At 37.8% G+C, this 230,686-nt stretch carries 215 protein-coding genes, 4 tRNA genes, 13 pseudogenes, 2 riboswitches and 4 other annotated features (2 of these 238 running past the window's edge); of the genes and pseudogenes, 182 read left to right on the top strand and 50 right to left on the bottom strand.

What is annotated here, in order from left to right:
* The 5 genes from IGK53_RS02630 to IGK53_RS02650 form a co-directional block, all read left to right on the top strand.
* On the top strand, window positions 1-1,608 hold the 3' portion of the coding sequence (locus IGK53_RS02630) for a DUF1430 domain-containing protein (protein ID WP_002329542.1). 429 nt of this gene lie to the left of the window's left edge; the window shows 1,608 of its 2,037 coding nt (coding positions 430-2,037); its start codon lies off the left edge, out of view; the stop codon is at window positions 1,606-1,608.
* 3 nt (window positions 1,609-1,611) lie between these two features.
* A complete protein-coding gene (locus tag IGK53_RS02635) occupies window positions 1,612-2,250 on the top strand; it encodes an ABC transporter ATP-binding protein (RefSeq protein ID WP_002329541.1) in 639 nt (212 codons plus the stop codon).
* Window positions 2,251-2,626: 376 nt separating this feature from the next.
* Window positions 2,627-3,538, top strand: a complete 912-nt coding sequence (locus tag IGK53_RS02640; RefSeq protein ID WP_430604965.1) for a peptidylprolyl isomerase — start codon at window positions 2,627-2,629, stop codon at window positions 3,536-3,538.
* A 216-nt stretch (window positions 3,539-3,754) separates the two neighbouring features.
* On the top strand, window positions 3,755-4,192 hold the full coding sequence (locus tag IGK53_RS02645) for a hypothetical protein (RefSeq protein WP_002336024.1): 438 nt from the start codon (window positions 3,755-3,757) through the stop codon (window positions 4,190-4,192).
* A 94-nt stretch (window positions 4,193-4,286) separates the two neighbouring features.
* Complete coding sequence (locus tag IGK53_RS02650) at window positions 4,287-5,171, top strand: diacylglycerol/lipid kinase family protein (RefSeq protein WP_002291161.1); 885 nt, start codon at window positions 4,287-4,289, stop codon at window positions 5,169-5,171.
* Between the two features lie 225 nt (window positions 5,172-5,396).
* Here the strand turns inward: IGK53_RS02650 and IGK53_RS02655 are convergent, their stop codons facing one another.
* Window positions 5,397-6,614 (bottom strand): IS110 family transposase, encoded by a 1,218-nt coding sequence (locus IGK53_RS02655; RefSeq protein ID WP_002329539.1) that lies wholly within the window; start codon window positions 6,612-6,614, stop codon window positions 5,397-5,399.
* A gap of 390 nt (window positions 6,615-7,004) precedes the next feature.
* Here IGK53_RS02655 and IGK53_RS02660 point away from each other — a divergent pair.
* From IGK53_RS02660 to IGK53_RS02670, 3 genes and pseudogenes are all read left to right on the top strand, one after another.
* A pseudogene (locus tag IGK53_RS02660) lies at window positions 7,005-10,174 on the top strand (Ig-like domain-containing protein).
* A gap of 19 nt (window positions 10,175-10,193) precedes the next feature.
* A complete protein-coding gene (locus IGK53_RS02665; RefSeq protein ID WP_002291157.1) occupies window positions 10,194-11,222 on the top strand; it encodes a DUF916 and DUF3324 domain-containing protein in 1,029 nt (342 codons plus the stop codon).
* On the top strand, window positions 11,219-11,977 hold the full coding sequence (locus IGK53_RS02670) for a WxL domain-containing protein (RefSeq protein ID WP_002291155.1): 759 nt from the start codon (window positions 11,219-11,221) through the stop codon (window positions 11,975-11,977). The genes IGK53_RS02665 and IGK53_RS02670 overlap by 4 nt, the downstream gene beginning before the upstream one ends.
* Window positions 11,978-12,062: 85 nt before the next feature.
* On the opposite strand, the gene IGK53_RS02675 is transcribed toward IGK53_RS02670, so the two are convergent.
* Entirely contained in the window at window positions 12,063-12,803 is a 741-nt protein-coding gene (locus IGK53_RS02675; protein ID WP_002291154.1) for a LytR/AlgR family response regulator transcription factor, read from the bottom strand.
* 60 nt (window positions 12,804-12,863) lie between these two features.
* On the opposite strand from IGK53_RS02675, the pseudogene IGK53_RS02680 reads away from it, so the two are divergent.
* The 16 genes and pseudogenes from IGK53_RS02680 (at window position 12,864) to IGK53_RS02755 (ending at window position 31,149) form a co-directional block, all read left to right on the top strand.
* Window positions 12,864-14,116, top strand: a pseudogene (locus tag IGK53_RS02680) (GHKL domain-containing protein).
* Window positions 14,117-14,410: 294 nt separating this feature from the next.
* Window positions 14,411-14,665 (top strand): annotated as a pseudogene (locus tag IGK53_RS02685) (winged helix-turn-helix transcriptional regulator); the annotation flags it as partial.
* A 122-nt stretch (window positions 14,666-14,787) separates the two neighbouring features.
* Window positions 14,788-15,114 carry a nucleotide pyrophosphohydrolase gene (locus IGK53_RS02690; RefSeq protein WP_002291148.1) on the top strand — a complete coding sequence of 109 codons (327 nt, stop codon included), beginning with the start codon at window positions 14,788-14,790 and terminating at the stop codon, window positions 15,112-15,114.
* 67 nt (window positions 15,115-15,181) lie between these two features.
* On the top strand, window positions 15,182-15,895 hold the full coding sequence (locus IGK53_RS02695; RefSeq protein WP_002341672.1) for a class A sortase: 714 nt from the start codon (window positions 15,182-15,184) through the stop codon (window positions 15,893-15,895).
* Window positions 15,896-16,204: 309 nt separating this feature from the next.
* The gene (gene licT / locus IGK53_RS02700) at window positions 16,205-17,056 is read left to right on the top strand and encodes a BglG family transcription antiterminator LicT (RefSeq protein ID WP_002291144.1); all 852 of its coding nucleotides are present in this window, start codon (window positions 16,205-16,207) and stop codon (window positions 17,054-17,056) included.
* Window positions 17,057-17,176: 120 nt separating this feature from the next.
* Window positions 17,177-19,042 (top strand): beta-glucoside-specific PTS transporter subunit IIABC, encoded by a 1,866-nt coding sequence (locus tag IGK53_RS02705; protein WP_002291140.1) that lies wholly within the window; start codon window positions 17,177-17,179, stop codon window positions 19,040-19,042.
* A 13-nt stretch (window positions 19,043-19,055) separates the two neighbouring features.
* Window positions 19,056-20,498 carry a glycoside hydrolase family 1 protein gene (locus IGK53_RS02710; RefSeq protein ID WP_002291139.1) on the top strand — a complete coding sequence of 481 codons (1,443 nt, stop codon included), beginning with the start codon at window positions 19,056-19,058 and terminating at the stop codon, window positions 20,496-20,498.
* A 107-nt stretch (window positions 20,499-20,605) separates the two neighbouring features.
* Window positions 20,606-21,307: a GntR family transcriptional regulator gene (locus IGK53_RS02715; RefSeq protein WP_002291138.1), complete on the top strand. Its 702-nt coding sequence runs from the start codon at window positions 20,606-20,608 to the stop codon at window positions 21,305-21,307.
* Between the two features lie 542 nt (window positions 21,308-21,849).
* Window positions 21,850-23,190: a PTS sugar transporter subunit IIC gene (locus IGK53_RS02720; protein ID WP_002323610.1), complete on the top strand. Its 1,341-nt coding sequence runs from the start codon at window positions 21,850-21,852 to the stop codon at window positions 23,188-23,190.
* A 25-nt stretch (window positions 23,191-23,215) separates the two neighbouring features.
* Window positions 23,216-24,305, top strand: a pseudogene (locus IGK53_RS02725) (DUF871 domain-containing protein).
* 8 nt (window positions 24,306-24,313) lie between these two features.
* Window positions 24,314-25,426 carry an amidohydrolase/deacetylase family metallohydrolase gene (locus IGK53_RS02730; protein WP_002291135.1) on the top strand — a complete coding sequence of 371 codons (1,113 nt, stop codon included), beginning with the start codon at window positions 24,314-24,316 and terminating at the stop codon, window positions 25,424-25,426.
* Window positions 25,410-26,507: a DgaE family pyridoxal phosphate-dependent ammonia lyase gene (locus IGK53_RS02735; protein WP_002329534.1), complete on the top strand. Its 1,098-nt coding sequence runs from the start codon at window positions 25,410-25,412 to the stop codon at window positions 26,505-26,507. The genes IGK53_RS02730 and IGK53_RS02735 overlap by 17 nt, the downstream gene beginning before the upstream one ends.
* Window positions 26,508-26,520: 13 nt before the next feature.
* Window positions 26,521-27,261 carry a 2-dehydro-3-deoxy-phosphogluconate aldolase gene (dagF, locus tag IGK53_RS02740; RefSeq protein ID WP_002323613.1) on the top strand — a complete coding sequence of 247 codons (741 nt, stop codon included), beginning with the start codon at window positions 26,521-26,523 and terminating at the stop codon, window positions 27,259-27,261.
* Window positions 27,262-27,271: 10 nt separating this feature from the next.
* The gene (locus tag IGK53_RS02745; RefSeq protein ID WP_002291132.1) at window positions 27,272-28,285 is read left to right on the top strand and encodes a sugar kinase; all 1,014 of its coding nucleotides are present in this window, start codon (window positions 27,272-27,274) and stop codon (window positions 28,283-28,285) included.
* 586 nt (window positions 28,286-28,871) lie between these two features.
* A complete protein-coding gene (locus tag IGK53_RS02750; protein WP_002291130.1) occupies window positions 28,872-29,195 on the top strand; it encodes a hypothetical protein in 324 nt (107 codons plus the stop codon).
* A gap of 791 nt (window positions 29,196-29,986) precedes the next feature.
* Window positions 29,987-31,149, top strand: a protein-coding gene (locus tag IGK53_RS02755; protein ID WP_086956687.1) for an IS3 family transposase whose coding sequence is annotated in 2 segments (ribosomal slippage) — window positions 29,987-30,263 and window positions 30,263-31,149 — 1,164 coding nt in all. Because the reading frame shifts where the segments join, the coding sequence is not laid out codon by codon here.
* A 127-nt stretch (window positions 31,150-31,276) separates the two neighbouring features.
* On the opposite strand, the pseudogene IGK53_RS02760 reads toward IGK53_RS02755, so the two are convergent.
* Window positions 31,277-31,498, bottom strand: a pseudogene (locus IGK53_RS02760) (hypothetical protein); the annotation flags it as partial.
* 152 nt (window positions 31,499-31,650) lie between these two features.
* Window positions 31,651-32,004, bottom strand: a complete 354-nt coding sequence (locus IGK53_RS02765; RefSeq protein WP_002323376.1) for a hypothetical protein — start codon at window positions 32,002-32,004, stop codon at window positions 31,651-31,653.
* Between the two features lie 1,078 nt (window positions 32,005-33,082).
* Here IGK53_RS02765 and IGK53_RS02770 point away from each other — a divergent pair.
* The 5 genes from IGK53_RS02770 (at window position 33,083) to IGK53_RS02790 (ending at window position 36,171) form a co-directional block, all read left to right on the top strand.
* A complete protein-coding gene (locus IGK53_RS02770) occupies window positions 33,083-33,304 on the top strand; it encodes a CAT RNA binding domain-containing protein (protein ID WP_016628078.1) in 222 nt (73 codons plus the stop codon).
* Window positions 33,305-33,398: 94 nt separating this feature from the next.
* Window positions 33,399-33,848: a PTS sugar transporter subunit IIA gene (locus IGK53_RS02775; protein ID WP_002293614.1), complete on the top strand. Its 450-nt coding sequence runs from the start codon at window positions 33,399-33,401 to the stop codon at window positions 33,846-33,848.
* 15 nt (window positions 33,849-33,863) lie between these two features.
* A complete protein-coding gene (locus tag IGK53_RS02780) occupies window positions 33,864-34,733 on the top strand; it encodes a ketose-bisphosphate aldolase (RefSeq protein WP_002293613.1) in 870 nt (289 codons plus the stop codon).
* Window positions 34,734-34,745: 12 nt separating this feature from the next.
* On the top strand, window positions 34,746-35,072 hold the full coding sequence (locus IGK53_RS02785; protein WP_002293612.1) for a PTS fructose transporter subunit IIB: 327 nt from the start codon (window positions 34,746-34,748) through the stop codon (window positions 35,070-35,072).
* A 1-nt stretch (window position 35,073) separates the two neighbouring features.
* Window positions 35,074-36,171, top strand: a complete 1,098-nt coding sequence (locus tag IGK53_RS02790) for a PTS fructose transporter subunit IIC (RefSeq protein WP_002323374.1) — start codon at window positions 35,074-35,076, stop codon at window positions 36,169-36,171.
* 397 nt (window positions 36,172-36,568) lie between these two features.
* Here the strand turns inward: IGK53_RS02790 and IGK53_RS02795 are convergent, their stop codons facing one another.
* Window positions 36,569-36,778 carry a hypothetical protein gene (locus IGK53_RS02795; protein ID WP_083294082.1) on the bottom strand — a complete coding sequence of 70 codons (210 nt, stop codon included), beginning with the start codon at window positions 36,776-36,778 and terminating at the stop codon, window positions 36,569-36,571.
* A gap of 240 nt (window positions 36,779-37,018) precedes the next feature.
* Here IGK53_RS02795 and IGK53_RS02800 point away from each other — a divergent pair, with 240 nt between their 5' ends.
* The 3 genes from IGK53_RS02800 to IGK53_RS02810 are packed head-to-tail and all read left to right on the top strand — an operon-like array spanning window position 37,019 to window position 38,751.
* Window positions 37,019-37,594 carry a TIGR00730 family Rossman fold protein gene (locus IGK53_RS02800; protein WP_002293608.1) on the top strand — a complete coding sequence of 192 codons (576 nt, stop codon included), beginning with the start codon at window positions 37,019-37,021 and terminating at the stop codon, window positions 37,592-37,594.
* A complete protein-coding gene (locus tag IGK53_RS02805; protein ID WP_002293607.1) occupies window positions 37,594-38,034 on the top strand; it encodes a nucleoside 2-deoxyribosyltransferase in 441 nt (146 codons plus the stop codon). Before IGK53_RS02800 ends, IGK53_RS02805 begins: the two co-directional genes overlap by 1 nt.
* Before the next feature lie 15 nt (window positions 38,035-38,049).
* On the top strand, window positions 38,050-38,751 hold the full coding sequence (locus IGK53_RS02810) for a deoxynucleoside kinase (RefSeq protein ID WP_002293604.1): 702 nt from the start codon (window positions 38,050-38,052) through the stop codon (window positions 38,749-38,751).
* A 487-nt stretch (window positions 38,752-39,238) separates the two neighbouring features.
* Here IGK53_RS02810 and IGK53_RS02815 read toward each other — a convergent pair whose 3' ends face one another.
* The gene (locus IGK53_RS02815) at window positions 39,239-39,664 is read right to left on the bottom strand and encodes a hypothetical protein (RefSeq protein WP_430604970.1); all 426 of its coding nucleotides are present in this window, start codon (window positions 39,662-39,664) and stop codon (window positions 39,239-39,241) included.
* Window positions 39,665-40,037: 373 nt separating this feature from the next.
* Here IGK53_RS02815 and IGK53_RS02820 point away from each other — a divergent pair, with 373 nt between their 5' ends.
* From IGK53_RS02820 to IGK53_RS02840, 5 genes are all read left to right on the top strand, one after another.
* Window positions 40,038-41,009, top strand: coding sequence for a LacI family DNA-binding transcriptional regulator (locus tag IGK53_RS02820; protein WP_002293600.1), 972 nt, complete (start codon window positions 40,038-40,040; stop codon window positions 41,007-41,009).
* Window positions 41,010-41,040: 31 nt separating this feature from the next.
* Window positions 41,041-42,438 (top strand): glycoside hydrolase family 1 protein, encoded by a 1,398-nt coding sequence (locus IGK53_RS02825; protein ID WP_137203219.1) that lies wholly within the window; start codon window positions 41,041-41,043, stop codon window positions 42,436-42,438.
* Between the two features lie 158 nt (window positions 42,439-42,596).
* Window positions 42,597-43,220 (top strand): hypothetical protein, encoded by a 624-nt coding sequence (locus tag IGK53_RS02830; RefSeq protein ID WP_002293598.1) that lies wholly within the window; start codon window positions 42,597-42,599, stop codon window positions 43,218-43,220.
* Between the two features lie 680 nt (window positions 43,221-43,900).
* A complete protein-coding gene (locus IGK53_RS02835) occupies window positions 43,901-45,994 on the top strand; it encodes an LTA synthase family protein (protein WP_002329531.1) in 2,094 nt (697 codons plus the stop codon).
* Window positions 45,995-46,153: 159 nt separating this feature from the next.
* Window positions 46,154-47,020 carry an Rgg/GadR/MutR family transcriptional regulator gene (locus IGK53_RS02840; RefSeq protein WP_002329530.1) on the top strand — a complete coding sequence of 289 codons (867 nt, stop codon included), beginning with the start codon at window positions 46,154-46,156 and terminating at the stop codon, window positions 47,018-47,020.
* A gap of 21 nt (window positions 47,021-47,041) precedes the next feature.
* Here the strand turns inward: IGK53_RS02840 and ndk are convergent, their stop codons facing one another.
* Entirely contained in the window at window positions 47,042-47,479 is a 438-nt protein-coding gene (ndk, locus tag IGK53_RS02845) for a nucleoside-diphosphate kinase (RefSeq protein WP_002293327.1), read from the bottom strand.
* A 172-nt stretch (window positions 47,480-47,651) separates the two neighbouring features.
* Window positions 47,652-47,826: riboswitch (M-box (ykoK) riboswitch) on the top strand.
* Between the two features lie 341 nt (window positions 47,827-48,167).
* Between ndk and mgtA the strand changes: the two genes are divergently transcribed.
* The 7 genes from mgtA (at window position 48,168) to nhaC (ending at window position 57,907) form a co-directional block, all read left to right on the top strand.
* The gene (mgtA, locus tag IGK53_RS02850; protein ID WP_430604971.1) at window positions 48,168-50,816 is read left to right on the top strand and encodes a magnesium-translocating P-type ATPase; all 2,649 of its coding nucleotides are present in this window, start codon (window positions 48,168-48,170) and stop codon (window positions 50,814-50,816) included.
* Between the two features lie 86 nt (window positions 50,817-50,902).
* Window positions 50,903-51,574 carry an HAD family hydrolase gene (locus IGK53_RS02855; RefSeq protein ID WP_002321117.1) on the top strand — a complete coding sequence of 224 codons (672 nt, stop codon included), beginning with the start codon at window positions 50,903-50,905 and terminating at the stop codon, window positions 51,572-51,574.
* A gap of 76 nt (window positions 51,575-51,650) precedes the next feature.
* Window positions 51,651-51,884, top strand: a binding site (T-box leader).
* Window positions 51,885-51,926: 42 nt separating this feature from the next.
* Window positions 51,927-52,165 (top strand) — a binding site (T-box leader).
* A 55-nt stretch (window positions 52,166-52,220) separates the two neighbouring features.
* Window positions 52,221-53,294 carry a methionine ABC transporter ATP-binding protein gene (locus IGK53_RS02860; RefSeq protein ID WP_002293318.1) on the top strand — a complete coding sequence of 358 codons (1,074 nt, stop codon included), beginning with the start codon at window positions 52,221-52,223 and terminating at the stop codon, window positions 53,292-53,294.
* A 1-nt stretch (window position 53,295) separates the two neighbouring features.
* Window positions 53,296-53,976, top strand: coding sequence for a methionine ABC transporter permease (locus IGK53_RS02865; RefSeq protein WP_002329527.1), 681 nt, complete (start codon window positions 53,296-53,298; stop codon window positions 53,974-53,976).
* A 16-nt stretch (window positions 53,977-53,992) separates the two neighbouring features.
* Window positions 53,993-54,832 carry a MetQ/NlpA family ABC transporter substrate-binding protein gene (locus IGK53_RS02870; protein ID WP_002293314.1) on the top strand — a complete coding sequence of 280 codons (840 nt, stop codon included), beginning with the start codon at window positions 53,993-53,995 and terminating at the stop codon, window positions 54,830-54,832.
* A gap of 30 nt (window positions 54,833-54,862) precedes the next feature.
* A complete protein-coding gene (locus tag IGK53_RS02875; protein WP_002329526.1) occupies window positions 54,863-56,086 on the top strand; it encodes a M20 family metallopeptidase in 1,224 nt (407 codons plus the stop codon).
* Between the two features lie 402 nt (window positions 56,087-56,488).
* Window positions 56,489-57,907, top strand: a complete 1,419-nt coding sequence (gene nhaC, locus IGK53_RS02880) for a Na+/H+ antiporter NhaC (protein WP_002293307.1) — start codon at window positions 56,489-56,491, stop codon at window positions 57,905-57,907.
* Window positions 57,908-58,292: 385 nt separating this feature from the next.
* Here nhaC and IGK53_RS02885 read toward each other — a convergent pair whose 3' ends face one another.
* Together IGK53_RS02885 and IGK53_RS02890 are read right to left on the bottom strand one after the other, a co-directional pair.
* Window positions 58,293-58,736 (bottom strand): DUF305 domain-containing protein, encoded by a 444-nt coding sequence (locus tag IGK53_RS02885; protein ID WP_002299975.1) that lies wholly within the window; start codon window positions 58,734-58,736, stop codon window positions 58,293-58,295.
* Between the two features lie 439 nt (window positions 58,737-59,175).
* Window positions 59,176-60,516, bottom strand: a complete 1,341-nt coding sequence (locus tag IGK53_RS02890) for an amino acid permease (protein WP_002329525.1) — start codon at window positions 60,514-60,516, stop codon at window positions 59,176-59,178.
* Between the two features lie 268 nt (window positions 60,517-60,784).
* On the opposite strand from IGK53_RS02890, the gene IGK53_RS02895 reads away from it, so the two are divergent.
* On the top strand, window positions 60,785-61,681 hold the full coding sequence (locus IGK53_RS02895; RefSeq protein WP_002329524.1) for a hypothetical protein: 897 nt from the start codon (window positions 60,785-60,787) through the stop codon (window positions 61,679-61,681).
* Window positions 61,682-61,830: 149 nt separating this feature from the next.
* Here the strand turns inward: IGK53_RS02895 and IGK53_RS02900 are convergent, their stop codons facing one another.
* Window positions 61,831-62,772: a 2-dehydropantoate 2-reductase gene (locus IGK53_RS02900; protein WP_002329523.1), complete on the bottom strand. Its 942-nt coding sequence runs from the start codon at window positions 62,770-62,772 to the stop codon at window positions 61,831-61,833.
* Window positions 62,773-62,896: 124 nt separating this feature from the next.
* On the opposite strand from IGK53_RS02900, the gene IGK53_RS02905 reads away from it, so the two are divergent.
* The 6 genes from IGK53_RS02905 (at window position 62,897) to IGK53_RS02930 (ending at window position 70,540) form a co-directional block, all read left to right on the top strand.
* Window positions 62,897-64,018: a glycerate kinase family protein gene (locus IGK53_RS02905; protein WP_002291594.1), complete on the top strand. Its 1,122-nt coding sequence runs from the start codon at window positions 62,897-62,899 to the stop codon at window positions 64,016-64,018.
* Window positions 64,019-64,275: 257 nt separating this feature from the next.
* Window positions 64,276-65,778, top strand: coding sequence for an ABC-F type ribosomal protection-like protein Eat(A) (gene eat(A) / locus IGK53_RS02910; RefSeq protein ID WP_002329522.1), 1,503 nt, complete (start codon window positions 64,276-64,278; stop codon window positions 65,776-65,778).
* A gap of 66 nt (window positions 65,779-65,844) precedes the next feature.
* On the top strand, window positions 65,845-66,372 hold the full coding sequence (locus IGK53_RS02915) for a histidine phosphatase family protein (RefSeq protein ID WP_002291591.1): 528 nt from the start codon (window positions 65,845-65,847) through the stop codon (window positions 66,370-66,372).
* A gap of 211 nt (window positions 66,373-66,583) precedes the next feature.
* On the top strand, window positions 66,584-67,645 hold the full coding sequence (locus IGK53_RS02920) for a DUF871 domain-containing protein (protein ID WP_002291589.1): 1,062 nt from the start codon (window positions 66,584-66,586) through the stop codon (window positions 67,643-67,645).
* A 2-nt stretch (window positions 67,646-67,647) separates the two neighbouring features.
* Window positions 67,648-68,544, top strand: a complete 897-nt coding sequence (gene murQ, locus IGK53_RS02925; protein WP_002287094.1) for an N-acetylmuramic acid 6-phosphate etherase — start codon at window positions 67,648-67,650, stop codon at window positions 68,542-68,544.
* A 13-nt stretch (window positions 68,545-68,557) separates the two neighbouring features.
* A complete protein-coding gene (locus IGK53_RS02930) occupies window positions 68,558-70,540 on the top strand; it encodes a glucose PTS transporter subunit IIA (RefSeq protein ID WP_002329521.1) in 1,983 nt (660 codons plus the stop codon).
* A gap of 64 nt (window positions 70,541-70,604) precedes the next feature.
* On the opposite strand, the gene nrdI is transcribed toward IGK53_RS02930, so the two are convergent.
* Window positions 70,605-71,051, bottom strand: a complete 447-nt coding sequence (gene nrdI / locus IGK53_RS02935; protein WP_002287091.1) for a class Ib ribonucleoside-diphosphate reductase assembly flavoprotein NrdI — start codon at window positions 71,049-71,051, stop codon at window positions 70,605-70,607.
* A gap of 210 nt (window positions 71,052-71,261) precedes the next feature.
* On the opposite strand from nrdI, the gene IGK53_RS02940 reads away from it, so the two are divergent.
* Complete coding sequence (locus IGK53_RS02940) at window positions 71,262-72,686, top strand: basic amino acid/polyamine antiporter (RefSeq protein WP_002287090.1); 1,425 nt, start codon at window positions 71,262-71,264, stop codon at window positions 72,684-72,686.
* A gap of 180 nt (window positions 72,687-72,866) precedes the next feature.
* On the opposite strand, the gene IGK53_RS02945 is transcribed toward IGK53_RS02940, so the two are convergent.
* The 3 genes and pseudogenes from IGK53_RS02945 to IGK53_RS02955 all read right to left on the bottom strand — a co-directional run bounded on the left by IGK53_RS02945 (window position 72,867) and on the right by IGK53_RS02955 (window position 75,017).
* Window positions 72,867-73,640, bottom strand: coding sequence for an ABC transporter permease subunit (locus IGK53_RS02945; RefSeq protein ID WP_002329520.1), 774 nt, complete (start codon window positions 73,638-73,640; stop codon window positions 72,867-72,869).
* Window positions 73,637-74,542 (bottom strand): ABC transporter ATP-binding protein, encoded by a 906-nt coding sequence (locus IGK53_RS02950; RefSeq protein ID WP_002299964.1) that lies wholly within the window; start codon window positions 74,540-74,542, stop codon window positions 73,637-73,639. Before IGK53_RS02950 ends, IGK53_RS02945 begins: the two co-directional genes overlap by 4 nt.
* A gap of 153 nt (window positions 74,543-74,695) precedes the next feature.
* Window positions 74,696-75,017, bottom strand: a pseudogene (locus IGK53_RS02955) (DMT family transporter).
* A 471-nt stretch (window positions 75,018-75,488) separates the two neighbouring features.
* Between IGK53_RS02955 and IGK53_RS02960 the strand changes: the two are divergent.
* From IGK53_RS02960 to IGK53_RS02975, 4 genes are all read left to right on the top strand, one after another.
* Window positions 75,489-76,175 carry a DUF969 domain-containing protein gene (locus IGK53_RS02960; protein WP_002291575.1) on the top strand — a complete coding sequence of 229 codons (687 nt, stop codon included), beginning with the start codon at window positions 75,489-75,491 and terminating at the stop codon, window positions 76,173-76,175.
* A gap of 1 nt (window position 76,176) precedes the next feature.
* Window positions 76,177-77,121, top strand: a complete 945-nt coding sequence (locus IGK53_RS02965) for a DUF979 domain-containing protein (protein ID WP_137203132.1) — start codon at window positions 76,177-76,179, stop codon at window positions 77,119-77,121.
* Between the two features lie 198 nt (window positions 77,122-77,319).
* Window positions 77,320-77,964, top strand: coding sequence for a pyroglutamyl-peptidase I (gene pcp / locus IGK53_RS02970; RefSeq protein ID WP_002287081.1), 645 nt, complete (start codon window positions 77,320-77,322; stop codon window positions 77,962-77,964).
* Between the two features lie 78 nt (window positions 77,965-78,042).
* Complete coding sequence (locus IGK53_RS02975; RefSeq protein ID WP_002336015.1) at window positions 78,043-79,320, top strand: hypothetical protein; 1,278 nt, start codon at window positions 78,043-78,045, stop codon at window positions 79,318-79,320.
* 183 nt (window positions 79,321-79,503) lie between these two features.
* On the opposite strand, the gene pnuC is transcribed toward IGK53_RS02975, so the two are convergent.
* Window positions 79,504-80,253, bottom strand: a complete 750-nt coding sequence (gene pnuC, locus IGK53_RS02980; RefSeq protein ID WP_002287078.1) for a nicotinamide riboside transporter PnuC — start codon at window positions 80,251-80,253, stop codon at window positions 79,504-79,506.
* Between the two features lie 332 nt (window positions 80,254-80,585).
* Here pnuC and gloA2 point away from each other — a divergent pair, with 332 nt between their 5' ends.
* The 4 genes from gloA2 to IGK53_RS03000 all read left to right on the top strand — a co-directional run bounded on the left by gloA2 (window position 80,586) and on the right by IGK53_RS03000 (window position 82,448).
* Window positions 80,586-80,966, top strand: coding sequence for an SMU1112c/YaeR family gloxylase I-like metalloprotein (gloA2, locus tag IGK53_RS02985; protein ID WP_430604976.1), 381 nt, complete (start codon window positions 80,586-80,588; stop codon window positions 80,964-80,966).
* A gap of 95 nt (window positions 80,967-81,061) precedes the next feature.
* The gene (locus IGK53_RS02990) at window positions 81,062-81,571 is read left to right on the top strand and encodes a hypothetical protein (RefSeq protein ID WP_002291572.1); all 510 of its coding nucleotides are present in this window, start codon (window positions 81,062-81,064) and stop codon (window positions 81,569-81,571) included.
* Between the two features lie 76 nt (window positions 81,572-81,647).
* Window positions 81,648-81,827 carry a hypothetical protein gene (locus IGK53_RS02995; protein WP_002291570.1) on the top strand — a complete coding sequence of 60 codons (180 nt, stop codon included), beginning with the start codon at window positions 81,648-81,650 and terminating at the stop codon, window positions 81,825-81,827.
* Window positions 81,828-81,881: 54 nt separating this feature from the next.
* Window positions 81,882-82,448, top strand: coding sequence for a GNAT family N-acetyltransferase (locus tag IGK53_RS03000; RefSeq protein WP_002291569.1), 567 nt, complete (start codon window positions 81,882-81,884; stop codon window positions 82,446-82,448).
* A gap of 358 nt (window positions 82,449-82,806) precedes the next feature.
* Here IGK53_RS03000 and IGK53_RS03005 read toward each other — a convergent pair whose 3' ends face one another.
* Window positions 82,807-83,301 (bottom strand): hypothetical protein, encoded by a 495-nt coding sequence (locus tag IGK53_RS03005; RefSeq protein WP_002291452.1) that lies wholly within the window; start codon window positions 83,299-83,301, stop codon window positions 82,807-82,809.
* Between the two features lie 170 nt (window positions 83,302-83,471).
* Here IGK53_RS03005 and IGK53_RS03010 point away from each other — a divergent pair, with 170 nt between their 5' ends.
* Window positions 83,472-83,840, top strand: a complete 369-nt coding sequence (locus IGK53_RS03010; RefSeq protein ID WP_002291451.1) for a hypothetical protein — start codon at window positions 83,472-83,474, stop codon at window positions 83,838-83,840.
* Window positions 83,841-84,065: 225 nt separating this feature from the next.
* Here IGK53_RS03010 and IGK53_RS03015 read toward each other — a convergent pair whose 3' ends face one another.
* The 3 genes from IGK53_RS03015 to IGK53_RS03025 all read right to left on the bottom strand — a co-directional run bounded on the left by IGK53_RS03015 (window position 84,066) and on the right by IGK53_RS03025 (window position 86,867).
* The gene (locus tag IGK53_RS03015; RefSeq protein WP_283341634.1) at window positions 84,066-84,977 is read right to left on the bottom strand and encodes an IS982 family transposase; all 912 of its coding nucleotides are present in this window, start codon (window positions 84,975-84,977) and stop codon (window positions 84,066-84,068) included.
* 479 nt (window positions 84,978-85,456) lie between these two features.
* Window positions 85,457-85,972, bottom strand: a complete 516-nt coding sequence (locus IGK53_RS03020; protein ID WP_002291449.1) for an LURP-one-related/scramblase family protein — start codon at window positions 85,970-85,972, stop codon at window positions 85,457-85,459.
* Window positions 85,973-85,997: 25 nt separating this feature from the next.
* Entirely contained in the window at window positions 85,998-86,867 is an 870-nt protein-coding gene (locus IGK53_RS03025) for a Cof-type HAD-IIB family hydrolase (protein ID WP_002287072.1), read from the bottom strand.
* Between the two features lie 125 nt (window positions 86,868-86,992).
* Here IGK53_RS03025 and IGK53_RS03030 point away from each other — a divergent pair, with 125 nt between their 5' ends.
* The 4 genes from IGK53_RS03030 to IGK53_RS03045 all read left to right on the top strand — a co-directional run bounded on the left by IGK53_RS03030 (window position 86,993) and on the right by IGK53_RS03045 (window position 89,919).
* Window positions 86,993-87,673, top strand: coding sequence for a uracil-DNA glycosylase (locus IGK53_RS03030; RefSeq protein ID WP_002329517.1), 681 nt, complete (start codon window positions 86,993-86,995; stop codon window positions 87,671-87,673).
* Window positions 87,674-87,825: 152 nt separating this feature from the next.
* Window positions 87,826-88,806, top strand: a complete 981-nt coding sequence (gene pta / locus IGK53_RS03035; protein WP_137203130.1) for a phosphate acetyltransferase — start codon at window positions 87,826-87,828, stop codon at window positions 88,804-88,806.
* A 122-nt stretch (window positions 88,807-88,928) separates the two neighbouring features.
* Window positions 88,929-89,402: a tRNA (adenosine(37)-N6)-threonylcarbamoyltransferase complex ATPase subunit type 1 TsaE gene (tsaE, locus tag IGK53_RS03040; protein ID WP_002287066.1), complete on the top strand. Its 474-nt coding sequence runs from the start codon at window positions 88,929-88,931 to the stop codon at window positions 89,400-89,402.
* The gene (locus IGK53_RS03045) at window positions 89,395-89,919 is read left to right on the top strand and encodes a GNAT family N-acetyltransferase (RefSeq protein WP_002287063.1); all 525 of its coding nucleotides are present in this window, start codon (window positions 89,395-89,397) and stop codon (window positions 89,917-89,919) included. The genes tsaE and IGK53_RS03045 overlap by 8 nt, the downstream gene beginning before the upstream one ends.
* A 488-nt stretch (window positions 89,920-90,407) precedes the next feature.
* Here IGK53_RS03045 and IGK53_RS03050 read toward each other — a convergent pair whose 3' ends face one another.
* Window positions 90,408-90,941, bottom strand: coding sequence for a 3'-5' exonuclease (locus tag IGK53_RS03050; protein ID WP_002329516.1), 534 nt, complete (start codon window positions 90,939-90,941; stop codon window positions 90,408-90,410).
* A 618-nt stretch (window positions 90,942-91,559) separates the two neighbouring features.
* On the bottom strand, window positions 91,560-92,312 hold the full coding sequence (locus IGK53_RS03055) for an exodeoxyribonuclease III (RefSeq protein WP_002329515.1): 753 nt from the start codon (window positions 92,310-92,312) through the stop codon (window positions 91,560-91,562).
* A gap of 112 nt (window positions 92,313-92,424) precedes the next feature.
* Here IGK53_RS03055 and IGK53_RS03060 point away from each other — a divergent pair, with 112 nt between their 5' ends.
* The 5 genes and pseudogenes from IGK53_RS03060 to IGK53_RS03080 all read left to right on the top strand — a co-directional run bounded on the left by IGK53_RS03060 (window position 92,425) and on the right by IGK53_RS03080 (window position 99,121).
* Entirely contained in the window at window positions 92,425-93,345 is a 921-nt protein-coding gene (locus IGK53_RS03060) for a Gfo/Idh/MocA family protein (protein ID WP_137203126.1), read from the top strand.
* Window positions 93,346-93,417: 72 nt separating this feature from the next.
* Window positions 93,418-94,353: a UDP-N-acetylmuramate dehydrogenase gene (gene murB, locus IGK53_RS03065; RefSeq protein ID WP_002317944.1), complete on the top strand. Its 936-nt coding sequence runs from the start codon at window positions 93,418-93,420 to the stop codon at window positions 94,351-94,353.
* A 296-nt stretch (window positions 94,354-94,649) separates the two neighbouring features.
* A pseudogene (locus IGK53_RS03070) lies at window positions 94,650-96,128 on the top strand (helix-turn-helix domain-containing protein).
* 276 nt (window positions 96,129-96,404) lie between these two features.
* A pseudogene (locus IGK53_RS03075) lies at window positions 96,405-98,469 on the top strand (bacterial Ig-like domain-containing protein).
* 82 nt (window positions 98,470-98,551) lie between these two features.
* Entirely contained in the window at window positions 98,552-99,121 is a 570-nt protein-coding gene (locus IGK53_RS03080; protein ID WP_002287055.1) for a GNAT family N-acetyltransferase, read from the top strand.
* Between the two features lie 174 nt (window positions 99,122-99,295).
* Here the strand turns inward: IGK53_RS03080 and IGK53_RS03085 are convergent, their stop codons facing one another.
* Window positions 99,296-100,102 carry a hypothetical protein gene (locus tag IGK53_RS03085; protein WP_002287053.1) on the bottom strand — a complete coding sequence of 269 codons (807 nt, stop codon included), beginning with the start codon at window positions 100,100-100,102 and terminating at the stop codon, window positions 99,296-99,298.
* A gap of 137 nt (window positions 100,103-100,239) precedes the next feature.
* Between IGK53_RS03085 and IGK53_RS03090 the strand changes: the two genes are divergently transcribed.
* A complete protein-coding gene (locus IGK53_RS03090; RefSeq protein ID WP_002329512.1) occupies window positions 100,240-101,754 on the top strand; it encodes a flavocytochrome c in 1,515 nt (504 codons plus the stop codon).
* 459 nt (window positions 101,755-102,213) lie between these two features.
* Here the strand turns inward: IGK53_RS03090 and IGK53_RS03095 are convergent, their stop codons facing one another.
* From IGK53_RS03095 to IGK53_RS03120, 6 genes are all read right to left on the bottom strand, one after another.
* The gene (locus IGK53_RS03095; protein WP_430604981.1) at window positions 102,214-103,197 is read right to left on the bottom strand and encodes an NAD(P)H-quinone oxidoreductase; all 984 of its coding nucleotides are present in this window, start codon (window positions 103,195-103,197) and stop codon (window positions 102,214-102,216) included.
* A 4-nt stretch (window positions 103,198-103,201) separates the two neighbouring features.
* Window positions 103,202-103,849, bottom strand: a complete 648-nt coding sequence (locus IGK53_RS03100) for an NAD(P)-binding oxidoreductase (protein WP_002319004.1) — start codon at window positions 103,847-103,849, stop codon at window positions 103,202-103,204.
* 84 nt (window positions 103,850-103,933) lie between these two features.
* Window positions 103,934-104,566, bottom strand: coding sequence for an ECF transporter S component (locus IGK53_RS03105; protein ID WP_002287046.1), 633 nt, complete (start codon window positions 104,564-104,566; stop codon window positions 103,934-103,936).
* Between the two features lie 15 nt (window positions 104,567-104,581).
* The gene (coaC, locus tag IGK53_RS03110; protein ID WP_002287045.1) at window positions 104,582-105,133 is read right to left on the bottom strand and encodes a phosphopantothenoylcysteine decarboxylase; all 552 of its coding nucleotides are present in this window, start codon (window positions 105,131-105,133) and stop codon (window positions 104,582-104,584) included.
* Window positions 105,130-105,867 carry a phosphopantothenate--cysteine ligase gene (locus IGK53_RS03115; RefSeq protein ID WP_002293460.1) on the bottom strand — a complete coding sequence of 246 codons (738 nt, stop codon included), beginning with the start codon at window positions 105,865-105,867 and terminating at the stop codon, window positions 105,130-105,132. The genes coaC and IGK53_RS03115 overlap by 4 nt, the downstream gene beginning before the upstream one ends.
* On the bottom strand, window positions 105,864-106,853 hold the full coding sequence (locus IGK53_RS03120) for an oxidoreductase (protein ID WP_002293462.1): 990 nt from the start codon (window positions 106,851-106,853) through the stop codon (window positions 105,864-105,866). The genes IGK53_RS03115 and IGK53_RS03120 overlap by 4 nt, the downstream gene beginning before the upstream one ends.
* Before the next feature lie 257 nt (window positions 106,854-107,110).
* Between IGK53_RS03120 and IGK53_RS03125 the strand changes: the two genes are divergently transcribed.
* The 7 genes from IGK53_RS03125 to IGK53_RS03155 all read left to right on the top strand — a co-directional run bounded on the left by IGK53_RS03125 (window position 107,111) and on the right by IGK53_RS03155 (window position 114,307).
* Entirely contained in the window at window positions 107,111-107,653 is a 543-nt protein-coding gene (locus IGK53_RS03125) for a helix-turn-helix domain-containing protein (protein WP_002287040.1), read from the top strand.
* 16 nt (window positions 107,654-107,669) lie between these two features.
* A complete protein-coding gene (locus IGK53_RS03130) occupies window positions 107,670-108,755 on the top strand; it encodes an ABC transporter ATP-binding protein (protein ID WP_002287039.1) in 1,086 nt (361 codons plus the stop codon).
* Window positions 108,756-108,766: 11 nt separating this feature from the next.
* On the top strand, window positions 108,767-109,573 hold the full coding sequence (locus IGK53_RS03135) for an ABC transporter permease (RefSeq protein ID WP_002287038.1): 807 nt from the start codon (window positions 108,767-108,769) through the stop codon (window positions 109,571-109,573).
* A complete protein-coding gene (locus tag IGK53_RS03140) occupies window positions 109,574-110,401 on the top strand; it encodes an ABC transporter permease (protein WP_002287036.1) in 828 nt (275 codons plus the stop codon).
* Window positions 110,398-111,471: an ABC transporter substrate-binding protein gene (locus IGK53_RS03145; RefSeq protein WP_002293464.1), complete on the top strand. Its 1,074-nt coding sequence runs from the start codon at window positions 110,398-110,400 to the stop codon at window positions 111,469-111,471. Before IGK53_RS03140 ends, IGK53_RS03145 begins: the two co-directional genes overlap by 4 nt.
* 271 nt (window positions 111,472-111,742) lie before the next feature.
* Window positions 111,743-111,970, top strand: a binding site (T-box leader).
* Between the two features lie 59 nt (window positions 111,971-112,029).
* Window positions 112,030-113,160 carry a 5-methyltetrahydropteroyltriglutamate--homocysteine S-methyltransferase gene (locus tag IGK53_RS03150; protein ID WP_430604985.1) on the top strand — a complete coding sequence of 377 codons (1,131 nt, stop codon included), beginning with the start codon at window positions 112,030-112,032 and terminating at the stop codon, window positions 113,158-113,160.
* Between the two features lie 187 nt (window positions 113,161-113,347).
* The gene (locus IGK53_RS03155) at window positions 113,348-114,307 is read left to right on the top strand and encodes an IS30-like element IS6770 family transposase (protein WP_002336011.1); all 960 of its coding nucleotides are present in this window, start codon (window positions 113,348-113,350) and stop codon (window positions 114,305-114,307) included.
* A gap of 571 nt (window positions 114,308-114,878) precedes the next feature.
* On the opposite strand, the gene IGK53_RS03160 is transcribed toward IGK53_RS03155, so the two are convergent.
* Together IGK53_RS03160 and IGK53_RS03165 are read right to left on the bottom strand one after the other, a co-directional pair.
* Window positions 114,879-116,492, bottom strand: a complete 1,614-nt coding sequence (locus IGK53_RS03160) for an FAD-dependent oxidoreductase (RefSeq protein WP_002290873.1) — start codon at window positions 116,490-116,492, stop codon at window positions 114,879-114,881.
* A gap of 194 nt (window positions 116,493-116,686) precedes the next feature.
* On the bottom strand, window positions 116,687-118,621 hold the full coding sequence (locus IGK53_RS03165) for an ABC-F family ATP-binding cassette domain-containing protein (protein WP_142666999.1): 1,935 nt from the start codon (window positions 118,619-118,621) through the stop codon (window positions 116,687-116,689).
* A 225-nt stretch (window positions 118,622-118,846) separates the two neighbouring features.
* Here IGK53_RS03165 and IGK53_RS03170 point away from each other — a divergent pair, with 225 nt between their 5' ends.
* The gene (locus IGK53_RS03170) at window positions 118,847-119,503 is read left to right on the top strand and encodes a redox-sensing transcriptional repressor Rex (protein ID WP_002290875.1); all 657 of its coding nucleotides are present in this window, start codon (window positions 118,847-118,849) and stop codon (window positions 119,501-119,503) included.
* A 73-nt stretch (window positions 119,504-119,576) separates the two neighbouring features.
* On the opposite strand, the gene IGK53_RS03175 is transcribed toward IGK53_RS03170, so the two are convergent.
* Complete coding sequence (locus IGK53_RS03175) at window positions 119,577-119,930, bottom strand: thioredoxin family protein (protein ID WP_002290876.1); 354 nt, start codon at window positions 119,928-119,930, stop codon at window positions 119,577-119,579.
* A gap of 192 nt (window positions 119,931-120,122) precedes the next feature.
* Here IGK53_RS03175 and IGK53_RS03180 point away from each other — a divergent pair, with 192 nt between their 5' ends.
* The 3 genes and pseudogenes from IGK53_RS03180 (at window position 120,123) to IGK53_RS03190 (ending at window position 122,945) form a co-directional block, all read left to right on the top strand.
* Window positions 120,123-121,052: a permease gene (locus IGK53_RS03180; RefSeq protein WP_002290877.1), complete on the top strand. Its 930-nt coding sequence runs from the start codon at window positions 120,123-120,125 to the stop codon at window positions 121,050-121,052.
* A 10-nt stretch (window positions 121,053-121,062) separates the two neighbouring features.
* Window positions 121,063-121,905, top strand: a complete 843-nt coding sequence (locus IGK53_RS03185; protein ID WP_002290878.1) for a TIGR03943 family putative permease subunit — start codon at window positions 121,063-121,065, stop codon at window positions 121,903-121,905.
* Between the two features lie 264 nt (window positions 121,906-122,169).
* A pseudogene (locus tag IGK53_RS03190) lies at window positions 122,170-122,945 on the top strand (LytR/AlgR family response regulator transcription factor).
* Window positions 122,946-123,206: 261 nt separating this feature from the next.
* Here IGK53_RS03190 and IGK53_RS03195 read toward each other — a convergent pair.
* Complete coding sequence (locus IGK53_RS03195; protein ID WP_002290881.1) at window positions 123,207-123,686, bottom strand: threonine/serine exporter family protein; 480 nt, start codon at window positions 123,684-123,686, stop codon at window positions 123,207-123,209.
* Between the two features lie 15 nt (window positions 123,687-123,701).
* On the bottom strand, window positions 123,702-124,454 hold the full coding sequence (locus IGK53_RS03200) for a threonine/serine exporter family protein (RefSeq protein WP_002290882.1): 753 nt from the start codon (window positions 124,452-124,454) through the stop codon (window positions 123,702-123,704).
* Window positions 124,455-124,570: 116 nt separating this feature from the next.
* On the opposite strand from IGK53_RS03200, the gene IGK53_RS03205 reads away from it, so the two are divergent.
* The 5 genes from IGK53_RS03205 to IGK53_RS03225 all read left to right on the top strand — a co-directional run bounded on the left by IGK53_RS03205 (window position 124,571) and on the right by IGK53_RS03225 (window position 127,011).
* Window positions 124,571-124,641, top strand: a tRNA-Gly gene (locus tag IGK53_RS03205).
* A 366-nt stretch (window positions 124,642-125,007) separates the two neighbouring features.
* Complete coding sequence (locus IGK53_RS03210) at window positions 125,008-125,733, top strand: DNA/RNA non-specific endonuclease (protein WP_002290883.1); 726 nt, start codon at window positions 125,008-125,010, stop codon at window positions 125,731-125,733.
* A 253-nt stretch (window positions 125,734-125,986) separates the two neighbouring features.
* Window positions 125,987-126,253: an IreB family regulatory phosphoprotein gene (locus IGK53_RS03215; RefSeq protein WP_002290885.1), complete on the top strand. Its 267-nt coding sequence runs from the start codon at window positions 125,987-125,989 to the stop codon at window positions 126,251-126,253.
* Window positions 126,250-126,681 (top strand): Holliday junction resolvase RuvX, encoded by a 432-nt coding sequence (ruvX, locus tag IGK53_RS03220; protein ID WP_002290886.1) that lies wholly within the window; start codon window positions 126,250-126,252, stop codon window positions 126,679-126,681. The genes IGK53_RS03215 and ruvX overlap by 4 nt, the downstream gene beginning before the upstream one ends.
* 24 nt (window positions 126,682-126,705) lie before the next feature.
* Window positions 126,706-127,011, top strand: a complete 306-nt coding sequence (locus tag IGK53_RS03225; RefSeq protein WP_002290887.1) for a DUF1292 domain-containing protein — start codon at window positions 126,706-126,708, stop codon at window positions 127,009-127,011.
* An 84-nt stretch (window positions 127,012-127,095) separates the two neighbouring features.
* Here the strand turns inward: IGK53_RS03225 and IGK53_RS03230 are convergent, their stop codons facing one another.
* On the bottom strand, window positions 127,096-128,241 hold the full coding sequence (locus IGK53_RS03230; RefSeq protein WP_196019000.1) for a site-specific integrase: 1,146 nt from the start codon (window positions 128,239-128,241) through the stop codon (window positions 127,096-127,098).
* Between the two features lie 49 nt (window positions 128,242-128,290).
* A complete protein-coding gene (locus IGK53_RS03235; RefSeq protein ID WP_002332571.1) occupies window positions 128,291-128,812 on the bottom strand; it encodes a helix-turn-helix domain-containing protein in 522 nt (173 codons plus the stop codon).
* 140 nt (window positions 128,813-128,952) lie between these two features.
* Here IGK53_RS03235 and IGK53_RS03240 point away from each other — a divergent pair, with 140 nt between their 5' ends.
* From IGK53_RS03240 to IGK53_RS03315, 16 genes and pseudogenes are all read left to right on the top strand, one after another.
* Window positions 128,953-129,153, top strand: coding sequence for a helix-turn-helix transcriptional regulator (locus IGK53_RS03240; RefSeq protein WP_002331602.1), 201 nt, complete (start codon window positions 128,953-128,955; stop codon window positions 129,151-129,153).
* A gap of 33 nt (window positions 129,154-129,186) precedes the next feature.
* Window positions 129,187-129,471, top strand: a complete 285-nt coding sequence (locus IGK53_RS03245; protein ID WP_002331601.1) for a helix-turn-helix domain-containing protein — start codon at window positions 129,187-129,189, stop codon at window positions 129,469-129,471.
* A gap of 45 nt (window positions 129,472-129,516) precedes the next feature.
* Window positions 129,517-129,717 carry a hypothetical protein gene (locus IGK53_RS03250; protein WP_002331600.1) on the top strand — a complete coding sequence of 67 codons (201 nt, stop codon included), beginning with the start codon at window positions 129,517-129,519 and terminating at the stop codon, window positions 129,715-129,717.
* A gap of 25 nt (window positions 129,718-129,742) precedes the next feature.
* Entirely contained in the window at window positions 129,743-130,564 is an 822-nt protein-coding gene (locus tag IGK53_RS03255) for a helix-turn-helix domain-containing protein (RefSeq protein ID WP_196019001.1), read from the top strand.
* Window positions 130,561-130,779 carry a hypothetical protein gene (locus IGK53_RS03260; protein WP_196019002.1) on the top strand — a complete coding sequence of 73 codons (219 nt, stop codon included), beginning with the start codon at window positions 130,561-130,563 and terminating at the stop codon, window positions 130,777-130,779. Before IGK53_RS03255 ends, IGK53_RS03260 begins: the two co-directional genes overlap by 4 nt.
* The gene (locus tag IGK53_RS03265) at window positions 130,766-133,405 is read left to right on the top strand and encodes a pLS20_p028 family conjugation system transmembrane protein (protein ID WP_196019003.1); all 2,640 of its coding nucleotides are present in this window, start codon (window positions 130,766-130,768) and stop codon (window positions 133,403-133,405) included. Before IGK53_RS03260 ends, IGK53_RS03265 begins: the two co-directional genes overlap by 14 nt.
* Window positions 133,406-133,418: 13 nt before the next feature.
* A complete protein-coding gene (locus IGK53_RS03270) occupies window positions 133,419-133,604 on the top strand; it encodes a hypothetical protein (RefSeq protein WP_002340434.1) in 186 nt (61 codons plus the stop codon).
* 3 nt (window positions 133,605-133,607) lie between these two features.
* Entirely contained in the window at window positions 133,608-133,946 is a 339-nt protein-coding gene (locus IGK53_RS03275) for a hypothetical protein (protein ID WP_002320997.1), read from the top strand.
* Between the two features lie 148 nt (window positions 133,947-134,094).
* Complete coding sequence (locus IGK53_RS03280) at window positions 134,095-134,592, top strand: plasmid mobilization protein (RefSeq protein ID WP_002320996.1); 498 nt, start codon at window positions 134,095-134,097, stop codon at window positions 134,590-134,592.
* A 44-nt stretch (window positions 134,593-134,636) separates the two neighbouring features.
* Window positions 134,637-135,914: pseudogene (locus tag IGK53_RS03285) on the top strand (relaxase/mobilization nuclease domain-containing protein).
* 21 nt (window positions 135,915-135,935) lie between these two features.
* Window positions 135,936-136,250 (top strand): hypothetical protein, encoded by a 315-nt coding sequence (locus tag IGK53_RS03290; RefSeq protein WP_002340435.1) that lies wholly within the window; start codon window positions 135,936-135,938, stop codon window positions 136,248-136,250.
* On the top strand, window positions 136,243-136,737 hold the full coding sequence (locus tag IGK53_RS03295) for a hypothetical protein (protein WP_002340436.1): 495 nt from the start codon (window positions 136,243-136,245) through the stop codon (window positions 136,735-136,737). Before IGK53_RS03290 ends, IGK53_RS03295 begins: the two co-directional genes overlap by 8 nt.
* Before the next feature lie 76 nt (window positions 136,738-136,813).
* A complete protein-coding gene (locus IGK53_RS03300) occupies window positions 136,814-137,128 on the top strand; it encodes a hypothetical protein (protein ID WP_002331591.1) in 315 nt (104 codons plus the stop codon).
* 257 nt (window positions 137,129-137,385) lie between these two features.
* Window positions 137,386-138,342 carry a hypothetical protein gene (locus IGK53_RS03305; RefSeq protein WP_086324618.1) on the top strand — a complete coding sequence of 319 codons (957 nt, stop codon included), beginning with the start codon at window positions 137,386-137,388 and terminating at the stop codon, window positions 138,340-138,342.
* Between the two features lie 501 nt (window positions 138,343-138,843).
* Window positions 138,844-139,679: pseudogene (locus tag IGK53_RS03310) on the top strand (sulfite exporter TauE/SafE family protein).
* 63 nt (window positions 139,680-139,742) lie between these two features.
* The gene (locus IGK53_RS03315) at window positions 139,743-140,177 is read left to right on the top strand and encodes a GNAT family N-acetyltransferase (protein ID WP_430604991.1); all 435 of its coding nucleotides are present in this window, start codon (window positions 139,743-139,745) and stop codon (window positions 140,175-140,177) included.
* A gap of 61 nt (window positions 140,178-140,238) precedes the next feature.
* On the opposite strand, the gene IGK53_RS03320 is transcribed toward IGK53_RS03315, so the two are convergent.
* Together IGK53_RS03320 and IGK53_RS03325 are read right to left on the bottom strand one after the other, a co-directional pair.
* The gene (locus tag IGK53_RS03320) at window positions 140,239-141,561 is read right to left on the bottom strand and encodes a 2-hydroxycarboxylate transporter family protein (RefSeq protein ID WP_002308483.1); all 1,323 of its coding nucleotides are present in this window, start codon (window positions 141,559-141,561) and stop codon (window positions 140,239-140,241) included.
* 153 nt (window positions 141,562-141,714) lie between these two features.
* Window positions 141,715-143,355: a malolactic enzyme gene (locus IGK53_RS03325; protein WP_002290893.1), complete on the bottom strand. Its 1,641-nt coding sequence runs from the start codon at window positions 143,353-143,355 to the stop codon at window positions 141,715-141,717.
* 327 nt (window positions 143,356-143,682) lie between these two features.
* On the opposite strand from IGK53_RS03325, the gene IGK53_RS03330 reads away from it, so the two are divergent.
* From IGK53_RS03330 to IGK53_RS03390, 13 genes and pseudogenes are all read left to right on the top strand, one after another.
* Complete coding sequence (locus IGK53_RS03330; RefSeq protein WP_002290894.1) at window positions 143,683-144,153, top strand: DUF4809 family protein; 471 nt, start codon at window positions 143,683-143,685, stop codon at window positions 144,151-144,153.
* 221 nt (window positions 144,154-144,374) lie between these two features.
* The gene (locus tag IGK53_RS03335) at window positions 144,375-145,478 is read left to right on the top strand and encodes an alpha-hydroxy-acid oxidizing protein (protein ID WP_002329507.1); all 1,104 of its coding nucleotides are present in this window, start codon (window positions 144,375-144,377) and stop codon (window positions 145,476-145,478) included.
* A 284-nt stretch (window positions 145,479-145,762) separates the two neighbouring features.
* Window positions 145,763-146,443: a WxL domain-containing protein gene (locus IGK53_RS03340; protein ID WP_430604992.1), complete on the top strand. Its 681-nt coding sequence runs from the start codon at window positions 145,763-145,765 to the stop codon at window positions 146,441-146,443.
* Window positions 146,444-146,533: 90 nt separating this feature from the next.
* Window positions 146,534-147,571, top strand: a complete 1,038-nt coding sequence (locus IGK53_RS03345; protein ID WP_002290898.1) for a DUF916 and DUF3324 domain-containing protein — start codon at window positions 146,534-146,536, stop codon at window positions 147,569-147,571.
* Between the two features lie 10 nt (window positions 147,572-147,581).
* Window positions 147,582-147,917, top strand: a complete 336-nt coding sequence (locus tag IGK53_RS03350; RefSeq protein ID WP_002290899.1) for a hypothetical protein — start codon at window positions 147,582-147,584, stop codon at window positions 147,915-147,917.
* Window positions 147,901-150,381, top strand: a pseudogene (locus IGK53_RS03355) (WxL domain-containing protein). The gene IGK53_RS03350 and the pseudogene IGK53_RS03355 overlap by 17 nt, the downstream one beginning before the upstream one ends.
* A 55-nt stretch (window positions 150,382-150,436) precedes the next feature.
* Window positions 150,437-151,996: pseudogene (locus tag IGK53_RS03360) on the top strand (helix-turn-helix domain-containing protein).
* The gene (locus IGK53_RS03365; RefSeq protein ID WP_142658314.1) at window positions 151,993-153,357 is read left to right on the top strand and encodes an NAD(P)/FAD-dependent oxidoreductase; all 1,365 of its coding nucleotides are present in this window, start codon (window positions 151,993-151,995) and stop codon (window positions 153,355-153,357) included. The pseudogene IGK53_RS03360 and the gene IGK53_RS03365 overlap by 4 nt, the downstream one beginning before the upstream one ends.
* 197 nt (window positions 153,358-153,554) lie before the next feature.
* Window positions 153,555-154,625: an ABC transporter permease gene (locus tag IGK53_RS03370; protein WP_002290905.1), complete on the top strand. Its 1,071-nt coding sequence runs from the start codon at window positions 153,555-153,557 to the stop codon at window positions 154,623-154,625.
* 14 nt (window positions 154,626-154,639) lie between these two features.
* Window positions 154,640-155,308, top strand: coding sequence for an ABC transporter ATP-binding protein (locus tag IGK53_RS03375; protein WP_002290906.1), 669 nt, complete (start codon window positions 154,640-154,642; stop codon window positions 155,306-155,308).
* A 19-nt stretch (window positions 155,309-155,327) separates the two neighbouring features.
* Complete coding sequence (locus tag IGK53_RS03380) at window positions 155,328-155,906, top strand: TetR/AcrR family transcriptional regulator (RefSeq protein ID WP_002290909.1); 579 nt, start codon at window positions 155,328-155,330, stop codon at window positions 155,904-155,906.
* A 432-nt stretch (window positions 155,907-156,338) separates the two neighbouring features.
* Window positions 156,339-158,630, top strand: coding sequence for a glycosyl hydrolase family 18 protein (locus IGK53_RS03385; RefSeq protein ID WP_104674632.1), 2,292 nt, complete (start codon window positions 156,339-156,341; stop codon window positions 158,628-158,630).
* Window positions 158,631-158,752: 122 nt separating this feature from the next.
* Window positions 158,753-159,667 carry an N-acetylmuramoyl-L-alanine amidase family protein gene (locus tag IGK53_RS03390; protein ID WP_002290913.1) on the top strand — a complete coding sequence of 305 codons (915 nt, stop codon included), beginning with the start codon at window positions 158,753-158,755 and terminating at the stop codon, window positions 159,665-159,667.
* Window positions 159,668-160,208: 541 nt separating this feature from the next.
* On the opposite strand, the gene rnhC is transcribed toward IGK53_RS03390, so the two are convergent.
* The gene (gene rnhC, locus IGK53_RS03395) at window positions 160,209-161,126 is read right to left on the bottom strand and encodes a ribonuclease HIII (protein ID WP_002329499.1); all 918 of its coding nucleotides are present in this window, start codon (window positions 161,124-161,126) and stop codon (window positions 160,209-160,211) included.
* A gap of 201 nt (window positions 161,127-161,327) precedes the next feature.
* Here rnhC and zapA point away from each other — a divergent pair, with 201 nt between their 5' ends.
* The 8 genes from zapA to IGK53_RS03435 all read left to right on the top strand — a co-directional run bounded on the left by zapA (window position 161,328) and on the right by IGK53_RS03435 (window position 171,593).
* Window positions 161,328-161,765, top strand: a complete 438-nt coding sequence (gene zapA, locus IGK53_RS03400) for a cell division protein ZapA (protein WP_002290800.1) — start codon at window positions 161,328-161,330, stop codon at window positions 161,763-161,765.
* 57 nt (window positions 161,766-161,822) lie between these two features.
* Window positions 161,823-162,371 (top strand): CvpA family protein, encoded by a 549-nt coding sequence (locus IGK53_RS03405; RefSeq protein ID WP_002290801.1) that lies wholly within the window; start codon window positions 161,823-161,825, stop codon window positions 162,369-162,371.
* 142 nt (window positions 162,372-162,513) lie between these two features.
* Window positions 162,514-164,874, top strand: coding sequence for an endonuclease MutS2 (locus tag IGK53_RS03410; RefSeq protein ID WP_002290802.1), 2,361 nt, complete (start codon window positions 162,514-162,516; stop codon window positions 164,872-164,874).
* A gap of 86 nt (window positions 164,875-164,960) precedes the next feature.
* Complete coding sequence (trxA, locus tag IGK53_RS03415) at window positions 164,961-165,275, top strand: thioredoxin (RefSeq protein WP_002290803.1); 315 nt, start codon at window positions 164,961-164,963, stop codon at window positions 165,273-165,275.
* 181 nt (window positions 165,276-165,456) lie between these two features.
* Window positions 165,457-167,235 (top strand): excinuclease ABC subunit UvrC, encoded by a 1,779-nt coding sequence (gene uvrC, locus IGK53_RS03420; RefSeq protein ID WP_002290804.1) that lies wholly within the window; start codon window positions 165,457-165,459, stop codon window positions 167,233-167,235.
* Window positions 167,236-167,378: 143 nt separating this feature from the next.
* Window positions 167,379-168,278 (top strand): ABC transporter ATP-binding protein, encoded by a 900-nt coding sequence (locus IGK53_RS03425; protein WP_002290805.1) that lies wholly within the window; start codon window positions 167,379-167,381, stop codon window positions 168,276-168,278.
* The gene (locus tag IGK53_RS03430) at window positions 168,271-169,533 is read left to right on the top strand and encodes an ABC transporter permease (RefSeq protein ID WP_002329498.1); all 1,263 of its coding nucleotides are present in this window, start codon (window positions 168,271-168,273) and stop codon (window positions 169,531-169,533) included. The genes IGK53_RS03425 and IGK53_RS03430 overlap by 8 nt, the downstream gene beginning before the upstream one ends.
* Window positions 169,534-169,694: 161 nt before the next feature.
* Window positions 169,695-171,593 (top strand): fructose-1,6-bisphosphatase, encoded by a 1,899-nt coding sequence (locus IGK53_RS03435; protein ID WP_080489341.1) that lies wholly within the window; start codon window positions 169,695-169,697, stop codon window positions 171,591-171,593.
* A 543-nt stretch (window positions 171,594-172,136) separates the two neighbouring features.
* Here the strand turns inward: IGK53_RS03435 and IGK53_RS03440 are convergent.
* Window positions 172,137-172,856: a gamma-glutamyl-gamma-aminobutyrate hydrolase family protein gene (locus IGK53_RS03440; protein WP_002292852.1), complete on the bottom strand. Its 720-nt coding sequence runs from the start codon at window positions 172,854-172,856 to the stop codon at window positions 172,137-172,139.
* A gap of 189 nt (window positions 172,857-173,045) precedes the next feature.
* Window positions 173,046-173,093 (top strand) — a sequence feature (sodium ion sensor (DUF1646 type); this cis-regulatory element may regulate processes involved in with the transportation of sodium ions).
* A 99-nt stretch (window positions 173,094-173,192) separates the two neighbouring features.
* Here IGK53_RS03440 and IGK53_RS03445 point away from each other — a divergent pair.
* The 10 genes from IGK53_RS03445 to IGK53_RS03490 are packed head-to-tail and all read left to right on the top strand — an operon-like array spanning window position 173,193 to window position 183,110.
* Complete coding sequence (locus IGK53_RS03445) at window positions 173,193-173,525, top strand: hypothetical protein (protein WP_002320976.1); 333 nt, start codon at window positions 173,193-173,195, stop codon at window positions 173,523-173,525.
* Window positions 173,512-175,515: a V-type ATP synthase subunit I gene (locus IGK53_RS03450; protein WP_430604997.1), complete on the top strand. Its 2,004-nt coding sequence runs from the start codon at window positions 173,512-173,514 to the stop codon at window positions 175,513-175,515. The genes IGK53_RS03445 and IGK53_RS03450 overlap by 14 nt, the downstream gene beginning before the upstream one ends.
* A gap of 18 nt (window positions 175,516-175,533) precedes the next feature.
* Window positions 175,534-176,004: a V-type ATP synthase subunit K gene (locus IGK53_RS03455; RefSeq protein ID WP_002292848.1), complete on the top strand. Its 471-nt coding sequence runs from the start codon at window positions 175,534-175,536 to the stop codon at window positions 176,002-176,004.
* A gap of 20 nt (window positions 176,005-176,024) precedes the next feature.
* Entirely contained in the window at window positions 176,025-176,609 is a 585-nt protein-coding gene (locus tag IGK53_RS03460; RefSeq protein ID WP_002308528.1) for a V-type ATP synthase subunit E, read from the top strand.
* A gap of 14 nt (window positions 176,610-176,623) precedes the next feature.
* On the top strand, window positions 176,624-177,610 hold the full coding sequence (locus tag IGK53_RS03465; protein ID WP_002308529.1) for a V-type ATPase subunit: 987 nt from the start codon (window positions 176,624-176,626) through the stop codon (window positions 177,608-177,610).
* A complete protein-coding gene (locus tag IGK53_RS03470) occupies window positions 177,600-177,911 on the top strand; it encodes a V-type ATP synthase subunit F (protein WP_002292844.1) in 312 nt (103 codons plus the stop codon). The genes IGK53_RS03465 and IGK53_RS03470 overlap by 11 nt, the downstream gene beginning before the upstream one ends.
* A 21-nt stretch (window positions 177,912-177,932) precedes the next feature.
* A complete protein-coding gene (locus IGK53_RS03475) occupies window positions 177,933-179,714 on the top strand; it encodes a V-type ATP synthase subunit A (RefSeq protein ID WP_073357419.1) in 1,782 nt (593 codons plus the stop codon).
* Complete coding sequence (locus IGK53_RS03480) at window positions 179,707-181,083, top strand: V-type ATP synthase subunit B (RefSeq protein WP_002308533.1); 1,377 nt, start codon at window positions 179,707-179,709, stop codon at window positions 181,081-181,083. Before IGK53_RS03475 ends, IGK53_RS03480 begins: the two co-directional genes overlap by 8 nt.
* Before the next feature lie 6 nt (window positions 181,084-181,089).
* Entirely contained in the window at window positions 181,090-181,725 is a 636-nt protein-coding gene (locus IGK53_RS03485; RefSeq protein WP_073357420.1) for a V-type ATP synthase subunit D, read from the top strand.
* 29 nt (window positions 181,726-181,754) lie between these two features.
* Window positions 181,755-183,110, top strand: coding sequence for a TrkH family potassium uptake protein (locus IGK53_RS03490; RefSeq protein WP_002308536.1), 1,356 nt, complete (start codon window positions 181,755-181,757; stop codon window positions 183,108-183,110).
* A 188-nt stretch (window positions 183,111-183,298) separates the two neighbouring features.
* On the opposite strand, the gene gloA is transcribed toward IGK53_RS03490, so the two are convergent.
* Window positions 183,299-183,670, bottom strand: coding sequence for a lactoylglutathione lyase (gloA, locus tag IGK53_RS03495; protein WP_047927411.1), 372 nt, complete (start codon window positions 183,668-183,670; stop codon window positions 183,299-183,301).
* Window positions 183,671-183,803: 133 nt separating this feature from the next.
* Here gloA and IGK53_RS03500 point away from each other — a divergent pair, with 133 nt between their 5' ends.
* Window positions 183,804-184,247, top strand: coding sequence for an NUDIX hydrolase (locus IGK53_RS03500; protein ID WP_430605001.1), 444 nt, complete (start codon window positions 183,804-183,806; stop codon window positions 184,245-184,247).
* 48 nt (window positions 184,248-184,295) lie between these two features.
* Here IGK53_RS03500 and yidA read toward each other — a convergent pair whose 3' ends face one another.
* Genes yidA through IGK53_RS03515 form a run of 3 tightly spaced genes read right to left on the bottom strand, consistent with a single transcriptional unit; the run spans window position 184,296 to window position 187,305 of the window.
* Window positions 184,296-185,105 carry a sugar-phosphatase gene (gene yidA / locus IGK53_RS03505; RefSeq protein WP_002292832.1) on the bottom strand — a complete coding sequence of 270 codons (810 nt, stop codon included), beginning with the start codon at window positions 185,103-185,105 and terminating at the stop codon, window positions 184,296-184,298.
* Between the two features lie 18 nt (window positions 185,106-185,123).
* Window positions 185,124-186,491 carry an HD domain-containing protein gene (locus IGK53_RS03510; RefSeq protein WP_002308544.1) on the bottom strand — a complete coding sequence of 456 codons (1,368 nt, stop codon included), beginning with the start codon at window positions 186,489-186,491 and terminating at the stop codon, window positions 185,124-185,126.
* Window positions 186,475-187,305 (bottom strand): lipoate--protein ligase family protein, encoded by an 831-nt coding sequence (locus IGK53_RS03515; RefSeq protein WP_002342855.1) that lies wholly within the window; start codon window positions 187,303-187,305, stop codon window positions 186,475-186,477. Before IGK53_RS03515 ends, IGK53_RS03510 begins: the two co-directional genes overlap by 17 nt.
* A 162-nt stretch (window positions 187,306-187,467) precedes the next feature.
* Between IGK53_RS03515 and IGK53_RS03520 the strand changes: the two genes are divergently transcribed.
* From IGK53_RS03520 to IGK53_RS03555, 8 genes are all read left to right on the top strand, one after another.
* Window positions 187,468-187,905 (top strand): DUF1934 domain-containing protein, encoded by a 438-nt coding sequence (locus tag IGK53_RS03520; protein ID WP_002292826.1) that lies wholly within the window; start codon window positions 187,468-187,470, stop codon window positions 187,903-187,905.
* Between the two features lie 75 nt (window positions 187,906-187,980).
* Window positions 187,981-188,601, top strand: coding sequence for a DNA-directed RNA polymerase subunit delta (rpoE, locus tag IGK53_RS03525; RefSeq protein WP_002292825.1), 621 nt, complete (start codon window positions 187,981-187,983; stop codon window positions 188,599-188,601).
* A 265-nt stretch (window positions 188,602-188,866) separates the two neighbouring features.
* Window positions 188,867-189,373, top strand: coding sequence for an RNA polymerase sigma factor (locus IGK53_RS03530; protein WP_002292824.1), 507 nt, complete (start codon window positions 188,867-188,869; stop codon window positions 189,371-189,373).
* A gap of 16 nt (window positions 189,374-189,389) precedes the next feature.
* Window positions 189,390-190,289 (top strand): RsiV family protein, encoded by a 900-nt coding sequence (locus tag IGK53_RS03535; protein ID WP_002308550.1) that lies wholly within the window; start codon window positions 189,390-189,392, stop codon window positions 190,287-190,289.
* Window positions 190,290-190,371: 82 nt separating this feature from the next.
* Window positions 190,372-191,262 (top strand): polysaccharide deacetylase family protein, encoded by an 891-nt coding sequence (locus IGK53_RS03540; RefSeq protein ID WP_073357422.1) that lies wholly within the window; start codon window positions 190,372-190,374, stop codon window positions 191,260-191,262.
* 188 nt (window positions 191,263-191,450) lie between these two features.
* Entirely contained in the window at window positions 191,451-191,666 is a 216-nt protein-coding gene (locus tag IGK53_RS03545) for a hypothetical protein (RefSeq protein ID WP_253253567.1), read from the top strand.
* Window positions 191,667-191,876: 210 nt separating this feature from the next.
* Window positions 191,877-192,155, top strand: a complete 279-nt coding sequence (locus tag IGK53_RS03550; RefSeq protein ID WP_253248205.1) for a LytTR family transcriptional regulator DNA-binding domain-containing protein — start codon at window positions 191,877-191,879, stop codon at window positions 192,153-192,155.
* 547 nt (window positions 192,156-192,702) lie between these two features.
* The gene (locus IGK53_RS03555) at window positions 192,703-193,440 is read left to right on the top strand and encodes a sensor histidine kinase (RefSeq protein WP_271104428.1); all 738 of its coding nucleotides are present in this window, start codon (window positions 192,703-192,705) and stop codon (window positions 193,438-193,440) included.
* A gap of 49 nt (window positions 193,441-193,489) precedes the next feature.
* Here the strand turns inward: IGK53_RS03555 and IGK53_RS03560 are convergent, their stop codons facing one another.
* From IGK53_RS03560 to IGK53_RS03575, 4 genes are all read right to left on the bottom strand, one after another.
* On the bottom strand, window positions 193,490-193,693 hold the full coding sequence (locus tag IGK53_RS03560; protein WP_228840951.1) for a hypothetical protein: 204 nt from the start codon (window positions 193,691-193,693) through the stop codon (window positions 193,490-193,492).
* A 5-nt stretch (window positions 193,694-193,698) separates the two neighbouring features.
* The gene (locus tag IGK53_RS03565; protein ID WP_002342849.1) at window positions 193,699-194,472 is read right to left on the bottom strand and encodes an ABC transporter permease; all 774 of its coding nucleotides are present in this window, start codon (window positions 194,470-194,472) and stop codon (window positions 193,699-193,701) included.
* The gene (locus IGK53_RS03570) at window positions 194,462-195,388 is read right to left on the bottom strand and encodes an ABC transporter ATP-binding protein (RefSeq protein WP_073357423.1); all 927 of its coding nucleotides are present in this window, start codon (window positions 195,386-195,388) and stop codon (window positions 194,462-194,464) included. Before IGK53_RS03570 ends, IGK53_RS03565 begins: the two co-directional genes overlap by 11 nt.
* Before the next feature lie 708 nt (window positions 195,389-196,096).
* Window positions 196,097-196,168 (bottom strand) — tRNA-Arg (locus IGK53_RS03575).
* Window positions 196,169-196,227: 59 nt separating this feature from the next.
* Between IGK53_RS03575 and rpoN the strand changes: the two genes are divergently transcribed.
* The 9 genes from rpoN (at window position 196,228) to IGK53_RS03620 (ending at window position 206,451) form a co-directional block, all read left to right on the top strand.
* Window positions 196,228-197,559, top strand: coding sequence for an RNA polymerase factor sigma-54 (gene rpoN, locus IGK53_RS03580; RefSeq protein WP_430605005.1), 1,332 nt, complete (start codon window positions 196,228-196,230; stop codon window positions 197,557-197,559).
* 149 nt (window positions 197,560-197,708) lie between these two features.
* Window positions 197,709-198,800 carry a sugar-binding transcriptional regulator gene (locus tag IGK53_RS03585; protein ID WP_002316430.1) on the top strand — a complete coding sequence of 364 codons (1,092 nt, stop codon included), beginning with the start codon at window positions 197,709-197,711 and terminating at the stop codon, window positions 198,798-198,800.
* A gap of 40 nt (window positions 198,801-198,840) precedes the next feature.
* Window positions 198,841-199,842 (top strand): type I glyceraldehyde-3-phosphate dehydrogenase, encoded by a 1,002-nt coding sequence (gap, locus tag IGK53_RS03590; protein ID WP_002292818.1) that lies wholly within the window; start codon window positions 198,841-198,843, stop codon window positions 199,840-199,842.
* 109 nt (window positions 199,843-199,951) lie between these two features.
* Entirely contained in the window at window positions 199,952-201,142 is a 1,191-nt protein-coding gene (locus tag IGK53_RS03595) for a phosphoglycerate kinase (RefSeq protein ID WP_002292817.1), read from the top strand.
* Window positions 201,143-201,245: 103 nt separating this feature from the next.
* A complete protein-coding gene (gene tpiA / locus IGK53_RS03600) occupies window positions 201,246-202,001 on the top strand; it encodes a triose-phosphate isomerase (protein ID WP_073357425.1) in 756 nt (251 codons plus the stop codon).
* Window positions 202,002-202,116: 115 nt separating this feature from the next.
* The gene (gene eno / locus IGK53_RS03605; RefSeq protein WP_002292812.1) at window positions 202,117-203,415 is read left to right on the top strand and encodes a phosphopyruvate hydratase; all 1,299 of its coding nucleotides are present in this window, start codon (window positions 202,117-202,119) and stop codon (window positions 203,413-203,415) included.
* A 511-nt stretch (window positions 203,416-203,926) separates the two neighbouring features.
* Entirely contained in the window at window positions 203,927-204,727 is an 801-nt protein-coding gene (locus IGK53_RS03610; protein ID WP_080489342.1) for a YiiX/YebB-like N1pC/P60 family cysteine hydrolase, read from the top strand.
* A 2-nt stretch (window positions 204,728-204,729) separates the two neighbouring features.
* Window positions 204,730-205,092 carry a hypothetical protein gene (locus tag IGK53_RS03615; protein WP_002346068.1) on the top strand — a complete coding sequence of 121 codons (363 nt, stop codon included), beginning with the start codon at window positions 204,730-204,732 and terminating at the stop codon, window positions 205,090-205,092.
* A gap of 219 nt (window positions 205,093-205,311) precedes the next feature.
* Window positions 205,312-206,451, top strand: a complete 1,140-nt coding sequence (locus IGK53_RS03620) for an ArgE/DapE family deacylase (RefSeq protein WP_271104443.1) — start codon at window positions 205,312-205,314, stop codon at window positions 206,449-206,451.
* Between the two features lie 64 nt (window positions 206,452-206,515).
* Here the strand turns inward: IGK53_RS03620 and IGK53_RS03625 are convergent, their stop codons facing one another.
* Both IGK53_RS03625 and IGK53_RS03630 read right to left on the bottom strand, forming a co-directional pair.
* Window positions 206,516-207,091, bottom strand: coding sequence for an ECF transporter S component (locus IGK53_RS03625; protein ID WP_047937050.1), 576 nt, complete (start codon window positions 207,089-207,091; stop codon window positions 206,516-206,518).
* A gap of 4 nt (window positions 207,092-207,095) precedes the next feature.
* Complete coding sequence (locus IGK53_RS03630) at window positions 207,096-208,070, bottom strand: nucleoside hydrolase (protein ID WP_073357427.1); 975 nt, start codon at window positions 208,068-208,070, stop codon at window positions 207,096-207,098.
* A gap of 23 nt (window positions 208,071-208,093) precedes the next feature.
* Window positions 208,094-208,138: riboswitch (PreQ1 riboswitch) on the bottom strand.
* Window positions 208,139-208,352: 214 nt separating this feature from the next.
* Here IGK53_RS03630 and IGK53_RS03635 point away from each other — a divergent pair.
* The 25 genes from IGK53_RS03635 to IGK53_RS03755 all read left to right on the top strand — a co-directional run bounded on the left by IGK53_RS03635 (window position 208,353) and on the right by IGK53_RS03755 (window position 226,459).
* The gene (locus tag IGK53_RS03635; protein ID WP_002313487.1) at window positions 208,353-209,321 is read left to right on the top strand and encodes an alpha/beta hydrolase; all 969 of its coding nucleotides are present in this window, start codon (window positions 208,353-208,355) and stop codon (window positions 209,319-209,321) included.
* 112 nt (window positions 209,322-209,433) lie between these two features.
* Window positions 209,434-209,712, top strand: a complete 279-nt coding sequence (locus IGK53_RS03640) for a GNAT family N-acetyltransferase (RefSeq protein ID WP_002300467.1) — start codon at window positions 209,434-209,436, stop codon at window positions 209,710-209,712.
* 117 nt (window positions 209,713-209,829) lie between these two features.
* Window positions 209,830-210,066 (top strand): preprotein translocase subunit SecG, encoded by a 237-nt coding sequence (gene secG / locus IGK53_RS03645; RefSeq protein ID WP_002292802.1) that lies wholly within the window; start codon window positions 209,830-209,832, stop codon window positions 210,064-210,066.
* Window positions 210,067-210,168: 102 nt separating this feature from the next.
* Entirely contained in the window at window positions 210,169-210,924 is a 756-nt protein-coding gene (locus IGK53_RS03650) for an alpha/beta hydrolase (protein ID WP_002308573.1), read from the top strand.
* 2 nt (window positions 210,925-210,926) lie between these two features.
* Window positions 210,927-213,284, top strand: coding sequence for a ribonuclease R (rnr, locus tag IGK53_RS03655; RefSeq protein ID WP_073357429.1), 2,358 nt, complete (start codon window positions 210,927-210,929; stop codon window positions 213,282-213,284).
* Window positions 213,285-213,305: 21 nt separating this feature from the next.
* Window positions 213,306-213,770, top strand: coding sequence for an SsrA-binding protein SmpB (smpB, locus tag IGK53_RS03660; protein WP_002292799.1), 465 nt, complete (start codon window positions 213,306-213,308; stop codon window positions 213,768-213,770).
* A 301-nt stretch (window positions 213,771-214,071) separates the two neighbouring features.
* Window positions 214,072-214,791 carry a F0F1 ATP synthase subunit A gene (gene atpB / locus IGK53_RS03665; protein ID WP_002300474.1) on the top strand — a complete coding sequence of 240 codons (720 nt, stop codon included), beginning with the start codon at window positions 214,072-214,074 and terminating at the stop codon, window positions 214,789-214,791.
* Between the two features lie 52 nt (window positions 214,792-214,843).
* Window positions 214,844-215,059 (top strand): ATP synthase F0 subunit C, encoded by a 216-nt coding sequence (gene atpE, locus IGK53_RS03670; protein ID WP_002292797.1) that lies wholly within the window; start codon window positions 214,844-214,846, stop codon window positions 215,057-215,059.
* A 90-nt stretch (window positions 215,060-215,149) separates the two neighbouring features.
* Window positions 215,150-215,674 carry a F0F1 ATP synthase subunit B gene (gene atpF, locus IGK53_RS03675; RefSeq protein WP_002292796.1) on the top strand — a complete coding sequence of 175 codons (525 nt, stop codon included), beginning with the start codon at window positions 215,150-215,152 and terminating at the stop codon, window positions 215,672-215,674.
* Window positions 215,661-216,203 carry a F0F1 ATP synthase subunit delta gene (locus tag IGK53_RS03680; RefSeq protein ID WP_002292794.1) on the top strand — a complete coding sequence of 181 codons (543 nt, stop codon included), beginning with the start codon at window positions 215,661-215,663 and terminating at the stop codon, window positions 216,201-216,203. Before atpF ends, IGK53_RS03680 begins: the two co-directional genes overlap by 14 nt.
* Window positions 216,204-216,225: 22 nt before the next feature.
* Complete coding sequence (gene atpA, locus IGK53_RS03685; protein ID WP_002292793.1) at window positions 216,226-217,782, top strand: F0F1 ATP synthase subunit alpha; 1,557 nt, start codon at window positions 216,226-216,228, stop codon at window positions 217,780-217,782.
* Between the two features lie 13 nt (window positions 217,783-217,795).
* The gene (locus IGK53_RS03690; RefSeq protein WP_002292792.1) at window positions 217,796-218,698 is read left to right on the top strand and encodes a F0F1 ATP synthase subunit gamma; all 903 of its coding nucleotides are present in this window, start codon (window positions 217,796-217,798) and stop codon (window positions 218,696-218,698) included.
* Window positions 218,699-218,720: 22 nt separating this feature from the next.
* On the top strand, window positions 218,721-220,127 hold the full coding sequence (gene atpD / locus IGK53_RS03695) for a F0F1 ATP synthase subunit beta (RefSeq protein ID WP_002289006.1): 1,407 nt from the start codon (window positions 218,721-218,723) through the stop codon (window positions 220,125-220,127).
* Between the two features lie 13 nt (window positions 220,128-220,140).
* Window positions 220,141-220,563 carry a F0F1 ATP synthase subunit epsilon gene (locus IGK53_RS03700; RefSeq protein ID WP_002289005.1) on the top strand — a complete coding sequence of 141 codons (423 nt, stop codon included), beginning with the start codon at window positions 220,141-220,143 and terminating at the stop codon, window positions 220,561-220,563.
* A gap of 336 nt (window positions 220,564-220,899) precedes the next feature.
* Complete coding sequence (locus IGK53_RS03705) at window positions 220,900-221,130, top strand: DUF1146 family protein (protein WP_002300479.1); 231 nt, start codon at window positions 220,900-220,902, stop codon at window positions 221,128-221,130.
* Between the two features lie 99 nt (window positions 221,131-221,229).
* Window positions 221,230-222,531: a UDP-N-acetylglucosamine 1-carboxyvinyltransferase gene (gene murA / locus IGK53_RS03710; protein ID WP_073357430.1), complete on the top strand. Its 1,302-nt coding sequence runs from the start codon at window positions 221,230-221,232 to the stop codon at window positions 222,529-222,531.
* A gap of 12 nt (window positions 222,532-222,543) precedes the next feature.
* On the top strand, window positions 222,544-222,720 hold the full coding sequence (locus IGK53_RS03715) for a DNA-directed RNA polymerase subunit beta (RefSeq protein WP_002292789.1): 177 nt from the start codon (window positions 222,544-222,546) through the stop codon (window positions 222,718-222,720).
* Between the two features lie 131 nt (window positions 222,721-222,851).
* Window positions 222,852-223,148: a membrane protein insertion efficiency factor YidD gene (gene yidD, locus IGK53_RS03720; RefSeq protein WP_073357446.1), complete on the top strand. Its 297-nt coding sequence runs from the start codon at window positions 222,852-222,854 to the stop codon at window positions 223,146-223,148.
* A gap of 60 nt (window positions 223,149-223,208) precedes the next feature.
* Window positions 223,209-223,679, top strand: coding sequence for a GNAT family N-acetyltransferase (locus tag IGK53_RS03725; RefSeq protein ID WP_002308582.1), 471 nt, complete (start codon window positions 223,209-223,211; stop codon window positions 223,677-223,679).
* 81 nt (window positions 223,680-223,760) lie between these two features.
* The gene (locus IGK53_RS03730) at window positions 223,761-224,645 is read left to right on the top strand and encodes an ROK family protein (RefSeq protein ID WP_002308583.1); all 885 of its coding nucleotides are present in this window, start codon (window positions 223,761-223,763) and stop codon (window positions 224,643-224,645) included.
* A 110-nt stretch (window positions 224,646-224,755) separates the two neighbouring features.
* Window positions 224,756-224,992 carry a DUF2969 domain-containing protein gene (locus IGK53_RS03735; RefSeq protein ID WP_002316425.1) on the top strand — a complete coding sequence of 79 codons (237 nt, stop codon included), beginning with the start codon at window positions 224,756-224,758 and terminating at the stop codon, window positions 224,990-224,992.
* An 87-nt stretch (window positions 224,993-225,079) separates the two neighbouring features.
* A tRNA-Tyr gene (locus IGK53_RS03740) sits at window positions 225,080-225,160 on the top strand.
* 6 nt (window positions 225,161-225,166) lie between these two features.
* A tRNA-Gln gene (locus tag IGK53_RS03745) sits at window positions 225,167-225,238 on the top strand.
* Window positions 225,239-225,361: 123 nt separating this feature from the next.
* Window positions 225,362-225,532 carry a hypothetical protein gene (locus IGK53_RS03750; protein ID WP_073357432.1) on the top strand — a complete coding sequence of 57 codons (171 nt, stop codon included), beginning with the start codon at window positions 225,362-225,364 and terminating at the stop codon, window positions 225,530-225,532.
* Window positions 225,533-225,751: 219 nt separating this feature from the next.
* Window positions 225,752-226,459 carry a GntR family transcriptional regulator gene (locus IGK53_RS03755; protein ID WP_002313489.1) on the top strand — a complete coding sequence of 236 codons (708 nt, stop codon included), beginning with the start codon at window positions 225,752-225,754 and terminating at the stop codon, window positions 226,457-226,459.
* A 57-nt stretch (window positions 226,460-226,516) separates the two neighbouring features.
* On the opposite strand, the gene IGK53_RS03760 is transcribed toward IGK53_RS03755, so the two are convergent.
* The gene (locus IGK53_RS03760) at window positions 226,517-227,161 is read right to left on the bottom strand and encodes a YigZ family protein (RefSeq protein WP_002308585.1); all 645 of its coding nucleotides are present in this window, start codon (window positions 227,159-227,161) and stop codon (window positions 226,517-226,519) included.
* A 127-nt stretch (window positions 227,162-227,288) separates the two neighbouring features.
* Between IGK53_RS03760 and IGK53_RS03765 the strand changes: the two genes are divergently transcribed.
* From IGK53_RS03765 to hpf, 5 genes are all read left to right on the top strand, one after another.
* On the top strand, window positions 227,289-227,576 hold the full coding sequence (locus IGK53_RS03765; RefSeq protein ID WP_002292779.1) for a DUF7662 domain-containing protein: 288 nt from the start codon (window positions 227,289-227,291) through the stop codon (window positions 227,574-227,576).
* Between the two features lie 124 nt (window positions 227,577-227,700).
* The gene (locus IGK53_RS03770; protein WP_192208430.1) at window positions 227,701-228,003 is read left to right on the top strand and encodes a PTS sugar transporter subunit IIB; all 303 of its coding nucleotides are present in this window, start codon (window positions 227,701-227,703) and stop codon (window positions 228,001-228,003) included.
* 80 nt (window positions 228,004-228,083) lie between these two features.
* Window positions 228,084-229,397, top strand: a complete 1,314-nt coding sequence (locus IGK53_RS03775) for a DEAD/DEAH box helicase family protein (protein WP_024636046.1) — start codon at window positions 228,084-228,086, stop codon at window positions 229,395-229,397.
* Window positions 229,394-230,113: a ComF family protein gene (locus IGK53_RS03780; RefSeq protein WP_047929530.1), complete on the top strand. Its 720-nt coding sequence runs from the start codon at window positions 229,394-229,396 to the stop codon at window positions 230,111-230,113. The genes IGK53_RS03775 and IGK53_RS03780 overlap by 4 nt, the downstream gene beginning before the upstream one ends.
* A 127-nt stretch (window positions 230,114-230,240) precedes the next feature.
* Window positions 230,241-230,686: the 5' portion of a ribosome hibernation-promoting factor, HPF/YfiA family gene (gene hpf / locus IGK53_RS03785; protein WP_002292771.1), read on the top strand. It continues 106 nt past the right edge of the window; the window shows 446 of its 552 coding nt (coding positions 1-446); it begins with the start codon at window positions 230,241-230,243; its stop codon lies beyond the right edge, outside the window.

A 230,686-nucleotide genomic window follows, 5' to 3' on the forward strand; every position in this document is an offset into this window, starting at 1 on the left:
TTCTTGATGACGAGAGAAAAAGAAGCCTATGAACGGTTCATTTCACTATTCACTGATCGATTCAATCAAGCATTTCACACTGATTATGCCACTAATATTTTTGAAGACTTTGAAAATAGCTATTCGTATTCGGTTATTTCAAGTACAGACGTATATAATTATCGAGTGTATTTAACTATTGGGTTGATTCTTTTATTCCTTTTGTTACCGTCCTTTTTCTTATTGATGAATAAAGAAATCAGTTTATTGTTGAATAATGGCTTTTCATTACATCAAGTATTGTGGTGTTTATTGGGGAAAAAGAAAATCATTATTACATTCATAATTGCAGGAATCATTGGTGGTTTTATTTTTATGTATTATAAGGAGCAATTTCTTTATTTGTTCCAGATGTACGTTTTCTTGTTCAGCGGAATATATGGTATCTCTTTGATTTCTCTTTTATTAGTTGAAAAAATCGCTTCGTTAAGAGAAGCGTTCAACTATATCCAATACATTCTTTTTATATTTGGATTGTTGTTTTCTCTTCTTTTGACCGTTGCCAATGTCGAATTAGCAACTATCGTTTTTTCTTCTTCACAGTTAGCTGTTTCCCATGAACCTCCAAAAGAAATCGCTGATGAAGACTATTATGTGTTTTATCCAGTAACCATCGGGAAAAACCACGTGGATTTTATTTATTCCAATCGTTTTGCATCAGCAGCAGATCAGGAATTATATGAAACTTTGAATAAAAATGGAAGTATATTAGTCAATGTATCAGATTACTTGAATGAAGAAAACGAACAGTTTGGCAGAGGGATAAAAATAAATCTGAATTATCTTAAGAAATTTCCTTTGATTGATGTCTCTGGAAGGTTGATCCAAATAACCGAAGAAGAAACGCACCCTGTTATATTGATCCCTGAACGATATAGACATACAGATTTAAAAAATGACCTGGCGCAAATAACAGAATATTATCAAGAAATCAGTGAAAAAGAACCGGAATTTCTATTTATAAAAAACAATCAACCCATTTATACATTTATTCCTTCTATCCCCTGGATCGAACATTATCCGGTTGTTGAAATACTGACATTGAAAAACAGTACGTATTGGGAAAGGAATATTCTCAGCGGAGAAATCTATCCACCGTTAAAGATCAAAATAGGCTCTTTGTCGAAAGAAAGGTTATTTGAGCTGATTGAAGAAAGTCAGTTACGTGATAACTTGCAGTTATCATTTCCGTATACTCAGACTGAAGAGATAGCTGTCAAAGTGTTAAGCAGATCATTTCATTACTTGATACAGATATGTTTTCTCACTTTCTTTTCTTTCTTCTTGTTGAGCTATGTCATGTTATGCATATATTTTGTCTACAATTGTCGGAAAATCGCTATCTTTCGTTCAAGTGGTTATTCGCTCTTTGAAACGTATAAAGATTTCTTCATGATGAACCTCATCAAATGGGGAACGACAAGTGTAATCTTCCTTTTTCTTATAGAAAGAGAGCCTAAATATCTTTTTAATATTTTTTTCTTTAGCTTCATTGATTTTATTCTTTCAGTTGTTTTTATTTTGTCTACAGAAAAGAAAAGTCAGTTATTGCTGATGAATGGAGGTTAACAATTGGAGCCGTTGATAGTGATAAAAGGTGCGAAAAAAATCATTCGAAACAAAACGATTCTTCATTTGGATCGTTTCACTGCGGATGCTAGGGATCTTGTGACTGTTGTTGGAGAAAGTGGAGCAGGTAAAAGTACGTTATTGAATATATTAGGATTGAATGATCAGTTCAGTTCAGGACAATTCTATTTGTTCGATCAAGAGACGAAACAATTAACTGGAAGAGAGAAGCGCTTGATAAAAAGAAATACCATATCTTTTCTTTTTCAAGATTTTGGGTTGATTGAATATGAAACAATCGATTTTAATTTAGATATTGGATTGAAGTTTTCGAATTTAAATGTTTCAGATAAGCGAACAGCAAAGTATGAGGCATTGAAAAAAGTAAATATAAACAAGAAGCTAAGTACGCCTATCTACACATTATCTGGTGGTGAGAAGCAAAGAATCGCCTGTGCGAGAGTTTTATTGAAGAATAGCAAAATCATTTTAGCCGATGAACCAACTGGGTCATTGGATAAACGAAATAAGGATAAAGTAGTTGAAATTTTATCGCAACAGGCTTCCCAAGGTACGTTAGTTATCGTGGTCACGCATGATCCATATCTGACCAAAATAGGAAACAAGAAGATCATGCTTTAGAAAACAAATGAAAAAACAAACTTTTTCTAATAAAAACAACAAAAAAATGTCTGGAAAATCGAACATAAAAGTGTCCGATTTGAATATCCCAACAGCGGAAGAAGAAAAACAAAATAGATAACATTTGTTCTAAGAATTAGTTACGTTAAATACGGAACGCAAGATAGACTTGAAAAACGGTAACAAAAGAAGTAGTATATTAAGGTGTGATGTGCTACTTGACATTTATTCTGCTGAGCGAACTTTCTGGATTGTGTAGCCTTATATCTATTCAGGATGTATCGAGCAGATTAGTAAAGGTGTTCTTGATGATTTTCATCTTGAACACCTTTGTTTTTAGCAATTCGCAAAAAACGAAAAGTAGGAGAATTGATAAATGAAAAAAAGATTTTTAGCACTTGCCATCGTACTAGGCACTGGCTTATTGTCAGGCTGTACGAATGCCGGTGAAAAAACAGCCGTTAGTTATAAAGGCGGTACAATCAGCGAACAAGAAGTAATGGATAGCTTGAAAAAAATGCAAGGAGCAGATTCCGCTGTGCAACAGTTGATCGTTTATCAAGTATTTGAAGATAAATATGGAGATGACGTATCAACCAAAGAAATCGATTCCCAATATGATCAAACAAAGAAACAATTGGGTGATTCATTTGATTCACAATTGAAATCTGCAGGTTACACAGAACAAACATTCAAAGACAGTATCAAACAAAGTCTAGCCTTTCAAGAAGGTCTAAAGAAACATATCAAATTGACCGATGAAGATTTAAAAACGGCTTGGGAATCTTTCCATCCAGAAGTGGAAGCTCAAATTATCCAAGTAGCAAGTGAAGATGATGCAAAAGATGTGAAGAAAGCTGTTGATAAGGGAGACGATTTCTCTAAATTAGCCAAAGACAAGTCAACTGATACTACGACAAAAGAAGATGGCGGAAAAGTGAAATTTGATTCCACTACTACAACGGTTCCGGCAGAAGTCAAAGAAGCAGCCTTTAAGTTGAAAGATGGTCAAGTTTCTGATGTGATCACTTCTACCAATGCTTCAACTTATACTACGGAATATTATGTGGTTAAAATGATGAAAAACCAAAACAAAGGCAACGACATGGATAAATACAAAAAAGAATTGAAAGAAATTGCAACAGACACAAAATTAAGTGACAGTACCTTCCAGAATAAAGTAATTGGCGAAGTATTGAAAGACGCTAATGTAAAAATCAAAGACAAAGACTTTGAAAATGTTTTGAGTACATTCACTTCAGATTCTAGTACAGCAAGTAGTAAATAAGCGGTATAAATAAAAAATATGAACTATTTAAATCAATAAAACTGTTCATCTAAATCTTTTTATTAGAACTAAATCAACAGTAGTTTAATTACTACTTGATTTAGTTCTTTTTATTTAAAAAATTTTTTTTACTTAGAATCCAGCGACCCTAGATATTTTTCTGTATAATCTTAAATAAAGAAAACAATATCAAAAAATGCACGTAGAAGTAGATAAATGGAGTGGTTTTGCAAATTTCTTTTATTTCTAGAAGTTATTCACGTATACGGATTTGTTTTTCTCACAAATAAAAAGGCAGGAAGTACAATGGATCATTTGTATATAAAATATATTCATCAATTTTCCGTTTTGGTGTTAGGCACACTAATTATAGCGGGGATTGTCGCATTTATTATTCAAGGTCGTGACATATTAACAGTACATCAAGAGTTTTTCAGTTATGCATTTGGTATTCCTCTGATCGCTATAAGGTCTGATAACAAAAAGTGGAAGAAACGCTATTACATTTTCTTGCTATTTTTGTGTTTTTATCTGCCACCTAAAATTTTTACTTTATTAGGTATACAATGCCTATCATTTTCTTTTATTTCCTATATCATTGTTTTAATTTTCCTCAGTTTCATAGTATGGGTGTTTTATCTTGTCAAAAAATAAATGAATGTTTCATGAACAGTACTTCATCACAGCCTAATTTTTTTCTTTATGCTATCGTTATATTAAAGAAATCAATCAGAAGGGAAAGAAAGTGATGAAAAAAGTTTTATTAGTGGTAAACCCCAGTTCAGGCGGTGAACAAGCAAAGGAATTTGAGCAATTAGCGATAGCAAAATTGGAATCGGTGTTTGATGAAGTGGTCGTCTTGCATACAAAAAAAGCAGGGGATGCAAAAAACTTTACTCGCGAAGCGGCTACGGAAGGGTATCATAGTGTGTTTGTCATGGGCGGAGATGGAACAGTCAACGAAGGAATCAGTGGAATCGCTGAACAAGAACATCGGCCAAATTTCGGATTTTTCCCATTGGGTACGGTGAATGACTTGGCTCGAGCATTAGGGATACCGCTAGAACCTGAGGAAGCGATCAATCATTTTTCGATTGAATCAGTCAAGCCATTGGATATTGGAAAAATAAATGACGACTATTTTATGAATGTCGTCGCAATTGGCTCTATCCCTGAAGCAATCAATGATGTAGATGCGGAGAAGAAGACGAAATTTGGAAAACTAGCTTATTTCATGTCAGGAATCAAACAGTTAGCTTCCACACAATCCTACTCGTTTCACGTAGAAGTTGATGGAAAGAAGGAAGAAATTGAGAGCAGTACCTTGCTGATAGGACTAACTAACTCAGTCGGCGGTTTTGAAACATTACTTCCAAATGCAAAAGTGGATGATGGTAAGCTCCATTTGGTTTATTTAAAAGATTCTTCTTTGATCGATACGCTTAAAACATTGCCAGACCTATTAAAAGGAGTAGATGAATCTACGAAAAATCTAGCCTATCTTACTTGTGAGCAATTAGTTGTGTCATTAGCTGATGAGGAAGAATTGACGACGAATGTTGATGGAGATGAAGGGGATAAATTACCTGTGACAATCAAAGTGTTACCCTCACATTTACAGGTTTATTGTTAAAATGGAGGTTGTGACCGAAGAGTTGTCAGGAGGACATCGGTTGTTCGGAATAAGGGACTGTGACAAGACTTTTGTCACAGCCTTTTTCCTACGATTAGTCAAGTAAAAGGTGTAAGAAAAATAGCTCATAAACGAAAGCGACAAAATCAAGGCACACCAAATAAAGCCTCGTTCGTAAAAAATTTTCGATCTGGGCAAAGAAGTGGTATACTGTAAGTGGTTTAGTTAATGGTCCACTGAGACCGCGTACGCATAGTCGTACTCTGTATGTGCCCTAACCATAGCGTGCATACATTTCAGAAGCTTGTTCATACAAGCAACTGTGGCAACCTTATCTTTCTTAGGGATAGGTTGCTTTTTTAATTTGTAGTAATAATCGACAATATGATTAGGAGCTGCGCGTTGCTGGCGAATCATATTTCGAATGGTGAAGAAAATAATTTTCCGTGCTTTGGGATTACCACGCTTATTGATGCGGTCTTGGCCAGTATACTTACCTGATTGATACCGTCGGATGTCAATTCCGACAAAGGCATTCAATTGTTTATGGGTTTTAAATCGTGTGATATCTCCTAATTCACCGAGCAATAAAGCGGCTGTGAGTGCGCCGATCCCAGGGAACGTTTGGTACAACAAAAAGCAAGGAGAGCCTTCGGCTTTTTTGATCATTTGTGTCGCCAGTGCTTCTTTTTGTTCGAGTAAATCTTGGAGAAGTTCGGCGTAATAAATCGTTTTTTGACAGTGGATACTGTCTTTTTGAACAGCTGGGTAGGCACACTGTGCATAGTGGATGATTTGATCTGCCTTTTGCTCGGCACGATTCGCGGAGATTTTTTTCCGTGTTTCGTTGATTAGTTTATTTTTTATTTTTGTCCGAGTAGATGCCAATACAAAATCTGGATGGGGAAAAAGACGGATCAATGTCAATGCGTAAGGGGTCAGCCTGTTTGAAAAGAACTGTTCAAGCTCTGGAAAAGTCAACTGAAGGCAGTTGTGTAAATCCATGCGCAGACGAGTGATTTTCTTCTCAATCTCTTGATAAAAACGGGCTAAATCGCGCATCTCTAAGTAAAAATTGCTTTGTACTTCTTTTGGCTGACGTTGATTTTTAAGATGAGTCTGTGCGAGCCGGTGGGCATCCGATTTATCTGTTTTCCAACTGCGTAAGGTGCTTTCTTCCATCTGTTTTTTCGCTTCTAACGGGTTTAACAAACAGTAAGAAAAGTGATGATCTTGAAAGAACTTTTCGACTGGTCTGGAATAAATCCCCGTTGCTTCAAAAACAATCAATGGACGTTCAGGCAAGTGCTGGATCTCTTCGAGTAATGCATGAAATCCTCTTTGAGTGTGTTCGATCTCGTCTTCAAATAAGCAGGTGTCGTCTTTGTATAGGACACTGTAGCTGTGTCCCATTGAAACATCTAATGCAAGAATGTAAGGCATTTGTATTCCTCCTTTTTAAGTTTTGAAAGAACTTTACTGCTTCATTTCGATTCCAATTTCCTATACACGGGCTCATGGCCCCAACATACGTAAACCTGATTCTAAAATGACAGTAAAGAAGTTCGGTTTTTGATAGGGACTCGTAGTCCTCAAGGCTTTGTTCGAACTTTCTTTCACTCTTCACTATAATCTAAAAATAGAAAATAGAGGAGAACATCATTCGTCAATGATGTTCCCCTCTAATCTTAGTATGTTTTTGTACAAAAAAGAAATTTTCACCTAACAGAAAAATTTGCCATAAAAATACATATTTTAAATATGAAAGTACAATTACAAATAAATTAAAACGTTAAAATAAAATTGTCAAAACGTCAGAGAGGATGGTGGAGAATGAATCAATATGTAAAAAAGCTGATTGCGTCGATTTTGTTTGTCTTCCCTCTCTTGATGGTGACATCCGTTTTTGCCGATGTAGAGAAAACAAGCGAATCAACGCAATCAGAGAATCAAAGTTTTGACAAGACTACTTTTTCAGAAGAATTAATTACTTCTGAAACTACAGAATCCCAAAGTGAGGCGCCTACTTCTAATACAAGGCAAGAAGAAAATAAGACAAGTGAGACCTCAGAAGTAGCTGAACAAACGTCTGATAGCAGTGAAGAGGTACAGGTTAGAGTTGTTTCAGCGGATGGGTACAGCGAAGCTGCCACAACAGAAGAACTGACCAGCTTCTCGCAGACGAATCAGTAGCTAAGATTCGTTTAACTCAGCCTTTGACTTTAGACAGGGAATTGGAGATCAAGCGAGATATCGTTATCGATTTTGGCGGACTTGCTCATAATTTCGGCACACATCACATCTATATCAATGAGACACCTCAGTCGATCGAGTTTCAGAATTTTAAAGGAACGGCAGCTCATCCAGGTGGGTTGATACCAAATATCGATGGAAATGCCATTATCATTGCTTATATGTCCGATTTTTGGGGAAACAGATATCATTTTACGGGAGAAATAAAATTTACCGGGAAACTTGACTTATATGATGGTTCTAAATTAGGCCTGATTTACGCCCCTCGTGCAACTGTCACATTAGATGGTGTTTCCGGTGTATTGGATGTCCAACCAGTGAAAGAAGGGATGAATGCCGCTCCGGGTAAAGCTTATTTTTGTAGAAGCTATCAGCTAAATGTAATCAATGGTAGTCAGCTTTATGGACCATATCTAGGAAAATTCTATGGTTTTCTAGATTCAGGTGATGAGACGGGCAGTGGAAAAACAGCACCAGGACTCCATATCTTGAGTGGTTCAAAGGTCTCTCTTGACTATGATCGGGCAGATGGCGTCAGCGATGAAGGAGAGGCTGTCGATACGCTACCCGGGAATGTCACATTTGAAGTCAGTGGCTCAGGAAGTGAATTTTCGGTAAATACAAAGATCAATATTACCAACGACAACAATCGCGGAATTATCCAAATGAGAGGCTCAGGATCAAGAGTCGCTGTGTCGAATGATGGGAAAATCACAATCAATACAGCGACTACTGGCGGATTTCGCCTGCAAGGAGATTCTAGTCAAATCCATGTATCAAGTGGTGGACAAATCTCGGTTAAAATGGCTGGAGATGGCGACCAACCTGGAAACAATGGGATGCGTTTTGTAGGGAAAGGACTTTCTTTGATCGTAGAAGGAGCCGGATCAGTCATCGATATTGATAAGCAAAGTGGTCGTTCTAGCGCAGTTCGTTTTGAGAACGGTACGCAAAAACTAACAGTAACTAATGGAGGCTCACTGAAGGTAAGAAATGCAGGGGATGGCAAATCTTATGTGAACAGACTCAATCAAGGAAACCAAGCGATCCAATTTTATGACGCTTCTGGTTTTCTAGAAAGTCCAGGGTCAGCTGATTTTACGGTTACTGGAGAAAAATCAAATATCGATATACGCGCAGATTCCGGAGCTACCGTAGATACAACTGGAGATATTGATTTGAACTTTATGGCTGGCGAAAAAACTTATTTAGTCATGGTCGGGAAAACTGGGGAAGATAAGACTGGCATCATCAGTGGGGATGTGTTGAATGTACACTTAGAATCTCCTACCTATTTCGATTTCCAAAACAAACGGATCGGAAGCGAGACTAATGGCATAGGTGGCTGGGTATTTCAAGGAAATGGCGATTCTTCATTGAAGATCGCTCATTCAGAAATTGCTTTATGGCGAAAGGCAGGAGCAACGTTCGATAACTTTGAAAAAGATCCGGATTATTTTTCTGATATGACAGACTTATCGATCAATGGAACCGACTTAGGTAATTTTGTATCAAGCCCTAGTGCAGGTTTAACAAATGAATTTGCTCAGACAGGTGCCGGAATGAAAAATTATAATCGAATCAGTGCCAATAACCAGCTTCCGATGATTGAATCCTTAAGAGTACCAACGAATGCAGATGAAAAAATCTATGGGCATGTCGTTGTTCCCGAAGGTGTCGAGGCAAAGCCAAGAGATGCTGGGACAGGCGAAGTAGAAGTGACTTTACGTATTACTTATGCAGATACGACGAAATCACCTGTAGAAATTACTGCTCTCACACAAGGACAAACAGATGAAAATGAAGGGGCAGGATATAATCCGTGGGGAGAAGGCGAACAAGGCGGTTTGTTTGAAGTTCAAGTACCCAACGAAGAAAGACTAACAACGGGGGATCAAGTGCAAGTAGTTGCTGCTAAAAAAGTAAGAGGCGGCCAAGAAGTGACAGAACTGGACTCTTCCAAAACGACAGTCGATGTGATTCCCCCTGAACCTGCTAATTTAAGTACCACATTGATCAATGCAGCTTCTCGCACGATCACAGGTACAGGTGAAGCAGGAGCTTTGGTTTCATTGAAAAAAAATCAAGCTGTTTTGTCCGAAACAACTATTGATGATACAGGGAAATTTGTTCTTTCTATCCCAGAAAATCAACTTTTTGCAGGAGATGTATTAGAAATTGTATTAAACGACCAAGCAGGAGAAGCTGCTGCTAAGGGTGTGCAGAACAAGCCAAGTACCAACGATGAAATTGGGAATCACAATCCAAGTGATACGCCAGTTGTTTATCATGATGCCCCGCCTTTTGCACCTGCTACGAAGATCGTAGTAGAAGGTGGTCTCTCATTTCTTGCCCCTTCCAAACTCGATTTTGGTCAGATCAAAGCAACTGGTTTGATACAAGAAGCATTTGGCCAAATGGATGGGCAGGAAAAATTATGGATTTATGATCAGCGAGAAACAAAAAGTCCATGGATCTTAACGATAAAATTATCTCAGCCTTTCACAAATGATGCAGGATTTTCTATGCAGGATGTCCTATATTTCAAGAAAGCTGAGGAGTATCAATTAGTGAATGAAGAAGAACTGGAAATTGTCAGAGGACAAAATTCAACGAATGTGCAAGCAGATTATTCAGAATATTTAAATAACGGTCGGGCGTTTAAACTTGTCTTAACCAAAGAAAATCAGATAGCTGGTAATTACTCAGCAGAGATAACATGGACATTAGCAGATGCGCCGACAGAATAAAGATCAAGGAGGATGATTGATGAATCGAATATGGAATAAAAGTCATCGAAACAACTGCTCTTTACTTCTGATCCTTCTCCTTGGATTCATCCTTTGGCAGACACCTGTCCATGCCTCCGAATTCAATTTTGCGGTAGATTTTGAATTACCGGCTAATCAGATTGATAAGAACAAAACATATATAAATGTAAGGATGGAGCCTGGGAAAACACAGGAAATCCCCTACACGGTCTTTAACCGAACAGATAAATCAGTAACAGTTGAGACATTGATCCACTCCGCTACGACGAATTCAAACGGTGTGATCGAATATGGAGAATCAAAAAGTAAATTTGATGAAACATTAAGTTATGATATGAAAAACTTAGCAAAAACAGTGGGAGAAATAACTGTTCCTCCTCAAAGTGCGGTCACTGAGACACTTTCACTGAAAGCGCCAGAAAAAGAGCTGGCTGGTGTGGTCGCAGGAGGGATCACGTTTCAAGAAAAAAAAGAGAACGTTTCTAACAAAAGTACAGTTGGTGTCGTCAATCAGTTTTCTCAAGTGAAAGCAATCTTGATTCGAAATAGCGAAAAAGAGTCTTCCCCAGATTTGAAATTAAAAAAAGCTTATGCGGATCAAAGCGATGGAAGAAATGTGATTAAGGCGAATCTTCAAAATCCAAATGCTTCTTATATGTTCGGCTTGACTACATCGGTTGAAATCTACAAAAAAGAAACAAAAGAGCCTTACCTTTCAATAAAAAAAGAAAAAATAGATGTAGCACCCAATACAAATTTTGATTTACTTGTCCCATTAGAAGGAAAAAAATTAGCTCCGGGACATTATCAAGCGGTTGTGAAGGGTGCTTGGAAAGAAAAACGCTGGAATCTCCATACCGATTTTGAAATAACTGATGATGCAGCGGACCAATTGAATGAAAAGGATATTGATTTAAAAAATCAGCCAGAAACATTTGACTGGCGATGGCTGATATTTGTTGGAGTCATTCTTATTGGCTTATTTGCTGGATTATTTATTTTAAAAGAAAGAAGGAAAAAGAAATGAAAAAAACAATTGCATTAAGTACCGTTCTAGCTGGAAGTCTATTATTATGTACACAAAGTGTTTTTGCTGAGAATAAGAGCTCAGCCACTACAGAAGGAACGATTTCTGTAACAAAACCAGATGCCGCAAATCCTGAAGACGTTGTTCCAGTTCCTCCTGTTGATCCAAATGATCCCGATACGCCGTTTACACCTGACGAACCAAATCAGGGAACATCCGGATTACTGACGATTGACCAAGCTCCAGATCTTGATTTTGGAACAATCAAGTTAGGTACAGCAAAAACAGTATATGCTGCATTACAAAACGGAACGGACAGTACAGGGACAGCAACACAAGTACAGAATTTCGTACAAGTAACGGATAAAAGCGGAAATTATGCCGGTTGGAAACTATCAGTCAAACGAACAGAATTTATTGGTACAACATCTGATACGAATAAACTAACTGGTTCAAAGGTGAAATTCAAAAACGCCGTGATTCGAAATAGCGCAACTAATAGCAGTGGAACGCCATCTACTATTTCTGGTACTGGCGCTGAAGGAATTGAGATCCCAGCAGATCAGGCAGTAGATCTAGTAACTGCAGGAGCAAATGAAGGGATTGGCACATGGATTTATTCATTAGGAGAGAATGTGGAACAAGGGAGACAATCAGTGGAATTATTTGTTCCTGTATCCAATTATGCCGTAGACAACTACGTTTCAACATTCACATGGTCGTTAACAGATGCTCCTACAGAAGGGAAAGCGTAAAATCAAATCAATGACTTCAGGGAGTGGAGCCGATTCAAGGCCTACTCCCTGAAGTCTGCTATGCTTACGTCTCAGCTCTTATTCATCAACTCGAAGCAGTTTTTTGGAAGTCATGGAAACGTTCCTTTGTCTTTTCAAAGATCTTTCGACCAACGAGTAAGGAGTCACCATTGAAAAATTCTAACACATAATGAGCAGAATCAATTTTCTGCAATTGCGATAAGTTGATACAGTAAGATTTTAATAGTAAAAAGTAAGCATACTTTTCTAACTCTGTCTTCAATTGTTTTAAAGAAGTATTCACTAATTTATCTTCTGTAGTTGTTTTGACCATAACTTGGTTTTTCAAACCTTTGATACTTTCAATATATAAAATTTCCCGAGGATACAGGACGAGACTTCCACCTTTTTGATCAATAAAGATTTTATCGACATTTACGATCTGCTGTTCTTTCCAATTGATCTGTTCTAGCACTTGACGAATTTGTTCAGATAAATTCCTGTCTTTTCTGATATATCCAATCGGAAGGATTTTCCGATTGATGATCTCTACTGCAAAATTCGTATAAGCGGTGAAAAAAACAATATTACTATGTGCATTTTTTTTACGTATTTGTTCGGCGACATCAATACCTGTGAGTGATTGCTTCAAGTCGATATCGATAAAGAAAACATCGTGATTATCAATAGTGCCCAACTGGATCAACTGATTGATTTGAGAGACAGAAGTGAGCTGCACGATATTCTCGATATGATGATTGACCAATTCTTTGATGATCCATTCGCTGTGAAACTGGTTATCTTCTATGATAAAATACTTTTTCATATGCAGGCTCCTATTAAAAAAATATGTGTACATTTTGAAACAAAACAATGGAGGAATAAGATGGTCGCAACAGTGACACTTTATTTGACCTTTACTTTGATTTTAGATTTAGGTATCTATTTATTCTTTTCGAAACAACTGCTAGTAAAAAACAGCTTTGGTTGTATAGCTTTGATGGTGGTGACACTTTTACTTCCTATCCCTAAAGTGAGCTTTCCTTACCTAGTTGGCTTATTATTGATGTTTCTTTTTTATTTTACTACGAAAAACCTGTTTATCAGCTGTTTGATCAGTAATCTTTTTTTGCTATCACTGGACTCAGCTTTTTTCTGGTTTTTGATCTGATGGATTATTTAGGAAAGAGACATCTTGGAACAGCAAGTTTTTTTGCACTACTTATCGCATTTATTTTCTATCTATTAGTAAAAAGTATAGACAAACAGACGAGATTTCTCAACTTGCTTTTTACTTATCCAACTGAACACTATTTTGGAGGTATTTGTATTTTATTAAGCTGGGGCGTGATTTACTTGGTATTGGGAAGTGTTCACTTCCGCTCATCTAATTATCTGCTTCTATCTCTTTTGTCGATAGTCATCAGTTTTTTTTCTTTGTTTTTTTCCATTATGTTGATCAGTTTCCAAGTAAAAGAAAGACAACATCAGGAATCGCTTCAACTGTATCAAATAAATGAAGAATATTACCATCATCTAGAGGAATTCAAACATGATTATAAAAGTCTACTGTTTTCATTAAAAATTATTCTTCAGGAAAATAAAAAAGAAACGTTGGAATTTTTAGAAATCTTAGAAGATCATTCTGCAGCTATTTTTGAAAAACCGCAAATACAACAGCTAACAAATATTGTATCCCCAGCTGTCAGGGGTGTCTTTTTAAAATTTCTAGAAAAAGCAGAATCGGAGAAAATCCCGATCCAAGTAGTTATTCCTGTCGAAGTGAAAACAATCCCGATTGATCTGGTTGTTTTTATTCGCTGTTTATCTATTTTTATTTCTAACGCATTCGATCATCGTGTAGCCGATCAGAGTCCGATTACGATCAATCTGCTGGAAGAAAAAGAGGGATTACGTTTTAGTATAGCGAACAAGGCAAATCCAACGAATTTGACGCTATCGGAGATGGTCAAAAGAGGAAAAACCTCTAAAAAAAATGGCGGGTTAGGTCTATACAGTGCGAAAAAAATGCTGGATGTTTACGAAAATGCAGAACTAAAAATCGATTTTTCAAAGCAGAATCACTGTTTCTTTGTAGAAATGTATCTGGCATCTAGAAAGAGCAAATCAGCCTACTGACTTACTGTCAAAGGATAAGCTTGAGGAAAGTCTACACGGAGATAGAGACAACAACACAGCATATTCAAAAGAAACAGAAGCGTGATGACCGTTGTCACCCTTCTGTTTCTTTTGCTATGTAGTTAAACAAAGTAGTTGACACTTTCGCTACTTAGTATTAGTACGAAAGTATACTTCATGATACTAAGTAGATAAGAAGTGAAAAGCGGAACCCACGATCGTCAAAATGCTAACTGCTTTGCTTACACCAGATAAAGGGAAGAGCAATATCGCTTATTTTAGGCGTGGAGAAGCAAGAAAATCCCTACGATCACACAAAAAATGCTGACCCAGCAGTTAAGAGAGTTAGAACAAGATGGCATTGTCCATCGAAAAGTCTATAACCAAGTCCCGCCTAAAGTAGAGTACTCGCTCACCGAAGAAGGAAAATCATTAAGAGAGATTCTAGTAGCGATGTCTGTTTGGGGAGAAGAACGTATCGAAAAACAAAAAGCCTCAGGGGAAGAAGTCACATTACTGCATACACATGGTGGCTACCTAAATTACTGATTTTCTATGACATTTATTTTAAATAAAAGAAAACAGGAGTTTTTTTAAAAGCATCATCTATTTTTTATGTAAAAAAATGGTATGATTAATCAAGTAAGAAATGATTGGAAGAAGGCAAGCAAATGAATAGCATGGAAAAAGTCAACCAGTTTAGAGATGAACGTAATTGGCGACAATTTCATAACGAAAAAGATTTGGCTATCTCTATTTCATTGGAAGCATCTGAATTGTTAGAACTTTTTCAATGGAAAACGCCGGAAGAAGTAAAAGAAACACAATTAGAACGAATCAAAGAAGAACTGGCAGATGTATTGATCTATTCATACATGATGGCAGACAACCTTCAGCTGGATCTAGATGAGATCATTGAAGAAAAATTGATCAAAAATAATTTGAAATATCCTGTAGAAAAAAGCGCAGGTGTACGAAAAAAATACACAGAGTTGTAGAAATGTGTCATTCGGCTGTTGGAAAGAGCAAAAGAAAAACAGTAAAATGAGTCTGGAGGGAGAGAAAATGAAAAAAAAAGGAAAAGCAAAAAGATGGCTAGTCAATATCCTCTTGTTCCTCTTGTTATTAGTAGGACTAGCTTTGATTTTCAATGAACAGATCAAGGATTATCTTGTCAGAGAGACAGGAGATAAATATGCTATAGCGAATGTAACAAAAGAAGATCTGAAAAAGAATAACGATAAAGATGTCAGTTTTGACTTTGATGCGGTAGAACCAATGACGACAGAAGGGGTCATGAGGTCGCAGATGAGAGGAACAGATCTACCAGTGATTGCTAGTATCGCAGTCCCTTCAGTTTCAATCAATTTACCGATTTTCAAAGGCTTGGATAATACGTCACTACTTTACGGAGCAGGAACATTATCTCCAGATCAAGAAATGGGAAAAGGAAATTATGCCTTAGCAAGCCATCGTGCAACGAACCCTGAATTGTTGTTTACACCGCTGGAAAATTTAGAGATGGGTGCCAAGATCTATTTGACAGATTTAGAAAATGTGTATACATACAAAACATTTTTTAAAGAAAAAGTTGCTCCTACAGATACCCAATTACTGAATGAAGTCGAGGAAAAAGAAATTGTCACACTAATTACTTGTGGCGACATGGATGCCGTCACGCGACTAGTTGTACAAGGAGAACTGGAAAGTGTTACACCGATAAAAGATGCGACAGATGATATGAGATCTGCTTTCAATCTAGAGACAAAAACATTTTAGGATACTGGGACATAAGTCGTTACAGATTAAAAACAGCCAAAGGATATGAATCGATAAGGAAAAACCAATTTGCTGAAAAAAAGAGGAACGCAAAGAGGTGCATCTCTGATTTGGTTGTTCTCTAGATAGACTTGTGTTCCAGTTTTTTTATTTTTTATATGAAAAGGCTTGCATAAATAAAAATTCGATGGTATGATGATTTTGAATAAGAAATGGATTGTTACTGTACGGCAGGCAAAACCAGAATTCAGCTAAGAAACAGTAGGCGAATTCTAGGTTTTTTTATTTTTCTTGAGAGGGCGAAGCAAAATGAAAATTGATAAAATTTTGAATAACAACGTCGTCATTTCGAAAAATGGATTCGGGGAAGAAGTCGTTTGTATGGGAAAAGGACTAGCCTTTCAAAAAAAGATTGGGGACGAGATTTCGCCAGAAGCTGTCCAAAAAGAATTTGTTTTAAGAGATTCTTTTGCTAAAAACCAATTCCAGCAGCTGATGGCTGATATTCCGGCAGAGGAGATCGAATGGGTCAAGCAAGTAGTCGAACTGGCTGAAGATAAACTAAAAGTTGAATTTTCGCCTAATATTTATCTGACATTGACCGATCATCTTCATTATGCGATCACACGAGCAAAAGAAAATATTCAACTGCCTAATCCATTATTATTTGAAACAAAAAAATTTTATCCGAAAGAATATCAAGCAGCGAAAGAGGCTCTTTTGTTCGTGAAACAAAAGACGGGTGTGGAACTTTCTGAGGATGAAGCCGGTTTTATTGCCTTTCATTTTGTGAATAGCCAACAAGGAAACGAAGACATGCAAGTGACGATGACCGCTACCACAATGGTAAGAGATATACTGAGTATCATCAGTAAATTCTTCGGCATCGTGTTCGATGAAGAATCTTTGAATTATCAGCGTATCATTACTCATCTGCAGTTTTTTGCCCAGCGTTATCTCAAAGGGGAAGGATCTGACGAACAAGATGAATTTCTCTACGCATTAGTTCAAGGAAAGTATCCAAAAGCGTTTCATTGTGTCGAACGGATCAATGAGTATCTTCGACAAACGCAAAAACAGGAAATGGGGATCGCAGAGCAGATTTATTTAACGATTCATATTCAAAGAGTAGTAAGTGAGAAAAAAAGCATCCAATCATAAGGATTGTTACTGTATGGCAGGCAAAACCTGGATTGAAAAAATAGGTTCACGAATGTTTGTGACTGTTTTTTTCAATCTGGGTTTTTATTTTTTAAATAAAAAAGAAAGAAGGAAAAAACAATGGATAATCAAGCAGTTGGTCGTCGTGTATGGGAAGCGGTAGGAGGACAAAAGAATGTCAAAAGTTTAGTACATTGTGCTACGCGGTTGCGATTCAGATTAAAAGATGAATCTTTAGCAGATACGCAAAAGTTAAAAGAAGACCCGGACGTGATCCAAGTCGTCCAAAGTGGCGGTCAGTATCAAGTAGTGATTGGCAGTAATGTAGCAGATGTTTATCAATCGATCGTGGATGAGGAAGGTCTTGCAGTTTCGGAGGATGGAAAAGAAGAGTCCAAAAATATTTTGAATCGTCTAATTGATATCATTTCTAGTATATTTACACCTTTTCTAGGGGCGATGGCAGCCGCCGGGGTATTGAAAGGATTCTTGTCATTGGCAACGGTGATGGGCTGGCTGACAGCTGATAGCGGTACTTATCAAATATTGTTTGCTGCAGCAGATGGTGTCTTTACCTTCTTACCTGTCATGCTTGCTTTTACAGCAGCTAAAAAGTTCAAAGCCAACCAGTTTTTAGCAGTAGCAATTGCTATGGCACTTGTGTACCCAGCTATCACAGCAGTTGCTGGTGCGGGAGAAGCTATCAGTTTCTTTGGGATCCCAGTGATTCTTTCACCATCTGGTTATACTTCTTCTGTCATACCAATCATTCTAGCGGTATGGGTTCAAAGTAAATTAGAGCCATTCGTAAAAAAAGTGATTCCGCAATTTCTGCAAATGATTTTAGTTCCGCTTGTCGTTTTAGTAGTGATGGTTCCATTAACATTTCTTGCTTTAGGACCAATCGGGACGGTTGCCGGTAATGCTTTAGGCGGTCTCTTCAACTCGATTTATGGATTTAGTCCAATCGTAGCAGGTCTAATCATGGGAAGTTTATGGCAAGTATTCGTGATGTTCGGCATGCATTGGGGATTCGTACCAATCATGTTCTTGAATATCGAACAATATGGGTTTGATGTATTGATGCCAATGCTTCTTCCAGCCATCTTGGCACAAGGTGGGGCTGCTTTAGCTGTAGCATTGCGAACAAAAGATACGAAACTTCGAGCATTAGGGATTTCTTCTACAGTGACTTCGTTATTTGGAATCACTGAACCAACTGTGTATGGTGTGACATTACCTTTGAAGAAACCATTCATTGCCGCTTGTATTTCTGGAGGTATTGGTGGAGCTATTATCGGATTTTCCGGAGTAAAAGCTTTCTCCAGCAGTTTGGTCAGCTTATTGACAATTCCGACTTTCATTAGTACGGTGGATGGTGTAGAGTCAAATGTGACAGTAGCAGTAATAGCTACAGGAATTGCTTTTGTTCTTGCATTCGTAGGTACATTGATTTTAGGATTTGACGAACAAACACAAGACAATCAATTAGAAAACAAACATGCGAATGCAGGAGAAACGATTACTTCAGCACGGCATACCTTAAAAAGTCCTTTAACGGGTAAAGTACTGCCATTGAGTGAAGTACCAGACCAAGTTTTTTCTTCTGGCGTGATGGGAAAAGGTATCGCTATTGATCCAGAATTAGGAGAACTAGTTGCACCTGCAGACGGAGAGATAACGACTATTTTCCCAACTGGACATGCTGTAGGGATCACAACGACTGACGGAGCGGAGATTTTGATTCATATCGGGATGGATACAGTAGAATTAAATGGGAATGGCTTTGAGATCTTAGTCAAACAAGGGGATCTCGTCAAAGCAGGAGATTTATTGATTCGTTTTGACATCGAAGCAATTAGAGCAGCTGGCTATAGCGTAATCACTCCAGTTGTCATTACGAATACTGATGCATTTGCCGATATACTTGAATTAGACCAAAAAGAGATTATTGCAAACGAAGATGTTCTAGCAATTGTAAAATAAGGAGGAAATCAGGATGCAATCACGCTTTTCAGAAAAATTTTTATGGGGTGGCGCAACCGCTGCCAATCAATTAGAAGGAGCTTATGATCGAGACGGAAAAGGGTTATCCGTTGCAGATGCTATGCCTGGAGGTAAGCAGCGCTTTGCGATTATCGGCAGTGAAGAATTTGACTGGACGATTGATCAAGAAAAATATATTTACCCGAATCATCGCGGAATCGATCATTACGATCGTTTCAAAGAAGATCTTGCCTTGTTTGCGGAAATGGGATTCAAATGTTATCGTTTTTCGATTGCCTGGACACGGATTTTTCCAAATGGAGACGAAGGTACTCCTAACGAAGCGGGATTAGAATTTTATGATCAGCTGATTGATGAGTGCTTAAAATATGATATTGAACCTGTGATCACGATTTCTCATTACGAAATGCCTCTTCATTTGGCAAAAGAATACGGTGGCTGGAAAAATCGAAAACTGATCGACTTCTATGAACGATTTGCTCAGACAGTATTAGAGAGATACAGCAGTAAAGTCAAATATTGGATGACTTTCAATGAAATCAATTCGGCCTTTCACTTTCCAGCTTTAAGTCAAGGATTAGTAAAAAGCAATGGAGCAGGAGAGTACCAAAATATTTTCCAAGCATGGCATAATCAATTCGTTGCAAGTAGCAAAGCCGTAAAAATCGGCCACGAATTGCGTTCGGATATCCAAATCGGCTGCATGATTATCTATGCAACAACTTACAGCATCGATGCCAATCCAGTCAATCAGGCAGCAACAATGATCCAAAACCAAGAATTCAATTTTTTCTGCACGGATGTCCAAGTACGTGGAGAATACCCTGCATACACAGCGCGTACCCATAAAAAATATGGAGTCGATCCGGAAAAATTAGAGCAAACGGAAGAAGACTTCCAGTTGCTAAAAGAATATCCAGTGGACTACATCGGATTTAGTTATTATATGTCTACGGCAATCAATGAGACTGATCCTCAAGCAGCAACTTCAGAAGGGAACTTGCTGGGAGGAGTAAAAAATCCGTTTCTTGAGGCAAGTGAATGGGGCTGGCAGATCGATCCAGAAGGGCTGAGAATCGCATTGAATGAATTATACAATCGTTACCAGAAACCATTATTCATTGTTGAAAACGGTCTTGGAGCCATTGATCATATGGAAGAGGATGGCACGATTATTGATGATTATCGGATCGATTATTTACGTCGTCATATCGAAGCGATGGCTAATGCAGTAGCAGACGGTGTAGATTTGATGGGCTATACGCCTTGGGGATGTATCGATCTTGTCAGTGCATCAACAGGAGAAATGAGTAAACGTTACGGCTTTATCTATGTGGATCTAGACGATGAAGGAAATGGGACACTGAATCGATCAAAGAAAAAATCTTTTGATTGGTATAAAGAAGTAATTGCCTCAAATGGCGTAAACTTGTAATTAAAGCAGCTGAATGAAAAAGAACACACTTCTCACATGTGATTTGTGTTCTTTTTTTATTTTTTATGTGCTATTCTTTTAGTAATAGTAAAGCAAAGGGTGACGTTATGAAAAGGACACGTGTACTATACTTGGAAGTCGCAGATAAAATTAAAGAAGATATTTTCTCAGGAAAATATCCAGTCGGTTCGATGTTGCCGACAGAAAGTGAATTAGAAGAACTGTTTCAAGTCAGCAAAATCACTGTCCGAAAGGCAATCGAACTGCTGGCATCAGATGAATATGTCGAAAAGAAAAGTGGTCGTGGGACGACGGTTCTAAGCAATCGTCCTTACAATCGATTATCCAAAGCGGCAAGCTTTACGCAAATCTTGGAGAACTCCCGATATGAAGTCCGGAAAGAAACGCTGGATTTGCAATTGGTCAATATAAAGAAGGAAGATCCTTTGTTTTCCTTTTTCGGTGAGCAAGCTGTTTGTTTTAAGCGCTTATATTATTTGAACAATCAGCCTTATATTTATTTTGTCCATTATCTTCCACAAGAAATGATGCAATTCAGCAGAGAAGAATTTGGCAAAGAATCTTTGTATCGTTTGCTGACGAAAAAAGGATATACTATTGACTCATTTTCTGATGATTTCTCTGCAGTATTTTTAACAGAAGAAGAACAAGGAATTCTGAAAACAAACGCACAGATCGGCATCAAACGGATACGGAAATCGTCTACGCAAATTGGGGAAATGATTGAATATTCGGAGGCGGTCTACCATACGGATCTGCATCCTTACCATATTGATTATGAAACATAAATAAAAAAAGAGGTTGTGAAAAAGCTGCCCTGCATCAAGTACTAAGAACAGCCAAACAAAAATAGCTTCTCATATTTTTCGTTTGGTTAGGCTTATTACCGCAGATGTAAGCTTTTGAACACCGTTTAAGGAAGAGGTTGTGAAAAAGTCGCTTAGTTTCGAGTATTAAGAAAAATTTTGTGAAAATGGCTTTCTACATTTTTGCATAAATTTGGCTTAATACCGAGAAACTGGCTTTTGAACACCGTTTACCAAGAGGTCGTGAGCTTGCCCTTCAGCTCCGAGTCACAAGGAACAATTTCAAAAAACAGCTATTCATGTTTTTGAATTGGTTGGACTTATTACCGCAGATACACGGCTGTTTCTGGATTACCACTTATTCTGGATAAGGGAGTGTGGCACGACTTTTGTCATATCTCCTTTTCTTTCTAAAAAGAAAACAGCAAAAGAAGGAGAGATTGTTAGAAAAGCGTTTACAATTAACAGAGAAGTGTGTTACTATTCACTTGTAAACATTATAATGTTATAAAAGGAGAAAGAAGATGGATAAATTTATAGGAATTATCGAACAAAAAATCATGCCCGTAGCCAATCGTATTGGTACTCAGCGACATATGACTGCCATTAGAAAAGGAATCATTGCCACTATGCCACTGACAATCGTAGGATCATTTTTTACAATTTTACTGAACATCCCAATTGAATCAGTTGCAGCAGTCATTGAGCCATACCGTGAGATATTAGATATTCCTTTTCGCTATACTGTTGGTATCCTTGCTCTTTATGCGACATTTGGGATAGCTTCTTCTTTGGCGAAAAGCTATCGACTCGATTCCCTAACAGCAGGTATCTTGGCATTAATGTCTTTTCTGATCGTAGCAGCTCCTCCTACACGTATTTTAGAAGATATGGGGGAAGTCACAGCCGGACGTTACATTAACATTGCTAATCTAGGATCGGGCTCATTATTTGGAGCTATCGTGACAGCAATTATTTCAGTAGAAATTTACCGGTTTTTTATTGAGAAAAAAATAACCATCAGAATGCCAGATGGTGTACCGCCGGAAGTAACAAATTCTTTTGTGGCATTGATACCAGGAGCAGTTATCTTGATTTTCTTTTGGATCATCCGCCATATGCTTGGGTTCGATTTAAATGGATTCTTGAGTCAACTACTTATGCCTTTAAAAGGTGTATTAGCGGGTAACAGCTTGTTTGGCGGTCTTTTGACTGTCTTCCTGATTTGTTTCTTCTGGGTATTAGGAATCCATGGCCCAGCGATCATGGGTCCGGTTATTCGTCCGTTTTGGGATATTTCGATTGCTGAAAATATTGATGCGTTTAATGCAGGGACAAGTGCTAACGCCATGCCGAATATTTTCACTGAACAATTTCTACAATGGTTCGTTTGGATTGGCGGAGCAGGAACCACTCTTGCGTTAGTCGTCTTATTCATGTTTTCTAAATCCAAGTATTTAAAAAGCTTAGGACGTTTGTCCATTCTGCCGGGATTGTTCAATATTAATGAACCAATGATTTTTGGTGCACCAGTAGTGATGAACCCAGTTTTAGGAATTCCATTTATTCTTGCACCTCTTGTGACGACGACTCTGTCTTATATTCTCACTGTCAGTGGTGTCGTGCCAATGATGGTTGCGCGTCTGCCATTTGCGATGCCTGCGCCGATTGCTGCTTGGATGAGCACGAACTGGAGTATTGCAGCAGGATTATTGGTTATTGGTAATTTCTTGATTACTTTGGCTATTTATTATCCATTCTTCAAAGTGTTTGAAAAACAGCAATTAGCCAGAGAAGCAGAGGAGCAAGCGAAAGAGCAAGCAGATCTCACTCTGACAGATGGCGTCACCGAAGAACGACTATAATTGAAAAGAAAGAAGAGAACAAATCATGAAACGTTCATTAGGCATTTCCCTTTACCCAGACCACAGTGATCCTCAAAAAGATCGTGAGTATATCGAAACAGCCCATCAATACGGATTCAGCAGGATTTTTATGAGTATGCTTGAAATCTCGGAAGATCCGGAAGTTGTTCAGAAAAAATTCCAGCAATTGATCTTTTTTGCAAAAGAGAGAGGATTTGAAACGATATTAGATGTTTCGCCCGCTATTTTTGAACAACTGAATATTTCTTATGACGATTTAGGATTCTTCCATAAATTAGGAGCAGATGGTATTCGTTTAGACTTAGGATTTGATGGAAAAAAAGAAGCACTTTTGACTTTTAATCCTTATCAATTGGCCATCGAGTTGAATATGAGTAACGATGTCGCTTATCTAGAAAATATCTTGACACATCAGGCGAATACATCTTTTCTATATGGCTGTCACAATTTTTATCCGCAAGAAGGAACCGGTTTACCGTATCATTTTTTCCAATCTAGTAGTGAACGATTCAAAAAAAAACGGTATTCGAACGGCAGCCTTCATTACCTCACAATCAGGTAGAATCGGACCATGGGATATCAATGATGGACTGCCTACTTTAGAAATGCATCGCCATTTCTCTGTAGAAACAGCAGCTAAGCATTTGTTTGCCACAAATCTAATTGATGATATAATTATTGGAAACGCATACGCAAGTGAAGAAGAATTGAAGTCATTAGGGCATTTGGATCGTTACCAGACTGTTTTTAGGGTCGAGTTTGTTGCAAATATAAATGAGGTGGAACGGCAAATCGTATTGGAAGAGCAGCATGTTCGTCGAGGGGACATCACAGATCAAGTGATACGATCAACGGAAGTTCGAAAAAAATATCAAAAATATGAAAACAAAGCACATGATACCGAGTTTGAATTTGTCGTAGGAGATGTTGTCGTTGGAAATGACCGTTTTGGCAAATATAAAAACGAGCTGCAAATCGTTTTAGAGCCCCACAGTGATCCGCGAAAGAATAAAGTAGGGCATATTATTCAAGAAGAATTGATCTTGCTGCCATTCATTCATCCATGGTCTAAATTCAAATTTATAGAAAAGTAGGAATGATTATGTATGATTTAGTCATTAAAAATGCAAGAAAGTTTAACGGGATGACCTTCGATATCGGGATAACCAAAGGAAAGATCTGCGAAATTGCACCTCTCATCACAAAAAAAGCTCGTCAGAAAATCAGCTTGACCCCTCAGCAATATTTGTCGGCTGGTTGGATCGACGATCATGTTCATTGTTTTGAAGAAATGACCCTGTATTATGATTATCCAGATCAAATCGGCGTGAATAAAGGTGTGACAACAGTCATCGATGCGGGGACGACTGGGGCAGAAAACATTGCTGATTTTTATGAACATGCTAAACAGGCAAAAACAAATGTCTATGCGCTTTTGAATATCTCAAAATGGGGAATCATTGCACAAGATGAACTAGCAGACCTAAACAAGATCCAAGCTGATATGGTAAAGCAAAAAATCGAGGAACTGCCGGATTTCATTATTGGTCTCAAAGCACGGATGAGCAAGAGCGTAGTGGGTCAAAACGGCATCACTCCGCTACAGCTAGCAAAAAGGATACAAAAAGAAAACCATCAGCTTCCTTTGATGGTTCATATCGGTTCTGCTCCGCCAAATTTGTTGGATATTTTAGCTTTACTGGAATCAGGAGATATTATGACTCATTGTTTCAATGGAAAAACAAACGGGATCTTGGAACAGAAAACGAAAAAAATCAAACAAATAGCTGTAGAAGCAAAAAATCGAGGAATCATCTTCGATATTGGACACGGGACGGATAGTTTTAATTTCCAAGTTGCAGAAACCGCCTATCACCAAGGGATAAAAGCAGATACGATCAGCACAGACATCTATATTCGTAATCGTAAAAACGGTCCAGTCTACGATTTGGCCACAACAATGGAAAAATTGCGGCTTGTCGGATATACGTGGGAAGAAATCATCGAAAAGGTGACGGAAGTTCCAGCACAGAATTTTCACTTGAAGACGAAGGGACAAATCAAAGAAGGCTTTGACGCTGATTTTACTGTTTTTGAATTGATCAATCAACCTAAGGAACTAATCGATTCCAATGGAGAGAAAAGACAGTCAAATCAGCAAATTAAACCAGTACAAACGATTATCGGAGGAAAAAGTTATGCATGCGAATCATGAGAAATTTCAGCTGAAAAAAGTAATCAATGCTTCAGGAAGAATGACGATTCTAGGAGTCTCGACCCTCTCAGAGACAGTTCTTGACGCGCAACGTTTTGGTGGCCAGCATTTTTTTGAGATGGAAGAATTAAGCATTCAAACAGGAAAATATTTAGCCGATTTGTTAGAAGTAGAAGATGTCCAGATCGTTTCATCCGCATCTGCAGGAATCGCTCAATCGGTAGCTGCTGTTATAGGTAAAGGAGAACTGTATCCCCTTTATCATCCTTATGCAGAATCCATCAAAAAACGACAAATCATTTTGCCAAAAGGACACAATGTAGATTACGGCACGGCTGTGGAAATCATGGTACAGCAAGGAGGCGGTCAGGTAGTCGAAGCAGGTTACGCTAATATGTGTACGCCGGAACAGATCGAAATGATGATCACAGAAGAAACAGCAGGGATTCTCTATATAAAAAGCCATCACACGGTACAAAAAAGTATGCTTGACGTGTCAGAGGCAGCACAGATTGCCAAAAAGCACCAGCTTCCGTTAATCGTTGATGCTGCGGCAGAAGAAGATCTGAAAAAATATGTGCAGTTGGGCGCTGATCTAGTTATTTATTCAGGGGCAAAAGCGATCGAAGGACCAAGCGCCGGAATGGTGATTGGAAAAAAAACTTATGTTTCATGGGTTCGGATGCAATCAAAAGGAATCGGACGTTCTATGAAAATCGGAAAGGAAAGTATCCTCGGTTTTGTCCAAGCAGTGGAAGACTATTTGAATAAAGGCAGTGAGTCTGGCCTTGCAATGAAAGAAAGACTACAACCGTTCATCGAACAACTCAATCAGATCGATCGTTTGGAAGCTAAAATCGTTCAAGATAGCGCAGGTCGAGAAATCTATCGAGCAAGTGTGAAAGTTTCAGGAGATCAATCAGCTAAACAAGTGATTAAAGCATTGAAAGAAAAAAATCCTGCCATCTATACAAGAGAATACCAGGCAAACAACGGCATCATTGAATTTGATATCCGTTCCGTCAATCAACAGGAGATGGAGAAAATCATCGATCGCTTAAAAGAAATCTTGAAGAACTAGGAGAGAAAAAGGAATGAGATTAAGTCCCAATTATTTAAAAGATAAGATATGTCTAAATGTGTTAGCAAATTCTGTAGAAAACGCAAAAGAATGCTATGAGGCCGCGGAAGGCCATATTGTTTTAGGGGTTCTTTCAAAGAACTTTTCTGACGACGAAACAGCTATTGCAGAAATGAAAAAATACCAGCAAGCAACAAATAATGCCTTATCTATCGGTCTAGGCGCGGGAGACCCAAACCAGAGCCAGATGGTCACTCGTTTAGCCGAAGTATTGCAGCCTCAGCATGTCAATCAAGTCTTTACAGGAGTAGGAGCTTCCCGAGCTGTATTGAAACAGACAGAAACAGTCATCAACGGTTTGGTTTCTCCCACGGGAAAAGAAGGATATGTCAACATCGCAACTGGTCCTTTAAGTTCACAAGGACCTGCAGGAGTCGTGACACTTGAAACAGCTATTCGATTGTTGAAAGATATGGGCGGCAGCTCAATCAAATATTTTCCTATGAAGGGACTTGTTCATATCAAAGAATATAAAGCCTTAGCAGAAGCTTGTGCTGCCAATGATTTTTATTTAGAGCCAACTGGTGGGATCGACCTTGATAATGTGGAAGAAATCGTACGGATCGCAATAGACGCAGGAGTGAAAAAGGTCATCCCTCATGTATATAGTGCAATTATCGACAAGGATACAGGTAATACACGCCCAGAAGAGGTACGCCAACTGTTGCAATTGATGAAAAAAATCGTGGAATAAGGTGAGAAGAATGAAAATTGGTGCATTTGGGGAAGTCATGCTGCGACTCACGCCTCCAGAACATTTGATGCTGGAACAAACCCATACCTTACGCATGGCTTACACAGGGACTGGCGTAAATCTAGTAGGGAACCTTGCCCATTTTGGTGTTGAAAGTTATTTACTGACGGCTCTGCCAGACAATCGTCTAGGAAAAGCAGCACTCACTAATTTGAACGGACTAGGTATCCAAACGAAGTATGTGATCCATCAATATCAACACATCGGGACTTATTTTGCAGAAATGGGGTATGGTGTCCGTCCGACAGAAGTCACTTATCAAAACCGAAAACATAGCTCATTTGGTTTATCTGTAATAGAGGATTATGACTGTGCAGCATTTATTGATGAGATCGATTTGATCCATATCTGCGGGATCAGTTTAAGCTTATCTGATGAGACGGCTGAAACAGCTATCCAGTTAGCAGAACAAGCACATAAAGCAGGGAAAAAAGTTTGTTTTGATTTCAATTATCGTCCTAGTTTGAATCAAGAAGATGGAAAAAAAGAACAGATGAAGAAGCGTTATCATTCAATGTTACCTTATTGCGACATCTTGTTTGGCTCAGTTAGAGATCTGACAGAACTGGTGCAGTGGGAGGAAACAGACAATGTAGAAAACGAACATGATCCTATTTCTTATATCCAGTCCTTTATGAATCACTACGATATCCAGTGGTTTGCTGGGACGAGGCGAGAAAGTGTGGATGGAAGAAAACAGTTAAGTGGTTACTTGATCACACAACAAGAAGCAGAGAAAACAACAGTTTATCCCTTGGATGTACTTGATCGAATCGGGGCAGGAGATGCATTTGCTGCTGGAATCTTACTCGGTTTCTCTGAGAAGTGGTCCTTACAGAAGACCGTTTATTTTGCCTTAGGAAATGCTCGATTAGCTCATTCGATCCAAGGAGATGTTCCGTTAACGACAAGAGTACAAGTCGAGCGTCTGCTGAATGATCCTGAAACAGACTTGATCCGTTAAGTATACCAATCAGACAAGGTGAAAAACTATCTTACATCGAGTATCAAAAAAGCTCATGACGAATTTTGGTCATGGGTTTTTTCTTTTATTTGAGTCTTTGCAAATAAAAAATCATATAACGAAGAGTACAGAAAAAGAGACATGACACATGAGGTCCGTAACCATAAAATTTTACACTAGGTATGCTGGAAGATTCTAAGAAAACACTCGAGAAGGTTTGATACTATCTTACTAAAATAGGAAAAAGTCAAATTTCCCCCTGTTAGATTTTTGATATACACCGATACAGATAACAAACCAACTTATTTGTAAACTTAAACAAAATTCATGGGTAATTAATGTTTGATAGTTACAATGAGGACTATAAAAATTATCGAGGTGGATAAATGGAATGATTTAAAGTATCGTAAGCTTAGAATATACTTATCAACACACATATCTTACGGGGAGATTTAAGTCTGCCATCAAATAAACACAGAGAACTATGATGAAATCATTGAAAGTGTTAAAATTCCCTTTTTGAATAGAAAACCATTTGAAACAATCCATGTAAGATATAAAATTCTTAATTAAAAGAGGAGAAAAAATGAAAAATAAAAAAAAGAAACTCAAAGGAATGAAAGCAAATGATCTTTTAGTAGGTATTTTGGTTGTTATTGTATTCATTATGCTAGTTCTAAGACATACAATATTCAAAAACAGCCAATTTGATTTTCTTCCGCTGATTTCATTTATTGTTGTATTAGGGATTCTTATTGTTAGTTTCATAAACGTAGAACCTACGAAAAAACATGAGGTATTCGTTGAAAAGGGCCTGGGATTTGGGTATACTATCAATCCTAGAAATCTGTTTGGACTGTTTCTCTATATTATTTTGCTAGTAGCAACTATATTGCCTTACTTTATATAAAGTAAGCTTTTAAGTCTCCAAAAATTGTAAATCATTTATTAATAAGAGCATACAAAACTCAACCATGTAGATATATAGCGTATGTAATCTAAAGAAATCAATTTAAAGATAAACGTAAAGTATGACGCTAAGAGGGAACTGTGACAAAAGTCTTGTCGCAGTTCCTTTTTCCGAATAAACGGAGTTCAAAAGCTTGCATCTGCGGTAATAAGCTCAACCAAACGTAAAATATGAGGAACTATTCTTGTTTGGCTGTTCTTATTACTTGATGCAGGGCAGCTTTTTCACAACCTCTGATACACGGTGTTCCAGAAGTAACTTCTTCGAAAAATAAGCCGAAATTTCACAAAAATTTGAAAAGCAATTTTCGTAAATTCCTTCTTATTTCTTGAAGCTACCCACTTCTGTCACAACCTCCATCCATTATGAAAGGAGAACACTGCAAGCAGAACTACGGTCTTCTGTATGATTCAAAGAGATGTCGATTTTCAAAGTTTGAAACATAATCTAAAAAATAAATATCTCTATTATCTAAATGTTCCTGTTCGATTCCTTGTTGGATTCTAAAGTCAATAGCTAATAAACTGCAATTTGTTTCCATGATCCCCAGTGACGCTTCGAATATAATATAAATTGTTCCTTTCTTTAACCTAGGGAGTGTGATTGGATTTTTTGCATATGACTGACAATATATTTTACTTTTTGAGTTGTCTTCTTGGATAGGCTACAATTAACTAGACAGAAAAATTAAGGTGTGTAGACTAGAAGAAAACATACCAGGAGGAATTTTTATGTCTAAGAGAACACGAAGAACTTTTTCACAAGAATTCAAGCAACAAATCGTCAATCTTTACTTAGCTGGAAAGCCACGTGTAGAAATCATTCGAGAATATGAACTAACGGCTTCAGCATTTGACAAATGGGTAAAGCAATCTAAAACGAGTGGTTCATTCAAAGAAAAAGATAATCTTACGCCTGAACAAAAAGAATTGTTAGAACTACGTAAAAGAAACCAGCAATTAGAAATGGAAAATGATATTTTAAAGCAAGCAGCGCTGATATTCGGACGAAGAGACAAGTAATCGATGCGAATAAGCATCTTTACCCTATATCAGCGATGTGCAGAATATTAGGTCTATCACGTCAGTCCTATTATTATCAATCAAAACCAAAGAAAGACGAATCAGAACTTGAAGAAGTAGTCGCTGAAGAATTTATCCGCAGCCGAAAGGCCTACGGCTCAAGAAAAATAAAAAAAGCCTTATCAAAACGAGGCATTCAGATCAGCCGACGAAAAATTAGTAGAATCATGAAAAATAGAGGATTAAAATCGAGCTATACTGTTGCTTATTTTAAAGTACATCATTCTACTTGCAATGAAGCCAAAACGACAAACGTATTGAATCGTAAATTCTTAAGAGACAACCCATTAGAAGCGATCGTAACAGACTTGACTTATGTACGAGTCGGGAAAAAATGGAATTATGTCTGTTTCATTTTGGATCTGTTCAATCGAGAAATTCTCGGCTATTCTTGTGGAGAACATAAAGATGCCGTTCTAGTAAAAAAAGCATTTAGCCGTATCAAACAACCTCTGACAGAGGTTGAGATTTTTCATACTGATCGTGGAAAAGAGTTTGATAACCAAGCTATTGATGAATTATTAACAACTTTTGACATCAATCGATCATTGAGTCATAAAGGCTGTCCTTTTGATAATGCCGTAGCTGAATCAACTTATAAGTCGTTGAAAGTAGAATTTGTCTATCAATACACATTTGAAACCTTACAACAATTGGATTTGGAGTTATTTGACTATGTCAATTGGTGGAACCACCTTCGGTTGCACGGTACACTTGGCTACGAGACACCGGTTGGTTACCGTAACCAGAGATTGGCGCAGCGAATCCTTGATAATGAGCTCGGATGTGCTAACGCTAGCGAGGCAGTCTAACTTTAACTGTTAGCTCCTGCCGAAGATCGTCACATCCGAGGAGGCTCATTGTCAAGGACAATCGGAATAGCATACGGAAAGAAGTTCTGCACCTTATAAAATTTGTCAAAAAAACTGTTGCCATTCCATCTACATAAAATAGGTGAAATTCTATTGTTTTTTCTTTTCGAACATAAATCGAGTTAACAACATTGGTTTTTAACATTTCAAGATGATCTTTATAGATTTTGGAAATAGGGACCTCATTTACATCTACCATTTCTTTTAATGTAGTTAATGGTTTTTTTCTTTTTTTCACGCAGTGTATTTTTTCTTTATATTTTTCAAAAAGAAAATCCGTATCTAACAATATTCCTTTTCAAATAAGTATATGGATCTGGTCAATATAACTTACATAAGGATTGTTAAATAGTAGTTTGGTAATAATCGTTTTTTAGTAACGTAGCAAATATTCCCTAAAAATTAATAGCTGTTTGCTATGGTGGTAATAAACTCAAAGATCTATAACACAGGATCATTCAATTTGTAATGATTATATTTCGAAAAGGCTTCTATCTTATCGAAAATGCTATCTACGTCAGCTGTTGCTAAATCCTGATAAAGGATGGAAAGCCCATTTTTTTTGATCTCATCATTCATATAAGCTTGATCCATTTCATTGTACATAATCAAATCAGCTTGGGGAATATCAGTAGTAATATCGTAGCTAATGATTGAAAGGTCCCATTCGGGTTCAACTTTTATACGTAATTGTTCCTGAAGCTTCTTTGATCTACTCCAGATCATACCGGCTCCGCTACTCTTAAGAATTCCCCCTCTTGTGTTTACCGAATAAATCCATACCAGCTTTTTCATACCTTTCACTCCTTAATACTTTTATTGTGTCTATATAATATAAGTAATGTAGTATATACTTTAATACTCTTGAACTTGATAGTTATCTTCAGTTAGCAGAGAAGATCATTATCTGTTCATTTAACCTAATCATAGACCACTCTTGGAAATAATCAAGTTGTTCGTATACCAGTATACTTTTTCAACATACTGAGTTGAGTACTGACTAGCTATAAATCACTAATTCTATAATTTCATTAACAATAGTAGCTTTAGGGAGCTTAAGACGTATCTCTTGAAGTTTCTTGCGAATAAATTTTTTATAAACTGTGAGGGGAGCTAACAAAATGGCTAAACACACGACACTTTTCCTTGTTTACGGTGTTTGCATAAGATTTGCATAAGAGGAGAAAAATTGTTATGTAGCAAAAAAAGCAGGTCCTTATCAGTAGCGCTTTGACTTAAGGTGTAGCCAAGAATCAGGAAAAGGATTGGCTAAAAAAGTATGATCACCAGAAGTTTTGGATGAATGAAATGCCGTACCTCTCATCTTGAGACTGTTAGAAGAAAGAAAAAAAAAGAAGGGGCACTAGAAACAACTGTATTTCGTGAATGGATCGTAAAAGAATAAGAAATATTGTTTTTACAAAAACCTGACCGAAAAACAGTACACATTTTCGTATTTTTTCGTTTTTTCTTGACTACTGATGGCGCTATCAGTATCATAAATGGCAGATAGACACAGCCAAATAAAAAAAGGCACCTCTGCTTCTAGTGGCAGCTAGAAGCAGAGACCTTGAAAAGTCATCACACGTGACCGTCCAAGTTTGCCATAGTCAATGTAAATACATCAACCTTGTTTATTGTATCGAATCTAAAAGGAGAAATCTACCCTTTAGAGGAGAAATTTCAACAAAATGTATGCGTTTTATTTGCTGAGCAAAAGGTATTGGACGTTTGTGTTCAATACCTTTTTTGTCTGAACATACACCTGAAGATAAAACTGCTCTGTTCGAAGATCTCTTGTGCTTTTAATAGAGCTATAGCCAGCAGAATCGGTCAGTGTAAAAAGATGTTTTTTCGTCAAAGGAACTAGCCTTTGCGTATCTTATTATGGAAGCAGATTTTATTTGGCTGTTTTCTATCGCTGAAAGGAGAGGAGCAACCGATGCAAGTGATCGCTATTTTGAATCACAATGCTATCATTGCGAAATCAGAGGAAGGGGAGTGGGTGTTGATCAAAAAAGGAATAGGCTTTGGACGCAAGATCGGGGATCCAATCAATGAAAGAGATGTGGAAAGTGTCTATCAAAAAATTTAAAAATCGGGGAGTCACTGTTCAACAGGCTTGACCCATTTCGCTTCAGCGGAATGCGTCAAGCCTGTTTTTTTGAAGGGAGGAAATACCGCTGGAATTGACTCAAGTCATTTATGAAGAGTTGCTGATCATTCAGTCAAAAGCACAAACGAAACGCCAAATCTTAAAAGAATTAACAAAACTCATGACAGATAAAGGCGTAATAACTGATACAGAAAGTTTCTTGGATGATGTCTATCAAAGAGAAGCAGAAGGAGCAACAGGAATCGGACAAGGAATTGCTATCCCTCATGGTAAATCACCAAGTGTCCGGCAGACAGTGATCGCAGCTGCTACTTTAGCTGATCCGATTCCATGGGAAACATTAGATGATCGTCCTGTAGAAATCGTGATTTTATTTGCTGTACAAGAAGGTGACAAAAATAAAGGGCATCTTCAGCTTTTGCAAAAGATTGCCGTACTTTTGGCAAGAGAGAGGTTTATCAAAGAACTGAAAAAAGCTGCTTCAATCGAGGAATTATATATATTATTGACACAAAATGACTAGGAGGAATAATGACTTATGTTAGTAACAGGAAAAGAAATACTAGCCGTAGCGAAAGAGAGAAGCTTTGCCGTTCCTGCCTTTAATGCAGGTTCTGGGCAATTATTGAACGCAGTGATAGAAGCTTGTGAAGAAGCAGAATCTCCTGTTATGATTGCAATCCATCCAGAAGAACTGAAATTTTTGGCAGACAGTTTCATCGCTCAAGTGAAATATGCAGCTGAGCAGACAGATATTCCCGTATGTATCCATTTAGACCATGGTGATGAATTCAAACAAATTATTCATGCCATCCGCTTAGGTTTTACTTCTGTTATGATCGATGCATCCCATCAATCGTATGAAACAAATGTCATGTTATCTAAAAAAATAGTAGAAGCAGCTCACGCTGTTGGTATTTCTGTAGAGGCCGAACTGGGGACGATCGGAGACACAGGTAATACTGTAGAAGGCGGTGTCAGCGAGATTATTTATACGGATCCGTTAACAGCACAAGCATTCATTGAGGAGACCGGAATCGACAGTTTAGCGATCGCTATTGGAACAGCCCACGGGATCTATCCTAAAGAACTCAAACCCAAGCTTCGCTTCGATATTTTAGAATCGATTCGATCATTGACTACTATTCCTTTAGTCCTTCATGGAGGATCAAGCAACCCAGATGAGGAGATTCGTCAGGCAGTAGAATTAGGAATAAATAAAATCAATATTTCCAGTGATATCAAAATGGCATTCGCAGAAAAACTCCGAGATATCTTGAACTCAGGAGATTTAGAGATACGTGAACCGAATATACTGTTTCCACCTTGTATGGAAGCTGCAAAACAGGTTGCTTTAGATAAAATTTATTTATTCCAATCAGATGGCAAAGCAAAATACTATATGTGAGGGGGCAACAAAATGAAGATCGTAGGAATCGCAGCTTGTACCGCGGGGATTGCACACACGTATATCGCAAAGGAAAAACTGCTTCAAGCAGCAGAGAGCCTTGGACATGAAATCTGGATTGAGACACAAGGTCTTGCTGGAACACAAGAGCCACTAGAGCAAAAGTGCATTGCTGCTGCAGATGTCGTGCTTATTGCAGCAGATATCAAGGTAAACGGAAAAGAGCGTTTTCGTGGAAAAAAAGTAGTCGAAGTACCAACTAGTTTAGTTGTCAAATCTCCGAGAAAGCTGATCGAAAAATTAGAAGAGATGCTGAATGAAAGAATGGAAGGGGAATAAGATGGAGATACTGAAATCAATAGGCTTCAAAAAACATTTAATGACGGCGATCTCTTTCTTTTTACCTATCGTCGTCGCTTCCGGATTCTTGCTAGCTATTGGGAATATGATGGATGGAGTCACTATTGAATCATTCACAGATGGGTTTTCTTTTGCAGATACGATGACAACGATGGGAGGATATGGTTTAGGTTTATTACCAATGATTGTTTCCTGTGCCATTTCTTATTCAATAGCAGATAAGCCTGGTATTGCCCCTGGTTTGATTACTGGGATGACCGCTAGTGGGATTGGAGCGGGATTTTTAGGTGGAATGGTTGGCGGATATTTATCTGGATTAGTTGTTATTGGACTAACGGCAGGAATCAAAGTACCTAAATGGATGGATGGTCTAATGCCGACTCTGGTTTTACCATTTCTCAGTTCTTTCATTGGAGGATTGGTCATGTATTACGTGATAGGGACACCTATTAATTGGATTACAGAGATGGTTACAGGTTATCTAAGTAATTTAGATACTTCTTCGTTATTTTTATATGGTGCAGTAATTGGAGTATTATCATCAATCGATTACGGTGGAGCAATCAACAAAGTAGTATTTGCTTTTGTGTTTGCTTTGTTTTCAGAAGGAATCTATGAACCAATCACTGTATTGATTTTAGCTTCGATGGTAACCCCTTTCGGCTTGTCGATCGCTTATTTCTTAGGGAAAATCATTCGTAAAAATATATTCAATCGTCAAGAAATCGATACATTGAAGACCGCTTTTCCTATGGGGATCTGTCAGATCACAGAGGGATGTTTCCCTATCGTATTGAACGACTTGGCACGCAATGTCATAGCAACGGGAGTCGGTGGGGCAGTAGGTGGCGGATTAAGCATGCTTTGGGGCGCAGATAGCCGTATTCCGGCATCGGGAATGTTTGCAGTCGCTACGATGACCAGACCATGGGCATTCATTGGTGCATTGTTAGCTGGTTCTTTTGTCACAGGAATAACCATTTTATTATTGAAAAAACCAGTAGATCCGAATGCAGAAATCATCCAAGAAGAAAAAGAGGAAGAAGACATATCTTGGGATGATTTGACAATTAGTTAGGAGAGGCAGAATGGATTACAAGAAAAAAGTACAATAGATGTACCTTGAGGCAGGAATGGTATGAAAGAATCAGAGTTAGAAAGAATCGAATATACAGATTTTGGTTTAGGAGCGATCGAAACTGTCCAGAGCATCGGCACCCTCCTTGAAATGACGATGAAGGAAAAATGAGAACCTTTCGTTGTCGAAAAGGTCTGGTATACCTTATGTCGAAGGAAAGGAAACAAAAAAACTTTCCTGTACTATTCCAAAAAGGAAAGAAAGTTATTATACAGTAAAAAAAGAAATTATTCTTCATGCTAGAGATCAGTACACGATCGAGCCCAATATCAAACACTAGTTCCAGGCAGGCGCAACAGGTGCGGTTATCACTGAATTTTCTTCCAGCAGTGACGATTCAAGTGATATTTTTACAAATCCAGCTATTTATCGTTAACAAAAAGATTTTTAGGAGAAGCTGATGAACAAAAATGATCAAATTTTGATCGTTTAGTTCGTCGGCTTTTTTATTTAGAGAAACATCATTTATCAGTGAAACATAACACGAGAACAAAATGATTTTTTCGTTAATAAAAGAAACAAATATTTGTTGTTTAAAATAATACACGTTATTGGCATATAGGACGAAATCCCAGTATCTTCTATAAGTAAGTCATTTCATATCGATGAAAACACGTTATTTATTTTTGTTTTATCTATAAAATAGCTGAAAAATGATTTTTTCCTAAATACTATATATAGTGGTGTCTATCCTATATACCACTAAAAAACTACAAAATCTAGTCTTTTATTTTAAAAAAACACGTGTAGAATGAAGATAGACTTTTGAGTTAGGGAGTGTTTTTTTATGAAACTTACTGTTTTTTGCGGTTCCCGTTTTGGTAATAAAGAAAGTTACAAATTTATTGCGCAAACGTTAGGAAAATACATGGCACAAGAAGAAATCGAACTGGTTTACGGTGGTTCATACTCCGGGATTATGGGAGTGATTAGTAAAACAGTACTGGAAAATAACGGAAAAGTCACAGGTATCTATCCGAATGGGCTTTTTGAAACTGAATTGCCTGGAAAAGATGTTACTACATTTATTCCTACAGAAACGATCGATGAAAGAAAGGTATTATTATTTGAAAAGGGAGATGCTGTCCTCGTTTTCCCTGGAGGTCTAGGTACATTGGAGGAATTCTCACAACTTCTTTCTTGGATAGCAATCGGTCTGACGCCTGACAAGCCAATCGGAATATTGAATATTGGCGGTTATTACAGCGGCTTGCAACAATTATTAGAAACTTTTGCAAAAGAGGATTTTATGGATAAAAAATGGTTGGATCAAGTAATCTTTTCCAACAATCCATTGGAACTGGTCAATGAATTACGAGCAGTATCTATTAAAAATCAGTTATTATTGAAGGAGGCAAAATAATGAGTCAAATATATTTAGCAGGACCATTTTTTTCAGAGGAGCAAATCGATCGAGTAAGTCGTATCGAAAAAGCGTTGGAGGAAAACAAAACAGTCACAAGTTTCTACTCTCCACGTCATCACCAAGAAAGCAATTATGAACTATTCAGCGCTGGATGGGCGCAGGAAGTATACGAAAAAGATATGGAAGAACTGACAAATGCAGAATTTGTTGTTGCTATCCTTGACTTTGAGCATCAAACAATCGATCCAGGAACGGCTTACGAATTAGGTGTGGCAACTATGTTGAAAAAACCGATGATCATTGTACAAGAAGAGACGGTACCTACAAACTTGATGATTACACAAAGTCTCCATACGTATTTAAAATCAGACCAAGCTGTACGTGAATATGATTTTGAAACATTGCCTGTTGAAACTTACGTAGGCGAGTACTTATAGAAGAGGAAGGGTTGTATGTCAGTGATTTTGATTTCAGGAACGATTGGTGCAGGTAAGAGCAGTTTGACGGATATGCTTGCAAAAGAGATTGATTCTAAACCATTTTATGAAAATGTCGAAGATAACGAAGTATTGCCGCTCTTTTATTCAAATCCTGAGCAGTACGCATTTTTATTGCAAATCTTCTTTTTGAACAAGCGATTTTTAGCAATGAAAAATGCTTTAGTGAACGATGACAATGTGCTAGACCGATCCATCTATGAAGATAGCCTGTTGTTCCATCTAAACGCTGATTTAGGTCGGGTAACGGATATCGAAGTACAGCAGTACGATAGCTTATTAGATACGATGCTAAACGAGTTAGATGATGTTGCTCCAAAAAAACGGCCTGATTTGATGGTCCATATCAAAGTTTCTTTGGACACGATGCTAGAACGTATCAAAAAACGTGGGCGTGATTATGAACAGCTAGAAAGCGATGAAACGTTATATACCTATTACGAAACGTTGAACACCCGCTATAATCAATGGTATGAAGATTTTGATGTATGTCCTAAAATACAAGTGGATGGGGATACATTCGATTTTGTAGAAAATCCAGAAGATGCAAAAAAGGTGATCCGTCAGATCCAAGAAAAATTAGCTGAATTGGAAGGAAAGCCTGCTGGAAAATATTTTACGGATAACCAGCATGCAAAAGGTCAAGAATTAGGCTAAAAATAAAAAACCAAACGACGGGAAAGAAAAATTACTACGTGATGTAGAATAAGCCTTTCTGTCGTTTGGTTATTTTATATTCAAATATTTGAAATAAATAAATCTTTACTCTTTGATTTGTAAACTGAAATGATCCACTGTTTGTTTTACTGATGAAGCTTGATCAAAGGAAGAAGCTGAGTTTGAAGTTCATAAAAATCAGCCATAGTGAGTTTTGCTTGATTTTGTTTATCTTCTTCTACTTTTTACATAATTTTGAACAGGATAAGATTCAAATGTTTTAAATGAATCTTTGACTAGTTTGTGACAGTTGTCGCATATGCTCAAGCTTCCTTGGTCATTAAATTCTGTATGGATATTTTTGTTGTTATTACATGTACAATAATCAGGACTATCGATCATCCATTTCGTCTCCTTTACAATCATCTTGCTTCTTTACTATAGCAGAAAAGAAGGGGAGAAACAAAAGAAGATCCAACAGACGGCACTATAGACTGTAGATGTTGCCATCCTCATCCTTCAAACGGTAATTACCGATTTTTGTAAATATGACTGTTGTTTCTTTTTTATTTTCTTTTCCTGAAATAATATATTCGTCATCTTTGGTAGTGATCTTGATATCTGTCAGCACTGTTTTTTCTTCAGATGATTCATAAGAATCAGTTCCTTGTGTCTGATACGTGCGTGTCCATTCCATTTTTTTATCTGTAAATGTCAACTGTCCCGCGGATAAATCCATATCTTTACGTACTTTTAGCGTATATACACTGTTAGTGATATCTGCTTTTTCCGCTTTTAAGACAGAAGAATCGGTTGTTTCATCCGAGGATTGGTCAGAGCCGCCAAACAAATTACAGCCAGTCAATGTCAAAAGTCCCGCAGACAAAATAAATAGTACGATTAATTTCTTCAAAATACTTCCCCCATTTGATAGGATAAAGAAATTATACCATTGGAAAGTAAAACTTCAAACGGATGGAAGAGAAAAACGCACAAAACACCCACAAATAGAGTAAATTTTAGAATAAAATTTTAAAAAGGCAAAAAATCCGCCACTTTCAGAAAGCGTTTTAAAAAAGTGTTGCAATCTTTTAAAAAAATGCTATATTAAAAATGAACCGGTTCAAATACTTGTTTAAGTATAATTAATAGTGAGAGGAAGTTGCTCTACTGAAGACTTTAGTTATATGGATATTGATGACAAGCAACACTATGCAAAGAAAGCGGTCATCATAATCGAACAACAAGAAAGAGAAATCAAATGTAACTGGCAGGAGTGAGAATGTATGGCATCGATCCGTGACGTGGCTAAGATGGCTGGTGTTTCAGTGGGAACAGTTTCCCGTTACTTGAATGGTCAGCAACTGAAGGAAAAGAACATGAAAAAAATAGCAGAAGCGATTTCAGCGTTGGACTATAAAGAAAACATCATTGCTAAAGGGTTGAAGAATAATCGAAGCTTCTCTATTGGACTTTTGATAAACGGGATTTCCAGCCGTTTTGGGTCGGAAGTTGTCTCAGGGATCGAAAGAGTAGCTGAAGAAAATGGGTATAGCTTATTATTAAGCGGTTTTGCCGATCAGCCAGAAAAAATTGAACAAAAAATTGAATACCTGATGAAGCATGTGATCGATGGGCTGATTGTCTTCTTATCCGAAGAAGAGTGGTCTGGATTTGAAATGCTCACAAAAATGAGTATTCCAGTTATCGCATTGAATTGTCCAGAAGGGCCAGCAGGTATTGATACAATATTAGTGAATGATCGAGAAAGTGTAGCAAAAGTGATCGCTCATCATGGTGAACAAGGACATAAAAAAATCGGATTTATTGCTGCCACTCAAACAGACTACGTAGCAAGAGAACGTTTAGCAGGAGCCAAAGAAGCGGTACAAAATGATCCATCGATCCAATTAGAGGTCTTTACAGGAGACTATTCTAGAAAAAGTGGCTATTATGGGGCAAAAGAATTATTAGAAAAAGGAGTAACAGCGATTTTTGTCAGCAATTATAATATGTCGATCGGTGCTATCGAATGTTTCAATCAAGAAGGTATCAGAATCGGGAAGGACATTGCGTTTAGTCATTATGATTATTTGGATAAAAACGAATTGAGCATCCTTCCGAAAATCACGATTACACCACCAACAGATAAAATTGGGGAACAAGCCGCAGAACAGCTGTTGAAACGAATCAAAAAAGAAGAGGAAGAAAATGAAAAAGTGATTGTGATGGAAAATATCATACATGGAATCAACTAAAACGAACTAAAAAAGAAAAAGAGGTGCTTTGATGAAAAAATATCAATTTCCAGCAAATTTTTGGTGGGGTTCTGCAGCAAGTGGCCCACAAACAGAAGGAAGGATTTCAGGTGATGGAAAAGGAGAGAACATTTTTGATTATTGGTACAAAAAAGAACCGCAAAAGTTCTTTGACCAAGTAGGACCTGAAAAAACTTCACAAGTTTATACGAAGTATCAAGAGGATGTACAGTTGATGAAACAGACTGGGCATAATTCATTTCGAACATCTATCCAATGGAGCCGTTTGATACCTGATGAATCTGGAACAATCAACGAAGAAGCCGTTCGTTTCTATCATCGTTATTTTGATGAGTTGATTGAAAACGGTATCGAACCCTTTGTGAATCTGTATCATTTCGATATGCCGGTGTATCTGCAAGAAAAAGGCGGATGGTTGAACCGAGAAACGGTTGAAGCCTATGAAAAATATGCCAAAAGTTGTTTTGAATTGTTTGGTTCGAAAGTAAAAAAATGGTTTACTCATAATGAACCAATCGTTCCAGTCGAAGCAGGTTATTTATATCGATGGCATTATCCAGAAGAGTCAGATATGAAAAAAGCGATCCAAGTTGGCTATCATGAAGCGTTGGCTTCAGCGTTAGCCATCAAATCTTACCATGAAATGGAGCAAGGTGGTGTTATTGGTATCATCTTGAATCTGACACCAAGCTATCCAAGAGACGAATCAAACCCTGAAGATGTTAAAGCAGCGCAAATAGCAGATGCGTTCTTCAATCGTTCATTCCTTGATCCAGCTGTAAAAGGCGAGTTTCCAAGTGAATTGATTGAGATAGTAAAAGAACTTGATCTCATGCCTGTGATCCATGCAGAGGATTTGACGGTTATCAAAGAAAGTACAGTAGATCTTTTAGGTATCAATTATTACCAGCCACGCCGGGTAAAAGCAAAAGAAACACCAATCGATACTAAAAACGGTCCAATGCCTGAGGATTATTTCGACAATTATGAAATGCCTGGTCGTAAAATGAATCCTTATCGCGGATGGGAGATCTATGAACAAGGAATCTATGATATTTTGATCAATGTACGAGATCATTATGGAAATATCGACTGCTTTATTTCTGAAAACGGTATGGGTGTAGAAAACGAAGCACGATTTATCAAAGAAGATGGCATGATCCACGATGATTATCGGATCGAATTTGTCCAATCTCATCTGAAATATGTCCATCAAGCCATTCAAGAAGGTGCCAATTGTTTAGGCTATCATATGTGGACATGTATGGATAACTGGTCGTGGACCAATGCATATAAGAATCGATATGGCTTTATTTCAGTAGACTTAGCACAAGATGGAAAAAGAACAATCAAAAAATCGGGTCATTGGTTCAAAGACGTATCAGATAAAAACGGATTTGAGGCTTAAGAAAGAATAGTTGAGAGCAAATGCGTGAAATTCTCCATTCTTACCATTTTGTGAAAAAGAAGTTCAATTATTTACGATCTTTTTCAACTTTTTTGTCTTTCTATTTCATTTTTTGTATATAATAGAATAGTCAAAATTAAATAGGAGTGGAGGAAAGCATGAGGAAAAAAAGACCGTTTCTTCTCTTTTGGTTATTCGGTTTTTTCTTACTGCTTATTTTATCCGCAGCATTTTCAGGAAAAATGACAGCAGATCTTGCTCAGAAAGAAACAGAAAAAATCGTAGCAAGCAAAGAATCAGTAGATAATTTCAAAAAAGAATTCTCAACTTATTGGTGGGCGGAGTATAAAATAACTGCCAATTACGAAAAAGGCGAATTGGACATTTATTTGCCAAAAGGAAAAGAAGAAAATCAATTTATTAATATCGATGACGTACTTAGTGCGATTTCTCTCAGACAATATCAATTCAAAGACAAACATTTGACCGTTTTGCTTTTGACTCATGATGGCGACAAAGTAGCCCGTTTGAAAAATGGAAAAGTGATCACCGCTTATTCTGAAAAAGTAGACAAAAAAGTGGTCGCCGATCGTTTAGCGGAATGGAAAAAGACAAATGAACAAGTCAAGAAAACAACTATCTCTTCTCAAAAAAACGAATCGACAGGAACAAGCCCTTCAGATTCTGGCAGTGGGCAAACGATAACGGGAAATGAAGAAAATCAAGCCTCAATCATTACGAATGAGTCATCAGAAGGACAATATCAAACTTATGGGCAATGAAAAACAGAGGTTGTGAAATCAGCGTTTTGACCTGAGTATTAGAGAAACAAACGGCAAAATAGTTCCTCATATTTTGCCGTTTTTTGAGCTAATACCGAAGGTCAGCTGATTGAACACCGTTTAAGAAAGAGGTTGTGAACCTGCCGTTTCAGTCTGAGTCACAAGGAGCAATTTCAAAAAATAGCTCCTTATATTTTTCGTTTGGTTGGGCTTATTACCGCAGATGCAAGCTTTTGAACACCGTTTACCAAGAGGTCTTGAGCCTGCCGTTTAACTCTGAGCCACAAGGAACAATTTCAAAAAACAGCTTCTCATGTTTTATAAATATTGTGACTTGTGGCCGAGGAGTTGGCAGGAGAACACCGTTTAAAGAAGAAGTTGTGAAAAAGCTGTCCTGCATCAAGAAATAAGGAGCTGCGACAAGAATTTTGTCACAGCCTCTTTTTTTGTACGAATACCGAGAAACTGGCTTTTGAATACCGTGGAGTGAAGCGGTCACCACAAGACTTTTATCTCTTCATTAGTTTAATCGCTTACATCGCAGCGGTTTTATGCTGTGAAAAGTTGACGGAATAATCTTTAGAAAGAATAAAAAAATCTTAAGATAACAACTTTTTTAGGAAATTTTCATTTTTCAGGAGCAAAATAAGAAAAAATGTGAATAGAGAGAAGTGATATACGTGACACAACTTAAAAAATTGTGCCAAAATCGTTTAGCAATCGTTTTGACAGCTGTTTTCTTTTTCTGGCTGAAGACGATCATTGCCTACTATGCAGATTTTTCATTAGGTGTGGAAGGTACGATCCAGTACTTTATCTTGTGGATCAACCCAATTGCGACTACCTTATTGTTTTTTGGCCTTTCTTTGTATATTAAAAAGCCAAAGCCAGCGTTAGCTATTCTTTTGATCATTGATATTTTAAATACGCTTTTGTTGTACTTGAATATTATTTTTTATCGGGAATTCACAGATTTCATTACAGTCAAATCTGTATTAGGCTTTTCGAAAGTGTCGCAAGGATTGTCAGGAAGCTCCTTTTCTTTGATGAAGCCCCATGATGTCATCTACTGGCTGGATATCGCTGTGTTCATTGGGCTACTGGTTTGGTTGAAGGTCAAGAAAATACCTATCAAAAGTCAACCTGTCGGCAAACCGATGGCTATCGCTGTTACCTGTCTTTCAGGGCTTATTTTTTCAGGAAATCTAGCGCTGAGCGAAGCCAACCGTCCACAATTGCTGCAGCGAACATTTGACCGTTCATATATTGTCAAATATCTAGGAATCGATGCGTATACTATTTATGACGGAATCAAAACAGGAATGACTAGCAGTGTTCGCGCGCATGCAAGCAGTAATGGGATTGATGAAGTTTTAGATTATACAAAGAAACATTATGCAGAGCCAAATCCCGAAACATTTGGGATCGCTAAAGGGAAAAATGTGATCGTTCTCCATTTAGAAAGTTTCCAGCAGTTTTTGATTAATATGAAGGTAGACGGACAAGAAGTCACACCGTTTTTAAATAGTATTTTCCAGAATCAAGCAACGATCAGCTTTGACAATTTCTTTCACGAAGTAGGACAGGGAAAGACAAGTGATGCTGAAAATATGTTGGAAACTGGCACATTTGGTTTACCTCAAGGCTCATTATTCACAGAGCTTGGGTCAGACAATGTCTTTCAAGCCGCACCAGCGATCCTTGGACAAAAGCAAGGCTATACAAGCGCTGTTTTCCATGGGAATGTAGCTAGTTTTTGGAATAGAGATCATGTATATAAAAACTTAGGTTATGACAATTTCTTTGATCGATCTTATTTTGATGAATCCGACGAAACGTTAGGTTATGGGATATTAGATAAAGATTTATTCAGAGAATCTGCCCAATATCTTGAGCATCTACAACAGCCGTTTTACACGAAATTTCTTTCCGTAACCAACCACACGCCTTATTATACGGATGACAAGAATTTCGACTTTCCATCTTTGAATACTGGCAATAGCACAGTAGATAATTATGTTCGAACGGCACATTATCTGGATCAATCATTGGAACAATTTTTTACGTATTTGAAAAAATCCGGTATTTACCAAAATTCGATCTTTGTGATTTATGGGGATCATTTTGGCATCTCAAATACAGATAATAAAGACTTAGCAAGTGCTCTTGGAAAAGACCCAGATACATGGAATGAATTTGACAACGCACAAATGCAGCGTGTGCCATTAATGATTCATATGCCTGGTTATACTAAAGGGTCAGTCAATCACGAATACGGTGGAGAAATCGATGTTTTGCCGACATTACTTCATCTCTTGGGAATCGATGATAAAGATTATCTTCATTTTGGTACAGACTTATTATCTTCTCAGCATGATCAAGTAGTTGCTTTTCGAAATGGGAACTTTGTGACACCCAAATACACCGTCCTAGGAGGAAAAGCTTACAATAATCAGACAGGAGAAATCATCGATACGAAAGCAGCAGGAATCGATGAGGAAATCTCCAAAGATCAGGAAAAAGTCAAGACTGCGTTAAGTCTTTCAGATAAGCTGAATCAGGAAAATCTCTTGCGGTTTTATGTGCCAAACGGATTTGAGACGATTGATCCGAAAAAATATGACTATAAAAATGAAGCGGAACGTAATGAAGCAATCGAAAAGCAAAAAGGCGAACATTCGACAAGTGTCTTTTCAAAAAATGGCAATAAAACAACAACCAACTTATATCCAGTAACAAGAACAGACGTTGAACAGCAAAAAGATAATCAATAAACAATCAAACCAACCTTCAGTAGTTAGACAACATTCTAATGCTTGAAGGTTGGTATTTTTTATGAAAAAAACATTTTTTTATTTTTTTCGTGTATTTTTCCTTTTTAACGTATCTATTTATTGAATGCGGAAAAATTTAAATTAAAAAGGAGAACTATTATGTATGATGGTGAATTGATCAAGAAACTTCGAGTCAACAAGAAGTTGACACAGTCCCAATTAGCGGAAGGAATCTGTTCTAAGACTTCTCTAGTCGGGATTGAGACAAATTCAGTGAAAAAAATGTCATTTGTAACATTGAGATCATTTTTAGAGCGAATGAACATGACACTTGCAGAATATGAATGGATGCGAAACCAGCTGGATGAACCAATAAAGTTAAAGAAAAAAAGACGAATGCTAGATCGGGTACAAGAAGACAGCTTTGATCCTTATAAAGAGATCAGCAATAACCGTAGGCATTTTAAGAAAACAGAAGATCTGTATTATTTGGTTTTGAATCTTCACATGGTCGAAAAAACAGAAGTATCTGAGACAGAATTTGAATTTTTACGTTATGAATGCCGAATCATTGAAGAATACTTGATGCAGATACCAGACTATGGTCAATTTGAACTATCTATTCTAGCTGATTTTCCTTGGATATTCAGTGATCGGTTCATTGAGAACAATTATTTGAAAATCAAAAAAAGAATGCGACGATTAGCACAGTTGAACAATCATGAGCAGTATCTCTTTACTTTTTTAATGAACCTGACTTCGTTTTATATAGAAAATGGTCGGTTGAAAAAGGCACGTAGTGTGAAGGAAGATATGAAACGGAGCTTAGCACATAAAGAAAGAAGTACAGTGATCTATGAAACATTGATGGCAGATTATTATCAAAGATTGATTTCTGCTGCTTTAGGGGAAGAAAAGACGAAAGACTACCAAGAATTCTTCACAGTGCTCGAATATATGTTAGGAAAGAATCAACGGAGGTCCTTAGAGAAAAAACTGCTGGCCATTGCTGAACCCAGCAACTAGACCAGCAGTTTAGAATTTGTATCACTTCGCCGCTTTTTCAGACGGTTTGTTTATATCGAATGGCGGGAAAAAGCGGGCGATCTCTTTTACCGCAGCATCACGGGAATCAGAAGCGTGAATAATGTTTTCAGTCCCCGGCAGCGCGTAGTCTCCTCGGATCGTACCTGGAACAGCATCGGCAGCTTTTGTTGCTCCAACCATCTTACGGACGATATCGATCACTTCCTCGCCGACCAGGACAAGATAAACGACAGGACCGGAAGTCATGTAATCGATCAGTTCATCAAAAAAACTGCGCTCAGTCAAGTGCTGATAATGTTCTTTTGCTAATTCAGGAGTCATAGTTTCAAACTTCATTTCAGCAATGGCCAGTCCCTTTGCTTCAAAACGTTGGATGATGCTTCCGACTAAATGGCGTCTCACGCCGTCTGGCTTGATAATAACAAGTGTTCTTTCCATAACAGCACCTCGTCTCCTACTATATTTCTATTATAGCGGGAGGTGGAAAATGAGACAAATAAAACCGCGTGAGACAGGAATATAACGCGTGTATTTTAAAAAAAGTATGAAAAACATGGAAAATTGATTTGACATCCTCTTTTTTAGTTGTTATATTAACGAAGGAAAACCGAATAAGATTTGTTAGGTGAGGCTCCTATACAAACATAGGCTACTGCCCAAAAACGTCGAGAGACGCCAATGGGTAGAACAGGAATTGTCGAGATAAGGCTTTTCATAAGGTAGCTAAAAGCAGGTATCTGCTTTTTACGTTGTACAGTGTCAAAACTCAACGATGAGATCTGAGAAGCTTTTTTTAATATGCTTTTTCAAACCTTTCGCTGAGTATTTGGCGAGAGGTTTTTTTGTTGCCGCAAATCCCCATCGGTGAAAAATAAAAAGGAGGTGGTCTAATTGGGAAAATAACTATTCGAAAAATGATTGGAAGTCATGAATTAAAATTACTTAGTAAAGGAGATGAGAACAAATGGATGACAGTCATTCGAAAAACAAGGATCTAGAGGAAAGGCCAGGGCTATTATCTATCTGTTCTCAGCCCCTTTCAGTTTTTTCTCTATCGATCCGATGAATAGCTAAAGACCAAAAGCAGCGAGAACAGCTGTCTTTTGGACACAAAGGAGAGATTGAGATGGAAAAAAAGAAAGATACACAAAAAATCTATGCAGCTTTTTCTGGAAAAACGAAACAAGAATTATTTGAACTATTCCATGCATCAGCAAATGGATTGACAGAAGAACAAATCGAACGTTCAAGAGAAAATTACGGTGAAAATGCGATTTCATATGGCAAAAAAACACCATTCATCGTAGAAATATTGAAAGCATACATCACGCCATTTACATTAGTGTTGATCGCATTAGGAATTATTTCATTCATCACGGAATATGTATTAGCAGCTCCTGGAGATAAAGATCTTTTCGGTGTAGCCATTATCTTCACTATGGTTATCGTCAGCGGGACAATGACGTTGATTCAGTCCGTACGTTCCAATCAAGCGGCTGAAAAACTGAAATCACTTGTGAAAGTAACGGCAGCTGTAAAACGTAATGGAAAGTACACAGAGATTCCTATGGAAGAAATCGTCTGTGGAGATCTTGTTCGGCTTTCAGCAGGGGATATGATACCAGCGGATATGCGTTTATTGTCCGCAAAGGATTTATTCATTTCCCAAGCAGCATTGACAGGGGAAAGCTATCCAGTAGAAAAGCATGCGAAAGTATGTGAAGACGATCAGCAAAGCGAAACAAGTTACGAAAATCTTGTCTTTATGGGAAGTAATGTCATCAGTGGAAGTGCGGAAGGAATCATTGTTTCTGTTGGAAATGAAACACTATTTGGTCATGTAGCAGAAACGCTATCTGAAAAACCAATTCAATCAAGCTTTGAATTAGGCATCCATAAAACATCCATGCTACTAATCAAATTTATGTCATTGATGGCTCCAGCAGTTATCGTCATCAATGGGCTTACAAAAGGGGATTGGCTAGAAGCTTTTCTTTTTGGACTATCTGTAGCAGTTGGTCTAACACCTGAAATGCTTCCAATGATCGTTACGACGAATTTGGTCAAAGGAGCAAGTGTGATGGCCAAAAAAGGAACAGTGATCAAAAATTTGAATGCCATCCAAAACTTTGGTGCAATCGATGTGTTATGCACGGATAAAACGGGGACATTGACACAAGATAAAATCATTCTTGAATATCATATGGATTGTGAAGGAAATGAAGATGATCGTGTTTTGCGCCATGCGTATCTAAATAGCTACTATCAAACAGGGCTGAAAAATTTGTTAGATGTGGCTATCATTGATGAAGCAACAGAAACTTTAGATACAGATAAGATCAATTATCAAAAAGTGGATGAAATTCCTTTTGATTTTGAACGTCGTCGTATGAGTGTTGTGGTTGCTGATCCAGCTGGTAAAACACAAATGATCACAAAAGGCGCGATTGAAGAAATGCTGAACATTTCTAAATTTATTGATCTTGGCGGTACTGTCACACCATTAACAAAAGAACGAAAAGAAGCCGTACTTGCAAAAGTACAGTCACTTAATGAAGATGGCTTACGAGTGATTGGTGTCGCACAAAAGACCAATCCAAGCGTCGTTGGAGAATTTTCAGTCAAAGATGAGTCAGACATGGTTTTGATTGGTTATCTTGCTTTCCTTGATCCACCAAAAGAAACAACGAAACAAGCGTTGAAAGCTCTGAAAGAACATGGTGTAGCTGTAAAAGTTCTGACTGGGGACAACGAATTAGTTACACGTTCAGTGTGCCGTCAAGTAGGTCTAGAGATCAATGAATTGGTTACCGGTGAGAAAATCTCGGAAATGAGTGATCATGAATTAGCACAAGTAGCTGAAGACCATGAAGTATTCGTAAAATTGAATCCTCAGCAAAAAGCACGTTTGACGACAGCTTTACGTAAAAATGGTCATACTGTCGGATTTTTAGGAGATGGTATCAATGACGCTCCTGCAATGAAAGTGGCTGATATCGGTATTTCTGTAGATACAGCTGTGGATATTGCGAAAGAATCTGCAGACGTGATCCTTTTAGAAAAAGATTTGACGATTTTGGAAAGAGGCCTTCTTTCTGGACGAGAAACTTTTGGGAATATCATGAAATATATCAAGGCTACAGCAAGTTCTAATTTTGGCAATATGTTTTCCGTGCTGATTGCAAGTACGTTCCTGCCATTTTTACCAATGCTGCCTTTACAACTTTTGTTTTTGAATCTGATCTATGATGTTTCCTGCATTTCCTTGCCATGGGATCGGATGGATAAAGAATATTTGGACGAGCCAAAAAAATGGAATGCATCTAGTATTGGGAAATTCATGGTTTACTTTGGCCCAACAAGTTCGATATTTGATATTACTACTTACTTGTTGATGTATTTTGTTATTTGTCCTGCTGTAGTGGGCGGAAGTTTCCATACATTGGATAGTTCACAGCAAGTGATTTTCATCGCATTATTCCATGCAGGATGGTTTGTCGAATCACTATGGACACAAACCTTAGTGCTCCATGCACTGCGTACACCGAAAGTACCATTTATCCAAAGCAACGCAACATTTGCCATGTTTGTTATCACTACATTAGGAATTATTGTCGGTTCTGTCCTTCCTTTTACAAGTTTTGGTGCTGAATTAGGCTTGATGCCACTTCCTGGCAATTACTGGTTATGGTTATTTGCTACAGTCATCGCTTATCTGGCGCTTGTGACAGCTGTGAAGAAAATCTATATCCGTCGATTCCAAGAACTCTTATAAACGAGAAGGCTGGTTCTTTGCTTCTGTTCTTTTTGGACCAGTCGTGCTAAACTATGTGTATTGTTTTGGAAAGGATTAATGTATAGATGAAAGGTGCAATATTTGATTTAGATGGTTTGTTAGTTGACACAGAAAAAACGTATCGTGATGGCTGGCTTTGGGGATTTCAGCAATTTGATATCCATATCCCAAAAGAAATCGTTGACGCTTGGGGCGGAAAAAACTGGAAACAAAGTTTTGATATTTTAGTGAAAGCAGCAGGTAGCCCTGAAAAAGTACAGGAAGTCCGTGCGAAGCGTGAAGAATATTTTTATCAACAGCTGACAAGCGGAGCCATCCACTTAAAACCATATGCAAAAGAAATATTGGCAGACTTAAAAGAACGTCATATGAAACTAGGCATTGCTACGACCACTGTTACGAAAAGAGCAACAGATATCTTGGATCACTTTAAATTAGCTGATTACTTTGACACGTTTACATTCGGAGACGAAGTGTCGGAGAACAAGCCTTCACCGATTCCTTATCTGACAGCTTTGGAACGAACAGGATTAGAAGCTAGTTCAGCCTTTGCAGTGGAAGATTCTTTAGTAGGAGCAACAGCTGCTTCACGAGCAGGATTAGGCGTTGTTTTGATACCTGATTCCAGTTTTGTTCGAAATTATACCGTCGAAGAAAAGGAAAAATTGAAACTTCTTGCGGAAGGAAAAGATCTTCGAACTGTTATTGAAATGTTAGATAAAAAAACAGAAAAATAAATATAGAAAAAATAATTTGAATTTCGTGCTTGACTTTTTAGTTTTCCTCATGTAGATTAATCCCAACAACAAAATATCGATTTCGTTGAAAAGGAAAGTAAGTTTGGAAACTTTGCAGAGAGGCTCTGGCTGGTGAGAAGAGTCAAGTAAGAAAAGCTGAAAATGGCCTTGGAGAATAATTTGTCGATAAGTAGGCAAATTCGGAACTGTTCGACCGTTAAAACGAACGCCAATCTCTCTTTTTGAGATGTTGGGCTTGAGGGAAGGAAACTTCCGAAAAAAGGTGGTACCGCGATACGTCGTCCTTTTACTGACATAGTTTATGTTAGTAAAAGGATTTTTTTTTTGAATATTATTTGCATTGAAATGGTAAGTACGATAGAAGAACCTTTGACAGAGAGCTTCGGTAGCTGAGAAGAAGCAAGGAACGACTATTGGAAAATGGCCATCGAGCAATTCATCCCGAGCATAGATGTAAGGCGATGACGGCTGCGACCGATATCTTGCTAGAGTATGATCGTACTTGAAGAGGAGTTGTGTGTGAACACAGCTTGAACATGAGGTGGTAACACGCAAAAAAGCGTCCTCAAGAAAATGACATTTTCATTTTCTTGAGGACGCTTTTTTTAGATAAGGAGGAATTTTAATGATTGAATTGCGAGATGTTTCTGTATGTTTCAAACAAAAAGAAAAAGAGATACAGGCAGTAGATTCTGTAGATTTAACGATTGAAAAAGGCGATGTTTATGGAATCGTCGGTTACTCAGGTGCAGGGAAAAGTACGTTAGTTCGTGTGATGAATTTGCTGCAGAAACCAACAGCAGGAGAAGTCATTGTCAATCAGACGAATTTGAGTCAGCTCTCTCCCAAAGAATTGCGAAAAGAAAGAAAGGCCATCGGTATGATCTTTCAGCATTTCAATCTAATGGAAAGCCGAACTATTTTTGACAACGTTGATTTTTCTTTAAAGTATTCTGGAAAATCGAAACAGGAACGTCGTCAAAAAGTGAATGAACTACTGGAACTTGTCGGTTTGGAAGAAAAAGCATCTGCTTATCCTAAACAACTGTCGGGGGGACAAAAACAACGAGTAGCAATCGCACGAGCTTTGGCGAATGAACCTAAGGTATTATTATGTGATGAAGCAACCAGTGCACTTGATCCGAAAACGACCCTTCAGATCCTTGCATTGTTAAAAAAATTGAATCGCCAGTTAGGTTTAACAATCGTCCTGATCACTCATGAGATGCAAGTTGTCAAAGAAATCTGCAACAAGGTAGCGGTTATGGAAGATGGAAGAATCATTGAAAAAGGTAGCAGCATCCAGATCTTCAGCAATCCTGAAGAAGAATTGACCAAAGATTTTATTCGAACAGCTACTCATCTTGACCAAGCATTAGAAACGATCATTGCCCATTCTGCTTTTGCCGATCAGATCGCCAATAAATGGCTGGTGGAATTAAGTTATATTGGAAATCAGACGAACGAACCTCTAATCGCTCATCTGTACAGCAAATATCAAGTAACAGCGAATATTTTATATGGCAATGTAGAGTTATTACAAGAAACGCCGTTAGGGAGTTTGATCGTTACTTTAGCTGGAGAAACCAAACAGCGGCAAAAAGCATTGGATTATTTGATCAAATCTGGTGTAAAAATAAATATTTTACAAAAAAACGAATTAGATAGTCGTATCAAAGTGATCGAAGGAGGAAGATAAAATGACTGATTTCTTTAAAACATATTTGCCCAATGTTTATTTGATTCCGGATGAATTTGTCGAAGCGACGAAGCAAACACTATATATGTCTTTTTGGACAGCATTCATTGGCGGGATGATCGGAATCATCTTAGGTGTGACGTTAGTAGTGACACGCCCTAATGGATTACTAGCTAACCGTCTGCTATTTGAAATACTTGATAAGCTGATCAATATCATTCGTTCCATCCCTTTCATTATCTTGCTTTCTCTTTTAGCATTGACTACTCGTTTCTTAGTTGGAACGACGATTGGTGCGAAAGCAGCTTTAGTGCCATTGATTTTTGGAGTTGTTCCGTTTTTTGCTCGTCAAATCGAGAACGCACTGCTAGAAGTTGATCCTGGGGTGATCGAAGCGGCAGAAGCGATGGGAACCAGTCCAATCGGTATTATTTTACGTGTGTATTTGGTAGAAGGTTTGCCTGGTATCATTCGGGTCTCGGCGTTGACTATCATCAACGTGATCGGACTGACTACCATGGCTGGAGCAGTAGGTGCAGGCGGATTAGGGAATCTTGCTATATCGAGAGGGTATAATCGATTCCAAACAGATGTAACGATTGTGGCTACATTATTGATTCTAATCTTAGTTTTTTTAAGTCAATTTATCAGTAATCAACTGATTAAAAAAATTACACATTGAAAGTGGAGGAGAAAAAATGAAAAAAATTATTCGTTTTGTAGTCATTGCATTTGTAGCAATTATTTGGTTGGCAGGGTGTAGCCAAGGAAAAGCAGATACAACTGACAAAAAAGAAACTACCGTAAAACTAGGGATTATTGGAGAAGATACAGATGTATGGGACAACGTGAAAGACCGTTTGAAAAAGGAGAACATTAATTTGGAATACGTGAAATTTACAGATTACAATCAACCAAATGCGGCTTTAGCAGATGGATCGATTGATTTGAATTCTTTCCAACATCAATTCTTTTTAGACAATTACAATAAAGAACACGGAACTGATTTAGTATCGATCGGAAATACTGTCAATGCACCGCTGGGAATTTATTCTAACACTTTGAAGGATGTAGCTGATATCAAAGACGGAGCAAAAGTAGCAATCCCTAATGATGTTACAAATGGCGGCAGAGCTCTTCTGTTATTGCAAACTGCTGGATTGATCAAAGTGGATAAGGCAAAAGGACAAGCGCCCACTGTTTCTGATATTACCGAGAATAGAAAAAATCTAGACATTTCTGAATTAGATGCTTCCCAAACAGCACGTGCTTTGTCAGATGTAGACATTTCAGTGATCAATAGCGGTGTAGCTGTAGATGCTGGATTTAATCCTGCTTCTGATGCCATCTTCTTAGAACCAGTGGATGACCATGCACGTCCTTATGTGAATATCATCGTTGCAAGAAAAGAAGATGAAAACAATAAAACGTATCAAAAAATAGTAGACGCTTATCAAACAGAAGACACAGTCAAAGTAATCGAGAAAACATCAAAAGGATCAAGCGTGCCTGCATGGGAAACATTCGGGAGAAAATAAGAAAAATGACTAGCATAGGAGGAATTTTTTATGACAACAACAATCTCAACAAACCAATTGAAGGATCTAATCCAATATCGTTTACCAGAATATCAAGCACTTGCTCTAGATATCCACGAACATCCTGAAGTAAGTAACTATGAGTTTTATTCCTCAGCAGCGTTGATTAAACAATTAGAAAAAGAAGGGTTTTGGGTAGAAAAAGAAGTAGCTGGACACCGAACAGCCTTTGATGCACGTTATATTTCCAATAAACCCGGTCCCACAATTGCCTTTTTGGCAGAATTCGATGCTTTACCAGGTATTGGTCATGCATGCGGGCATAATTTGTTTGGTACTTACTCCGTATTAGCCGCCAGCATAGTGAAGCAATTTATTGATGAAACTGGTGGAGAAATCCGTGTATATGGCACCCCAGGGGAAGAAGGGGGCGAGAACGGATCAGCTAAAGGCAGCTTTGTTCGAGAAGGTTTTTTTGAGGATGTCGATGTAGCATTATGCGTCCATCCAGCTTTTCGTTATGGGAAAACGACAGAATCTTTAGCGAATGATCCAGTCGACATCAAATTTTACGGTGTCGCTTCCCATGCAGCAGCAGCACCTGAAAAAGGAGTAAATGCTTTGGAAGCATTGATCCAAGTGTTTAATGGAATCAACTCTCTACGCTTGCAATTGCCAAAAGATGTCAATATCCATGGGATCATTACAGACGGAGGAGTAGCTGCCAACGTCATTCCAGATTACGCTGCTGGACGTTTCTATTTACGTGCAGGAAATCGGCAAACATTAGATAAAGTATATGAAAAAGTGGAAAATATCGTACGAGGTGCTGCGATAAGTACGGGCACGACTTTTGAGTTTGGATTGTTCCAAAATGCAGTTGATGATGTCATCGTTACTCCTTCTTTTGATGACTTATTCTTCCAGCATGCAAAAGAAGCAGGTGTTCCAGATGAAGAAATAGAAACGGAACAAAGAACAAGTCTCGGTTCTTCTGATGTAGGAAATGTCAGCCAAGTCATACCAACAATCCAGCCTACGGTAGCAATCTCTGAGACATATATTGCCGGACACACAGAAGAATTCAAAGCTGCTGCTAAAAGTGACAAAGGCCTTGCTTCTATTGCGATTGCAGCAGAACTACTCGCCAATACAACTCTTGATCTGTTGAAAGAGCCAAAGCTATTAGAAAGAATCAAGCAAGAACATCAAGAAATAGTAGCAAGAAAAAAACAAGAGGGTGCTACTTTCTAGTAAAAAATAAACTTGTGTGTGAAAGTTATAAAAATAATTTTCAGAAAAATGAAAAAATATTTTCTTTTTCATTGACAAATGATCTTATGGAAGGTAAACTTCATACAAGTCAACTTTTCACGCAGTAGCGGTTAGGTGTTTTGTTCAGAAAGTCGGTGGTCGCTGTGAACCGATCAAGCCTAATTGACGAATTACATGGAAAGTCCATACATTTGAATAAAAGTTTGAAAGTGAAAAACAGATCTGTTTTTAATTAAGGTGGTACCGCGGAGTCATTCGTCCTTAGTTTAAAACAGGTCTTTTTATTTTTATAAAGGAGGAATCGCGGATGAATTGCGGCGGAGTAATCCGATATCTTAACTTTTTTAGAACATAAGAACAACTAAAAAAGGAGAGATTATCATGGGAAAAAAAGGAACACCAAGTTTTTTAGAAGCAACACTTGTATTAATGGTTATTGTTTTAGGCATTGCGATTGGCGTTGTCGGATTAAAGGTCTCACCTAATATCACTATCTTAGCAGCGATCGGAATGGTCATGTTGTATGCAGTGATAAAAAGATACCCGACAGATTGGCTGCACGAAGGAATCATCAATGGCATCAAACCAGGAATCATCCCAATCTTTATTTTTATTTTAGTCGGTTCATTGATTGCTGTATGGATACAAGCAGGGATCATTCCAACTCTAATGGTCATTGGGTTCAAATTGATCAGTGTCCAGTGGTTTGTCCCTTCTGTATTTGTTGTGTGTGCAATCGTAGGTAGCGCTGTAGGGAGTGCCTTTACTGTTATGTCAACGATTGGGATTGCATTTTTCGGTATTGGGACAACACTAGGCCTAAATCCAGCGCTGGTTGTTGGAGCTATTGTTTCAGGTGCCGTTTTTGGAGATAAGATGTCTCCATTATCCGAATCAACAAATCTAGCAGCAGCTATTGTTGATGCCGATTTGTTCAAACACATCAAGCATATGATGTGGTCAACTGTTCCGGCATTTGTTGTTTCTTTCTTTTTATTCATGATTTTAGGACACACAAGTAAAGCCGCAAGTCTTTCATCTATTCGTGAAGTGACTGATGTTCTAGAAGCAAACTTTACTATTTCAATCTGGTCACTGATTCCTTTATTTTTAATGTTACTGTGTGCATGGAAAAAGGTGCCGGCAATTTTGACGATTTTGTTGAATATCGCTGTAGCAGTAGGAATGATTTTTATTCAAAACCCACAAACTTCCTTAACGAAGTTGGCTGGGGTCATCGAATCAGGGTTTGTTTCAAATACTGGAAACCAACAAATCGATTCACTGCTTAGCCGCGGAGGAATCGAAAGTATGATGCCTACTGTGTCATTGATTATTCTAACTTTGTCATTAGGTGGATTGTTGATCGAATTTGGCTTGATCTCAACCGTGATGGAACGAGTATCAAGAAAGATGACGAACACACCAAAATTGATTTTTACAACATTGATGACAAGTATCGGAGTAAATATTTTTATTGGTGAACAATTCCTATCTGTTATTCTGCCTGGTAATGCATTTAAAGAAACTTATGAAAAAGCAGGATTTGATCCAACTGTATTAGGTAGAACGCTAGAAGATGGTGGAACAGTAATCAACTACTTAGTGCCTTGGGGAATTGCCGGAAGTTTCGTAGCAAGTACATTTGGTATTCCTACACTCACTTACTTGCCATTCGTATTTTTCAGTTTGCTTTCTCCTGTGTTTTCGATGGTCAGTGCCTTCACAGGTTGGGGAATCTCAAAAAAATTTGTGAAACCGCAAGAAGCAGTAAGCAAGACAGCGCAATTAGAACAATAAAAACATAAAAAGGGATTGTGAAAAGACTTTTGTCACAATCCCTTTTTACGAATAAACGGTATTCAAAAGCCAGTTTCTCGGTATTAAGCCAAATTTATGCAAAAATGTGGAAAGTCATTTTCACAAAATTTTTCTTAATACGCGAAACTAAGCGACTTTTTCACAACCTCTCGATAAACGGTGTTCAAAAGCTTGCATCTGCGGTAATAAGCCTAACCAAACGAAAAATAGGAGAAGCTATTTTTCGTTTGGCTGTTCTTATTACTTGATGCAGGGCAGCTTTTTCACAACCCCTTATTCACGGTGTTCCAGAAGTAGCTTCTTCTTATTTCTTGAAGCTGATCACTTCTGGAACATCCTCTTTTTTTATTTGGACGGATAATGGTCATTCCATTTCTTTGATCATTTTTTTCATTTTGTCGATCTCTTCTTCTTGTGCCTGAATGATTTCTTCCGCTAATTTTTTTACTTCAGGATCTTTTAAATCAGCTCGTTTACTTGTCAGGATAGCGATAGAATGATGAGGAATCATGGCCTTCATCCAAGCTGTGTCGTTGACAGTAGTTTGGCTTCGTACCATAAACAAGGAACCGGCAAAAACAAGAAGACTAGCGGCTAAGATCATAACATTTATCTTTTTGTTTTCATACATTTTCCACATGAACAACAGCATGATGACTGCCATGACTGCACCCATCATCAACGCCATGAATACTCGTGTACGACTGAAGAAGATATGATCGAGCGCATAGACATTCAAGTACATCATACCAAACATAACTACCGTTGAAACACCGATCATCAACAAAAACTTCCAATACTTTTTCATTTAAAACAAACTCCTTTTTTTCATTCCTTTCTTCTATCATGTCATGAGCGTGGAGAACAATCAATTAATCTGCACAGATGGTTTTTGAACACCGTTTATCAAGAGGTCGTGAGCCTGCCGTTTAACGCTGAGTCACAAGGAACAATTTCAAAAAACAGCTTCTCATGTTTGTTGAATATTGTGACTTGTGACCGAGGAGTTGGCAGGAGAACACCGTTTAGTGGAGAGGTTGTGAAAAAGCTGTTCTGCATCAAGTAATAAGAACAGCCAAGTAAAAACAGCTTCTTATGTTTTTAACTTGGCTGGACTTATTACCGCAGATGTAAGTTTTTGAACACCGTTTATTTGGAAAAAGGAACTGCAACAATTTTTGTCGCAGCTCCTTTTTTTCAATAGCTCCAGCTATTCAATATAAATAAAATAAAATTTTCTATCGATTTCATTCATTCGTCAATACGAACACATCATTCTTTTTTTGATAACTGAAATAAATGAACAGGTAAAGCAGGCCAGTCAATACAGTTACCCCAATGGAGTTCGTGAACAGGATACCAAGGAAAATCAATCCTAAGACAGCTAATGCAAAAAAGCTGATTCCTTTATCCCATAATGTTCCTTTTCTTAGTGCCAGTACAAAGGATGCCGCGCTGATAATGATCCAGATCAATAATACTGTATACGAAAGGGAACCTGCCAGATAGCCAAATAATTTGTCACCGACAAAATAAGAAAGAGCTACGCCAAGATAAAGAACACTGGTACAAAATAAAACAGCACGTTGCGGTACTTGATGCTTGTTTAAAACAGCTAGTTTTCTAGAAGAACCTTTTCGATCCTTCAAACGAAAGAACAAAATTCTCGAAGATGCATACACACCCGAATTGATAGATGAGAACAAAGCAAGGACAATCACAAAATTGACGATATCCGCTGCAAATGGGATATTCATTTTTTCAAATACCATCACAAAAGGACTGACATTCGTACCTGCTAAAGTATTCCAAGGAAAAAGAATCAAAAGCAAAAACAAAGGAATGATGTAAAAGGAAATGATTCTTCCCATGACACCTTTGATGGCTTTAGGAATCGCACGTTTAGGATCATCTGCTTCGCTTACCGTGATAGCAATCAGTTCAGAACCGCCGTAAGAATAGATAACTACAAGCAAAGAACTGATGATTCCCTTCATACCATGAGGAGTAAACCCACCATGGTCAGTCAATTGCTGAAGGGTAGGGAAAACGCCTGTGCCCAACATTTGCTGACCGACAAGATAAGTAGCAAAAATGATCAGTAAGATAATGACACTGATTTTAGCAAAAGCCAGCCAATATTCTGTTTCTGCGAATAACCGTACCGAATAAAGATTGATGATCGTAGTCAAAACAGCCAACATAAAAACAAATACCCAGGCTGGAATGTGCGGGAACCACAACTGCAAAAAGGAAGCAGCTGCAACAGCTTCAGCGATGATATTGATAATCCACATAGACCAGTAGACCCAATCAGTAAAATCAGCAGAATGAGCACCTAGATAAGGGCGTATCAAACCAGATAATCCGTGATGCGTGTCGCCACCGCTTAAAACGATTTTTCCCAGACCTTTCATCACGATATATAAAATCAGTCCACCAATCAAAAAAGCAATCAATACAGAAGGGCCGGCGATCCCAATCGCTTCGCCACTTCCTTTAAATAGACCTGCACCGATTGCTCCACCTAAAGCTAACATGGTGATATGTCTGGAGCTAAGTTGTTTTTTCAATTTTTTATCTTCCATAAATGACCTCTTTCTTTTAAATTCACAATCAAAATTTATATTAAGAATAAATAGCAATATTTAACAATGACTAATGATAACAAATTTTCAGACAATTACAACTATTCAGAAAACTTTTAGGCGAATTTTAATAGAAGAATGATTTATTTCATCATATTTTCATACAAATGTTAAATTTTCATATAAATATAGGAAGCGTTTTACTGGCTTTTTACTATTTAAACAGGCTATCATAGGAAAAAGTGACAGAGAAAGTGAGGCGGAAAAGATGAACAAAAATGACGTACTGCTAGTTGCAAAAAATAAATCACTTTATTTTTTGCCTTCCATCCGCTCTTTAGATGTTTGGTCCGGAAAAGATTTACTACAGTCGGAATTCATTAAATCAGCTAGACAACAGTTGGCAAATTATCAGCTGATCGTTTTTTTAGATTATGGATTTGATATGGAGATGGCTCGACGCGTGCGCCCATTTACCAATGCAAAAATTGTGTTATTTTTTTGGAATCACTTCAAAGCAGAACACGAAGCGATGCTGAAGCAGGCACAAGATGAACCGGCAATCGATGAGATTTATCATTTTGATTTTTTGGAAGCAAAAGAACTTGGGCTGAAACATAATAGTTCATTTTATTCGAAACATATGAATTTTTCTTCTAGCGAACCAAAGACGGATCTATTTTTTGGTGCAACGAATAATGGGAGAAAAGAACGAGCAGAAAGCTATAAGCAGGAATTTATAAAAAGAGATGTTACGACCAACTATTTCATTCTTCCACATCGAGGGAATGAACAACCTGGATATCTTACTTATGAAGAGTACCTGAAAAAAACAGGGGAATCGCGCGGGATTCTGGAACTGTTGCGGGAGGGTCAGCAAGGAGTGACTTTGCGGACATTTGAATCTATGTATTTTCAAAAGAAACTAGTGACGGATAATCAAGCGATTGCTCATTATCATTTTTATCGTCCTGAAAATATTTTTTTGCTTCGAGAACGTGATTTAGATGAATTACCGGAATTTCTGCATACACCTTTTAAGCCAATCCCATCAGAGCTATTGGAATTTTATGATGCAGAAAATTGGGCAAAACGATTTATCACTAACGATTCCACTATTTATGAGCAATACGAATATGACCTCTCCTCTGTTGAAAATAAATAAAAAACCTACATTTTGAAGAGATTATGTACCGAAACAAACAAGCACAATTCTTATGGCATCATGAGAGTTGTGTTTTCTTTTTGATCTTTCATTGGGCTTAAAAAAAGAGAACCAGCTGCTGATTCAGCTGATTCTCATCAGAGAGCCTTTTACTCTGCGCCAAGGATTCCTTCTTTTGCATGGACTAATTGGGTCAAAAAGGCACAATATGGTGTAGCAATATCATATTTTTGTCCTTTTCGCCAAACGGCACCATTGATGTAGTCGATTTCAGTCAAACGATGGTTTTTGATCAGGTCTTGGTACATAGATGGGTAATGCAACCCGATGTTGTCAGGATCATAAGTAGAAGCAATATGTTGGTACACTTCTTCTTGATCTAGTATGATTCCTTCTTTTGCTGCGATAGAAGCAAATTCAGATACGATTGTTCGAACCATGCTCTCTGTCGCTTTTTGCGCGCCTAGTTCAGCAATATTACAATCCAAAATCGTGCATAAACCATTCAATGTTCCATTTACACAAGCTTTTCGCCAAATGGAATAACGAACATTATGGCTATAGATCGGATTTAATTTTGCTTCTTGAAAGACTTCTACAACTTTTTTTGTAAATGCTTCGCCTTCTGGTTCCAAGTTCTCTAGTTCGATTTCTCCATCACCTAACAATGTGACTTTTCCGGGACCAGCTAGACCAGCTGTCCACATCGTGATCCCAAATATGATATTTTTCTTTGGCACATATTTTTCCAGTACATCTTCATGACCTAATCCATTTAGTAAACACAAAACATAAGTATTGTCAGTAATAATGGATTGGATCGAACGAAACATATCATCTAATTGATTCGCCTTTGTTAATGCTACGATCAAGTCCACGTGTTCGTTGCTTTCGATGATTTCTTCTGGTGAATAGATTGGCAGTTTTGCGACCACTTCTTTACCGTTAAAGTCAGCAATCAACCCATTTGTACGAATGGCTTCAATGTGAGCAGGCCAACGATCGATCAAGAGGACCTCATTTCCGCTTTGATGTAGCATCAATCCGATTCGGCTGCCCATTGCTCCGGCTCCAGCTATTGCGATTTTCATGTTTTTTCTCTCCTTTATCAATGAGTTCCCTTTTAGTATATAGAAAAATGGAAGAAAATAGCATTGTTTTGTTTGAAAAAAATGAAAAAAAGTGTCTTACTTAAGAAGAAAGTGAGGGATACAGATGGATATTTTGGCGGCAATTGATTCATTTAAAGGAAGTGCTTCTTCATTTGAACTAAATCAGGCAGTTCTAAATGGCTGGGAAGATCGTAAAGGAAGAAAAATCAATGTGCCGATTGCAGATGGCGGAGAAAATACTGCAGAAGCAATCTATTACGCGCTCGGGGGAACATGGCGTACCATTGATGGGATGGATCTCTTATTCCGTCAGCGAAAAATCAGCTATTTATTGACAACTTGGCAAGGAAAAAATACCGCAGTCATCGAATCTGCACAAGCATTGGGGTTAGATCTACTTGATAAACCAACGGATCAAACTATCCGACTTGCTTCCAGTTATGCCTTAGGAGAACTTATCAAAGATGCACTGCTTCAAGAAGTAGAACAAATTATTGTCACTTTAGGAGGAAGCGGGTGTAGCGATGGTGGTCTAGGATTACTCCAATCCTTGGGTGCTTCTTTAGAAGGGTACACAGAAGGAAATCCTTTATTATCTACTAAAAAACTTCATTTTGATCGAAGAAACGTTCTTGTTTCTAAAGTAAAATTGATTATCGCTGCAGATGTTACCAATCCATATACAGGTCAACAAGGAGCTGCTTGGCAATTTGGAAGACAAAAAGGAGGAATAGATACGACGCTAGCTTTCTTAGATAAACAAGCAGGAAAGATTGCTCAGCAAATAAAAGATTTCTGGGAGGTGGATTTAGATGATATTCCAGGAAGTGGAGCAGCAGGCGGTATTGGTGGAGCCCTTTTTTTGTTGGGAGCGAAGATGGTTTCTGGTTTCGATTTAGTCAGCCAAATCACTGGATTGGAAAAAAAGATCGAACAAGCAGATGTCATCATTACAGGAGAAGGGCGGATCGATCAGCAAACGATCCACGGAAAAGTTCCATACGGTGTAGCAGTGCTTGCAAAAAAATATCGAAAACCAATCATCGCTATTTGCGGAAGTAGAGACCAAGAGCTAGAAGGACTCTCTGATTTTCTCCCAATTGTCTTAAGTATTCATTTGGGTCCAATAGGTTTAGAAGAAGCAATGGAACACAGGCAAACATTAGAAAAAACAAAAATCTTAGGACAGACACTTAGCAGATTTTTCACCATCCTCCCGAAGTAGTTGACAAAATCATTTTCTTTATGCTATCGTAATTTCAAATATAGGACAAAGTGAGGGATCCGTGCATTGAAAAATTAAGTCGATTGATGAAAGCTGCATTCAGACTGTACCTTGTGGAGACAAGGGAGCAGTGTGCAGATTTTCGGGATTGGCTTGGTTTTTTCGATGTATGGGTCTTTTTGTGTGTACCCAACCCTTGCATCCTCTTTAGCCAGTTCTGAAAATAGGACTGGTCTTTTTTTACGAGGTGATGGAAAATGTCTAAAATCGAAATAAAAAATCTGACATTCGGCTACGACAGCCAAGGCACATTATTATTTGAACAAGCAAATCTAAATTTTGACACACAATGGAAACTAGGACTTATCGGACGAAACGGTCGAGGAAAGACAACTTTACTGAATATTCTACAAAACAAACTACCTTATCAAGGGCAAGTAATCCATCAGCAAGAATTTGTCTATTTCCCGCAACAGACAAAAGATAAAGAACGTTTAACCTATTACGTGTTAAATGATATTACGGATTTTGAGATATGGGAAATCGAAAGAGAGCTCCAATTGATACAAACAGATCCTGAAATCTTATGGAGAGAATTCAGCACACTATCGGGGGGAGAGAAGACAAAAGTCCTACTGGCACTTTTATTTGTGGATGACACTCATTTCCCGTTAATCGATGAACCAACGAATCATTTGGATATCTCTGGTAGAAAACAAGTAGCGGCTTATTTGAAAAAGAAAAAACAAGGCTTCATCGTGGTCAGCCATGACCGGGGATTTATCGATGAAGTAGTGGACCATGTTTTAGCAATCGAAAAAAGTCAACTGGAACTTTATCAAGGGAATTTCTCTATCTATGAAGAACAGAAAAAACTTCGTGATGAATTTGAAATGGCTCAAAATGAAAAATTGAAAAAAGAAGTCAGTAGGCTAAAGAAAACAGCAGCTGAAAAAGCCGAATGGTCTCGTTCCAGAGAAGGAGATAAAACAAAGAAACAAGTCGGATTCATCGATACTGAATCTAGACGAGTGAATAAAGGAGCAGTGGGTGCTGATGCTGCACGGACGATGAAACGATCCAAAGCAATCGTGAATCGGATGGAGACCCAGATCAGCGAGAAAGAAAAACTATTAAAAGATATCGAATATATCGATTCTTTGACGATGAATAGCCAAGCGTCTCACCATAAGCGACTTTTAAGCGTAGAAGATCTTCAATTAGGGTATGAAAATCTGTTATTCGAGCCAATTCATTTTACAATCGAGCCTCATCAGCGGGTGGCGATTTCAGGTCCTAACGGTGCAGGAAAGTCATCCATTATCCATTATCTTCTGGGGGCATTCAACGGCAAGGTTATAGGAGAAAAATCCCAGCCAAAACATCTGAGCATTAGTTATGTACGCCAAAATTATGAAGACAATCGAGGAACGTTGGCGGAATTTGCAGAGAAAAACCAAGTAGACTACCAAGCATTTTTGAACAACCTCCGAAAGCTTGGGATGGAAAGAGATGTTTTTCATAACAAGATTGAGCAGATGAGTATGGGCCAACGGAAAAAAGTGGAATTGGCTAAATCTTTATCACAGCCAGCTGAACTATATATATGGGATGAACCATTGAATTATTTGGATGTCTTCAATCAAGAACAATTAGAACAACTGATCTTGAACGTGAAACCTGCCATGTTACTGGTGGAACATGATCAAACCTTCCTGGATAAAGTATCTACTGAGATTATTTCTCTTGAGAAAATCTAACCCTTGTAATCTCAAGAACAACAAGGTATGGTTAAGGGGAACTTTGCCAACGAAGGAGAGAATCACATGCTTTATGTAACGAGACACGGAGAAACAACTTGGAACGCACAAGGATTAGTTTGCGGACGGGCAGATGTGCCGCTGACTGAAAAAGGACAGATGCAGGCACAGAAACTAGCAGAAAAGGTAGTAGATTTGCCTGTTCCAATCACGAAAATCATCCATTCCCCTCTTCAACGAGCAAGAGATACAGCACAAGCAGTTGCTGATCGTCTCAGCTTGCCGCTGACCGTTGATGAACGATTGGTAGAAATGGATTTTGGGGATTATGATGGACTGCCAAGCAAAGATGAGAACTTTCAAAAAGCACGTTTAGCATTCGCTGTAAGATTCCCAAATGGGGAGTCAGTCTTAGATGTGTATGCACGGATCGTTCCTTTATTGAAAGAATGCATTGAAGACGAAGAAAATGTCTATCTGTTAGTTTGCCATAATGCCTTGATAAGAGTGATCAATGCTTATTTTCATCCGATGCCTAATGAGGGGTTCTTTAGATTCATGGTAGATAATACAGAATTGGTTTCTTATGAGTAATTATGTGTTTGTGTTATTTAAATAAAATATTTCAAGGCACTGCTTTTGCTTAGCAGTGCCTTTTTTTAGGTTATGACAATTCTTTTGGTAATATAAACTCAACCTTTAGAAATGAAATTTAATTATTTTAATAAAAGTGTTGAAATTTTATTTCTTTAGATATATACTCTAGTCATAGAAATGAAGACGGATACAGAAAAAGAGGGATAATATGTTTGGCTTTTCAATATTTATGAACGATTCTTTGTCAGAAGAGAAGAAACAGTATATCCGCCAAATGGCATCCAATGGCTTTGTCGGTATTTTCACTTCCATGCATATACCAGAAGATGATGTTTCGGCATATCAAAAGCGATTGATCGAACTAGGAAGCGAAGCGAAAAAGAATAAACTAGAATTGATGGTCGATATTTCAGGAGAGGCATTGGAACGAGCTGGTTTTTCATTAGAAGATCTCACGCCTTTGAAAGCAATTGGTGTAACAGGTTTAAGAATGGATTATCATATTTCCAATCAGCAGATTGCCGACTGGTCACATCAATTGAAAATCAGTTTGAATGCTAGCACGATCACGCCTAAAGATATCGATGAATTGAAAGAAGCAGAAGCTGATTTCTCACAGATTGAAGCTTGGCATAATTATTATCCACGTCCCGAAACAGGGCTGGACAAAGAATGGTATCAGAAAAAAAATCAATGGCTCAAAATTCAAGGTCTCCTTGTCCAAGGTTTTGTACCAGGAGATACAGAGTTGAGAGGCCCACTATATCAAGGATTGCCGACTTTGGAAGAACATCGCGGGGTCCATCCTCTTGCAGGCGCTCTAGATCTATTAGCAAGTAACACGGATATTGTTTACATCGGAGATGCAGGTCTGTCAGAAAACGTTCAGGAGCAATTTGCTTCTTTCCAAAAAGAACAGACAGTCTTGCTCCATACGGAACCTGTAGATGAAGAATTTTACGAATATATATTAGGGAAGCATACGAATCGGCAAGACGATGCAAGAGATGTCATACGAAGCGCAGATGCACGTTTTCGAGAGATTCCGCCTATCCCAGCAAGAAATACAGCTACGCGTATGAAAGGGTCTATTACTTTAGATAACGAAAAGTATTTGCGCTATATGGGTGAGATCCAATTAACTAAATATGATTTGCCAGCGGATGAAAAAGTGAATGTAGTAGCCAAAGTTATCAAAGAAGAGCTACCATTGATCAACCAAATCAAAGCTGGTATGAACTATCAATTTATAAGAAAAGAAGGAAGATAAAAATGAGCAAAATCAATTTAGAGAACCTAACAACGGAACGCAGAAACCAAGAAACTTTTGGATTAGATGAGATGAGTATTTCACAAGCCGTTCAACTAATGAACAAAGAAGATCAGAAAGTGGCCGCTGCTGTTGAAAAAGAACTGACAAGTATCGAACCAGTGATTGCTAACACGATTGAATCCTTTAAAAAAGGTGGACGTCTGATTTATATGGGAGCCGGAACAAGTGGAAGACTAGGTGTGTTAGATGCTGCTGAATGCGTACCGACATTCGGTGTAGAACCGGAAATGGTCATAGGTCTAATTGCTGGTGGAGAAGAAGCAATGACTGTAGCTGTCGAAGGGGCCGAGGATTCTTATGAGCTAGGGCAAGAAGATCTAATCAAGCTGAATTTGACAAAAAATGATATAGTTATTGGTATCGCAGCTAGCGGTCGTACACCATATGTGATCGGTGGATTAGATTACGCAAAATCGATCGGTGCTGTCACAGGAACGATTTCTTGCAATAAACAAGCCGAAATCAGTAAACACGCGGATTTCCCAATCGAAGTCGATGCAGGTCCAGAATTTTTGACAGGCTCTACTCGATTGAAGTCAGGAACAGCACAAAAACTGATCTTGAATATGATTTCTACTATCAGTATGATTGGTATAGGTAAAGTATTCAATAATTTGATGGTCGATGTCAAACCAACAAATGAAAAACTAATCGAACGCTCAAAACGAATCATCATGCAAGCGACAGAAGCTGATTACGAAACAGCTGAAAAGTACTTTGAAGAAGCAGATCAAAATGTTAAGCTGGCTATCGTCATGATTTTGACAAATAGTGATAAAGAGGAAGCTCAAGCAAAATTAGCTGAAGCAAACGGATTTGTAAAAGGGACCTTATGAGGGGGAAAAGACCATGGCAAAAAACGAACTGACTTTGGAAGAACTGGCAAAACAAATTTATAAAGGGGCAGGCGGCATGGGCAATGTAGAAAGCATTGTCCACTGCATGACTCGTGTGCGTATGAAGATCATCAATGATGATCTTGTAAATGTCTCTGAATTAAAAGCGATTCCAGGAGTGCTTGGTGTAGTAGAAGATGAACAGCTTCAAGTCATCATCGGACCTGGGAAAGTGAACAAAGTAGCACAGCAAATGGTTGATTTGGCAGGCGTGAAATTAGGAGAAAAACTTCCTTCTGTAAGTGCAGCTACAGCAAATTCATCAGCATCTGGAAAAGACCGTGTAAACGAACGGGCACAAGAAATGAAAACGGCACAAAAATCGAAACAAAAACCATCTAAAATCAAATCGGTATTAAAAGACATTTCTAATATCTTTGTGCCAATGATTCCTGCATTTGTCGGTACTGGGATCGTGGCAGGGATTGCCGCAGTTTTAGCAAACTTAGTCACAGCCGGAACACTTGATGCAGCAACATGGCAACAATATATCGATGTGATGAACATCTTGAAAAACGGGATGTTTAGCTACCTAGTTATCTATACAGGTATCAATGCTGCACAAGTTTTTGGTGCAACACCAACTCTTGGTGGAGTTATCGGGGCCGTTGTGATGCTGACAGGGATGAATCCGGAAGCACCACTGAAAAACTTATTTACTGGTGAAGCTCTTGCAGCTGGACAAGGTGGGATCTTAGGTGTCATCTTCGCTGTTTGGCTATTGTCAATCGTTGAGAAAAAACTGCATAAAGTAGTACCTGATGCGGTAGATATCATCGTTACACCAACTCTTTCATTGATTGCCATCGGTCTGATTGAAATTTTCTTCATCATGCCTTTAGCAGGTTTCATTTCTGATGGCATGGTCGGTGGGATCAACTGGGTACTTGGCGTTGGTGGAGCATTTGCCGGCTTCGTTCTAGGCACATTATTCTTGCCGATGGTTATGTTCGGACTGCATCAAATTTTGACTCCAATCCATGTGCAAATGATTGATGAAACTGGTCGTACGCTATTGCTTCCAATTCTTGCGATGGCTGGTGCAGGACAAGTGGGTGCAGCATTGGCATTATGGATTCGCTGCAAAAAAGATAAAGAATTAACAGAAATGATCAAAGGAGCTTTACCAGTCGGGATCCTAGGAATCGGCGAACCATTGATTTACGGAGTAACATTACCTCTAGGACGCCCATTTATTACTGCTTGTATCGGTGGAGGTATCGGCGGGGCAGTGATCGGAATGATCGGAAATGTCGGGGCTATCGCTATTGGACCTTCAGGAGCCGCTTTGATCCCATTGATCTCTGACGGTAAATGGTTAGGCTACATCCTTGGATTATTGGCAGCTTATGCTGGTGGCTTCGTTGCTACATTCTTCTTCGGTATTCCTAAAGACCGTTTAGAAAAAGAAGAATTAGCGACTGAAACAGCCACAGTAAATGAAGTGCCTGAAAAAGCAGTACCTCAAACTTCAGCTGAAAGTGTGACTATCCTCTCATCAGTTGCTGACGGAACAGTTGTTTCTTTAGATAAAGCAAGTGATCCAGTTTTTGCACAAAAGATGATGGGTGAAGGCTACTTTGTAGAACCAGAAAACGGACATATCTATTCTCCAGTTACTGGGGTAGTCAGTTCTGTCTTCCCAACGAAACACGCTATTGGGATCACAACGCCAAATGGTTTAGAAATCTTGCTTCATATGGGAATCAACACAGTTGACTTAGGCGGTACGCCATTTGATGTGAAAGTAACAGAAGGGCAGCAAGTGACACCTGATACGCTTGTAGCAGAAGCTGACTTAGAAGCGATCAAAGCAGCAGGCAAAGAAACATCCATGATCGTCTTGGTAACCAATATGGATCGTGTAAAAAACTTTGTCTTGGAAAAAACAGGTAAAGCAAAAGCAAAAGCACATGTGATGGATGTCAAAGCTTAATATGATAGAAACAATAGAAACGAAAGAAGAAGCTGAAATCTATTTTTCAGCTTCTTCTTTTTTATTATTTATTGTTTTCTGCTAAAATCTGATAAATTCGTGTCACATCAGATGGTGTTCCCCGTAATTCATAATCTGCCAAGAAAGGAAAGCCAAATGTTTGTGCATATTGTTTGGCTGTTAAACAATACTGATTATTGAAGTTTTTATTTCCGCTACCGACTACACCAAGACAAAGTTTATGATTGTCTTCATGTTCCAGATATTCACGCATCGTTTCGGTCAAGATTTCTGTATCACCGTTATCTAAACCATTTCCGCCGTCTAAATAAGTAGGAACGAAAGTAAAAAATGGTTCTGTTTCTTTCGTAAAATCACTATTTTCATGGATTTCTTTTAAAGTAACTTCAGGATTCACAGGATCTTCTGCATGCATTTTTTCAGCATATTCTGCTAGATGTTTGGCAAAGGCACGCGTATTTCCTGAAATCGATATATATAAAATGTTCATGGTTCATCCCCCAATTCTTTCCTTTTAGTATAGCATCTTTTTTAAGTTTTTTGGTGGTGTAATTTGGAAAGGGACTAGGCGCTTTGCTTGTATAATGAGAAAAAAGCCGGTAGAATTATATTTCTATTAAAGTTTTTATTAATTAAGTAAAAATAAAAAAGGTTTGTTATACTTTTTGATAAAAGCGGTTTTATTTTGGAGGATGCTTACATGGATACAGAGCAACAGAAAAAAGGAATTGGTTTAATTCCACTTGCTGCCTTAGTAATTGGTTCAGCGATTGGAGGTGGCGTATTTGGTATTATGACGGACATCTCCGGATCGGCTGGCGGCCCAGCTATTTTCAGTTGGGTACTCGTAGGAACAGCAATGTTGATGCTCTCCTTATCGATCAATAATATCAATAAAAAACGTCCAGATTTAAAAGGCGGGATCTTTAGTTACGCAGAAGAAGGTTTTGGCCGTTTCGCTGGTTTTATCAGCGGTTGGGGTTACTGGCTCACATGCTGGTTAGGCAACGTAGCTTTTGCAACATTGTTGATGAGCGCATTAGGATATTTCTTCCCAGTATTTGAAGGTGGGCAAAATCTGGCATCGATCGTGATGAGTACAGTCTTTTTATGGGGATATGCATGGCTAGTGAATCGGGGAGTCGAAAATGCTAGTTTCGTCAATGCTATCGTCACATTCTGTAAATTAGTGCCATTATTTTTATTTATTGTAGTAGCTATCAGCACGTTTTCGATCCAACAATTCATTGATAACTTTTCTAGCGACATTATATTGAATGCGAATGGACAGCCGATCCCGTTTTCCAGTCAAGTATTGAGTTGCATCATGGTGATGCTTTGGGTATTTGTTGGTATTGAAGGAGCCTCTGTCGTAGGTTCACGAGCAAAAAAACAATCAGATGTTGGGAAAGCAACGATTCTAGGGATATTCGGCTTGATTATTATTTACGTCTTGGTTTCCATGCTTCCATATGGGACAATGACGATGAATCAGCTGCAAACGATCAAGGCGCAGCCTGCTATGGGCTATGTGTTTGAAATGATGGTTGGTAAATGGGGAGCAGTCGTGATCAACGGCGGTTTGATCATTTCTTTAGTTGGTGTTTGGCTCTCATGGACGATCTTACCGATTGAAACAATGGGAAACATGGCTGAAGACGGACTTTTGCCTAAAGCATGGGGAAAACTCAACAAAAATGGGGCACCAACTTATGCTATCGTATTGACGACGTTATGTACGAATGTCTTTTTACTTTCATTATTATTCACTGACAGTGCTTATAACTTTGCTTACACACTTGGTACAGCAGCTATTTTCTTCACGTGGCTTTTCTTAGGATTGTACCAAATGAAACTTTCTTATCAGCGGAAAGAATGGGTCCAATTTTTAGTAGGGCTTTTAGCAAGTGCCTTTCAAGTATGGGCTATGCTAGTCGTAGCCTTTAATGAAGTAATGCTTGTTCTTGTTCTTTTCTTGCCAGGCATTTATTTTTATCTCAAAGCACGTAAGGAGCAAAACGAGCCTGTACAACATATCCACTTAGATAAGATTTTACTTATAGGTGTGACGATGGTCGGAGTGATTGCAATGGTTTTATTTGCCACTGGGATGCTTCACGTATAGAAGTATAAAAGAAGTATAAAGAGAGGTTGTGAGCCTGTCGTTTATTCAAAAACATACTAGGAAAGGAGCTGTGACAAAAATGTTGTCACAGCTCCTTTTTCAGAATAAACGGTGTTTAAGAGACAGCCAATCGGCAATAAGGCTGAACGGCTCTTTCACAACCTCTTTTTTGATGAGTCATCATACATTTTTTCGCTTAAATACGAGATATCCTAATGCTAAGAACAAAACGATGTAAGCTAAATTACCCAACAGCATTTGATTAGTAGAAAGATGAGTCAATTGCTTCATGATCTCTTCGTTTCCAATTTGGTTTTGCAGATTCAACATACTGATCGGATTCCATTTGATCCACTCCCATTTTTGGATGAGTGCGATAAGGATACCAGATATGATTGACGAAGCAAAATAAAAGACGATTCCTGCTGAGATGGATGCACCGGAACTATTGATAAAGCAAGCAATCATCAACACTAAACTTAAAATCAGCCATAAACCGATATAACTACCCAAAGTATAAGTGAACAAGCTTTGGATCAGTGTTTGACCAGTAGAAACCTTCTCCGTGAAGGAAATCGAAGGGAAAAGAATCAGTTTCATCAACACAGTGACAATAATAGCTAAAAGGTATAAATAAACAGAATAAATAACTAATGTGATCCATTTGCTTACTAATATTTCTCCTCGAGAATACTTTCGATAAAGGAGATTTTTCAATGTACCATATTGTGCTTCCATCGAAATGATCGTGCTTGCAGCTGCAATCATGATAAAGACAATCCAAGATGTGGCACTAAAAAGCTGAGCAGTCATTTCAACTGGATCAATGATCGTCGTATATTTTTTGGCTAGAAGTGCTGTTCCTATGAGCAAAATAACTAATAGAACAGATAAAACAGCAGTTGACTTTTTCTTGATCAATTTAAATAATTCTTGTTTTACAAGCAATGTCATTTTTCTTCTTCCCCCTTTACTGAATCCAGAATTTCCAATAGAGAAGATTCCAAATCATTCGTCAGATGCTGGACGTCTGTCACATGGATATTTTGTGCAGACAATAACTGGATCACGGTTCCTAATAATTCTTCGTTTTCTTTTAAAAGCTTGATTTTATCAGAATCTTCCAAAGTATATCCAGCTTCTGTCAAGATCGTTCGAGCAGCTAGATCATTCGTTGTAGAGATAATGATGAAATCTTGCGCTGCTTGGTTCAATTCAGCCATTGTACATTGCTTGATGATCTTTCCTTGATTGATCAGGATCAGCTCATCCACCATTTTTTCAAGCTCACTGAGTAAGTGACTGGAGATCAAGAAAGAGGTGCCTTGAGTAGCCAAGTCGGTAATGATTTTTCGCACATCTCTTGTTGCTTGTGGATCCAACCCGTTCATCGGTTCATCTAAAATAACGATAGAAGGATGGTTCAGTAAGGCAAGAGCAATCCCTAGCTTTTGTTTCATTCCCAACGAGTAAGATTTCGCTTTTTTGTGAATGTACTTTTCCATCTTGAGCTGATTCACGATAGTATCGATAGCAGATACATCGTTTGTTTCAGAGAATAACTTCAGATGATCATAGCCTGTTAAGAATGGGTAGATACCCGGATATTCGATCAATGCTCCTACTTGTTCTAACCCTTTATGACTAGAGGGAGAAATCTCATTTTCACCAATACGGATTGTTCCATCTGAGTAATGGATCAGTCCTAAAATAGCTTTCATGATCGTTGTTTTTCCAGCGCCATTAGGACCTACTAATCCAACGATTTTGCCAGGGGATAAGCTAAAACTGACATCACTGAGGGCTTGTTTGTGACCAAAGTTCTTGGATAATTCTTGGACCGAAAGACTTTTCAAAAATATTCACTCCTTTTCTATAGATAGTAAAAGCATACACCAGATGAGTGGAGAAGTCGCTAGGTCATTGGACTTATTTCTTATTTTTTCATAAAAAAATTGAATATTAAATAAAAAGGCTTATTTTTTCTGATCAGTACTTATTCCAAGTGTCTAGTGGCCGCTAGTAATCTTGATGCCAATGATACTGATGAGTAGCATCCCCACAAAGAACCAAGTGGAAAGATTCAGCTTATCATGAAACAAGACCACACCAATTATGACCGAACCAACTGCGCCAATCCCTGTCCAGATAGGATAAGAGAGACTCATCGGCAAACTTTTGATTGCCTTTGATAAAAAGTAAAAACTAGCAATCATTCCAATCACTGTGTAAAAAAGAATAATTGATTTTAGAAAAACCATCACTCCATTTCATCATCGTTGACCAGAATACTTCCAAAATTCCTGCTATGATTAATTCCATCCATGCCATACATACGTTCCTCCTTCAATATAAAAAATACACAAAAAGAGGAGAACCATCCCTTCAAAGACCTAATGGAATGATCATCCTCTTTTTTACTACCCGGTGGCAGATCGTATATCTTTTTCTGTAGTATAGCACACCTATCCAGATATCGGCAATCTCATACTTTTTAGTAAAGTGTACCAAGCATTGACGGATATATCGTTAGCAGAAAAGAAGATGAATGCTTTGCAATTTCATAGAAAGGAGTTGTTATTTATTAATCATTTAAAAAAAACAGTAACTAGACCTTATTTCTATATATTATCGGGCAATAAACTAAAAAACTTTACCTTATAATAAGTAAGATAAGTTTTGTGATAAAAAAATAACGAAAAATATTTAAAAATAGTGTCTATTTCGTGAGAAAACAACTATATTTTTTATGTGTTTTGCTTTATAATTAAAAAAATATTGTCATTTTATGGAGGAAAATATATGGAAAATTATCTTAGCCTTTTAGGCGTCTTGATTGTTATTCTCGGGTTTGCATTTAAATTAGACTCGATATTGATCGTAATGGTTGCTTTAGTTGTGACAGCTTTGACTGGCGGTCTTGGCATTCAAGGAATGTTAGAACTTTTAGGCACAAGTTTTGTGAACAATCGTGGGATGGCGATTTTCATCATCATTATGTTGGCGACAGGAACACTTGAAAGAAATGGTCTGAAAGAATCAGCGGCTTCCTTGATCAAGCGGTTCAAGAAAGTATCTGCTGGCATGATCGTAGATATTTATGGAATCTTTCGAATGATCTTTGCAGCTTTTAACGTGAGTTTTGGTGGAGTTGCTGGATTTGTTCGTCCGATCATTCTACCTATGGCATTGGGAACCATCGAATCAAAAGGATTAAAAGTCCATCCTAAGCATGAAGAAGAACTAAAAGGTATGGCTTCGGCTATGGAAAATGTCTGCTGGTTCTTTGGCCAAGTACTATTCATCGGAGGCGCAGGGGCGTTGCTAGTCCAATCAACACTGAAAGATCTAGGATATGACGTAACATTGGGACAGCTTGCTTTAGTGGAAGTTCCAGTGGCTATCACGGCTTTAGTTGTGGCAAGTGTCTACTTCTATCTTAAAGAAAAGAAATTAGCGAAGAAATATTATCCAGGAAAGGGGCAATAAGATGGACTTTTTTACAAATCCTGATATTTTATTAGGCGATAAATTACTGGAGATTCTTTATATCGTGATGGGACTCGTATTGATTTACACTGGAGTAAGAAATTTAACAGATAAAACCAATCCTCATCGTTATGGGTCAGCCTTTTTCTGGACGGTCTTAGGGGTAGTTATTGCAGGAGGAAGATGGCTTCCGGCAATCGTGAACGGTGGCTTGATCTTTGCGATGACCATACCAGCAATTGCTAAGAAAGTCAGCAAAGGAGAAAGCCGGCTTCCATCAAAAGAATATATGGAAAAAATGTCAGACAAACTAGGAATGAAAATCTTTATTCCAGCTTTGAGTATCGGTGTCTTTGCGATCTTGTTTGCTCTAGTTACCAATTTAGGTGCTTTAGTCGGCGTGGGCGTCGGTGTTTTTGCAGCCATGCTAATCTTGATGTTCTTTTCTCGAGATAATCGACCAAGTACATTTTTAGATGATGCAGCAGATATGCTGGGCACAGTAGGGCCGTTAAGCATGTTGCCAATGCTTTTAGCTTCTCTAGGTGCGGTATTTACAAGCGCTGGAGTTGGGACAGTGATTTCCAATGCAGTAGGTACGATCGTTCCAGAAGGAAATGTGAACATCGGCATCATCATTTACGCTCTTGGCATGGTGATATTTACGGTAATCATGGGGAATGCATTTGCGGCCATCACCGTGATGACGGTTGGGATCGGTGCACCATTCGTATTTAGTCATGGAGCGAATCCAGCGTTAATAGGAATGGTTGCATTGACTTGCGGTTTTTGTGGGACCCTGCTGACACCGATGGCTGCTAACTTCAATATCGTGCCTGTAGCGATGCTGGAGATGAAAGACAAATACGGAGTGATCAAAAACCAGTTGTTTATTGCGTTATTTATGCTAGTTTTCCAAATTGCTTATATGATTCTATTTAAATAATAGAAGAGAGGGGTTGTGACAGAATAATTGTCGCAACCTCTTCTAACATTGTAGTGGAACACTATTTTTTTATAAGAATATATTAAGTTTGATCTGTTATGTTATTTAAACTATTGTTTCCTTTATTTACGCTGTGCAAGGAAAATGGTATGATAAAAGATAACCATATGTTAAATCAATCGGACGGAGGAACAACAGATGAAAGTACTAGTAACAGGTTTTGATCCATTTGGTGGGGACAAAGTGAATCCAGCCTATGAAGCAGTAAAAAAAATGCCAGATGAAATCAGCGGTGCTGAAATCATCAAAGTGGAAGTACCGACCGTATTCGAAAAAAGCAGTCAAGTAGTCAAAGAAGCCATCCAACAGCACCAACCAGATGTCGTGATCTGTGTCGGACAAGCAGGTGGACGGTCAGCAGTCTCGTTCGAACGTGTCGCAATCAATCTAGCAGAAGCAAGAATCCCTGATAATGAAGGAAATCAGCCATTCGATACGGCTTTAGAAGAAAACGGTCCAGCCGCTTACTTTACCTCATTGCCAATCAAAGCAATGACAAAAAATGTACAAGATCATGGTCTACCAGCGTACATCTCTTATACAGCAGGAACATTTGTCTGCAACGATATCATGTATCGTTTGCTTCATTTGATCGAAACACAATTCCCGGCAATTCGAGGTGGGTTCATCCACGTGCCATTCTCACCCGATCAAGTGATCGATCGTCCAGTGGGTACGCCTTCTATGTCTTTAGAAGACATTGCTTCTTCTTTGACTTATGCAGTTGAAGCAGCAGTAGAAAATAAAGAAGATATTTCCGGAAATGCCGGAACAACTCACTAATTTAGCAAGAAACACTGGCTGGTTGCTAACGTTATGTTAGTAGCCAGCTTTTTGTAATTAGAAAGGAAAGAAACAGCCGTGGAAGAATGGCAATCCGTCTTTGAAGAATGGTTTCCAAAAGAAATCAGCAAAAGCTATCCCATCAAAATTTCTAAACAATACACAAGCAGTCAACGTTGGGAGATTTATGCAAAATTAACGAAAAAACAGCGGGAACTAGTCGATAAGCACCGCCGATATCTAATCAGCTCTCGTTTTATGGAAGAACATTATTTAGCTGCAACAGATTGGGTGTTTTCTGACTTCAAGATCAATCCGTTTTTTCGAACAAAACGAAGCCAGCAAAAATTGTATTGTGAGTGTGGTAGAGAATTAAAAGTGCAATACATCGTTAAATCGCCAAAAACCGGAAAGATCCTAAAACTAGGCATCAACCACTTTGCCGATCACCTGCATGTCTCTCCGACAGTGGCAGCTTCGATCCATCAGGGAATGACAAAAGTTGATCTGGCCTTAGACGAATTATTATGCCTTAAGCAGAAGAATATCGATTTTCCTGAAGGACTATGGCAAAAATACTGTTTTGTCTTGTACCAAAATCGTCGGATGAAACAGCCATATTTACCGGATATAAAATTAGCTCAGCGGCTCGCAGAATTTCGCCAAGTAGAAATGCCGATTTACATAGCGGATTATCAAGCATTGGAAAATGAAATCAAGAAAATAAGTGAACACATCAATGGGCAGCCAAAAAAGCGACAGATAAAAAAAGAACTATTTGACGACTTTGCAGAAGAATTAGTAAAGGATGTAGAAGAATTCTTGATCAACTATCGCGCATTTTTACGTAAAGATTGGCAATCCATCGTATATGAAGAAGTGCCAGTACATCCTAATGCTTATTTTGAAACATTTATTTCCGTGTTGAGAAAGACAAAACGTCAACGAACACCAGAAGTCACTGCTCAGATGGAATATTTTGCGAAAAACCAACGATTCATCCAACCAAAAATCTATCTATTTATTTGGAAGCAATATTGTCGCTATGGTTTTACAGAAGGGTTCTTCGACAGCATTCCTCGGATAGTCAGAAATGGTTTTTTAAAAGTATTGCGTAAAGAACGAGAAGCTATACAATCTGCTGATAAGAAAGACCGTACAGTCTCAAAAGAAAAATGGCAACTAGTAGTGAAAGATATCCAATCTGGAAATGTGCAAGAGACAATCGACAAATGGAAAGGAAAACATTATCGTTTTACTGAAGCTCAGAAACAAGCGTTGGAATATTATCAGAAGTTAGAAGAATCACTGCGTTTCAATGATGAGGCAAGAAAGTATCTAAAGGAATTACTATAAAAAATAGAGGCTGGGACAGAAGCGTTTAACTCCAAGAAATAAGAAGGAATTCACGAAAATTGCTTTTCGAATTTTTGTGAATTTCAGCTTATTTCCGAAGGAGTTGCTTCTGCTTCAGCCGTTTATACGTGTTTAGAGCGTGAGACAAAAGTGTTCTTTACTTTTGTCCCACGCTCAGTTTTTTTATGCGTGTTGTTGTGCGTTGTAGTATTCTTCTTCCATTTTTTGCATACGTTCACGTTCTTTTTGGTTATACCAAGGTGAAACGGTAAATGCAAGGACATCATTCAGCAAGTAAACAGAGCTGTTCACGAACATCGCCAAACTTGCAGATCCATGCGTAAATGAAATATACCAAAGGACCATTTGAGCAAGCCCTGAAGCTAACCACCAGTAATATTGGTTGTTGTAACGCAAGAAACTGATGATACCAGCAGTCAAGCTAATAGAAAAAGCAATGGCATCTACCCACGGCCGAGGATCATCTGTATAACGACCAATCAGGAATCCTGAAACAAGATAGACAAGGAAAGTACTGATGATTGCGATAAACCAGCTTTTTCCAGTGAATTTTCGGATTTTTGAAGCCATATTATGATTCCATTCTTTACTTAACAATACGGGGATATCCAATGTGATCATATAAGCAATCTGTTCACCGATACTTAAATAGTTCTTTGCTGAGAATCCAACGATAATAAAACAAATCGCAGACAAAATACCTAAAATACCGTTGACTGATTTTGCCGCATTGATGGATAAAATACACAATACACCAAGGGTGGTACCGATAAATGTAATAACGGACAGCCAAGTGATGGGACTATTGACAAGAGTCATGACCTGGCAGCCAAGACTGAAAAAGAAAAGATAATAATTTTGTTGCGGCCAGCCTTTTAGCTGATGAGCTAAAAACTGAAAATATGACTTCATGTATGAGGACTCCTTAAGACACTAAATGTAGTGTGTTCTGTATTTACTAACACAATCTATTGTATGCTTTTCTTGAAAAAAAACTAGTCTTTCAATTATAAATAATTTGTGTTATGATAATTTTCTGTTTGTTTTCTTGAAAATATAATTTCTTACTTTCATTTATTATATTGGGAACAGGAAGAGTGTCTTGGAGGACCTACTTTCTGTTTTTTTTTTTGCCTTTTTTCTTATAAAAAGGAAAAACAGCTATTTTTTTCAATCTGATACATTTACAATGGAACTGGAGATTAATATAGATCCGAGCTTAAACGAAGAATAGGAGTGCTCATATGAACCTTACAACGATCCATCATATAGCCATCATTGTTTCAGATTATCAGAAATCACGTGATTTTTATGTTAATAAATTAGGATTTGAAGTAATCAGAGAAAATTACCGCAAAGAACGAGATGACTATAAATTAGATCTGAAACTAGGAAGTGCTGAATTGGAGATTTTTGGAATTGCTAATGCGCCACAACGACCAAACTATCCAGAAGCTTGTGGCTTGCGTCATCTTGCTTTCAAAGTAGACGATATTGAAGAAACAATTGCAGAATTGCAGTCCTTAGGGATCGAATCAGAACCGATTAGAGAAGATACCTTTACAGGAAAAAAAATGACGTTTTTCTTTGATCCAGACAGATTGCCATTAGAACTGCACGAATAAAGATAACAAAATTGTCACTTTTTTTTCGTTTCATTCGATTTTTCATTCGTTCATTTCTTGATATTCTTTAAAAAAAAGAAACAGGAGAATGAAGAATGAAAAAAATGATGTTTGGTGTTGCTGCCCTCATCGTAATAGGGATTACCGGTATGACGGGACTGCTCAATGCCGCTTTTCACATGGATGATATTAGTGACCAGGAATATCGGATCTCATTGAAAAAAGCAGCAGCAATTGTAAAAAACGAAACAAAAGAACATAACATATCTGCTATTCATTTTGCAGTTGAAAAAGACTTGGATAATCCTACGAATGCAACATATGAATACCAGTTTTTTTGTGAAGGACAAGTCATAGCAGTCAATCCATCCACTGGGAAAACAACCGTACGAAATGACACGAAAAAGGCCGCAGAACATCTTTTTGATATAGAAAAAGCGGAAGAGTTCAAACAACCGCAAGCAGCGATGAAGGAAGCAGTCAGCTACTACGGGAAAAAAGCAAAAGTGAAAGAGTGGACACTTCTAGTCAAAGATGAACGTCCTTATTATAAAGTCCGATTAATAGATGGAGAACAGGACCGTCAGGTATGGATATCTGCATAGAAGAAGGATATTGCTTCTCTTTTTTACAATATAAGAGTAAGCTAAGAGAGTAAAGATGAAAGGAAGTTGAGATAACATGGAAAAAATGAAATGCCCTAATTGCGGAAAAAAATTTGCATACGAAGAAGTCAATAATGTAGTCGAACATAATGATAAAGAAATGCCAGTCGTCTGCCCTTATTGCCGAACTGAAGCGGCAAGAATCGTTACTCATGGTTATTTCATTACTGAAAAGATTGAAGATTTTTTAAAATAACGATTTTGCGATTTCTTTTTTTGCATGTTAGAATGGAGAAAAGGAGAGGAAACTATGATTCGTTTTGCGAGAAAAGAAGATGCTCCAGAAATCGCCCCATTGATCTTAGTGATTCTAAAAGACATGGAATTGCCATTTTTGAAGCAGACAGGGGAACAAAAGGCTTTAGAGATTTTAGAAGAAGCAATCACTGATCCAAATTATCGTTACAGTTATTCACGAGGTATCGTAGAAGAAATAGACGGTAAAGTTGCAGGAGTTGCTTACGGTTATACAGATGAAGAAGAATCAATCATCGATCAGCCACTGGTACCTATCTTAGAGAAATATCAGCTAGATGCGTCTACACGTTTGTTTATTGATAAAGAAACGTTTCCCGATGAATGGTATTTGGACTCTATCAGCGTATCAGAAGATTTTAGAGGACAAGGCATCGGTTCACGGTTATTAGAAGCATTACCTAAATTGGCGAAGAAAGCTAATCGCTCCGTCATCGGTCTAAGTGTGGATGAAAAAAATCCAAAGGCTAAAAAATTATACGAACGCCATGACTTCAAAGTTGTCGGTCAGCGGATGATCAGTGGTCATCTTTATGATCATATGCAAAAGAAATTAAATTGATTTAAATTGTCAAATAGTGAAAAATAATAATGGTGTAAAGAAGAATGAACGTTACTAAAAATTGAATAGGTTTTAATAAGGTTGTGACAGAAGTGGTCAGCTTCAAGAAATAAGAAGGAATTTACGAAAATTGCTTCTCAAATTTTTGTAAAATTTCGGCTTATTTTTCGAAGAAGCTACTTCTGGAACACCGTGTATCAGAGGTTGTGAAAAAGCTGCCCTGCATCAAGTAATAAGAACAGCCAAATAAAAATAGCTGCTCATATTTTTCGTTTGGTTGGGCTTATTACCGCAGATGCAAGCTTTTGAACACCGTTTATTCGAAATAAAGGACTGTGACACGATTTTTGTCACAGTCCTATTTGCTATCCGTTGTAAAACTGTATTCGACTCCGAATGAATCTTTCAATCTTGTTTGGTTATCAGCTACCCATGTAAATTCCTTTTTGTAATCTTTTCCGATTAGATAAGTTTTTTTATTATCAGAATCGATTTCCACTCTTCCATTTTTGACTTTCCTGTTGAAACTTTGCAGTAACTCTGGATTTTCAGTAGAAATAGTTTCGGAAGGAAAGTCTTCTTTAATCATTTCAGCCAGTAACAGTCGATCGGTTTCGCTTAACAATTTTGTTGGAGAGGTATTTAAATTTATATTTTGTTTAAATTCTTTACTGATTTCTAAATACCCATTATCTAAAATATAAGTTCCTCTAGTTTGTAAGGTTCCATTAGCTGTAATTTGTTCTATTGTGACGTGAGTTATTTTATTGTAATTCGAATTGCAACCGCTGATTATGAATAATAATAACAAATGCGATGTATAAATAGTTCTTTTTAATAACTTTTTTTTCATATGTCCCTCTCCTTTACCTTCTTTTTTCTGATATTTTACCATATTTGCGAAAAAATAGTAATATAATTAAAGTTTTGTTTGGTGTGCATAAAAATTCAATATATAATCAGGATATAAAAATATAAATGGAGGTTTTTTATGATTAAAAATGTTTTTTATCTAGCTGTTTTTTGCTGTCCGTTGCTGTTTTATTAAGTAATAACTGTGTCCATGCTGAAGCAAAAGATTTTAGCTATGGTGAGGATGCTCCTTCTCACATTGTAGAAACTACTATTTTTGATTTTGATCAAATGAAGTTTATCACTATTTCCCCACAAGCTATATTGACTCGTTATTGGACAAGCGGATGGACAACGACTGGAAATCCTGCCCCAGCTGTTGCATTCTTCCAATCTGGAGCCTATCGAGGTTGGCTTGGAAAATATAGGGAAATGCCCCTTTCAAATGGAACTCGAGGTTATTATGAGGGATATTTTTATCACCATTCCTTACCTTTACCGATTCCTTCAAAAATAAATATCAGGAAGGAGATAATATAAGTGAAAAAATTTAAGAACTTATTTATTTTAATAATAGCTATATGGGGATTAACCGCTTTTTCACAAAAAATCCATGCTGATACAAATGATTTAAGTGCTTAGCAAGTAATGAGTACTATCAATAGCAGAGGTAGTAAAGTTATCTACCACACAAGACGATCGGCTACTTTAAGCGGTCTAACAAATACAATTATATATAATGATGACCCGTGGTGCTAGTTAATTTTAATATCCTAAAGAATATCTCAAAGTTCCTTCAAAACGTCGTTGTGCTCGACTTAATAGAACACTGTAAGCCAGTAATATGCTTTCAAATCTACTCTCTAGCACTTTAACAGAACGTGAGTTGAAATTTTGACAACCTAATTTTTCTAAGGAAGAAAAAACAGTCTCAACTATTTTTCTTTGTTTTCCAAGTAAGCTGTGGTCTAGTTTTTCTGATTTATCCATGTTTTTACGTGGCGGAACGGATATAGTAATGCCCATAAGGGCAAGCTTTTCATGGATTTTATGGCTAATATATCCTTTGTCCCCTAGGATATTGGGAAGATTCGCTTCTTCCGATAAAGTCTCTAACACTTTCACGTCATGGACACCTGGATTCGTGATTGAGTAAGTAATCGGAAAGCCAGTCTTAGTAACGATCATATGAATTTTAAGACCATAAAAATAAGATTTTTTTGTTGAGTTATAGCCAACTTTGGCTATTTGATTCAATAGTTTTGCTTGTCTATTTCTAACTAGTTTACATAATGGACTAGGAAAACTATCTATAATTCCGACTAGTTCACCTTTGGTGAGCTTCTTGATGAAAAAGTATCGAATAATCTTGATAGTGTAAGCTAAGTTTGAACTTAAGCGAGTGAATCGACTCCTACTAGGAAAGTCACCATTAGGAAATAAGACGGAACAAACCGCTCTATACGTGGCTCTTTGGCTAGTATAGCCATTAATTATTATGCCCCATATAACACAAGCAATAATCACTGTATCGCGTTGCTTCAGTTGATCAGTATTTCTTCGGTTTTTAATCTTATCTGGTACACAATTGTGGTATATGTTAGAAACAGTTCTCATAATTTCCTTGAATGTTATAAAAGTATCTGTATAATGTTCAGTATATTTTGATGAACGCATATGTAGTCCTCATTTCTTGGGAGTTTTGAGACTACTCTATGCGTTTTTTTGTTGATTTACCAACATGTTTAGACATTTTCCTCTAGGAAAAAATTAACTAGCACCACGGGTATAATGATGGTATTTATTGTGGGCAATTATATTTACAAACTTGGTCTTACGACAAAGATTTTACTACAGGAAGATTTTGGTATGTAGGGATATATAGAGGAACAGTCAGATCGAATGGAGGATGTCCTATCGGACGATTAAAGTCTTAATATGTGTTATGAGAATATAGAAGGATAAAACAGCACTTTTTTAGTTCATCATCAAGAGTGTTTGAATACCTCCGTCTCGAAGGGAATTTTGGTATTTCCTATTTTTGATAAGAAATATTGGGAGTCGTTACTCGATCAAGTAACGACTCCCAATATCGTAGATTCTTAATTTTGACTTAGAGTTTGAGATTGTTTATTGTTAGCTTGCTTTCATTTTTTCTAGTTCACATCAAATCGATAGGATAAAGGCTTTTCTTTGCTTTTGTCTTTACGGTAGAGCCAGTAATCTAAAACCGCAGCAATACAAATACAAACTGGAGCATCTTCATCATTTGAGACATCCAATACATAGTAATCTCCTGAAAAAAGTGTTGCTTTATCCATTTTCATGATTTGCTGATTGAAATGATGGATTTGATATTGATGATTATAGATATCACCTTGGACTGTCCAGTGAAGTCTACGAATATAATAAAAATCACCGGGCCAATTGAATATTTTCTGCATGGTTCCCACCTTTTCGAACTCTTTATACAGCTCAAAACGCGTACCGAATGTCAGGCTTATCTGCTTGATGTGAGCAACGAGATCGCCATTCATGGCATAAAGAGACAATGCATCGCCCTTTGTTCCCCAGCGACCAACCATCAAAAACAGGGAATGTCCTTTTTCGTTTTTGACAATTGTCCGAGTTGCACGTCCAAGCTGTTTTTCCTGAATGAAAAATTCTGACATCTATATCCCTCTTTTCTAGATAAAACTACAAGTCTTCTGCAATCGCGCGCAATATGGCTTTTCCTACGCCAGATTCAAGGTTTGTGTCCGTTGTATATTTGGCATAATCTTTTACTTCGATTTCTGCATTTCCCATTGCGAAACTGACTCCTGCTACTTGCAGCATGCTGACATCATTGAAGTTATCGCCAATCGTCATGACTTCTTCTAAAGAAATCCCACGCTCGTGAGCGACATGGGCAACAGCAATTCCTTTTTGAGCGTTTTTATGGTTCACTTCGATATTGTTTTGACCAGAGGAAGTAACGGCCAGATCGCCTAAAAGAGAAATCTGCTTTCCAACTGGACCTAATACAGCTGGCCCTTCTGTATGAAAACAAATAATTTTTAAAACTTCCAGATTCTTTTCTTCCAAGATAGCACGAATACTGTCCACGTATGTGATGTGCAATAATTCCAGCTTAGCTGAGGCCATAGCAATCGCCATTTTATACGTAAGGTGAGGTAAATGGGTAGCCACCATGGAAGCAAAACTTTCGATTCGTTTCGCTTGATTTTCAGAATAAAGACCATCGTTGGTTGCTACTTCATAGTAAATACCGTTAGCATCTAGAATATCTAAAACAGAGATTGCTTGATTATTTGGAATCGATACGGTAAACAGTGAATTTCCTTCTTTATCAAATACCTGTGCCCCGTTCAAAGTGATCATCGCACAATCGATTCCTACCTCATCTAAAGCTGCGCGAGCTTCTTGATAGTTTCGACCAGTAGCGACCATGAACTCAACACCGGCATCATTTGCAAAACGTATCGCCTCGGCATTTTCAGGAGAAACACTCATATGGGCATCTAATAATGTGCCGTCCATATCTGATGCAATTAATTTGATCATAATGATTATCGTTCCTTTCTGCTTCTTGTTCCTAGTTTACCATATTAATCAAGTGCTGAGGGTGAAGATTGTCCCTTGTGATTGAAGAAAATGTGAGTTATTCTTTTTATTAGGAGGTGGAGGTTTTGAAAGAAATCATTCATAACAGTTGGCAAGAAGTTTTGTCCCCAGAATTTTCAAAAGATTATTATCTGCATCTAAGAGAATTTTTAAAAAAAGAATATGCGTCCCAAAAGATCCATCCAGATATGTATCATATCTATGAAGCATTGGAATTGACTCCTTATGAAGAAGTTAAAGTGGTGATTTTAGGACAAGATCCTTATCATGGAGAAAATCAAGCTCATGGCTTATCTTTTTCTGTGCAACCCGGCGTAAAGATCCCGCCATCGTTAAGAAATATCTATAAAGAGCTTAATGATGATCTTGGAATCGCACCTGTTCAACATGGAAATCTAGTGTCATGGGCTAAACAGGGAGTCCTTTTACTCAACACCGTTCTTACCGTTCGGGAAGGGCAAGCGTATTCTCATCGCGGGAAAGGTTGGGAAAGATTAACAGACACGATCATTGAAAAATTAAATGAACGGGAAAAACCAATCGTGTTTATCTTGTGGGGAAAACCGGCACAAGAAAAAATCAAAATGATCGATAAGAGTCGCCATATCATCATAACATCTCCACATCCCAGTCCGTTATCTGCAAGTCGTGGCTTTTTTGGTTCCAAACCCTTCTCGAAAACGAATGATGCGCTCCTTGCGTTAGGAGAAGAACCGATTGATTGGCAACCACCTGAAACAGTGTAATAAAACAGCGCTTTCCTGTTATAGCGCAGTTCTCTATGTATGTGAAAAACTTAATTTTTCCAGCATTTTTGACTGATACAGATAAAATAAACTGTTCTTTTTTTCTGGAATAGTGTATGATAATACATATAAAAACGTCTGGAGGTCATCTTGTGGAATTGTTTGATAGTTTAAGATTTAAGATTGTTCGCCGTGGGATCAAAATCGTTTTCCCGGAAGCTACTGATGCTCGTATTTTAGGCGCAGCTGCCCGGTTGAAAGCAGAAGAACTTGTGGAACCCATTTTAGTAGGGAACGAAGAAGAAATAAGAAATGCAGCGCATGCCAGAGGAATCAAAACATCTAGCTTTACGATCATCAGCCCTGATAATTACGATAAGTGGGATGAAATGGTGGATGCTTTTGTTGAACGCAGAAATGGAAAGGTATCCAAAGAACAAGCAGAAAAGATTTTAAAAGATGTGAATTACTTTGGTACGATGCTTACGTATATGGGGATTGCAGACGGAATGGTCTCTGGAGCGATCCATTCGACTGGCGACACTGTTCGCCCAGCACTTCAGATCATCAAAACAAAGCCTGGCATCAGTCGGACAAGCGGAGCGATGATCATGGTACGTGGAAGAGATCAAGAAAAATATGTCTTTTCGGATTGTGCGATCAACGTGAATCCAACTGCGCAAGAATTGGCTGAAATCGCCGTAGATTCTGCAAAAACAGCAGAATTGTTCGATATCGAACCAAAAGTAGCAATGATGAGCTTCTCGACAAAAGGCTCAGCGAAATCGCCAGAAGTAGACAAAGTAGTTGAAGCAACTAAAATCGCTAAAAAACTAGCGCCACAATACATGATCGACGGCGAATTGCAATTTGATGCTTCTTATGTTCCTTCAGTTGCACAACTGAAAGCGCCAGATTCAGAAGTAGCTGGTCAAGCAACAGTCTTTGTATTTCCAGAATTGCAGTCAGGAAATATCGGCTATAAAATTGCTCAGCGTTTCGGTAACTTTGAAGCAATCGGACCAATTCTACAAGGCTTGAACAAACCGGTTTCTGATTTGTCTCGTGGAGCAAATGAAGAAGATGTATATAAATTATCGATTATCACAGCAGCACAAACATTGATTGATTAACAAATACACATGAACTAGCCAAAAACAGCAGCTGCTGTTCTTGACTAGTTCATTTTTTCTTTAAAAAAACTTCATTACGCGATATACTGGCAAAAAGAAAGAAGAGCGGGAGAAGATGAAAAATGATCGAACTATCAGGATTAACAATGACAGAACAATTCGCAGAGGCAATTGGTCATTCCGCAATGCCAGGTGACAATCTGATATTGACTGGTGATCTAGGTGCGGGTAAAACAACGTTGACGAAAGGAATTGCCCAAGGATTAGGGATAACGCAAATGATCAAAAGTCCGACATACACGATTATTAGAGAATATAGTCAAGGTCGGATTCCGTTGTATCATATGGATATTTATCGGGTAGCAGCTAGCGGAGCAGATTTAGGGTTAGATGAATATTTTGAAGGTGATGGGCTTTCCGTTGTCGAATGGGGAAATCTATTAGAAGAAGCACTGCCGGAGGATTATTTGGAACTGATTTTAGAAAAAAGTGATACAGATTTAGAAAAGCGGTATGTGAAACTAATCTCATACGGGGAGCAAAGTGAAACCTTCAAACAGCGAATTCTAGAAAAATGGGCTGAAAATCATGAGTGAAGAAGTTGGGATCATCTTGCGGGAAGCAGTGCCAGGAGATGCAAAAGACATTCTTTTGATGATGGGACAAGTCAATAAGGAGACAGAATTTTTAGTTTTGGATGAAGCAGAACTCCTGTTACCACCAGAAACCTTAGAAGAAGAGTTGGATTATATATACGAAAGCAATAATAATTTATTGCTGCTTGCAATCTATGAAGGGACGATTATTGGAACAGCATCTGTCAAGGCAGACAGTCAATTTCGTTTGTCTCACGTGGGAGAAGTCGGTATCAGTATTCTGCAGGAATATTGGGGAATGGGACTAGGCACTCTTATGCTAGAAGAAATCATCAGTTGGGCGAAGGAAATGGGTGTACTTTTTCGATTGGAGCTTGACGTTCAAGTTCGTAATGAAAGAGCCGTACACCTTTACCGAAAAATGGGCTTCCAAATCGAAGCGGTCATGCCTAGAGGGGCAAGAACAGATCTAGGTGAATTTTTAGATGTATATAAAATGAGTTATTTGATTGAATAGAAGAAATAGGAAAAGAGTGAGAAACTGTCATCCTTTTGAGAAGGCAGAAAAACACACGAAGGGACTGTGACAAAAGTCGTGTCACAGTCCCTTTTTCTGAATAAACGGTGTTCAATCAGCTAACCTTCGGTATTAGCTCAAAAAACAGCAAAATATGAGGAACTATTTTGCCGTTTGTTTCTCTAATACTCAGATCAAAACGCTGATTTCACAACCTCTTGGTAAACGGTGTTCAAAAGCTTGCATCTGCGGTAATAAGTCCAACCAAATGAAAAATATCAGAAGCTATTTTTGTTTGGCTGTTCTTATTACTTGATGCAGAACAGCTTTTTCACAACCTCTTCCTTATACGGTGTTCTCCTGCCAGCTCCTCGGTCACCAGTCACAATATTTAATAAACATGAGGAGCTATTTTTTGAAATTGCTCCTTGTGACTCGGAGTGAAACTGCAGACTCACGACCTCTTTATGTGTTTCATAAGTATTCTTTTACTTTATAGTCACAAGTTTTTTCAATGGATCTGTCCCGAATTTTTTTTCTTGATAAAGCAGGATTTCCGCACATGCACGACTATCTTCCAATGCATCATGGTGATGATCTAATTGGATGTTCAAATTTTCGCACACAGTGTTCAATCGATGATTTGGAAATTCAGGAAACAAGCGACGGCAACTTTTCACTGTACATAAAGAAAGATAATTAGGCTGTTCAAGATGATAATAATCTAAGCATCCCGCTAAGACCTTTGTATCAAAAGCAGCATTATGTGCAACGACTAAACGATTTTTTTGAAAATATGGTTGGATAGTTTGCCAGACTTCTGGGAATTTCGGCGCATTGCGTACGTCTTCTTGATGGATTCCGTGAATTTGGACATTTCGCCAGAAAAAAGGAGTCTCAGGCTGTATCAATGTATAGAATTCATCAACGATCTGGCTGTTTTTTACCATGACTAGCGCAAGAGAACAAGCACTATAAGGCTGATGATTGGCAGTTTCAAAATCCATGGCAACAAAATTCATTTCTGTAAAACCTCCTTGGGAAATTACTGTAACATACTTTTGAAAAAAGCAAATAAATTTAACAAAAAACATAGAATTTTTTATGTAATATTTGTTGAAAAAAGCTAGTTTTTGAACTTATTCCTTGTGATTTGGAGTTAGATAGGGATCATGACTTCTCGGTATTAAGTCAAATTTATGCAAAAATGTGGAAAGCCATTTTCACAAAGTTTTTTTTAATACTCGAGACTAAACGACTTTTTCACAACCTCTCCACTAAACGGTGTTCAATCAGCTGACTCTAGGTATTAGCTCAAAAAATGGCAAAATATGAGGAACTATTTCTCCATTTGTTTCTCTAATACTCAGGTCAGAACGCTGATTTTACAACCTCTCCACTAAACGGTGTTCAATCAGCTGGCCCTCGGTATTAGCTCAAAAAATGGCAAAATATGAGGAACTATTTTTCCATTTGTTTCTCTAATACTCAGGTCAGAACGCTGATTTCACAACCTCTTAATAAAAGGTGTTCAAAAGCCAGTTTCTCGATATTAAGCCAAATTTATGCAAAAATGTGGAAAGCCATTTTCACAAAATTTTTCTTAATACTCGAAACTAAACGACTTTTTCACAACCTCTTTATTTCAAATCTAATTCTACTGGACAATGATCACTGCCCATAATGTCCGTATGGATCTTTGCATCAGCTAGTCTTGTCTCTAAATCTTTGCTCGTCAAAAAGTAATCGATCCGCCAACCAGCATTGTTTTTTCTTGAATTGAATCGGTAGTTCCACCAAGAGTAGACACCTTCCTGGGTTGGATAAAAATAACGGAATGTATCGATAAACCCGTTATCCAACAGTCGAGAAAGAGCCGCTCTTTCTTCTGGAGTGAATCCAGCATTTTTTTGATTCGTTTTCCAGTTTTTCAAATCAATCTTTTGATGAGCGACATTTAGATCCCCACACACGATGACTGGTTTTTGTTTTTTTAGATTTTCCAAATAATTATAAAAGGCTTCTTCCCATTCTAATCGGTAATCTAAACGTTTTAATTCGCTTTGAGAATTTGGCGTGTAACAGGTTACAAGAAAGAAATCGGAATATTCCAAAGTAATCAGACGGCCTTCTGTATCATGGATATCGATACCCATTCCGTAAGTGGCATTCAATGCTGGTTTTTTAGCAAAAATCGCTGTGCCGGAATAGCCTTTTCGTTCCGCGTAATTCCAATATTGATAATAACCTGGAAGATCTAAATCAATTTGTCCTGCTTGGAGTTTCGTTTCCTGCAGACAGAAAAAATCGGCATCTAACTCATGAAAAACTTCTAAAAAATTTTTATTTACGATGGCACGAAGCCCGTTTACGTTCCAAGAGATAAATTTCAATAAAAGCACACTCCTTCGAATTAATTTCCTTACCTTTGCGATACTATTGTACCTCATTTTAGTAAAAAATGGTGTAAGATGAAAGTAACTAAATGATCCAGGAGGAAAGTCGATGAAGATTGGTGTAATCGGTGTAGGGAATATCGCAGAAAAAGCATATTTACCAACTTATGCGAAAAAACAAGGAACACTTGATTTTTATTTTGCAACAAGAAATAAAGAAACAAAAGAAAGAATTCAAAAAGAGTACGGGTTCCAACATCTATATGAAACGATCGATGAGCTTTTAGAAGAAAAAATCGAAGCATGTATGATCCACGCAGCAACAAAAGTACATTATGAATTAGCCAAAAAATGTCTAGAAAATGGTATCCATGTTTATATTGACAAACCACTGAGTGTCCATCTAAATGAAGTTCGTGAATTGCAAGAATTAGCTGATAAGAACCAAAAAATTTTGATGATCGGTTTCAACCGGCGCTTTGCTCCTATGGTAGAAGAATTGAAACGTATCCCAGATAAGCGGTTGATCCACCTGCAAAAAAATCGAATAGCGGCAAAAGGAACGACAGAGTTCGTCTTTTATGATTTGTTTTTACATCTTATTGATACAGCTGTGTATTTATTAGATGAACCCATTTTGAGAACAAAATACCAGATAAGAGAAACAAAGGAATTTTTGGAATATGCCATTTTACAATTAGAAACACAAAATCAAACGGCTATTTTAACGATGGATTTAGCAAGTGGCGCTAATATAGAAAAATATCAAGTAACAAGTAAAAATGGTACTTATGAAGTAAACGATCTGACCCAGCTTGTCATTCAAGATGCTGATGGAAAAAAAGTGAAAGAATTTGGCGACTGGACAAACACGCTAGTCAAACGCGGGTTTGAGCCAATGGTAGAGGCCTTCTTTTCTCAGATCCGTTTAGGTAAATCGGAAACAGAAATGCTTAAACAAAAAGAAGTTGTAAGAAGTCATGAATTATGTGAGGAAGTGCTTAAAGATCACTACCGTCATCAACTTTGAACAAGACTGGCAAGATTGTATTAAGCGTGATAGAATAATGAGGACGTTTGAGAAAAGAAAGGAAAATCCTCAGTGAATAAAGAAGAAATAGTTGAAAGCTTAGCCACGATTACTTTATTGTTTGATGAACCATTGATGAACTATACGTTTACGAAAACAGGCGGACCAGCTGATGTCCTTGCATTCCCGAAAAAGCAAGAAGAAGTAAAGCAAATCATCGATTATTGCCGAATCCATGATATACCTTGGATGGTATTAGGAAATGCAAGCAATCTGATCGTTCAAGATGGCGGGATTCGCGGTGTAGTCATCATGCTGACTGAAATGAAACAGATTCATGTCAAAGGAACGATGGTCATTGCGGAAGCAGGTGCCTCACTGATTGATACGACTTATGCAGCTTTGGCAGAATCATTGACTGGATTTGAATTTGCTTGCGGCATCCCGGGAAGTGTCGGTGGAGCGGTTTATATGAATGCAGGTGCGTATGGCGGAGAGATCAAAGATGTTTTTGCTGAAGTGGATCTTTTGCTTGAAGATGGAACATTGAAAACTTTGACAAAAGACGAAATGGTATTTTCTTATCGTCACAGTAAAGTCCAAGAATTACGTGCTATCGTATTGGAAGCTCGATTCAGTTTGCAAACAGGGGATTATGAAGCAATCAAAGCAAGAATGGATGAGTTGACCGAATTGCGTCAATCAAAACAGCCATTAGAATACCCTTCATGCGGAAGTGTCTTTAAGCGCCCAGTAGGACACTATACAGGTCAGCTGATCCAACAAGCAGGATTGCAAGGCCTGAAATGGGGCGGTGCACAAGTCTCTGAAAAACATGCTGGATTCATCGTCAATATCGATCATGCGACAGCGACAGATTATATTGAATTGATTGCGCACATCCAAGAAGTAATCAAAGAAAAATTTGATGTGTCTTTAGAAACAGAAGTGCGGATCATTGGAGAAAAACAAGCAATATCAGAAACAAGCAGAAGTTTAGCCAATTAATAAGTAATGGAACTTAAAATAAGTAAAAGAGCAGGACGGTGGCCGCCCTGCTCTTTTTTGTGGTTGTTTACGCAAATGGCGCAAATCTTGTACAGTTTAACACAATAAAACAAAAAATATAGAATATTTCCTCATAAATTTTTCCATTTTTTGCAATATTCTCAAAAAAAGATAAAAAATGAGAATAACTGATGAAAAAACAAGCATAATCCATCATAAAATCAGTATAGGTGAAAAGATGAACTTTCATCTGCATATCAAGTAATTGGTATGAGGCATTTTTTGAGGTGTAGGATATGAAGTTGGATTACCTTATAGAAGAGGAAGATAGAGAAAAACTGCTGCTAGCTAGATATTTAGAATTTGAGAAAAAGAATTATGTAGTGCTGCCTAAGTTATATGAAACATTAGGTTTGTCTAAATTTAAAACAAGAAATTATATCATAGAATTAAATAAAGAATTTACTGAATTCAAAACAAAGCCAGAGATCCAAATTTCAGAAGAAGCAGAGATCCATGTCGAACGTCTGAATTTGACGGATATCAAAAATTTAAGAAGAATCTACTTTCAACGATCAAAAATTGCTCGACTGTTAACGGAGATCGTGGATTCAAAAGTAACGATCGAAAAATTTGCAGAGAATCATTTTTTAAGCATATCAAGAGCCTATGTAAAAAGAAGAGAATTAGTCTCTTTTCTTGAACAGCATCAAATAAAGTTAAAGAAAAACATATTAGTTGGGGAAGAAATAAACATACGGAACGTATTATTTGGGGTATATTTCGGGGTCTTTAATGGTTTTTCTATGCCATTTAGAGAAAGCGTCATGAATGAAGCAAAGAGTATCGTGCAATATTTTGAATATCTGTTCAATTTAAAACTGTCTGCAACAAAACGAATCAAATTCAATTTGCTAACCACTATTAGTTTGTTGAGGGCCTATGGGAATCAACCAATCGGAAAACGTTTCTTTTCAGATGAATACTTTAAGAGCTCAGAAGGAATGAAGATCATCAAGGATTTATCACATATTTCTTTTCTTCATATCCCTAAAGAGCAGATCATTGATGAGATTTCTTATATCATGTTGTTTTTGATCACGGAAGAAGAATTTGAATTAGATGGCGCATTTGGACTTGCGGAAGCTCATTTTCATGATATCCACATGATTAGTCAAAAAATGTCAGTGGAATTGATTGATCAATTACCATTTTCGATTGAAATCTCTGAAGAAGAAAGACTATATATACGAAAAGAACTTCGTATGGGTATGATGCATGTCAATCGAAAAAATTGGATATTCGACTTTGAGATGACTAGCTTTACGTCTAAAAAGCAGCTACAGTTTTTCTTCGAGACGTATCCAATATTCAGTACAGCAATCCAAAAGGTCATACAAGAGAATAAACGCTATTTCTTGGGAAAAGATGAACGTTTCATGATTCGCTTATTTTATGATTATCTCTTTTTATTGGTCGGTATTTGTCCGGTATCATATTTTGAAGCACCGATTCATGTCTGTATTGATTTTTCGCAAGGATCTGCTTATACCGATTACATTATTTCTCAAGTGAAAGGATTTAAAAATTACAATATTGTGATTGAGAGTCGAATCACTTCTCGTACGAATATTTATTTATCTGATTGTTTACTTGAAAAATTTAATAAAGAACAGATAATTTGGAAAAATCCACCGACTCCAGATGACTGAGAATATTTTGGAAATACCATCATCAGAGAAAAAAATAGACATTTAACTGAAAAAATCAGCTAGTATTTATGGATGGCAGCTTTGTCTCACATATTTATTAGCTGATTTATGTTTTTTTCAAAGAAAAGGTAACTAGATATAACTAGATATAACTAGATATATTACTTAACAAAATTAAAAAGTACATAAGTTATTATTCCGATTTTCTTGAAACAATAAAAAATCAAAAAAAATACTCTCCTAATAGTCCATCTTCTTTTGATTTTATTTATATAATGAAATCATCTTATGAAAATTACTACTTCATGTTTAGACAAGAGTAGGGAGGACTAAGAATAAATGTGTTCAAAAAGACGTTCAAAACAACTAAATAAACACGCTTGTCGTTTAGATAAGGAACGGTCGTGTTCTGAAAAACACTACGTTAAGTTTATGATGCGCACGATGCTGATCAGTTTATCTGTAGGTGTCTATATGCATGTACCCGTTCAGGCAACGACACAAACCATCAAGGTCGTACGTACCTCTGTTTCTGAGACCACTGATTCCCCTATCACTATTACTCATACTTTCACTGATGCAAATGGAAAACAGCTACTTCCTGCATTGACTTCCTATAATAAAGTCAGTTATCCTCCAACGATAAACCACTACTGGTTAATTCCTAACAAAACATTATGGACATCGGAAACCGGAAGCAGTGTGCCGCTTTCTATCTTTTCCGATATGACTGATCCTACAAAAGGTGATCAGTTAAAACAGATCACTGATATTTTGAATCATGCTTTGACAGATATAAAGGACGGTGGAAGCGCACAAGTTTCTTATGTATATGAAAAAGATTATTCACAGTTTGAAGGAAAGAAAATCGATGTTCTGGCAGGGACAAAAGTTTCGATATCTGATCTGGTAAAAAGGCTGAAGAACGCAGATGGAACACAAGGAGATATGTCCAAAGTAATTTCAAACAATGGGAATATCGTGGATACGACTAATACAGGAACATCTACTATTTCCTTGTCCTATTTTGATCCAATTGCTTTAAAAACAATGACTGCATCTGCTGTGATCCATGTTCGTGCTGATCAAACAGCTATCAAAGGAAAAGATCTTCACTTAAGAACAGGAGAGAGTTACGCCCCTAAAGATCTTGTTGAATATGTAACAAAAAGCGATGGAACTTCAGGAAATAAAGAAGAAATCAAAATGAACGGGACAGTAGATACTACAACTCCGGGAGAATATCCCGTTGTATTAACTTATATAGACTCGAAAACATCAAATGTGGCAGAAACAACAGCTGTAGTTTATGTAGAAGCATCTGCTGCTTCATCGACTGTCATCACTCATTTTATAGATAGTCAAACAAATAAAGAACTTCGAGCAGAAACACATATGAGTAGTGTAAATCGTATTCCTGATTTGCGCCTACCTGCTGAATTTTCTGATCGAGTGCCAAATATAGATTTATCGACTTATGAACAAAATGGGAAAGTCACTTCTATTTCTGATTGGATGCAAGCAAACGGATTAGACAGAAAAAGTCACTGGTCGGAGATCCTTGAAGTACTTCACTCAGAACTGATGAATAATAGGAAGCAATCAGGAGGGGAAATTACCTTTACTTATGTTTATATACCAGACAATCGTTCATTAGAAGGTCATGATCTTATTGTTCATCCAAACGAAAAAATAAACAAAGAAGAGTTGATCCAATCAGCAACAAATTCCTTAGGTAAACCCGTACCGTTAAAGGATGTATCGGTTACAATCAACGGAGAACCATTGGAGGATGGTTATTTGACCAAACAGACAGGTGATTTTACGATTATGTATAGTTATCATGACCCGTATTCACTCCAAGAACGCAACACTCAGTCGCTTTTACACGTTTTACCATTAAAAAAACAGATAAGACAAAAAGAACAAAAAAAACAAGAAGAAAGCTTGTCAGAAAAAAAAACAACAAATGGCTCATGCAGTTTCTCCAACAGGGAAAGTAAAACAAACAAGAAGCCTAGAGTTAGCAAGAATATCTAGAAAAATCTCAGAATCTAATAAAACGATAAGGCAAGAAGCTCATTTGGCCTCACAAGTTTCTGGATTGGAAAATGAAATTTTAGAGCCTAAAATAAAACAACAATCAGAAAAAGAATTTGTTGCTAAACAGTCGGAAGATCAGAATGAATCAGATGACCACAAGGAAACGAAGAAAAAACGCTTGTCAACTATTGATTCCACCGATGAGCATCTGCAGCCGCAAGTACCACTTCCTAGTCCGGGAACACCCGCACCTGGTGGAGGTATTCCTTCTTCTTCTGCTTTAGGAGATTTCATGCGAGGTATCGCAGGAACATGGGTATACGCTAATCGAAATGAATTTGACGCAGATGACTGGTTCTGATTTATATCTCTATCTGTTATAGTCAAATAAGTAGCTGAGTCATATGTTATTTGGCATAATGGAGACGAGGAGGGATAGAAAAATGTTAGATAAAACGTTACCTTACGCAGAAATCTGGATGACAAGACCACTTCAACAAAATGTTCCAATCACGCCTTTAGCGGAAGGTTTTGAATTTCGATTTTATCAAAAAGAAGATGAATCTGCTTGGGCGGAGATTGAGACTTCCGTTGGGGAATTTCAAACGACAGATGAAGCACTTGAGTATTTTCAACAAAACTTTGCTCCTTATCCTGAAGAACTTGAAAGAAGGATGTTTTTTGTAGAGACAAAAAAAGGAGAAAAAGTAGCAACCTGTACCGCTTGGCGAAAAAAATCAAGAGAGCAAGTGTATCCGGTTTTTCATTGGTTAGCAGTGAAACCAGATTACCAAGGAAAAGGGCTCGCAAAAGCATTGACTGCCAGAGTCTTGCAAGAATTTCCTACCCTCCATACGGACGGACCAATCTATCTTCACACACAGACATGGAGCCATCAGGCGATTGCTCTTTATAAAAAAATGGGTTTTACTTTTATTGCTGAAAATCTAGACGGCACACCTAATCCAGATTATGAAAAAGTTATGCAGGTTTTAAGTAAATTAGATAAATAACGAAATGGTGAAATAAGTCCTCAGTATTGGGATAAAAAACGAAATAGTCATTCCTCATATCTTACTTTTTTGAGTTAATACTATCGGATAACTAATGGCATGCCATACATTCAAAAAAGAAGGGGCAGTGACAAAAGTATTGTCACTGCCCCTTCTCTTGTTTTTTAGCATGTTTTATCGTTTGATTTTTTTAGGAATAAAATTCTTGATGAACGTAAATTTTTGGTAATCATTTCGACTATAGAGGTAACCAAATACACTGAAAACAACTGCTCCAATAAAATTAACAAATAAATCCTTCATAGTATCCATGATTCCCACGTCTAAGTAACCATTTTGGATGATTGTTTTATCTGTTTTACCATCTGCATTTTGACTTTCAATGATTGTCCGAGTGATATCTGGAACATGATAGACAGTGTTTCCGTCTTTACTTAACTCCACACTATTGATTTGCTGGATGATCGTATCTTTTTGCATATCGAATTGCAGTAATTTATCTGCTGAAAATTCCACAAACTCCCACATAACACCAACTGTCATCGAAAAACAGAAGGAAACAACTGCTAGTAATAAAGGAGTCAAGTTCATGGTTTTTGTATTTTTATTGAGCAAATAAACAAGGGAAAAGCCGACACCCCCAGCTAAAAATCCGCTGAATGCATGTAGAAAAGTATCCCACATTGAAAAATAGCCATAAAAATCACTTAACTCACCTAAAACTGTTGAACTAAAAATAAAAGATAACAAAATGATTTCTAGCATATTTGGAATCTGTATCTTTAATATCTTTTCCAGAAAATAAGGGATTTCAAATAAAATTAGTGTCAGTAATAAAAGCATTGTATTTCCCCAGTGTTGGTTCCAGACCTGATCCACTAGCATAATAACGACGATGATACGTAATAAAATATAGATTCCGTTTGTGATTCTACCTGCAGTTTTTGTACTGTTCGTAAAAAAGGTTTTCAAATGATTCATAAAATAACTCCTTCATGTATATCCTTAATTATACTAAGAAGCGTGTGTTTACCAAAGCTATATGACTTAAAGAAAAACAGAGTTGATATTGTGAAAAAAATCACTTAATATAGTATAAGGAGAAAAGGGGGATACAAATGAAAAAATTAGTTGCTGGTTTATTAACAGCCGTTGCACTTCTTGCTATGAGCGCATGCGGCGCAGATCAGAAAAATACAGCGCAGACAAGTTCTAGTACGAAGGAATCTGCCGAAGTATCATCAGGCGCTTCTGAACAAGTATATACAGATCCAAAAGAAATGAAAGAATCTTATGATGTCGTGATTATTGGAGCTGGTGGTGCAGGGATGGCAGCAGCTATCGAAGTAAAAGATACTGGGTTGAATACAGTAATTTTGGAAAAGATGCCTGTTGCCGGAGGAAACACATCTAAATCATCAAGCGGTATGAATGCTTCAGAAACAAAATTTCAAAAAGAAGAAGGAATCAAAGACTCGAATGATGCCTTCTATGAAGAAACGCTAAAAGGTGGTGGAGGAACGAATGATAAAGAAATACTTCGATACTTTGTCGATCACTCTGCTGATGCGGTCGATTGGCTAGATCAAAACGGTATCAAACTGGACAACTTAACGATCACTGGAGGGATGAGTGAAAAGAGGACACATCGTCCGTCTGATGGCTCGGCTATTGGTGGATACTTAGTGGAGGGGTTATTGAATAACGTCCATGAGCGGGAAATCCCTATTTTTGTCAACGCAGATGTGACAGACATTAAGAAAAATGGGGAAACGGTCAATGAAGTGACTGTACATGTTCAAGGAGAAGAACCAAAAGAGGTCACCGGAAAAGCAATCGTAGTTACCACAGGCGGTTTTGGTGCCAGCAAAGAATTTATTGAAAAATATCGTCCCGATTTAGCTGATTATATTACGACAAATCAAGAAGGATCAACTGGAGATGGTATCACCATGATTGAAAAATTAGGTGGACAAACCGTTGATATGGATAAAATACAAATTCATCCAACTGTGCAGCAGGATGAGGGGGTCTTGATTGGTGAGGTTGTTCGCGGAGAAGGAGCAATCTTGGTCGATCAAGAGGGGAAAAGATTTGTCAATGAAATGGATACAAGGGATAAAGTATCTGCAGCAATTACAGCATTGCCTGAAAAATCAGCTTATTTGATTTTTGACCAAGGCGTGCGTGATCGTGCCGCAGCTATTGAATTTTATGACCAAAAAGGATATGTCACAACTGGAAAGACAATGGAAGAATTAGCAGAAAAAATCGATTTACCAAAAGAAACACTAGCAAAAACAGTTGATGGATGGAATACGGATGTTGCGGAGAAAAAAGATGCTCAATTCAACCGTGCCACAGCCATGGAACATGACTTATCGTCTCCGAATTATTATGCGATCAAAATCGCACCAGGAATCCATTACACGATGGGCGGTGTGAAAATCAATACGAACACTGAAGTATTAGATAAAGAAAACCAGCCAATTAGGGGGTTATATGCTGCTGGTGAAGTCACAGGTGGCTTACATGGAAACAACCGGATCGGTGGAAATTCAGTTGCAGAGATCATTATTTTTGGGCGACAAGCGGGCATACAAGCAGCTCGATTTGCTTCGGAAAATGAATGAAATAGAACGTAAATAAAAAGAGGTTGTGAAATCAGCGTTTTGACCTGAGTATTAGAGAAACAAACGGCAAAATAGTTCCTCATATTTTGCCGTTTTTTAAGCTAATACCGAGGGTCAGCTGATTGAATACCGTTTAGTGAAGAGGTTGTGAAAAAGCTGCCCTGCATCAAGTAATAAGAACAGCCAAGTAAAAACAGCTTCTTATGTTTTTAACTTGGTTGGACTTATTACCGCAGATGCAAGCTTTTGAACACCGTTTATTCGGAAAAAGAGCGTGGGACAAAAGTAAAGAACACTTTTGTCTCACGCTCTAAACACGTATAAACGGCGGAAGCAGAAGCAACTCCTTTGGAAATTAGCTGAAATTCACAAAAATTTGAAAAGCAATTTTCGTGAATTTCTTCTTATTTCTTGGAGTTAAACGCTTCTGTCCCAGCCTCTTTTTTGATCAGCATGATTTTATTCAGTTATCTTCAAAATGATTTTTCCGATGTTTTTGTTTGCTTCCATATATTCATGCGCTTGTTTGACTGCGCTGAATTGGAATGTACGGTCAATGATTGGCCGAATTTTGCCATTTTCTAGAAAAGGCCCAGCTTTTTGCATAAAAGTTTGTGCGAGCTCTGCTTTATACTGATCACTTCTAGGTGTCAATAATGTACCAAGCAGTTGGACACGTTTCCCAATCAATACACCAAGGTCTATCTCAGGCACTATGGTCCCACCTAGCATACCAATCAAGACCCAACGTCCATCAACGGCTATAGAAGCTAAATTCTTTTCCCAGTAAGAAGCGCCGATGAAATCCAAAATAACATCGACTCCCCGACCTTCAGTGATTTTTCGTGCCTCTTCTTGAAAGTCTTGTTTTTTATAGTTGATCAATTCATCTGCACCAAGTTCTTTACAAAAGGCGAGTTTTTCTTCTGATCCTGCAGTAACGATGATTTTCGCGTGAGAAAGCTGTCTAGCTAATTGGATCGCTGCTGTTCCCACACCACTTGCTCCTGCATGGATCAAGACAGTTTCGCCTTCTTGTAATTTTCCAAGCCAGTAAAGTGTTTGATAAGCAGTCAAAAAAACTTCTGAGATTCCAGCAGCAGAAACATAGTCTAGCGTATCAGGGAGAAGGATTGCACGATCGGCAGGCATCACAGCATATTCGGCATAACCACCTAGATTGACTAATCCGTATACTTTTGTCCCAGGAGTAAAAATGGAGATATCACTTTTATTCTCAACTACCTCTCCAGCTACTTCGACTCCCAAAATAGGGTAGGGAGGTTTCAAAGAGACTGATTCTCTTTTCATAATATCTGTTCGATTGACAGCTGCTGTATGGACTTTGATCAGTAATTCGCCTTGTTTTGGTTTAGGAACAGGCACTTCAATTTGTTCTAATACATCTACAGAACCAGGATGCTTGATTGAAATGGCACGCATGGATCTATTCCTCCTTTGCCCATTCTTGGAATGCTGCATCCAATTCTTTGCTGCCTTCGGAAAGTACAAGAGTCGTACGGGAAATATCCGTTTCTTCCACTAGAGCGGCAAGTACAGCAGCAACTGTAGAGCGAGTGATCGTTTTTGATGCCTTCTCATTAGGCTTAGTTAATTGAATGGAAGTAACTTCTTCATCGTTAGTCAATGTGACTGGTTGAAGAATGACAAAATCTAAGTTAGTTCGTTTCAGCCATTCATCTGCATAATGTTTAGTAATATAATAATCTGTCATGGACTCAGGCCATTTTGCTGGTTCATCTGCATAAACAGCACTGACCATCAGATAGCGAGAGACATGCGCATTTTCAGCTGCGATCACTGTTTTGATTGCGCCATCCAAGTCTACTTGCAGAAGATTCTTTCCTTGAGAGCCGGCAGCAAAAATCAATACATCGATGCCTTTGAATGCTTCGGTCATTTTTTCCACGGACCAAGTTAAATCAAAAGAGACATACGAAACATTCTCTTTTTTTACTAATGTTTGGGAAGCGACATCTCTTACCCCTGCAAAAATTTCATGGGAACTTGGAGCTAAATCTTTTATCAGGTATCGGCCAATTTGTCCGTTTGCACCTACAACAAAAATTTTCATTTGGATCATCCTTTCGACGTCAAATCTTTCCATTCAATAGTAACACCAAAAGAGAAAAAAATCAGAGATCGGCTACGATGACTATCAGTTAGTAAGAGAAGGGTGCTTGAAGTATCTTAACAAGACATTGCATACTGCTGCAGTCGCAAGACCTGCGACGATTCCTTCAGGTATACCACTTGTAAAAATAACCGCTAGAATAGCTGAATAAACAGCATTTAAATTTGTTCCGATGACTTTGGCATAATCTTGCTGGAATAAAAAGTAGATCATATTCATCACTAAAATCGTATTGGTCAGTGAACCGGAAAGTCCAGCTAAGAATAAAGAAACGGAATCTGCTTTTTGTTTCATTAGTTTGCGCAGACCTTTATAAACGAAATAAGGAACCACCCCAATCAAGATGCGAGGAATAAACGCGATCAGCAAGGCTTTCCAGCTTCCATGTTCTGTTCCGATGACTGGGATAAACGGAGAAAAGACAAAAGACAAAGGTGTTTGGATAACTGTGCTACGGATCATGCTGATCAGTCCAAATGTACCGCCAAGAAAAGCACCTAGTCTTGGTCCTAAAACGATCGAAGCAATGATTACAGGAATATGCATGGTTGTTGCATTGATTGGACCGATAGGGATAAAACCTAAAGGCGTAACAGCTAATAAAATCAAAATAGCTAAAAACATCGCAGTTAATGTAAAGTTTTTTGTATTTTTCATAAGTACTCCTTTTTTCTAAGCATTTCTTTCATTAAGAGTCAGCATGACCTGTTCGATGATCGTCTGAATATCAGCTAAGGCACCTTTTCCAAAATCTCCACAAGCTAAAAGAGATTCTCTTGGTTCAATTTCCTGATAGCCGACAGATCTCAATGTTTCCAGATTACGCTGAGTGATCGGGTTTTGATACATATTTGTGTTCATGGCAGGGGCAATCAATTTTGGTGTTCCCACTGGAAGCGCCATTGCGACTGTTGAAAGAAGATCGTCTGCAATGCCATTTGCTAGCTTGCCGATAATGTTTGCTGTAGCAGGCGCGATGAGAAACAAGTCAGCTTGTTTTGCTAGTTCGATATGATTGATTACCTGCGGATTTGATTCTTGCATGACGTCTGTATGGACTGCGCGCTTCGACAGAGATTGCAAGGTTAATGGCGTGATAAAATGTGTGCTGCTTTTAGACATAATCACATCTACCTGGGCACCTAATTTGACGAATTGACTTGTAAGATCAGCGCTTTTGTAAGCAGAAATACTTCCAGTAACGCCTAGTAAGATCTTTTTCATTTTGATTCCTCCAATCTAATTTTCTCAGTAATCAATGCAGCAATCTCAGATTTACTTTGAGCTTCTTCCACTGTTCCATCTTTAGATAAGAGATAGCCGTGGTGTGTCTCGCCATGGATTTCCGTCAAATCATTTGCGAAAATAAAATCAGTTTTGTTATTTATCAGACTATTTTTTGCGACTGCCAGAAGAGATTCCTTTGGTACATCTACTAATAGTTTGAAACCAATGATTTTTGCTTTTGGCTGCCATTCACGTAGATAAGAAATGATTTTTGGTGTTTTCTTCAAAACGAGCACAAGATGCTCGGTGTCAGAAGAGATCTTTGAAACAGTGGTATCTGTCTGTTCATTTTCCGCAAACCAATTGTCCAGTTCTTCTTGCGTTGAAGAAGTGGGTAGGTTTTTTGCCAGCTGTTCTTCTGAAAAACTAAAAGCAGGAGTAAAATCACTGACTGCCATACTGTGGATAATCGCATCGTAGTGTTCTTTTTTCGTTAGTGCTTCTAATTGTAAAAATAAGTCCAGTGCAGATTCGATCGTATAAATCGTTATATTGGAGTGTCTTTTCGGTTTCAGTGCTTGTTTCGTAGTCACGTAATCGATTGTGGTATCCGGATTGGCAGCTAAATAATCAGCTAATGCTTGCCCTAATCGTCCTGTCGAATGATTTGTAATAGCACGTACTTGATCGATTTTTTCAGTCGTTCCTCCAGCTGTGATTAGAATCTTCATTTATGGTCACCTACATTTACTAGTGTTCTTCCTTGGTGTGTTCCAGCAAGTAGTTTAGATGCTGTTTCAGGCAATTGATCCAGAGTAATCTCTTGGACGACCAGTTCATCTGCAATCTGCAAATCCGCCATCTGTTGCCATAAAGAAAGACGTTGATCTATTGGTACATTGACAGAATCAATTCCAATCAACTGGATGTTTCGCAGAATAAAAGGCAAGACAGTCGCGTTTAGTTTGATTCCCCCAGCATTGCCACATAAAGCTACTGCACCGTTATAAGAGATCAATGGAAGAAGACTACTTAGCTGCTCGCCACCTACTGTGTCGATGACATAGTCGATTTGCTGTTTTCCTAAAGCTTTTGTTGTCTCTGGCAGAAATTCATCAGGTCGTACGACTTGAGAAGCACCTAGACTTTTTAGCCATGTGACAGACTCTTCTTTTCTGGAAAAGGCAATGATTGACTGGAATCCTAGTGTATGTAACAGAGCTATCGCTGTACTGCCTACACCGCCAGAAGCACCAGTAACGACAACTTTTTTATCGGAGGTCATACCTTGACGGATTAAAGCGTTCACACATAACATAGCAGTAAAGCCTGCTGTACCAAGGATCATCGCTTGACGCAGCGTCATATTTTTTGGTAGAGGAACTAACCAGTCTCCTGGTACTTTTTGATATTGGCTATAACCGCCTGGATGGGTGACGCCAAGCCCAAAACCAGTAGCAAGTACAAGATCTTCTTTTGAAAAACGTGGATTGTTACTTTGGACGACAATTCCGGATAAATCAATCCCTGGAGTCATCGGATAGGTTCGTATCACCTGACCAGACTCGCTCATTGCCAATGCATCTTTGTAATTGACATCAGAATAGGCAATTTTTACCAAGACTTCATTTTCAGCCAACTCAGTAAATGTCAGATCACTGATTGCTGTATGGAAAACAGGTTCCTTTATTACCTGAAAAGATCGAAAAGCGTTCATTCGTGAGACACTCCTTTTAAAATTTTCTTTTATCATACCATAAAGCCTACTCTTTTATTCTTGTTCTTCCGTAAATTTAGACAAAAATTAGGTGAAAAATAAAGAATCAAACAACTAGAATTTATTCCAAAAGATAAAGAAATATTCAGCAAAAAAAATTTTACAAAGGGTTGCCTTTTTCAATAAATTTCGTATACTAATACGAGTGGTAGTAAACAGTAAGTTTACTATTAGAAAACTTCGATTCGGAGGAAATTATGGAAATTGGTGAGAAGTTAAGAAATTTGCGCATCCAAAAGAATTTGACACAAGAAGAACTAGGCGAACGCACAGATTTGTCAAAAGGGTATATTTCCCAGTTGGAACGAGATTTAAGTTCACCATCAATGGAAACATTCTTTTCTATTCTTGAAGTCTTAGGTGTGACTCCAGAAGAATTTTTTCATCAAGAAGCAGCGAATCTGCAAGTGGTTTATTCAAAAGAAGATCATACGGTTTATTTCGATGAAGAAAACGGGTATGAATTGGAATGGCTCGTGGCTGATTCGAATGAAAAAGAAATGGAGCCTGTCTTGCTGACTTTTGAAGGTGCAGGAGAATATAAGACGTTTGAACCTTCATTATCTGAAACGTTTATTTTTGTATTAGAAGGGGAATTAGAGTTAAGCTTAGGAGAGACGGTCTATGTGGCAAAAGCAGGACAGTCGATCTATTATCAAGCGACAAAACAACATCAATTAAGGAATCATCTCAAAAAACGAACAAAAGTATTGATTGTTGCAACGCAATCATATTTGTAATATAGGGGGTAAAAACGTGGGGAAACCAATCATTTCATTTGATCAAGTAGTGAAACGCTATGATGATGAAACAGTATTAAAAAAAGTAAGTTTTGAGATCGAACAAGGAAAATTTTATACACTGCTTGGTCCTTCCGGCTGTGGCAAAACAACGATCCTACGTATTATAGCTGGATTCACCGAAGCTACAGAAGGGGACATCTATTTTGAAGGGAAACGGTTGAATGATTTGCCAGCTAATAAGCGACAAGTAAATACAGTCTTCCAAGATTATGCACTTTTTCCTCATATGAATGTTTTTGATAACGTTGCTTTTGGATTGAAGATCAAGAAAATGTCCAAATCAGATATCGAAAAGAAGGTAAAAGATGCTTTGCGTATGGTCCAGCTTCCTGGATACGAAAAACGGGAGATCAGTGAAATGTCTGGTGGTCAAAGACAGCGTGTAGCGATTGCACGAGCAATTGTAAATGAACCGAAAGTATTGCTACTAGATGAACCGTTATCGGCGCTTGATTTGAAACTACGTACAGATATGCAGTATGAACTGCGGGATCTGCAACAACGATTAGGAATCACGTTTATTTTTGTTACTCATGACCAAGAAGAAGCGTTGGCAATGAGTGATGAGATTTTTGTCATGAATAAAGGGAAAATCGTCCAAAGTGGTACACCCGTAGATATTTATGATGAGCCAATCAATCATTTCGTTGCTGATTTTGTTGGGGAGAGCAATATCGTGGACGGTGTAATGATCGAAGATAATCTAGTTGAGTTTGTTGGTAAGCAATTTGAATGTGTCGATGGCGGGATGCGTCTAAATGAACCAGTTGAAGTTGTTTTACGCCCAGAGGATTTGACGATCACGACACCAGATAAAGGAAAACTAGTCGTAACGGTCGATACTCAGCTGTTTCGTGGTGTCCATTATGAAATCATCTGTTATGATGAACAGCAAAATGAATGGATGGTCCATTCAACGAAAAAAGCTAAAGAAGGAAGCAAAGTAGGGTTGGCCTTTGAGCCAGAAGATATCCATGTCATGCGTTTCAACGAGTCTGAAGAAGAATTCGATGCACGTCTTGACAGCTACGAAGAATAGGGGGGACAAGAATGAAAACAATGCGCAGGATCTATTCCGTCCCTTATATTTTGTGGCTCGGTTTATTCGTGATCGCGCCTGTATTAATGATCATTTATCAATCTTTTTTTGATATGAATGGGCAATTCACGCTGAATAATTATCTATCTTATTTTACGTCGGGGACATCGCTCTCTATGACGATCAATTCTGTATGGTATGCATTTTTGATCACGTTTTTCACGCTGATCATCAGTTACCCGACTGCTTATTTTTTAACAAAACTGAAGCACAAGCAATTATGGCTGATGCTGATTATTTTGCCTACATGGGTGAATCTGCTGCTTAAAGCTTACGCATTTATTGGGATTTTCAGTGTGCACGGCAGCGTGAATCATTTCTTTGATTTTATCGGGATCGGGCCGAAACAGATATTATTCACAGACTTCAGTTTTCTGTTCGTGGCAACGTATATCGAGATTCCATTCATGATTATGCCAATTTTCAATGCATTGGAAGAGATGAATCCTTCTTTGATCAGTGCTAGCAGAGATTTAGGCGCGAATAGCTTTGAGACCTTCCGACGAGTGATTTTTCCGTTATCATTAAATGGTGTGAAAAGTGGTGTTCAAGCAGTATTTATTCCTTCTCTTTCTTTATTCATGCTGACTCGTCTGATTGGCGGAAATCGGGTGATCACTTTAGGAACGGCTATCGAACAGCATTTCTTGGTTACACAAAACTGGGGGATGGGTTCTACAATCGGTGTGATTTTAATCATTGCTATGTTTATCGTGATGCTCCTGACAGGCGAGAAGAAAAAAGGAGGTCGCTCATAAATGAAAAAATTTAAATGGTCGTATCTTTATTTAGGGATCGTTTTTTTATTCTTATATGCACCGATCTTCTATCTGATTTTTTATTCCTTCAATGAAGGAGGAACGATGAACAGCTTTACAGGATTTACTTGGGAAAATTATGAAGCTGTTTTTGAAGATACACGTTTGATCATTATCGTATTGAATACGTTCATGCTGGCTTTCTTATCTGCATTGATCGCCACGATCATCGGGACATTTGGGGCTATGGGGATCTATTATACGAAAAAACGACGTGCACGGACAGCGTTGTTGAGCATGAATAACATCTTATTAGTCTCTCCTGATGTTATTATCGGTGCTAGTTTCTTGATTTTCTTTACACTACTAGGATTCGGATTAGGTTTTCAGAGTGTATTGCTTTCCCATATTGCTTTCAGCATTCCAATCGTCGTCTTGATGGTCTTGCCAAAATTGCAGGAAATGAACGATTCAATGGTCGATGCGGCTAGAGACCTTGGTGCTAATAATTTCCAAGTAGTCAAAAATATCATTTTGCCTTATCTTTCTCCAGGAATCATAGCTGGATATTTTATGGCATTTACCTATTCTCTTGATGATTTTGCGGTTACGTTTTTCGTCACAGGAAATGGCTTTACGACGCTCTCAGTAGAGATTTATTCTCGTGCAAGACAAGGAATCAGTTTAGAAATCAATGCGCTAAGTGCGTTAGTTTTCTTGTTCTCCATGATATTGGTCATTGGATACTACTTCATTAGTAAAGAAAACCGTCCAAAACGGCTGAAGAAAAACAGAAGAGTACGCGAGGGGGTGGCACGGCTGCGATGAAAAAATTACAATCTCTGTTTTTAGGTATTCTCATCATTATTGCGGTGCTGCTGCTTGGTGTTCGTCAACTTGAAAAAACAAGTGGCATGAGTGGAGCAAAGGTACTTACCATCTATAACTGGGGAGATTATATCGATCCTAGTTTGATCACGAAATTTGAAAAAGAATATGGATACAAAGTGAATTATGAAACATTTGATTCTAATGAAGCGATGTTCACAAAAATCCAGCAAGGTGGGACAAACTACGACATCGCTATACCAAGTGAATATATGATCCAAAAAATGATCAAAGAAAAACTAGTACTTCCATTAGATCATTCGAAGATCAAAGGATTAAATAATATTGATCCACGATTTTTAGACTTGGATTTTGATCCAGATAATCAGTATTCGATTCCATATTTTTGGGGAACTTTAGGGATCGTATATAACGATAAATTCTTTGATGCAGATCAAATTAAGCATTGGGATGATTTGTGGAAGCCGGAATTAAAAGACAGTTTGATGCTGATTGACGGTGCACGAGAAGTTATGGGGCTTTCTTTGAATAGTTTAGGCTATTCTTTGAATAGTAAGAATATGGCACAGCTGACAGAAGCAGCAAATAAATTGAATCATTTAACGCCAAATGTCAAAGCAATCGTGGCAGATGAGATCAAAATGTATATGATCAATGAAGAAGCCTCCGTGGCAGTGACATTTTCTGGCGAAGCTGCCGATATGATGTGGGAAAATGAACATTTACATTATGTGATCCCACCAGAAGGTTCCAATCTTTGGTTTGATAATATCGTTATGCCAAAAACCGTGAAAAATAAAGAAGGTGCCTATGATTTCATCAACTTTATGCTAGAACCGGAAAATGCGGCACAAAATGCAGAGTATATTGGTTATTCTACACCAAATGAAAAAGCAAAAGCGTTATTGCCAAAAGACATTTCGTCGGACGAACAATTCTATCCATCTGATGACACGATCTCCCATCTTGAAGTCTACGAAGATCTAGGATCGAAATACCTAGGCATCTATAATGACCTATTCTTAGAATTCAAGATGTATCGGAAATAGCGAGAAAATAAGCAAATTTGCATAACTATAATAAAAAGGACTTAGTTTTGATGTGGAATTTTTCAAAATTAAGTCCTTTTTTATGTGGTTGAAACGGGTATGATCATTTTAAGGAAGTGATCTAAGATGAAAGGACGACTGAATAATTATCATATTAGAAAAGCTTTATTGTATTCCACAAACAAATTACTAAGAATAACAAATTAGTTTTTGTTTGTTCTTATTCCCTATTGACTTTTCTTTCAAACATGCTATTCTAATTTTATTCTAATAGTATCCGATGAGAAGGAAAGTAGACAGAAAATGGTTCAAGAGAGGCTTTGGTTGGTGTAAAAAGCTAGAAGTTGACTGTCGAAAATGGCCTTAGAGGATTTTTTGTCGAAAGGTAGGCAAAAACGAACAGTCTTTCGTTACCAAGACCACTGATTTTATTGTCAGGCTGAGAGAAAGAATGTTTTTTCTGAAAAAAGGTGGTACCACGAGTATAATCGTCCTTTTACTAGTATTTGCTAGTAAAAGGATTTTTTTTTACAAAAAACAAAGAAAAGAGTGAGTGAAATGAGCAAAAATAGACCATTTACAGTAGATCATGTCGGAAGTTTCTTACGCCCGCAATCGATCAAAGAAGCAAGAAAAAAAGTTCAAGAAGGCTTACTTTCAAAAGAAGAACTTCGTGCAATCGAAGACCAGGAAATAAAAAAATTAGTGGAAGACCAAAAAGCAGTCGGCATCAAAGGAATTACAGATGGTGAATTTCGGCGTGGATTTTGGCATCTTGATTTTTTAGAAGAACTAAATGGTATCGAAGGCTATGTTCCAGAAACTGGATATAATCAAACATTCCACGGAAAAGCAGCACCAGCTTATAATATTTGGGTAGTAGATAAATTATCTTTCAATCCAAATCACCCATTTTTAAAAGATTTTGCTTTTCTGAAAGAAGTAGTGGAAACAGATGATACTTTTGTTGCAAAAGCAACGATCCCTAGTCCCACGATGATTTTACGACAAGAGATCCTATCTAATGATGGTTCTTCAAAAATCAAGGAGATTTATCCTGATCTATCTGATTTTTATGAGGACTTGTCCTCTACTTACAAAGCAGCGATTCATGCTTTTTATGAAAAAGGTTGCCGTTACCTGCAATTCGATGATACAAATTGGGCGTTTCTAGCTGATCAAACTAAAAGAGAAGCACTTCTTCAAAAAGGAATTGATCCGAAAGAAATGGCCCATATTTGTAGAGAGATTATCAATAACGCACTGGAAGACAAACCAGAAGATTTGACGATCACAACACATATCTGCCGCGGGAATCACGCTTCTTCTTGGCTGTTTTCCGGTGGATATGAACCCATTGCAGAAGAGTTGTTTTCAACAAATTATGATGGTTTCTTTTTGGAATACGATTCTGACCGAGCAGGAGATTTTACTCCTTTAAGACATTGGAGTAACAAAGAAAGTAAAGTTGTTTTAGGATTAGTTACTTCTAAGTTTCCAGATTTGGAAGATACGGAGAAAATAAAAGAACGAATAAAAGAAGTACAACAATTTGTACCATTGGAAAATCTAAGTATCAGTCCTCAATGTGGGTTTGCTTCAACAGAAGAAGGAAACCATTTAACAGAAGAAGAACAATGGAAGAAAATCCAATTATTGCAGCAAGTCGCAAAAGAAGTTTGGCTATAAAAATGTGAGGCTTGGCAAAAAAAAGCGTCCCAAAAAGTCGGCTTTTCATGGAGTGGAGAAATCCACTCTTTTTTATTTACCTTTTATATTACGCGAATTGTAAAATTAAGTTAGAAAAATAAAAAGGCATTTATGGTACACTCAAATTGTATTTCCGACGAAAGAAAACAAAGGAGTGTAACCATAAATGACCTACAAACATCTTACCATAGACGAACTGACAATGATAGAATCATATTATCTTCAACATAATAAGCCGGTTGAAATCGCTAACCGAATGGGACGTGCTATACAAACTATTTATAATGTAGTCAATAAGTTCAAGCAAGGCAAGACTGCTCTTGATTATTGGCACCAGTATAAAGAAAATAAGAAAAAATGTGGTAGAAAAGTCATTCAATTACCTGCTCATGAAGTAGATTACATTAAAGAGAAAGTCACTCTTGGTTGGATGCCTGACGTCATTATCGGGCGAAAAGAAAGGCCTGTTTCATGCGGTATGAGAACACTTTATCGTTTATTTTCTAAAAGAATATTTGATATTGACACACTACCGATGAAAGGTAAAAGAAAACCCAATGGCCATCAGGAAAAACGGGGAAAACAACAGTATCAGCGCTCAATCCATGATCGACCTGATAATTATCCTGATTTCAATTCTGAGTTTGGTCACCTTGAAGGTGATACGATCGTTGGCATTCATCATAAAAGTGCCGTCATTACTTTAGTTGAAAGATTATCTAAAGTCATTATCACGATTAAACCCAACGGCCGTAAGGCATTAGATATTGAAACTGCCCTTAATCAATGGTTTTCTCGCTTCCCTAAAAACTTCTTTAAATCTATTACGTTTGACTGTGGAAAAGAATTTTCTAACTGGAAAGCCATTAGTAACCAACATGATATTGATATATATTTTGCGGACCCTGGAACACCTTCTCAACGCCCATTAAACGAGAATTCTAACGGGATTCTGCGTCGTAATGGACTGCCGAAATCAATGGATTTTAGAGAAGTGAATCAGACATTTATTTCCAGTGTCAGCAATCAACGTAATCATATTCCAAGAAAATCATTGAATTACAGAACACCAATCGAAATATTTTTGAGCTATGTACAAGAAGCATTTTATTCTAGCTTAATTTGACAAATCATATTATTTATTTGTTAAATAAATAGGAACAAAAAAATTAAATTACTTAATACACACATTAGGGATCATTCATTGAAGGATCAGAAGACAACGAGGATGGCGAAAAATATGATTACAATAGAAAAGTCGTTCTAAACAAATCAGTTCCTAGTATCACACAACGCAAGCCAGTCGATTTGGTGAGATTAGAGGAGTGAAAGCAAACTTTATTATATAAGAAAAAATATTCGAAAGGGATGCTAGTTTAGGTACTAGTGCTGATGAATTAATATGATGCCTCGTAATATTAGGCGTAGTTACTCTAGAGACATCACTATGGACTATGATTTGTCTCAGAGTCACAACATGTTTTTTTATGAAAAGAAACAGCTAAAATAATTAAATTGCGCAATGTTTAAACTTTCTTAAACTATAACCTAATAAATGTGAAGAAATAATGCACAATTTCTTCACATTTATCTTCTATTCTATGTACATACCAACCAACAACCCTATATACTTTTTCATTTTTACTCCTCAAGTAAAAATAACTCCTAGACCGCGGATACCCACCGCGGTCGTTTTTTTATTCTTCAATCAAAATCGCTTTGATACCCAAACCTGCCAAGATTCGGGCAGAAGTATAAGTATTCAATCCTCTTCTGAAAGTAATGTAAACTTTTTTATCTTTTGGGATTTCATTGATTCGATCTCGTAACTCATTCATTGGAATATTTTTTGTTGCCGAGATACTGCCAGAAGGTGCTTTATTAGGTTCACGTATATCTAAAAAGAACGCTTCTTTCAAATCGTTTTCGGGTATATCACTTGCTTTGATCGTTTCTACGATATTCGTCATTTGATTGATTGCGACATAACCAGCTATATTCAACGGGTCACGGGTAGTAGAATACGGTGGAGAGTAAGGCAACTCCAAATCAGGCAAATCAAAGACTGTCAAGTTTCCGGTGATCGCTATAGAAAGTTCTCCCATCCGTTTATCGACACCTTTTTCTCCAAATGCTTGTCCACCTAAAATACGACCGCTATCTGCATCAAAAATCAGCTTTAGATTTAATCTTGTAGCTTCTGGATAGAAATAGGCATGGTCAAAAGGAGTGATAAAAACAGTTTTATAATTTGTTATGCCTGATGCTTTTAATGCATGTTCTGTCATTCCCGTATAACTTGCTGTATGATCAAAGATTTTTGCGACACCTGCACCAATATATCCGCGATAGCGCATAGGCGTACCATTTAAAATATCTGCCAACATATGTCCTTGACGATTGGCCGCACTGGAAAGCATACTTTGGATCGGCTGACCAGTCACTACACTAGTCGTTTCGATAATATCGCCAATCGCATAGATGTCCGGCAGATTAGTTTGTAACTGGTCATCAACAATGATCTGGCCTGTATCTGATAATTGTATGCCGGCTGCTTTCACCACTTCATTATTCGGAGAAACACCAACAGCAAAGATTAGCATATCAGCAGAAAGGACGGAGCCATCTGATAATACTATTTCTCGACCTTTATCACGGATCTCAGTAACTCTTGTTTCTAAATGAACGGCTAATCCTTCTTTCAGCAATTTGTCATAAACTAAATCAGCAATTTCTGGATCATAAGGGAAAGCGACTTGTGGCAATTGATCGATTAAAGTCACGTCTAAGCCGCGATGCTTGAAATTCTCAGCTAATTCCAGACCCATAACACCTGCACCAAGAATGACGACATGTTGTGGATTTTTTTCTTCAAGGAACGATTTGATTCGATCCGCATCCGTCACACTACGGAGGACAAAGCCGTTTTCTGCTTCAAAAACTCCGGGAATATCCGGATAATCTGGTCTAGCACCAGAAGAGATGATCAACTTATCGTAATCTGTTTTTGTTTCTTCATTTGTGGATAGGTCTTTAACTGTTAATTGCTTAGTAGAAGGATCGATTGCTGTTACTTCGTGTTTAGTAAAGACATCGATGTTGTTTTTTGTTTTCAATATTTCTGGTGTACGTTCGATCAGCGAGTCACGGTCCGTGATTACACCACCTAAATAATAAGGCAAAGCACAACTTGCGTAAGAAATATTCTCTCCGCGTTCATAGATAATGATTTCATGTGCTTCATTCAATCGACGGAAACGAGTGGCAAATGAAGGACCGCCAGCTACACCGCCAATGACAACAACTTTCATAAAAACATCTCCTTTTCTATGTTGATCGTACTATGTTATGGCAAAAAACAGCAAATAATTGTGCCGGAAAATTATTGTTTATTTTGTCAGTAGAGAAAAATAGTAAGAAAAAAGAGAACGGTTTCGCTATGTTTCTGCATAAAAAAGAAAGAGGCTATGACAACAGGGCTGTCACAACCTCTTTCCATTGGCTTTTAATTCTCGTATTCTTCTAATTCCAAGCTTAGTTCTTCCCATTCCGACAATTTTGTTTCTTGATCTTGTCTAGCTGATTCTAAAGCTTGGTTCAGCTCATTGAGTTTTACGTGATCTTCCAGATTTTCTGGTGCGACCATTTCTTGTTCCAACCGATCGATCCATTCATCGATCCGCGTCATTTCTTCTTCAACCTGAGTGATTTTTCGTTGAAGGCTACGGATAAGCTTTTGCTGTTCTTTGCTCTGGTAATAATCGGATTTATTCGTAGGAGCAGGAGCGGATTCTGGCTCATCTTGTGCCAATAATTCGGCGATTTCTTCTTCTTCTTGTTTTTTCTCTAAATAATAATCATAGTCTCCAAGATAGACTTTACTGCCATTTTCAGAGAGTTCGACGACTTTTGTCGCGATCCGATTGATGAAATATCGGTCATGGGAAACAAAAAGCAGTGTGCCATCGTAATCGATCAATGCATTTTCTAATACTTCTTTGTTGTCAATATCTAAATGGTTTGTTGGTTCGTCCAAGATCAAAAAATTTTCTTTGTTCATCGCTAGCTTGGCTAAAGCAACCCGTGCTTTTTCACCGCCGCTTAACAGAGGGATTGGTTTTTCTACATCTTCGCCAGAAAATAAGAAAGCACCTAAAGCACTTCGAATGTCTTTTTCAGGAGTGGTAGGATGCTCATCCCACAATTCTGCTAGAATCGTCTTGTCTGTATGCAGATCAGCTTGCCCTTGATCATAATAGCCGATGGTGACATTTGTCCCTAGCGTTTCTTTGCCACGGATAAAAGGGATCTGGTGGATGATCGATTTCAGCAACGTCGATTTTCCGATACCATTCGGACCTACTAGAGCAATCGCTTCTTGTCGGCGGATATCCAAATTGATTGGTTCAGATAAGGTGACATCATCATATCCGATAGCGGCATCTTCGATTTGCAAGACAACATTTCCAGAAGGTTTTTCTATACTGAAAAGAAAGTTTGCTTGTTTCTCATCCCCTTGAGGACGATCCAGACGTTCCATTTTTTCTAATGTCTTTCTGCGACTTTGCGCCCGTTTAGTGGTAGAGGCACGAACAAGATTCCGAGCAACGAAGTCTTCTAATTTGTGGATCTCTGTCTGCTGCTTTTCATAAGCCTTCCATTCACTTGTCAGCTGTTCTGCTTTCAAGTCTAGATACTTCGAGTAGTTGCCTTTGTAATGGCGCATTTTTCTTCTGCTTAGTTCATAAACTTCATTGACTACTTTGTCTAAGAAATAACGGTCATGTGAAACAATCAGTAATGCACCGGTATAGCTTTGCAGATAATTTTCAAGCCAGGAAAGCGTCTCGATATCTAAATGGTTCGTGGGTTCGTCTAGAATCAAAATGTCAGGGTGTTGCAAAAGCATGCGAGCTAAAGCTAAACGTGTACGCTGTCCACCTGATAAAGTATCGATTTTCTGGTCATAAAAGGAAGAATCGAATTTAAAACCATGCAATACGGAACGAATTTCATTTTCATAACCATAGCCGTTTCGATCCGAAAAATCGTGTTGCAGCCGATCATATTCTTTTAAATAAGAAGTATAAGCGGGTGTATCTGGCGTACCTTCGCTAATGAAAATCTCTAGTTCACGCATCCGCTGTTCCATTTGTCTAACTTGTTCAAAAGCTTTCAGCATCTCGTTCCACACTGTTTCATTGGAATCAAGTCCTGTGTCCTGAGCGAGGTATCCGAGAGTCGCTGTTTTATTTTTAGCAATCTTTCCATCATCTGGTGCTTCAATTCCAGCAATGATCTTCAATAAAGTCGATTTTCCAGCGCCATTTCTGCCAACTAAAGCGACACGAGCGCCTGTACTGATTTCTAAATGTATGTTTTCAAATAAGACTTCTGCACCAAAATGGCGAGCAATCTGATTGGCTTGTAATAATATCATGGAATCCTCTTTTCTACTTTGTGAATTCTCCTCAAATAAAAAACTATTTTTCAATTAGTAGTCTACCATAAATTCCATCATACTGCGAGATTTGCAGAAATGATAAATAAATGGATAAAGAATAAAATTTCACAATATCTGAGCAATGGAATTGATTTTTTCCTATAAATACTGCTATGATGGAGAAATCAAAGATGTAATTAGACAATACGTGGAGGTCATTTCGTGAAAGATCATATTATTCCAAAGGCGACAGCTAAAAGACTGCCTTTGTATTATCGTTATTTAAGGATTTTAAATAATGCTGGAAAGAAAAAAGTGTCTTCAACTGAATTAAGTGAAGCCGTTCAAGTAGATAGTGCAACGATCCGTCGAGATTTTTCTTATTTTGGCGAATTAGGAAAACGTGGGTATGGGTATGATGTAGAAGATCTTATGCACTTTTTTGCGAAGACATTAAATGAAGATCAATTGACAAATGTTGCGCTGATTGGTGTAGGGAACTTGGGAAGTGCTTTACTAAAATATAAATTCCATCAAAGTAATAGCATACGTATCAGTTGTGCTTTTGATGTGAATGAAGAAATCGTTGGACGCATCGTAGACGGTATCCCCGTTTATCCAATGGAAGATATGTCGGAACAAATCAAGATCCAGCAAATCGAAGTAGCGATTTTAACGATTCCCGCTGAAAGAGCACAAGAAGTAGTCAATCAGTTAACGGAAGCAGGAATCAAAGGAATCTTGAACTTTACCGCTGCTCGATTGAATGCTCCGTCAGATGTATTGATCCAAAATGTTGATTTGACGAATGAATTGCAAACCTTGATCTATTTCTTGCATTCTGACGCAAATGCGCATTCCGAAAATACAGCAGAATAAAAATAAAAAGCGATTGAACAAATGAAGGCAAAACTTTCACTTGTTCAATCGCTTTTTTCTGTTTGGATAATGTTTATTCTGTTCGAAAGAGTTCTTCATAAGAAAGAGAATCATCTTCTGCTGTCAGTTCATCTAGTAAATGCCGGATTTTTTTAAAGTCGATGAACCGCGCTTGCCGAGAGATCTCTTTTCCATGATGAAAAACCAGAACAACTGGCGCAGTCAATACTTCAAATCTGCTAGCTACTTCTGGCGTTTCGAATGCATCCAAATGAAGTGCCGGAATATCATAATGGGTGAGCAGCTCCTCCAATCGTGGACGAACAGCGTGACAAACACTGCAATTAGGCATCGAAAGATAAACGATGGCAACGGATGATTGTTGCAGTATGTCTTGAACTTCAGACAAATTAGTGGTTTGTTTCATTTTCATTCTCCCTTTTGTGATAGAAGTGATATGTACGAGACCTTAATTTAATGGGAATAATAGAAAAAGTCAATTGAAGTGCTTCGATAAAAAATAAGAGTTGTGTAAAAATTGACAGAGCAACTTGTTTTTTTTTGAATAAAAGCGTATATTTGCAAAGCGAATGAACTAGAAATGAAAAGGAGGAAACTCATGTTTTCTTTTATTCCCAATTCGGTTTTGCAGATGAGTACGATTTTCTTATCGATCGTTATCGAAGCATTGCCCTTTGTACTATTAGGTTGTCTTATCTCAGGCGCCTTACAAGTATTTTTGACCCCAGAACGTGTGAAGCGATGGCTTCCTGAAAATCGTATATTCTCTATTTTTACTGGTTCGATCTTAGGATTTTTCTTTCCTTCATGTGAATGCGGCATCGTACCTATCGTTCATCAGTTTGTAAAAAAAGGCGTGCCGGTTCACACAGCATTTGCTTTTATGCTGACAGCGCCAATCATTAATCCCATCGTGATTTTTTCCACGTTTATCGCATTTGGCAATTCTTGGCAGATGGCAAGCTGGCGAGTGATAGGCAGCTTTTTTGTTGCACTTGTGATTGGTGTCTGGCTTGCCTATTTTCAAAAAGACGCTGTATTGAAAGAAAAAATCTCCTCTAAAGTAGCCGAAGATCACCATCATCATGCCCATGAAGAAGAACACAGTGATAAGAATGAGCCAAAAAATCGGCTGTTCCATCAAACGGGGCATGTGTTGACACATTCAATCGATGAATTTTTTGATACAGGTCGTTATTTGATTATTGGTGGGTTAATCGCAGCTGCGATGCAGACTTATTTACCAACTAGAATGATGCTAACGCTCGGCTCAACAAAGATTTTAGCCATCATTATCATGCTGTTATTAGCTTTTACGATGTCTCTTTGTTCAGAAGCAGATGCGTTTATCGGGTCTTCATTGTTAAGTCTGTTCGGCACAGCACCTGTAGCTGCCTTTTTGGTCTTTGGTCCAATGGTCGATATCAAAAATCTATTGATGATGAAACGATATTTTACAGGACGTTTTATTCTATCGCTGATCGGACTGATTGCCCTTAGCGTTGTTGGATTCACATTATTTATTTAGGAGGAAAAATATGCTGCGGTTTTTGATTTTATCTGGCTATTTCGAATTGATGATGTATTTGCAAGTCTCTGGCAAACTTGATCAATATATCAATGTCCACTATCGTTATTTAGCTATTCTTTCGATGATTTTATCCGCTCTTTTGGCTTTAGTTCAGCTGTATTTGTGGGTCAAAAACGGAAAAGCAGAGGAAGAGACGCACGAGCATGATCATGATCACGACCATGGGTTATCGAAACCTTATCAACGTGGAATCGCCTATGTACTGCTTGCTTTGCCAGTGATCGTTGGTACGTTGTTTCCAACAGTTAGTCTGGACACTACAATCGTAGAAGCCAAAGGATTTAATTTTCCGGTAAGCAAAGAATCGGTAGGTGATCCGGAAATGCAGACACAATACCTAAAGCCAGATACAAGTATTTATTTCAACAAGTCAGACTACTTAGACCAAATGAGTGAACTGAAAGAGAAGTATGGGGATAAGCAGACTATCGAGATCACAGATGAAAATTATTTAGAAGTCATGGAGCTGATCTATAATTACCCTAGCGAATTCATTGGCAAAAAAATCAGCTATGAAGGATTTGTTTACCAAACACCGAACGATAGCAATGCAGATGTCTTCTTGTTCCGCTTCGGTATTATCCATTGTGTGGCAGATTCAGGAGTCTTTGGCTTGTTAACACATATGCCTGAAGGAGTAACGGTTAAAAATGATGAGTGGTATAAAATAGAAGGAACCATCCAATCGGACTATTATCAACCATTCAAGCGTGAAATTCCATCTGTAGTTGTGACAAACGCAGAGAAAGTCGCTGCTCCGAAAAATCAGTATGTGTATCGTTCTTTTTAAAAGAAAAAAATAAATGAACATAGCTCAGACAGTTGACGTGTAAGGACGTCGGTTGTCTGGCTTTTTTTGTATGAGATATTTGGCTATTTGATATGTTTTGTAAAATGATATTTATTTTAGAAGTTGCATGCTGAATGTAGTTAATAGCGGTTTCAAAGGTGTTGGAAAAGATTGTGAAGAGAATTACAATTTATTCCTAACATGTATGTTGAAAAGTTGTATGAAATGATTTTGATAGTAAAATATCGAGTGGAGGTACTTTGTATGATAACACGTATATTTATTTTGGATGACAGTTTGGTTTTTGAAAAAATGATAGAAGATATTTTGGAAGAATCCAGAAATTTACTGATTCCTTGGAATTTCGAGATAATCAAGGGATTGAACGTCATGCAGTTTGTTGAATTTGTCAAAAACAATGATATTCGTTCATCGGATATTTTTTTCTTGATATCGATTTGAACGCTTATTACAGCGGGATTGAACTAGGAGAAATGCTTAGAGAAAAGAACGCGAAGTGTAAAATTGTTTATTTGACCTCTCATCCGAATAAAGCAATAGCTGTTATTAACCGAAATATTACGCCTAGCGGGTATTTGATAAAAGAATTCACTTATGAAAAAAATAAAAAAAACATCCAAAGTTACTTATTGAAAGAAAAAGAGAACGAGCCTGTTCAACAAGCGAACAAAAAAAAGTGGACGTCTGTTCGTTATGGCAATAGCGATCATTATATCCATTACGATGAGATTCTTTATCTAATGAGCATGCCAGGCTATAAAAATAAGATAGGTTTGGTATTGAAAGACGAAGAGACACTCATAAACGGCACAATAAAAAAATATAAAAAAACACTGGAATATGAGTATTTATGTAAAGATTTAAAAGTCTACATCATTAATACTGAAAACATTACATCTATTAGCCGAGTAAATGAAGTAGTAACGTTTACGAATGGAGAACAACTAGAGATGGGTAAGAGAAGTATTGATAAACTAAAGAAATTTATTCAAGAAAAGATAAGGAATGAATCATTTTAAAAAATTAAAAATAAAGGATCATATCTCACTTTTTAGTAAACAGACTTAAGTTAATCATGCAAGTTCCTTCTTCCATTTTGTTTCTCTAATACTCGGACCAAGATGCTGATCTCACCCCTTCTACTAAACAGTGTTCCAGAAGTAGTTTCTTCGAAAAATAAGATAGGATTCACAAAAATTTAAGAAACCATTTTCGTGAATCCTGTCTTATTTCGTGAAGCTAATCACTTCTGTCACAACCTTTTCTTTGTTACACTTCGTTTATTTAAAAAGCCGTTTTTTTCGTTTCAACATGATGGCATCACGCTTTACTTTGAAGTTGCGGATGTTATGGTTAAAGACTTCCGATAATACGAGACCTAAAGCAATTGCTCCAGCTATCATGATTGCTTGGACCGCATAGTGAGCTGCTTCTTGATAGGATTCAGTAACGAGATTCCGAACCGCTTGATAAGCCAAACCACCCGGAACTAAAGGAACCATCCCAGGAATATTGAAAATCGTTACAGGCATTCTCAAACGCTTAGAGAAAAGATCACTGATGAATGCGACTCCTAAAGAGCCAAGCAATGACCCGAAAGCAGCAGATCCGCCCATTTGAACACAGATCCAGTAGATCATCCAGCCGAAAGCACCAGAAAGACCACAACAAATCAATGAACGCCTAGGGACATTTGTAACAATGGCAAATGCCGCAGTCGCTAAAAAACTAAAAGAAAATTGAATAAATATCGTGCCCATACTCGTGCTCCTTTCTTAATAAAAAAGCTGGAAAATAAAAGCAATCGCAAAACCAATCATCGTAGCAGTCATCATCGCTTCTGTTCCGCGAGAAACCCCTGACACATAATGACCAGCTAGCAAATCACGGATAGCATTCGTAATTTGAACCCCAGGAACCAAAGGCATCACACATCCGATAATAATTAAATCCTGATTGCTTCCTAAGCCAAAACGAACACTGTAGATAGCAGCTATGCCAATCAATAAAGAAGATAAAAATTCCGATAAAAATTTGATTCTAAAAAATTTCAAACTATACAGATAAACTGCGTATCCCCATCCACCAATAATTAAAGTCACAGGCAAATCGGTCATCTTTCCGCCGAATAACACCATGATCGTTCCACTGATAACTGCCGCACTAACGATCTGCAACCAGACAGGAAAGAACGAACGGTCTCGGTCGATTGCCTGCAATTCACTGTAAAGTTCTTCTAATGTTAGTTCTGAAGCAACATACTTACGTGAAAGATCATTCACTTTTACTACTTTTTCTAAATTGATCGAACGGTTGGTGATTTGTTCCATTCGAATGGTCGAGGTACGATCAAGACCAATAAAGAGACCAGTCTGCGTGACATAGCTGACCAAACGGAAATTTCCAGAAGCTAAAGCAATTCGACTCATCGTATCTTCTACCCGATACATCTCTGCATTGCTTTCCATCATGATTTTCCCAGCGAGTAGACAAGTGTCTAGCAGCAGATCTAATTCTTTTCCCGTCATAGCATCTTCTCCAATAATTGATTGATTAGTTTTATTTTACTACAAAACATATCGGAAGCGTAAAGAATAAAAAAACTTGAGGAAGGAGTGAAAGAGGCGTATACTGTTTTTGTATCGCGGGTGTAGTTTAGTGGTAAAATCCCAGCTTCCCAAGCTGATGTCGCGGGTTCGATTCCCGTCACCCGCTTAAAAGAGGCTGTGAAAAAGCTGTCCTGCATCAAGTAATATGAATAGTCAAGCAAAAAAGCTTCTTATGTTTTTGACTTGGTTGGACTTATTACCGCAGATGCAAGCTTTTGAACACTGTTTACCAAGAGGTCGTACAGAAGCCGTTTAGTTTTGAGTATTAAGAAAAATTTTTTGAATGATAATAAATACCTTGTAAATAGTGTTTTGTGATTGAGTAGAGACGATGAATCCGTCTCTTTTTTTGTATTCTTAAGCCGTCTAAAAACTGGTTTTATTTTTTTACTGTTTCTATTTCTTTCCAGTATTTATTTATAGGGGAACATATGTTAAGATTTAGGGGGGCTGTTAGTAAAGGAGTAAAGAAATGAGCAAAAAAACAACCAAGGCGATCGTGGGGATCGTCGCTGCTGTGATTGCAGGGGCACTCGGTATTTCCACCACACAAAAAGATTCAGATATCTTCCAACAAATTACAACCATTTTTGATTCCACACCGCAAGCTTCTCAAGTAGCGGATGTGCCAGAATATGATGGAAAACATCAAGAAATAGAAATCAATGGGAATCAGCCGGAGTTTACAAAAGAGGATCTTAGTCTTTCCAAAGGGACATGGGAAAGCTATTCAAATATAGACAAATTGAACAGAGTAGGACAAGCCAATGCGATGTTGGGAAAAGACTTGTTTCCTACTGAAAAGAGAGAACCTTTGTATATTGATCCGACAGGTTGGAAACAAAAGAAATTAAGTGACGGACAATGGTTATACAACCGCAGCCATTTGATTGGTTTCCAGTTGACTGGTCAAAATAATAACATTAAAAACTTAATGACAGGGACACGTTCGTTGAATGCTCCGTACATGCTTGCCCACGAAAATGATATTGCGGCATATATCAAGGAAACAAATCATCATGTACGCTATCGTGTCACTCCTCATTTCGAGGGAAATGAACTGGTAGCAAGAGGTGTGCAGTTGGAAGCAGAAAGCATTGAAGACAAAAAAATTGAATTCAATGTCTTTATCTACAATGTTCAAGATGGCTACACCATCAATTATGAGACAGGGCAAGCAACGAAAACGAAAAATTAGTAGCAGCAATTCGAATTTTTTATGAACTTTATGAAAAAATTGTGTAAAAACATACTTTCAAAGAAATATAGCGTATACTTTATGGAAAGAGGGCTTTTGAAAAAGCCACAGAAAAAAGGAAAAATCAGACAAATCGTGTTTCTTAATTTATTCAGAAGTTTGGAATATTTGTTTGTAGTTTTCCCTTTCTTCGAGTAAAATAAGGGTGTAGAAGGTAAGCTGGAATTACCTTGCGGGAAAGAGGTGTAGAATCATGGGTTTTACAGATGAAACCGTACGTTTTGGTTTTGACGATAGTCGCAAAAAAGAAGTGAGCGAAACATTAGCGATTGTTTATCGGGCTTTGGAAGAAAAAGGCTACAATCCAATCAATCAGATTGTCGGCTACTTGCTTTCTGGAGACCCGGCCTACATTCCTCGTTATCGTGATGCACGAAATTTGATTCGCCGTCACGAACGCGATGAAATCATGGAAGTAATTGTCAAAGACTACCTCTCAAATCATGGAGTGAATTTATGAGAGTAATGGGCTTGGATGTCGGTTCTAAGACAGTAGGCGTTGCTGTGAGCGATCCCTTTGGCTGGACAGCTCAAGGAGTAGAAATCATTCGAATCAATGAGGCAGAAGAAGAGTTTGGTTTTGATCGGTTGAAGGAATTAGTGGCGCAGTACGAAGTAGACCGTTTTGTAGTTGGATTACCTAAGAATATGAACAATTCCATCGGACCAAGGGCAGAAGCTTCCATGTCATATGGAGAGAAGATCAAAGAACTATTCTCCTTGCCGGTTGATTATCAAGATGAACGACTAACCACTGTTCAGGCAGAACGTATGCTAGTAGAGCAGGCAAATACTTCAAGAGCGAAACGAAAAAAAGTCATCGATAAATTAGCAGCTGTGATGATCTTACAAAATTATTTAGACGGCTCAGGTAAGCAATTATTTTAATAATAAAAGAAAAGAGGTAATCTTATGACAGAACATAACCATTCCCACGACCATGAAGGACACGAACACATCACATTGGTGGATGACCAAGGAAATGAAACATTATATGAAATCCTACTAACAGTTGACGGACAAGAAGAATTTGGACGTAACTATGTTCTTTTATATCCTGCTGGTGTTTCAGAAGATGAAGATGTAGAATTACAAGCTTATGCATACATCGAAAACGAAGATGGAACAGAAGGCGAGTTAGAACAAATCGAAACAGACGCAGAATGGGACATGATTGAAGAAGTATTCAATACATTCATGGCTGAAGAAGAAGAATAAGCTTTAAATGATAGCTGAACCCTTGGTAGTTAAGGGTTCAGCTTTTTTGTATGTTGAATTGAATACGAGATTGAATACGTTCCGCTAGAAATTTAGGTGCTCTGCAAGCTTTTCAACGGTTTTTTCTTTGGTTTCTTTAGTTAGATGAGCATAAGTATCCATTGTTAATTTGATTGATGAGTGTCTAAGCCGTTCTTGAACTTCCTTCATCGAGACTCCTGACTCTAACAGCATACTAGCATGAGTATGTCTGGTTACATGATTACCTAGAAATGGAATACCAGAATTCTTGCAGATTGTGATCATACGAGAATAAATAGCATGTTTAGTAATGATTTCCTTGTAGATTCCACAAAAAATCATTGTTGGATCAGTAATACCAAGGGTTAACATATATCTTTTTTGATTGATTTGCCATTTCTTTAGCCAATTAATTGTTTTATTGTCTAAAGATAGAGAACCATAGCTATTTCTCGTTTTTGGACTTGAAATTTTGTACCCATATTTTGTTTGGCTTAAGGTTTTGTTTATAGTGACGGTTTTTGAATCAAAGTCAATATCTGACCAGTTCAAAGCTAAAGCCTCACTAATTCGACAACCACTAAAAAATAGAAAGCGAAGTAGCGTTTTATCGTAATCTGTTCTATAGGTACTTCCTTTTGATTCCAAGTATTGGAAGAGGACTTCTAGTTGATCTCGTGAATAAATTTTGACAGCATCTTTCTTTTGTTCAATATTTTTATTGGGCATGATTACAAGTTCACAGGGGTTTTTAGTAATTAGCCCCAAAGTCATTGCGTATTTAAAAATACGGCTTACAGTAGAATGTAGGACTTTATATTGATTCGTCATTTTTGCCCATTGATTCAATATTTTCTGAACGTGTTTTACAGTGATTTCTTTGATCCTGAATTTACCGTATTTTGGAAGAATCCATTTATTGAACTTGATCTCAATTTTTAATTTAGTGACTTCCTTTACAGTGGTTTTATAGCTTTCATACCAAAGTTGATAGATTTCTTGAAAAGTCTCGTTTGTATCCTGTTTAAGCCCGTTCTCTTCAAAGTCTACAAGTAGTCTATTAAGTTCGATTTGTGCTTCTTTTTTTGTTTTAAAATTCCTACGTGTAGTACGGACTTCTTTACCAGTTAATGGATTGATTCCAAGGTAAGTTTGAAACAACCATGCTTTGGTTCCGTCTTTCTTTTCATATTGTTTAATTGTTGCCATTATTTTTCCTCCTATCAGTTGCGTGGCGTGCTTTTGATAGGAAAAATATTTATGATAAATGTTTTTTTACAATTTCATTTAACGAATGGTCAATTACAGATTTTAGTTCGAAAAGCTCTGTGGGGGATAATTCACGGTTTCCTTTTTCCCCAGTTAATAAAAATTGAATCAAACCGATAAGATTGAGCGATATTTCTTTTACATCTGGATTATCAATTTTTGAAATTGCGTTAAGATAAGTAGCGAAGCTTTTAATTATTCTATTTACTTCTTCGCTAGAGAGGTGTTCCAAAGAGTCTAGTGCTACTTCGGATAGAAAATACATTGATTCTGTGACGCTTGAATCGACGCCAGTCATAAGATAAAGTTCAGAAACCCCGCCAATTTCTGCAATCTTTTTAATTCTTTCTGAGTTTGGAAGGTTTTTACCATTTTCCCAGTTACTTACAACAGCTTTATCAGCCATAGGAGAGAATAGTTTGCCGAATTCTTCTAATGTCATATTCTCTTTTTTTCTTATTTCCCTTATGCGTTTTCCAATCATTTTAATATTTTTATTGTCATCAGGCATTACTTGTCACCTCCTATTTAAGTTTAACATGATTGATAAAGAAGTTACACAATTTTATTACCAGAGATTGACATTAGGATAAATTATGGTAATATTTAAGTTGTAATATTTCATAACTTAAAAAGACGGAGGTAATTGCAATGAGAGTTCGCGGCTATAGAACAATGCTGGGTTTGACTCAAGAACAGATTTCTAAACTGATAGGAATTAGTAAGCAGAGTTATAGTTTAAAGGAACGAGGTAGAATTAAATTTAGCGACAATGAAAAAGTTAAACTCAAAAAACTTTTTAAAGAAGTAAAAAATGATATAACCATTGATGAAATTTTTTTTGTTGATTAAGTTATAAAAAAATACAACTCAAGGAGGGGGATTATGGGGTTTCAACAAATTCAAGTGATACTTCCAGACGAAATGGATCAATCATTGCGCAAATATTTTTATCAAGTCGCTAAGGAAGCTGTTGATCAAGTTCGTATGGAGACATCTTTAAGCAAAGAAATTTTCCGGCTCGGAGAAGCATGTGAATATTTGAGTTGTAGTAGAAGTACACTAAAAAAATTCATTAATCAGCGTGGTTTAAAGGTGAGTGTCATCGGAGACTGTCAATTTATCAGAAAAGAAGAGTTAGCAAGATTTATTAAAGAGTATGAAGTTTAAAATAAGTGCGTGGCGTGCTTTCAAGAGGAAAAATGAGGTGGGTAAATGACTGAAGATGAAGAAGTGAATTTGATTATGAAAGAGATTGAATATTATTTATCATTCGATTTGTTGCAGCAAGAATATGCCGCAAAGGAAATTAGAAATGCGTTGAGAAAAATAAAAAAGAGTGCCCCGCTAAGTTTGACGACCAGGGGGACACTCAAGAATAAAGTTCTAAACAAACTTTATTTGACTACATTTTAACATTTTTTAGAAAGAAGATGAAGAAATGAGCGATAATCAAAGAATTTACAAGAATTTTGCGAATGGTAATTTCACACAAATTCGAAATGAGCCATTGAACGAAAGAAATCTTTCATGGAAAGCAAAAGGGATTTTAACCTATCTGGCTAGTTTGCCGAATGACTGGGAAATATATAAAAGTGAGATTATGACACATTCAAAAGATGGTAAAGATAGTTTTGAGAGTGGCTGGAAAGAATTAAAGATGGCCGGATATGTTAAAGGAGAGAAGATACGAGAAAATGGAAAGTTTGTAAATTTTGTCTGGTATGCTTCTGATCAACCAATTTATTCTGTAGAGAATAATTTCTCTCCATCGAAACCGGATTTTCCAGTCTCCGGGTTACCAGACACTGGAAAATCCGCGAATACTAATACTAATGTAACTAATACTAATTTAAATAAAGAAGAAGAGGATATTAATATAAAGGAAATTTATACTAAGATTAGTGTTCTTTATGAAGAAAATAATGGCGCTGGTCGAAAATTATTACAAGTGTATCAATATTTGAAAAACGCTAATGTAGATATAAAAGATATCAGAAAAATCATTGAATTTGTATATGAAAATACTCAGTACCTTAACGCTCAATGCATTATAACACAACATAAAGCATGCGTTTTTCAAGCAAAAACAGATGAAGGATTATTCGATTACGCAAAATATTTTCTCAGAGGTCTCGAAATAAGATATAAAAATCAGCTTTTAGAAAATATAGAGACTACAGATCAATTCAACAAAGCTTTCAGAATTAAAGAGTTACCTAAAGTACCTATGCATAACTGGTTAGAAGGAGAAGAAACATGATTAAAAATCGTATAATAGATCAGATATGGTGTCTTGATCAAAACACTGATACTCTCGAAATAATTGAGAGTATCTGCTTCAACACAGTAGTTCTCGATTTAAGAGCTGAAAATGACAATTGTGTAACTCATATCATAATTAATCAAAAAATGGCTCAGCAGCTCTCTGAGAGCCTAAGAAAATGGGCTGAAGGAGAAAACTATGAAAGCAATTAAAGAAAAAATCGTTAGTAGAAAAATAAACTGGTTAGCACTCAGTGTACTTGTTTTAATGATTAGCGTTGTTTTTACAAGTAATATTGTTGAAGCTAGCATTTTCAACTGGTTTGATGATACAAAAAGCCAAACTGAGTTTTTAACTAATCCACTTTATCAGAATTATCTTAAAAAATATAACGGAAATTTTTACAGCCAGTTCGGTATGTGGATAGGATGGTCTGTTATAAAATCAATGTTCGCTGTTGTCGAGGGCATTCAAAATATGATTCCCGAGGTTTTAGATTTGTTTAGCTTTGTAGAAAGTACCGGATTGAACAAAGTCTATCAATCAGTTTTAAGTACCATTGTTGTTGGCTTAATGATACTTTCACTAGTGATTATTGGTTATAAAATGATTACAAGTAAAGGAACGGTTGATCTAAAATCTGTTGGAATGAATGTTGTAATGTCGATAGTATTAATTCTTTTAATGCCGACTTTGATTGGATCAACAGAAAAGCTTTCAGGAATAATGTTTGCAAAGACTCTTTATAATGACGCAACTAGTATCAATAATCAAGATGGCGGTGTAGCATGGTCATTGATTGAGCAGGGAGTGACAGATTTAGCTTATATTAATAAGACAGATCAATATTCGACAATTGATAAAACAAATGACCGAAATAATCTAACAAAAGAAAATTTCTGGAAAACGGATCTTACGCAAGTATTGACAGATAATGTAATTGATAAAATGGAAAAAGAAAATCCAGCTGCGGATAATCTTCGCTATGAATTAGTTGAAAATTCTAATAATGAATTTGTTGCCACAAAGTTTTCTGATAACTTTTTATCAACATTTTCTGATAGCTTGAAATCAGGCTATTATCGCTATCAAGCAAATCTTTGGGGAATTTCGATTGGGTTGACAGCGTTGGCAATCGCATACGTGTTTAGCGCGTTTGTCATTATTACAGCAATACTCGAGTTAGCATTTAAACGTGTACTCGGAGTTTTAGTATTTGCTACTGACTTAGAAACAGGACAACGATCAAAACAAGTTTTGTCAGATATTCTACAGTGTTATTTGACTGTCGGTTTTCAGGGATTCGGATTGTCTATGTTTGCAATGTTCATAAATTATTTAAACTCTGGCGAAGGTATCTCAACAAATATTTTTATAAAAACAATTGCTTATATCTGTGCCGTGTTCGTTCTAATAAAGGGTAGTGGAACAGTCATGCGTTACTTTGGCGTGGATATTGGACTCAAAGAAGGCTATGGGCAACTTGCTTCTGCTTTTGGAATGGGTGCAATGCTGTTTAGAAAAGGATCAAATGGATTTAATCGTGCCAAAGGAAGCGGAAACGGAAATGGATCAGACAGCGGAGAAGGAGAAGATCGAAAACCAGAAAAGAATTTCGGTGAAACTCTATCAAAAAAAGCTGGCAAAACTGGAAGAGCTTTGGGATATGCCCATGAACGTGGATTATCAGGTTTAGCTTCAGATGGAGCTACAATGGCTAGTGAAAGAGCAACAAAACCATTTAAGAGTATGCGTGATATGGCTAATGATACTAAGAATAAGTTCAAAGAAGGTTTAGATGATGGTACAGTGTCCGCTATTAATAAAAATAGCAAACCTATGTTGGCTAAAAATAAAGAAAATGAAACTGGAAAATATGCTGATTCCATGCCAACACGTCTTTCGGATAGAAAAGATGGTGCTAAGGTTGAAAATGCCGATAGAATTATGTCTAGTTCTGAACATATGCGTGAAGCAATGAAAAATAATGCTGAATCGAATAATAATCCTGTAAGTGCGATTCAGCAAAAAGTCCAACAAGATATTGAAGAACGTAAAAATGCTATGCACGGTCAAGCTAAGTCTGCTGAAGAATTAATTAATCAGAAGCGACAGGGAGAGAAATACAGGCCTGAAGCAATGAATCGTGAGGAAATGTTAAGGAAACGTGTAGAAGGGCGTACAGGCGCTAATATGGACGAAAAAGAAGCGTTGACCAAAGAAAGAATCCAAGAAGCTAAAAATTCAAATACCGGATTAGAAAAATTGGTCAAAGAAAATGTACAAAATTCTACAAGTAGTCAAGGTGGCCGATCAGTAGATGTCCGAGAAAATATTCAAGGTTCATTGAATGGTCATGTCGGACGGAATGTTGATGTAAGAGAGAATTTACAAAGTTCTTCAAATGGTCAAGGTACTAAGACAATTGATGTTCGAGAAAATGTACAAAAATCTACAAGTAGTCAAGGCTTTAAATCAGTGGATGTCCGAGAGAACGTGCAAAGTAGCAGTGCAAGTCAACCAAAAACAGTAGATGTCCGAGAAAATGTACAAAGTTCTACAAGTAGTCAAGGGTTCAAAACAGTAGATGTTCGGGAGAACGCTCAAAAAGATAGTGGAGAAATGAAAGAAAAAACACAAAAAATCAATATCGTTGAAGACAGAAAGTCAGCGAAAAAATTTGATTCAAATCATGAAACAGTGATTATTGATAGTGAAATCCGTGAAAATGATAAGGGATCAAAACCAAGACGAAGATTCACCTATGAAGACAACGAGTTATTCAGAGATACACTTAATGATCCTAATCCACTTTTCGATAGTTTACTTAAAAAATAAAGAGGTGATTTTCATGCAATTAATTCTACAGATTAGTACACATGATTTCTTAGAACTTGACGAATTATGTGAATCAGTAAAGAAAGCAACAAATGAAAAAATCACGGTCACTAATTATATTGAACTGATGATTCAAGAAGAATTAAAGATGAAAAATGAGCTTATGAATGAACTTAGTCACATACAAAAAGGAGCATGAAAAATGGCAAGGAAAAAACAAAAATCAATTGCAGATTTGAAAAAAGAACTCGCCGAGTTGGAGAGAAAGCTTTATCCCGAACTGGGAAAGTTTGCCTATGAAAAAACAGGAATTTCATCAGTAAAAGAGTTTGAAGAAACTTTTGAGATTAATCAAAAAGGTACTCGAGAAAAATGGCAAAAGGCGGTAAATTTCGCGAATAGCGAATTTACCCTAGTGCATGAATTTCTTGCAAGCGATCAATTGTTGGAAACGAAGTTCCAACAATTTTTGAGAAGAAAAGGAGAGACAGCGTATCGAATTTTCTATCGAGAAGAGACGCAAGAAGAAAGTGTTAGGTAGCTGATTTATCGACTATCTAATCTCGATAAAATGCGGAGCATGAGGGTGCTCGTAGGGAGTTTACTCCCTCGACAAGCGGGGAAGGGTTCCCTTTCCCCTCGCTTGCTTCTTTTGAACTTAAAAATAATATTGGAAAGGAGAAGTGCGCATGGCAATTGATGTCAGTAAACTACCATTAGAAGAAAGGCGAAAGCGATATAAACGTAATGAAGATAGTCGACGACAAAATAGGCCGATAAAGTTTCGAGTAGACGATTATCAGTACCAAGAGCTAGAAAAAACAGCAGACATTTTTGGTTTATCTGTTCCAATGTACGTGAAGAAAATCGCAGTAGACAACGCAGGGAAAAGTCTAAAATATACCGATCGACAATATAAAGAAATTAATTTTCATTTACTAGCAATAGGAAGAAATTTGAATCAATTAGTGAAAACAGCAAATTATTTGCGTGTTCAGTTAAATAAAAAAGATACCGAGATACAAAAAGAAGAACATCAGAGTGTTTACTTATCTTTTACAACTAAGCAAGAGCGCTTAAAGCGGCTATATGCTAAAAAAAATGACTTAATGATACAAATAAAATCAATAAGTGATCCATTGAATCGCTTGGAAAAAGAGTTGAATAAGTTATGGGCTCGATTATAAAAATTGCTTCAAAAAGTAGGAGTATTCATAATACAATTTCATATATGTTAAATAAACAAGAAGATTCTGAACTCGTGACAGGAATTGGCGTATCGAATGATTTAAATGCTATTGAGGATTTTAAACAAACCAATGAAATTTTTGGTGATAAAGGGAAAATAAAGCTTTGGCATTTTACACAAAGCTTTGATCCACTAGAAGATATTTCCGCTGAAAAAGCACATGAGTTGGGTGTTAAGTGGGCAGAAAAAATGTTTCCTAACCAGTAAATTTTGGTCGTCACACACACAGACAAAGGGCATGTTCACAATCACTTTGGTATTTCACCAAACGATCAGCGAACAGGAAAGAAAATGGATATTCGAAAGAATGATATTCGAGTTTTGCAGGCTTGGAATGATAATATACTTATTGATAATGGAATTAGCCCACTTGATATGTATAAGTATAATCATTTAGTTGCAGATCGTGAAAATTGGAAAGAACGTGAATTTAGAACTGAAAATAAGATTTCAAATCGAGAAAAAATAAAACTAGCTGTTTCTGAAGTTGCTCAGTATGCGAAAAATTATGATGACTTTCATGCGGAATTGAAGAAAAAACATTCTGTTGAGACCTATCGATTTGCCAAAAATCAGCGTATTGGGTACAAACTCTTAGATTCTGAAGGTGGGTTAATCTTAAAGATTGGCGGAAAGCGTTTAGGGCAAAACTATGATATGAATTATCTTGATGATTTGTTCACAGAAAATAAAAAAGCGGAGCAAATTCAATCTGAAGAGGTACTCACTGAAATTGCTATTCGACATCTTGGTAAATCGTTAAATGGTAGAGCGGATAGTAGAATTAATTGGCAAGAACGAGCGCAACGCTTTGAATTAGATAATGAGAATATACCATTTCTTAGATCATCAAAAGATTATGAAGAATTTTATGACAAATATAAATTTGAAATAGAGGACAGAATAGAAATTGTATTAGATGTTTTTGGTGAGAATAAAGACCAATTCTTTGGATTTGCAGTGGAAGAGGAGCCTTTAAAGTATAAGAAGAAATGTGTAGATTTGGTGTATAAAAAAGTTGTTTATGATATCTCAGAGAGTTTATCAACTGATTATGACCAATTTAACGTTCATGATACTAAACCCGCTTTAGAACGTAATTTTAAGAAGCGTTATATTCAAGAAACAAAACGTGTTCTTTATTTATTTAATCGTGCAATTGATGATGGTACGATTGAAAAAGCTCGGAGAGAGTATGAAGAAACAGCAAGAGAAATTGATTATCAAAAACGACAAAATCAATATGATATGGATTTTTGAGTAAACAGGGAGAGAGAAAAAATGAACTATCCATATTTTAAAGTCTCGGCTTCAGAAGAAACTAAAGAAATATTCAACAATTTTTACAACCAAAACAAAGGAGTTTTTGGTTCCAAGGCAAATATGTTTCGTGTTATGGTTTCAAATTTACCAGTGTTAGCTAGTCCATCAAATAATAAATTTAATGATTCTGAAAGCATTAAATTTGAACAAAAAATTTCAGAACTAGAATCAATGATAAGTAATGAAGTAATTGAAAAGCTTGATGACATTGATCAAAAGTTATCGTATTCTCTAAAAAACAAATACAAAACGGAGGAGAAAAAAGATGTTTAAAGTTTACTTCCCGTTTCAGTGGCTCGTTAAAGGAATTCTTTTAGTGCTACTAGGATTGATTCTTTTTGGAAGTTATCTAACAATTAAAGCCAGACATTTTCCAGAAGAAAAGCCAATAAAAATTGTAACAATAGATTTAAAAATAGGTGAAACTTATCAGGCAGATGGGGTTGAACTAACATTTAAAAATATTGAAGTGACCGAAAAAAGAAATGAATTTGCACAACATGATCGTGTATTACAAGTGACCTATACACTTAAAAATGATACAGAAAAACCAATACGTCCACAACAATGGTCGATTGAAAATAAGGATGGTGAAGAGCTTTATGAGTATGCTATGATATTAGATAATCCAGAGTATATTGAAAGTGACAAAGCAGAAACAATAAATTACTATTATGAATTACCGAATGAAATGCAGGATTACCAAATCGTATTACGTAGAGCAAATGGTTACCTAGTTGGGTTGCCATTTACTTTATAAGTTTTATTTTGTCAGTAGCTTTTAAGGTAATATCAGTTTTGTGATTTTTGAAAATGGAAGTGGGGGAACTGGGAGAATGGCTGAGGAAAATAAAGTTGTTCCGTTTGAAACATTAGTGATAAATAAGGAAGAGTTTGAGCAACTTTTTCTTGATTTTTTTATTCAATATGACAGGATTTATGATTTTAGTTCGTCACTAGATTTATTTGAATTAGAAGCAGAAATAATAGAAAACAGTCGAGAGAAGAATGGTAAAATCATTATTTCAGTAGAAAAATTCAATGAATTATTCTCAGAAACATTTGAAATAGATCCAGACTATTATCAACCACAAGAAGTTTTTCGAGAGTTTAGAAATCAGATTATTCGTTCAAGTAATATTGAAAATTGAGTCAATAAAAGAAGCGTTGAAGAAAAGTTCCTTCTTTCGACGCTTCTTTTTAAAAGATTTTACAAATGTCTTATGGAGATTTGCTTCAATGACTACTTGTAGTCATTTCGTTTAAAATAATTATGTTACACCCTTATGTGTCACAGAGAAATACTGATATAATAAGAAATAAGGTATGTAACAATAGAGTATACTTTCATGTTACATACCATATAATATGCGATTCAAAATTTATGTACTTTTAAGGGTGGATGAAAATGGTTTTTATCATAATGAATAGTCTGGTGCTCTTTGTTATTATGCAAATACTCGGAGTTCCTATTTCTAATTTAGCGCTGTTAAAGCAAAAATATGATACTTTTTCTTTTAGCGAGGACAAAACAACTTCAGGAATAAATATTATCTATAATATTTTTATTTCCAATATATATATTCTTTTGTTAAATGAAATGAATATTGCCAAACCCTATGTAAATAATTTGTATTTTGTTGTAATCGGATATCTATTAATCAGATATTTTGTGATTTTTTTTATTTTACAAAGAAAATCACTTTTGAACTTTAGATATGAATTTACCTTAGTGACCTTAACTTTATTAGGAACTTATATAGTCTTTGATAAATTTATTCGGTCTGGTATTTCAATAATAATCCCTATTGATGATTTTAAAAATGAAATAGTGCTTTTGCTAATTCTTTTTTTGTACGACATTTTCAAAAATAGTTTAGTTACAGTTTTTAAAGATAGAGATGTTACTTCACGAAGAGAAAAATACATAAGAAATAGTTATTCTTATTTTTTTGATAAGTACAATTCTTATATATTAAGCAACATTGATGAGGAATTCAAAATAGATAAGGAAATAACGAGAAAATTTATTCTCTTGGTTTATTCTTTTATCATATATGAAAATTTTAGTCGCCCTAAATTCTATAGGCTAGTAGAGTTTGTAGTATCAAAATTTTCTTCGGGAAGATATTCTACGGGAATAATGCAAGTACAATCGAAATATTCTTTAGATGATAAAGAAAGCATTGCTAAAGGAATAGATATTCTTAAAAATATGTTTATCGAAATAGAAAGCTACGAATATGAAGAATGTTGGGTAAAAGAAATAGCCAATACGTATAATCCGTCTAATAATGAGCAATACGCAAAAGAAATTCTATATATATATATAGAACTCGATAAATTTTTACAGGTATTGGATTAACTCTAAAATATTTACTATAATTTACAATAATATTTGACAAGTTCGATTAAATAAAAGTATTACTGAACAAGGACTAATTTTTGATTATGTTTCCGTAAAAATACCCTTGAAATGGGTTGCTAGGTGATATTTTTTCCTCATTAAAAGCACGCCACGCAACTTGAATACGTTTTTGAAGCCGATTAGAATACCAATCAAGATGAATTGGAATCAATAAAGCGATTAGCTCTATTCAAAAATTGTTGAAATACCAACTATCTTCAACTATTGTCAATGAACTTAACTTCATGGCTGAAGAAGAAGAATAGAATAAAAGAATTGATATGGTGCAAGAAAGCTGGACTCTCTGAAAAGGAGAGCCCGGTTTTTTTGTTTAGCACTACATTTCTTTAAAAAGTAGAAAAGCTTTCGAAGCCTCGTTCGTTTCTTTTACTGTATAATATAAGCAAAGAGTAAAAATCGCTAAAAGATATAAATAAGAGAAAGGATATACAAGATGATATGATTGGTCTGATTTATTTTGTGGTGATCGTTCTGGCAAATACAGTTGGCGCTATTTCTGGCATGGGCGGAGGCGTGTTGATCAAACCGATTCTTGATCTTATCGGTGCCCATTCTGTTGCAGGTATTTCTTTTTACTCAACGGTTGCGGTATTCACGATGTCTATTGTTTCGACAGTGCGACAAGTATCAAGTGGGAAATCGCTGAATTGGCAGATTGTCGGTTGGGTATCTGGTGGAGCTGTAGTTGGAGGAATAGCCGGTAACATTGTATTCGAAATTTTTTTACGGTTGTTTGAAAATGAAAAGCATGTGCAGCTGATCCAAATTTTCTTGACGGTATTGACCTTGGTTTTTGCGTTCTTCTACACCAAGCATCATCAGCCAAAATTTCATCTAACGTCATGGATTTGGTATCTTATATGTGGGGGGATCTTGGGCTTTTTAGCTAGCTTTTTAGGTATCGGTGGTGGACCCATCAATGTTTCATTACTGATGCTGATGTTTGCCTTGCCAATAAAAGAAGCAACGCTGTATTCTCTATCTACGATTTTCTTTTCTCAACTGGCTAAATTAGTAACGATTGCTTAACAAGTGGCTTTATGCGCTTTGATTTATCTATGTTGTTTTATATTATCCCCGCTGCTGTTATTGGAGGTTTGTGGGGAGCAAAATTTAGCAGGATTTTGTCTCCAAAAAAAGTGACCTTTATTTTTCAAGTAATTGTCCTCGTGGTTCTTTTGGTCAATTGTTACAATGCCTTTGTCATCTTACAAACATTAGGAGAATCTAGATTAACGCAAGTCAAAATCACTGAAAAGTCTTTTTTTAAGTGAAAAAAGGAGTATACTGTGATAAAAAAATTCATTTAAAAAAATAAAAATTGGCTGGTGATTTGGATGTTGCGGGAAATGCGTTTAGGAGATGCAGAAGCACTACGAGAAATCAATGCGGAACAATTAGGATATGATGTACCATTAACCGTTACGGTGAGACAAATGAAGAAACTGTTGAAGGAGCCAGAAAAAAATTTTTTCTTGGTCTATGAAGATCCTACTTCTAAAAAAGCAGCTGGCTATGTACAATCGGAGTCCTATGAATCGATTTTCAGCGATCCGATGTTCAATATTATGGCACTTGCTGTGTCTAAACATGCTGAAAAAAGAGGAATCGGAAAGGCCTTGATGACTGGCGTAGAAGAAGAAGCGAAAAGACGAGGAATATCAGCAATAAGACTTAATTCTGCAGAATACAGAGTAGAAGCACACCGATTTTATGAACGCATCGGTTATCATTCCGATAAAATGCAAAAAAGATTTTTGAAAATCCTGTAAATTTTTATCAAAAAATACCTGGTCATCAAGCCGATACTTGATGATCAGGTATTTTTTTTGACTAAGAAAGTAATTGCATCAAGAAACCTGAGATGATCAAAACGATGGCACCACCAAGCCGATTGCCCATTTGAGCAAAAGCAATAAGTTCCATCCGATTAGCTGCAGATAAGACAGCTACATTTCCTGTACCACCCATCGAGTTGTTGCATAAGCCAGCAGTAATAGTTGATTCGATTGGATATAAACCAAACAAACGACCGACAAATCCTGAAACTACTGAAATCGCGATAACACTTGTCAAACATAAGACAACAAATTGCCATGTCAAAGCAGAAGCCAATACATTTAGATTCAATAACGCAATACCGATACCGGCAAGAACAGCTGCTGTCAAGTTTTTGACAATCAAGTTGTTGAACATGATAGCTGCATCTTCGTAATATTCTGGTAATAGGTTTGCGATTTTACAGATAACAACGATAATGATCATGAATGCGTAAGCATGGACTTTAGGAACAAAATAGTTACCGATTTGTCCTAAGATGAAGAAAGTCAATGATACCATCAAACCGACACCTAATTGTGGAATGGAAGGTTTTACATTTCTAGGTTTTCCATCGCCAAGGTCGCCTTTTTCCATTAATTTACCATTACCGTTGAATTTTGGCATTGATTGTCCCGCACGAGCAACTAACGCTGCACCAATGATAGCTAGGACATTTGTCATTGCTGTCGCAGGAATCAGGCGGGAAATGATAGAAGAAGCGTCCGTACCTAAAACATTTGCATAAATCGTTGATAAAGGTACAGCTCCGGCTCCAACACCACCAGCCATTGCGGGCAATGAGATATATAAAACGGAATTTGCAAAACCATTTCCGATAAGCATACCTACGAGTCCTACGGCAAAAAAGGAGACGACCATTGAAATAAGTGCAACGGGAATAAAACGAACAGAAGCTTTCATCAATAGATTACGGTTCATACCAAGGATGCTACCAGTAATCAAGGCAGCAATATAAAAGTCTAAAAAGCCCATATTGCTGACAAAGTTTTCTGTGGATTTTACTACATACTCAGGTAAGATCCCAAATGTAGCAATCGCGGCAGAGGCAAAGATCGCAAAAACGGAGCCACCACCTAAATAACTTTTGACGATAGGGATTTTTGTTCCGATAAAATGAAATAAATTACCGAAAATGACCAAAACAGCGATTGGGCCAATCATATTCGTCGGTAATTTTCCTAAAGCCATTGCAATGATCAGGACAAGGACCATGATCAAATAAAGGGGCAAACTTACGCCGGTAATTTTTGTTGACCAAAACCCTTCTTTTTTCTTTTCCTCAACTGCAGTTGCAGTTGTTGTTTTTTGTGCCATTTTTACAGATCCTTTCTTATTCTGTATCGTATGAAAAAAGCCAAAGAGAAGCGGCAAAAGAGCAGTAGTTGGCTGGCTGCTGTTTTGCCGCAGTCGCTTTTTTCTTTTTAGACGTCATACAAAGTTTCTGTATGTTCTTTTACTATAACAATCTTAATCTTCTAAAGATTTATATTCAGGAACCCATTTAGCAGATTCAACAGCTTCTTTGATATCCGTGATTTCTTCACGATTCAATTTTTGTGCAACAACTGATTTTGCGACAGTTTCAGCAATCGTTTGAGAGAATTCAGTGATTTTTGCTACTGGAGGCAATATAGCTGCTCCTGGTTTTGTTACATCAACGATTCCGCCTAATGCTCGACTAGCTTGAGAAATGATTTCAGCATTTACTCGTGTAGCTGTTGAAGCAATCAAACCAAGCCCTAAACCTGGGTACATCAACGCATTATTTGCTTGACCGATTTGGTAAGTTACACCGTTATATTCCACATCAGCAGCAGGGATACCTGTTCCAACTAAAGCTTTTCCGTCCGTCCATTCAATCAAATCTTTTGCTTTTGCTTCTGCCAATTTTGTTGGATTAGACAAAGGCATGATGATTGGACGTGGGGTATGAGCCGCCATTTCTTTCACGATTTCTTCAGTGAATGCTCCAGGTTGGGTAGAAGTACCGATCATGATCGTTGGATGGATTGCTTTTACAACTGCTTCTAAGTTTGTCAATTCATCAGCATTAGTGAATTCTGAGCGTTTACGAGCGAATGGGATTTGACCAGGAGTCAATCCTTTTGTATCTTCAAACAATAAACCCTGTTTATCTACTTGATAGAAATGTTGGCGTGCTTCTTCTTCAGGTACACCTTGACGGATCATTTCATCTAAAAGGATGTTTGCGATACCTACACCAGCAGTACCAGCACCAAATGTCAAGATCGTTTGATCTTTCAATTGCTCACCTGATATATTCAATCCACCTAATACACCAGCTAGTACAACGATTCCTGTGCCTTGGATATCATCATTGAAAGTAGTGATTTTATCTTCGTATTTTTCTAAGATCGTTGCAGCATTTCCTCGTCCAAAATCTTCCCAATGTAATAACAATTCTGGGAATAATTCAGTAGCTGATTGAACGAATTGATCAATGAATTCGTAGTAAGTTTCGCCTTCTACACGAGCATGACGATTCCCTAAGTATAATGGATTATTCAATAATTCTTCGTTATTAGTACCAGCGTCGATTGATACAGGCAAGACTTGTGCAGGATTGATACCAGCCGCAGCAGTGTAGACCATCAATTTACCGATAGCGATGTCAACACCGTTCACACCCCAGTCACCCATACCTAAGATTCCTTCTGCATCTGTCACAACGATCAAACGAATGTCGCGTCCACCTGCTGCGTTTTTCAAACTTGCTTTGATATTTTCTGGTTCGTCGATTGAAAGAAATGCAGCATCTTGTGGTTTCAAGAAAATTTCGTTGTATTGTTCGATTGAATCCGCAACGACAGGATCATAAACGACAGGCATGAATTCAACTAAATGTTCGCCCATCAATTTATAAAACAATGTCCGGTTCGTATTGAATAGATTCATTAAGAAGATACGTTTTTCCAAATCGGTCTGTTTGCTTAAGTATTGACCGTAAGCTTGGACAGATTGTTGTTCCAATGTTTGGACAGTACTTGGAAGCATACCAGTGATTCCGTATTTTGCCCGTTCTTCTTTTGTAAAAGCTGTTCCTTTATTTAGAAAAGGATTATTTAATAAGTTTAGCCCTGTAAGCATGAATGATTCCTCCTAAGTTTTAATACAAACGAAGTATAGGAGTCAGATGAGGATATAGTCAAAAAGAGCAGGTATAATAAATTTTATTTATATGAGTAATAGAGTCAAAAGAAATCAAAATAGCGGTATTTGTTCTTTTTATATCAACAATCCTTGCTTGATTACTATGCGTATCTCTTATATGCTAAAGAAAGAAAAGTAGAAGAATAAAAGATATGTTAATAAATAGAATCTCTGAAGAATAAATCACGTGATCGTGACGATAAAGTTCACTTACGTCAGGTGATAAAAAATACATAAGTAGAAAACTAAGAGGAGGATCAGAAAATGAAAGAAGTTCAATTGATCAGAAAAAGCGAACTATCAGAAGGTGGTTGCAATGCGTGCGGCGTAGTAGAAGCAACAAGCTATACATTAAAGCTTGGTGCCAACAAAGCGATAATCTCTGAGTTGACAGTAGGCGGTCTTGTGGACAGTCTGGCGCTTGCTGAAGGTTTTATTGGAGAAGATATTTATGAGATGTTTTCAGAAATCCGTCAGTTAAAAAAAGGGGAAAACTGCATAGAGGTTCATCATGAGAGCCCGAATGTGAGATTCAAACGTGGTGATAATGAGATGATCTTCAATAATCATGTGTCCGATCACACCGAGCTATATGGAATCGTGAATCAAATACTAACTGAGCTTTTTGGATTGGGACCTTATGCGTTCAAGGAAGAAAACGGTAATCCAAAATTAAACGAAGAATGGCAAGAAACGATTGAAACACAAAGAAACAACCCGCACTTATTTCAATAGGCATCCACAGTATTTCGTAAAAGGGACTTTGACACGACTTTTGTCAAAGTCCCATCGTTTTTTATCTATTTGTGTTCTAAACATTTCTTTCAGAGTAGTAACAACTGGAATGACTGAAATGTAAACAGATTATTTGCCTGTATCAATACGGAAGAGTAATATAAAATGTGTAAACGCTATCATATTATTCATTCAATTTTTTATAGAGGGAAGGCATTGAAATGGAAAAAACGTATCAAGCAGGTACAAATGAAGGAATAGTGGATTTTATCAATATGGAAGATTTAGAAATAGCCGCTTCACAAGTGATTCCAGCTGGTGGTTATGGTTACATCAGCAGTGGTGCTGGCGACTTATTTACTTATCAAGAAAATGAACGGGCATTCAATCATCAGCTGATTATTCCTCATGTATTAAGAGATGTAGAATTACCCGATACAACTACACATTTTGACGAAGAAACGCTGACTGCACCAATCATCATGGCACCAGTTGCTGCTCATGGCTTAGCTCATGTGAAGGCGGAGAAAGCTTCTGCAAAAGGTGTAGCAGATTTTGGGACGATCTATACAGCAAGTTCTTACGCTTCTTGTACATTAGAAGAGATAAGAGAAGCAGGCGGGGAGAAAGCACCGCAATGGTTTCAATTTTATATGAGCAAAGATGATGGGATCAATTTGGATATTCTTGAAGTGGCCAAGCGTAATGGAGCAAAAGCAATCGTATTGACAGCGGATGCAACAGTTGGCGGAAACCGTGAAACAGACCGCAGAAATGGGTTTACCTTCCCACTGCCAATGCCGATCGTTCAGGCTTATCAATCAGGAGTAGGCCAAACGATGGATGCTGTGTACAAATCTTCCAAACAGAAGCTTAGTCCAAAAGATATAGAATTTATTGCTGCTCATTCTGATTTGCCAGTCTATGTGAAAGGTGTCCAGTCAGAAGAAGATGTCTATCGTTCATTAGAATCTGGTGCTGGCGGAATCTGGGTATCTAATCATGGCGGCCGTCAACTAGATGGTGGTTCAGCAGCGTTTGATTCGTTGCAATATGTGGCAGAAGCAGTAGATAAACGTGTACCAATCGTGTTTGACAGCGGTGTACGACGCGGACAGCATGTTTTCAAAGCAATCGCATCAGGTGCAGATCTTGTTGCTATTGGCAGACCCGTTATTTATGGATTGTCTTTAGGAGGAAGCACAGGAGTCCGTCAAGTGTTTGATTTCTTTAAAACAGAATTGGAAATGGTCATGCAATTAGCTGGAACACAAACAGTAGAAGATATCAAAAAAATAAAATTGCGTGAGAATCGTTTTATTTAAGATACAAATGACGAAAACAATAGGAGTGCGGCAGTTGATGCCGTACTCCTATTTGTATGGGTCAGAGAAGCATTAATAGAATAAGTTGAAATGAAAAAAAGAAAATTGAAATGTTTTTTCATACTTAATAAAAAAATAAGAATATTCATGTAAACGATTTTATTGCTTTTTTCTCTTTTTATACAAAAAGGGACAGAATTTCAAGTAAGCGGATGAATTCATGAGGATTTTTTGCATGCTGTCTCTACTATACTTAGGTCACTAAGAAAAAGGAGTGATTTATTATGAAAAAGAACATGATTGGGACATTATTACTTTCAACACTTCTTCTAGGCGGCTTGGCAACCCCAGCTTTTGCTGAAGGTCAAGCAACTTCAAAAGGAGATATTACCTTTACTGAGCCAACAAATACTGTCGTACCCCTTGATCCTACTGATCCTTCTAAACCAGTAGAGCCGGCAGATCCGGAAAATCCAGGAACTGGCCAGACAGGTCCTTTAACGCTGGATGTAGTTCCCGAATTGCCGTTTGGTACACACGAGATTGAAAGCGGAACAAAAACATATCAAATAGACGCTTCAAAAAATGATACACCTTATCTTCAAGTATCAGATCGTCGAGGTGTAGGTGCAGTCGGGCAAGCGCAAGGATGGAACGTGACAGTTTCGGTTTCAGATTTTGTAAACGGTTCACAAGTTTTGCAAGGGGCTGAATTGGATTTTGGGACATCCACTGTCAAAAATACCTCAGATAACGAAGCCACTGCACCAACTAGTCAAGCTGTGACTGGATTAAGTAAAGCAAGTGCAGCGACACCAATATTTACAGCAGCAAAAGACCAAGGTCTAGGAACATGGCTTTCTGTTTATGATCCAGCAAATATCACGCTGAAAGTACCTAAAGCAGCAGCTGGAACATTCACGGCTGATTTGACTTGGAACCTCGTGGCTGGCCCAGTAGCATAGAATATGAAATGAATTCAACAAACTGCGGTGAAAATACTATGGGTGAAGAATCTTTTTACCGCAGTTGTTGTTGAAAGGATGTGGTGGACAATGAATCAAAGTAAACGACTGTTTGTTTCGTTTTTTTCTATTTTAAGTCTATTTTTCATTTTTCCGTCAATCAGTCAAGCAGAGGATTCAGCAGGAGACTTTGGGATCAAACCGGTATTTCCAGAGAATCAAATAGATAAAGCAATCGGTTATTTTGATTTATTAGTGGCACCGGAACAAAATCAGACACTGGAAGTAATTATCAGCAATTCTTTAGATCAAGAACGAACATTTGAGGTCTCTGTTAATCCGGCGGTAACGAGTGATGGTGGAACAATCGATTATAGTCAAAAAAATCCAACGCTAGATGGGACCTTGCCGTTTGATGTCCGTGACGTTTTGACCGTTGCCATAAAGGAAGTCAATGTACCAGCGCATGCTGAAACAACTGTACCTGTAGAAGTAAAAATCCCAGCTAAAAGCTTTAAGGGACGTGTATTAGCGGGTATTCATGTTTCACCTAAAGAAGAAGCTGAAACAGAAAATGCTACAGAAGGTGCACAAATAAAAAATCGTATTGCTTATAATCTCGCAGTCGTTTTACAAGAAAGTCAAGAGACGATAGAACCGGATCTGAAACTTTTATCAGGAGATTTGAACGAGGTCAATGCAAAGCCCACTGTCCAGCTTCGTTTCCAAAATCCTCAGCCTACGATTATCAGCAATTTGATATTTACGAGCAAGATCTATTATGAAAATCAGCTTTATATTGAAAATACGTCTAATGCATTTTTAGTTGCACCAAATTCGAATTTTCACTTGAATCTTGATTTAGCTGGTGATAAAGCAAAAGCCGGCGATTACCGCGCAGAAATCATAGCAAAATCAGGTGACAGTAATGAATGGCGATTTACACAAAACTTTACGATCAAAAAAGAAAAAGCACAGAAAGTAAATGAAAATTCCGTTTTTGCAGTACAAGAACAATCTTTCCCATGGCTTTATGCAGGATTGGTTGCTGCAGTTCTTGTATTACTGTTGATTTTGCTGTTTTTGTGGATCCACAAGAAAAAGAAAAAAGGAGAAACAACACGATGAGGTGATTTCGTTGAAAGCATCAATCTTATTAGGAGGGATTATTGCAAGTTTGCTGTTCTTCAGCTGGCAAGAGCCAGTCCAAGCAGATACCAAAAGTTCAGGCACGATTACATTTTATGATCTAAGTCCAGTTCCGCATCCAAGTGGTTCAGTCAATGGCACATCAAAACAGCAGACACAGCCATCGATTTATAAAGAGGCTAATCAACATGGCGTATTTCCGGAGACGAATGAACAAAGGATCCGTTTTCTTTATTTGATCATTGGTATAGAATTATGGCTTCTTGTGTGGTTGTTGTTATGGAGAAGAAAGGAAAAGGAGGATGAACATGTTGCTACAAAATAAATTTACATTTTTTCGCTCCTTCTTTTTTACTTCGCTTTTTGTTTTAAGTATATTTATCTTTTCACCTTCGGCAGAAGCTGTTGGAGCAACGCCTCCTACCATTTCTTATGATCCGTACACATACGAAAATATCGTACCTCCAAATGGTGGACGTAGTGCAGTGAATGGCGGGAAGCTTGTCCAACTAACTGGGGCTAACCAGTTGCCTAAATTGACTGCTACTTATTTAAACGATGGTTCAAATGATCCTTGGAAAGGTGGCACGGTCCGTTTTCATTGGGAAAGTCATGTGAAACTAACAAATGTACTTGATTTGGTGAATATCACTGCACAAGGTTTTGCCTTCGTTGCAATCATTAATTTACCGGAACATGTATCAAGCAGTGATGTATTAAAAGCAATTGACTGGAACAACGCCTACTTGTATATTGCCGGTGCCCCCATCAAGGTTACTAGCGGAAGTTTATTATCAGCAGGAAGCCATACTTTACGTTTTGGGATGGGTTCGTGGGATACAAATACTCTCCTGCCAGATATCATCGCTATTATTACGCGAGGCGAGTTCAATGTTGACGATGTCCCGCTTCAATTTGATATTACAGCTAATGTCGCGAAGATGACAGAAAACGGAGATAAATATGATACGAGTCCAAACAAAATTTTGACCAAAGGTAAATTACAACCTTCTATATCTAAAAAAGCTATTTTTTCTGTTGATTTTTATGACTCGAATAATATTATCCAAGATCGTATGTTCAATTCGATCTTAGCTCCAGCTGCAGGTAGATTTTATCCTAAATTAACTGGTGGAAAATTGAATCCAGGAGCGTATGCATTTTCTGCAAGTGCAGAGATAAATACGTGGAATAGTTACATTTCACCAAGTGATTCAACAGGAAAATATAATACATTTGCTGATACTACAGAATACGTGGATGGGAATAACCAGAACCTTCCAGGCTCAACCAATAATCGAACACTAACGATGGGGTTGACTGAAGGACGTTTTGATCAATTACCGTCTACTCGCTTTGATCGTGTAGTCAATTATTTTACAGGAAAAAACGTCACACAAGGAGCAGCGCTGACTCATACTCCAGCAAGCACAAGTGGATTGAATCAGTCAACCAATATTGTATATAGCGGGAAAGATGCGCAAGGTGGATTGCTTTCTCCCGTTGCTTTAAAGGTATTGGAGCAGTATAAGCTAGACGGTACGGTTTTACCAACAAATTTAACAGCTGATAGTCAGTGGGGAAAGCTCCTTTCTCCTGCGCCGTACCAAGTCATGGCCAATTGGTCAGCAACTGAATTAAAAACGGGGTCGATCCATTACAGGCTTTATTCGAAAGGAACCCAAAAATTAGCGGCAGGATGGACAGATCAACTTTTCCAAACGATCTCATCAAATAATGGCGGCACAACTACAGCTACTTCTACACTACCTGCATTGGCTTCAGGGCAATATTATTTTGATTATCGCTTGGTGGACGATGTACTTACTAACCTGTATCCTTCTTTTGCGTACAAATGGCAGTCTGAACAAGCGGGAATCACCACTCTTCCCCAAATAACAGTGGCTAATTTTCCATCAGTGAGTGCAGACAGCCAGCTAAAAAATCTTAGCAGACAACCGGATGAAGGAACCCCATTATCTGCACTATCAGGGGATACGATACAAGAAAATGTGACATTCACGTTGACAAAATCTGGGGATGCGATCACCGACAAAAAAATCACGATCTCACTTCCAGAAAATACTACTTATATCAATGGTACCTTAAAATTAAATGGTACAACTGTCGCAGATACCGGCGTTCAACAAGGAGTATCTGTCCCAGCAGATTTATTGAGCAAAGTCGGCGATACTATTCATCTTACTTACAACTATCAATTAAATACTGTAGATACTTCTGTGCAATCTGTCAGCATACCGACAAAGGCAGCTGTACTTTCTAGCAATATTACATTAGCAGATGGTGTTAAGCTTCCTAATCCAGTTGTCCAAACATCTTCCAAAACAATTCTTGTCCCCAAACAAGAATTGACATTAGTTGATGTACCAGATGATTTTACATTTGGCAACGATCTCCCCAAACCGTTGAAGACAAGTTATTATGAAGCAAAAGGCGATTTTTCTTTTGATGTACGGGATACTCGGCTTCCAAGCACGTCTCCTTGGCAACTGACAGGTACATTGACTTCTTCATTTAAGAATGATCAAGGTCAAGAATTAAGCGGAACAAAATTGTACTTTAATCATGCTGGATCAAAGCAATTGATCCAATAAGGACAAAACACGATGATTTATCAAAGTGATGGCACAGCTAAAGGAGAGGTTCTCGTTGACTTTCCCGATACCGATGGTTTACTCTTAGAGGTAAATAGCAGTACGAACGCTCAACCTGGCGTAAGGTATCAAGGCACGATCACATGGGAACTGTCAGCTGGGCCAATCAGCTAAGTGATCAGAATTTGTATGGATCTGTGACAACTGTCGCAGATCCTCTTTTTCAAGGATGAGAAGGAAACTTCTGCTGTTAAAATCAGAAATGCTTGGAGGAGTGGACTTGGAACTTTTCAGTTTGCTTGAAAAAAATGAACAACGGCAAATCAAACTTTTTCAACTTTTATTAGAGGAAAAAGGAGAGATCTCTGTTAATAACGTACTAGCCCGCTTATCAATCGATCGGTCTACCTTGAAAGAAGATTTATTTTATTTACAAGCTAGTTTGGAAAACATCGAACAACTGGAAATCGTTATCCAAGAAGGATACATTTTATTGATCAGACATGGCAATATAGCAGCTATCGATGTTTATTATCATTGCTATTTGCGCTATTCTACAAAATATCAAATCCTTCTTTATCTGTTAGAATATGGCTCATTTGATCGGCAGAAACTTGTTATGGAACTTAATATCAGTTCGGCTACTTTGTCGCGTAGAGTGAAGGAATTAAATGATTCTTTAAAAGAGTTTCATTTGAAAATAAAAAGCGGGCGTTTGACTGGCCCAGAAAATCAAATCCGCTATTTCTATTTTCAATTATTTTGGTTTGGTCGCCCCTACCTTGAAAATAAAAAAGAATACAGCGATTTATCAGGAAACACTTTTTTAGATCTGCTACAAAAAGAGTTCAGTTTTGCCATTACAGAAGAAGGGCGACTGAAATTTGAAATATGGCTTTCCATTATGAAGAAACGGATGCGCTGTACGAAAAAAGCCAAACCAGATTATAGTAATCTTCCTGTTGGATTGTTTCAAACGACACAATTTTTATTGGAGCTTCATACATTTTTGACCCGTTATTTCTTTCAATATGCCTTTCCTTGGGATCAAAACGAAACGTTGGTTTTTTATCTTTTCATGATCAGTAACTTTACATTAGATACACATAATTCACATGTTCAGGAATTTTTGATAAGCGAAAAATACTAAGATGACGTAGTGGCTCAATTGAATCGAACGTTTAAACAATCGATAGAAGAATATTTTTCTTTCTATGCTTTTCCAGAAGAGATTTCGCAAAAGATTGCGTTAACAGTGATGCAAAATCACGCTCATTTTGCTTATTTTAGAGGATGGATGAATATTTTTGGTCAAGAAGGATTGAAACAACGGTTAACTGAAGTAGAAGATAAACAATTCCTTGTTTTATGTGAAAGGCTGGTCAGACAAACATTTGCTATTGTGGATTTTACTGAAGCAGACGAGGAAAATGCCCGTTTTGAATTATTTGCTCGCTATGCATCTATTTTACGAACGCTAATCAAGCAATTGGAATTGCGTTTGCAAATTGCTTATGATCTTCCGTACGAAAGGCTAATGGCGGATATCGTGAAAGAAATCATTCAAGAACAGTTGTTGAATACGATCAAATATGATTTAGTGGAATACGAGAAAGACAAGCAATATGATGTTATTTTGACTAGCCAATTGAAAGAATACCCGTCACAGAAGTCCGCTAAAGTTTTTGTATTTACGAGTAATGAATTTAACTATGATTTTCCCTATTTGAACCAATTTTTAAAAGAATGCTATTTAGAAAAATTGAATTTAAGGATGAATAAAACATGAAAATCGTGATCATTGGTGCTTCCCATGCAGGCATCACCGCTGCCCTAAATCTATGCAAACTTCAACCGGAGGCAGAAGTTCTGTTGATCGATGAAAATCACAAAGATGGATTAGGCTATGTTTCAAATGGGATCAATCTTTATTTAAAAGGAAAGATACATAGTTTAGCTGAAGCTGCAAACAACGAGCGGACTCTTCAAGCAAGTGGTGCAAAACTGATCACCGAATGGAGAGTAACTGAACTTGATCCAGACAAGCATCAGCTCATCCTCACTTCTGAGGAAGGAAAAAAAGAAACCCTAACCTATGATAAACTAATCGTGGCAACAGGTTCATCTCCTGCTACTTTATATAAACAAATTGAAGCTGAAAATGTCTACACCTATAAAAATCTAGTGCAATCTAAACAAGTACTTGCCGCTTTGAAAGAAGCAAAAGAAGTAGTGATTTTTGGTGCTGGTTATATTGGGTTAGAATTAGCAGATGCTTTGAGAAATAAGGGACATATGATTCATTTAGTTGATTACATGCCGAATGTTTTATCAAGATATTTCGATAAAGATATGATTGGCAGTTTTCAAAATCAGCTGAAAAACAAGCAAATCAACTTTCATCCAAATGAATTTTTGATTGATTGGAAAAAATCAGGAGAAGAAGTAGTATCCGTACAACTTTTGTCTCAAACACTGAAGGCAGATATCGTCATTTTTTCTGCTCAAACTTGTCCAAATACGTCATTGTTAAAAGACAAAGTGGCATTGTATGAGGACGACACTGTGATGGTCAATGAATACCTGCAGACAAGTGATTCGGATATCTATGCGATTGGCGATATCGTTCCAGTCAGTTTTGACAAAAAAGAACGGCATCTCTTTTTGCCCTTAGTTACTCGAGCTGTACATATGGCGAGAGCGGTAGCGTTGACTTTGTGCGAGCAGCCGACTGCTTATGATCTCAAACAAAAGATAACAGCAACGGTCATTACCGACCACTTTTTAGGAACTGTTGGGTTGACAGAAGACGAAGCACCATTTTTGGAACAAAGTGCCTGTTCTTGTTCAGGAGAGTTCGACCTATTTCCACAATACTATGAAGAAAATAAAACAGTAAATGCAAAGCTGATCTATCATCCAGATACATTAGAAATCATTGGCGGACAGCTGATAAGCCAAGAATTTTTATTATCAGATTTGAACTTGCTTGCTGATATCGTGAAACAAAAAACCACGATTCCACAGTTAGCAGTTGAAAACTTTGGATTTTTGGCTGAATATACCCCACGTTTTCACTATCTCAATGAGTTAGCTTTTAAAGTACTAGCTAAGAGAGCAAATCGCAATAGAGTAGAAAAAAGACCGTGAGAAACATCACGGTCTTTTATTATGTGAAATGCTATTTTTATAATAAAAAAACTGAAAACTACTAACTAAAAAGCGTTTAGACATCATAAGAAGAGATAATAAAAAAGCGAAAATGTATTTTGAGCATAATATTCGCCAAAAATTTATCAAGTGATAAAATTATTGTATAAAATAATTATTTCAAGAGGAGGAATTAAATGTTTTTAGCATTAAATGAAATTATGCATTCAAAGTTACGTTACGCATTAGTTGCAGGGGTGATGTTTTTAATCGCCTACTTGGTATTTTTTTTGACCGGGTTAGCTTATGGCTTAGCTCAAGACAATCGAACGGCGGTTGACAAGTGGGAGGCAGATTCGATCGTTCTTTCGAAAGATGCAAATTCAAATCTAGGGATGTCCATGATTACTAAGAAGACCGCAGAAGAAGTCGAAGGTGGAAAAGTGGCCTATCTTGCCCAAACTCCAGGAGTCGTGACTAGTAAAGACAGTACAGATGAAGGAAAAATCAATGTTAGCTTCTTTGGTATCGATAAAGATCAGTTCATCATGCCGAATCTTGTTGAAGGAAAAGCTTTTAATAACGATGATGAGGCAATAGGCGATAGTAGCCTGAAGGAAGAATATGGTCTAGCCGTAGGAGATACGGTCAAGTTATCTGGTAGTGATAAGACGTTTAAACTAACTGGTTTTACGGATCATGCCAAGTTTAATGTTTCACCGGTTCTTTATACGACCATCAATGCTTACCAACAAATCCGTTTCGAAAAAGAAGACACAAGTGAGAATGCACGGATCAATGCAATAGTTGTCAGAGGAAAAATCAACGATTTACCTGAAGACTTGGAACAGATCAAAATTTCTAAATTCATCAATGAATTACCTGGATACAATGCACAAGTATTGACTTTTGGGTTTATGATTGGCTTTTTGATTGTTATTGCGGCTATCGTGATCGGGATTTTTATTTATGTACTGACGATGCAAAAAATCAATATCTTTGGTGTAATGAAAGCCCAAGGAATCACGGGAGGATTTATTGCACGCTCTGTAGTGGCACAAACATTCATTTTATCCTTTGTTGGTATTCTTCTTGGTCTAGTGGGAACAGTGGGAACATCTCTTGTTCTACCTGATGCGGTTCCATTCCAAAGCAATTGGCTATTTTTTGGCGTCATTAGCTTGTTGATGTTGGTAGTGGCTGTGTTAGGCGCACTATTTTCTGTTCGGACGATCGTGAAAATCGATCCGCTGAAGGCCATTGGATAAGAAGGAGGAAGAACATGAAAGCAATAGAATTTAAAGAAGTAGAAAAAAGTTTCCAAGATGGCGACCAAGTAGTAAAAGCATTGAAAGAAACAACAATGAGTATCGATAAAGGGGAATTTGTTGCGATCATCGGTCCTTCGGGATCAGGAAAAAGTACCTTTTTGACTTTAGCAGGCGGATTGCAGACACCTAGCAGCGGCTCTGTATTTATCAATGATCAGGAATTCAGTAATCAAAAAGAAAGCGAACGCGTTAAACTCCGTTTCAAGGAAATTGGTTTTATTTTGCAAGCATCAAATCTGGTTCCTTTTCTGACAGTAAAAAAGCAGTTGTTATTAGTAGATAAAATCAAACATGAACATCGGCAAAAAGAAGCAAAAGAATTATTTGAGCAGCTTGGCGTGGATAAGCTGATCAACAAGTATCCAGAAGAACTATCTGGTGGTGAAAGACAAAGGGTGGCAATTGCTCGTGCATTGTACAATGATCCGTCTATTATTCTAGCAGATGAACCAACTGCCAGTTTGGATTCAGAAAAGGCAAGAGAAGTAGTCGATATTTTGGCAAAAGAATCAAAAGAAAAAAATAAAGCAACGATCATGGTGACGCACGACACACGGTTGATTGACAAATGCGATAGAATATTTATGATGGAAGATGGTGTATTGAAAGAAAAAGAATAACCAAAAAGTAGGTGGAAAAATGGTCCATCGATACAATAAAGACACGCAACAAAAAATTTTAAAAGAAGCGGCTGACTTGTTCATGTCCAAGGGCTATCTTGGTACTTCAACAAGAGAGATCGCACAAAAAGTTGGGATCACCCAGCCCAATCTTTATCACTATTTTAGTGATAAAGAAAAGTTATATACAGCAGTATTAGAAAAGCACTTAGAAGATGTTGGGAAAGCGTTGAGAGAAATCGTCCAAACAAGCGAAACGAGATTTCAAGTGACGTTGACAAAAATGGCTCAATTTTTGATTGAGACGCATCTTGTTGATTTATTTCTGATGCTTCACGACCTTGAAAGCAATCTTTCCAATGAAACGAGAGATCATCTTTTCTTTCTATGGAAGAAAAATTATCGTGAACCATTTGAAGAAATTTTTTCAACAAACCAATCCGTGTTAAGAAACGGGATTACCAAAGAAATCGCAGCAAGGCATTTTTTCTTAGTGTTGGCACCGTACATCACTCGATCAAAAAGACCTGTAGAAGAACCGCTAAATGTGGCACAATTGATCGATTTATATTTGAATGGTGTATTAGGACAAACGTAAAGCTGTTATATGTGGAGAAAAACAGTTAGGTAAAGAAACAAGATATGACGAAAATCGTTGTATCTTGTTTCTTTTTTATACGGCTAGTTTTTCATGCATAAAATTTTGTTATTCTCTCATAATTATCATGGGATATTTTATTTATTATTTCATTCTAATTGAATCGTTATCAAAAGGGATTTAACCAAAAAGTAGTTTTTGTTTACTTATAAATAACGTAAACAATATAAAAGAAAACGTTTGCAAACAGAATTACAGAATGTTACTATTTAGTTGTAATTATAAAGTCAATGTTTCTGGTGCGTTTGTTCTGTCGGCGATCTAGGAGGTGTTTTTATTTAATAACACAAATAATTAATTATTTGTAGAATGAAAGAAACTATTTATTTGGTGGATGAATCATAACGAATAGACAAAAGGAGGTTTCAAAATATGTCAAAAATGAAAAAAATCAGTTTAGCCGTAATGTTATTTTCTTCGGTGATGTCTGTCACATCTCCGTTATTAGGACAAAAAGACTCTGTCTATGCCGAAGAAACAGCTCAAGTTGTTCCAGCAAAAGAATACCGGAATGTCATGTATTATGGAGATTGGTCCATCTGGGATGGTGAAGGGAAATTTCTTCCTCAAGATATTCCAGCGGATCAGCTAACACATTTGAACTTTGCCTTTTTAGATTTTGATAGCGAGGGGAATCTGACATTTACAGATGCAGATGCTGCTGTAGGTGCATCTTTAGAACAACCTGGCGTAGGATGGAACACACCAAGTTCTGGGATTTTGAATGCAATCCAAGATTTACGCGGCAAAAATAAAAATCTAAAAATAGGCGTATCTTTAGGCGGATGGTCAAAATCAGGAGACTTTTCAGAAGTGGCAGCTGATCCAGTAAAACGTAAAAATCTAGTAGAAAATATCACGAAATTTATTAAGTATACCAATATGGATTTTGTCGATGTCGATTGGGAATATCCAGCTGATGTCCGTCAGCCAGATCTAGTAGATAATGTAAACGATGAAGGAACACCACATGCCAAACCGGAAGACAAAGAGAATTACATCACGCTTTTAAAAGAGATTCGCGAGTCAATTGATCAACAAGGAGAAAAGTTAGGGAAAACATATGAATTATCTGTAGCGCTTCCTTCTTCCAGAGAAAAATTAAATGATGGGATTGACATTCCTAAATTATTCTCTGTGGTCGATTTTGCCAATATCATGACCTATGATTTGAATGGGGCATGGAGTCCCAACAGTGCTCACCATACGGCACTATATGGCAATCCAGCTGATCCTAATTATGAAGAAGGTCTTTCTGTCGATCAGACAGTCAAATTTTTACAAAAAGAAGGAGCTCCTTCCGACAAAATCGTGATTGGTGCAGCTTTTTATACACGCGGCTGGCATGAGGTAGAAAGCGGGGATAACAAAGAGCTACCTGGTTTGTTCCAATCAGCAAAAGCAAGCAACCAAGATGCCGATCAAACACCTTCTTACGGTGCCAAAAACAAAAACGATCTCGTTTCAGGAAATGGTGGTAGAGCTGGCGGCGTCTGGCCTTATCGGAATATCGCTGATTTGATTGATCAAACAGCAGACTTAAAAGAATATTGGGATGATGTAGCGAAAGCACCTTATATGTACAGTAAAATAACAGGAGAATTCTTTACTTATGACAATGTCAAATCTGTCAGCTACAAAGCAGAATATGTAAAAGAAAATGAATTAGGTGGAGTAATCTCCTGGATGCAATCACAAGATAAGGAAACCAACAGTAGTAAGAGAGACGAGCTGACTAATGCGATCAAACAAGGATTATTCGGTGACGAAAAACTGTCAGAACAAGAAATAATTTCCTCCCCGTTAGCGATTGATGTGGATATTTCTACTTATAGTGAATATGGTGCGAATGGTTATAACATCACTATCAAGAACAACGAGCAGCTTAACGAAACTTCTAGTGTATTGAGTGCAGTGGAATTAGCCCAAGAAACAATCAAATTCCCTAAACTATATATTCCAATCCATTCAGCTGAAAGCCTAAGTGCCGGAGATTACAAAGCTGGAACAGTAACGATAGAAAATGGGTATGTCGTGATTGATTTAGCTTCTGTATATGACGGTAAACATATCGAGCCAGATGCTTCTTATGAATTTAGATTAAGATCAAGTGATGAAAATCCAACAGTCGATCGAATTGGCCATATTGCGTTAGTCCAAAGAATCGGAGATGAAGGAGCGGAAATCAATCGGCAAGTCATCTATGGAAAAGAACTGATACCGGATCCATCCGATACGCAACCCCCATCTGTACCCGAAAATCTAGCTGTTTCAGATATTCAAGGAACACAAGTTACTTTGAGTTGGGAAGAATCAACAGACAATAATCAGGTGGCAGGTTATTACATCTATCGTGATGGTCAGCGTGTAGCACAAACAGCTCATACTCGATATACAGATACAGGTTTGGAGACAAATACACCGTACACTTATACAGTCAGTGCATTTGACGCTTCTGGAAATGTATCTGAGAAAAGCTTGCCGATAACGATCACAACGAAAAGCGAAGACCCTGCTCCAGGATACGAAGAATGGAACCCAGAAAAAGCTTATGTCAAGGGAGACATCGTCACTTATAAAGGGAAAGTTTATCAGGCAAAGTGGTGGAATCAAGGGGAAGAACCAGGTTCTAATGAGTGGGGCGCATGGGAACTGATTGGTTAAATTTGCTGTTTATTTGAAAACACGGGGCTGTGACAAAACGTTTGTCGCAGCTCCTTTTTTGCGTACTTAAGCTGATTTTAAGTTTTGACCCTTAGTCTGGATCTACGAGGTGAGAGTCAAGCATGAAAAAAATAATTGGAGCTTTTGTATGTGCAATCATTATCATTATTATCTGTTTTCAAATAGATGTTTTTGGTCAAAAAAAGATAGTTGGGCAAACAGTCAGCAGTACGAACAGTACGGTTACAAAGACAAAGGAATCATCTGATGACACAAAACAAGAGACATTAGTCAAAATCGGAAAAAATGACCGTACACTATATACAGATGACTCGCTAACGACCCCATTAGCAACTATAAACGGCGGAGAACTGACGGAGTTTCTTTCCGAAACAAAAAATGCTTATCAGATCAAGACAAATGATGGCTATACTGGATATTTAGCCCTCGAAGATGGAACCAAAGTCACAAAGAATATACAAACAAAACCGAAAGAGTTATCTGATGCAGTGATTGTATTAGATCCTGGGCATGGCGGAAATGATACTGGGGCATTAAGCAATGATGAACAAACAGAAGAAAAGGATATAACATTAAGTACAGCCATAAAAGTAAAAAAGGCGCTAGAGGATGCTGGAGCAACGGTTTATTTGACCCACACTACAGATGAATTAGTACAGCTTGGAGATATATGCGACTACAGTGAAGAAAAAAAGGCAGATGTCTTTATCAGCTTACATGCAGACTCTACGGAATATGCGAATGAAGCAACTGGGATCACGACATATTATTACTATGGACAAGAGGAAACATTAGCACAAACAATCGCTGATTCCTTCACTGATCTGCCTCTGGATTCAAGAGGAATCTCCACTGGGAACTATCAAGTTCTTCGAGAAAATCTTCAACCTTCTATTTTAATCGAGATGGGTTATATGAATAATGATGGTGATTTAGAGGAATTAGTAACAGACAGTTATCAGCAGCAGATCGCTGCAAGTTTGACACAAGCATTGACCACCTATTTTCAGCAATAAATAAGGAAAGAGGTTGTGACAGAAGTGGTCAGCTTCAAGAAATAAGAAGGAATTTACGAAAATTGCTTCTCAAATTTTTGTGAAATTTCGGCTTATTTTTCGAAGAAGCTACTTCTGGAACACCGTTTAAGAAAGAGGTCGTGAGCCTGCCGTTCAGCTCCGAGTCACAAGGAGCAATTTCAAAAAACAGCTTCTCATGTTTGATGAATATTGTGACTTGTGACCGAGGAGTTGGCAGGAGAACACCGTTTAAGGAAAGAGGTTGTGAAAAAGCTGTCCTGCATCAAGTAATAAGAACAGCCAAACAAAAATAGCTTCTCCTATTTTTCGTTTGGTTGGACTTATTATCGCAGATACAAGCTTTTGAACACCGTTTAAGGAAGAGGTTGTGAAATCAGCGTTCTGATCTGAGTATTAGAGAAACAAACGGAAAAATAGCTCCTCATATTTTGCCGTTTGTTGAGCTAATATCGAGGGTCAGCTAATTGAACACCGTTTATTCGGAATAAGGGACTGTGACACGACTTATGTCACAGTTTTTTTATTTTTTTATTAGCTTCAACGCTTTTTCTGTATTGGCAAAGTGAAGTTTGGCATATTTTTCAAGCATAGGCATGCCGCCTTTTTCTAATAGTTTTGCCGCTATTTGATCAGATTTCGTTCCAGCTCCTGAGGGAAGGGTGATTCCAGCTTCAGCTGATGCTTTGTCTAACTCTTCTAAAAAGCTGGCACGACTGATGATAGAAGCAGCAGCAACAGCTAAATGATATTGTTCTCCTTTAGTAACGAAGTACAGTTTTTCTTGCAAGTGATTTTTTTCTAAACGCGCATATTTTTTAAAATTTGCTTCTGGCGTAAACTGATCAATCAAAATCGCTTCTGGTTTTTCTGGTGCGATCTTTTTTAGCAGCAAATGGATTGCTTGATTATGCAAAGCGACTTTCATCCGAACAGCATTGTATTTTGGCTGGATCTCATTGTATTTTTCTGGGGGCAAGACAAGTAGTTTGTAAGGGATAGTTTCTTTTAAGACATCAGCAAGTTGGATGATTTGGCTATCTTTTAACTCTTTTGAATCTCGAACACCAAGTTTACGTAATTCTGCAAGCTGATCACGTTTCACATAAGCAGCACATACTGTTAGTGGACCGAAATAGCTGCCATTTCCGACTTCATCGCTACCTAAAACGGATAATTGACTGATATTTTTTGGCAAAGAAGAGACCGTTCTTGCTGGTTTGGCCTGCTTATCCTGTGCCTGTCCCCAGCGCTGAGCTTCCGTTTCTGCGTTTGCCCCTTGGAACATCACTTTTCCTGATGTGTAAGCAGTGATGGTCGTCCCGTCTTTTTTAGCAGCAAAGATAGTATAAGGAATCTGTTTATTTAACAAATAAGAGCGATAGTGTGCTTTCATTTGACTAAGTTGGTCGTTCGTTGCTTTGATAATGACGTTGCTCATAAAATTCTCCTCGTTTTTATACATAAATCTATACCGCAACTCCTGACTTTTCGTTTTCTAAGAGGTTGCGAGACATAGCATTTTTTTAAAGTTTATCATATAATAGTTAAGTATGTGAAAAATATTTGTGGAGAACGGTGAAAGAACCAACTTCATGGTACACTAAATAAAACTTTCATCAAATAGGAGGAAATGATTCGTATGGCGCACGAAAAAACACGCTACAAAGCAGTGATTGCCAACCAAACATATACTATTATCGGACGGGAAACCAAGCATCATATGGATATCGTAACGAAGCTGATCAATGAGCAGTTAGCAGAATTGAAACAATTATCACCACAAATGGATAATGAACAAGCAGCGATCTTGATGGCTGTCAATGCGCTTTCGGATCAATTGAAGAAACAAGAAAGAATCTTGGAGCTAGAAGAAGAAACAGCAGAATTAAAGAAAAAAATGATCAAATTTACAGAGCTTGAAAATCGCGTAAAACGCATGGAAGCAATCGAGAATGAAGCTCGAGAAGTACTGAAAGAAAATGGTCAAGCAGATTATACTATTAAAAATCATGTGGAAGCACAGCAGATTTTAAATGAAAAACGAAAAGGACAAATCAAACAAAAATCTTCTAATTAAGATCCTTTTATCAAAATAAGAAAAATTTAAAAAAGTTAGAAGAGAAAGGAACGTAGCATGCTGAGTTTGCTGATTTTATTTTTATTGCTAATTGCGTTTTTTTCTGGAGCACGTCGCGGGTTTGCTTTACAATTCATATTCGCAATCGGATATGTGTTGTCATTTATTGCTGCCCAGCATTTTTACAAACCATTAGCAAGTCATTTGGAATTATACATTCCATACCCAGCTGTCACCCCGACATCAAAGTTAGCATTTTTTGATCAAGTATTTGCCTTTCACCTAGATGAAGCTTTTTATGCAGGAACGGCTTTTCTGATCATTTTGCTGATTGGCTGGCTGATCACCCGATTTGTGGGGGTCTTTGTCCATGGATTGACATATGTGCCGATCTTGAGACAGGTAGACTGGATTGCAGGAGGTATCCTGTCACTAATCATGGCTTACGTTACTATATTTTTGATTTTGCAGTTACTTGCCTTTGTTCCATTAGATGTGGTCCAAAATCAATTCGGCGAGCATAGTTTCGCTCGTTTTATCGTTGAGAGAACGCCCTTTCTTACCAACAAGATGTATGAGCTTTGGGTAACGAATATTTTGAATTAAGGAAAATAGGGCTAAAAAATATTTTTTTAGAAAAACTTTTACAAGAATGTTTTGTTTTTTGTACACAGTAGTTTATTTAAGAAGGCTGCGCAACGTATGTCCGGCACAGCCCTTTTTTCATAGTGAAAGATAAGGTGATAAAATGAATAACCGAATCCTTGAAACATTGGAATTTGAAAAAGTCAAACAGATGGTCAAACAATTTGTAGTGACTGCACAAGGAAAAGAAGAACTGGCAGAATTGGTACCAGTGAGCGAGAAACAAACGATCACAGAATGGCTTCAAGAAACTGAGGATGGGTTGAAAGTACAACGTCTGCGAGGCGGGATTCCTATACCAAAACTTGAAAATATCCGCCCTCATATGAAACGGATCGAAATCGGGGCAGATTTGAATGGAGTGGAGCTTGCACAAGTTTCCAGAGTGTTATCTACGACAAGTGAATTGCATCGGTTCATTGATGATCTTTCTGACAGTGAAATTGAATTTGCGCGTTTGTATATGTGGGCAGATCAGCTAGTCACGATTCCTGTTTTAAGTCGCCGTTTAAAGGAAGCAATCGATGAAGACGGACGCGTGACCGACGATGCTTCTCCTGAGCTAAAAATCATAAGACAGAACATTCGTCGCAGTGAACAAGCTGTTCGTGAACAGTTAGACGGAATCGTCCGCGGGAAGAACGCAAAATATTTGAGCGATGCAATCATCACCATGCGAAATGACCGCTACGTTATCCCAGTCAAACAAGAATACCGCGGTGTATTTGGCGGTGTAGTCCACGATCAAAGTGCTTCAGGACAGACTTTATTTATTGAACCAAAACAAGTGGTGGATTTGAATAATCGTTTGCGTCAATATCAAATCGCTGAACGAAATGAGATTCAACGTATTTTAAGTGAACTTTCTGCAGAACTTGTTCCACATCGTCAAGAAATCATCCACAATGCTTATGTGATTGGTAAAATGGATCTGATGAATGCAAAAGCACGATTTGGTAAAGAACTAAAAGCCATCGTGCCGGGAATCAGTGAAGACAATCATGTCGTCTTGAAACAAGCAAGACATCCGCTGATCGATCAGGAAAAAGTAGTTCCTAATGACATCGCAATTGGAAAAGACTATCAAGCCATCGTCATTACAGGACCTAATACAGGTGGGAAAACGATCACGTTGAAGACTTTAGGTCTGTTACAGCTGATGGGGCAAGCAGGGTTGCCGATTCCTGCAGGAGAAGAAAGCCAAATCGGTATTTTTGAAGAAGTATTTGCGGATATAGGAGACGAACAGTCGATTGAGCAAAGTCTATCGACCTTTTCTTCTCATATGACGAACACTGTAGATATTTTATCAAAAGTCAATGAAAAAAGTCTGGTACTATTTGACGAGCTTGGTGCAGGAACAGATCCGCAAGAAGGTGCTGCTCTAGCAATCGCGATCTTAGATGATCTTGGTAAAAAGTCTGCTTATGTGATGGCAACAACACACTATCCTGAATTGAAAGTTTATGGATACAATCGGGCAAATACGATTAATGCTAGTATGGAGTTCGATGTGGATACACTAAGTCCAACGTATCGTTTACTGATCGGTGTGCCTGGTCGGAGCAATGCGTTTGAAATCTCCAGCCGATTAGGTCTTGATACAGATGTTATTAATGAAGCAAAGCAGTTGATGAATGATGAGAGCCAAGATTTAAATGAAATGATCACAGATTTAGAGAATCGCCGGAAAATGGCAGAGACCGAATATCTGGAAATGCGTCATTTTGTTTCTGAGGCACAAGAACTTCATCATGATTTGAAAGAAGCTTACAGCTATTTCTTTGAAGAACGTGAAAAAGAAATAGAGAAAGCAAAGAAAAAAGCAAATGAAGTCGTGTCAGAGGCGGAAAAAAAAGCAGAAAAAATCATTGCTGATATTCGTAAAATGCAACAGCAGATCGGGCAAGGAAATGTGAAAGAGCATCAGTTGATCGATGCAAAGACCCAATTAGCAAATCTACATCAAGAAGAAACATTGAAGAAAAATAAAGTATTGAAGAAGGCGAAAGAACAAAAAACATTAAAACCGGGAGACGAAGTGTTGGTTACGACTTACGGCCAAAGAGGGACGCTTTTACGTAAAAACGGGAATCAGTGGCAAGTAGAAATCGGTATACTAAAAATGAATGTGTCCGAAGACGAACTGACGCCTGTTGCTCCTCAAAAAGAGCCGACACAACGAGTTGTCCATGCTGTACGCTCTGAATCTAGCAGTCATGTGCCGAATCAATTGGACCTTCGAGGAAAACGATATGAGGAAGCGCTAAGTGAAGTAGATCAGTATTTGGATTCTGCCATCCTAGCAGGTTATCCTCAAGTGACTATTGTCCACGGAAAGGGGACAGGCGCACTTCGCAAGGGAATTACTGATTATCTTAAAAACCATCGGAGCGTCAAAAGCTTTGAGTTTGCACCGGCAAATCAAGGCGGAAATGGTGCAACAATTGTTAAATTTAAGTAAAACTTACTAAAGGTAAGCAGATGGTTCGCTATCCAAGGATAGAAATGCTATACTGGTCATAGATTTTAAAAATGGAGGTCTTTGATATGTCACAAGTAATTACAGATAAGACATTTAATGAAGAAACAGACAAAGGACTTGTATTAATTGATTTTTGGGCAACTTGGTGTGGCCCATGTCGTATGCAGGCACCGATTTTGGATCAATTGGAACAAGAATATGATGAAGAAGAATTCAGAATTGCTAAAATGGATGTGGATGAAAATCCAGAAACTCCTCAACAATTCGGAATCATGAGTATTCCAACATTAATGTTGAAAAAAGATGGTCAAGTAGTAGAAAAAGCTGTTGGTGTTCATTCAAAAGAACAACTACGTCAAATGATCGATCAATATTTATAAAAGCTTAAAGCAAAAATAAGCTGAGGATGGGACTGAATTCAGTTCCGTCCTCGGTTTTTTTTCGGTTGAGTTAAGGTTATTCAAATTAACATTTTTTGAGTATAATTACGTTGTCAGGCTGGATTGTTTTTTTGACAGACATGCTATAATAACTTTAATTGAATATGAAGGGGAGTACCAGATGAACGAACGAATCAAAAACAAACTAGCTTTACTTCCTGATCAGCCCGGCTGTTACTTGATGAAAGATAAAAATGGAACGATCATTTATGTCGGAAAAGCCAAAATATTGAAAAATCGCGTCCGCTCATATTTTACTGGCAGCCATAATACGAAAACGGAACGGCTTGTTAGTGAAATTGAAGACTTTGAATACATCGTTACAGAATCGAATATAGAAGCTTTGCTCTTAGAAATCAATCTGATAAAGAAAAATGATCCTAAATACAATATTATGTTAAAGGATGATAAAACCTATCCTTTCCTTAAGATAACGAATGAAAAATATCCCCGTTTGGTGATTACTCGCAAAGTACTAAAAGACAAAGCACTGTATTTTGGACCATATCCAGATGTCGGTGCGGCGAATGAGACAAAGAAGATTCTCGACCGATTATTTCCTCTGAGAAAATGCAAACCTAGTCAGACGAAGGAGCCTTGTCTTTACTATCATTTGGGGCAATGTCTGTGTCCTTATTATTTCGACGTAGATCCGAAAGTCTATACGAAAATCGTTGATGAAGTGAAAAACTTTTTAAACGGAGGACACGAAAAAATCGAGTCAGAGATCCATCAGAAAATGGAAAAAGCTGCTGAAAACATGGAATTTGAAAAAGCTGCAGAATACCGAGACCAGATCCGTGCTATCGAAACAATCATGACTCGCCAAAAAATGACAAATACTGATTTACTGGATCGAGATGTATTTGGTTATGCGATTGATAAAGGCTGGATGTGTGTCCAAGTGTTTTTTGTAAGACAAGGAAAGTTAATTGAACGAGATGTTTCAATGTTTCCTTTCTATAACGAAGCAGAAGAAGATTTTTTGACTTATATTGGTCAGTTTTATCAGGAAAATGAACATTTCATTCCTAAAGAAGTCTTGATTCCTGATACGATCGACAAGCCAAGTGTAGAAGCTTTGTTGGATACGAAAGTTCTACAACCGAAACGAGGCGAAAAGAAAAAATTAGTGGAATTGGCGAATAAGAATGCCTCAGTTGCTTTGAATGAACGATTTGATCTGATTGCTAGAAAGCAGGAACGGACGATCGGAGCAGTGGAACGTTTAGGAAACGCAATGAATATCCCGACCCCAATACGCATTGAATCATTTGATAACTCTAATATCATGGGGACGAATCCTGTGGCTGCGATGGTCGTATTCATTGATGGAAAACCAGCAAAAAAAGAATATCGGAAATATAAAATAAAAACAGTCAACGGACCGGATGATTATGCATCGATGAGAGAAGTCATCTATCGCAGATATTCACGAGTGATTCGTGAAGGGTTGCCTTTACCTGATTTGATCTTGATTGATGGAGGAAAAGGACAAGTCGATGTAGCAAAAGATGTCTTAGAAAATCAATTAGGAATCGATATTCCTATTGCTGGTATGGCAAAAAACGATAAACATAAAACAAATGAGTTGCTATTCGGTACAGATTTGGCTGTAGTACCACTTGAACGAAATTCACCTGAGTTTTTCCTGCTCCAGCGGGTCCAAGATGAAGTCCATCGATTCGCAATCACTTTCCATCGGCAGCTGCGTAGTAAAAACAGTTTTGCTTCCCGATTAGACGAAATTGAAGGGCTAGGACCGAAACGAAAAAAAATGTTGCTTAAAGAGTTCAAATCATTGAAAAATATCACAGCAGCTACGATAGAAGAATTACAAGAAATCGGACTACCGAAAAATGTCGCACAAAACGTATTTGATAAATTACATCAGGAATGAGAAAAGGGCACTTTACAAAGAAAGTAAAGTGTCCTATCATTTTAATTACAACAACAAGAGAGTATACGTTTTGTTGGTAAATAATAAATCGCTTACATCTGGTGTCTTAGGATATATGGATTTATTGAAGAAGGAGTGAAGAAATGTTAGAAGTCAAGAATCTTGTTAAAACTTTTGGGAACTACACAGCTGTCGATCATGTCTCTTTCCAAATCCCAGACGGAAAAATCATGGGGCTGATTGGTCAAAACGGTGCTGGGAAGACAACGACTTTTCGTTTGATCTTGGATTTTTTGACACAAGACCAGGGAGAAGTGTTATGGAATGGTCATCATCTTGGGGAGAAAGATTATGATATCATCGGCTATCTTCCAGAAGAACGAGGACTTTATCCAAAAGTAACGATTCAAGACCAACTGCTTTATTTTGCAGAACTTAGAGGGAAATCAAGAAAAGAAATTGAACCAAAAATCGATTTTTGGATGGAAAAATTTCAGGTAAAAGGGAAAAAGACGGATAAAGTAAAATCTTTGTCTAAAGGGAATCAGCAAAAAGTCCAGCTTATCGCCACATTGATCCATGAACCTAAATTGATCATTTTGGATGAACCATTTAGCGGGTTAGATCCGGTAAACGCGGAATTACTGAAAGATGGAATATTGGAATTGAAAAAACACGGTTCGTGTGTCATTTTTTCTAGCCATAATATGGATAATGTAGAAAAAATCTGTGATCATTTGATCATGCTGCGAAACGGAAAAATGGTTTTGAATGGAAAAGTCCATGAGATCCGTGAATCATTTGGCCGTACGAAGTTATTCTTGGAATCTGGGTTAAGTCAACAGGAAGTAGAAGAAATCGAAGGCGTGAAAAAAGTGATCCTTCGTGAGGATAATACGTTAGAGATCACATTAGAAGATCCTGAAGCTGGGAAAGAAATCTTTACTCGTGCGACACAATTCGGCTATATCCCTATGTTCAACCAGCAGCCGCCAACTTTGGAAGAGATTTTCAAATTGAAAGCAGGTGAAATCGATGCGTAAGTTTTGGATTATTACCAAAGATGTCTATTTAAAAAATGTCAAGTCGATTTCTTTCTTGATTATGATATTAGTCCCTTTCATCATGCTAGGTATTATTTATGTAGCAGGAAACTTTGCCCAGCAAAATAGTGATGTCAATAAAATCGGCGTATTGGCTGATAATGAGCAAATCAGTCAGCAATTGAGCCAAGTCAAAACAGATGATTTTGAGTTCAAAGCAGTGGATTCTGAAGAAAACGCACAAAAAGACCTTTCGAAAGAAAAAATTGATGCTTATTTAGTAGTCTCAACTGATAAAGATAAAGTAAATGGGACGCTTTATAGCGAAAATTCATTGGGACAAAGTACACAACTGCTGATACAACAACAATTGACTGGCTTGCAATCGATGCTTCGAGCAAGCGAATTAGGTATTTCTCCAGAAGAAGTGGCAAGTTTGAGCCAACAGGCAAGTTTGACTCGGCAAAAAGTCAACTTTGATTCAAAAGGAAAAATGTCGGTAGGAGAAGATAATTCGACAGTCCAATATGTTGTCAGCTATGTGGCGACGATTGTCTTGTTCATTATCATTCTGACTTATGCACAAATCATTGCACAAGAGATTGCTTCTGAAAAAGGCACGCGGATCATGGAAGTGATCCTGTCCAGTACGACTGCACAAAAGCATTTTTACGGGAAACTAACTGGTGTTTTGCTTGTTGCATTAACGCAAATGGCATTATACGGCATTATTTTTGGTGTAGGATACAATCAATTCAAAGATATGGAAATGGTCAAGAATATATTGGACGGTATCTCATTAGATAATTTGATTGGACCATTCTTGTGGTATTCTCTTCTATTTATGATCTTTGGCATTTTGATTTTTTCTGTTTTGGCAGCTTTATGTGGCTCTTTGGTCAACAAAGCAGAAGATACAGCAAAAGCAATCCTGCCAGTGACTTATTTATCTTTAGGCGGATACATGCTTGGGTTGATATTAGGTGCGTCAGATCCAAATAATATCGTTATTCGGATCACTTCGTATATTCCATTTTTATCTTCTTATATTATGCCGGTTCGCTTGGCAAATGAGACAGTCGGTATGGGTGGAGCATTGATTTCCTTGTTGGTACTTGTAGCCGTGACATTCTTATTGATGATCTTGTCTGCAAACATGTACAAATCGAATGTACTCGTGTATAGCGAAGGCGGATTATGGAGTTCATTTAAACAATCGATTTCAATTATGAGAAATGAACGAAAAAAAGCATAAAATATAGAAAAAATATAGAAGGAAGCTGGACATTTATTGTTCCCAGCTTCTTTTTTGTATAGACCTATTTCTATTTTTTTATTATATTGGATATATATTCATTGAAAATAGCGTATAACAACTTTATAATGTTGAGTATACCAATTTTTGGAGGCGTTTTAATGGACCGCTATTTAGATTTACTTTCAGAGAAGTTCCCTACAACGGAAGATGTCATCACGGAAATCATCAATCTCGAAGCAATTTTGCAGCTTCCAAAAGGAACAGAGTTATTTTTGAGCGATATACATGGCGAATTTCCTGCTTTTGATCATATTCTGCGTATCGGTTCAGGAAATCTTAAAGAAAAGATCAAAGACCTTTTCTCTGAACAAATGACGGAAACGGAGATCAGCCAATTCACTATTTTTACGGCTTATCCAGAATATGTATTGACGACTGATTGGTACAAAAAACAAGATAAATCCCAGCTGATCCATCGTTTGATCGATCTTTTACGGTTTACGACAGTCAAATACACTCGATCAAAAGTTCGAAAAGGATTGCCGAAAGAATATAGCTATATCATTGAGGAACTCTTGTATATCGATGATCGTATCAACGGGAAAAAAGACTATGTAAAAAAAATCATTGAACAACTTGTCTTGATGAAGGAAGAAGAAAAATTTTTAACAAAACTTGCGCAGACGATCCAAAAATCTGTCATCGATCATTTGCATATCGTGGGTGATATTTTTGATCGGGGAACTCAAGCAGCCAAAGTAATGGATCGAATCATGGATTTTTCCTCTGTAGATATCCAGTGGGGGAATCATGATATTTTGTGGATTGGTGCGTATTGCGGCTCTGAGGCATGTTTATTGACGCTTTTACGGATTGCCGCACGCTACAACTATTTATTTGAATTAGAGAAAGAATATGGATTAAATTTACGTCCATTATTTTCTTTTGCCCATCAAACCTACCAGAAGAATCCTGTATTTACCCCTAAAAACAGGAAAGATCTATCTGAAAGAGAACAAGAAGAATTAGAAAAGATCCATCAAGCACTTTCTATCCTCCAATTCAAATCAGAACATCAGTTGTTGGATCGACGACCTGAATTTAAAATGGACGATCGTAAATTGTTGGAAAAAATCAACTATGAAGAATCAACAATCGATTTAGAAGGTCAGCTCTATGAGTTGAAAGGGACTTGTTTTCAAACGATCCAGCCAGATGATCCTAAAAAGTTCTTGGAAGAGGAACAAAAAGTGATCGATAGTTTGATGTATTCATTCCAGCACTCGTTAAGAATGCAAAAACACATGACGTTTTTGATCGAAAAAGGGGGAATGTATCTCACGAATAATCAGCATGTACTGTTTCATGGCTGTATACCTGTAGATGAAAAGGGGCAGCTCTTAGCATTTGAATTAGACCAATCTTATCGCGGAAAAGAATTACTGGGATTTTTTGAAAAACAGATAACTGAAAGCGCAAAAGATTTGACTGCAAAAGAAGATTTGGCGACCGATTTGGTTTGGTATGCGTGGAGCGGGCCATTTTCGCCTTTATTCGGCAAGAGTAAAATGGCCACTTTTGAGCGCTATTTTCTCACAGAGCCTCATACGCACGTCGAAAAAAGCAATCCCTATTATCACTTGCGAGATGAAGAGTGGTTCAGTGAAAAAATTTTGGCAGAATTCGATGCAAAAGAAGAAGGTTCAGCAATCATCAATGGGCACACGCCAGTAAAAGTAAAAAAAGGAGAGTCACCGATCAAAGCAAACGGAAAAGCATTTGTTATTGACGGAGGTCTATCCAAAGCTTATCAAAAAACAACCGGGATTGCTGGCTACTCACTATTATGCAATTCTTACGGTTTCCAAATCGTGACACATTATCCGTTCTTGCCTATTGAACAGCAATTTGCAAAAAAATCTGATCAAACGAATGTAAAAAAAGTAATCGAGCAGCAGCTCCCACGCAAACTTAATCGGGATACGACAAAAGGAATGGAATTACAGCAACAGATTACTCAGCTCCAAAGGCTGTTGGACTATCGAAAGGACGATTGAGAAAAATGCTAGCCAACATTGCTCAATAGACAAAAAAGCGACTGCAACAAAAGGCGTGTCGCAGTCTCCTTCGGAATTAGCTCAAAAAACGGAAAAATATGAGGAGCTATTTTTCCGTTTATTTCTCTAATACTCAGGTCAGGGCGCTGATTTCACGACCTCTTGGTAAACGGTGTTCAAAAGCCAGTTTCTCGGTATTAAGCCAAATTTATTTAAAAATGTGGAAAGCCATTTTCACAAAATTTTTCTTAATACTCGAAACTAAACAGCTTTTTCACAACCTCTGATTCACGGTGTTCAAAAGCTTGCATCTGCGGTAATAAGCCCAGCCAAACGAAAAATATGAGAAGCTATTTTTGTTTGACTGTTCTTATTACTTGATGCAGGACAGCTTTTTCACAACCTCTTTCCTTAAACGGTGTTCTCCTGCCAACTCCTCGGTCACAAGTCACAATATCCAACAAACATGAGAAGCTGTTTTTTGAAATTGCTCCTTGTGACTCAGAGTTAAACGGCAGGCTCACGACCTAATCAGAAAAACGATTAAAATTCATTCACAAAGAAATCGAATAAACGCTGTTCAGATGAATCTACACGATGAGAAAGTTCCGGATGCCATTGGACACCAAGGATTTTGTGCATATTATCTTTACTTTGGACTGCTTCAATGAGTCCATCGTTGGAAAAGGCGATGGCTTTTAACAAAGGAGAAAGATCTTTGACTGCCTGATGATGATAGGAATTCACAAAGTATGAATCAGGGAGAAGGTCACTTAATAAACTGTCCGAAACGATTTTGACTTCGTGAGTCGCAAACTGCGGGGCAGTGGGCTGTTGTTCGTGTTTTACGGACCATTTTGGATATAATGAAAGATCTTGATAAAGTGTTCCCTCCAACACGACATTCAATAGTTGAAGTCCTCGGCAGACTGCAAAAATCGGTTTTCTTTGTTTCAATGCTTCCAAGATCAATGCCTGTTCGAATTGGTCTCGTTGAATATTTGTTTCCGTCAGTTTTGGATGAGGGTCTTCCATGTAAAGTTGCGGACTAACATCCTGACCGCCTGCAAGAATGAGTTTGTCGATTTTCTCAATTAGTTGAGGCGCTGAATCTGGAGACATGACTGGCAGAATAAGAGGCAATCCTTGAGCATCTAAAACTGCATCCACAAATCCCTGCGGTGTATAGCTTACTTGATTTCCTTGGAAAGTATCTGTCGCTCGAATCAGTTGATTCCCGGCAATGCCGATGATTGGTTTCATTTTTATTCCCCCTAAAGTAGACTAATTGTAACAAGGATTTAAAAAAATTTAAACTATGTAAGACTTGCCCCTATACTTATCTGTTCTTGCTGTGTTACTATCTGTAAAGAGAATTTTCGTGTGAAATTCATGACGATAGTTGAAAATATTGCTTAATTTGTTATAATAAAAAGTAAGCAGAAATAAAAAGGTTGGGCGTAAGCTTCAAGGATCTAGTTCTTCAAGGGGTGAGAAGGACATTTTATTGAAGGGGCCTGCCTATACTAAGTTATCTTTAGAGGTACATACTTTCAATGAAAAAAGAAAGCATGTACCTCTTTTTTAAATCGAAAGGAAGTGAAGCAAGTGTTAGAAGCTTTGGAACAAATCCGAAAAGCAGAAGAAGAAAATGAGAAGCGTGCTCGAACCCTACGGCAGCAGTTGAAGACCTATGCAGAAGAAAAAGAGCAAGAATTGGAGATAATCCAAACGAACAGTCGGCAACAGCTGAAACAGTTGGTAGAAGAAAAAGAACAATTCGAAAAGCAAGAATTAGAAAAAGAAAAAATGAAATTGAAAGCAGAAGCAGACAAGGTGCAAGCAACTTTGAAAGACCAATATCAAAAGCATCAGAGTCAAGCAATCGGTGCAATCATTGAAAGGGTGAAAGAAACTTATGGCCGTCACTAAGATGGAAAAAGTGACCCTCATTTCAGATAAAAGAAATCAGGAGAGGATTTTACAAGCAGTACAAGGAATCCAAAATGTTGAAATCCGGGATCTGTATCAAAATAGAACAAACAACCAGTGGGTAGAAAAATATTTTCCAGATACCACGATTATTGATAAAGAAGCAAAATTAGGCGCTTTAGGCAATCGGCTGAAAGACATCCAAGAAGCTATCCAATTCATACAACACCACGGCGATAGCCGTCAAAAGAAACTCCATTTGAAACGTCAAGAACTTTCCTTACAAGACTTGGAAGCAAATTATTCCGAAGAAAATTTCATGAATAAATTAGAAGAAGTCCTTGATTTAAAAGAAAAGTGGGAACAGCTAACTGAAAAACGTGATCGTTTAGAAGAAGAGGAAGAATGGCTTCTTCATTGGCAACAGCTGGATATTGCTCCAAGTATGTATGCAAGTAAGACGACCATTTTTGAGATGGGGACTGTGAGTGCAGCAAATTTTGAAAGTTTCAAGGAAGAACTAATTAAGCTTGATGACGTTTATATGGAAGAAATAGATTATACGCCAAAACAAGTTTATCTTTCGTATGTTGCTTTAAAAAAATCAGCTGCTGCTATAGAAGAAATTGCTGGGAAATACGGGTTCAATAAAGAAACGTATCCTTATGAACAAAATCCTAAAGAAAAACTGCAAGAAACCAAACAGCAATTGTCCGTTGTTCACGAGCACCAAAAGAAGATAACGACAGCGTTAGGTCAGTGCAGCGGCTATATCCAAGAATTTGAATGGGTAGAAGAAGTCACACTTGCCGTTGCAGAACGGGAAAAAGTAAAAGAACGGTTTATCCATGCGACTTATCTGATCGTTTTGCAAGGTTGGGTAGATGCAGAAGAAAAACAGAATTTGATGCATGTGTTAACCGAAACTGTATCAGAAGAAGATATATATATTAGTTTCGAAACACCAAACTCAGAAGAGATTCAGCAGGAAGTCCCTACTAAATTGAAAAACCATCCGCTTATCGAACCTTTTGAATTGCTGACTGAAATGTACAGTCTGCCAAAATATGAAGAAGTAGATCCAACGCCTTGGATGACACCATTTTATCTTGTCTTCTTCGGGATGATGGTCGCAGATGTTGGTTACGGATTGCTGATGCTCATTGGGACAATACTAGCTCAAAAACTACTTGTTTTACCACGTGGGATGAAACGTTTCGTAAAATTCTTTGAGATTCTCTCGGTACCATCGATCATCTGGGGATTGATCTACAGTTCATTTTTCGGACAGGCATTACCAAAAGAACTATTTGGCATCCGCTTGCCTTTCCCAATCCTATCTACAACGGATGACGTCAATACGATTTTGATTTTATCCGTGATTTTCGGTCTGATACAGATCTTGGTTGGATTATTTGTGGCAGCAAAGGAAAATATCAGGAGAAAAGATTACTTGAGTGCTGTCAGTGATGGATTTGCCTGGCAAGGGATCCTGATTGGGATCGTTATTGCATTGATTGGTGCCATGTTGATAAAAAATACAGCATTTGTTTATCTTGGCGCGGGGCTATCGATCATTGCTGCTTTATGTATCTTAATCGTGCCGATTATCCAATCGCCGTCTAAAGTCAAGGGTGCTGCCAAAGGAGCGTATAATCTTTACGGATTGACGGGTTATATCGGTGATTTAGTCAGTTATACACGTTTGATGGCATTAGGTATTTCAGGCGGAAGTATTGGCGCGGCATTCAATATGCTGGTTGCTTTCATGCCGCCAGCCGCTCGATTCAGTGTAGGGATCCTTTTGATCATCGCTTTACACGCACTGAATATGTTTTTGACACTGTTGAGTGCCTATGTCCATGGCGCACGATTGCAGTATGTCGAATTTTTTGGGAAATTTTATACAGGAGGCGGACGTGCCTTTGACCCGCTGAAAACGGCGGAAAAATACGTCAACATCAATCATAAGAAAAAAAACAATAAATAATTGGAGGATTTTTATACAATGATGGATTACTTAATTAGTCAAAATGGTGGAATGGTATTTGCAGTATTAGCGATGGCAACAGCGACGATTTTTTCAGGGATCGGTTCAGCTAAAGGTGTTGGAATGACAGGTGAGGCAGCAGCAGCGTTAACAACAAGTCAACCCGAAAAATTCGGACAGGCTCTGATTCTGCAATTGCTTCCGGGTACGCAAGGGTTGTATGGATTCGTTATCGCCTTTTTGATTTTTATCAACTTAGGAAATGATATGTCAGTTGTACAAGGTTTGAACTTTTTAGGCGCTTCTCTGCCGATTGCTTTTACAGGCTTGTTTTCAGGTATCGCCCAAGGGAAAGTTGCAGCAGCAGGTATCCAAATTTTAGCGAAAAAACCTGAACATGCTACAAAAGGAATCATTTTTGCTGCGATGGTTGAAACATATGCGATTTTAGGTTTCGTTATTTCCTTCCTATTAGTATTGAATGCCTAAGCATAAAGGAGGAAAAACAGATGAACGCCATTGAAAAAATCATCTCTCAGATGAATGAAGCAGCAGAGCAAGAAAGAGCGGCGTTAGAGCAAGAAGAGCGAATGAAGATCGATCAAAACTTTGAACAAAAACGTACGCAAATCGAAACAGAACATCAAAAACAAAAAGAAAAACAAATCGAATTACTTGAAAAAAAATACCGTCAGCTTAGGAATCGCCAACAAGTAGAAGTGCGACAAGAAAATTTGAACGCGAAGCAGGAATTTTTACGTCGATTGTTTGCAGATGCAATAGCTGAAATGGAGAATTGGGATGAATCTGAACAAATCCAGTTTATCAAAAATTCATTGTATTCATTACCTTTGACAGGCAAAGTAACATTCATTGCTGGAGAAAAATCAGCAGCTTATCTTTCTCAGACATTGTTGGATGAATGGAACAATGAACTTCCCTTTACGATGGTTTTAAGCGATGAATCTGTTGCTGGTCAAGCTGGGTTTCTGATAAACGATCAAGGAGTTCAGTATAATTTTCTTTTCAGCAGCCTTGTACAAGATATCCAAGGAACGATGAGTTTTGAGATTGCCAATCAATTATTCGAATAAGGAGGGATCAGTGTATGGAATACCACGAACTAAATCCCTTGATTCGCGGAAGAGAGCTTGAACTTTTGTCCAATGAGACATTTGAACGGATGATTCAAACCAATTCTGTCGAAGCACTTGGTGAGATATTGAAATCCACGATTTACAGTCCATATATCTATGACGGATATGAATATGACTTTGAACAGAATCTTTTAAAGGAGCAGAGCCGTCTATTTCGCTGGTTAAAGGAATCAGCACCGGAGCCTGAAATCGTTTGGATCTATACGATGCGTTATACTTTCCATAATCTGAAAGCTTTAACAAAGGCTGAGATGACAAATCAAAATCTGGACCATTTGTATATCGACGATGGGTTTTATTCATTAGAAACCTTGAAGGATGCCATTCATACGCAAGTTTCAAATGAACTCCCTGAAAGTATTATGGATAGTATACGAGAAGTCCGCGATTATTTTGAAGAGTCTACCATTCTTCAGGGAATCGATGTGATCTATGATCGGCAGTTTATGACTGAACAGCGACGGCTCGCCGATAAGCTAGGATATCAAGAATTACTGACAGAAGTCATTACTTTTATTGACTTGACCAATATCACAACGATGGCTCGAGGAATATTGCAGAAAAGAACATATGGGTTCATGACGACGGTGCTTTCCAGTTCGGGAAGTATCGAAAAAGAAGTATTTTTGAACTTTGTAGATAAAGACATGGAAGCTTACACGAACTTTCTATTAGAGACAGATTATGCTGAGTTTCTGCGTCCTGTCATCCGTGAGGGAAATCTTGATCTCGTAAAGCTTGAACAGTTGAAAGATGATTATCTAAGTTCATTGTATCAAGAAGCACAAACCCAGGCTTTCGGACCACTGCCACTACTAGCCTTTTTGAACGCAAAAGAGGTAGAAAGCAAAAACCTTCGTTTACTGGTTATCGGCAAAAGAAGCCATTTCGAACCAGAAACAATCAGAAAGCGGGTGAGACAAGTCTATGACGCATAAGATCGGTGTAGTTGGCGACAAAGATTCTGTTTTGCCATTCAAATTGTTTGGCTTCGATGTTCGTTACGGTACAACCAAGCAGACCGTTCGCCAGGCAATTGAAGAAATGGCAAAGAATGAATATGGCGTGATTTATGTCACAGAGCAATGTGCAGCATTGAGCCCAGAAACGATCGAACGTTACAAGGAACAAATGATACCTGCTATCGTATTGATTCCCAACCATCAAGGATCATTAGGGATTGGGCTGGAAGAAATTCAAAAGAACGTAGAAAAAGCAGTAGGTCAAAATATCTTATAGTATGAAAAGGAGATAGAAATTTTGCAAATTGGAAAAATCATAAAAGTCTCCGGACCTCTTGTAATGGCTGAAAACATGTCTGATGCCAGTATCCAGGACATGTGTTTAGTGGGAGATCTAGGAGTTATCGGAGAAATTATCGAGATGCGTGGCGATGTGGCGTCTATTCAAGTATATGAAGAGACTTCTGGAATTGGTCCAGGCGAACCGGTTCGCTCTACTGGTGAAGCTTTATCTGTTGAATTAGGACCAGGGATCATTTCACAAATGTTTGACGGAATCCAACGGCCATTAGATACCTTTATGGAAATCACACAAAGTAATTTCTTAGGACGGGGAGTCCAATTGCCTGCATTGGATCATGAGAAAAAATGGTGGTTCGAACCCACATTAGAAGCCGGAGAAACGGTTAGTGCTGGCGATGTGATTGGAATCGTAGAAGAAACAAAAGTTATCAAACACAAAATCATGGTGCCAAATGGGATAAAAGGTACGATCAAAACAATCGAAAAAGGGTCGTTCACTATTGATGAAACCGTATGTGTCGTTGAAACTGAAAATGGTGACAAAAACTTGACGATGCTCCAAAAATGGCCAGTAAGACGTAGTCGACCAATCAAAGAAAAATTAAACCCTGATGCACCGATGATCACCGGACAGCGAGTGATCGATACGTTCTTCCCAGTGACAAAGGGGGGAGCAGCAGCTGTTCCTGGTCCATTTGGTGCAGGAAAAACAGTCGTTCAGCATCAAATCGCAAAATGGGCCGATGTGGACATGGTCGTTTATGTGGGATGCGGTGAACGCGGAAATGAGATGACGGATGTTTTAAATGAATTCCCTGAATTGATTGACCCTAATACAGGAGAATCGTTGATGGAACGTACGGTATTGATTGCCAATACATCTAACATGCCAGTAGCGGCTCGAGAAGCTTCTATCTATACGGGAATCACGATTGCGGAATATTTCCGTGACATGGGTTATGACGTTGCTATCATGGCTGACTCCACTTCACGATGGGCAGAAGCACTTCGTGAGATGAGCGGACGTTTGGAAGAAATGCCTGGTGATGAAGGTTATCCAGCTTATCTTGGTTCCCGTCTTGCGGAATACTATGAACGATCTGGAAGAGTCATTGCTTTAGGATCAGAAGGTCGCGAAGGAAGTATAACCGCAATCAGTGCTGTATCGCCTTCTGGAGGGGATATTTCGGAACCAGTCACACAAAATACATTGCGGGTCGTAAAAGTATTCTGGGGACTTGATTCGACTTTAGCCCAAAAAAGACATTTTCCTTCAATCGATTGGATCCAAAGTTATTCTCTTTATTCAACAGAAGTAGGGAAGTACATGGATCATATCCTTCAAGCTGACTGGGCATCCATGGTCACTGAGGGCATGCGTATTTTGCAGGAAGAACAGCAGCTGAATGAAATCGTGCGTTTGGTAGGGATTGATTCCCTTTCAGATAATGACCGTCTGACATTAGAAGTGGCAAAATCCATTCGTGAAGATTATTTGCAGCAAAATGCTTTTGATGATGTCGATACATTCACTTCAAGAGAGAAACAATTCAAAATGTTGAAGATGATCTTGACCTTTGGTGAAGAAGGACGCCGTGCGTTGTCGTTAGGTGCTTATTTAAGTGAGATCATGGACGGTACCATGTCGATTCGTGAAAGGATCGGACGAAGCAAATATATCCCGGAAACAGAATTAGAAAAACTAGATCAAATTATCGGTGAAATCAAACAAACGATGCAAACAATCGTTTCAGAAGGAGGCATGAGCAATGATTAAAGAATATCGTACGATCGGTGAAGTCGTCGGTCCATTGATGGCGGTTGAAAAAGTTGCTGGTGTCAAATATGAAGAATTAATCGAAGTCCGTATGCAAAATGGCGAGATTCGTCGTGGACAAGTATTGGAAGTCCAAGAAGATAAAGCAATGGTCCAAATATTTGAAGGAACAAGTGGTATCAATTTACGTGACTCTTCTGTACGATTTTTAGGACATCCTTTAGAACTAGGTGTATCGGAAGACATGATCGGTCGAGTATTCGATGGCTTGGGACGTCCAAAAGATAATGGACCAGAAATCCTGCCCGAAAAGTATTTGGATATTAACGGAGAAGTAATCAATCCAGTAGCTCGGGATTACCCAGATGAGTTTATCCAAACAGGGATTTCTGCAATCGATCATTTGAACACATTAGTTCGTGGACAAAAATTACCAGTATTTTCTGGTTCTGGTCTTCCTCACAAAGAATTAGCTGCTCAGATTGCGCGACAAGCAACGGTACTTGATTCATCAGATGATTTCGCCGTAGTCTTTGCTGCTATTGGAATCACTTTTGAAGAAGCAGAATTTTTCATGGAAGATTTTCGACAAACTGGTGCAATCGACCGTTCTGTCATGTTCATGAATTTAGCAAACGACCCTGCAATCGAACGTATTGCTACTCCTCGTATGGCTTTGACTGCTGCAGAATATCTTGCTTATGAAAAAGGAATGCATGTATTGGTTATCATGACAGACATGACCAACTATGCAGAGGCATTGCGAGAGATTTCTGCAGCACGGCGAGAAGTTCCAGGAAGAAGAGGCTATCCTGGGTATCTTTACACGAACTTAGCTACTTTGTTCGAACGAGCAGGAAGGATCCGCGGACTAAAAGGATCAGTTACTCAAATTCCGATTTTAACAATGCCAGAAGACGATAAGACCCATCCGATCCCTGACTTGACCGGTTATATTACAGAAGGTCAGATCATCTTGACTAGAGAGCTTTACAAGAGTGGGATTCAACCACCAATTGATGTACTTCCGTCTCTTTCGCGGTTAAAAGATAAAGGAACTGGACCCGGAAAGACAAGAGAAGACCATGCGGCTACGATGAATCAGCTTTTTGCAGCCTATGCACAAGGAAAACAGGCAAAAGAATTAGCCGTAGTTTTAGGAGAATCTGCTTTATCTGATGTAGATAAGATCTATGCGAAGTTTGCTGAGCGGTTTGAAAAAGAATATGTCAATCAAGGATTCCACACGAACCGTTCGATTACTGAAACACTTGATCTAGGGTGGGAACTGCTATCGATGTTGCCAAGAACCGAATTAAAACGAATCAAAGACGACATGCTGGACAAATATCTGCCAGAAGGGAAGTGAGTTCTGATGGCACGATTGAATGTGAATCCGACTCGCATGGAATTGACCCGATTGAAAAAACAGTTGACAACTGCCACAAGAGGGCATAAATTATTAAAAGATAAGCAAGATGAACTGATGCGTCAATTCATCCTGTTGATTCGAAAGAACAACCAACTGCGTCAAGAAATGGAAGAGTCTATGACAGAAGCAATGTCTGATTTTGTATTGGCAAATGCTTCGATCACGGAACCTTTCATCGAAGAATTGTTTGCTTTGCCGGCGGAAAACGTTGATTTATCTATTGTAGACAAAAATATCATGAGTGTAAAAGTACCTGTGATGAATTTTGAATATGATGAACAGCTGACAGACTCCCCTTTGGAATACGGGTATTTGAATTCCAGTGCCGAACTGGATCGGTCAATCGATCGCTTTACTACCTTGCTTCCAAAACTTTTGGAACTGACAGAAATCGAAAAAACTTGTCAGCTGATGGCGAGTGAAATCGAAAAGACACGTCGACGAGTCAATGCATTAGAATATATGACGATTCCTCAATTAGAAGAAACGATCTATTATATTCGTATGAAGCTAGAAGAAAACGAGCGCGCAGAAGTAACAAGGTTGATCAAAGTAAAAAATATGGGTACCACTGACTAAGTGGTATCCTTTTTTAAAAGAGGAAAACGATGATTAAACAAAACAAACAATTAAAGAAACGCTTGCCGGCCGTTCAGCTTCTCGCATTAGGATTTTTTCTCCTGATTTTAGTTGGCGGCGGCCTACTTACCCTGCCATTTTTTAGTAATAGTGGGCATGGGACAAATTTTATCGATGCGCTTTTCACTGCAACTTCTGCCGTCTGCGTGACGGGATTGACGACATTGAATACAGCAGAACATTGGAACAGTGCTGGTCAGTTTTTGATCATGCTTTTGATTGAGATCGGCGGTCTTGGTTTTATGATGGTTCCGATTCTATGCTTTGCATTGATAAAGAAAAAAGTCAGTCTCAGCACACGTATTATATTAAAAGAAGCGCTAAATCTAGAAGAAGTATCAGGTGTGATGAAGCTCATGCTTTACATCCTGAAATTGGCCTTTGTGATTCAATTGATTGGTACGGTTGCTTTATCTTTTGTATTTGTGCCTGAATTTGGCTGGCTGAAAGGGATCTGGTACAGTTTGTTTCACGCAATCTCTAGTTTTTGTAATGCAGGGTTTGATTTGTTAGGAGACAGTTTAGCCAATCACCAGCAAAATGTTTATTTGATCATGGTGGTATCTGCTTTGATTATTTCTGGCGGATTAGGCTTTATCGTTTGGCGTGACTTATTGGAATATCATCAGAAAAAGAAGATGACGATTCATTCAAAAATCGCATTAACCGTTACAGGTACCCTTTTATTAGGCGGTTTCGTTGTGTTCTTTTTCACAGAACACAATGGGGCAACGTTAGTGGAAGGGAATATGTTTCAACGATTGGCAAATACTTTTTTTATGAGTGTAACACCTAGAACGGCTGGATATTATTCAGTTGATTACCTCCATATGAGTCATGCCGGTCTGATCTTAACGATGTTTTTGATGTACATTGGCGGAACATCTGGGTCGACTGCCGGCGGATTGAAAACAACTACGTTAGGTGTGTTGCTGATCCAGATGCGTTCGATGCTTAAAGGACGTACGAGAGCGGAAGCATTTGGCCGTACAATCCGTCAAGGCGCAGTGTTGCGAGCACTCACGTTGTTTTTTATCACGTTGACACTGTGTGTAGTCGCCATCATGATTTTATCAGTGACTGAAACGATACCTAAAACTTCTGGCATCGAATATATTGCTTTTGAGGTCTTTTCTGCATTTGGAACAGTAGGACTTACGATGGGATTGACGCCAGACTTGACTGCAATAGGGAAATTGATCATTATAGCGCTTATGTACATTGGACGAGTTGGGGTATTGACTGTGGTCTTCTCTCTGATGACAAAAGCACAAAGAACTCAATCAAAATACAAATATCCAGAAGAAAGTGTCATGATTGGATAAAGTATGCGGATAACATAAATAGAGGTTGTGACAGAAGGAGGCAGCTTCAAGAAATAAGAAGGAATTTACGGAAATTACTTCTCAAATTTTTGTGAAATTTCGGCTTATTTCCGAAGAAGCTACTTCTGGAACATCGTTTATTCGAAAAAAAGAAACTGTGACAAGATTTTTGTCACAGTTTCTTTTTATTAGCCTCGGATGACTTCGATTTTATAACCATCAGGGTCAATGACAAAGTAGTAAGAAGGCGCAGTGCCAGGTAATCCTTTTAAGTCAGTAATTTCAAGACCTGCAGCTTTATGCTGTTCATGTAATTTTTCTAAATCATCAGCTGCAATAGCTATATGACCATAACCATTTCCTAAATCATAGGCACCATGATTGTAGTTATAAGTCAACTCTAATTCATAGTCATCCCCAGGAAGTGTCAAATAAACAAGTGTAAATTTGTTTTCTGGAAAATCACGGCGGCGGCTTTCTTCAAAACCAAATGCCTTTTGATAAAATTCGATTGATGCTTCAAGATCTTTCACTCGAACACATGTGTGAGCCATTTTCATAGATTCATCTCTCCCTTTCCTTTTATTTAATCATAACAAAAAGAAGTAAGGAAATAGTTGATTTATGCTTGTTCATGAGAAATTTCTCATGTAAAATGGATAGAAAATAAAACTGTTAAGGTGGAAACTATTCATGGATAAACCAATTTTTGGTGAAAAAAAGCAATTTGCTGATTATCAAACCCGTTATGCAGCATATATCGTCATAGAAAAAGATCAGCAGATTGCAGTAATCGAGGCTCCAAATGGTGCTTTTTTTCTTCCTGGCGGGGAAATTGAAGGAGATGAGACGAAAGAAGAAGCAATCGTTCGTGAGCTAATAGAAGAAATGGGGATTGCGGCAGAAATTGCTTTCTATCTGGGAGAAGCAGAGGAGTACTTTTACTCGAATTATCGTGCAACTTATTACTATAATCCAGGATATTTCTTTGCTGCTGATTCTTGGAAGCGTATAGGAGAACCCACAGAAAAGACCAATAAAATCTGGTGGGTCAGTCCTCGAGAAGCACTTGATAAATTGAAACGTGGCAGCCATCGATGGGCAGTCGAGAGATGGATCGAAAAAAATAATAAATAAAAACTGAAAGAAAGCGAGTAGACCAGCTTTCTCTCAGTTTTTTATTTATTACAGAACGTATTTTTTGATTGCTTCAGCTACACCGTGTTCGTCGTTCGATGAAGTGATGACATTTGCTGCTTCTTTGACAAGAGAAACGGCATTTCCCATAGCTACTCCTAGACCAGCATATTCAATCATGGATAAGTCGTTCTCGTTATCCCCTATAGCCATGATTTCATCTTGGTCAATACCAAGATGTTGTCCAAGATTCGCAACTGCCGCACCTTTACTTGCTTCTTTATTTAGTACTTCGAAGTAATAGGGTGCACTTTTGACCGTTGTGTATTTATCACGGAAAGTTTGCGGTAAACGTGCAATTGCTGCGTCTAAAATTTCTGGTTCGTCGATCATCATCATTTTGACGATGTTCATGTCTGGTGTCATTTCTTCAGGTGTTCGATATTTTAGCGGCATCTTGACTAAGCTTGCTTCGTGTATCGTATAAGCGCTGATATCTCGATTAGGTGTGTAGATTGCTTTGTCATCAATCGAATGGAGATGACTGCCAACACGGCGTGCCATCACTTCGATTTCTAGAAAATCTTCATGAGTCAGACCGTGACGGGCGATGATTTTACCTGATTTTGTTTGTTGTACGAGTGCCCCATTATAAGTAATAACGTAATCATTATCTTGAAAAAGGTCCAGCTCGTTTAACTGTTCTTGGACACCTGGTAAGGGGCGACCAGTACATAAAACGATTGAGACCCCTTTTGCAACAGCAGCGGCAATCGCTTCTTTTACTTCTTTTGTTACTTCTCTTTTCTCATTTAATAAAGTACCATCGATGTCGATAGCGACTAGTTTGATAGCCATAATTTCCTCCAATATATTTTAGTTTATTTCAATCAATGCGCCATTACGGATATGGCTGGCAAATTCTTGATAAGTTTCATCAAATAAATCATAATGATCACGCAAGGATGGGTCAACCATTTCTTTTGGAAAGAAAAATCGCTCATCTCCTTGTTCTTGTCCCGCTAAAGCGGCAACAAGCTGACTCACCTGTGATAATTCTATCAAAGTTCCGTCATTTCGCAAAATCTCGATTTGCGTACGATGTCTGCCTTGTTCTGGGCGATAAAAATCATAAGGCAGATCGTAGCTAGAGTTGACAGCAGTGTAATAAACAGGGTTATAGCCGACCTTTTCTACTAACAAAGTGAGTTTTTGAATCAAATTTGAATCTCGGTTGCCAGAAAAAGTGGCGGATTTCAGTGGTTTACGATTCAAAAAACGTTTAGCTAAATCATTTAAAATAGGATCAGCAGATTCAGACCATTGAGTAAAGTAAGTACCCAAGACCCCATCATCAAGTTTGAGGTATTCTTCTAAAGTAAAGCTTCCGTCAAGAAATGGCAAGAGTAGTTGAGAGTGTAGTTCAAAACTGCTGGCATCTTCTTGATACAACTCGTGCGCGCGATGAAGCAGATGCTCCAAGATCACTTCCATACCACGGGAAACAGGATGGAAGTACACTTGCACATACATTTGATATCGGCTAACGATATAATCTTCCACTGCATGCATGCCGCTCATGGAAAAGGCGATCCCGCCTTCATATGGACGAATCACACGTAATATTCGGGTAAGGTCAAATGTTCCATACTCCGTTCCGGTGAAATAAGCATCCCGAAGCAAATAGTCCATTCGATCTGCATCGATCTGGCTGGAAATCATTTGGACAACTTGCGGATTAGAGTAGGTTTTTTGGATCACGCTCGCTACTTTTTCAGGAAAACCTTCTTCTACTCGGTTAAGGATCTGATACACCTCTGTTTCTGGAGAAGTGATAATCTCTACAGTGATAGCCTCGTGATTCGTATGGAAGATGTGCTCGAATGTATGAGAGTAAGGACCGTGACCGACATCATGCAATAGTGCCGCACATAAAGTTACCAGCCGTTCCTGATCATCCCAGCCTCCGTTGCCTATCTTTTCTTTTGGAAAATTTCGAGAAAAGATATCGCAAATTCGTCTTGAAATCTCATAAACACCTAATGAATGGGTAAAACGGCTATGTTCTGCTCCGTGAAAAGTGAAAGAAGCAGTGCCTAATTGTTTGATTCGTCGCAGACGTTGGACTTCTTTCGAGTTGATCAAATCTAAGATTACTTGATGCTGGACATGGATATAGTTATGGACTGGGTCACGAAAAACTTTCTCCATAGGCAGCATTTGATATTTATAAGGGGTTGTCATATTGTAGCTCCTTTATGTTATTGCGTTGTTCCATTCTCTGGATTTGGTTGTTCCATTGCTCCAGCTGGATTTCTTTTTTTAGCCAGTCGGTAGAATCCAGTAAATCACTTGCAGAATACAGCTTTTCAAAAGCTTTTGCAAATGCTTCTTTGACTTCTTCTACGAGAAGGGGATAGTCAAGCAGTTCTTCAAGTGTTGCCATTGTGGCAGGATCGACTGCAGGATAGCCATTTGTACCAAAGCTTTCTTTTAAAGCAGATTGATAAAATCGTTTCATGACTTGCCCACGCTTTTCCTGATTACCGTTGACACTTAAGTACATCATAACAGAAATCCCATTTTTGATGCGACGCTGAGCGATGCCGGCAAATTTTTTGCCATGGATGCTTAAATCATAAGTTCCAGGACAATAAGAATGGGTGATTTCGAATGCTTGAATCGGTGCCTTCGGAAAGGCGTATTTAGTCAATCGGAGCATTTGCTCGTAAGCTCCATCGATGGTTATTTTTTTTTGGTCATTCTGGGGGAAAATCAAAGAAATATTCAAAATCCCTTCGTCTGATACGATTCCTAATCCACCTGAGTTTCTGATTACCGGAGCATAACCTGCATCTTTCAGTGTTTGGATCCCGTCTCTAAGAAAAGGTGTCCGAACATCTTTCATACCTAAGATGACGGTGCAGTCATATTGCCAGAAATGCAAAAAGATCTGCTGGTGTTCTTTGGAATATTCCGTTAATATATCTGTTAATGCGAAAGGGGAAAAGTCGTTTTTTTGATAAATGTGCTGATCTAGTCGAATCGCAGGGTTCATTCAACCGGCTCCTTTTTATAAATTCATATTTTCTACAATATTATACTCTAAATTCAAGGAGTTGTTTTGGAAAAAAGGTTTTCTGTAAAAATGGACAAGTTGGTTGACAAAACAAAAGAAACTAGGAACAATGTAGCTATGAGAAGTAAAGGAGAATGAAGAATGGAATTATCACAAGGAACACCGATTTCGATCAAATTGCGTACAAAAGTGAAACAACAAGGGGAAGTGCAAGATTTTTATTTTGATTTGAAAGGGCAAATGGTGACGATTGGCGATACGCTGTACATACGGTATAAAGAGATGCAAGAGGAAACAGGCGATGAAATCCCTGTAACGATCAAATTAGTTCCAGATGGTCATGTACAGCTGATTCGTGCAGGAGAAATGCGAATGCGTTTGAAATTTGGTTATAAAGAACGGTTAGAAACAGCCTACCGAACACCATACGGTATGATTCAGATTGCTACCTTTACGAAAGAACTGCATGTAAGTTTGAAAGACCGTCCCACAGCAGGAAAGGTTCGGATCGATTATGATTTGTTCATGGGACTAGAAAAAATCGGCGAATATTATTTGACATTGGATTTTACAGCGTAAATATAAAAGAAAAGTTTGATTTTTTGTGTCTGATTTTGTATGATAAGGAGTAGACTGTGAAAGGACGTGTCCTGATTGGAAATTAGTGTATTTGAAGGTGCAAACAAAAGCGAATTATCAATGATCGAAGTAGCACACGCGATCTTAGAACAACGTGGCGATGTCATGGATTTTTCTGATTTAGCCAACCAAATCCAAAACTATCTTGGTAAATCAGACAGTGAAATTCGTGATTCACTCGCACAATTTTATACTGACTTGAATATTGACGGCAGCTTTATCTCATTAGGGGATAATCGTTGGGGCTTGCGTTCATGGTATGCTATCGATTCGATCGATGAAGAAGTAAACCATGGAATGGACGAAGAGGATGAAGATACTCCGCGTCGCCGTAAACGCAAGAAAGTCAACGCCTTTATCAATGATGATGAAGACGCGATCGATTACAATGACGATGACCCAGAAGATACAGATCTGACAGAAGAAGACGACGATGATCTGTTTGATGACGATGATGATGAAGATGAAGAAATCGCTGCTTATAATTCTGACTTGCAAGAAATTGGAGCAGATGACCCAACAGATGATGAAGAAGACTTGCCTGGGAATATCGAAGAAGATTTAAGTATCATAGACGAAGACGATGATGATGAAGACTATGAAGAGGAAGAATTTTCTGACTCTGAAAAAGAATAAACATCATTTACTGTAGAGGCTGTGACGGAAGTGGTCAACTTCAAGAAATTTCCACTTATTTCCGAAGAAGCTACTTCTAGAACACCGTGTATCAGAGGTTGCAATAGAGACGTTGAACCTATCGGAATAAGGAGGTGTGACATGATTTTTGTCACACCTTCTTTTTTGTATATAAAAATTCAAAGTAAATACATAAAAAATAAAATAATTGAAACTTTTAGCGTACCTTGTACGTCATATTAAGTGAGGCGGAAAGGAGTGGAGAATGATTTTTACTGGATATAAGAAAAAACGGCAGATTGAAAAATACCGTCACCTGCTGAATGGACTCATCGAAACTGATTATCAAAAAATGTTCCGTATCACGATGAATTACGTACATGATAAAGAAGAGGCCTTAGATGTGATGCAAGATAGTTTCCATAAAGCACTGAAGTATTTTGAAAAAGAAAAAGAAATCGAGCATTTTAGTGCATGGTTTTACCGGATATTGATCCGCACGGCATTAGATAGTTGGCGCAGACAAAAAAGGACACCTGTTGACTTATTTGAAATTCAAGATATCCCGCAGCAATTACCTTTAGAAACTTCCGTTGCAGAACTTCATATGATTTTAGATAAAATAGACAGTCCGGAAAAAGAGATTCTGATCCTTTACTTTTTTGAAGGATTTCGTTTGAAAGAAATTGCGACTATCTTAGATATGAACGAAAACACAGTTAAAACAAAAATGTATCGTTCACTGAATGTTTTACGTCAAATCCTAGAATGAAGGAGAGAAGACCGCTATGTATTCTCAAAAAGAAAAGTTAAAAAAACTAAAGAAAACTTATAAAGAACAAGAAATTCCAAGAGGGCTTCAAGAGGAGATCCGCCAGCGTTTTCTTATCGAAGAGCAATCATTCATAAAAGCAAGACGGAGAAAAAGACGCCTCCAAGGGTTCGTAGTATCTTTGGCTATCGTGATGATTACAACAAGTAGTCTCCTTTTTAATAGTCAAGTTCGAAGCTTTGCAGAAGACTTGCCAATTTTAGGATCAGTCATTGAATTGATCTTAGGTGAACGTTTTACTGATCAATCTGAAAAAATAGATATTCAAGTACCGAAGATCCATACTCAAAATGAGAAAGAAAACAAAACGATTCATGGATTAAACCAAAAATACTTTCACGAAGGACAAGCAGATTTTAAAAAAGCTGAAAAAGAATATGGAAATCTTGAAACGGATCATTACCAAGTTCTGGGTGATTATCAGAAAATCGTAGACGATGACCGGTTTCTTGTGATCGAAAGACAGATTACCCAAACAGCAGCGGATAGCCACGTTGAAAAAAGATACGACACGATCGACAAGAAAAACAGTGTCCAGCTCTCACTTCCGCTGTTATTCAAAGATGACACCTATCTATCTGTTTTGACAAAAGAAGTCAAGCGGCAAATGGCCGAACAAGTCAAGGAAGATCCGTCTAAGTACTATTGGACTGAACAAGATATTCAAGAAGGAACGATAGAAAAACCAACACTTGTTACACCAACACGAAGTTTTTATTTGAATAAAGAGCATCAATTAGTTCTGACTTTTTCTCAATATGAAATTGCTCCTGGTTATATGGGAACACCAGAATTCGTCATTCCCAAGTCCGTGACAAAAACGATTTTGGCATCGGAAAATTATTTGGATCATTAGGCGAGAAGTAGTTGCGACTAGCAGTTTCAAATTTTTACAGTTATTTTCAAGTAAGTAATTAAGAAGAGAAAGAAGAGAGGTAGTGAAAAGAAATTACTTAGTTATCAGTATCATTGCTTTATCCGTGCTTTTATTTTTCGAAGTCACTTCGGTCGCATCATTGATCAGCGAAGAGAAAGGAAAAGTAACTTCATCGGAACGCTCATCACAATCTTTCAAACAATCAGAACAATCAACGAATAAAAACAAGTCGACTGAAACAGCTAGCGTCAATGAATCCACTCAAGAATCAGTGAAATCAACACAAAGTCAATCAACTGAACCAGAACCAACACAAGAAAGTACAGAAGCTGTCCAAGATCCAACTGTCAAAAGTATTGCCATCAGTTTTGATGATGGACCAGGAGCGACCACGACACCACAGCTGTTGCAAATACTTAAAGAAAAAAACGTACACGCCACTTTTTTTGTTTTAGGAGAAAATACGGCGCAACATCCTGAAATTGTGAAGCAGACAGCTGAAGCAGGACACGAGATCGGCAATCACACGTATGATCATCAGGATCTGGCGGTGCTTTCTGCCCAGTCGATCACAGAAGAAGTGGCAAAAACAGACACTGGGATAAAAAAAGCCACTGGTAAAACCCCCACTTTCGTTCGTCCGCCCTATGGTTCGATCACAAGTGTAGGAGCAAGTGTTATCCGGCGGCCAATCATCGAATGGTCGGTCGATTCAGAAGATTGGAAGACAAGAAATCCTGATTTGATTTTGCAGAAGATCCAAGCAACAGTATACGATGGTGCAATTATTTTATTCTATGATATTTATCCTGAAACGATTCGTGCCGTCCCTCAAGTGATCGATTATCTGCAAGAGCAAGGGTACCGCATTACGACAGTGGGGGATTTATTAGGACATCCAACGACTGTCGAGAATTATTATGGCAGAAACGATCATCGGCCAGTCCAGTAAGTGAAAACAAGTATACTATAATAAAAAAACTGTCCGCTAATTTTTTTGGTGGACAGTTTTCACTTGAAAAGTAAAGAAGCAAACATTCGGAAGTTATGCTAAAATGGCAATAGAACGCGTCCTGAGGGAATCGAACCCTAATAGTTGTACACATTCAAGGTATGTCAGCATACAATAGGAGTGATATTATGTTGAAGGTTGCTATCTGCGATGATGAACTTGGCATTACTAACTATGTAGGTAATTTGTTGCAAAATTATGATCCAGATTTATTTGAACCTTATGTATATTATGATCCGTCAAAGTTGATCAAACAAATGGATCAATTAAATTTTGATATGTATATTTTAGATATTGAATTTCCAGGAAAGAATGGAGGTAGCAGATTTTATTCGGCAAAATGATTTCAATGTTCCGATTATTTTTTTAACGAGTTATCGAGAATATATGGAAAAAGTCTTTAAATTACATACGTTTGATTATATTCTGAAACCGTTGGAACAGAACTATTTTTTTCAAGTGATTGAAAGGGCTATCAAATATTTAGGAGTTTTAAATAATAAATTGAGTTTTCCTATAGAAAAACGGATTATCGAATCGCGTTAAATGACATTTTGTTTTTTGAAAAAAATAGACGTCAAGTATTCATCAATATGACATCTCAAAACAAATATGTAGCAAATATGTCAACTTCGGAGATCATTGCTAAGATGACATCAACATTTGTTCAAACACATACTTCATTTATTATAAATATGGAGCATATAAGAGAAATAGGAAAAAACTATGTTCGATTAAGCAATTGCGAAAATATCATTGAATTGCCTATAAGCAGAAAGTTTAAAACAGACGCTCTAACAAAGATACTTATGCGAAAGAGAGATTTATTCTAATGGAAGATGAGTTACTTCGAAATATTAGTCTAATAATGTACGTTTTTTTGCTCGATTATTTTTTCTCTGGAGTGGCAGTAAAAAAAGTAAGACTTTCTTGATAAATTTAATTATTTGTACGATTATTTTATTCAATTTCCTTTCGAATCTTTTTTTACCGTTTGAATATTTACCTTATATTAATATTTTCTTGAGTCTTTTTGTAATTGCGAGTATTGCGAAGAAATATTTTTTATCAGATAGTGAGATTTTCTTTTGGATGTTGTTTCTACTAGCAGTTAATTTCATCTGCGAATCGGTTTCCGTCAAGTTGATTCAGTTAATAATTTTGAATCAGGTAGAAAATACAATTACTCATTATTCGATCCTATTTAGCACTAGTCTCACGTTACTTATCGAAATTTTATTTTTCTTTGGCATGCGACTATTCCTTTCACGAAAAGAAACGCTACATAATCAAATTAATACTATATCTCTCTTAACAATGAGTTCAATTCCGATTATTTCAAGTATCATACCTTTCGGGTTTCTTATGTCAGAAGTAAACATGGCCATCAATAGAACGATAATAGATATTTTTATAACGATGGGAATTGTAATCATGAATATTTGTGTTTTATGCCTTTATCACAGTATTTCTTTTCATCAAGCACATATCAATCAAATCTCTCTAGAGAAGAAGGCGCTTGAATCAGAAATAAAATATGTGGAGGAAATTAAAAAGAGCCAAGAGAATCTGAAACAAATTAGACACGATTTGCGAAATCATTTTTTAGTTCTATCGGGGCTGTTAGAAAATGAAGATATTTCTTCAGCTAAGAAATATCTGAGGAAGACGATGAAACAACAAGAAACGATTACTGACTTTTATACTTCGGATCCTATCTTGAATTATATTTTAAATGAAAAACTGACTATAGCAGAACAATCGGAAATTCAGGTCAATACATCGATTTTTATATCAGAAAATGTAAAAATTGATTATGATATTATAGCAATCATTGTGGGAAATCTAATGGATAATGCAATCGAAGCATGCACTCGAAATAACGGAAAAGGCAAAGATATCACCGTGATTATTAAGCAGTTTAAAAGTGATCTTTTCATAGAGATAAATAATGCTTATTTAGTCAATGAGAGATATACAAGAAAGGAAAGACAGAGTGCTGGTATAGGTACAAAAAGTATAAGATCTTTAGTCGAGAAAAATGGTGGAATCTATCATACTTGGACTGAAGCTGATAGATACTTTGCAAGCATCGTATTGTTTGATGTTTATGAATAGAGACTACAGAATTTAAAAGTTAGTCTGTCTGGTTTTCCATTATTGGAATTTAAAGTATTTCTGTTTTTTCTATGCGTTGTGTAAAGGTGATTAGTGTCATTCCAATAATCAGAGCGATAAAAACTGACAGTATAAATGTTAATATTGTGTAATTCAATACACCTAAAACGACAATATTTGAAACACCTATAATGTTTATAACAGCAGTGATAGAGGTGGTTTTATATAATTCAGCTATTTCAATTCTTCTCAAAATCTTCAATTCCTCCGTGATAGTGCTCTTAATGACAATGCGCCGGTGATGATTAACCAAATACTAACTGTTAGGATATTTTTTAGTTGAATAAATCCAGAGCCAAAAAAAGAAGTACGAATCAAATTGGCTGTTGGGACAAAAGGTAAGAAATCATATATTATTTTTGTCCATTCAGGCAGTCTATCGGCCGGATAAGTAATCGGTGAAAAAAGTAACCCGCCAATCATGATGATTTGTGTCATTAAAGACACTCCGTTAGCGGGCAGCCAGTAAGCAATACAAAATCCGATAGAAATCATCGACATTTGAGCTAAAATCAATAAAGCGACAGACAGGACAGAAAAATGAATCGCTAGACCAAATTTTAGGGATGAAGCAAGAAAAGACATCAGGATTCCTGGTAAAGAAGCGAATCCCCAGATAATAAAATCAGCCAATAGGAGATTGAATCGGGAAACGGGCAGTGTTCTTTGATAAGAAACGATCCCATTTTGCTTAGCAGTGCTTACTATCTGTGCCGATAAGACGCCCCCAACAGCAATAATCCCAAGTACTATTGCACCAGAGGATAAATAGACAGCGGTTGTATCATCCATTGTAGGAATTAAAAAAGTGAGTCCGTAAACAATTGCTAATGATAGTAGCAGTTGGGCCACTGTAAAGACTGGCAAAAGTACCTTGTATCTTACTAGACTCCATCTAAGTAAAGCGTATAATTGAAATAATCGACTATCGGAAGGGCGTGAATAGGAATCGTAGCTTTGCTTATTTTTCATTCGTTAATCCTCCGTATGTGTTTTCTAATGTTTGAGGTGATAAGCTATAGTTCGTTACTTCTCTTGATGAAATCTTTTCATTAATCCATATCATTGCATCAACTACTTGTTCTTGTGACAAAGTGACATCGTAACGTAACTCACCCTTTTGTAAGATACAGCCAATATTTCTAGGTAATTCTTGCATTTCAAATTCCTTATCAGAGAATAGTACAAGGTGCATTTGGATCAACGTTTTTTCTAACGATTCGCGAACATACGCATCTTTAATTAAAGTTCCCTTATCAAAGAGTAGATATCTATCTGCATATTGATCTACTTCGAGTAAATTGTGAGTTACCACAATTACAATGTGTCCTTTTTGAGCTAATTTTCTTAAGGAATTCCAAATGATTTTTCTTCTTATCGGATCAACATTATTTGTAGGTTCATCAAGCAGTAAGATTGGTGGAGGGGCAACAATAGACATGGCAAATGAAGTAAGCCTTTGCAATCCGCCTGATAGTTTCTGCCCTTGTACATGTGCCCATTTCGAAATTTTAAGTTCTTGCATAATCTCTATAACGTGAGTCTGGGTATCAGATTTATTAAATCCTCGTATCCTTAAAATAGCTTCAATAGACTGTTGCATGGTAACCCCATCTAATGGTGCATGAAATTGGGGCATCATTGCTGCAAATTGCCTAGCCATTTTCCAGTTTTTATCTAAAGAGTGGCCTTGAAAAGTAATACTACCGGAAGTAGGTTTTGTTCCGCCTATGATTTGATTTAAGAAAGTTGTTTTTCCTGCACCGTTGTGTCCAGTTACAGCAACAATTTCTCCAGGGGAAAAAACGATAGTTATATTTTTATTGGCAAAATTACTACTATTCTTATATTTTTTTGAAAGAGAATGGATACTTAAATGATTGTTCATAGTAAAATCACGTCCTAAAGTAGTTGATTGTTGGTATTAACCACACTAAAAGAATGAATATATCTGCACCCATTCCTAGAGCAAGGATTAATTTCGAATGGCAAGTCTTGTTATCAAACAAAAAAGGATCATCCCTAATCATGTTTAAAGTTAAACGTATGTCAGTTATACTGTAGACTCGAAATTGCCAAGCATTAAGATCGTCGAATCAATGTTTTATCATCAAATTCGATAAATTAATAATAAAACAAAAATACGTTCAACAATCTAAATGATACAATTAACCAAGTAGCTGTAATATTTAACCTTATTCAAACTTTAGTGTATAAACAAGATGATTTAACTTGAAAATAAAGTTATTCATACAAAAGAGATGAATCAACAAAAAATTAGAAGTGTTAGAATATGTCCATAAACAAAAGGGATAAAAGTCAATTATATGTACATTTTATGTTGGAGTGAATAGATTCTGGTGATTTAGTCGAAATGTGATTGATAAGTGGTTAGATGAACAGGTATAATAAGTGCGTATCTACTTTAGCATGTTGCTATGGAAGACATTCAAACATCAGCATTTCAAAAATAAAAGTGACTTGCGTAACGTTGAGGGTAGGAATTAATGGGTAGGCAAATTTTAGGAAAAGCAAAAAAAAGACACTTTCCGTCTCTGGTAGAAAGTGTCGTGAATCCTACTATAAAAAAATAGAACGCGTCCTGAGGGAATCGAACCCCCGTCTCAAGAACCGGAATCTTACGTGATATCCACTACACTAAGGACGCAAGCACTGGGATAATTGTAACTAAACAGATAAAAAATTACAAGGGGATTGGACAAAAAAATGAAATTTGAGCAAAATTTTTCACAAAAACAGCAGCAGACACAGAAACTAGCCATGACGCAACAGTTGCAGCAGTCCATCCAAGTTTTACAATATAACAGTGAAGAGCTGTTGGCATTCGTTGAGAACCAAGCAATGGAAAACCCATTGGTGGAAGTTGTTGAGCCGGAATGGCAGCCAGATTACATAAAAGCTTCTTCATCTTCTTATGAAGGAGAAGAGACAAATTACCTAAATCAGATTCCTGATACAAAAGGGTCTTTATTTGATTCATTGATCGAACAAGTCCACTTGAATTACCGAGATACTTTTTTAAGGAAAATCGTTCTTTATCTTGTAGAATACATCGATTTGAACGGATTTTTGACGATTAGTTTAGAGGAAGCTGGAAAAGAGATCGGAGCGACGCCTATCCAAATGCTCGATGCGTTGACACTAATCCAGCAATTAGAACCAGCTGGAGTAGGTGCACGTAGTTTGCAAGAATGCCTCATGCTTCAAACGGAACGGGATGATTATGCGCCGGAACTAGCCTACATCGTGCTAGAAGAATGTTTTGAGCAATTGGTGGAGCGAAAATGGAAAGAGATTGCGCAGCGTTTTTCTGTTGATTTACACGCTGTTCAGCAAATATTCGACTATTTGCAAACATTGAGCCCAAGTCCAGGACGAATTTTCGATCGTAGTAGCGAATTGTACATTATTCCTGATGTCCGGGTATTAGTGGACGATGGAAATGTACAAGTCATCTCAAACCGAAAAAAACAACCGAATATCCGATTTCAAGAGACCTACTTCAAGCAAATGTCACAACAAGCAGATAAAGAAACTGAAAATTATTTAAAAGAACGGAAACAGGAATTCGAATGGTTGAAGAAAACGATCCTCCAACGCGGGGATACAATTTTGCGGGTTGCTCAAGTCATTGTTTCTCGGCAAAAAGCTTTCTTTATCGACAAGGAGCGGCCCATCAAACCTCTTACGTTAAAGGAAGTTGCGACCGAGATAAATGTGCATGAATCTACGGTCAGTCGAGCAGTCAACGGGAAATATTTGGAAACAGATTTCGGTGTATTTGAGTTAAAGAAATTTTTCACTGCAAGAATCCCTACTAACGGTGCAGAACAGACAGAAGATCTTTCGGCAGATACTGCGAAGAAAAAGTTGCAGAAATTAGTTGATCAAGAAGACAAAAGCAAGCCGTTGTCGGACCAGAAATTGGTTGAATTGCTGAAAAAAGATGAGATAGCGATCTCAAGACGGACAGTAGCAAAATACCGTGATTTATTAGGAATCCCGAGTTCATCAAAAAGAAAACGTTATGATAATTAATCATCCAAAAGATCAGAAAAAGTATTTTAATTTTTCTGATCTTTTTAGTTGAAAAACGAAAGCAAAACTGTTAGACTAACAGTCGTGAGGTTGAGATTTCCCTTTATTGATGTGAAATTCGAAAAGTTAATTTCTTTTTTTTATCGTATATGGGTCGTTTTAAGTCTACATTGGACGCAAAGTGTCCAACTAAGGAGATCGCTATGCTAGATGAAATAAAAATGATTGAATCTGTTGCACCAGATATTATCGAAGTGTTGCAAGAACGCTATAAAATTTTACGAAATATCTATTGGATGCAGCCGATTGGACGTCGAAGTTTATCAGAAAGTATGGGGATAACAGAACGAGTATTGCGAACAGAAACAGACCTTTTGAAAAATCTGAATTTGATCGATACCTCAAAAAGCGGTATGACGCTGACAACTAAGGGTGAAGAAGTTTATCAAAGTCTTGAAAACTTCATGGATCAGCTTTTAGGTACGCATCAAACCGAACAACAGTTGGCAGAATATTTTGGTAATCAGCGCTGTATCGTTGTTTCAGGAAACAGCGAAGAGCAAACCAAAGTGGCTGATGCATTCGGCGAAGCGCTGAGTGAAGCCTTAGACCGACTGCTTCCGGAAGGCGAGAATATCATCGCTGTGATGGGAGGAACCACCATGGCAGTTGTAGCAGAACAGTTGTCTAATCTGGAAAATAAAAAACGGCATAACCTATTTGTCCCTGCAAGAGGCGGGATCGGTGAAGCGATAACTGTACAGGCAAATTCTGTCAGTGCAAGAATGGCTGCCAAAGCAAACGGAAACCACCGTGCACTTTATGTTCCGGAGCAATTAAGTCTGGCAACTTACAATTCTTTACTCAATGAGCCATCTATCCAAGAAGTCTTAAACTTGATTAGTGAGGCGAATTGTGTTATTCATAGTATTGGGCGTGCATTACACATGGCAGCACGTCGAAAGATGACTGAAAAAGAATTAGTCATGCTGAAACAAGCAAATGCTGTAGCGGAATCCTTTGGCTACTTTTTCAATGAAAAAGGCGAAGTTGTTTATAAGGTCCCTAGGATCGGCATAGAATTGCAAGATTTGGCGAAAGTCCCAATCATCATGGCGATAGCGGGCGGAAAATCAAAAGCCAAAGCAATTCGAGCTTATATGAAAAATGCACCAAAACAAACGTGGCTCATCACTGATGAAGCTGCTGCAAACGAGATTTTAAAAGGGGTAACCCTTTAAAATAAATATTTTTTTGATTTTCATAAGGAGGAAATCTTAAATGACAGTTAAAGTAGGTATTAATGGTTTTGGACGTATTGGACGTCTAGCATTCCGTCGTATCCAAGATGTAGATGGAATCGAAGTAGTAGCAATCAACGACTTGACAGATGCTAAAATGTTGGCACACTTGTTAAAATACGACACAACTCAAGGACGTTTCAACGGAACAGTTGAAGTTCATGAAGGTTCATTCAACGTAAACGGAAAAGAAGTTAAAGTATTAGCTAACCGCAACCCAGAAGAATTACCATGGGGCGAACTAGGCGTAGATATCGTTCTAGAATGTACTGGTTTCTTCACTTCTAAATCAGCAGCTGAAAAACATTTGACAGCTGGTGCTAAACGCGTTGTTATCTCTGCTCCTGGCGGAAACGATGTTCCAACAATCGTTTATAACACAAACCACGAAACATTAACTGGTAAAGAAACAGTTATCTCAGGTGCTTCATGTACAACTAACTGTTTAGCTCCTATGGCTAAAACATTGAACGACAAATTTGGTGTTGTTGAAGGATTAATGACAACTATCCACGCTTACACAGGTGACCAAATGACTCTAGACGGACCTCATCCTAAAGGTGACTTCCGCCGTGCACGCGCTGCTGCTGCAAACATCGTTCCTAACTCAACAGGTGCTGCTAAAGCTATCGGTTTAGTAATCCCTGAATTGAACGGTAAATTAGACGGAGCTGCTCAACGTGTTCCTGTACCAACAGGTTCATTAACAGAATTAGTAACAGTTCTTGAAAAAGAAGTAACTGTTGACGAAATCAACGCAGCAATGAAAGAAGCTTCAAACGAATCTTACGGATACAACACAGACGAAATCGTTTCTTCAGATATCGTTGGTATGACTTACGGTTCATTATTTGATGCTACACAAACTAAAGTAATGACAGTTGGCGACAAACAATTAGTTAAAACTGTTGCTTGGTACGACAACGAAATGTCATACACTGCACAATTAGTACGTACTTTAGAATACTTCGCTAACTTATAAGATAGACAAACGTACAAGTGTAAATGATAGACATGTACATTTAAAAGCGGGGAAGCAATCGCGCTTCTTCCGCTTTTTTTGATAATAAGTTTATTCAGGAGGAAATAAAATGGCTAAGAAAACAGTGAAAGATATCGATTTAAAAGACAAAAAAGTTCTTGTCCGTGTTGACTTCAATGTTCCTTTGAAAGACGGCGTGATCACTGACGACACTCGTATCAAAGCAGCATTGCCAACAATCAACTACGTTTTAGAACAAGGCGGAAAAGCAATCCTTTTCTCTCACCTTGGACGTGTAAAAACAGAAGAAGATAAAGAAGGAAAATCTTTAGCTCCAGTTGCAAAACGTCTAGGCGAATTATTAGGTAAAGAAGTAACATTCGTACCTGAAACTCGCGGAGAACAATTAGAAGAAGCAATCCGCAACATGAAAGATGGCGACGTTGTCGTATTTGAAAACACACGTTTTGAAGATGTTGACGGTAAAAAAGAAAGCAAAAACGATACAGAGCTAGGAAAATACTGGGCTTCATTAGGTGATGTATTTGTTAACGATGCTTTCGGTACAGCTCACCGTGCGCATGCTTCTAACGTAGGTATCGCTTCAACTGGTATCCCAACAGTTGCTGGATTCTTGATGGAAAAAGAAATCAAGTTCATCGGTGAAGCAGTAGAAGAACCAAAACGCCCAATGATCGCAATCCTTGGTGGCGCAAAAGTTTCTGATAAAATCGGCGTAATCGAAAACTTGATTCCTAAAGCAGACAAAATCTTGATTGGTGGCGGAATGACTTACACATTCTACGAAGCAAAAGGAATCAAGATCGGTAACTCTCTAGTAGAAGCTGACAAAGTAGAACTAGCAAAAGAATTGATCGAAAAAGCAGGCGACAAACTTGTCTTGCCAATCGACAATGTCTGTGCACCAGAATTTTCAAATGATGTAGAAACACAAGTAATCGAAGGAGACATTCCTGACGGTTTGATGGCTTTAGACATCGGCCCAGCATCAGTAAAATTATTTGCTGATACATTACAAGGTGCAAAAACAGTTGTTTGGAACGGACCTATGGGTGTATTTGAAATGAGTAACTTTGCTAAAGGTACAATCGGTGTTTGTGAAGCAATCGCTAACTTAGAAGGCGCAACAACAATCATCGGCGGAGGAGACTCAGCTGCAGCAGCAGAACAATTAGGTTTTGCTGACAAATTCACACACATCTCAACAGGTGGCGGCGCAAGCTTGGAATTGCTTGAAGGTAAAGAATTACCAGGACTAGCAGCAATCAACGATAAATAAACAGCCAATTTTGCTCTATTCTGACGAGTAATCGATCAAAAGGTGAAGGGAGTTTTCATGACTCCCTAGCCATTTTTCAATAAATTAAGGAGTGTGTTCCTCAATGCGTAAACCTATTATCGCAGGTAACTGGAAAATGAACAAAACTGCATCCGAAGCAAAAGAATTTGCTGAAGCAGTAAAAAACAAAATCCCTTCAAATGACAAGGTTGATTCAGTCATCGGATCTCCTGCATTATTCTTACAAGAATTAATGACATCAGCTGAAGGTACAGAACTAAAAATCTCAGCACAAAACTGCTACTGGGAAAACTCAGGTGCGTTCACTGGTGAAACTTCACCAGCAGCTCTTGCTGATCTAGGTGTTCACTATGTGATCATCGGACATTCAGAACGTCGTGAATATTTCCATGAAACAGACGAAGACATCAATAAAAAAGCAAAAGCTATCTTTGCAAACGGTATGACACCAATCTTATGCTGTGGCGAATCTTTAGAAACATATGAAGTAGGCAAAACTGCTGAATGGATCGAAGGACAAATTACAGCTGGTTTAGCTGATCTTTCAGCTGAGCAAGTGTCAAACATGGTGATTGCTTATGAACCAATCTGGGCAATCGGTACTGGTAAATCAGCTGACGCACAAATCGCTGACGAAATTTGTGGTGTTGTACGTCAAACAGTTGAAAAACTTTATGGAAAAGAAGTATCAGAAGCTGTTCGTATCCAATACGGCGGTTCTGTAAAACCAGAAAATATTGCTGAATACATGGCAAAAGAAAATGTTGACGGTGCTTTAGTCGGCGGCGCAAGCTTGCAAGCAGATTCATTCTTGTCATTGTTAGACGCTGTAAAATAATTGGTGAAAATTTGCGAAAAATGCAAGAAATGTTTGCACTAATGAGCAAAATTAACTAAAATCGTATATGAGGGAAATCCCTTAGGAAAAAACAAACTCAAAGGAGAGACAAAACATGTCAATTATTACTGATGTTTACGCTCGCGAGATCTTAGACTCACGTGGTAACCCAACAATCGAAGTAGAAGTATACACAGAAAGCGGAGCTTTTGGCCGCGGAATGGTTCCTTCAGGTGCTTCAACTGGTGAATACGAAGCAGTTGAATTACGTGACGGAGACAAAGCTCGTTATGGCGGTAAAGGTGTAACTAAAGCTGTCGACAACGTAAACAACATCATTGCTGAAGCAATCATTGGCTACGATGTTCGTGACCAAATGGCTATCGACAAAGCTATGATCGCTTTAGACGGAACTCCTAACAAAGGTAAATTAGGTGCGAACGCTATTTTAGGTGTTTCTATCGCTGTTGCACGTGCAGCTGCTGACTACCTAGAAGTACCTTTATACCACTACCTAGGCGGATTCAACACGAAAGTATTGCCAACACCAATGATGAACATCATCAACGGCGGATCACATGCTGATAACTCAATCGACTTCCAAGAATTCATGATCATGCCTGTTGGCGCTCCAACATTCAAAGAAGCTCTACGTATGGGTGCTGAAGTATTCCACGCATTAGCTTCAATCTTGAAAGCTCGCGGATTAGCAACTTCTGTTGGTGACGAAGGTGGATTTGCTCCAAACCTTGGTTCAAACGAAGAAGGTTTCGAAGTAATCATCGAAGCAATCGAAAAAGCTGGCTATGTACCTGGTAAAGACGTTGTTCTTGCTATGGATGCTGCTTCTTCAGAATTCTACGACAAAGAAAAAGGCGTTTACGTACTAGCTGACTCAGGCGAAGGCGAAAAAACAACTGACGAAATGATCAAATTCTACGAAGAATTAGTTTCTAAATATCCAATCATCTCAATCGAAGACGGATTAGACGAAAACGACTGGGACGGATTCAAGAAATTAACTGACGTATTAGGCGACAAAGTTCAATTAGTTGGTGACGACTTATTCGTAACAAACACTCAAAAATTATCTGAAGGTATCGAAAAAGGAATTGCTAACTCAATCCTTATCAAAGTGAACCAAATCGGTACATTAACAGAAACTTTCGAAGCAATCGAAATGGCTAAAGAAGCTGGCTACACAGCAGTTGTATCTCACCGTTCTGGTGAAACAGAAGATTCAACAATCTCTGATATCGCTGTTGCAACAAACGCTGGTCAAATCAAAACAGGTTCTCTATCACGTACTGACCGTATTGCTAAATACAATCAATTACTACGTATCGAAGACCAACTTGGTGAAGTTGCAGAATACAAAGGTTTGAAATCTTTCTACAACTTGAAAAACAAATAATTCTTTTCTAATGAAGATACATGATCGACCGATTGAAAGATAGACGAGCATGATCACTTAGTTAAGTAATCAGACTCTCTACCTGCTGATTTCAGCAAGTAGAGAGTTTTTTTGTTGTGAAAATCATTTGATGAATAAATCTCTTTTTTAAGAACAGAAAAATCGGGAGAGTACATAAATTATTATAATAACAACCGTTTATTTATATATATCATATAAACCCTATTATATAAATATCCGTATTTATTAAAAATAACTCATAATTTTATTTTTGTAACTGGCTTTTGTATATAGTATTTACAAATATCGATACGAGACAATCGTATCGAAAAAAGTCAGTGATCAAGAGATAACATCGTATAGGACCTTTTAAGGATAGAACAATAAGAGAGGAGGAAGCAGTCTTCGTTTCATTCATATCCTTTTACGCTCGGATAGGATGATTCTCTTCAAAAAGGGGATGGCAATCTTCCTCTTTCGATAAAAATCATTTGAACAGGGAGACAGAAAAATGAAAAAATTTTTGAAGATACTGGGTCTTATCGGGTTAATAGGACTTGTTATCGTAGTAACACCCAAAGCGCACGCAGATGAAGTAGAAGAATATTTGACGAGAAATGCCTTACTTGGAGAAGAACTTGATAGATTTGAAGAAAACGAGCAACAGCAAGCCAAATTGAAACGCCTCTCTAAAAACTGTATGGACGAAATCGAGTTAAGAACGAAGTATGAGGAATATAAAGCGTTAGGGGTCTTAGAAGAAGATGTGACCTTTGAGCTTTTTACGCAGTTAGCCACCTCAGAACCTCCAACGGATCCAGTCGCTCCAGAATTTAGAAATGCAAGGACAAAAATGTATTATGGAGATATTTTGATTACGAACGACACTAGTTTTTGGGGAGTCACTGGACATGCTGGGATTTATTTAGGAAGTGTGGGGAAAAATCAGATCCTTTCAATTGAAGGATCAGGAAAACCACCAAAAACAATGAGCGTTCTAGAATGGGAATCAGCTTATGGAAAAAAAGGTACTTGGACGAAAATCTATCGGGTCGCAGAACAATATCAACCAAGATTAGCTGCTCGATGGGCATTAGATAATTACAATGATAAAAATTATAAATATGGGATAACTACAAATATTTTTGGGATGGATCCGACTTACTGTTCTAAAATCGTCTGGCAAGCTTATTGGTATGCTTCGGCTGCCGTGCAAGTAGGAGGGATGTATCAGCCGCTTATTGCTTTGCCATACGATCTTCCTGATTATTTTGATGAAAGAGCGATCCATATCTTAACATGGGAGAATTGATGATGAGAAGGAGGATTTCTAAAAAAAGAAATTACTGTTCTAAGATTTTTATTTCGATAGGTTTACTGTTAGGGGGTACATGGCTCTATCAATTTCCAATCAAGAAACATATAGCTACACGAGCACTGTATCAATTATTAGAGGAGGAATACCAATTAACCGATTATGATATTTTTATTTCAAGAGTGGTGAAAGATACGAAAAGTGGTAGAGGCGGTGTCAGTATTTTTTTCATGGTAAGGAATAGTGTGTATGTGTATGAATATGACTACTCTCTTGAAGAAAATAATTGGCTACGTGGTTATTACGTAAGTAGGAGTAGCTATAGATCATGTGATACTCTTATTTTCAATGATGAGGAATAAAATGATTTGACTATAGAAGAACAGTTCAACGAAGTAGCTTCTCTTGTTTTTTTACTTGGTTGGATTTACTAGCGTAGAGGCAAGAATTGGAAAGCCATTTACTTGGAAAAGGGGAATGTGACGCTGCTTTTGTCACGCCCTTTTTTTCTGTGGCCTCTCTTATTTGTAAATCTAGGTGCACTCCAATACAATAAAAGAAACAGCAAAGGAGAAGATTAGATGAAAAAAGAAGAAAAAATTGCGATTTTACAAGAGATCATCCGAATAAAATCAGTGAATGGGAACGAAGGCGAAGTAGCAGCTTATTTGAATAAGATTTTGGAAAAACATGGCATAATAGGTGAAATCGTTTCTTACAGTAATGGTAGAGATAATCTGATTGCTCAATTCCAAAAAGGGCAATCAGGAAAAGTGTTAGGCCTATCTGGTCATATGGATGTCGTGGCGGCGGGGGATGAATCGTCTTGGACCTATGCGCCCTTTGCAGCAGAAATCCATGGGAATCGTTTGTATGGACGTGGTGCTACAGATATGAAGAGTGGCTTGGCGGCGATGGTGATTGCCATGATCGAGCTCAAAGAGTCAGGAAAAGCATTTAACGGAACAGTCAAATTATTAGCCACTGTCGGAGAAGAAGTGGGTGAATTAGGTGGGGAACAGCTCACGAAAGCAGGCTATGTGGATGACTTAGATGCCTTGATCATCGGAGAGCCAACTAATTACAGTTTGATGTACACACACATGGGATCAATCAACTATACGGTCATCTCGCACGGAAAAGAAGCGCATAGCTCTATGCCAGACCAAGGCTATAATGCGATCAATCATCTAAATGAATTCATTACGAAAGCAAATGCTGAAATGAATTACCTCGCTGAAACAATCGAGAATCCCGTCTTAGGAAAAACAATCCATAATGTCACGTTGATCAGCGGCGGCAATCAAGTAAACAGCATTCCGAGCCACGCGCAGCTTCAAGGGAATATACGATCGATTCCTGAATATCCAAATGATAAAATCATTACATTACTGCAATCAATCGTCAAGGAATTGAATGAAGAGACAGACTACCATTTGGAATTGACGATCGATTACAACAAAATACCTGTCAAAGCTGATCCAGATTCTCCTTTGATTCATTGCATTCAGCAACAATTCAGTCAGCCATTACCTTTAGTTGGAGCGGCAGCAACCACAGATGCAGCCGAATTTACAAAAGCTGACCACTCCTTCGATTTTGTCGTCTTTGGGCCTGGTGTCGTTACTTTGCCTCATCAAGTAGATGAGTATGTCGAGCTCGATAATTATTTAGATATGATCGAAAAATATCAAGCCATTATTTTATCTTACTTAGCGTAAGTTTTTTTAATCGATGAAAAATAGAGCCAGATGAGCAACTTTTTGCTCATTTGGCTCTGTTTGTTCATCCTATTTTTCTCTTGGAATATATCAAGCGCTGCGGCAACATAGTGATGACTAATGTAACAACGACGATAGATAGCAGACGGTCAAGGTAGTCTGTGCCCGCCTGTACCAAGATCACACTGATGGTTTGATCGAAACCTAACCCATGTAACAATTGGACGATCATGCTAGATCCTGAGGAAGTGATTCCGCCAAATAACTGAACGGTAATGATCGAAGAAACGATCGTTCCAGGTACAGACAAAATCAAAGCGAGTAATAAAAGTTTCAAACGTTTTTTATCTTTGTCGAGATACCTTGGTAAAATCAATCCAGCCAACAAACCTGTGAGGATTTGGATCGGTGAATAATACAGTGAAAAAATATCTGTAGTCACCCCGCTTAATACCCCACTGGATAGTCCTGTCAACATTCCTGGTATGGGACCAAGTAACGCGCCAGCAAAAATCGTTCCAATAGAGTCTAGATAGATTGGCAAACGAAGCCATAAAGCAATCGTTCCTCCAACATAATTGATCCCAATACACAAAGCCATCATTGTAAGTACGCGAGTTGCCATCTTGTTTTTATTCATTTTGTCAGCCCATCTTTAACCTTTCCAAATCTTTCATAATCGTTTCTTCTTGTGCATTTAAAAGAACGGTTAAAAACTTTTGGAAAAAAAGACGAGTATCTACTTTTGTCATAATTTTACTGTTAGCAGGTTTCTGCCAAAATTCATAACGGTCAACCAATGTTTGTCCACGACTTAGTCCTTGAGTTTCTACAGCAGTGAAGCTTTTAAAGCCTTCACAGATGGACTCATCGATAAAATAAGCAACAGCTAATGGATCATTGATGACACACCCCAAGATTCTTTCTTGTTTCCAGTGAAAGTCAAAATAAAAACGAGTGATCGCTTTTAGATACTCTCCCTCTTCAGGATTCATTTGGCAGCAATATTCAAGGATAGTCGGTGTCAAGACGATTTCTCTTGTCACATCTAACCCAACCATTTCTATCGGTTGTTTGAGCTTCTCGAATACATAAGAAGCTGCTTCAGGATCACACCAGTAATTGTATTCAGCAACTGGTGAACAGTTACCATGGCTTTTGTAAGTTCCGCCCATTGAGACAAAACGATCCATATGTTTTCCAACAGATGGATTGTTTTTCAAAGCAGAAGCGATATTGGTCAAAGGACCCAAAGCAATGACTGATGTATCTGTTTTTTCTTTGAAATAATCAGCCAGAAAATCAACTGCATGGAGCGATTCTGCCTGTTTTGCTAAGACCATCGGGAAATTTGTGTCCCCTAATCCATCCAACCCATGAGTGTCTTGCGCACTAATGAAAGGTTGCTTCAAAGGTTTTTCCATTCCTTGATAAACAGGAATATCTAAACGATCACAGCGTTCCAAACATTTCAGCACATTCTGCGTACCGATATCTACAGGGACATTCCCGCAAACGACGGTAATAGCAACTACTTCGATATCAGGGGATTTGACAGCTAGTGATAAAGCTAAAGTGTCGTCGATCCCTGGATCGCAATCAATAATTACTTTTCGCATTATTTCCAATCTCCTTTCTTTAGAGATACTTAGTTTTTTATTCTGGGAAGTTTCCGAACCAGTCCAAGACGAGCGTCTTGTTTATAATGCACGAAATTAGTATACTGGCTTTTATTGTGAATGTAAATGCTCTCTTACAAGTAAATCTATTGAGAAGAACTTTAAGTAAATGATACAATGAAAAGGAAATGGAATTTACGTGTGCCGAAGAAAAAGAATCCTATTGATCGGTATATTGTATAATAAATAGATTATAGTTTGGCAGAAAGCGGCGGGTGTACGATGGTTATTTTTTATTTCATTCTTATTCTGATAATTATAGGAATCAGTTACCATTTTCTTTCTTATTTTTATGCAAAGAAATTAGTAAGAGCGGGAGTTCAGAGAGGCTATGACTGGTATGAAGACACTGGGCACCGCTTGATGGATCCTGCTGCAGTCACGTCAGTAGAAAAAAAGCGACAAAAATTAGAAGAAGAGTGTGAAAGCTTCTGGGAACAAGGAATACCGAAAACGATCAAAAGTTATGACGGGTTGAAACTAGCTGGACAGATGTTCATCCAACCAACTCAGCAGAATAAATGGGTCATTTGTGTACATGATTATCGAAGTACAGGGAAAAGAGATATGTCTCATATAGGTAAAAGATATGCAGAGAAAGGATTCAACGTTCTTATACCCGATTTACGTGCGCATGGAGAAAGTGAAGGAGAAATCATCGGAATGGGATGGCTAGACCGGCTAGATTTAATTGCATGGATCCAACTCATCTTAGATGAACAACCAGATGCATCCATTATTTTGCACGGGGGTTCAATGGGCGCTTCTACAATTATGATGGCAAGTGGTGAAAAGCTTCCATCTGCAGTCAAAGGATTTATCTTAGACAGCGGATATGTTTCTGTTTATGCGGAATTTCGGTACATGTTAAGTAAAATCACGGTCTTTCCTAAAAAAATGATTATGAGATATGCGAATCACTATGCTCAGAAATACGCAGGTTATTCTTTAAAGCAAGCATCAGCTACAAGACAGCTTGGTAGTAACCATTTGCCTTTGTTAGTCATCCATAGTGAAAGAGATCATTTTGTTCCTACAGAAGCAGCATACACGATTCAAAACGCTACGGCAGGGGATAAAGCATTACTGCTTGTTCCAGAAGCAGAACATTTGGAAGCATCGATGAAAGATCCGAAGACCTATTGGACAGTGATTTTTTCATTTATTGAACAAAGAATAACGATGGATTGATTTCCTCTTCCTTTTTGTAAGCAATCCGAGGATAAATAATTGTTTATAGACCAGGAGACTGTTAAAATAAGGTAGGAATAAAAAAATATCAGTTATTTGAGGAGTGCGGCATATGGAAATCAAAGAGGAAAAAAATCGTCTTGCTTTATTCAATGATGAGCAACAAGAAATCGGAGAAATGACATGGTCGGATGCGGGGCCAGACATCATGATCATTGACCATACATTTGTCGATCCAGCATATCGTGGTCAAAAATTAGCTGAAAAGCTAGTGTATACTGGAGTAGAACTAGCAAGACGTGAAGGGAAAAAGATCATCCCTTTATGCCCTTACGCAAAAAAAGAGTTTGAGAAGAAACCAGAATATCATGACGTCTTACGCCAATCATAATAATAACAGCTGAAAGTTTTGCACTTTCAGCTGTTTTTCCATTTATATAGAGTTGTCACGGAGTTTTATCTATGATAAAGTTAAAGAGACGATATCTTTTGGGAAGGAGGCTGCTATATGTATAATTTAATTTTGGGAATCGTGATCGTTTTATCAATTGTTATGGTCATTGCGATTATGATGCAGCCAAGCAAGCAAAATAGTGCAGCGAGTGCATTTACCGGCGGTGCGGATCAACTATTCGGCAAACAAAAAGCTCGCGGCTTTGAAGCTGTCATGCAGCGATCAACTGCAGTCATGGGAGCTGTCTGGATGATCTTATTATTTGTCCTAGCATTTTTATCTTCGAAGTAGTCGAATAAGCCTCTCGCACAACGGCGGGCGGCTTTTTTTATTGCAAAGAGAACGCTTAAGAAGAAGTTATGAAAGAAACTATGGTAAAATGAGGCGAAAGAGGTGAAACGAGTGAAACAATTACCAAAACCCCTTTATGCAAAACATGGAAAACGAGCAGTTTTGCTGCTTCATGCGTACTCAGGAAGTCCAAATGATGTCCGGATGCTCGCACGGTTTTTAGAAAAAGCAGATTATACAGTCTATGCGCCGCTATTTAAAGGACATGGAACGATGGAGCCATATGATATCTTGCAAGAAAAAGCAGAAATCTGGTGGGCAGATACTAAAAAAGCCATCCATTTTTTACAGTCTGAACAGTTTTCTGATATTGCCGTATTGGGACTATCGATGGGTGGCATCTTTGCTGTACGGGCACTAGAAGAAGAATCAGTAATTGGCGGCGGTTTTTTCTGTTCGCCCCTGTCTCCTGTAAAAACAAACGTGCCTGAAAATTTTGAAAAATATGTACGTCAAGTGCTGAAGATAGCAGGCAAATCTGAAAAAGAAATCAATGAAAAAGCAGTGTCTTATCGCTCGTTAGCTGAACATCAATTAATGGATATACAAGACCAAGCAGCAATCGCAGAAAGTAGACTATCAGATATCCAACAGCCGATATTTTTAGCTCAAGCTGGGAAAGATGAAATGATCGACCCAAATGGTGTATTTGAAACGGCACGCAAATTGAGCCGCCAACGGGTGACACTTCAATGGTATCCTGAAAGCGGTCATGTGATTACAGTTGGCACAGCAAGACGCGAATTAGAAAAAGACGTGTTGGAATTTTTAGAAAAATTACCTTGGAATGAGGAATAAATATGACAAAAGAAACAATAAAAGAGAAAATTCTCTTTTTCATGGAAAGCAGTCGCAAACGTAGTTTTTCTATGGAAGAAATCGCTGAAGGTCTAGGCTTTCAAAAAAGCGATGATTTTAAATTACTAGTACAAACGATTGCTCAAATGGAAAGAGAACAGAGTATCGTTTTCAATAAAAAAGGAAAAGTGAAACTTCCTTTAAAGCCAATCTTGGTCGAAGGGACATTTCGGTCAAATGAACGAGGATTTGGATTTGTAACGATTGATCCCGAAGAAGATGATATCTATATCCCGAAAGAAGCGACTGGCTTTGCAATGGATGGGGATACCGTAGCAATTGATATCATGAAGCGAGCAAATACAGATATGGATCGCGGAGCAGAGGGAAAAGTAGTGGAGATTCGAGACCGAGCGACTACTCAGTTAGCCGGAGAATTTGTTGCTTATTCAGACGAAGAGATACAGGAAACGGATCTTTATGGTGTGGTCATCCCGAAAGATAGAAAGCTTAACCAATTCAAAGTGTATGCAGCGGCAGAGGGAGTTCGTCCAGTTGACGGAAGTATTGTACTGATCGAACTGACCCATTACCCTGAAAAAGGGTATGCGACTAGTTTAGAAGGGATAATCAAGCAAGTGATTGGTCATAAGAATGACCCTGGCATGGATATCCTCTCGATTGTCGTGGCTAACGGTATTCCTACAAAATTTCCTGATGATGTATTGTCTGAGGCAGATGAAGTTCCAGACCAGATCAGCGAAACGGATATTGTTGGACGCAGAGATTTAAGAAATCAGCTCATTGTTACAATTGATGGAGAAGATGCAAAAGATCTAGATGATGCAGTAACGGTAAAAAAATTAGAAAATGGTAATTATTTTCTTGGAGTACACATTGCAGATGTATCTTACTATGTGACGCAAGGCAGTCAACTGGACAGAGAAGCATACGAAAGAGGAACAAGTGTCTATTTGACCGATCGAGTGATTCCGATGATCCCACAACGTTTATCCAATGGTATCTGTTCATTGAATCCCCATGTTCCACGACTCACCATGAGTTGTGAAATGGAGATCGATCCAAATGGACAAGTTGTCTCACATGAGATTTTTCCAAGTGTGATCCAAACAACAGAACGGATGACCTACACAGCTGTCAATCAAATCTTAGAAGATCAAGATGAAGAAACGATGCAACGCTATGCTCAGCTCGTGCCTATGTTCCAAGAAATGGGTGAATTGCATCGAATCCTCGAAACGATGCGAATTAAACGTGGAGCGATTTCTTTTGAGGATCGTGAAGCGAAGATCCTTGTTGATGCTGAAGGACATCCAAATGACATCCAGCTAAGAAGCAGAGGGATAGGTGAACGCTTGATCGAATCCTTTATGCTTGCCGCCAACGAAACGGTAGCTGAACATTATAATAAATTAAATCTTCCGTTTATTTATCGAATCCATGAACAGCCAAAAGAAGAAAAAATGCAGCGCTTCTTTGATTTTGCTTCAGCTTTGGGCATTCTGGTACGAGGAACGAAAGGAACGATTACACCAAAAGATTTACAGCATGTGATCGAAGGAGTAGAAGATAAACCAGAAGCAGCAGTTATCAATACTATGTTGCTAAGAAGTATGCAACAAGCACGCTATTCAGAAGATAATTTTGGACATTATGGCTTAGCAGCAGATTACTACACACATTTTACATCTCCTATTCGACGATATCCCGATCTGATCGTCCATCGGCTGATCCGTTCCTATAGCCAAGATAAAAGTGAAAGCATTCAAAGTTTATGGGCTGAGGAACTTCCTGAAATCGCAGATCATAGTTCTAAGATGGAGCGTCGCGCAGTAGAAACAGAACGTGAAGTAGATGCGATGAAGAAAGCAGAATTCATGATGGACAAAGTGGGAGAAGAATTCGACGGGATCATCAGCTCTGTTGTGAAATTCGGACTGTTTATCGAACTGCCGAATACAGTAGAAGGATTGATCCATATCAATGAATTGAAACAAGACTACTTCCATTTTATTGAAAATCATTTAGCACTTGTTGGTGAAAGAACCGGTCTGACTTTTAAAATCGGACAAAAAGTGCGCGTAAAAGTAGTCAAAGCTGATCCAGATGAACGAGCAGTGGATTTTGAACTCGTTTCCGCAGAAGAGGTCACTGCGTTGGAACGTCCAAAATCACGCAATGGAAAATCTGGAAAACGAGAAGGAAAACAAGCAGGCAAACGCTCAGAAAAAAATGGCAAGAAGAACAAACGATATAGTGATAGTAAGCAAACGTTCGGTAAGAAAAAAGGGAAAAAGCCATTTTACAAAGGTGTCAAAAAGAAGAAAAAGAAAAAATAAAATGAGTTGGAGGAAACAGCTATGCCAAAAGGCGAGGGAAAATTAATTGCACAAAACAAGAAAGCTCGCCATGATTATTCGATCATCGACACGATGGAAGCAGGGATGGTCTTGCAAGGAACGGAGATCAAGTCGATACGAAACAGCCGGATCAATCTGAAAGATGGATTTATTCGTGTCCGCAACGGGGAAGCTTTCTTGCATAATGTTCATATCAGTCCTTATGAACAAGGAAATATTTTTAATCATGATCCGTTGCGCACGAGAAAACTATTATTGCACAAGAAACAAATCGTTCGTCTTGAAAACGAATTGAAAAACACGGGAATCACTGTTGTTCCTTTAAAAGTCTATATTCGTAACGGCTATGCCAAGGTATTGATTGGTCTGGCAAAAGGAAAAAAATCGTATGATAAACGGGAAGATTTGAAACGAAAAGATATCGATCGACAAATTGATCGAACATTAAAAAATTTCTCTAGATAATTTCATTATCCTTTTTCGCATATTCGGTGCTTTTGCTTTTACTTAATGATAAAATTTGTTAGCATTTAATCTGATAAAACATGATTATCACAGGTTTTTTCTTAGATCAGGAGCACCGTGCATGGGGAAAAATTCGCTTCGTTTTTGACTGAAATAAAAAAGTGTCTAATTTTCATGAAAATGTTTTGAATTTTCTGTTTCATGGTGGTATGATACCGTGTGGTTAGAAACCGATTGGAAAAAACCAGATACGCACATGAATTGATTTTATGTGAATTTCGGGGAAAAGAGGTGAAATGGATTGGATGAACGCTCGCTAACGTTCCACATTGGACCAATTTGGTTTGATGGTACAGTTTGTATAATGGTGTTACTGACCTGTTTGATTGTTTTCTTCTTAGCTTACTTTTTTACAAGAAATCTTAAGTTGAAACCAACAGGCAAACAAAATGCGATAGAATGGGTCATTGATTTTAGTCGAGGAATCGTAACAGATAATCTGCCTAGAAAAGAATTGAGCAATTTCCATTTGTTGGCATTTACATTGTTTTTATTTGTTTTTGTTGCAAACAACATCGGTTTAGTAACAAAAATCGTCTTACCTAACGAAACAACGCTTTGGAAAAGCCCGACAGCAGACCCGTTTGTTACTTTAACTTTGGCATTTATAATGATCTTACTTACTCACTTATTCGGGGTGAAAAAGTTAGGCTTCAAAGGATATTTCGTAAATTCGTTCTTGAAACCCTATAGTTTTATGTTTCCGATGAAACTGATTGAAGAATTTACAAACTTATTAACACTTGCTTTACGTCTTTATGGGAATATTTATGCGGGGGAAGTTTTGCTAACCTTGATTGCAAAAATGATGACAAGCTTAGGCTGGTTCTCATTACCATTAGCAATTCCATTAGAGATGGTATGGATCGCGTTCTCCTTGTTTATTGGGAGCATCCAAGCATTTGTCTTTGTTACTTTGTCAATGGTTTATATGAGCCATAAGATTGAAGTAGAAGAATAATACTCGGTTAAAAAACAAACTACTATTTATCTATTTTAGGAGGAAAACAATTATGAATTATATCGCAGCAGCAATCGCAATCATGGGAGCAGCAATCGGAGCCGGTTATGGTAACGGTCAAGTTATCTCTAAAACAATCGAATCAATGGCTCGCCAACCTGAAATGTCTGGTCAATTCCGTACAACAATGTTTATCGGGGTAGCTCTAGTTGAAGCTGTTCCTATCTTAGGGGTAGTTATCGCCTTGATTCTAGTTTTTGCCGTTTAATTGAATCAGTATTAAGGCAGAAACAACATCGTTTGTTACTGCTTTTTTACATGGAAACTAGAAATACTCCAAAGAAAGGAAGGCTCGCCTATGCTGAATCAATTGGCAATTGCAGAAGTTGGCAATGCGATGTTAGGTAACATCATCGTTGTCAGCGGCTCATTTTTGATACTACTGGCTCTCTTGAAGCACTTTGCTTGGGGACCAATCAGCGATATTTTGAAAAAACGTGAAGACAAGATCGCCAATGATTTAGATTCTGCAGAACAATCTCGCATCAACTCAGCGAAAATGGAACAAGAACGCGAACAACAATTGTTAGCCTCTCGTTCTGATGCAGCTGATATCATCAAAAATGCGAAAGAAAGTGGAGAATTAAGCCGCCAAAATATTTTGAAGGATGCTCAAGAAGAAGCAGCTCGTCTAAAAAGCAAAGCCCAAGCTGATATCACTGTAGAACGTGATTCAGCGCTGAACTCTGTAAAAGACGACGTTGCAGAACTCTCTCTTCAAATCGCGGAAAAAATCTTGAACAAAGAATTATCTCCAGAAATGCATGAATCATTAATCAATCAATACATTGAAGGTCTAGGTTCTTCAAATGAAACTAGATAAATATACAGTAGGAAGACGTTACGGGAAAGCTTTATTTGAACTGGCGATCGATTCAAATCAAGCAGAAGAAATCTATCAAGATCTCGTAAGTTTACGTCAAATCTATGAACAAGTACCTGGATTAGGGAATATGTTAAGTGATGTTCGTCTAGAACCTCATGAAAAACGAGAAATCATGGACAAGCTTGTCAGCGGTTATGATGGGATCGTTAAAAACTTTTTAGAAGTTGTTTATGAGTATAACCGAATGGATGACCTTTTGTTCATGATCGAAGAATATGAACGTCGATATGATGAACATCAAGGGTTACTATTGGGAAGTGTCACAACAGCAGTCCCACTTTCAGACGAACAACGAATACAATTAGAAAAGAATGTTGCAAAAACAATGGACTATCAATCAGTTGAATTAAAACAAATCGTTGATTCTTCTATTATTGGTGGCGCGATTGTTGAAGCCAACCATCGAGTAATCGACGGAAGCATTCGCACGCAATTAGAAAAAATGCGTAATCAATTAAATAGATAGTACAAAGAGGTAGGTGAATCGAATGGCCATCAAAGCAGAAGAAATTAGTGCCTTGATTAAAGAACAAATTGAAAATTATCAAAACGTGCTTTCAGTCGAAGAAATCGGTACCGTAACTTATGTAGGTGACGGGATCGCTCGTGCACATGGTTTAGAAAACGCGATGAGTGGTGAGTTGCTTGAATTTTCAAACGGCTCATACGGAATGGCGCAAAACTTAGAGTCAAATGATGTAGGTATCATTATCCTTGGCGATTTCGAGTCCATTCGTGAAGGAGATAAAGTAAAACGAACAGGTAAAATCATGGAAGTTCCAGTTGGAGAGGCCTTGATTGGTCGGGTAGTCAATCCGCTAGGTCAACCAATCGACGGACTAGGTGAAATCGTTACTGACAAAGCTCGTCCAGTAGAAGCGATGGCACCAGGCGTTATGCAACGTAAATCTGTTAACGAACCAATGCAAACAGGGCTAAAAGCGATCGACGCCCTTGTGCCAATCGGACGCGGACAACGTGAATTAGTCATCGGTGACCGTAAAACAGGGAAAACTTCTATTGCGATCGATACGATCATCAACCAAAAAGGCCAAGATATGATCTGTATCTATGTAGCAATCGGACAAAAAGATTCTACAGTTCGTACACAAGTTGAAACATTGAAAAAATATGGCGCAATGGATTACACAATCGTTGTGAATGCCGGTGCGTCTCAACCAGCACCATTGCTTTATATCGCACCATATGCTGGTACTGCAATGGGTGAAGAATTCATGTACAATGGTAAACATGTATTGATCATTTTTGATGATCTTTCAAAACAAGCTGTTGCTTATCGTGAACTTTCCTTGCTACTTCGCCGTCCACCAGGTCGTGAAGCTTATCCTGGGGATGTTTTCTACTTGCACTCACGTTTATTAGAACGTGCAGCAAAATTAAGTGATGATTTAGGCGGCGGTTCAATGACTGCTTTACCATTTGTTGAAACGCAAGCTGGAGATATCTCTGCTTATATCCCAACAAACGTTATTTCAATCACTGACGGACAAATCTTCTTAGAAAGCGACTTGTTCTACGCAGGTACTCGTCCAGCGGTTGATGCCGGACTATCTGTCTCTCGTGTAGGGGGTTCTGCGCAAATCAAAGCAATGAAAAAAGTTGCTGGGACTTTACGTCTAGACTTAGCAAGTTATCGTGAATTAGAAGCATTTACACAATTCGGTTCTGATTTGGATGCGGCAACACAAGCAAAACTAAATCGTGGACGCCGTACAGTAGAAATCTTGAAACAAAAACTGCATGCACCGCTAGCTGTTGAAAAACAAGTAGTGATTTTGTATGCCTTGACGCATGGATTCTTGGACAGTATCCCTGTAGACAGTATTTTAGACTTCGAACATGAATTATTCGAATATCTGGATACCAATCATTCAGATATTTTTGAAACAATCCGTACAACAAAAGATCTTCCAGAAGAAGAAACGTTGAACAGTGCGATTCAGGAATATAAAGACATGTTCTTAGCTACAAAAGGAAATAATTCCTCTACAGAAGATAAATTGAAATCCATTCAAAATGCATAGTGAGGTGAGATGAATGGGTGCTTCATTAAATGAAATCAAGACACGTATCGCTTCAACGAAAAAAACGAGCCAAATCACGCGGGCAATGCAGATGGTGTCTGCTTCTAAGTTGACAAAATCTGAAGCTTCTTCACAGAAGTTTCAGGTTTATGCAACAAAAGTAAGGGAAATCGTTACGCATTTGACTGCTACTCAGTTAAATGATATTGCCTCAGAAAATCCTAGAGGGGATATCAATTACAACAGCATGCTGCTCAGCCGTCCTGTGAAGAAAACCGGTTATATCGTCATCACTGCAGATGGCGGTCTGGTCGGTGGATATAACAGTTCGATATTGAAACAAACGATGTCTATTTTAGAAGAAGACCACCAATCACCCGATGATTACGTGATGATCGCAATTGGCGGAACTGGTGCAGACTTCTTTAAAGCACGCGGTATCAACCTAGCATATGAGCTGCGCAATTTATCTGATCAGCCAAGCTTTGATGAAGTCCGCAAAATCGTAAATATGGCAACAACTATGTACCAAAACGAAGTATTCGATGAATTATACGTATGTTATAACCATCATATCAATTCGCTAACTAGTCAGTTTCGTGTAGAAAAAATGCTGCCAATCTCAGACTTAGATCCAGAAGAAGCAACGACTTTCGAACAAGAATATATTTTTGAACCTTCAAAAGAAGAAATCTTGTCTCAGTTATTGCCTCAGTATGCTGAAAGTTTGATCTACGGTGCGATCGTTGACGCCAAAACAGCAGAACATGCTGCTGGTATGACAGCAATGAAAACAGCAACTGATAATGCTGCTAATATCATTGATGAGCTGACGGTTTCTTACAACCGTGCAAGACAAGGGGCTATTACCCAAGAAATTACCGAAATTGTTGCCGGAGCTTCGGCACTAGAATAGTATTGAGATTGGAGGAAAAAAGATGAGTTCAGGCAAGATTGTTCAAGTAATCGGTCCCGTTGTCGACGTGGAATTTTCTTTAGACCAATCCTTACCAGATATCAACAACGCATTAGTTGTTTATAAAAATGACGAAAATAAATCAAAAGTTGTTCTTGAAGCAGCATTAGAATTAGGGGACGGAGTGATCCGAACCATTGCAATGGAATCAACAGATGGTTTACAAAGAGGAATGGAAGTCATTGATACAGGCAAAGCAATCTCTGTTCCTGTAGGTAAAGAAACATTAGGTCGCGTATTCAACGTACTAGGAGATACGATCGATTTAGAAACACCTTTCCCAGAAGATGCGGAAAGAAGCGAAATTCATAAAAAAGCACCAGCCTTTGACGAATTAAGTACAAGTACAGAAATTTTGGAAACAGGGATCAAAGTTATCGACTTGCTTGCCCCATATTTAAAAGGTGGGAAAGTTGGACTATTTGGTGGTGCCGGTGTTGGTAAAACCGTACTGATCCAAGAACTAATCCATAATATCGCCCAAGAACACGGTGGTATTTCTGTATTTACCGGTGTTGGTGAACGTACTCGTGAAGGTAATGACTTGTATTATGAAATGAAAGATTCAGGAGTTATCGAAAAGACAGCCATGGTGTTCGGTCAAATGAACGAACCACCAGGTGCACGTATGCGTGTTGCGTTAACTGGTTTGACGATTGCGGAATATTTCCGTGATGTAGAAGGCCAAGATGTACTGTTGTTCATCGACAATATTTTCCGTTTCACTCAAGCTGGATCTGAAGTATCAGCCTTGTTAGGACGGATGCCTTCTGCGGTTGGTTATCAACCAACATTGGCAACAGAAATGGGTCAATTGCAAGAACGTATCACATCTACGAAAAAAGGTTCGATTACATCGATCCAAGCCATCTATGTGCCAGCCGATGACTACACTGACCCGGCGCCGGCAACAGCATTCGCCCATTTGGATGCGACAACCAACTTGGAACGTAAATTAACAGAACAAGGGATTTATCCAGCGGTAGATCCATTGGCTTCTTCTTCAAGTGCTTTAGCACCTGAAATCGTGGGAGAAGAACACTATAAAGTAGCAACAGAAGTCCAACACGTATTGCAACGATATCGCGAATTACAAGATATTATTGCTATCTTAGGTATGGATGAATTATCCGATCAGGAAAAAGTGTTAGTTTCTCGTGCCCGCAGAGTCCAATTCTTCTTGTCACAAAACTTTAACGTGGCTGAACAATTTACTGGTCTTCCAGGTTCTTATGTTCCTGTAGAAGAAACAGTGAAAGGATTCCGCGAAATCTTGGAAGGCAAATACGATGATCTTCCTGAAGAAGCTTTCCGAAGTGTTGGCCGAATCGAAGACGTCGTAGAAAAAGCGAAAACACTAGGCTACTAGAAAGGGGTGCCCCATGGATCAATATTTAACAGTAAATGTGGTAACTCCTGCCGGTTTGGTCTATGATCACCATGCAGCTATCGTCGTCGCACGTACGACAGCTGGTGAGCTTGGGATTTTGCCTAAACATGCACCGATCATCGTTCCTTTGACGATTGATGAAGTTCGTGTAAAACGGACAGATTCAGATACCCATGTCGATTGGATTGCTGTGAATGGCGGAATCATGGAAGTGCGTGATAATGTTGTTTCAATCGTTGCTGATAGTGCGGAACGTGAACGGGATATCGATGTATCTCGTGCGGAACGTGCAAAACAACGTGCAGAACGCCAGATCGAAGAAGCAAAAGCAAAACAAGATACGAACGAATTGAAGCGGGCAACTGTTGCGTTGCATCGAGCAATCAATCGTATTAAAGTATCTAAGCACTCATAAAATGAGAAGCAGATGTTTATCCGTGTATCAGAGGTCGTGAGCCTGCCATTCAGCTCCGAGGTCACAAGGAACAAATTAAAAAAAACAGGTTCTCATGTTTGATGAATATTGTGGCTTGTGACCGAGGAGTTGGCAGGAGAACACCGTTTATTTAGAATAAAGGACTGAGACAAGACTTTTGTCTCAGTCTCTTTTTTTGCATATTTTTTCCCTTATTTCCTAAAAATGTAAGGGTATTCCTCTATTTTTAAGTATACTTGTTTTTCCTTTTATACATTTTATGGTATTATCATTTTATTAGTTATTATAAAAACAACTGTTAGAAAGGACGTCATTATGCAAGTATACGGAATTGATGCGATACTTCGAATCGTGAGTCATTTGGCGTTTATCTACTTAGCCTTCTGGTCTTTACGTTCGTTACGCATTGAGACTTTTTTTAGACCAATGCATAATACGCAAATTAGAATGGCAATCGTACTTTTTTCAATCTTTTTAGGGTACACTGCAAGTAATTTTTTCTTAGAAGTTATCGCTTTATGCCGAAATCTTTTCGTTAGCCTGTAAATTTTAAAAAAAGGTACTATTTTAAAAGCAAGGGTGTTATAATAGAAAAGATTTTGAGTAAGTGTATGCTCATTGGAATTTTTTGGAGGGAACAACAACATGGAAGAGATCATCGTAAGAGGTGGCAATCAATTAAATGGAACAGTAAGAATTGAAGGAGCTAAAAATGCTGTATTGCCTATTTTAGCTGCCAGTTTGTTAGCAGAAGAAGGTATTACGACATTAGACAACGTTCCGATTCTTTCTGATGTCTTCACTATGAATCAAGTGATTCGTCACTTAAATGTAGATGTAGATTTTGATGAACAAAAGAATCAAGTAACCATCGACGCTTCAAGACAATTAGAGATCGAAGCGCCTTATGAATATGTTAGTCAAATGCGTGCTTCAATCGTTGTGATGGGACCGCTACTTGCTAGAAATGGACATGCAAAAGTGGCTATGCCTGGTGGATGTGCGATTGGTAAACGCCCAATCGATTTACATTTAAAAGGATTTCAAGCTTTAGGAGCAAAAATTATTCAAAAAAACGGCTATATTGAAGCAATTGCAGATGAATTGATCGGTAACACGATTTATTTAGATTTTCCTAGTGTAGGTGCTACTCAAAATATCATGATGGCTGCCGTAAAAGCAAAAGGAACAACCATCATTGAAAACGTAGCTCGCGAACCAGAAATCGTTGATTTAGCAAATATTTTAAATAAAATGGGTGCTCATATCTATGGAGCGGGTACTGAAACAATGCGTATCGAAGGCGTTGATCATTTACATGCAGTCAACCATTCAATCGTACAAGATCGTATCGAAGCTGGTACCTTTATGGTCGCTGCTGCAATGACAGAAGGCAATGTACTGATTGCTGATGCTATCTCTGAACATAACCGCCCATTGATTTCTAAATTGATCGAAATGGGTGCAGAAATCATTGAAGAAGAAGGCGGAATCCGTGTCATCGGACCAAAACATATCTTACCTACAGATGTAAAAACGATGCCTCATCCTGGTTTCCCTACAGATATGCAAGCTCAAATGACAGCCATCCAATTAGTGGCAGAAGGTACAAGCGTAGTAACTGAAACAGTTTTTGAAAATCGGTTCCAACATTTAGAAGAAATGCGCCGTATGAACGCCCACGTCAAAATCGATGGAAATGTAGCAATCATGGATGGAAACCATGAATTGCAAGGTGCGGAAGTGTATGCAACAGACTTGCGTGCAGCAGCAGCATTAGTTTTAGCTGGCTTGAAAGCAAATGGAATCACACGTGTCCGTAACTTGAATTATCTAGATCGTGGCTATTATAACTTCCATATCAAACTACAAAAATTAGGTGCAGATGTTGAACGTGTAGACATGGATCAAACTCCTGCTGAAAAAACAGCACAAACGATTGCATAAGGAAGTGGCTGAATGAGTAACCAACGATATATCTTATTAACTCTGATAAAGATTTTAGTGGTGATCTTATTACTTATCCTTCTTTTTGTAGCCGGAACGATGATTGGATATGGCGTCATCGGTGGTGGCAATCCATTTAAAGTATTTCAACCAAGCTTGTGGATTCATATTCGAGACTTTTTTCATTGATAATTAATTACGGTGGTTCTAGTCGATAGGAAATGAGCTATGAAGCAGCATAGGATAAAAGAAAACAGAAGGGAACGTTGACTTTAGTCGCGATCCCTTTTTTTAGTAAAAGAAAAGAAGGAATCTAGTTGATGAAGAAGATATTGATTTATTTAGTTAGAGGATATCAGCGCTTTATTTCGCCTGCATTTCCTCCTAGTTGCCGCTATTATCCAACCTGTTCTAATTATATGATAAAAGCAATTCAAACTCATGGTGCGCTAAAAGGGACGGTAATGGGAACGGCTCGGATCTTACGCTGTCATCCCTTTGTCAAAGGCGGTATTGACTATGTACCTTTGACCTTTCAATTAACGAGAAATAAGAAAGATAAAAAAGAACCAGATTATGAAAAGGTTGTGAAAAATACGGGTAGTACTGGGCAATAAAGAAAAGAGAGAGTGACTATCAAAGCAACGACTTCATGACTACATATATGGAGGTCAAAAATGATCGAAGAACTCAATAAGATAGATTTACCATGGTCCTTGTTATTAGATGCAGATCCTGATAAAGAAAAAGTTCAGGTATATGTTTCAAAGGGGAACGGCTGGATATGGAAAGAAAAAGAAAAAACAATAGGTATACTGATCTATATAGTAAGGGAAAAAGAATTCGAAATCGTTAACGTAGCTGTAGAACCTTCGCATCAAGGAAAAGGGATTGGTGGGAAACTCCTTGAGACAGCTTTTCAGGAGCTTTCACAGCTCGCTTCCAGTCAAACTCAGATCATCATACGAACCGGCAGTACTAGCAGTGCTGCGTTACATCTCTATCAAAAAATGGGCTATGTGGAGATTGGTCGAGTCAAAGACTATTTTATCCATCATTATTCTAAACCGATTTTTGAGAACGGAGAACAATTGCGAGATCAAGTGATTTTAGCAATTCACTTACACAAAACCAGCTTTAACGAATAGACTTGTGATCCGAGAAAATGCTTTCAAATACTAAACATATACATTACAATAGCTTTAGCAAGCAAAAAGGAGAATATGTTTATGGGGATATTAGTTTTTGATTTTGGCGGGTCGGCTGTCAAATATGGTTGTTGGGATAGTAAAGATGTCAAAGGCAAGGGCCAATTTGCAACGCCCGAATCTTGGGAAGAAATGAAAGCGCAATTATTACAAGTCTATAAAGACATGTGTCTTTCTTTTGAGATTGAAGGAATTGGGATCAGCTCACCTGGAGTAGTGAATAATGAGAAACAGGTAATTGAGGGAATCAGTGCGATCCCTTATATTCATGGCTTTAATATTTTTAGAGATTTGGAAACTTTGTTTCAACTTCCGGTAACGATTGAAAATGACGCCAACTGTGCCGGAATGGCTGAGTTTTATGAAGGAGCTGCTCGTGATTATCAAGATGTTGCTTTTGTCGTGGTAGGAACTGGGATTGGTGGGGCGATGTTCACGAAAGGCCAAATCAATAAAGGTGCACATCTTTATGGTGGAGAGTTCGGTTTGATGTTCTTAGAGGGCGATCAGACATTTAGTAAACTTGGTACAGCCGTACAGATGGCTTGGCGGTATTGTGAACGCAAAGGAGTCGATAAGAATACTTATACCGGAAAAGACGTCTTTGAATTAGCAGAAACTGGGGATGAAATAGCAAAAGAAGAAGTTGAGAGTTTTTATACGTACCTTGCAAAAGGTTTATTCAGTATCCAATTTTCATTCGATCCGGAAGTTATCGTATTAGGCGGTGGCGTTTCTGCAAAGGATGGGCTCATCGATGAGATCCAAAGTAGAATGAAGAAGTTGACAGATCAATTCGACCTGCATGATTTCGAGCCACAGATCCTATTGTGTGAATACAGAAACGATGCTAACCTTGTAGGCGCAGCGGCCAACTATATCGCTATAGGTCAAGGGGAGAATTAAAAGCTTTAGAGAAGTCACTTCTTGCATAAAAGAAGATGAAATGGACAAGAGATTTTTGCCTAAGGAATGTTTTATTGGCTGCAATATGATAAAATGTCTGAGAGGTGAAAATGATGTCAAAAAAAAATAAAGATATTGAAGTACGTATCGAAGAAGTAAAAAAAGATATCAAAGGTAAGAATTATGAAGTCACTCAGTTATTTATAGGAAAAAAAATGATTGGTGAAATTTTAGCCTATGGACCAAAAGAATATGAAATTTTCTTTGGTGAAGAAGATTTTGGAAAAGAAAAAAGTCTTGAAAACGCGATAGAAACAGTGATTCGTCACTGGAATCTGCACGAATAAAAAAATATCAAAAAAACTTTCAATAAAGGGTTGCAAAAATCTGGAAAATTAGGTATTATAACTAAGTCAGGTTGATATAAACCTTTCGGAGGAGTAGCGAAGTGGCTAAACGCGACGGACTGTAAATCCGTTCCTTAGGGTTCAGTGGTTCGAATCCACTCTCCTCCATTTCATTGGGGTATAGCCAAGCGGTAAGGCAAGGGACTTTGACTCCCTCATGCGTTGGTTCGAATCCAGCTACCCCAGTATAGCACAACCGTAGGCTCTCGTAAGTTCGAGAGCTCTTTTTTTGCTTTGCTACCTTGTTCCTTGAAGATTCTGTCAAATTAAGATAGAGTTAAGTTAACAAAAAAAATTGGAGGGGTCAAAATGAAGTGGAAAGAAAAAGTAGACGAAGCAGCTGAAAAGTTATATGACTTGGTCAAATCAGAAAAATACGATATCGAAGTGAACATTCCTAAAAAAGGTGAAAAAGCAGTCCATGTAAAACCAAAACGCCCAACGAATCATACCAAAAAATGGATGGCTAAAAACCGCTAATAATAACAAAAGGTCCATAAATCGGCATTTTCAGCGATTATAGGGTCTTTTGTTATTTTCTCAATAGGACATATCTAGAAAATGAATTCTATTAATAGGAATGGGAAGAAGGATTTGTACCTACATCATCTGTTTATGGATAGAATCCTTTATCTTTTTCAGTTGTGAATCAGGTATATACCAGTTATAATAGAAGAAACGAAAGGACGGGTGTACGTTATGTCGAATCAATTACCTGTATATATACAGATTCATGACCAATTAAAAAATGAAATCGAACAAGGTATATGGAAAGTCGGAGACCGTCTTCCTTCAGAAAGAGAATTAGCAGTGAAATTCAATGTCAGCCGTATGACGTTGAGACAAGCAATTCAAAACTTGGCAGATGAAGGAATCTTAGAAAGAAAGATCGGTTCGGGTACATATGTTGCGCGAGAAAAAGTACAAGAAAAGATGTCTGGCGCGACAAGTTTTACAGAAATCATGGAATCGCAAAATAGAGTACCTTCTAGTCGAACAATCTCTTACTTTTTGACTTCGCCAAGCTCAAGTGAAATGGAAAAACTAAACTTGAGTAAAGATGACACGATCTTGCGAATGGAGCGTATTCGTTTTGCAGATGATGTCCCTATTTGTTTTGAAGTAGCCAGTGTTCCGCAAAAGCTGATCGATGGCTACAGCAAAGCAGAGATTACTGAATCGCTGTATCGCACATTAGAAGAAAAAGGCGGGAAAAAAATCGGTCCAGCGAATCAAACGATTACTGCTGTATTGGCTTCTGAGAAAATCGCAGACTATTTAGAGGTGAAACGAGGAGATGCAGTTCTTCGTTTGCGTCAGATTTCCTATTTTGATGATGGTACGCCATTTGAGTATGTGCGTACGCAATATGTAGGAAATCGTTTTGAGTTTTATTTGGAAAAATAAAAAACAGGTGATCCCTGATTCCTTATTCGAAAAAAAGAGAATCAGAATCACCTGTTTTTATCTATGATCAGTTATCAGTTGCTCGTGATAAGAAACAGGACCTTCTTCAAATTGGACTTGTCCGTTCAGCAGCTCAATGATGGATTCTTTAAAGCTGTCAGCATTTTTTTCATCCACTGCACAGATGACGATGACTTGATCAGTGTATTGGATTTCTTTTATGAAAAAATGCTGTAGTTCAAGATAATTTTGTAATTTTCCTAGTTGCGGATACGTGATCACTACGGAGATCTCCTGTTGCAAGGTACCTTCTACGATTCCAATGTCGGACAATGCTTGAGAGACCGCATGAGTGTATGCACGTATCAATCCGCCCGTGCCGAGTTTCGTTCCTCCAAAATATCGAGTGACTACTGCAGCTACATTGATCAGTTGATTTTTTTTGAGGACTTCCAACATCGGTACGCCCGCCGTTCCACTTGGTTCGCCATCATCGCTGCTACGTTGGATCTCATTTTTTTCGCCAATGACGAAGGCGCTGCAGTTATGGTTTGCTTTCCAATGTTCTTTTTTGATTTCTTGGATGAAGTTTTTCGCTTCTTCTTCTGATTCTATTCGTTTAAGAGAACAGATAAAGCGTGATTTCTTGATTTCAATCTCACTTTGTCCATTTTCTTTGATTGTACGATAACGTTCGATCATCTTGTCACCTCTTTTTTTTCGGTTGCTTTATTCAGTATAAAGAAAGTTCTAGGTTGTTTCAACACTATAACGGTTGCGCAATTACTGTAGTATGCGATAATAAAGACAAAGGCAGGTGGATCCGGGGATGAAGGAACGAATGAAAAAGTATGATGCAATTACGCATTATTTGAAGAACAACGGCGGCTCCCAAGTAACATTAACCTTTACTCAATTTGATGAACTGTTGTTTCCCAGTAACGGACTTCCCAAAACAGCCAGGGAAAGCACAGATTGGTGGGCAAATGACTATAGACATCCAGAAAAGGGTGCCTACGGCTGGTTAAATGCAGGCTATGAAGTAGTGGTCATCAATTTGGATAAAGAATATGTCGTATTCAATAAATTAGTGAAATCTAGCTGGCTATTTGATTAAATAAACCGTGTTTAGAAAACGTTGACAAATTTCTTTCTTTTTATATAATAGAGTAACAAACGCTAAGAAAACGTTTGCGTAGTCTGTTTTAAAAAGGAGAGAAAAGTATGGCTAAAAAACAATCATGCTTGTATGTTCGGCTGGTATGAGCACAAGTTTGCTAGTAACAAAAATGCAAAAAGCTGCGGAAGCAAAAGGAATCGATTCTGATATTTTCGCTGTGTCAGCTTCTGATGCAGATAATAATCTTGCAAATAAAGATGTAGATGTACTGTTATTAGGACCTCAAGTTCGCTTTATGAAAGCTGATTTTGAAAAACGTCTGGAACCAAAAGGCATTCCTTTAGACGTCATCAATATGGCTGATTATGGAATGATGAATGGCGAAAAAGTATTAGACCAAGCAATTACATTGATTGGTGAATAAATAGATTATATAGAACTATCGAACAAGCAGTCCAAAAAAAGATTGCTTGTTTTTTCGTATATTTTTTTAGGGCGAATGATATGAATCATTTTTGGGGCAGAAGGCTTCTTACGAGAGAGATTGAAGCAATGGATTGTGAGGAGGGAAACTTACCAAATTATAAGAAGATCGCAGCAGTAGAACGTTTAGGTAACAGGATTCTTTGTCATCGTTGTGGAGTGAAAACGCCTGTCTTTGAGGGACAGCTTGCAGACTATGGCTATTTTTGCATACATTGCCTGTCTTTAGGGCGATGCGACAGTCAACAAGAGTTATATTTATTTGATCAGCCAAAAGCAGAATCTCGAGAAGTCGTCTTTTCTTGGACAGGAAAGCTTACTGAAAAACAAACGGAAATCGCAGAGAGGATACTTTATCATTCAGAAAAAAGACACCATCTTATTTGGGCGGTAACAGGTGCAGGAAAAACAGAAATGCTTTATCCGATTTTAGTGAAAACATTAAAAGCTGGAGGAAGAGTAGCCATTTGTACACCGCGAATCGACGTTTGTAATGAATTATTTTTACGCTATCGACCTGTTTTTCCAGAAGAAACAATCATGTTGCTCCATGGGAATACAGCAACAGCGTATACCTTTAGTTCTTTTGTTATCTGTACGATTCATCAACTATACCGTTTTTATCGATCCTTCGACTTATTAGTCATTGATGAGATTGATGCTTTTCCTTATAGCGGGGACGCTGGGCTAGCTCACGCTGTGCAAACAGCAATCAAACCAGACGGTCGATTCATCTACTTAAGTGCCACGCCTGATGAGAAGTTACTAAAGGAAATCAAGCAGACATTTGAGCTCCACAAACTTGCCTTGCGCTTTCATCGGCGCTTGCTTCCTGAACCCGTGCTTGTTTTCATGAATAATTGGCGACAAAAATGTGGAAACAAAAAGAAAATCAACTCTTTGGTGCGGATCATTCAGCAACTAATCAAAGAAAACCGTATCCTTTTATTTTGTCCAAGTATTACGATGATGCATCGTTTAAAAATCACACTGCAAGAAGCTTTTCCAGAATATGAGATAACAGATGTTTCTTCACAAGACGATCAACGGGCAAAGAAAGTTCAGGAAATGCGAGAAGCAACATACGAGATACTGTTAACCACGATGATCCTAGAAAGAGGAGTCACATTTGAAAGAATCTCTGTCATCGTTTTAGGAGCAGATCATCCAGTTTTTACTAAATCCTCTTTGGTGCAAATCGCAGGAAGAGCTGATCGTAAAGGTCCTTATACGAACAGTCGGGTCTATTTTTTCTATGAAGAAAAAACTTCAGCTATTCGAAAAGCCTGTCAGGAAATCAAAGAAATGAACGAAGAAGGGAAGAAGATGCTGTGAGATGTTGTTGTTGCAGTAAAGACATCATCCAAAATTTAACATTCAGCGAGATCATCGGTGTGTCGAAATATAGACTTCCTCAGACATGTTCAGTTTGCCGCGCACAATTCCATTTATTGGAAGCAAAAGGTTGTGCAGGTTGTCAAAAACCAATCAATTTGAAATACGAGGAGACGAAAAAGAAAGCAAGGACTAGTTTCGTTTACTGCAACGACTGTCAAGAATGGAAGAAGAAATATCCTGCATATGATTTTCAACACCGCGCCTTTTTTACGTACGATGAAAAGATGCAGGCTTGGATCAATCGGTACAAGTTTATGGGAGACATCCGATTAGCAGGGACTTTTGCATATAAATGGACTCAGATAAAAAAAGATTACCCGGCATATATTTATTGTCCAATACCTTTATCTGAAAAAAGGTGGCTAGAAAGAGGATTCAATCAAGTAAGCGAGATGTTGAAAGCAGCAAAAATTCCTTTTCAGATGCTGCTCAAAAGAGAGCAACATCTGCTTGCTCAAGAAAAAAACACGCGAAAGGAAAGATTGGAGATGCCTCAGCCTTTTGAGCTTGCCGTACCTCTTTCTAAGATACAACATAAAAAAATATTGATTATTGATGATGTCTATACAACAGGACAGACGCTTTTTCATGCAGCAGATTGCTTGCAGAACGCACAGCCGAAAATCATCCGAACCATTTCTTTGGCAAGATGAATCAGATGTGGAAATTTGATAGCGATTTAATTTGCAAATAACCTAGAGTTCGATATAATAGAATTAAGAAGAGGGAAAGAGTGGTCCTTCTCCTTCTTGATTGTGGTAGACGAAAGGGGTAATTTTTATGTTTAGATATAATGTACGCGGCGAAAATATCGAAGTAACTGAAGCGATTCGCGACTACGTTGAGAAAAAAGTAGGCAAACTAGAACGCTATTTCAGTGACGCACCCGATGCTACGGCGCATGTGAACTTAAAAGTTTATACAGAAAAAACAGCAAAAGTGGAAGTAACGATCCCATTACCTTATCTTGTATTACGTGCCGAAGAAACTTCTCCAGATCTATACGCAAGTATCGATTTGGTTGTTGACAAATTGGAACGCCAAATCCGCAAATTCAAAACAAAAATCAATCGTAAATCCCGTGAAACGGGCATGAATACTGCAGATGCTGCTGTTTTATTCAATGGAGAGGAAGAAAACGAAAACGATTCTGAATTAGATATCGTACGTACAAAACGCCTTTCATTGAAACCAATGGACAGTGAAGAAGCAGTCTTACAAATGAA

It is taken from the genome of Enterococcus sp. DIV1224, from assembly GCF_050555455.1.
Classification (GTDB): Bacteria; Bacillota; Bacilli; order Lactobacillales; family Enterococcaceae; genus Enterococcus_B; species Enterococcus_B lactis.

What these genes read in the sequence shown, in the direction of transcription:
- IGK53_RS02915 (WP_002291591.1), top strand. Translation starts at nt 65,845, where the DNA reads ATGCTTTATGTAACGAGACACGGAGAAACAACTTGGAACGCACAAGGA.
- IGK53_RS03370 (WP_002290905.1), top strand. Translation starts at nt 153,555, where the DNA reads ATGTTTTTAGCATTAAATGAAATTATGCATTCAAAGTTACGTTACGCA.
- gloA2 (WP_430604976.1), top strand. Translation starts at nt 80,586, where the DNA reads ATGAACCTTACAACGATCCATCATATAGCCATCATTGTTTCAGATTAT.
- IGK53_RS03430 (WP_002329498.1), top strand. Translation starts at nt 168,271, where the DNA reads ATGCGTAAGTTTTGGATTATTACCAAAGATGTCTATTTAAAAAATGTC.
- IGK53_RS03460 (WP_002308528.1), top strand. Translation starts at nt 176,025, where the DNA reads ATGAACGCCATTGAAAAAATCATCTCTCAGATGAATGAAGCAGCAGAG.
- atpE (WP_002292797.1), top strand. Translation starts at nt 214,844, where the DNA reads ATGAATTATATCGCAGCAGCAATCGCAATCATGGGAGCAGCAATCGGA.
- IGK53_RS02800 (WP_002293608.1), top strand. Translation starts at nt 37,019, where the DNA reads ATGAAACTTACTGTTTTTTGCGGTTCCCGTTTTGGTAATAAAGAAAGT.
- IGK53_RS02990 (WP_002291572.1), top strand. Translation starts at nt 81,062, where the DNA reads ATGAAAAAAATGATGTTTGGTGTTGCTGCCCTCATCGTAATAGGGATT.
- IGK53_RS02715 (WP_002291138.1), top strand. Translation starts at nt 20,606, where the DNA reads ATGAAAAGGACACGTGTACTATACTTGGAAGTCGCAGATAAAATTAAA.
- murA (WP_073357430.1), top strand. Translation starts at nt 221,230, where the DNA reads ATGGAAGAGATCATCGTAAGAGGTGGCAATCAATTAAATGGAACAGTA.
- IGK53_RS03405 (WP_002290801.1), top strand. Translation starts at nt 161,823, where the DNA reads ATGCTGAGTTTGCTGATTTTATTTTTATTGCTAATTGCGTTTTTTTCT.
- IGK53_RS03620 (WP_271104443.1), top strand. Translation starts at nt 205,312, where the DNA reads ATGAAAAAAGAAGAAAAAATTGCGATTTTACAAGAGATCATCCGAATA.
- IGK53_RS03755 (WP_002313489.1), top strand. Translation starts at nt 225,752, where the DNA reads ATGTCGAATCAATTACCTGTATATATACAGATTCATGACCAATTAAAA.
- atpD (WP_002289006.1), top strand. Translation starts at nt 218,721, where the DNA reads ATGAGTTCAGGCAAGATTGTTCAAGTAATCGGTCCCGTTGTCGACGTG.
- IGK53_RS02665 (WP_002291157.1), top strand. Translation starts at nt 10,194, where the DNA reads ATGAATCGAATATGGAATAAAAGTCATCGAAACAACTGCTCTTTACTT.
- IGK53_RS03315 (WP_430604991.1), top strand. Translation starts at nt 139,743, where the DNA reads ATGTTGCGGGAAATGCGTTTAGGAGATGCAGAAGCACTACGAGAAATC.
- IGK53_RS02825 (WP_137203219.1), top strand. Translation starts at nt 41,041, where the DNA reads ATGAAAAAATATCAATTTCCAGCAAATTTTTGGTGGGGTTCTGCAGCA.
- IGK53_RS03225 (WP_002290887.1), top strand. Translation starts at nt 126,706, where the DNA reads ATGACAGAACATAACCATTCCCACGACCATGAAGGACACGAACACATC.
- IGK53_RS03535 (WP_002308550.1), top strand. Translation starts at nt 189,390, where the DNA reads ATGTATTCTCAAAAAGAAAAGTTAAAAAAACTAAAGAAAACTTATAAA.
- IGK53_RS03195 (WP_002290881.1), bottom strand. Translation starts at nt 123,686, where the DNA reads ATGGGCACGATATTTATTCAATTTTCTTTTAGTTTTTTAGCGACTGCG.
- IGK53_RS02930 (WP_002329521.1), top strand. Translation starts at nt 68,558, where the DNA reads ATGGCAAAAAACGAACTGACTTTGGAAGAACTGGCAAAACAAATTTAT.
- rnr (WP_073357429.1), top strand. Translation starts at nt 210,927, where the DNA reads ATGACAAAAGAAACAATAAAAGAGAAAATTCTCTTTTTCATGGAAAGC.
- IGK53_RS02865 (WP_002329527.1), top strand. Translation starts at nt 53,296, where the DNA reads ATGACTGATTTCTTTAAAACATATTTGCCCAATGTTTATTTGATTCCG.
- IGK53_RS02720 (WP_002323610.1), top strand. Translation starts at nt 21,850, where the DNA reads ATGGATAAATTTATAGGAATTATCGAACAAAAAATCATGCCCGTAGCC.
- IGK53_RS03230 (WP_196019000.1), bottom strand. Translation starts at nt 128,241, where the DNA reads ATGGCAACAATTAAACAATATGAAAAGAAAGACGGAACCAAAGCATGG.
- IGK53_RS03470 (WP_002292844.1), top strand. Translation starts at nt 177,600, where the DNA reads ATGACGCATAAGATCGGTGTAGTTGGCGACAAAGATTCTGTTTTGCCA.
- IGK53_RS02905 (WP_002291594.1), top strand. Translation starts at nt 62,897, where the DNA reads ATGGATATTTTGGCGGCAATTGATTCATTTAAAGGAAGTGCTTCTTCA.
- IGK53_RS03125 (WP_002287040.1), top strand. Translation starts at nt 107,111, where the DNA reads ATGGAAATTGGTGAGAAGTTAAGAAATTTGCGCATCCAAAAGAATTTG.
- gloA (WP_047927411.1), bottom strand. Translation starts at nt 183,670, where the DNA reads ATGAAAATGGCTCACACATGTGTTCGAGTGAAAGATCTTGAAGCATCA.
- dagF (WP_002323613.1), top strand. Translation starts at nt 26,521, where the DNA reads ATGAGATTAAGTCCCAATTATTTAAAAGATAAGATATGTCTAAATGTG.
- IGK53_RS02995 (WP_002291570.1), top strand. Translation starts at nt 81,648, where the DNA reads ATGGAAAAAATGAAATGCCCTAATTGCGGAAAAAAATTTGCATACGAA.
- IGK53_RS03185 (WP_002290878.1), top strand. Translation starts at nt 121,063, where the DNA reads ATGCTGCGGTTTTTGATTTTATCTGGCTATTTCGAATTGATGATGTAT.
- IGK53_RS02840 (WP_002329530.1), top strand. Translation starts at nt 46,154, where the DNA reads ATGTATGATGGTGAATTGATCAAGAAACTTCGAGTCAACAAGAAGTTG.
- nhaC (WP_002293307.1), top strand. Translation starts at nt 56,489, where the DNA reads ATGGGAAAAAAAGGAACACCAAGTTTTTTAGAAGCAACACTTGTATTA.
- IGK53_RS03545 (WP_253253567.1), top strand. Translation starts at nt 191,451, where the DNA reads ATGTTGAAGGTTGCTATCTGCGATGATGAACTTGGCATTACTAACTAT.
- IGK53_RS03750 (WP_073357432.1), top strand. Translation starts at nt 225,362, where the DNA reads ATGAAGTGGAAAGAAAAAGTAGACGAAGCAGCTGAAAAGTTATATGAC.
- IGK53_RS03235 (WP_002332571.1), bottom strand. Translation starts at nt 128,812, where the DNA reads ATGCCTGATGACAATAAAAATATTAAAATGATTGGAAAACGCATAAGG.
- IGK53_RS03340 (WP_430604992.1), top strand. Translation starts at nt 145,763, where the DNA reads ATGAAAAAGAACATGATTGGGACATTATTACTTTCAACACTTCTTCTA.
- IGK53_RS03510 (WP_002308544.1), bottom strand. Translation starts at nt 186,491, where the DNA reads ATGACAACCCCTTATAAATATCAAATGCTGCCTATGGAGAAAGTTTTT.
- licT (WP_002291144.1), top strand. Translation starts at nt 16,205, where the DNA reads ATGAAAATTGATAAAATTTTGAATAACAACGTCGTCATTTCGAAAAAT.
- IGK53_RS02965 (WP_137203132.1), top strand. Translation starts at nt 76,177, where the DNA reads ATGGACTTTTTTACAAATCCTGATATTTTATTAGGCGATAAATTACTG.
- IGK53_RS03245 (WP_002331601.1), top strand. Translation starts at nt 129,187, where the DNA reads ATGGGGTTTCAACAAATTCAAGTGATACTTCCAGACGAAATGGATCAA.
- IGK53_RS03280 (WP_002320996.1), top strand. Translation starts at nt 134,095, where the DNA reads ATGGCAATTGATGTCAGTAAACTACCATTAGAAGAAAGGCGAAAGCGA.
- IGK53_RS02730 (WP_002291135.1), top strand. Translation starts at nt 24,314, where the DNA reads ATGTATGATTTAGTCATTAAAAATGCAAGAAAGTTTAACGGGATGACC.
- IGK53_RS03615 (WP_002346068.1), top strand. Translation starts at nt 204,730, where the DNA reads ATGAGAAGGAGGATTTCTAAAAAAAGAAATTACTGTTCTAAGATTTTT.
- IGK53_RS03175 (WP_002290876.1), bottom strand. Translation starts at nt 119,930, where the DNA reads ATGAAACAAACCACTAATTTGTCTGAAGTTCAAGACATACTGCAACAA.
- yidA (WP_002292832.1), bottom strand. Translation starts at nt 185,105, where the DNA reads ATGGCTATCAAACTAGTCGCTATCGACATCGATGGTACTTTATTAAAT.
- IGK53_RS03160 (WP_002290873.1), bottom strand. Translation starts at nt 116,492, where the DNA reads ATGAAAGTTGTTGTCATTGGCGGTGTAGCTGGCGGTCCTTCATTTGCC.
- IGK53_RS03440 (WP_002292852.1), bottom strand. Translation starts at nt 172,856, where the DNA reads ATGAAACCAATCATCGGCATTGCCGGGAATCAACTGATTCGAGCGACA.
- IGK53_RS03705 (WP_002300479.1), top strand. Translation starts at nt 220,900, where the DNA reads ATGCAAGTATACGGAATTGATGCGATACTTCGAATCGTGAGTCATTTG.
- IGK53_RS03485 (WP_073357420.1), top strand. Translation starts at nt 181,090, where the DNA reads ATGGCACGATTGAATGTGAATCCGACTCGCATGGAATTGACCCGATTG.
- IGK53_RS03570 (WP_073357423.1), bottom strand. Translation starts at nt 195,388, where the DNA reads ATGAACAATCATTTAAGTATCCATTCTCTTTCAAAAAAATATAAGAAT.
- IGK53_RS02655 (WP_002329539.1), bottom strand. Translation starts at nt 6,614, where the DNA reads ATGCCTTACATTCTTGCATTAGATGTTTCAATGGGACACAGCTACAGT.
- IGK53_RS03210 (WP_002290883.1), top strand. Translation starts at nt 125,008, where the DNA reads ATGAGCAAAAAAACAACCAAGGCGATCGTGGGGATCGTCGCTGCTGTG.
- IGK53_RS03500 (WP_430605001.1), top strand. Translation starts at nt 183,804, where the DNA reads ATGGATAAACCAATTTTTGGTGAAAAAAAGCAATTTGCTGATTATCAA.
- IGK53_RS03765 (WP_002292779.1), top strand. Translation starts at nt 227,289, where the DNA reads ATGAAGGAACGAATGAAAAAGTATGATGCAATTACGCATTATTTGAAG.
- IGK53_RS02860 (WP_002293318.1), top strand. Translation starts at nt 52,221, where the DNA reads ATGATTGAATTGCGAGATGTTTCTGTATGTTTCAAACAAAAAGAAAAA.
- IGK53_RS03050 (WP_002329516.1), bottom strand. Translation starts at nt 90,941, where the DNA reads ATGAATTTTGTTGCCATGGATTTTGAAACTGCCAATCATCAGCCTTAT.
- yidD (WP_073357446.1), top strand. Translation starts at nt 222,852, where the DNA reads ATGAAGAAGATATTGATTTATTTAGTTAGAGGATATCAGCGCTTTATT.
- IGK53_RS03640 (WP_002300467.1), top strand. Translation starts at nt 209,434, where the DNA reads ATGGAAATCAAAGAGGAAAAAAATCGTCTTGCTTTATTCAATGATGAG.
- IGK53_RS02945 (WP_002329520.1), bottom strand. Translation starts at nt 73,640, where the DNA reads ATGACATTGCTTGTAAAACAAGAATTATTTAAATTGATCAAGAAAAAG.
- IGK53_RS03240 (WP_002331602.1), top strand. Translation starts at nt 128,953, where the DNA reads ATGAGAGTTCGCGGCTATAGAACAATGCTGGGTTTGACTCAAGAACAG.
- IGK53_RS03145 (WP_002293464.1), top strand. Translation starts at nt 110,398, where the DNA reads ATGAAAAAATTACAATCTCTGTTTTTAGGTATTCTCATCATTATTGCG.
- tsaE (WP_002287066.1), top strand. Translation starts at nt 88,929, where the DNA reads ATGATCGAACTATCAGGATTAACAATGACAGAACAATTCGCAGAGGCA.
- IGK53_RS03180 (WP_002290877.1), top strand. Translation starts at nt 120,123, where the DNA reads ATGTTTTCTTTTATTCCCAATTCGGTTTTGCAGATGAGTACGATTTTC.
- ruvX (WP_002290886.1), top strand. Translation starts at nt 126,250, where the DNA reads ATGAGAGTAATGGGCTTGGATGTCGGTTCTAAGACAGTAGGCGTTGCT.
- IGK53_RS03490 (WP_002308536.1), top strand. Translation starts at nt 181,755, where the DNA reads ATGATTAAACAAAACAAACAATTAAAGAAACGCTTGCCGGCCGTTCAG.
- nrdI (WP_002287091.1), bottom strand. Translation starts at nt 71,051, where the DNA reads ATGAACATTTTATATATATCGATTTCAGGAAATACGCGTGCCTTTGCC.
- IGK53_RS03345 (WP_002290898.1), top strand. Translation starts at nt 146,534, where the DNA reads ATGAATCAAAGTAAACGACTGTTTGTTTCGTTTTTTTCTATTTTAAGT.
- zapA (WP_002290800.1), top strand. Translation starts at nt 161,328, where the DNA reads ATGGCGCACGAAAAAACACGCTACAAAGCAGTGATTGCCAACCAAACA.
- IGK53_RS03115 (WP_002293460.1), bottom strand. Translation starts at nt 105,867, where the DNA reads ATGAAGATTCTAATCACAGCTGGAGGAACGACTGAAAAAATCGATCAA.
- rpoN (WP_430605005.1), top strand. Translation starts at nt 196,228, where the DNA reads ATGAAATTTGAGCAAAATTTTTCACAAAAACAGCAGCAGACACAGAAA.
- rnhC (WP_002329499.1), bottom strand. Translation starts at nt 161,126, where the DNA reads ATGAGCAACGTCATTATCAAAGCAACGAACGACCAACTTAGTCAAATG.
- IGK53_RS03320 (WP_002308483.1), bottom strand. Translation starts at nt 141,561, where the DNA reads ATGGCACAAAAAACAACAACTGCAACTGCAGTTGAGGAAAAGAAAAAA.
- IGK53_RS03250 (WP_002331600.1), top strand. Translation starts at nt 129,517, where the DNA reads ATGACTGAAGATGAAGAAGTGAATTTGATTATGAAAGAGATTGAATAT.
- IGK53_RS02960 (WP_002291575.1), top strand. Translation starts at nt 75,489, where the DNA reads ATGGAAAATTATCTTAGCCTTTTAGGCGTCTTGATTGTTATTCTCGGG.
- ndk (WP_002293327.1), bottom strand. Translation starts at nt 47,479, where the DNA reads ATGGAAAGAACACTTGTTATTATCAAGCCAGACGGCGTGAGACGCCAT.
- IGK53_RS03155 (WP_002336011.1), top strand. Translation starts at nt 113,348, where the DNA reads ATGACCTACAAACATCTTACCATAGACGAACTGACAATGATAGAATCA.
- IGK53_RS03215 (WP_002290885.1), top strand. Translation starts at nt 125,987, where the DNA reads ATGGGTTTTACAGATGAAACCGTACGTTTTGGTTTTGACGATAGTCGC.
- IGK53_RS03095 (WP_430604981.1), bottom strand. Translation starts at nt 103,197, where the DNA reads ATGCGTGCCATTTCAATCAAGCATCCTGGTTCTGTAGATGTATTAGAA.
- IGK53_RS03290 (WP_002340435.1), top strand. Translation starts at nt 135,936, where the DNA reads ATGAACTATCCATATTTTAAAGTCTCGGCTTCAGAAGAAACTAAAGAA.
- IGK53_RS02675 (WP_002291154.1), bottom strand. Translation starts at nt 12,803, where the DNA reads ATGAAAAAGTATTTTATCATAGAAGATAACCAGTTTCACAGCGAATGG.
- IGK53_RS02650 (WP_002291161.1), top strand. Translation starts at nt 4,287, where the DNA reads ATGAAAAAAGTTTTATTAGTGGTAAACCCCAGTTCAGGCGGTGAACAA.
- IGK53_RS03630 (WP_073357427.1), bottom strand. Translation starts at nt 208,070, where the DNA reads ATGCGAAAAGTAATTATTGATTGCGATCCAGGGATCGACGACACTTTA.
- pnuC (WP_002287078.1), bottom strand. Translation starts at nt 80,253, where the DNA reads ATGAAGTCATATTTTCAGTTTTTAGCTCATCAGCTAAAAGGCTGGCCG.
- IGK53_RS02690 (WP_002291148.1), top strand. Translation starts at nt 14,788, where the DNA reads ATGAATAGCATGGAAAAAGTCAACCAGTTTAGAGATGAACGTAATTGG.
- coaC (WP_002287045.1), bottom strand. Translation starts at nt 105,133, where the DNA reads ATGAAAAAGATCTTACTAGGCGTTACTGGAAGTATTTCTGCTTACAAA.
- IGK53_RS03770 (WP_192208430.1), top strand. Translation starts at nt 227,701, where the DNA reads ATGCTTGTATGTTCGGCTGGTATGAGCACAAGTTTGCTAGTAACAAAA.
- IGK53_RS03555 (WP_271104428.1), top strand. Translation starts at nt 192,703, where the DNA reads ATGGCCATCAATAGAACGATAATAGATATTTTTATAACGATGGGAATT.
- IGK53_RS03515 (WP_002342855.1), bottom strand. Translation starts at nt 187,305, where the DNA reads ATGAACCCTGCGATTCGACTAGATCAGCACATTTATCAAAAAAACGAC.
- IGK53_RS02870 (WP_002293314.1), top strand. Translation starts at nt 53,993, where the DNA reads ATGAAAAAAATTATTCGTTTTGTAGTCATTGCATTTGTAGCAATTATT.
- tpiA (WP_073357425.1), top strand. Translation starts at nt 201,246, where the DNA reads ATGCGTAAACCTATTATCGCAGGTAACTGGAAAATGAACAAAACTGCA.
- gap (WP_002292818.1), top strand. Translation starts at nt 198,841, where the DNA reads ATGACAGTTAAAGTAGGTATTAATGGTTTTGGACGTATTGGACGTCTA.
- IGK53_RS03060 (WP_137203126.1), top strand. Translation starts at nt 92,425, where the DNA reads ATGAAGATTGGTGTAATCGGTGTAGGGAATATCGCAGAAAAAGCATAT.
- IGK53_RS03480 (WP_002308533.1), top strand. Translation starts at nt 179,707, where the DNA reads ATGATTAAAGAATATCGTACGATCGGTGAAGTCGTCGGTCCATTGATG.
- IGK53_RS02940 (WP_002287090.1), top strand. Translation starts at nt 71,262, where the DNA reads ATGGATACAGAGCAACAGAAAAAAGGAATTGGTTTAATTCCACTTGCT.
- trxA (WP_002290803.1), top strand. Translation starts at nt 164,961, where the DNA reads ATGTCACAAGTAATTACAGATAAGACATTTAATGAAGAAACAGACAAA.
- IGK53_RS03520 (WP_002292826.1), top strand. Translation starts at nt 187,468, where the DNA reads ATGGAATTATCACAAGGAACACCGATTTCGATCAAATTGCGTACAAAA.
- IGK53_RS03015 (WP_283341634.1), bottom strand. Translation starts at nt 84,977, where the DNA reads ATGCGTTCATCAAAATATACTGAACATTATACAGATACTTTTATAACA.
- IGK53_RS03775 (WP_024636046.1), top strand. Translation starts at nt 228,084, where the DNA reads ATGAATCATTTTTGGGGCAGAAGGCTTCTTACGAGAGAGATTGAAGCA.
- IGK53_RS02855 (WP_002321117.1), top strand. Translation starts at nt 50,903, where the DNA reads ATGAAAGGTGCAATATTTGATTTAGATGGTTTGTTAGTTGACACAGAA.
- IGK53_RS02890 (WP_002329525.1), bottom strand. Translation starts at nt 60,516, where the DNA reads ATGGAAGATAAAAAATTGAAAAAACAACTTAGCTCCAGACATATCACC.
- uvrC (WP_002290804.1), top strand. Translation starts at nt 165,457, where the DNA reads ATGAACGAACGAATCAAAAACAAACTAGCTTTACTTCCTGATCAGCCC.
- IGK53_RS03565 (WP_002342849.1), bottom strand. Translation starts at nt 194,472, where the DNA reads ATGAAAAATAAGCAAAGCTACGATTCCTATTCACGCCCTTCCGATAGT.
- IGK53_RS03140 (WP_002287036.1), top strand. Translation starts at nt 109,574, where the DNA reads ATGAAAAAATTTAAATGGTCGTATCTTTATTTAGGGATCGTTTTTTTA.
- IGK53_RS02705 (WP_002291140.1), top strand. Translation starts at nt 17,177, where the DNA reads ATGGATAATCAAGCAGTTGGTCGTCGTGTATGGGAAGCGGTAGGAGGA.
- mgtA (WP_430604971.1), top strand. Translation starts at nt 48,168, where the DNA reads ATGGAAAAAAAGAAAGATACACAAAAAATCTATGCAGCTTTTTCTGGA.
- IGK53_RS02640 (WP_430604965.1), top strand. Translation starts at nt 2,627, where the DNA reads ATGAAAAAAAGATTTTTAGCACTTGCCATCGTACTAGGCACTGGCTTA.
- IGK53_RS03330 (WP_002290894.1), top strand. Translation starts at nt 143,683, where the DNA reads ATGAAAGAAGTTCAATTGATCAGAAAAAGCGAACTATCAGAAGGTGGT.
- IGK53_RS03680 (WP_002292794.1), top strand. Translation starts at nt 215,661, where the DNA reads ATGAAACTAGATAAATATACAGTAGGAAGACGTTACGGGAAAGCTTTA.
- IGK53_RS03700 (WP_002289005.1), top strand. Translation starts at nt 220,141, where the DNA reads ATGGATCAATATTTAACAGTAAATGTGGTAACTCCTGCCGGTTTGGTC.
- IGK53_RS02695 (WP_002341672.1), top strand. Translation starts at nt 15,182, where the DNA reads ATGAAAAAAAAAGGAAAAGCAAAAAGATGGCTAGTCAATATCCTCTTG.
- IGK53_RS02920 (WP_002291589.1), top strand. Translation starts at nt 66,584, where the DNA reads ATGTTTGGCTTTTCAATATTTATGAACGATTCTTTGTCAGAAGAGAAG.
- IGK53_RS03735 (WP_002316425.1), top strand. Translation starts at nt 224,756, where the DNA reads ATGATGTCAAAAAAAAATAAAGATATTGAAGTACGTATCGAAGAAGTA.
- IGK53_RS03435 (WP_080489341.1), top strand. Translation starts at nt 169,695, where the DNA reads ATGGACCGCTATTTAGATTTACTTTCAGAGAAGTTCCCTACAACGGAA.
- IGK53_RS03005 (WP_002291452.1), bottom strand. Translation starts at nt 83,301, where the DNA reads ATGAAAAAAAAGTTATTAAAAAGAACTATTTATACATCGCATTTGTTA.
- IGK53_RS03410 (WP_002290802.1), top strand. Translation starts at nt 162,514, where the DNA reads ATGAATAACCGAATCCTTGAAACATTGGAATTTGAAAAAGTCAAACAG.
- IGK53_RS03585 (WP_002316430.1), top strand. Translation starts at nt 197,709, where the DNA reads ATGGGTCGTTTTAAGTCTACATTGGACGCAAAGTGTCCAACTAAGGAG.
- IGK53_RS03260 (WP_196019002.1), top strand. Translation starts at nt 130,561, where the DNA reads ATGATTAAAAATCGTATAATAGATCAGATATGGTGTCTTGATCAAAAC.
- IGK53_RS03325 (WP_002290893.1), bottom strand. Translation starts at nt 143,355, where the DNA reads ATGCTTACAGGGCTAAACTTATTAAATAATCCTTTTCTAAATAAAGGA.
- IGK53_RS03375 (WP_002290906.1), top strand. Translation starts at nt 154,640, where the DNA reads ATGAAAGCAATAGAATTTAAAGAAGTAGAAAAAAGTTTCCAAGATGGC.
- IGK53_RS03100 (WP_002319004.1), bottom strand. Translation starts at nt 103,849, where the DNA reads ATGAAAATTTTTGTTGTAGGTGCAAACGGACAAATTGGCCGATACCTG.
- IGK53_RS02810 (WP_002293604.1), top strand. Translation starts at nt 38,050, where the DNA reads ATGTCAGTGATTTTGATTTCAGGAACGATTGGTGCAGGTAAGAGCAGT.
- IGK53_RS03300 (WP_002331591.1), top strand. Translation starts at nt 136,814, where the DNA reads ATGGCTGAGGAAAATAAAGTTGTTCCGTTTGAAACATTAGTGATAAAT.
- IGK53_RS03080 (WP_002287055.1), top strand. Translation starts at nt 98,552, where the DNA reads ATGTTAGATAAAACGTTACCTTACGCAGAAATCTGGATGACAAGACCA.
- IGK53_RS03305 (WP_086324618.1), top strand. Translation starts at nt 137,386, where the DNA reads ATGGTTTTTATCATAATGAATAGTCTGGTGCTCTTTGTTATTATGCAA.
- IGK53_RS03090 (WP_002329512.1), top strand. Translation starts at nt 100,240, where the DNA reads ATGAAAAAATTAGTTGCTGGTTTATTAACAGCCGTTGCACTTCTTGCT.
- IGK53_RS02645 (WP_002336024.1), top strand. Translation starts at nt 3,755, where the DNA reads ATGGAGTGGTTTTGCAAATTTCTTTTATTTCTAGAAGTTATTCACGTA.
- IGK53_RS02885 (WP_002299975.1), bottom strand. Translation starts at nt 58,736, where the DNA reads ATGAAAAAGTATTGGAAGTTTTTGTTGATGATCGGTGTTTCAACGGTA.
- IGK53_RS02900 (WP_002329523.1), bottom strand. Translation starts at nt 62,772, where the DNA reads ATGAAAATCGCAATAGCTGGAGCCGGAGCAATGGGCAGCCGAATCGGA.
- IGK53_RS02805 (WP_002293607.1), top strand. Translation starts at nt 37,594, where the DNA reads ATGAGTCAAATATATTTAGCAGGACCATTTTTTTCAGAGGAGCAAATC.
- IGK53_RS03625 (WP_047937050.1), bottom strand. Translation starts at nt 207,091, where the DNA reads ATGAATAAAAACAAGATGGCAACTCGCGTACTTACAATGATGGCTTTG.
- IGK53_RS03295 (WP_002340436.1), top strand. Translation starts at nt 136,243, where the DNA reads ATGTTTAAAGTTTACTTCCCGTTTCAGTGGCTCGTTAAAGGAATTCTT.
- IGK53_RS03135 (WP_002287038.1), top strand. Translation starts at nt 108,767, where the DNA reads ATGAAAACAATGCGCAGGATCTATTCCGTCCCTTATATTTTGTGGCTC.
- IGK53_RS03265 (WP_196019003.1), top strand. Translation starts at nt 130,766, where the DNA reads ATGAAAGCAATTAAAGAAAAAATCGTTAGTAGAAAAATAAACTGGTTA.
- murQ (WP_002287094.1), top strand. Translation starts at nt 67,648, where the DNA reads ATGAGCAAAATCAATTTAGAGAACCTAACAACGGAACGCAGAAACCAA.
- IGK53_RS02785 (WP_002293612.1), top strand. Translation starts at nt 34,746, where the DNA reads ATGAAGATCGTAGGAATCGCAGCTTGTACCGCGGGGATTGCACACACG.
- IGK53_RS02875 (WP_002329526.1), top strand. Translation starts at nt 54,863, where the DNA reads ATGACAACAACAATCTCAACAAACCAATTGAAGGATCTAATCCAATAT.
- IGK53_RS03425 (WP_002290805.1), top strand. Translation starts at nt 167,379, where the DNA reads ATGTTAGAAGTCAAGAATCTTGTTAAAACTTTTGGGAACTACACAGCT.
- IGK53_RS03045 (WP_002287063.1), top strand. Translation starts at nt 89,395, where the DNA reads ATGAGTGAAGAAGTTGGGATCATCTTGCGGGAAGCAGTGCCAGGAGAT.
- IGK53_RS03020 (WP_002291449.1), bottom strand. Translation starts at nt 85,972, where the DNA reads ATGTCAGAATTTTTCATTCAGGAAAAACAGCTTGGACGTGCAACTCGG.
- IGK53_RS02895 (WP_002329524.1), top strand. Translation starts at nt 60,785, where the DNA reads ATGAACAAAAATGACGTACTGCTAGTTGCAAAAAATAAATCACTTTAT.
- IGK53_RS02750 (WP_002291130.1), top strand. Translation starts at nt 28,872, where the DNA reads ATGAAAAATAAAAAAAAGAAACTCAAAGGAATGAAAGCAAATGATCTT.
- atpA (WP_002292793.1), top strand. Translation starts at nt 216,226, where the DNA reads ATGGCCATCAAAGCAGAAGAAATTAGTGCCTTGATTAAAGAACAAATT.
- IGK53_RS03465 (WP_002308529.1), top strand. Translation starts at nt 176,624, where the DNA reads ATGGAATACCACGAACTAAATCCCTTGATTCGCGGAAGAGAGCTTGAA.
- IGK53_RS02735 (WP_002329534.1), top strand. Translation starts at nt 25,410, where the DNA reads ATGCATGCGAATCATGAGAAATTTCAGCTGAAAAAAGTAATCAATGCT.
- IGK53_RS02790 (WP_002323374.1), top strand. Translation starts at nt 35,074, where the DNA reads ATGGAGATACTGAAATCAATAGGCTTCAAAAAACATTTAATGACGGCG.
- IGK53_RS03530 (WP_002292824.1), top strand. Translation starts at nt 188,867, where the DNA reads ATGATTTTTACTGGATATAAGAAAAAACGGCAGATTGAAAAATACCGT.
- pcp (WP_002287081.1), top strand. Translation starts at nt 77,320, where the DNA reads ATGAAAGTACTAGTAACAGGTTTTGATCCATTTGGTGGGGACAAAGTG.
- IGK53_RS02745 (WP_002291132.1), top strand. Translation starts at nt 27,272, where the DNA reads ATGAAAATTGGTGCATTTGGGGAAGTCATGCTGCGACTCACGCCTCCA.
- IGK53_RS03025 (WP_002287072.1), bottom strand. Translation starts at nt 86,867, where the DNA reads ATGATCAAATTAATTGCATCAGATATGGACGGCACATTATTAGATGCC.
- IGK53_RS03255 (WP_196019001.1), top strand. Translation starts at nt 129,743, where the DNA reads ATGAGCGATAATCAAAGAATTTACAAGAATTTTGCGAATGGTAATTTC.
- IGK53_RS03150 (WP_430604985.1), top strand. Translation starts at nt 112,030, where the DNA reads ATGAGCAAAAATAGACCATTTACAGTAGATCATGTCGGAAGTTTCTTA.
- IGK53_RS03105 (WP_002287046.1), bottom strand. Translation starts at nt 104,566, where the DNA reads ATGAAAAATACAAAAAACTTTACATTAACTGCGATGTTTTTAGCTATT.
- IGK53_RS02765 (WP_002323376.1), bottom strand. Translation starts at nt 32,004, where the DNA reads ATGAAAAAGCTGGTATGGATTTATTCGGTAAACACAAGAGGGGGAATT.
- IGK53_RS03725 (WP_002308582.1), top strand. Translation starts at nt 223,209, where the DNA reads ATGATCGAAGAACTCAATAAGATAGATTTACCATGGTCCTTGTTATTA.
- secG (WP_002292802.1), top strand. Translation starts at nt 209,830, where the DNA reads ATGTATAATTTAATTTTGGGAATCGTGATCGTTTTATCAATTGTTATG.
- IGK53_RS02710 (WP_002291139.1), top strand. Translation starts at nt 19,056, where the DNA reads ATGCAATCACGCTTTTCAGAAAAATTTTTATGGGGTGGCGCAACCGCT.
- IGK53_RS03690 (WP_002292792.1), top strand. Translation starts at nt 217,796, where the DNA reads ATGGGTGCTTCATTAAATGAAATCAAGACACGTATCGCTTCAACGAAA.
- IGK53_RS03595 (WP_002292817.1), top strand. Translation starts at nt 199,952, where the DNA reads ATGGCTAAGAAAACAGTGAAAGATATCGATTTAAAAGACAAAAAAGTT.
- IGK53_RS03200 (WP_002290882.1), bottom strand. Translation starts at nt 124,454, where the DNA reads ATGACGGGAAAAGAATTAGATCTGCTGCTAGACACTTGTCTACTCGCT.
- IGK53_RS03165 (WP_142666999.1), bottom strand. Translation starts at nt 118,621, where the DNA reads ATGATATTATTACAAGCCAATCAGATTGCTCGCCATTTTGGTGCAGAA.
- IGK53_RS03450 (WP_430604997.1), top strand. Translation starts at nt 173,512, where the DNA reads ATGGCCGTCACTAAGATGGAAAAAGTGACCCTCATTTCAGATAAAAGA.
- IGK53_RS03455 (WP_002292848.1), top strand. Translation starts at nt 175,534, where the DNA reads ATGATGGATTACTTAATTAGTCAAAATGGTGGAATGGTATTTGCAGTA.
- IGK53_RS02820 (WP_002293600.1), top strand. Translation starts at nt 40,038, where the DNA reads ATGGCATCGATCCGTGACGTGGCTAAGATGGCTGGTGTTTCAGTGGGA.
- IGK53_RS03635 (WP_002313487.1), top strand. Translation starts at nt 208,353, where the DNA reads ATGGTTATTTTTTATTTCATTCTTATTCTGATAATTATAGGAATCAGT.
- IGK53_RS02780 (WP_002293613.1), top strand. Translation starts at nt 33,864, where the DNA reads ATGTTAGTAACAGGAAAAGAAATACTAGCCGTAGCGAAAGAGAGAAGC.
- IGK53_RS03385 (WP_104674632.1), top strand. Translation starts at nt 156,339, where the DNA reads ATGTCAAAAATGAAAAAAATCAGTTTAGCCGTAATGTTATTTTCTTCG.
- IGK53_RS03270 (WP_002340434.1), top strand. Translation starts at nt 133,419, where the DNA reads ATGCAATTAATTCTACAGATTAGTACACATGATTTCTTAGAACTTGAC.
- IGK53_RS03275 (WP_002320997.1), top strand. Translation starts at nt 133,608, where the DNA reads ATGGCAAGGAAAAAACAAAAATCAATTGCAGATTTGAAAAAAGAACTC.
- eno (WP_002292812.1), top strand. Translation starts at nt 202,117, where the DNA reads ATGTCAATTATTACTGATGTTTACGCTCGCGAGATCTTAGACTCACGT.
- IGK53_RS02670 (WP_002291155.1), top strand. Translation starts at nt 11,219, where the DNA reads ATGAAAAAAACAATTGCATTAAGTACCGTTCTAGCTGGAAGTCTATTA.
- IGK53_RS03760 (WP_002308585.1), bottom strand. Translation starts at nt 227,161, where the DNA reads ATGATCGAACGTTATCGTACAATCAAAGAAAATGGACAAAGTGAGATT.
- IGK53_RS03390 (WP_002290913.1), top strand. Translation starts at nt 158,753, where the DNA reads ATGAAAAAAATAATTGGAGCTTTTGTATGTGCAATCATTATCATTATT.
- atpF (WP_002292796.1), top strand. Translation starts at nt 215,150, where the DNA reads ATGCTGAATCAATTGGCAATTGCAGAAGTTGGCAATGCGATGTTAGGT.
- IGK53_RS03085 (WP_002287053.1), bottom strand. Translation starts at nt 100,102, where the DNA reads ATGAATCATTTGAAAACCTTTTTTACGAACAGTACAAAAACTGCAGGT.
- IGK53_RS03610 (WP_080489342.1), top strand. Translation starts at nt 203,927, where the DNA reads ATGAAAAAATTTTTGAAGATACTGGGTCTTATCGGGTTAATAGGACTT.
- IGK53_RS03120 (WP_002293462.1), bottom strand. Translation starts at nt 106,853, where the DNA reads ATGAACGCTTTTCGATCTTTTCAGGTAATAAAGGAACCTGTTTTCCAT.
- IGK53_RS02830 (WP_002293598.1), top strand. Translation starts at nt 42,597, where the DNA reads ATGAGGAAAAAAAGACCGTTTCTTCTCTTTTGGTTATTCGGTTTTTTC.
- IGK53_RS03365 (WP_142658314.1), top strand. Translation starts at nt 151,993, where the DNA reads ATGAAAATCGTGATCATTGGTGCTTCCCATGCAGGCATCACCGCTGCC.
- IGK53_RS03730 (WP_002308583.1), top strand. Translation starts at nt 223,761, where the DNA reads ATGGGGATATTAGTTTTTGATTTTGGCGGGTCGGCTGTCAAATATGGT.
- smpB (WP_002292799.1), top strand. Translation starts at nt 213,306, where the DNA reads ATGCCAAAAGGCGAGGGAAAATTAATTGCACAAAACAAGAAAGCTCGC.
- IGK53_RS03000 (WP_002291569.1), top strand. Translation starts at nt 81,882, where the DNA reads ATGATTCGTTTTGCGAGAAAAGAAGATGCTCCAGAAATCGCCCCATTG.
- IGK53_RS03715 (WP_002292789.1), top strand. Translation starts at nt 222,544, where the DNA reads ATGAGTAACCAACGATATATCTTATTAACTCTGATAAAGATTTTAGTG.
- IGK53_RS03335 (WP_002329507.1), top strand. Translation starts at nt 144,375, where the DNA reads ATGGAAAAAACGTATCAAGCAGGTACAAATGAAGGAATAGTGGATTTT.
- IGK53_RS03380 (WP_002290909.1), top strand. Translation starts at nt 155,328, where the DNA reads ATGGTCCATCGATACAATAAAGACACGCAACAAAAAATTTTAAAAGAA.